We start from the raw sequence: 228,406 nt of genomic DNA on the forward strand, positions 1-228,406 counted from the left end.
GGGCAGGGTCCAGGCGAATGTGTGGCTGTTATGGCGGGTATTGAAGTAGTGGCGAACCAGAACCGCCAGTACCGAGATTCCGGCCAGGATCAGCCAGTTGTATTGACTGCCGTAAGTGCTAGGGAAGTGGTTGCTGATCATGATGAACAGCACGGGCAGGGTGAAGTAGTTGTTGTGCCGGGAGCGCAGTAAGCCTTTGGCGGGCAGGCTGGGGTCCGGCGTGCGGCCAGCAGCGATGGCGGCCACCAATGCGCGCTGGGCGGGCATGATGATGCGGAACACGTTGCCGACCATGATCGTGCCGATGATGGCGCCCACATGCAGGTACGCGCCGCGACCGCTGAACACTTTACTGAAACCGAACGCGGCGCCAATCAGCAGCACGAACAGAATCAGGCCGAGCAGGGCGGGGCGCTTGCCCAGTGGCGAGTCGCACAGTACGTCATAGATGAACCAGCCAGCGATCAGCGAACCGATACCGATGGCGATACCTTCGACGCCCGAAAGACTGCTGCCAGGGGCGAGCAAATAAAGCGTCGGGTTGGAGTAGAACACCACACACATCAATGCTACGCCGGACATCCAGGTGGAATAGGCTTCCCATTTGAACCAGTGCAGGTTGTCGGGCATGGTCGGCGGGGCGAGTTTGTATTTTTCCAGGTGGTAGATACCGCCACCATGAATGGCCCATAAATCGCCGGCCAGCCCGTCACGCGGGTTGACTCGGTTGAGGTTGTTTTCCAGCCAGACAAAATAGAACGACGCCCCGATCCAGGCCACGCCGGTAATCATATGAACCCAGCGCACGCTCAGGTTCAGCCATTCCATTAAATGTGCTTCCACAGAATTGACCTCTTGTCTGTCACCACTTAAGGGCGCTCAGACCTTCCTTGTTGGTGGGGGTCGAGGAACAGGCACTGGTCCTCATCGAAAAAATGCTCATCGCAGTTATTGCCAGTTCCGCTGCGATCAACCACCAGGAAATCATCCCGCTTTTCGATCGTCAGCACCGGGTGGTGCCAAACGCCGCGATGGTAATTAATGCCCTGCCTGCCATTACTGATGAAGGCGCGGACCCACTCTGATTCAGGTGCATCGCCACGTGGCGCGACCACAATCAGAAAAGGATTGCCGAGCAGCGGTATGAACGCCTGACTGCCCAGTGGATGTCGTTCCAGCATGCGCACGGTCAGTGGCATCTGCAACGCTTCGGCGCGGAAGATGCTGATGATCGCCTTGTCATCCGGCGCGGCGGTTTCAACCTCGGCTAGACGATGGAAACGCAGGGTCGAACCGTTGTTGATCATGAAGTGCGCGCTGCCATCGGTTTCAATTACGTCACCGAAGGGGGCGAAAGCTTCTTTGGTCAGGGGTTCGATCATCAGTGTGCGCATGCTATTTCTTCTGTTCTAAGGTTCACGATTAATCTGTAGGGGATTGTATTTATTTCGCGACTTTACCCAGCACGCGAAGGCGACTCACGCCCCCATCCGGGAACACATTCAGGCGGATATGAGTAATCGGGCCCAAGGCTCTTATCTGTTCGGCGAATGTGTGTTCGGCGTGCATTTCCAGCTTCTGGGCCGGCAGCAGTTCGCGCCAGAACAGGCTCTGGGTTTCGATCTGATTGTCCGTGCCGCCTTTGACGAGCGCGGCCTGAATCGAACAGGTGTCCGGGTAGTTGCCCTTGAAGTGCAGGGTGTCGACGATGACTTTTTCAATTTCGCCAGCATGGCCCAAGGCGACGATCACCCAGTCATTGCCCGGCGTGCGTCGACGCGCGGTTTCCCAACCGTCGCCCATGTTGATCCCGCGGCCCGGGTTCAGGATGTTGCTCATACGCCCGTAATGCTCGTCGGAGCAGGCCAGCGCCCGGCCGCCATTGAGCGCTGCAGCAAGGTCGAGTTGTTCGTTGTCACTCACGGCCGACCAATCGCGGAACGGAACGCCATACACCCGCAGACGTGCCACGCCGCCGTCCGGGTAGATGTTGAAGCGCAAGTGGCTGAACGCTTGAGTGTTGCTGATCTCGTGGAAGTGGTGGCTGTTGCCTTGCAGTTCGACGGCCGACAGCACTTCAGTCCATGGGGTTTTTTCGTCCGGCTCGCCAGTGGTCAGGAAGCACGCTTCCAGCGAGGCCGAGGGCGGAAAGTTGCCGGTGAAAAATGAGGTGTCGATGTCCACGCCCTTGATCGAGCCCGGCACGCCCAGGCGGATCACGGCGCTGTCATAACCTTCGAAGCGTTTGCGGCGTGACTCCCAGCCGTCCATCCACTTGCCGTTGTCATCGAACACGCCCTCCTTCCAGACGGCCGGGGTCGGCTGGAACAGACGGTTGGCGTCGGCGAACCAGTCATCGGTGACCGAGATGATTTTGGTGCCCAGACGGGCGTCGGCCAGGTTGACGAACTTCTCGAACGGTGCGGCGTAAGCTTTCATTGTTCTTGTCTGCCTCTGCAAAAACTGGCGTGGGATAGGGCGACTATAAGTGCTGCAAACGGAACATCGCGATCTTGTTGATTTCCGCCAGCGCGCAGGCGAACTCGGTGTCGACCGGGTTATGAATGCGTGTTTCGAAAGCGGCGAGGATCTGATGTCGGTCACTGCCTTTCACCGCCATGATGAAGGGGAACGCGAACTTGGCCTTGTAGGCGTCGTTCAGCTCGGTGAAGCGCTGAAACTCTTCGGCCGAGCATTGGTGGATACCGGCGTCCGCTTGCTCGTACGTGCTGGCTTCAGTCAGTTGGCCCTGCACGGCGGCTTTGCCGGCAAGGTCCGGGTGGGCGTTGATCACAGCCAGTTGCCGGGCATGATCAGCGTTCAACAGAATGTCGCTCATAAGGGCATGCAAGGTTTCGACATGGTCCAAGTCTGCGCCCTGGCCCATGTCGTAGGCCTGCTCGGCCACCCACGGTGAATGTTCATAAATATCAGCGAAGGCGGCGACGAACGCTTCACGGCTCAGAGACGATGGCGTCAGTGTCTGAAAGCGGCTCATGGCGTGATCTCGGTATTCTGATAAGGATGTTCGGTGTGCCAGTGCCGGGCGATATCGACGCGCCGACTGAACCAGACCTGCTCGTGGCCCTTGGCGTACTCGATAAAGCGCTTGAGCGCTGCCAGTCGCGCCGGGCGTCCTATCAAGCGGCAGTGCAGGCCGATGGAGAGCATTTTTGGCGCCTCGGCACCTTCGGCGTACAGCACGTCGAACGCATCCTTGAGGTACTGGAAAAACTGCTCTCCATTGTTGAAGCCCTGCGCCTGGGTAAAGCGCATGTCGTTAGTGTCCAGGGTGTACGGGATCACCAGGTGCGGCTTGCCGGTGGGGGTGTTCGGTTCCCAGTAGGGCAGGTCATCGTCATAGGTATCGGAGTCGTAGAGAAAGCCACCTTCCTCCATCACCAAACGGCGGGTATTGGGCCCGGTACGGCCGGTGTACCAGCCCAGTGGGCGTTCGCCGCTGATCTCGGTAAGGATGCGAATCGCCTCACGCATGTGTTCGCGCTCCTGAGCCTCATCCATGTACTGGTAGTCGATCCAGCGATAACCGTGGCTGCAGATTTCGTGACCGGCTGCAACCATGGCGCGGATCACTTCCGGGTAACGCTGCGCGGCCATGGCCACGGCGAAAACTGTCAGCGGGATATCGAATGCTTTGAACAACTTGAGCACGCGCCACACGCCGACACGGCTGCCGTATTCGTAGAGCGATTCCATGCTCATGTTGCGCTCGCCCTGCAGCGGTTGGGCTGACACCATTTCCGACAGGAAAGATTCGGACTCTTTATCACCGTGCAGAATATTGCGCTCGCCGCCTTCTTCGTAATTGAGCACGAAGGATAGCGCGATGCGGGCATTTCCCGGCCAGTGAGGATGGGGCGGGTTGTTGCCGTATCCGATCAGGTCCCGTGGGTAGTCAGCACTCACAGCAGGCTTCCTTATGTGCGTATTGTCAGTGGCGGCGGTTGCCAGGGCAATCAAGGCCGGCGCCATCGCGATGGCTCGATTGTATACAACTCTTAAATCGTTTTGTAAGCCTGGTTTTTAGCGTTTTTCCAGGAGCTAGTGCCTGCAAGAAACTTGCCTGAGCGATCAGCTTATATCTGCAAGAGGGCTTAATCGCCTGATTGTTGGCCGAAACAGATGTCTCGATGTAATCCTCGTCATGCCGCTCTAGAAAGCGATATTTATTGTGTACAATTTTTTTAGCAAATGTCTTAATTACGGCTCGCCGCTCTCAATCCTGGCACCATAAGGGGGCAGCCTGATCTTTCAACTGACTGCGCGAGGGGCTGACGAGCAATGGGACGATTGACGACGCATGTATTGGATGCCGCCCACGGCTGCCCGGGCAGCGCTATCAAAATCGAGTTGTACCGGGTCGAAGGTGAACGCCTGGAGCGGGTTGCCACTGCGGTGACCAACGCCGATGGCCGATGCGATGGTCCTTTGTTACAGGGCGATGATTACCGTTCGGGCGTCTACCAATTGCAATTTCATGCCGGTGACTACTACCGGGCACGGGGCGTGGATTTGCCTGATCAACCGTTCCTTGATGTGGTGGTTCTGCGGTTCGGGATTGATGCCGCGCAGGACCACTATCACGTGCCGTTATTGATTTCGCCCTACAGCTACTCAACGTATCGCGGCAGTTAGTCGCTGCCGGGTAGCTTCCCTCGTCATCTCTTGCCCGCTCACGTTGCGGGCTTTTTTCTGTCCGGAAAACAGGTAGCCGATATTTATGTAGTCATTGCGCGCCGGCGGGCTTGGGCACACTTCCGGGTCTAATCAATTCTGGAATAATCCATGATTTCAATGACGCTAGCCCCCGCAGACCTCCTGACACAAGAGGGCGAAGACATTCCGTCTGTCGACGCTTTGCTGTACCGCCGGATCGTATCGTTTGGCAGTTTGCCGCCCGCGCGTTTCGTCGCCTTGTGCGAAGAGAAAGTCGCGCTGTATGGCAACCGTATTCAGGCATGGATCGGGGAGGAGGGCGAGCGCGTAAAGCCCTTGGCCGAGTACCGCCGTTTTCACGCTGCATTGCATAGCGCCTCGGTGTCGATGCAAGCAATTACGAGCACCCTGGGTGCCAGTACAGCGCAACTTATCAATGAAAACACTGCCGGGTTGATCGCGCATCGCGAGCAAGCGTTGCTCAGTGAAGCGCAGCTTCAGGCCTATGAGGGCTCGATCAGCGCTGTCGAGCTGACGCACATCCAGCAAGCGGTTGGCACGCTTGACCCTGTTGCCGAGTCAGTGCGGGTGACTGACCTGTGCATCGCTGTCGGCGAAACGGTTCATGCCTTGAGCGGCGTCCTGATTTTTACCACGCAACAGGCGCTCGATACACCTGATGCCGAAGAGTCCGCGTTGTTATTCATGCCGGGGAAAGGTGGTGGACTGCAGAAGTTCTCGTCTTTGCAGGCGCTCAAAGATGACGTGCAGTTCACCTTGCAGTCGGGCCTGGACACGCCGTTCTGGCGGCATGTGTCTGCCTCATCGCGAGGTGCGGCAATGGGCGCGGCCAGGACCGGCCCTCTGGAGTTGATTACCCGTGTCACCACTGCGCCAGCCATGACCCACAGCGTGCACGTGCAGATTGAAAGCCTTGAAGCCTCCATTCGCGCGGCCACCGATGGTCAACGATTTTTTGATGACGCCAGCAACGAGGAGGCCACGCTGAGTCGTTTGTATCTGGAGTCGGCTGACAACCTGCAGGTCCATCGCAACGACGCGCGGGACCAGGCCATCGACCGTGTGGCAGAGCAGCAGCGAACCGGTGAATTAGTTGCTCAGATGCCGCAATGGCTGTTGCACGCCCCGGTCGATATTCGCCGTGAGCATGGCCAGCGATTGAGCGCATACCATGCAGCGGCGGCCTTGCTGGAACGCGAGTTGGACGCAGTGTTGCCGTCATTCGAGGCATTCACCCGCCAGACGCTCGCGGCTCGGATCAAGGACGATCTGGGCATTGATGTCGACGCCGATCAGGTCTTTATCGATCTGCCCGAAAGCGCGACTCGGGATTTCGATATCGATCCGCAGTACGGCGTGCTTCGCCATGGCAACAGCTGGAGTGCAAGTGCCGGGCGGGTAAGGTTCTCCGTGGCTGAGTGGGCTCGTTATAACATCGATCCCAAGGATGAAGAGATGACGGCGCGACTGACCTTTGCCCGGATCGATTCGCCTGCCGGTGACCTTGGAACGGCGATTGGCCTGACAGTCGATTACATCAGCCGAATCATTCCTCTGGTCAATATCGCCGCTCAGTACCGGGCGTTGCTGGGCCGCGTGTTCCAGACGCGTACGGAGACGTCGCCGCTGATCACGCCCGATGTTTTGCTCAAACCCTATGAACTGGAAATTCTGCTGGAAGGTTTTGCTGCCCTGCAAGAAAAACGCTTGAGCGCTCATGGCTATCGCGTGCTTGAGCAGGCGGTGCAGGCACGTTCCAATGCGGACTTGCACGCAGCCCAACTGCGAATGAGCTGGGTCGTTTTAAACCCGGGTCATGCGGTAAGCGGTGAAACCAAAAGCGCGACGCTTTCAGGTCTCTGCGTTATCCACCACGAGACAACAGGGACCACATTGGTCTATTTGCCCCAGGCACCCACTGGCGTTTCGCTGATAGAAGCCATGAGTCTGCAAGAAGCCAAGGCGCGGCTGATTAACAAACTCATCAATAACCCGCCGCTGATCGAGTACCTGGTTTCGCGTGCTGGCGAAGAGGGCAGCCAAGCGGCTAATACGCGTTATATCGAACAGGCATTGCTACGCAAATTCGACGGTTTTATCACCTTCACCCCAGCTCTTTTTCTAAAAATAGCGGCTCAGCAGGTGGATGTACGTGCCAGGCTGATCCATGTACACACCAAGCTTGATGCGCGTAGCAACGCCGACATCCGCAGTGGACACGACCTTCGTGAAAGCCAGGCATATATGGCGTACTTCAAGGCAATCCTGTCGTTCTTGCCCGGTATGGGGACCCTGTTCAGCGTGCATGACGGCTGGAATGACGGCCACTCCGCAGCTGCAGCTTTCAGAGAGGGCAGAACGTTCGAGGGCGAGGTGCTGACGGCAAGCGCATCCCTGAGCGTTCTGGACATCCTGCTCTCAGTGGTGCCCGGTGTCGCCACGGTTGCCGCCTTCGCCAAGGTCGCCCGCCGCGCGACAAAATTGCGCCAGGCTGCCCGGTTGACGGGCACCCTGCCCTCGGTCACGCGCAAGCGCTACGTGCTCACGTCATTCAAAGGGTATGAGGCCGACGTTTCACCGGTCGGAGCAAGCAAACAGAACGGGGTCAACGCGGGCACGGCGTTGACAGACGGGCAGCTCTGGATACAACGGCAAGGCAAGTTTTACAAGGTCTACAGGCGCAAAGGCGAGCAGTCGCTTCGTCTGCAAAAGACGGTGGGTCAGGGGTATGAACCTCCGGTGCGTCTCGACTCGCAGGGGGACTGGGTTTATCACATGGATGTCGGCCTCAAGGGAGGGGTGAAATCGAGTATTGCCGAGACGCTGATTAGTGAAGCCCATCCCGATGGCAGCTTTACGCGCAAGCAGGCGCGCGAGTTGCTTGATCAGTTTGCGTTTCCCGTCGATCAACAACGACGGCTTGAATTGGACGTGGCCGTACATTACCAAAGCCACAGAGCAGTTCCAGGCTGGGCAGAGGCCCATCGACGCCAACCACAAGGTGAGACGGTCGCGCCCCTGCCCATTCCCGTTGCAAGCAAACGCAAGCAGCCAGCACCCTCAACCAGCGAAACCAATCGCCAGCCGCCGCAACCGGTTCCGGGTACCAGTCGGAGCATCGCTGTGCCAGCAGATAATTGGAAAGGCTGGGGCCAGGAGCTGGACGAGCTGACTGTTCTGGAGCCCATCGGGCAACAACCGCCGATCTTCCGGGTGACCGGTGCGCCTGAGCGCGAAGTCGTTGTCATCGGCCGCGAGTGTTTCGATATCCTGCCTGCCGGTTCGACACAAAGCCCGAGCATGGTATTTCTGCGCAACCCGGCAGCGGGGAACTCCAGAGGCAGCTTCGCAGAGTTGAACGAGGTCATCAGGGTCAATCCGTTCGATCAACCGGAGATGGCTTCTTTCAAGGCAGGCCAATGGATGGTTCATGGGCCTTTGTTTTCGAAAAAAATCCAGAGCCTCATTGCTGATATTCGCCCGGCATTTACCCCCATCTCCCAGCGAGTGCTGGCGGAGAAGCTTTATCAACTGGCCGACAGTACCAGCCTCAGCATGACGGCGACCCGGTTGATAAATATGAAAGCGACGCTCAATGCCTGGAGGAAGGGGCACGCTGCGCCATTGGCAAAACTCAACGATCCGCTGACCATGCTTGATGGGGCAAGGCCTACAGGCAGCACCTATCAAAGCATGAACATCAGCTATGAAAGTTCGCTCGACACCTTTCATCGGCTGGACTTCCTGCCCGGCGATCCGTCAGACCTGGCAAAGCTTAGAGGGGGGGCGGATGCGATGAGTGCCCAGGAACTGAGTGAGTTGATGACCCGCCAGTTGACGTCGAGCGGTTACGAGCTATTACCCGGCGGGGACTTGATGCACTTCACGCCCACGTTGACGTTTCAGCGGCCCGGACTGGATAAGCTGTACATGATGAGTGTGCGGCGAGTCCACAACAGTCAGGTGGCGCATGAGCTACAACCTCTACCGTTGGGATTTCCGCTGTCCAGCACGTGGCTTGATGCCTTTTTGGACCGCTATGCCGGTACGTCGGTAGCGACAAGAATCGCGGCCGCCCAAGAGCAGGGGAGTCTGATTAGGCTGGTGGGCGGGACAAACACCACGAGGGTGTCGGGTGTTAGAACACAATTGTTTGTCGTCAGGGTCGCCGATGATATTTGACGGAGGTTGATTTTCAATACGCTTTTGCGGGAACGCGTTGGCCGAGTTTGCTTTGCAATAACGCGCCGAGCTGTCGGATTTTTTGACCGCCAGCTCAGCGCCTCGCAATAAGCGAAGTCGTGATTTTGTGTACAAAAAACCTAATAATTTTTTTAAAGTTGTACGTAATATGTTCGATGTCGTGTGCGTAAAGCTGTAGACAAGACCGCACCTATTCACCCCTCATGCACTGTGTACAATGTGGCGGTACTTTATCTGTGATTTGCACACGAGCGCCCATGAACGAACCGTTGCAGCCCCTCAAAAAACAGCCGAGAACCGTCAAGGCTGGCCGTGTCGGCACGCAGGACGACAGGGTTTACGCGCATATTTTCGAGGCGATTCTCGAACAGCGTCTGGCCCCCGGTACGAAGCTGAGCGAGGAGGCTCTCGGGGAGATTTTCGGCGTCAGCCGCACGATCATTCGTCGTGCCCTGTCACGCCTGGCCCACGAAGGAGTCGTGTTACTGCGGCCCAACCGTGGCGCGGTGGTTGCCAGTCCGAGCGTCGAGGAGGCGCGGCAGGTATTTTTTGCCCGACGCATGGTGGAAAAAGCGATCACTGAGTTGGCGGTCGAACACGCTACGCCTGAGCAGCTTGCCCAATTGCGGCAAATGGTCAGTGATGAACGCGACAGTTTTTCACGTGGAGACCGAGGTGCCGGGATTCGCTTGTCGGGCGAGTTCCATCTCACGCTGGCGGTGGCCGCGCAGAATGCGCCGCTGATCAGCTTCCAGCGCAGTCTCGTTTCCCAGACATCGTTGATCATCGCCCAGTACGAAAGCGGCAACCGCTCGCACTGCTCCTACGATGAACACACCCAGTTGATCGACGCCATCGAGGCGCGTAACACCGAGCTGGCCGTGAGCCTGATGATGCATCACATAGATCACATCGACAGCAAACTCAACCTTGACGAAGAGAGCGCCTCAGACGACTTGCACGCGGTGTTTTCGCACCTGCTGCAAAGCAAGAAAAAGCCGGGGCGCAGTCCGACGATTTAAGCGGTGGGACTGCAAGATCGCTGATGCACCAACTGCCCCGCCGAGTAGGTCTCCAGCACCGCGCGGTCGTCCCCCAGCGTCGTCAGTACAAATAACGTCTCTTCGATATCCTTGGTCTGTTTCAGGCGATAGGAGAGCAGCGGGGTGGCGTGGTAGTCGAGGATCAGGAAGTCCGCCTCATTGCCAGGGTGCAAACTGCCAATTTTGTCTTCCAGGCGCAGTGCTCGCGCGCCGCCCAATGTCGCCAGGTACAGCGACTTGAACGGGCTCAGTTTCGCCCCCTGCAACTGCATCACTTTGTACGCTTCGTTCAGCGTTTGCAGGATCGAGAAGCTGGTGCCTGCGCCGACGTCAGTACCCAGGCCAACATTGAGTTTGTGCTTCTCGGCCATTGGCAGATTGAACAGACCGCTGCCCAGAAACAGGTTCGACGTCGGGCAGAACGCCACGGCCGAACCGGTCTCTGCCAACCGCTGGCATTCGTCGTCACACAGGTGCACGCCGTGGGCGAATACCGAGCGCTCGCCGAGCAGATTGAAGTGGTCATAAACATCCAGATAGCCGCTGCGATCCGGGAACAGCGCCTTGACCCATTCGATTTCTTTCAGGTTCTCACTGATGTGGGTTTGCAGGTACACGTCGGGGTATTCACTGAGCAATTGTCCGGCCAATGCCAGCTGCTCCGGGGTGCTGGTCGGAGCGAAACGTGGGGTCACCGCGTAGTGCAGGCGACCCTTGCCATGCCAGCGCTCGATCAACGCCTTGCTGTCGATGTAGCTCGATTCTGCGGTGTCGGTCAGGTAGTCCGGCGCGTTGCGATCCATCATCACCTTGCCGGCAATCATGCGCAGATTGAGCTTTTCGGCTGCGGTGAAAAACGCCTCCACCGAGGCCTTGTGCACACTGCCGAACACCAGCGCGGTGGTCGTACCGTTACGCAGTAATTCTTTAAGGAAAATGTCCGAGACTTCAGCTGCATGAGCTGGATCAGCGAACTGTTTCTCGCAGGGAAAGGTGTAGGTATTCAGCCAATCCAGCAGTTGTTCTCCATAGGAACCGACCATGCCGGTTTGTGGCAAATGGATGTGCGTGTCGATGAAGCCGGGAGTAATCAGCGCGTCAGGGTATTCGGTAATATCGACATCGGCACCGAGCTGTCCCAGCAGGTCCGCGGCATGCCCAAGGGCGACAATCTTGCCATTTTCGACCACCAGCAAACCGTCTTCGAAATACTCATAGGACGCCTCGACCACCACCACCTCGGCAGGATCGGCGATGCTGTGCAGGATGGCAGCACGGTAGGCTTTGGTGACGGTGTGGCTACCGTTTTTTGCAGATACAGATGTCATAGAAATCTCATTGAACTTGGCTGCGGCGTGAAACCGGCAATAGGTGCGCAACAGGTTCGGCATGGCTGCTGTGTTGGCCGAAGCTGGCGTTGTAGGTAGCGATCACTTCAGCGGCAATGGACACGGCGATCTCGAAGGGCAATTTGCCTTTGACCTCGGCCAGGCCCATCGGGCAACGCATGCGTTGCAGCAGTGCCGCATCGAAACCGCGCTCACGCAGGCGATTCTCGAATTTGACCCGCTTGGTCTTCGAACCGATCAAGCCGAAATAAGTGAAATCATTGCGCGTGAGAATGGCTGCCGTCAGCTCGAGGTCCAGTTGATGGTTGTGGGTCATGACGATGCAATAACTGCCTGTGGGTAATTGCTCGACTTCATCCACAGGCTCTTCGTTGACGATCCGTGTAACGCCCTCCGGGATCAGCGCGGGGAACTCCTGTTCTCGCGAATCGATCCAGCGCACCCGACAGGGCAGGCTGGCGAGTAGCGGGACCAGCGCCCGGCCGACATGCCCTGCACCGAATACCGCAATCTGTGCCTGAGGCTGGCCCATGGGTTCGAACAGCAAGACGTTCACCCCACCGCAGCACTGACCCAGGCTGGCGCCCAGGCTGAAGCGCTCCAGGCGCGTGTATTGACTGCCGCTGGCGAGCATCTCGCGGGCGATCTGCATGGCCTTGTATTCCAGGTGCCCACCCCCGACGGTGTCGAAAATCCGTCCGGCAGTGACGACCATCTTCGAACCGGCATTGCGCGGCGTCGAGCCGCGCTCGTCGATGATGGTCACCAGTACGCAGGGTTCGCCCTGGTTTTGCAGTTCGGCGAGAGCGCTGATCCAGTTGTTCATGTGCGGTCTCCTAAGCTCTTGTAGGCGCGGGCTCGCCAGCGATGCGCCCAGGGTCGCGCTCGGCCGCAGCCGTCGCGCTATGCAACGTGCGCATTTGCTCGCACCCCCACAACACCCGCTCCGGGGTCGCAGGCGCGTCGATCTTCGGTTGATGTCGGTAGTCGCCAAGGCTGGCGACGGCGTCCTTGATCGCGCACCAGGCGGCGATGCCGAGCATGAACGGCGGCTCGCCCACGGCCTTGGAATGGAACACCGTGTCTTCCGGGTTTTTGCGGTTTTCCACCAGCTTGATCCGCAGGTCCAGGGGCATGTCGGCGACTGCCGGAATTTTGTAACTGGCCGGGCCGTTGGTCATCAATTTGCCCTTGGCATTCCACACCAACTCTTCCATGGTCAGCCAGCCCATGCCCTGAATGAAGCCGCCTTCGACCTGGCCCATGTCGATGGCCGGGTTCAGCGAGGCGCCCACGTCATGCAGGATGTCGGTGCGGAGCATCTTGTATTCGCCGGTCAAGGTATCGATCACCACTTCAACGCAAGCCACGCCGTAAGCGAAGTAGTAGAACGGATGACCGCGCGCCTGGCTGCGGTCGTAATAGATTTTAGGTGTCTTGTAATAGCCAGTGCTCGACAGCGATACCTGACCGACCCATGCCTGTTGCGCCAGGGATTCGAACGACAGAATGTGCTCGCCAATCCGCACGTGGCCATTGTGAAACTGCACCTGATCTTCGCCGACCTTGTACTGCCGCGCAGCAAATTCCACCAACCGTTGTTTGAGAATCTCAGCAGCGTTCTGCGCAGCTTTACCGTTCAGGTCTGCACCGCTGGAAGCTGCCGTCGGCGAGGTGTTCGGCACTTTGTCGGTAGTGGTCGCAGTGATCTGGATGCGGTCGATATCAACCTGGAACACCTCGGCCACCACCTGCGCAACCTTGATGTTCAGACCCTGGCCCATCTCGGTGCCGCCATGGTTCAGGTGGATGCTGCCATCGGTGTAGATATGGATCAGCGCACCGGCTTGATTGAGGAAGCTGGCGGTGAAGGAAATGCCGAATTTCACCGGGGTCAGCGCCAGGCCTTTTTTTAGCACCGGGCTGTGTGCGTTGTAGGCACGAATCGATTTTCGCCGTTCTGCATACTGGCTGCTGGCCTCCAGTTCGGCGGTCATTTCTTCGAGCATGTTGTGCTCGACCGTCTGGTAGTAATGGGTAACGTTACGCTCGGTCTTGCCGTAGTAGTTGGCTTTGCGCACGTCCAGCGGGTCTTTGCCCAAATGACGGGCGATGGTGTCCATCACTTCTTCGATCGCGACCATGCCTTGCGGGCCGCCGAAGCCGCGATAGGCGGTGTTTGAGGCGATATTGGTCTTGCAACGATGGCCATTGATGGTGGCGTCGCCCAGGTAGTACGCGTTATCGGCATGGAACATCGCCCGGTCGACAATAGAGTTGGACAGGTCCGGTGAGCAGCCGCAGTTGCCAGCCAACTCCAGCTGAATCCCGTGCAGGCGTCCGCTGTCATCGAAGCCGACGTCATATTCGATATAGAAGGGGTGACGCTTGCCGGTCATCAGCATGTCTTCGACCCGGGGCAGACGCATCTTGGTCGGCAGCCCGGTCAACACGGCGATCACCGCGCACAGGCACGCAGGGCTTGCCGCCTGGGTCTCCTTGCCGCCAAAACCACCGCCCATGCGGCGCATATCGACCACGATTTTGTTCATCGACACGCCGAGTACTTCCGCCACCAGCTTTTGTACTTCGGTGGGGTTTTGCGTCGAGCAATAGACAATCATGCCCCCGTCTTCGGTGGGCATCACTGACGAGACCTGGGTTTCCAGGTAAAAGTGTTCCTGCCCGCCGATGTGCAAGTTGCCTTGCAGGCGATGCGGCGCACTGGCGAGGGCGCTGGCCGAATCACCGCGTTGATGGGTATGGCTGTCGAAGACGAAATGTTTTTTGCGCAAGGCCTCCACCACGTCCAGAACGGGCTCGAGGTCCTCGTATTCGATGATCGCGGCCATTGCCGCCTTGCGCGCGGTTTCCATATCCCGTGCGGCAACCGCGATCACCGGTTGACCGACGAATTCTACAACATCGATGGCCAGCAACGGATCGCCCGGCAGCAGCGGACCAATGTCCTTGAGGCCCGGAATGTCGTCATGAGTGATGGCGATGCGCACGCCTTCAAAGGCATAGCACGGCGATGTGTCGACGCTGATGATCCGCGCGTGGGCGCGGTCGGACAGGCGTGCATACACGTGCAATTGATTCGGGAATTCCAGACGGTCGTCGATGTACACCGCCTCGCCGGACACATGCTTGTCAGCGCTGTCGTGCTTGACGCTGCGACCCACGCCCGTGCTCAGGTCCTGCTGAAACAGCGCGGCCATTTCGGCTTGGCTGTCTTCCAAGGTTTGGTCCGGGGCATGGTTAGACATAAGAGGTCACCCGCGTTTCGATGTGAGGCGTTTGCAGCTCGATGAAATATTTGCGCAGCAGGTTTTGCGCACTCAGCAGGCGGTATTCCTTGCTTGCGCGAAAGTCTGACAACGGGGTGAAATCCTCAGCCAGGGCCGCGCAGGCACGCTCCACGGTGGCCGAGGTCCAAGGTGCGCCGATCAGCGCGTGTTCACAGGCAGCGGCGCGTTTAGGGATCGCCGCCATGCCGCCGAATGCAACGCGCGCATCGACAACGGCGCCATTCTCGACCTGCAAGCGGAAGGCCGCGCACACCGCAGAAATATCGTCGTCCAGCCGTTTCGACACTTTGTAGGCGCGGAACGCCTGTCTGTCGTTGGCCTTGGGTACGATGATTTTTTCGATGAACTCGCTTTCCTGGCGTGCCGTCACGCGGTAGTCGATGAAGTAGTCTTCCAGCGCGAGGGTGCGGCGGACTTCGCCTTTGCACAGGACAATCTGCGCACCGAGGGCGATCAGCAGAGGAGGGGAGTCACCGATGGGCGAGGCGTTGCCGATGTTGCCGCCCAAGGTGCCCTGATTGCGGATCTGCAAGGAGGCGAAGCGCTGAAGCAGCTCGCCGAAGTCCGGGTATTCAGCGGTCAGTGCTGCGTAGCAGTCGGTCAACGAGGTGGCGGCGCCGATCTCGATACGGTCGTCGAAGTGCTCAATGCGTTTCATTTCTTCGATGTTGCCGACGTAGATCATAACCGGCAGCGTGCGATGGAGTTGAGTGACTTCCAGCGCCAGATCGGTACCGCCGGCCAGCAAGCGCGCTTGCGGATAGGCGTTATACAAATCGGCCAGGTTGCTGACAGTCAACGGCACCAGGCAGCGTTTGTCGCCGCTATTGAGTTCGCCGGTTTCTTTTGGTGCGATGGCCCGCAAACGGGCGATGGTCTCTGTCTGGCGCTGATCGAACTGGTCGGGCTCGCGTTGAGTGCAGGCTTGCTCGGCGGCGGCGAGAATCGGGCGATAGCCGGTGCAACGGCACAGATTGCCGGCCAATGCTTCGTGGGCTTGATGAGTGTTGGCTTCGCTGCTGTTCTTCTGCAGCGCGAACAGCGACATGACAAACCCGGGTGTGCAGAAACCACATTGCGAACCGTGACACTCGACCATGGCTTTTTGCACGCTGTGCAGTTGGCCTTGATGCTTGAGGTCCTCGACGCTGATCAATTGTTTGCCGTGCAACGAGGCAACGAACGTCAGGCAGGCATTGATGCTGCGATAGCGCAGGTGCTCGGCGCCATCGTTATCGGTGCTCAATTCGCCGATCACCACGGTGCAGGCGCCACAATCGCCGCTGGCACAGCCCTCTTTAGTGCCGGGTTTGCCCAGATGCTCGCGCAAATAATTGAGCACGGTCAGATTCGGGTCCAGGGCGTGCTCGGTGCGTAGCGCCTGATTGAGTAAGAGTTGGATCACGGAAGGCCCCTCTGCACGTTATTTTTGTAATCGACACATGGACTGAATTTATCAGCTCTGACTTTTTGGTCAATTATTTGCTGACCCTTAAGTCAGGAAAAATCGCTTTTCCCGGTTTTGCCGATTAACGGTGTGCCTGATCGGTAACAAAATTGCCGACCAGTGCTCAAAGAATTGCTTATTTCGTGCCAGATTCAACCCCCATGGCCCTGCGCCATGGCTGCCCATTGCGATACACTGCGCGGCTTGTATGATTTAGCCGAAGTTGAAGGAAAACCATGACGTTCAAGGCGCCGGATAGCCTCGCCGAGCAAATCGCTCACCACCTCGCAGAACGGATCGTTCGTGGCGAGCTCAAGCCGGGTGAGCGCATTCAAGAGCAAAAAGTCACTCAAGCATTGAGTGTCAGTCGTGGTTCGGTGCGTGAAGCCTTGCTGATTCTCGAGCGCCGCCACCTGATCGTGATCCTGCCGCGTCGTGGCGCCCAAGTGACCGAACTTAACGCGCACAACGTTGAAAGCCTGTGCGCGCTGATGGGCGAGCTGTACATCCTGCTTGCCAATGCCGTGGCCAATCGTTGGGAAACGCATGCTGATCTTGCGCCGTTTTTGCGGGTTCAGCAGCGCCTGACCGCCAGCTACGAGCGTCAGGACGTGAAAATGTTCGTTGAAGAGAGCTTCAACGTAATGCGCGCCGCTTACCCGTTCGCCAATAACCCGTACCTGCAAGAAACAGTCGAAAACCTGCAGCCGTCCATGAGCCGTAACTATTACCTGGCGCTGGACCAACGCAAGGCGGAAATGAGCGAGTACCTGACCCTGTTCGCGCAACTGCTCGACTCGGTCGTGGCACGCGACCATGCGCAGATTCGTAATGTGCTGCGCAGCTATGTCGAGCGCAGTTGCAAGTTGGTACTGTCCGCCCTGACTGCAGGCTGACCCTATGCGGCTCAAGTGCATCAGGCTGGCCGGGTTCAAATCCTTCGTGGACCCGACCACCGTCAACTTCCCGAGTAACATGGCGGCGGTGGTAGGCCCCAACGGCTGCGGAAAATCCAACATCATCGACGCCGTGCGTTGGGTGATGGGCGAAAGTTCGGCGAAGAACCTGCGCGGCGAATCGATGACCGACGTCATCTTCAACGGCTCAACCAGTCGCAAGCCCGTCAGTCAGGCCAGCATCGAGCTGGTATTCGACAACTCCGATGGCACCCTGGTGGGCGAATACGCCAGCTACGCGGAAATCTCCATTCGCCGAAAAGTCACCCGCGACAGCCAGAATACGTACTTCCTCAACGGCACCAAATGCCGTCGTCGTGACATCACCGACATCTTCCTCGGCACGGGGTTGGGCCCGCGCAGCTACTCGATCATTGAGCAAGGGATGATCTCCAAGCTGATCGAGTCCAAGCCTGAAGAACTGCGTAACTTCATCGAAGAAGCCGCCGGCATCTCCAAGTACAAAGAGCGTCGGCGCGAGACTGAAAACCGTATCCGCCGCACTCATGAAAACCTGGCCCGCCTGACCGACCTGCGCGACGAACTGGAACGCCAGCTCGACCGTTTGCACCGTCAGGCGCAGGCGGCTGAGAAGTACCAGGAATACAAAGGCGAAGAGCGTCAACTCAAGGCACAACTGTCGGCTCTGCGCTGGCAGGCGTTGAATGAGCAAGTCGGCCAGCGCGAAGCGGTGATCGGCAATCAGGAAGTCGGTTTCGAAGCACTGGTGGCTGAGCAACGCAATGCCGACGCCAGCATTGAACGTCTGCGCGACGGTCATCACGACCTGTCCGAGCGCTTCAATCTGGTGCAGGGCCGTTTCTATTCCGTGGGCGGCGATATTGCCAGGGTCGAGCAAAGTATCCAGCACGGCCAGCAGCGTTTGCGTCAGTTGCAGGACGACCTGCGCGAGTCGGAACGCGCGCGGCTGGAAACAGAGTCGCATCTGGGCCACGACCGCACCTTGCTGGCGACGCTAGGCGAAGAGCTGGAAATGCTCGAGCCCGAACAGGAAATCACCAGCGCAGCCGCCGAAGAATCCACCGCAGCGCTGGAGGACTCCGAAAGCACCATGCACGGCTGGCAGGAGAAGTGGGACGCGTTCAATCTGGACTCTGCCGAACCGCGGCGTCAGGCCGAAGTGCAGCAGTCGCGCATCCAGCAGCTGGAAAGCAGTATGGAGCGATTGGGCGAACGGCAACGGCGTTTGGGCGAAGAGCGACAGTTGCTCGCCGCAGACCCGGAAGACGCGGCCATTCTTGAACTCAGCGAAGAACTCGCCACCCGCGAAATGACCCTGGAAGAGTTGCACGCCAGCGAAGAACAGTTGGTCGAGCGCCTGGAACAACTGCGCGGAGAGCTGCATCAAGCCAATCAGGCACAGCAGCAGGCTCAGGGCGATCTACAGCGCCTTAACGGTCGGCTGGCCTCGCTGGAAGCCTTGCAACAAGCGGCGCTCGATCCGGGCACCGGTACTGCTGAGTGGCTGCGTGAACAGCAACTGACCGAGCACCCGCGACTGGCTGAAGGCCTGCGGGTCGAGTCGGGCTGGGAGCTGGCGGTGGAAACCGTGCTCGGTGCCGACCTGCAAGCGGTGCTGGTGGATGACTTCGCTGGACTGGATCTTGCGGGTTTCGAACAGGGCGACCTGCGCCTGCTCAGCCCGTCGGCCGACGTGATGCGAATTCCTGGCAGTTTGCTGGACAAGGTTGAAGCGTCGGTCGATTTGTCGGCGTGGCTGGGTCAGGTCAAACCGGTAGACAGTCTTGAAGACGCCTTAGCCTTGCGCGGTCAGCTTGGGGCAGGGCAGAGTCTGATCAGCCGCGACGGTTACTGGGTCGGTCGGCATTTTCTAAGGGTGCGCCGCGCCAGTGAAGCAGAAAGCGGAGTGCTCGCTCGCGGTCAGGAGTTGCAGCGCCTGGGGCTGGAGCGTGAGGAGCGCGAAGCCACCCTGGGCGCCCTTGAAGAGCAGCTTGTCACCCTGCGTGAGCAGCAGTTGCAGCAAGAAGACACCCGCGAGCAGCTGCGTCGGCGTTTACAGGATGAAGCGCGTCAGCAAGGCGAACTCAAGGCGCAGCTATCTGCTGGCAAAGCCAAGGTTGAACAATTGACCCTGCGCCGCACGCGTCTGGACGAAGAGCTGGGCGAATTGGGCGAGCAACGCGCCATCGAACACGAACAGCTCGGCGAGTCTCGCCTGCAATTGCAGGGCGCGCTGGACAGCATGGCCATCGACACCGAACAGCGTGAGTTGCTCCTGGCTCAGCGCGACAGCCTGCGCGAACGCCTCGACCGGGTGCGTCAGGAAGCCCGTCAGCATAAGGACCACGCCCATCAATTGGCGGTGCGTCTAGGGTCGCTCAAGGCGCAGCACGATTCCACCCGACAGGCCCTTGAGCGGCTGGAGTTGCAGTCCGAGCGTCTGAACGAAAAACGCGAGCAGCTAAGCCTTAATCTGGAAGAGGGCGAGGCGCCGCTCGAAGAACTGCGCCTCAAGCTCGAAGAGTTGCTGGAAAAACGCATGGCTGTCGACGACGAGATGCGTCTGGCAAAAATGGCGCTGGAAGACGCCGACCGTGAACTGCGCGATGCCGAGAAACGCCGCACTCAGGCCGAACAGCAATCGCAACTGGTGCGCGGCCAGCTCGAGCAGCAACGCATGGAATGGCAGGCGCTCACGGTGCGGCGCAAAACCCTGCAGGACCAATTGCTCGAAGACGGCTACGACCTGCATGGCGTGTTGGCTACGCTGACCAGCGAGGCCAACGAAAAACACGCGGAAGAAGAGTTGGAGCGCATTGCCCAGCGTATTCAACGCCTCGGTGCGATCAACCTCGCGGCCATCGACGAATACCAGCAACAATCCGAGCGTAAACGTTATCTGGATGCGCAGAATGCCGACTTGGTCGAAGCGCTGGATACCCTGGAAAACGTCATTCGCAAGATTGATAAGGAAACGCGTAATCGTTTCAAAGAGACCTTTGATCAGATAAATAGCGGTTTACAGGCACTTTTCCCAAAAGTTTTCGGTGGTGGCAGCGCTTACTTGGAACTGACGGGCGAAGATTTACTCGATACAGGTGTGACTATCATGGCGCGGCCACCTGGCAAGAAGAACAGCACCATCCATTTGCTGTCCGGTGGTGAAAAGGCCCTGACTGCCTTGGCGCTGGTTTTTGCCATTTTCAAGTTGAACCCGGCACCGTTTTGCATGCTCGACGAGGTTGACGCACCGCTGGACGACGCTAACGTAGGACGTTACGCCCGACTCGTGAAGGATATGTCGCAGACGGTGCAATTTATCTACATCACCCACAACAAGATTGCCATGGAGATGGCAGACCAGTTGATGGGGGTCACCATGCACGAGCCTGGGTGCTCGCGATTGGTTGCGGTAGACGTGGAGGAAGCGATGGCGCTGGTGGATGCCTAGCGTGCAGGCCTTGTACAGCAAGGGAAATGGCGTTTTAGTGGCCCCTTTGCTATGGGAATGCATGGTGTTATCAAGCGTCTGAAGCCGTTTGACCACTTTTGAGCGGCCGGCCCTTTGCAACAGACGGTGTAAAGTTATCTTTGGTCGTGCTAGTTTAATCACCACTTTTTCTTTTGCGTGGGTAAAACGCCTGTCAGAACATAGAGTTGGCGCCACGTTTTAAAGGGGTTTCGGCCCTTATTTCTCAGCATTTTTATTAGAGGCACTGGATTACATGGAAATCGGTCTGCGCGAGTGGCTGATCGTCATCGGCATTATTGTCATTGCCGGTATTCTTTTTGATGGCTGGCGCCGGATGCGCGGCGGCAAGGGTAAATTGAAATTCAGGCTGGACCGAAGCTTCTCCAATCTGCCGGATGACGACGAAGCCACGTCCGCCGAGCTCTTGGGGCCGCCGCGTGTGCTGGACAACCAGAAAGAACCGCAATTGGATGAGCACGATCTGCCGTCGGTGAACGTCACCCCGCGTGATGCCAAGCGCAAACGCAAGGACGAACCGCATCAGGGCGACCTGAATCTGAATCTCGATCTGGACGGGCCAAGCCTGCACGCCGGTCGCGACGATGACTTTCCGGACGAGAACAAGCCTGGGCGACGTGCAGACGATACGACGCGCCGTACCGAAGATCTGCCGCCCGTTGAAGAAGTGCTGGTGATTAGTGTGATCTGCCGCGACGAAAGTGGCTTCAAGGGTCCTGCGTTGCTGCAGAACATTTTGGAAAGTGGTTTGCGTTTCGGCGAGATGGATATTTTCCATCGCCACGAGAGCATGGCCGGCAACGGCGAAGTACTGTTCTCCATGGCCAACGCGGTCAAGCCGGGCGTGTTCGATCTCGACGATATCGATCACTTCAGCACCCGCGCCGTGAGTTTCTTCCTTGGCTTGCCCGGCCCGCGTCATCCGAAACAGGCCTTCGACGTCATGGTGGCCGCTGCTCGCAAACTGGCCCACGAACTCAACGGTGAATTGAAAGATGATCAGCGCAGCGTCATGACCGCGCAGACCATTGAACACTACCGCCAGCGCATCGCCGAATTCGAACGCCGTGCATTGACCCAGCGCCGCTAAATACGCGCCGCTTAACCTGTAGGAGCGCGCTTGCCCGCGAGAAGGTCGGAACGACCTTCCTGCGGTGGCGAATCAACATTGAGCAGCTTCGGCTGCTTTTTTGCTTTTCGAGAGAACACGTATGACCGCCGTCGAAACCCGAATCCTGGAACTGCGCGCAGCACTGGAGCAGCACAACTACCGCTACCACGTCCTTGACGAGCCGAGCATCCCCGACGTCGAGTACGACCGCCTGTTCCAAGAGCTCAAGGCGCTGGAAGCCGAGAACCCGCAGCTGATAACGCCTGATTCACCGACTCAACGGGTCGGTAGCGCGGCGCTGTCGGCATTTACCCAAGTGCGTCACGAAATTCCCATGCTCAGCTTGGGTAATGCTTTCGACGAAAACGACATGCGTGAATTCGACCGCCGTGTCGTCGAAGGCCTGGACTTGCCGGTGGGCGACCTGTTCGGCGACGGCGCTCACGTTCAGTACAGCTGTGAACCGAAACTCGACGGCCTGGCGGTCAGTCTGTTGTACCAGAATGGCTCGCTGGTTCGCGGTGCGACCCGTGGTGATGGCACTACCGGCGAAGACATCAGCGTCAACGTACGTACCGTACGCAATATCCCGCTCAAGCTTCACGGCAGCGGCTGGCCGCAAACCCTGGAAGTGCGTGGCGAAGTGTTCATGTCCAAAGCAGGCTTTGAACGGCTTAATGCCGGACAGCTGGAAGTCGGCGGTAAAACCTTCGCCAACCCACGTAATGCTGCGGCCGGCAGCTTGCGTCAGCTGGACTCGAAGATCACCGCCAACCGTCCGCTGGAATTTTGCTGCTACGGCTTGGGTCAGGTGTCGGAAGAGTTCGCCGACACCCATATCGGCAACATGGAAAAGCTCAAGCAATGGGGCATCCCTGTCAGCCATGAGCTGAAGTTGGCTAACGGCATAGACGAATGCCAGGATTACTACCGCGATATTGGCGAGCGGCGCTTGTCGCTGCCCTACGAAATCGACGGTGTAGTGTTCAAGGTCAATAACCTGGCCTCTCAGCGCGAGCTGGGTTTCCGTGCCCGCGAACCGCGTTGGGCCATCGCCCACAAATTCCCGGCCATGGAAGAACTCACCGAACTGCTTGACGTGGAATTCCAGGTTGGCCGCACCGGTGCAGTCACTCCGGTCGCGCGCCTCAAACCGGTCAAGGTTGCGGGTGTTACTGTCGCGAACGCCACGCTGCACAACATGGACGAAGTGGCGCGTCTGGGCTTGATGATCGGCGACACGGTGATCATTCGTCGCGCCGGCGACGTCATCCCGCAAGTGATGCAGGTCGTCCTGGACCGCCGCCCAGATAACGCGCGTCCGGTGCATATTCCAGAAACCTGCCCGGTCTGTGGTTCTCGGGTCGAGCGTACGCAGCTGGTCAAACGCAGCAAAGGCAAGGAAACCATCAGCGAGGGCGCCGTGTACCGTTGCGTCGGTCGACTGGCCTGCCGCGCGCAACTCAAACAAGCGATCATCCACTTCGTGTCCCGTCGGGCGATGGACATCGACGGCTTGGGTGACAAGAGCGTCGAGCAGTTGGTGGATGAAGGGCTGGTGTCATCCCCGGCTGACCTCTATACCTTGAAGTTCGAACAGATCGTCGGCCTTGAGGGGTTTGCCGAGGTCTCCAGCAACAAGCTGCTCAGGGCCATTAGCGACAGCAAAAAACCAACCCTGGCGCGTTTCATCTATGCGTTGGGCATTCCCGACGTTGGCGAAGAGACCGCCAAGGTACTGGCGCGCTCTTTGGCCTCGCTGGAGCGCATTAAACAGGCGCTGCCGGAAGTGTTGACGTATTTGCCGGATGTCGGGCTGGAAGTCGCCTATGAGATCCACAGCTTCTTCAGGGATGGCCACAACATCAAGGTCATCGAGCAATTGCTTGAGCGCGGTCTGGAATTGCAGGATCAGGGCGAGCTGGGTGCTGAATTCGCAGCCAGTACTACCTTGGCGGGCATGATCGACAAACTGCACATCCCTGCGATTGGGCCGGGTGCAGCGCAAAAACTGGCGGACAAATTTGGCTCGCTGCAAGGCATCATCGACGCCGACTGGCTGGACATGCGTCAGGCCTTGGCCGAGAAACAGGCGAAAGCCGTGCGTGATTTCTTCGACATCAAAGAGCACGTCCAGCGTGCACTGGAGATCGAGGCGCAACTCGAAGACTTCGGCATGCATTGGCAGAGCGAGAAAAAAGTCGTCGAAGGCCTGCCGCTGGCTGGGCAAACCTGGGTCCTGACCGGGTCCCTGGAGCTGATGAGCCGCGACATCGCCAAGGAAAAACTCGAAAGCCTCGGCGCTAAAGTCTCAGGCTCAGTCTCAGCAAAAACCCACACCGTCGTCGCCGGGCCTGGTGCGGGCTCGAAATTGACCAAGGCCAATGAACTGGGGCTAAAAGTGTTGGATGAAGAAGCGTTTGTGGTGTTTCTGAAGAAACACAATATTGAAGTGAGCTGACAGATCTGTAGGCGCTGACTTGTCTGCGAAGGGGGCGCCATGGTTCACCCTCATGTACACGGAATCGGTCATGCAACTCATGATCCAGTGCTAGTACGCCAAAAGGAGATCGTCATGTACCGCTTCTTCGAGCAACTCAGCTCCCGCATTGCCGCGCCGTTCGTGGGCGAGACCAAACGTAATAGCAAGGTCTGGCAGTGCCACTGTGGACAGTCGATCTTCTTCCCTAATACCCGGTGCCTGGCCTGTTCGGCAGCGCTGGGCTATTTGCCGGAGCAGGGTCGGCTGGCCGCGCTCGAGTCGGGGCCTGATCAAGGCACCTGGCGCCTGATCGAAGAACCCGGTGCGGAGCTTTATCGACGCTGCGCCAATCTCGACACGCCCGCTGCCTGCAACTGGCTGTTTCCTGCGCACAACCAGGGTGAGTTCTGCATCGCGTGCAGCCTCAATCGAACCATTCCCGACCTGTCGATTCCGGAAAACCCGGATCGCTGGTGCAAAGTCGAAACCGCCAAACGTCGCCTTGTCGCGCAATTGATCGCGCTGGGTTTGCAGGTGATTCCAAAAGCGCAGGACGAAGATACTGGCTTGGCATTTGATTTCGTTGGCGTCGACCAGGAAGGCAAGTGCCCCTCCACCGGTCACGCCAACGGCTTGATCACTCTCAACATCGAAGAGGCCGACGACGCCCACCGCGAAGCCATGCGCGTGCAGATGCACGAGCCGTATCGGACCTTGCTCGGGCATTTTCGGCACGAAGTGGGTCACTACTATTGGGATCGTCTGATCCCCGACAGCCCATGGGAAAATGCTTATCGCACCCTGTTCGGCGACGAGCGCGCCAGTTATGCCGATGCTCTTGAGCACCACTACCAGAAAGGCGCGCCGGCTGACTGGCAACAGGGTTTTGTCAGCGCCTACGCCACCATGCATCCTTGGGAAGACTGGGCTGAAACCTGGGCCCACTACCTGCACATGATGGATGCCGTCGACACCGCCCTCGGTTTTGGCATGAGCGCACGGGATATGGACTTCGACTATCCGCCATTCACGTTGGAAGCTCTCTACGACCCCCAGCACCCCGGCGGTCCTGCGTTCCTCTCATTCGTCAACGCCTGGATCGAACTGGCGGGGATGCTCAACGAACTGTCCCGGAGCATGGGGCAACCCGACTTTTACCCGTTCGTTCTGTCTCCGGCAGTCATTACCAAGCTGCACTTCATTCACTTGGTTATTCAGCAAGCCGGGGGCAGGGCGGACGAGGTGCTACAGGCGCAGTGAGGGGGCACGCACACCCCTTATAGACGCTCGGTAGCGCCATCCCGCAATGCCAACGACAGCCGCCGCTCATAACCAATCCGCCCCCGATACGCTTCCCCCGTATCGACCCAGCCCTGACCAAGATACAGGCCAAGCGCCGCCTGATTGTCCGTATCCACCGACAGCATCAACTGCGCCACATCTGGCCACACCGAGCGTGCCATGTCCGGGACCGCCTGCAAGCAGACTCTCCCCAGACCATGACCCTGCATCCTGCGGTCGATCTGCAAGGCATGCAGGGTGGCGGCATCCTGATCTGCCCAGTGCGGTAAATACGGCCCGCGCTTTAGCATAAAAAAACCGATGGGATAGTCGTCGGCAATCAGTACAAAACCCTTGATATCGTCATTCGGTTTACCCTGCAGGGCATTCAGTGCGCTGTAGATATCCCCGGAAAAAGCCTTCTGCTCCGGCAGCACTTCAAGGTGTTGCAATTGCTGGCGTTGAACAACCGACAGGTCTTCATAACAGACCAATTTAGTTTGCATCGATCGAATCCTGCGAGGACGCATCGCGTCACGGCCGAATAGGGTAACGCAAAAGCCCCAACGTCGGGCCCACCGTACACAGCCGCCAGCCTCTGCCACACAAGTGCTTGAGCCCCCTCGGATTTTTAATCCAAAACCAACGGTTGTAACTTCTCGCCAGACCGGTACAATGGCGCCGTTCGCCGTCAGGTGAACGTCGTTATGGTGACCCCATCGGTCCCCCCGCAACGATTACCCGTGAACCTGGTCAGATCCGGAAGGAAGCAGCCACAGCGGGAACATTGTGTGCCGGGGTGTGGCTGGTGGGGTTGCCTCCATAACGCAAAATTCCTCGATTAAAACAGCTAACCACTCTTTCGCTACAAGGCGATTCAAAGGGTGTTTTCTCACGTCCAGAATTCCTTCCTCGAATCGCACTCGCTGGACAGGTCAGCGTGTCGGTCCGGGTGGAGTCGCCGGGACTGTGCGCCACGGTTCAGGACACTGGCGTACGTAGGGGTAGTAGCCTTTGGCCGAGTCGCAGTAGTACCAATTGGGCGCGGGTGGAGGGCTTGATGGCGCCCCCGTCGTTATCCTCTCGGGTGGCATCGACGGTGTTGGCTCAATCACCACCGTGGACGGCCTGTAAGGGTAGTAGTAAGCAGGGGCGGGATAGTAATAGACCGGGTAAGCAGGGTAGTAGTAAGGGCCGGCAATGTGCGCGGCTTCCCAGCCCAGGCCCAAACCAATTCCTATGCCCCACCATGCGGGGCCGCCGCTGTGCCAGCCGCCACCATGACCGCCTCCATGCGAGTCGGCGGTGGCCGGTAATGAAAGACTCGTACCGATCAGAACCACGCCAATAAGCGTGCAACGTTTTATCGAGTCAATGTTCATGATGTCTACCTAATAGACTGTGCAATGCAGCTTATTCTTCGTGTGTTCGGCTTTGGTTTTCTTCCATCATGGGGCTCGACATGGGCATGTGTGTGCCCCAGCCGCCGTACCCGTGCATTCTGCGGTGCATCCCGTTCCAGAACAGATCGAATATGGTTTTTTGGTCAGTGCTCAACGTGTCATAAAACGTTTTGGTGCGAGCTTGAGCCGCTTCCAGACGAGCTACGTGTGCTTGCATCCAGGTGATTTGTGCGTGTAAACGCTCTATTCCTTGTGCCATTCTTTCCGGCGTTGTTTCGTCAATCACCGGTTTCGCCGTGCTCCCTTTTTCCTCATGTCCGGGTTTGTCTTTTTCCAGTTGCTGATGGGCATCCGTCATCAAGCCGGCGGACCATGTCTCCCACGCAGGCATTTGCGCTGGTGTTAGATTCAGCTTGCCCTTGAGTTCGTCCAGAGTCTGTTGCGTGTGCTTGACCCAGTCAAAATTCTGACGGTATTCGGCCACCCCCCCTGATGGTGGCGTTTCCGGGTTAGCAAAGACGTTGGTTGATGGCAGCAGTAAAGCACTTGCTGCCATCAGTATGTATTGGCCGATCAGGCCTGCTTTTTTCATCTTCAGCTCCTATCAACGTCGTGAGTGCCGTTTTAAGAATAGGAGTCGGTGTTAAGGGGGGGTTGATCTACATCAGAAAGTAGGCATACAGAGGGGCGAGCAGGCAGGTTCTGATCTTAGTTCATTCTCGACTATTGACGGTGCCGCATAGTCTTAACTGTTACTGCCATCCAATCGCCGCCACGCCGTGCGCTGCCTAAACTTGACGTTAAAGATATCGGCTCTGCCCTTCCGTGCAGGGCGTGGAGGTGCATCATGCGTATGGCAAAAACGGTACAACGTAGCCTGGAACAGGCGCGCTGTGATTATGACATCGTGGCTCACCCGCACTCGGCGACGAGTCTGGAGTCCGCGCGGGTGGCCAGCGTTCCGGCGGAGCGCTTGGCTAAATCAGTGATTCTCGATGATCAACACGGGCATTACATGATGGCTGTGTTGCCCGCTGATCGGCATTTGGATTTGAGCAAAATACAAACCAGTGGGGATTGGCAGCTCACTCGCGAAAGTGGCTTGCCGCACCTGTTCGGCGACTGTGAGCGTGGCGCGATCCCGGCACTGGGTGAGGCCTATGGAATCAAGATGCTGCTCGATCCGATGTTGACCCGCCAGGAGGACATCTACCTGGAAGCTGGTAACCACCACTATTTGGTCCACATGCGCATGGACCAATACCTGAAACTGGTGCCGCATGCCGAGGTGCGTGAGGTCTGCCAGTAATGAGCGTCAATGATCGAGCCAGGTTGTGCCGCGTGCGTTCAACCTGGCTCAAGGAGGGACTCATGGAATTACCTGTGCATAGTTTGCCGGCTCTTTTTCAACAGTTGGGGCTTGCGGCCGACCCGGTAAGCATTGACGCCTTCCTCGCCACTCATTCACCCCTCAAGGCCGACCTTGCGTTAGAGGACGCTTTTTTCTGGACCCCCGCACAGGCCTCTTTTCTGCGCGAGGAGATCCTTGAAGACGCCGACTGGGCCGAGGTGGTCGATCAACTTAATCTCCTGCTGCGAAAGAGGGGATGAATGTCGCCGATCATTCGGTGCAGGCGTTGCTAGGCCTCGAAAAATTGCAACGCCTTAGTCAAATCCCCCATGGGCTCTTGGCCTCTGGTCAGCATTTCTTCATCCCGCTCTTTCAGCCCATCCAGCTTCTCCAGCCCGTGTATTCGAGTGATCAAACGCAGGATTGAGGCGGTGTCATAGACGGTGTGGTCAACAACCCCTTTGCGGGCAAAGGGTGAGACGACCAGCGCCGGAATACGTGTGCCAGGGCCCCAGCGGTCGCCTTTTGGCGGCGCGACGTGGTCCCACCAGCCGCCGTTTTCGTCGACCGCAATGACGATGACCATGTTTTTCCATTGCGGGCTGTTGCGCAGGACTTTGATGGCGCGAGTGATGTGGCGGTCTCCAGAGGCAACGTCGGCGTAACCGGCGTGCATGTTGAGGTTGCCTTGGGGCTTGTAGAAAGTGACGGCGGGCAGCTTGCCAGCTTCGGCGTCGGCGAAGAATTTGTTGGTTCTGGACTCTTCACCCAAACCTGCGTCGCGCAGGCGTTTGCTGCGTTCTGCGGGGTTGTCGGGGCCGAGCTTTTTGAAGTAGTTGAGCGGTTGGTGGTGATACTGAAAATTCGGGATTTTCGGGATGCCGGGAGAGTCTTTGAACTGGTCGATGGTGGCCTGCCATCCGCCGGCGTACCACGCCCAGTCGATGTTCTTCTTCGACAGTTTGTCGCCGATATGGTCATGGGTTTGCGGCACCAATACGTTGGCCAGACCCGGTTTTGAGTAGTCCGGGCGCTCGGGGTCACGCAGCCAGGTCGGCCAGTATGGTGGGGCTAGGGTGTTGACCGCATAACCGTCGGGCGTCAATGCGCTTGGACCGAATTGCGGTGGGCCGGTCATGGCGCTGGCGGGAGACTTCTCCAGAGGCTTGAGCCGCGTATCGTGCGGATTATCGCTCTGTAGTGTGGCGATTTGCTGTTTGGCCGGTGAGTTCGCGGCGTCAGGGTAAAACGGCACAGTAGCGGACACCAGGTACTGGTGATTGAGAAACGAGCCGCCGAAAGCGCCCTGAAAGAAGTTGTCACACAGCACGAACTCCGTTGCCACGTCCCACAGGCGCAGGGAGTACTGGGTTTGCGCGTAATGGCCCATGGTCAGGCCACCCGAGTCTGCCCAGGCGACGAAGCTGTCGTTCTTGCCGCCATTGATTTGCATCTGGTTCTGATAAAAAACATGCCACAGGTCGCGGGTGACCAAGCCTAGCGGCAGATCTTCGCCATTGGGCCCCTCAAGGGCGAAGGGCGCGTTGATCAGGTGCTCTTGAAACTGGGTTTCGGCGGGGTAGGTCACGCCGTCTACGGTTTGTGGGCCAATCTGCAATATACCGCCCCATACCGGGGGCAGGGATTCCAGAATGCTGCCGTCGCGGTCGCGTTGCTGATAATCGTTTGTGGTGAGCGCAGCCAGCGGCTTTTCGACACCCGGGAAGTCACCGAACAAATTGTTGAAACTACGGTTTTCGGCGTAGATGACCACCACCGTTTTCACGTTATCGCGCAGTGCCTGATCCAGCGCGGCACCGGTTAAAGGCTTGTCGTCGGGCTTGGCTGGCGGCTCGTTGCCTGAAACGTAAGCGCTGAGGGTCGCGCCGACGCCAAGCGCCGCGACGCCACCAAGGAAACGTCTTCTACCCGCATCGGGTGGGTTATCGCCAGCAGGCGGCTGCAACGCGTCGTCGTCTTTGTTGTTCATGGCGGTTACCTGCGTGTTTGGCTGAGTTCGTAACAAATGATTTCGGAGGAGGGTAGTCAGGCAGTGTGACGCTGATGCTACAAGGTAGGCGTGAAGGGTTTAGCGATTAACGCCGCGGTCCGGGTGCTAGCGAGCCGCTGGCTAATTCCGTTCAAGCGAGAGTGATGCCTGAGTGCCGTAGCGCTCGATGATCCGATCAATCTCCCCTGACATTTTCATGCGCAACAAAGCACGTAGAATGGTCTGTACCGGCAGGTTCGGGTCGTTACGCACGATGCAGCCTACCGCTTGTTCTTCGACGATGGAAACACTGTGCAATTGTTTGTCCGGTGGCAGTTGGCGGTTGTACCAGTTCATCGACCATTCATTGGCCACGGCATAGCGATAACGGCCTGCCCCAAGTTTTTGCAGGACTTGTTCCTGGCTACGGGCGTCTTCACGGTGTAATTGGTGGTTGTCGAACAGGGGTTGCAGGCGCGGATACGTATAACCCAGAACGGTGCCGATCATCTGTTCATTAAGCTGGTCGACGCGGATCGGAGCTGTGTTGTCAGCGGTACTGATCAATAGGTCGCGTTGGGTCATCAGCGGCAGGCTCCAGGTGTAGTCACCGGAGAAGTTGGGTACCCAGGATTGCGCGGCGTAACAACGAACATCGACTTCGCCACGGTCCAGCGCGTTTTGCACGCGCAGACGGGCTAATACATGGTATTCCGCGGGGCGGCCGACCTGTCGGGCCAGGCTCTGCATGATGTCGAACAGGAATCCGGCAGTTGGCTGAGCGCCGTCGATCTGTACCAATGGCATCGACCAGCTGTCGGCAATCGAAAAGCGCAAAGGTGCCTCAGCGGCGTAGCTGAAGCACGAGCATAAGCAGCTGAGTGACAACAAAGTGCTCAAGAGCGGCCGCATTCGGTTCCTTTGCGTGGGCAATACGATGCGATTCAGGATGAATTTGATGCCGAAGTTTCCTCCATTTCAACAGCGTAGTCATATTAGAGAATGACACCGGATGCAATTTTGCCCTTGCTCCGCTAGCATTGGCGGTCTTCCGCTTCCCAGTTGCGACGGTTTTCGATGAGTTATCAGGTTCTTGCACGTAAATGGCGTCCGCGCTCGTTCCGCGAAATGGTCGGCCAGACCCATGTGCTCAAGGCCTTGATCAACGCGCTGGACAGCCAACGGCTGCACCATGCTTATTTGTTTACCGGCACCCGTGGCGTGGGCAAAACCACGATTGCGCGGATTATCGCCAAATGCCTGAATTGTGAGACGGGCATCACGTCGACGCCTTGTGGGACTTGTTCGGTCTGCCGGGAGATCGACGAGGGGCGTTTCGTCGACCTGATCGAGATCGACGCCGCGAGCCGGACCAAGGTCGAAGACACCCGTGAGCTGCTTGATAATGTGCAGTACGCACCAAGCCGCGGGCGCTTCAAGGTCTACCTGATCGACGAAGTGCACATGCTGTCCACTCACTCGTTCAACGCCCTGTTGAAGACCCTGGAAGAGCCGCCGCCCTACGTCAAGTTCATCCTGGCAACCACCGATCCGCAGAAGTTGCCGGCGACCATTCTGTCGCGCTGCCTGCAGTTTTCCCTGAAAAACATGACTCCCGAGCGTGTGGTCGAGCATTTGACCCACGTGCTCACGGTCGAAAATGTACCGTTCGAAGACGACGCGCTGTGGCTCTTGGGCCGCGCTGCCGATGGGTCTATGCGCGATGCCATGAGCCTGACCGATCAGGCGATTGCGTTCGGCGAAGGCAAGGTCATGGCGGCGGACGTTCGCGCCATGCTGGGCACGCTGGATCATGGCCAGGTGTACGACGTGCTGCATGCGCTGCTTGATGGCGATGCGCGCGGGGTGCTTGAAGCCGTGCGACATCTGGCCGAGCAAGGGCCGGACTGGAATGGTGTGCTCTCGGAAATTCTCAACGTGTTGCACCGCGTGGCCATTGCCCAGGCGTTGCCCGAAGGCGTCGATAACGGTCATGGCGACCGGGATCGGGTGCTGGCACTGGCTCAGGCGTTACCCGCCGAAGACGTGCAGTTCTACTATCAGATGGGCCTGATCGGCCGCCGTGATTTACCGCTGGCGCCAGACCCTCGGGGTGGCTTCGAGATGGTTCTGCTGAGGATGCTGGCCTTCCGCCCCGCTGACAGCACTGATGCGCCGAGGCAGCCGCTAAAGCCAGTGGGGATCAACCAGGCCACAGTTGATTCCAGGCAACCAGTGGCCGGCGCGACTTCCGTTGCGCCGGTAGTTGCAGCCGCCCCGGTAGCTGCCGTTGTGCCTGCACCTATGGATAAGCCGGTTGTTCAGCCTGTTGCCGCGCCGATCATGCCTGAACCTGCTCCGGCAGAAGAAGTCGATTTACCCTGGAATGAGCCCAGGGCCGTGCAGCCGGTAATTGAGCCTGAACCAGAGCTACAAGCCGACGTTGAGTCGATCTCTGAGCCGGAATCCGATTCCGAGCCGGTCGTAGAAACCGTTCCCGAGCCGATGCTCGATACCGTGGCCGAACAGCCGGACCTGACGCCCATGCCGATACCGGCACCCGCAAGCCCGGTTCCCGACGCGCCTGACGTAGTTAAGCCTGAGGACGTACAGGCTGCTACGGAGGTGGCGACGCCGGCCATGGTTGAGCCGGTTCCAGAGTCAGTGGCATTCGTTCCTGCGCCCATGGACCGTGATGACGAGCCGCCGGACGATGATGATTTCTTCGATGTGGAGGTGGACATTGATCCCGCATCTTATAGCTACCTGGACGAACTGGCCCACGACAGTGTGACCGAGGTCGTTGAGCCCGAGCCGTTACCGGCCTTGATGCCGGCGACAGGGCTGGCGCTGGAGTGGCTGAATCTGTTTCCGAAGCTGCCGGTGTCGGGCATGACGGGCAGTATCGCTGCCAATTGCACCTTGATGGCCGTGGAGGGCGATAACTGGCTGCTGCACCTGGACCCGGCCCACAGCGCGCTGTTCAATACAACGCAACTGCGCCGACTCAACGATGCCCTGAATCAATACCACGGGCGGACCTTGAACTTGAGCATCGAGCTGATCAAACCCGAGCAGGAAACCCCGGCTCAGGCGGGTTCGCGCCGCCGTGCCGAGCGCCAGAGCGAAGCAGAAGCATCGATCCACGCCGATCCGTTCATCCAGCAAATGCTGCAACAGTTTGGCGCGGTGATTCGAGAGGATACGATTGAACCTGTTGATGCTCCGGCGGCTCAGACTCTTTAACTGACGTGCGTGGCGCCTGTGTGGCGCTACGCAAAAATGACCCATCAATACTTGAGGTGAATTCCCATGATGAAAGGTGGCATGGCCGGCCTGATGAAGCAGGCACAGCAGATGCAAGAGAAAATGGCCAAGGCGCAGGAAGAACTGGCCAATGCCGAAGTCACCGGGCAGTCGGGCGCAGGCCTGGTCAGCGTCGTGATGACCGGTCGTCATGACGTCAAACGGATCAGCCTGGATGACAGCCTGATGCAGGAAGACAAGGAAATCCTTGAAGACCTGATCGCTGCCGCGGTGAACGACGCTGTGCGCAAGATCGAGCAGAACAGCCAGGAAAAGATGTCTGGCATGACGGCGGGCATGCAATTGCCACCGGGCATGAAACTGCCGTTCTAAAACGTTTTAGCGTGACCGGAAGCCAGGCCCCGTGCCTGGCTTTTTTTTGCTGCGAAGAAGGTCCTGCGGGTCGAGCGCGTCCCCGGCTTATCGTGGGCAAGACCATGCCTGCACGGGTTGCTTTATTGGATATCGACCGAACGCCTGCCGAGCAAAACGGTCTGCTCTGTATTAGCCTGAATTTATCGATTAAGGAACTGCTCTATGGCGCAAGAATTGATCCTCAACCAACGCATCGTTCTGGCCTCTCGTCCCAAAGGCGCACCCATGCCAGAGAATTTTCGTCTGGAGCGTGAGGCGCTGCCTGATCTGGAAGAGGGTCAGGTGTTGCTGCGTACGCTCTATCTGTCCCTCGACCCCTATATGCGTGGGCGCATGAGCGACGCGCCGTCTTATGCGGAACCGGTGCAGGTCAATGACGTCATGACGGGCGGGGCGGTGAGCCGCGTCGAGCAGTCACGCAATGCCCATTTCAAGCCGGGCGATCTGGTCGTAGGCATGACCGGTTGGCAAACCCACAGCATCTGCGATGGTACGCAAGTGGTGTCGGTGCCCAAGGATCTACCCAGCCCTTCAATGGCCGTCGGCGTGCTGGGTATGCCAGGGATGACCGCGTACATGGGCCTGATGGACATCGGCAAGCCCAAAGCCGGGGAGACCCTGGTGGTGGCTGCGGCGTCCGGTGCGGTCGGGTCGGTGGTAGGGCAGGTGGCCAAACTCAAGGGTTTGCGCGTGGTGGGCATCGCTGGCGGTGCCAAAAAATGCCGGTACGTGGTCGATGAGTTGGGGTTTGACGCGTGTATCGATCACAAAAGTGAACATTTCGCCGATGAGCTGGCGAAAGCCTGTGGCAATGGCATCGACATCTATTTTGAATTGGTTGGCGGAAAGGTGTTCGACGCGGTGCTACCACTGCTCAATGCCCGTGCGCGGATTCCTTTATGCGGTTTGATCGCCCAATACAACGCGCAGTCGCTGCCGGAAGGGACCGATCATTTGCCATTGCTGATGCGCACGTTGCTGACCAAGCGCGCACGGATTCAGGGTTTTATCGTGTTCGAGGAGTATGGCGATCGCCACGCGGAGTTTCTCGCTGCCATGGTCCCGTGGGTTAAAGAGGGCAAGATCAAGTTTCGTGAAGATATAGTCGAAGGGCTCGAACAGGCGCCCGAGGCCTTTATCGGTCTGCTGGAAGGACGCAACTTTGGCAAGCTGGTCGTCCGTGTCGCTGATGCTTGAATTGACGCTAACCGGAGGCGCGGGTATAAACCGCGTCTCGTTGTTTTGTCGGACCTTTCTCATGAGCTTCAGCCCCCTGATTCGCCAATTGATCGATGCTCTGCGTACATTGCCCGGCGTCGGTCAAAAAACTGCACAGCGCATGGCCCTGCAATTGCTTGAGCGTGATCGCAGCGGCGGTTCGCGCCTGGCGCTGGCATTGAGTCAGGCCATGGAGGGCGTCGGCCATTGCCGGCTCTGCCGCACCCTTACCGAAGACGATCTTTGCCCGCAATGTTCGGATGTTCGTCGTGACGACACACTGCTGTGCGTGGTCGAAGGGCCGATGGATGTCTATGCGGTGGAGCAGACGGGCTACCGTGGTCGCTACTTTGTACTCAAGGGGCACTTGTCGCCGCTGGACGGTCTCGGGCCGGAAGCCATTGGCATTCCGCAATTGGTGACGCGCATCGAGCAGCAGGGCACCTTCACCGAAATTATTCTCGCCACCAACCCGACCGTCGAAGGCGAAGCCACCGCGCATTACATCGCCCAGTTGCTGAGCAACAAAGGCCTGATCACCTCCCGCATCGCCCACGGCGTACCGCTGGGGGGTGAGCTGGAGCTGGTGGACGGCGGTACATTGGCGCATTCGTTTGCAGGGCGTAAGCCAATAGCATTGTGATGGATCGTTCCTCGGCGCCGGTTCGAGGCTTCGGCGTGAGGAACGATTAGCGCTTGTAAACCAAGCAAGCGCTCGGTAAGTTCGCTGAACCTCTCAGTGGAGCGCGCCGATGTCCGACTTTCAGCAATACTTCGACCCCAACCACCAATTGATCCGCGACGCCGTGCGGCGCTTTGTCGAGCGAGAGATACTGCCTTTCGTCGATGAGTGGGAGGAGGCCGAAGGCTTTCCGCGTGAGCTCTACCTGAAGGCGGGCGCTGCCGGGATTTTGGGCATTGGTTATCCCGAAGCGCTGGGCGGCAGCCATGAAGGTGATGTATTTGCCAAGGTTGCGGCCAGCGAAGAGCTGATGCGTTGCGGGTCTGCCGGGCTGGTCGCCGGTTTGGGTTCGCTGGACATTGGTTTGCCGCCGGTGGTCAAGTGGGGGCAGCCGGCGCTACGCGAACGTGTTGTCCCGCAGGTGCTGAGCGGGGAAAAGATCATGGCGCTGGCGATCACTGAGCCCGGGGGTGGTTCTGATGTGGCGAACCTGCAAACCCGTGCGGTGCGAGACGGTGACGGCTATCGGGTCAACGGCAGCAAAACATTTATCACCAGCGGCATACGCGCCGACTTTTATACCGTAGCAGTGCGCACCGGTGAGCCTGGGTTTGCGGGCATCAGTCTGTTGCTGATAGAGAAGGGCACTCCGGGTTTTAGTGTCGGTCGGCAGCTGAAGAAAATGGGCTGGTGGGCGTCGGACACGGCTGAGCTGTTTTTCGAGGACTGTCGGGTGCCGATGGCCAATTTGATTGGCGCGGAGAACATGGGGTTTGCCTGCATCATGGGCAACTTTCAGTATGAGCGCCTGGCACTGGCGCTGATGGCGAATATGACCTCACAACTGGCGCTTGAACAGAGCCTGAGTTGGGCCAAGCAGCGTGAGGCATTTGGCAAACCGATTGGCAAGTTCCAGGTGCTCAAGCATCGGTTGGCAGAAATGGCCACGCAGTTGGAAGTGTCACGCGAATTCACCTACCGCCAGGCGGCAAAAATGGCAGCGGGGCAGAGCGTGATCAAAGAGATTTCCATGGCGAAGAACTTCGCCACCGACACCGCCGACCGCATCACTTACGACGCGGTGCAGATCCTTGGCGGTTCGGGTTATATGCGCGATAGCCTGGTGGAGCGCCTGTACCGCGATAACCGCATCCTTTCAATCGGAGGCGGTACGCGTGAGGTAATGAACGAGATCATTGCCAAGCAGATGGGGCTTTGATTGTGTATTTTCGAAAACCTGCAGGCGCTTGATTCCCCCCTGTCGCTATCTATCGCTCAGCGCAAAGTTGGTCAGGCAGAAGGTCGGGATGGACATGTCTTCCAGGCGCTGTGAGCCGCCGAGTTCCGGGAGGTCGATGATCGCTGCGGCTTCGTAGACATGGGCGCCCATGCGGCGTACCAGGTTGGCGGCCGCGACCAGCGTGCCACCGGTGGCAATCAGATCATCGAACATCACGATGGCATCGCCCTCACACAGGCTGTCGGCATGCACTTCCAGCCATGCTTCGCCGTACTCGGTCTGGTAGGGCTCGGACAACACGTCTGCCGGTAGTTTGCCTTGCTTGCGGAACAGGATCAGTGGCTTGTTCAGCTCATAAGCGACGATTGAGCCAATCAAGAAGCCGCGAGCATCCATGGCGCCAATGTGGCTGAATTCGGCGTCGATATAGCGCTGCACGAAGCTGTCGATCACCAGGCGCAGGGCCTTTGGCGATTGAAACAGCGGGGTAATATCGCGAAAAACAACGCCAGGTTTAGGGAAGTCCATGACCGGGCGAATAAGGGATTTGAAGCTGAATTCGTCGAAAATCATCAAGAGGATCCTGAGGCGTATTGGCTGACGCTAGTCTACAGCGCAGCCGCCATGGATAGCATGCCTCAGCCTTCGATTGAGCCGCCCGCCAGCGCGCAGAGTTGGATAGGATCGAGGATCTGGATTTCCTTGCCTTCGGCTGCGATCAGCTCGCTCGACTGGAAACGGGTGAACACCCGCGACACTGTCTCCACGGCTAAACCCAGGAAGTTGCCAATTTCATTGCGCGACATGCTCAAGCGAAACTGATTGGCCGAAAAACCGCGAGCGCGGAAACGGGCCGACAGGTTGACCAGAAACGTGGCGATGCGTTCGTCGGCAGTTTTTTTCGAGAGCAGCAGCATCATTTGCTGATCGTCACGAATTTCCCGGCTCATGATCCGCATCAATTGCCGACGCAGTTGTGGGAGTTGAACCGACAGGTCATCAAGGCGCTCAAACGGGATTTCACACACGGATGTGGTTTCCAGTGCCTGAGCCGATACCGGGTAGGCTTCGCTGTCCATGCCGGACAGACCCACCAACTCGCTCGGCAGATGGAAACCGGTGAGCTGTTCTTCACCGCCATCGCTGAGATTGAAGGTTTTCAGCGCACCGGAGCGCACCGCATACACCGAACCAAATGCATCGCCCTGTCGAAACAGAAACTCGCCTTTTTTCAGTGGACGACCGCGCTTGACGATGTCATCGAGTGCATCCATGTCTTCCAGATTCAAAGAAAGCGGCAGGCACAGCGGGGCCAAACTGCAATCCTTGCAATGGGCCTGGTTAGGTGCGCGCAGTTTGACTGGCTCAGACATGACTTCAATCCTTGTGGGAAAACACACAGAAGACATAAGGGTAACCCAGCGCAAGCTGTTCCGGCCAGTGCCAGCAGATTTAACGCAAGACGATAAAGCTCTTCGCACGACTGCCGATAACAAGTGGTGGCCTAACTGACTCAGGAGCGCCGTTCATGTTGTCCGTCAACCTCAGTGCGTCCAGCAGCACTGGCTTTCAAGCCACAACCCCGCAAACCAGAGCGGTTGCTGCAGCCGCGTCGACCGACGAAGAGGGTACCGGCAAAGCGCCGGTAAGCGTGAAGGTCGAGCTGTCCACCGCTGCAATAGAAAAGGCCAAGGCCGCAGCTAGCGACAGCGCTGACAGCACCGACCCCATCAAAATGCTCCAAAAACGGATCAAAGAACTGCAAAAGCAGATCGCCGAGGCGCAGGCACGATTGCAGGCGGTGATGTCGAACAAAAGCCTGAGCCCGGAGCTGAAGCAGACACAGGCGAGCAGTATTCAGTCGGAGTTGGCGCAATTGACTGCAGCACTGTTTACGGCCTCCGCCAGCTTGATCAAGCTTATCGAGAAAAACGCCAAAACCGCTGCAAAGTAACCGATGTGTATTGCCCTCCTTCAATCGGTAAAGGGGGGCTATATCGGGTTAGATCACCCGTGAAAAGCGTTGGCGATTTTGGTGGTTCAGGTAGGCATCAAACACCATGCACACTGAGCGCACCAGCAGACGACCCGCTGGTAGCACGGTTATCCCCGTCTCATCGATTTCGATCAGGCCGTCGTTGACCATCGTCAGGAGTTGCGGCCATTCCTCTTTGAAATAGCCCCTGAAATCAATATTGAACGCGTATTCGATACCAGCAAAGTTCAGGCTGAAATGGCAGATCAGTTGCTGGATCACTGCTCGGCGCACGCGGTCGTCGGCATTGCATAGCAGGCCGCGCTTGGTGGCAAGTTGGTCGCCGGCCAGCAAGGTCTGGTAATCATTCAGGTCGCTGCTGTTCTGGCTGTACAGGTCGCCAATCTGGCTGATTGCCGAGACGCCGAGCCCGATCAGATCGCAATGGCCGTGGGTGGTATAGCCCTGGAAATTGCGTTGCAACGTTGACTCTTCCTGGGCGATGGCCAGTTCGTCATCGGGGAGGGCAAAGTGGTCCATTCCGATGTAGCGGTAACCGGCATCCGTCAGCTGTTCGATGGTCCGTTCGAGCATTTCAAGTTTTTGCTCTGGCGCCGGCAGTTCATCCGCATTGATCCGCCGCTGGGGCATGAAGCGCTCCGGCAGGTGGGCGTAGTTGAACACGGACAGGCGATCCGGTTGCAGCGTGATGATTTCATCGACGGTGCGGGCGAAGGACTTAGGCGTTTGCTTGGGCAGGCCGTAGATCAGGTCGATATTCACCGAGCGAAATTGCAGGGTGTGTGCCGCTTCGATGATGGCGCGGGTCTCTTCAAGGCTTTGCAGGCGATTGACGGCGCGCTGTACCTGCGGGTCGAGATCCTGGACACCGATGCTGACCCGATTGAAGCCCAGTTCGCGAAGCAGGCCCATGGTCGACCAGTCGGCTTCGCGAGGATCGATCTCGATGCCGTAGTCACCGGAGTCGTCGTCGAGCAAATTGAAATGCTTGCGCAGATGCGCCATCAACTGGCGCAATTCGTCATGACTCAGGAACGTCGGGGTGCCGCCGCCCAGGTGCAACTGTTCGACCTGTTGCTTCGGGTCGAGGTGGCAGGCAATCATCTGGATTTCTTGCTCCAGACGTTGCAGGTAGGGCAGAGCCCGCCCTCGATCCTTGGTGATGACCTTATTGCACGCGCAGTAATAGCAAATGTTCGCGCAGAACGGTATGTGCACATACAGTGATAGAGGCCGTAGAGCCTTGCGGCTGTCGCGCAGAGCATGCAGCAGGTCAAATGCCCCTACCTTGGTCTGGAATTGCACCGCAGTGGGGTATGAAGTGTAGCGTGGCCCCGCCAGGTCATAGCGGCGGATGAGATCGGAATCCCAACGAATGGCGTCGAGCATGCGGGTATTTCCCGAATAGGCTGGCAATGTCGTTGAGTCTAGGGAAGTGTGCTCAGGGCGGTGTTGATTTGCGTCAACGGCCTGCGTTCTGGCGGCAAATCGTTGACGGAGGGTCGGTTTATTCCTGGTGATGAGGGCTTAGTGACCCATCAACCAATGCTGGTGAGGACCAGGCATCGTCCAGATACCGAACAGGATAACCAGCAGGCCGCCGGCCATGCGCACACCGCGTTTGCGCAGCAGGGCAGTGGTGCGCTCGGCAGCAAGCCCGGTGGCGAGTAGCACAGGCCAGGTGCCCAAGCCAAAGGCGAGCATCAGCAGCGCGCTGTCGAGGGCGTTGCCTTGGCTGGCCGACCACAGCAGGGTGCTGTAGACCAGGCCGCAGGGCAGCCAACCCCAGAGCGCCCCAAGCAGTAATGCGCGAGGCATGCTCGACACCGGAAGCAAGCGGCTGGCAAACGGCTGTATATGCCGCCACAGGCCGCGCCCCAGGCTTTCGATGCGGGTCAGGCCGCTCCACCATCCTGCGAGATACAGACCCATCGCAATTAATAGCAGCGACGCGATCACGCGCATGATCATCGCGCCTGGACTGTTGGCCACTGCCCAGCCCGCGAGGCCAATCAGCAAGCCAGCGGTGGCGTAGCTGAGAATTCGCCCCAGGTTGTACGCCAGCAGCAGGCGAAAGCGCCGGCTACGTTGTTCTTTGGGGATTGCCAGGGTCAGCGCGCCCATCAAGCCGCCGCACATGCCCAGGCAATGGCCGCCGCCAAGCAGACCGAGGATGATTGCCGACACCAGCAGGGGGGCCAGTTCAAGCATGGGGCGGGGCCTGGTCTTTGTTTTCGGCCTGAGGTACCGGTTTGTGGCCGGTGGCTTCTTCCATGGCGGCCAGATGTTGAGGGTCCTGATCGTCGAACAGAACGCTGTGTGCCGGACCGTCGAGGTCATCGTACTGGCCGCTGTCCACCGCCCAGAAGAATATGTAGATGGCGATTGCGACGATCAACAGCGCCGCTGGAATCATTATGTATAGAGCCGGCATGGAGCCTCCGAAGCCGGCCGCCGATTCATGTTGGCAGCGGGCGGGTGTTGAGAAGGGTGGCGTCTTGCAGGCCTTTCATGCGGGTCAGACGCAAGGCGTTCAGTACCACAGTCAACGAACTGATGGACATGCCGATCGCTGCCCAGATGGGGGTGATCCAGCCGAGCGCCGCGAAGGGCAGCATGAGGCCATTGTACAGGCCTGCCCACAGCAGGTTCTCAATGATTACCCGGCGGGTGCGCCGCGCCAGGCTGAACGCGTGCACCAGCGCTTGCAAGCGGTTGGACAGCAGCACTGCGTCGGCGGTGGTCTTGGCCAGGTCGGTGGCTGAACCCATGGCGACACTGATATCTGCTGCGGCCAGTACCGGTACGTCGTTGACCCCGTCACCGAGCATCAACACTTTGCGACCTTGCTGGTGCAGCGCTTGCAGCACCTGAAGTTTATCGTCCGGGCGCAGACCGCCACGGGCTTCGTCGATTCCCAGCTCGGCTGCTACGCTGGCGACCATCGGAGACGTGTCGCCGGAGAGCAGCAGGGTCTTCCAGCCGCGCGCCTTGCACGCTTGCAGCAGTGCGGGAGCATCGGCACGCAGACGATCATCGAGGACGAACCATGCCAGGGCACCCTGAGTGTCGCCAAGCAGTAGCCACTGGCCGGCTTCGTCGGGCGTCGGTGGCAGTGCGCAGGCGCTGAGCTCGCAGACAAATCCCGGCTGGCCGATGCGCAAGCGCTGTTCGCCGACAAGGCCTTCCAGACCAAGGCCCGGCGTGCTGTGGACATCTTCAGCGGCCACCGGCGCGCGCCCAAATGCCCGTGCAATAGGGTGTTCGGAGCGATTTTCCAGGGCTGCGGCCAGGCTCAGGCAACGATCCGCATCCAGTTCCCCCAGAGGGCGGATGGTGCGCAGTGCCAATCGACCTTCGGTGAGCGTACCGGTCTTGTCGAAAATCACGGTGTCGATCTGGTTCAGACCTTCCAGCACATGACCGCGGGTTAACAATAGGCCCAGTTTGTGCAGAGTGCCGGTGGCGGCGGTCAGCGCCGTGGGCGTTGCCAGCGACAGCGCGCACGGACAGGTAGCGACCAGCATGGCTAGCACGATCCAGAAGGCCCGAGATGAGTCGAGTTCCCACCAGATCAGACCGATAACGGCGGCGGCAATCAGCGACAGCAGCAGAAACCATTGGGCGGCGCGGTCGGCAATTTCCGCTAAACGGGGTTTTTCAGCTTGGGCGCGTTCCAGCAGGCGGACAATGGCTGACAGGCGTGTGTCGTGACCCAAGGCCAGAACTTGCACGGTCAGCGCGCCTTCGACATTGAGTGTGCCTGCGGTGACCGCGTCGCCTACGGTTCGCGGCTGCGGCAGGTATTCGCCGGTCAGCAGTGATTCATCGATGCTGGACTGGCCCTCGAGAATCTTGCCATCAGCTGGCAATATGGCGCCGGGATGCACCAGCACCCGGTCGGTCAGGCGCAGTTCGCTGAGCAGGATTCGCTCGCTTTGACCGTCGGCGCTGAGCCTCAGGCAAGAGGCGGGCAGTAAATTGACCAGCTGTGCCGTGGCTGCCGCCGTGCGTTCGCGTGCGCGGCGTTCCAGGTAGCGGCCGGCCAAGAGGAAGAGGGCGAACATGCCGACTGCATCGAAGTACAGTTCGCCAACGCCAGTGATCGACGTCCAGATACCGGCGATATAGGCGCTGCCGATGGCGAGGGAAACCGAAACATCCATGGTCAAGTGGCGCGTACGTAGATCGCGCACGGCACCCTTAAAGAACGGTGTACAGCTGTAAAACACGATAGGCGTGGTGAGGAACATCGCGACCCAGCGCAGGATGGTGTGCATCTGCGGGCTGAGGTCGATATTGAATTCCGGCCAGGTGGCCATGGTTGCCATCATCGCCTGGAACCATAGCAACCCGGCAACGCCGAGTTGGCGCAAGGCCAGACGGTTTTCGCTGGCCAGTTGCTCGGTGGCGCGGTCGGACTGATAAGGGTGTGCGGCATAGCCGATGCTGCGTAATTCGCTGAGTACCTGGCTCAGCGCCAGCTGGCTATCGGCCCATCGCACATGCAAGCGATGGTTGGACAGGTTCAGTCGGGCTTCGGCCACGGCAGGTAAACTGCGCAGATGACGCTCGATCAGCCAGCCACAGGCGGCACAGCTGATACCTTCCATGAGCAAAGTCGCTTCGGCCTGTTCGCCTTCATGGCGCACAAAGGGTGCCTGTACGTCAGGGCGATCGTACAGGGCCAGTTCGTCGACCAATTGCACGGGCAACGTTTCCGGGTTGGCCGACGCTTCACTGCGATGGCTGTAATAGCTTTCCAGGCCGCCAGCGACAATAGCCTCTGCCACTGCCTGACAACCTGGGCAGCACAGCTCGCGGGTTTCCCCGAGCACGACAGCCGTGAAGCGGCTGCCAGCAGGAACCGGCAGCGCGCAATGGTAGCAGGGGGTTGGCGTGGTCATTGCGTCAGATCAGTTTTTCAGGTCTTCCGCGCCCTGGAGTGGCTCGTCGCCCAGCAACAGCTGTTTCCCGTTGAGCACTTGCTCTTCTTCGAACATGCGCCAGGTTTGGCCATTCTGCACGCCGAGGAGTTCGACAAAGCGCCGACCTTCGACCTTGTCGCTCAATTGGCCGATGTAGCGGCCAGGCTCGGACGCACTGCGGGCCAGGATGATCTTGCGATCCTTTTCCGGTTGCGTCGGCGAGATCAGGTTGAGTTCCACGGTTTCCGGCTGGCTGTCACCCGTCAGCCGCAGCTCGGTTTCACCTGTCAGCTCATCCAGGTGCACCGCGGCGCGCAAGTTGAGGCTCTTGGCTAACAGTTCACGGTCCAGCGAGCGATTGATGCCTTTGCCAGCCTCGTAATAATTATCGTTGACCAGGTTATCCGGGTTATTGATGGCGATCGTCACCATCGACAAGGTCAGCGTCACCGAACAGGCGAGGATGCCGATGATTATCCATGGCCAAAGGTGCTTGTACCAAGGGCTAGAGGCGTTTGCTACGGACATGACTAACTTCTCTTAGCGAATTTGCGGGCCGATGAAACGGCTCTTGGCTTGAACGTGGGTGCCACTGTTGTCAGCATCCTTGAGGGTGAAAGTCACCTCGTTGGTACTCGACGGCAGTTGCTCCGGTGCGCTCGATAATTCGACCGGCATGCTGATGATCTCACCCGCCTGCACCTTGAATTCGCGACGACCTTGCAGTTTCAGGTCAGGCAAGCCAGAGGCATCGAGAGTGTAGGTGTGATCGACCTGATCCTTGTTCATGACCTTGAGGCTATAAACGTTTTCGATCCGGCCTTCTGCGTTCTCGCGATATAGCACGCGGTCCTTGCTGACGTCGAAACCAACCAGCGGACGCATGAAAAAGGCGGTCGCCAGCAAGCTCATCATCACCAGCAGCACCACAGCATAACCAATCAGGCGCGGACGCAGTTTGTGCGTTGTCTGCCCGGACAGGTTGTGTTCAGTGGTGTAGCTGATCAACCCGCGTGGGTAGTTCATCTTGTCCATGATGGTATCGCATGCATCGATACAGGCTGCACAACCGATGCATTCGATCTGCAGGCCGTCGCGGATGTCGATGCCGGTCGGGCAGACTTGTACGCACATCGTACAGTCGATGCAATCCCCCAGACCCTGTGCTTTGTAATCGATATCCTTTTTCCGTGTGCCACGTTTTTCGCCGCGACGTGGGTCGTAGGACACGATCAGGGTGTCTTTGTCGAACATCACGCTCTGGAAACGCGCATACGGGCACATGTAAATGCACACTTGTTCGCGCAGCCAGCCCGCGTTGCCATACGTGGCGAGGGTGAGGAAGCCGACCCAGAAATACGCCCAGCCATCAGCCTGCCCAGTGAAAAAATCAATGGTCAGGTCACGGATAGGGGCGAAATAGCCGACGAAGGTCAGGCCCGTGGCGAAGCCAATGATTAGCCACAAGCTGTGCTTGCTGAGCTTGCGCAAGAACTTGTTGCCGGACATCGGCGCTTTGTCGAGCTTGATGCGCTGATTACGATCACCTTCGGTGACCTTCTCGCACCACATGAAAATCCAGGTCCAGACGCTTTGCGGGCAGGTATACCCGCACCACACGCGCCCGGCGAATACGGTAATGAAGAACAGGCCAAAGGCACTGACGATCAAAATGCCGGAGAGCAGGATGAAATCCTGCGGCCAGAAGGTGGCGCCGAAAATGTAGAACTTACGCTCTGGCAGGTTCCACCAGACGGCCTGATGGCCCGCCCAGTTCAGCCAGACCGTACCGAAGTACAGCAGGAATAGCCCGGCACCGCCCATCATCCGCAAATTGCGAAACAGGCCGGTGAAGGCACGGGTATAGATTTTTTCACGGGAAGCATAGAGATCGACACCGCTGCTGTCTTTTTTAGGCGGCGGAGTGACATTGTGTACCGGAATCTGGTTGCTCATTAGTGCGTCCCACGGCAGTGGAAAAAGCCTCAGCCAGTGCGTGCCGACTGTGGTCAAAAGAGTGTCGCTAAGGCGCCAATGATACGCCTCTCGCTCTGGCCCGGGGGTGCGACCTTTGGTCGCGTTGGGTGAAAGCGAATGTTGGTGTAATGACCTGAATCAATTGACTTATGGATTATGGTCGGTTTTGACGGGTAGGGCGTAATGACAGAGGGGAATATACCGCGATTTCGCGAATGTGTTCGCTCCCGCAGATTACTCACCCGTACGCGAATTTATTCTCGAAGGGGTCTGTATGGCTAAATCATCAGACAGCTAAAACCAAAACGGCCCCGCCAGTTTTCACTGGCGGGGCCGTTGTGTGTTGCGGTCACGCGTTCGCTTTACTCAGCGGCAGCAGCCTTGTCTCCATGGGAGAGGCTGTAGACGTAAGCAGCCAGCAGGTGAACCTTGTCATTGCCTTGCAGCAATGCCTGAGCAGGCATCTGGCCCTGACGGCCGTAACGGATGGTCTGCTGTAGTTGCGCGAAGCTCGAACCGTAGATGAATGCCGCCGGGTGAGTCAGGTTAGGTGCGCCCATTGCAGCGGTGCCTTTACCTTCCGGACCGTGGCATGCCACGCAGTTGGTAGCGAACAGTTTCTGGCCTGCAACCGGATCGGCGTTAGCGTCTTCAGGCAGCTTGCGGCCATCCAGTTGGGTGGTAACGAACGCTGCGACGTCGCGTACGCCCTGGTCACCAATGACCGGACCCCAAGCAGGCATGACCGCATGGCGGCCACCCATGATGGTGGTCTTGATGGTTTCCGGTTCACCCCCCCAACGCCAGTCTTCGTCGGTCAGGTTCGGGAAGCCGTAAGCACCTTTGGCGTCGGAGCCATGGCAAACTGAGCAGTTGGAGGCGAACAGTCGGCCCCCCATCTTCAAAGCTTGCGGGTCTTTGGCGACTTCTTCGATCGGCATGGATGCGAATTTGGCAAAAATCGGACCAAATCGAGCATCCGATTTAGCCATTTCTTTTTCCCATTCGTGCACGCCAGTCCAACCGGATTGGCCATTGGCGAATTCGGTTTTCTTGTCGTTGTCCAGGTAGGAATAGCCAGGCAGCAGGCCTTTCCAGTTACCCAGACCCGGGTAAAGCACCAGATAGCCCAGCGCGAAGATGATGGTGCCCACGAACAGCATGAACCACCATTTTGGCAGTGGGTTGTCGTATTCCTCGATACCGTCGAAGGAATGGCCCACTTTTTCTTCTGTCGCTTCGCTGCGCTGGCCCTTGCGGGTGGACAGCAGCAGCCAGGTCAGGGCGAAGATGGTACCCAAACTGAGGACTGTGACGTACAGACTCCAGAAAGTAGTCATTCTTTGTTACTCCTAGAAGCTTGCTCTTGCTCAACGTGCTTGATGGCTTCGGGGTCATCCGCGAAGGGCAGCAAAGTTGCTTCGTCGAACTCTGCCTTGCGTCGTCCGCTGAATACCCACAATGCCAGGCCGATAAAAGCCACCATCACTACGACGGTGCCCAGGCCGCGAATCATCCCCATATCCATCAATATCACCGTTTGCTTTTGATGATGGTGCCCAGACCTTGCAGGTAGGCGACCAACGCATCCATTTCAGTTTTGCCTTTCACAGCAGCACTTGCACCGGCGATGTCTTCGTCGGTGTAAGGGACGCCGAGCGTACGCAAGACTTCCATTTTTTTCGGGGTGTCCTTGCCGTCGAGCTTGTTTTCTACCAAGAACGGGTAGGCAGGCATTTTCGACTCGGGCACTACGTTGCGCGGGTTGTACAAGTGCGCGCGCTGCCAGTCATCGGAGTAACGACCGCCGACGCGGGCCAGGTCCGGACCGGTACGCTTGGAACCCCACAGGAACGGGTGGTCCCAGACGCTTTCACCAGCGACCGAGTAGTGGCCGTAGCGTTCGGTTTCAGCACGGAACGGACGGATCATCTGCGAGTGGCAGCCGACACAACCGTTGGCGATGAAAACATCGCGGCCTTCGAGTTCCAGCGCCGGGCGAGGCTTCATGCCTTCAACCGGCTTGTTGGTCACGTCCTGAAAAAACAGGGGGACGATCTGGGTCAGGCCGCCGATGCTGACGGCGATAACCATGAAGAAGGCCAGCAGGCCGATATTCTTCTCGACTACTTCGTGTCTCATCAGTGAGCTCCAACTACAGCGATCTGAGCGGCGGCTTCAGCTTCAGCCGGGTTCGAGGCGCGTACGGTGCGGAACACGTTGTAAGCCATGAACAGCATGCCGCTGGCGAAGAATGCACCACCCAGTGCGCGGACGATGAAGCCCGGATGGCTGGCTTGCAATGCTTCGACGAAGGAGTAAGTGAGGGTGCCGTCGTCGTTGATCGCACGCCACATCAAACCCTGGGTGATGCCGTTGACCCACATCGAAGCGATGTAAAGAACGGTACCGATGGTAGCCAGCCAGAAGTGGGTGTTGATCAAGCCAACACTGTGCATCTGAGGGCGACCGAAGATTTTCGGGATCATGTGGTACAGCGAACCGATCGAGATCATCGCTACCCAGCCGAGAGCGCCGGCGTGTACGTGGCCGATGGTCCAGTCAGTGTAGTGAGACAGCGAGTTGACGGTCTTGATGGCCATCATCGGGCCTTCGAAGGTCGACATGCCGTAGAACGCCAGCGATACGACCAGGAAGCGCAGAATCGGGTCGGTACGCAGTTTGTGCCATGCACCTGACAGCGTCATCATGCCGTTGATCATGCCGCCCCAGCTTGGCGCCAGCAGAATCATCGACATCGCCATGCCCAGCGACTGAGCCCAGTCTGGCAGAGCGGTGTAGTGCAAGTGGTGCGGGCCTGCCCAGATGTACAGGGTGATCAGTGCCCAGAAGTGCACGATCGACAGGCGATAGGAGTAGATCGGACGCTCGGCCTGCTTCGGAACGAAGTAGTACATCATCCCCAGGAAGCCGGTGGTCAGGAAGAAACCTACCGCGTTGTGGCCGTACCACCACTGGATCATCGCATCAGTCGCACCGGAGTAGGCCGAGTAGGACTTGAAGAGGGTCACGGGCAGCGACGCGTGGTTGACGATATGCAGCATCGCCGTCACGAGGATGAAGGCGCCATAGAACCAGAGGCCCACATAAATGTGCTTGGTTTTGCGCTTCATGATGGTGCCAAAGAACACCGCAGCGTAGGTTACCCAGACGATGGCCAGCAAAATGGCGAGAGGCCATTCCAGTTCGGCGTATTCCTTAGTAGTGGTGTAGCCCAGCGGCAACGTGATGCCTGCGCCGACGATCACTGCTTGCCATCCCCAGAAGTGGAAGGCGGCCATGCTGTCGGAGATCAGTCGCGTTTGGCAGGTTCGCTGCACGACATAGTAAGAAGTGGCAAACAGTGCACAACCACCGAAGGCGAAGATCACCAGGTTTGTGTGCAGCGGGCGTAAGCGTCCAAAAGTCGTCCACGGAAGGCCGAGGTTTAACTCGGGCCAAACAAGCTGTGAGGCGATAAAGACACCAAGCCCCATGCCAAGGATCCCCCAGACCACCGTCATGATGGCGAACTGGCGGACTACCTTATAGTTATAAGCAGTCGGACTGATTGCTGTGCTCATTCTAAGGTTCCACGGTTTGGGTGTTTTTTAGGGATAAAAAAGCGGCCGCAGTATGGAGAAAGCGAGTTGCCATTGCAATGCGATCAACGCCTTGCAACCGCTTCCTGAAGCTGATTCTGCGGTCATTTCAGCACGGTCAGGGAGCTGTCAGGCGCAGTGACGAAATGCCGCAGTGGACGAAAAAAAGTGAGGGTTCCAGGCTGGCGGAATGCAGCGGGAAAAGGACGAAACAAAACGCAAAACCAACAACCCGCGGACCATAGCCGCTGTAGATGAGCTTTTTGCGCAAGTTATCGAGCACAATCGCCGAAAACATTCGTATCACTTGACCTGTGGCCCACTGTTGGCAGTCCACTATGCCGGCAAGCTTAGTCCTGAATGTCGGGAGTGGGAAGGTGTACTAACGACGGGTGCGACACTTGGTCGCGGAGGGAAAGGAGTTGCCGCTCCTGTAACAGGAGCGGCATTCACGCACAGCCCAGAGATTGTCCGGGTTGCTGAATCGTTATTGTGCCTTGGCTGTTGGCGCCTCTTGCTGAGCAGTACCCTGTGACAGGCTATAAACATAGGCGGCTAACAACTGCACCTTGTCATTTCCCAGCTGCTCGTTCTGCGCTGGCATCTGACCTTGACGACCATAACGGATAGTCTGCTGCAACTGGGTCAGACTGCTGCCGTAGATGAAACCGGTCGGTTGCGTCAGGTTCGGCGCCCCCATCGCTTGCGTGCCTTGACCTGTTGCGCCGTGGCAGGCTACGCAATTGGTGTTGAACACTTGCTGTCCGGCTTCGACATTGGCGGTTTCATCGGCTGGCAATGGCAGTCCTGCGAGGGAGTGACGTACATACGCTGCGACGTTTTTCACCCCTTCCTCACCGAGAATCGGACCCCAGGCTGGCATGCCGGCTATACGGCCACCCATGATGGTGGTCTTGATAGTGTCGGCGCTGCCGCCCCATCGCCAAATGGTATCTGTCAGGTTGGGAAAGCCATAGGCCCCCCGAGCATCCGAACCGTGGCAGACGGCGCAGTTGGAGGCGAACAGACGTCCGCCCATCTTCAGCGCTTGTGGGTCTTTGGCGACTGCTTCCACGGGCATGGCAGCAAATTTGGCGAAAATAGGCCCAAACTTGGTGTCAGCCTTGTCCATTTCCTTTTGCCACTCATTGACACTGGTCCAGCCATTCGCATAGCCGGGGAGAATGCCTTTCCAGTTGCCCAGGCCTGGGTAGAGGATCAGGTAGCCGACCGCGAACACCAGAGTTGCGGCAAACAACATGAACCACCATTGGGGCAGTGGGTTGTCGTACTCCTCAATGCCGTCGAAGCTGTGCCCCATGGTCTGATCGGTACTGCCTTTGGTTTCGCCCTTACGGGTGCCGATCAGCAGCCACGTAAGGCCGATCAGGCTGCCGATGGTCAGTACACAGATGTAGGTACTCCAAAATGTGGTCATGGCTGGGTACTCCGCTCAACAGGGTGCTCTACAACAGATTGTTCTTCAGCGTGAGATGGCAGCGGTTCGTCCGCGAAAGGCGCCATGCGCGCTTCAGCGAACTCCGGATTGCGTTTACTGTTGAAGACCCAAAAGGCCAACCCGATAAATGCGATTGCCACCACCAGCGTGCCAAGACCGCGTAAGTCTCCGATATCCATGGCTTACCTCTTGCTCTTGATCGAGGTGCCGAGTACCTGCAAGTAGGCAATCAGTGCATCCATCTGGGTTTTGCCTTTGAGCGTTTCAACGGCCCCGGCGATGTCGGCGTCGGTGTAAGGCACGCCGAGGCTGCGCATGGTTTTGAGCTTGGTTACGGTGTGGCTGCTGTCGACAGGTTCGTTCACCATCCATGGATAGCCAGGCATTTTCGACTCAGGCACCACGTTGCGCGGGTTGTACAAGTGCGCGCGCTGCCAGTCATCGGAGTAACGCCCGCCGACCCGTGCCAGATCAGGCCCGGTACGCTTGGAGCCCCACAGGAACGGATGGTCCCAGACGCTTTCACCGGCGACCGAGTAGTGCCCGTAGCGTTCTGTTTCAGCACGGAACGGACGGATCATCTGCGAGTGACAACCCACACAGCCGTTGGCGATGTAGATATCGCGACCTTCCAGCTGCAGCGCGGTGTAGGGCTTCATGCCTTCAACCGGCTTATTGGTCACGTCCTGAAAGAACAGCGGGACGATTTGTGTCAGGCCACCGATGCTCACAGCCAAGACCATCAACAACATCAGCAGGCCGACGTTTTTCTCGATTGTTTCGTGTTTCATGGCGAACTCCTCAGGCCATCTGCGCTGCGGCGGCAGCTTCGGCAGGCACGCAGGCCCGTACGGTGCGCCAGGTGTTGTAGGCCATCAGCAACATACCGCTGAAGAAGATCGCGCCGCCCACCAGCCGCACGATAAAGCCAGGATGGCTGGCCACCAGGGTTTCGACGAACGAGTAAGTCAGCGTGCCGTCTTCGTTGACTGCGCGCCACATAAGGCCCTGAGCGATACCGTTGACCCACATCGAGGCGATGTACAGCACGGTGCCGATAGTTGCCAGCCAGAAGTGGGCGTTGATCAAGCCGACGCTGTGCATACGTGGCCGGCCGAAGATTTTCGGGATCATGTGGTACAGCGCACCGATGGAAATCATCGCCACCCAACCCAGAGCGCCCGCGTGCACGTGACCGATGGTCCAGTCGGTGTAGTGGGAGAGGGCGTTGACGGTCTTGATCGCCATCATCGGCCCTTCAAAGGTCGACATGCCGTAGAACGCCAGTGACACGACCAGGAAGCGCAGGATCGCGTCGTCGCGCAATTTATGCCAGGCGCCCGAGAGCGTCATCATGCCGTTGATCATGCCGCCCCAGCTTGGTGCCAGCAGAATCAGTGACATAACCATACCCAGTGACTGAGCCCAGTCCGGCAGCGCGGTGTAGTGCAGGTGGTGCGGGCCAGCCCAGATATACAGGGTGATCAGCGCCCAGAAGTGCACGATCGACAGGCGATAGGAATACACCGGCCGTTCAGCTTGCTTAGGAACGAAGTAGTACATCATCCCCAAAAAGCCTGCGGTCAGGAAAAAGCCTACGGCGTTGTGTCCGTACCACCACTGCACCATCGCATCAGTCGCCCCGCCATACACGGAGTAGGACTTGGTCAGGCTGATGGGTATCTCCATGTTGTTGACGAGGTGCAGAATCGCCACAGTGATGATAAAGGCGCCGAAGAACCAGTTACCGACATAGATGTGCTTGGTGTTGCGCTTCTTCAGCGTGCCGAAGAAGACGATGGCGTAGCTGACCCAGACGATGGTGATCAGAATATCGATCGGCCATTCCAGTTCGGCGTATTCCTTGGAGCTGGTATAACCCAGCGGCAAGGTAATGGCGGCCAACAGAATCACCAGTTGCCAACCCCAGAACGTAAACGCCGCCAGTCGGGGCGCGAACAGTTGGGTCTGGCAGGTGCGTTGCACCGAGTAGTAGGAGCTGGCAAACAGCGCACAGCCGCCGAACGCGAAAATCACCGCATTGGTGTGCAGTGGACGCAAACGACCGAACGTAGTCCAGGGCAAGTTGAAGTTGAGTTCAGGCCAAACCAATTGCGCGGCGATAAAAACGCCGAGCCCCATTCCGACGATGCCCCACACCACCGTCATAATGGCAAATTGGCGGACCACCTTATAGTTGTAGGCGGTACTGTTAGTTGTGTTCATTTAGGTGTGTTCCCATCTTCTTTGGTCCGGATCAGAGGTCCGAGTCATAGCACCGAGTTATAGGCAGACTAATCAAAAGCGAGGTAAGCATGAGAGAAGGACTAAGTGCCGGTATTGACGGGGATCAATGCGAACTACTGGCGCGAACTAATGGCTGGTTATGGAGTCCCGCTCCTCAGAGGTTTTTTGACACGTCGCCGACCCTGATCCTGGCCCATGGCGCAGGCGCACCCATGGACAGCGAATTTATGACCGACATGGCTGCACGCCTTGCCGTGCGGGGCGTCAACGTGATGCGCTTCGAGTTTCCCTACATGGCTCAACGACGCCTCGACGGCCGCAAACGTCCCCCCAACCCGCAAGCGCAATTGCTCGACTGCTGGCGGCAGGTCTATGCCCAGGTGCGACCACACGTCGCTGGACGCCTGGCTGTCGGGGGTAAGTCCATGGGCGGACGAATGGCCAGTCTGGTGGCTGATGAGCTGGGCGCAGATGCGCTGGTGTGTCTGGGTTACCCGTTCTATGCCGTGGGCAAACCGGAAAAACCTCGGGTGGCGCATTTGGCTGAATTGAAGACGTCAACCTTGATCGTGCAGGGGGAAAGGGACGCGTTGGGGAATCGGGAGGCGGTAGACGGGTATGAATTATCCAGCGCTATCGATATTTATTGGGTGCCGACAGGCAATCACGACCTGAAACCGTTGAAGTCGGCGGGTGTGAGTAGCGATGCGGTGTTGGATCAAGCGGCCGAAAGGCTGGTAGATTTTTTGATGAAGTAGTCCGTTTAAAGTACTAAGCCTGCGGCATCGCAGGCTTAGTACTTGGAACTTAGTCGTTCAATCAGCCCTTCATGCCGAACGCGTGAGCCGCTTCCCCGCCAAAACCGACGTCTTTGAGTGCTAACGTTCGGCCATCCCGGGGAAAAATCGCCCAGCGTTTACCTAAACCGGCAACGTCCGCAGCCCAAGCGCGGCTATCTCGGCCTGCTTCGTAGCTGAGTCCCGGATCACCGCCGTAATTGGCACGTAATGTATTCCAGTCGGCCAACGAAGGCATGTGCGCACCCGCGCTGTTTACCGGTTTCATAGCTTCGGTGTAGGTGTGGAAGATGAAATACACAAACGTCAGGACATTTGAGGTTTTTACGTTATAGCTGACGCGTTGACCCGCGCTGTCAGTGACGATGATGGCGGCAGCGCCATTGCTGACCGAGATGACTCGTCCCGTTGCGTCGACCTCCGCAATCGTTGGTGCGCTGGACTCGTAACGGTAAGGTGCGACCCCACCCGAGGCCACTCGCTGCGCGAACGCTCCGGCAGGTGGAAACTTAGGCGTGGCCGCTGCTCGCAAGTGCCGAGCGCTCAGCACCAGTTCAGAGGTGTCGATGATCAACGGAGGCTTGGCACCGGCCACGACCTTGAACGCAGTCGCCGGCGAAACCAGCGGCAAAGCATTATTACGAGTCACCTCGTAAGTGACCTGAACGGCACCATCGGCGCTGCCGATCACAACGGATTTGGGCACGACGAATTCAATATTAGCCGCAGTGCCAGCCTCTTTCGCAGGGGTTACGTGGTTTTGAGGTCCGTCCCATTTAACGACGATGCTGTCTTTTTCATCGATGCCGGTGTAACGGGGGACTGTTATCAGTACGCCATAACCAGGTACGTTTTCCAGGTTCATGATGTTATTAACGTCTACACCTGCGACAGCCGGCTTGGGAAGGTGAGAGAGGGCTGTGTCGATCAGCAGATCAAGGACGTTTGACTGTTCAATCGTGCCGTCGACGCGGGTGACTACATAATAAATCTGCACCTTATTGCCGAGGTCATTGGCAACTATCGTTCCCGAAAAAATCACCAACAACTCTTGTCCTGCTTGACTGGCGGAGATGGCTTTATCTTTAGCGTACCTCCCGCCCGGCGATTGCCATGACACGGTCACGAAGTCGCCTTCCTTCAGATTCGCGCTGGCGTCAATGACCACTGTTGCTCCATTGAACGTATCGACAGGGTCAAGGGTGCCATCTTCTTTGGCTTCCTTGACCGTTGGATCGGGCAGGGGAGTGATGACCGTGGCGCCGATTTTGAGTAGCAGCGTTTCCGAGGCAAGCGTGCGATTACCACGCACCACCTCATACCGCACAGCAACGCTGCCATCGAGGTTGGCGTCCACATAGTGCTTTTTGACCCGGAAAATGACGTCCTTGCCCAACATGCCGCTGTTGAGTGTTGTGCTAGTGCTGTAGCTGGCGTCCGGCGTGCTGCCATCCCAATGCAACGTGACCTTGTCCAGCGGCGCCATGCCCGCGTATGGCCTGACACGAACCACGGCTTCTAGCACGATGTCCGCCGGATCAAGCACACCATCTGCACTTGCGCCATCGACAGAGGGGGACGGTAACAATGCGCCCCCGTCAGTGCCGACTTGCACCTGCAGCGAAGGCGATTTGAAAAACGCCCGGGCGAATGTAGTCACCGTGTAATAAAGTTCAAGCGTACCGCCCGCCAGCGCACTGACTTTATCGTCAGGGATCAAGAACGCCACCGTTTGCCCAACGTCATCACTGTTGAGGTTTTTCACCTCTTCATGAATCACATTGGCACCGCTGGCGGTCTTGCCCATCCACACCAGAGTGACGTCATTGCCATCGGCCATGAAGTAATACGCTGGCACTTGGGCGATGACATTGTGCGCCGTCGGGTCGAGCACACCGTTATTCTCCTCCGCAGCAGGCAACTTCGGTGGCGCCAGCACCTGAGCCTCACCCACGATGGTCAGCGGCAGGCTCTTGGAGCGCTGCTCCTCGCCGGACACTTTCCTGACCTTGTACTTGAGCCGCGCCCGGCCTTGGGCAATCGGCTCGAATTGTTCATTGGGAATCAGGAACTGCACAAACCCGATGGACGTGCCCACCGGTTTCATCGCGACATAAGGGTCCAGCCCCAACCCTTCCGCCGTGTTGCGCTCGACGGTGAAAGTGATTTCGTCCGTGGCATTGATCCCCGGATAAGACAGCACCAGCGCCTGCACATCGGCCCCGGCAAGGGATGCAAGGTCCAACTCCATATTGGCCGCTTGTGGTGCGACCGGGGCGGGAAGGGTGGAGTTGCCAGCTTCGACTTCGACATACGTGGGGAGGGAAAAGCGCGACCAGTTGTTTACGGTGTCACGAACTTCGTACATTCCCACCAGTGTGTCGGAGTCACCCGCGCCAATAATGGTTTCTCGGGGGATCGACACGCTAATGAGTTGATCCGCCGCTGGAAGCTCATCCAGCGAGTGCCTCACGGGTGTTCCGTGCCAGAAAACGGTGATCGCATCGTTGATCTCCATGTTTTGATAGGCTGCGATATTGACCGTCACCTGATCGAGGTCTCCGTTACCGATAGTGCCCTCGGGCGTTATCGTGCACAGGCTCAGGTTCTCATTGATATAAGGCGTGTCAGGCGTGTTATCAATGCCGCCGGGGACCGTCAGTTTTACGGTTATTGGCAGGCGTTCGGATTTATTGAACGTGCCGCCCACCAGTCTTTTTACCGTATACCAAGTGTCTACCCGATAGTGTGGATTAATGTCCGCAGGTGGCACGATGTACCGTTGATCCACCGGCAGCGTGACAAAAGAGCCCGTCCCTTCGGCAGTATCGCCAGGTTTAACTGTGTAATTAGCAATCGATCCTTCCTGGTCGCCCCAAAACAACTCGATGTAGTCACTGTCCATCATGCCAATATAGGGACCGATCCGGATCAGTACAGGGACCGAAGGATCTAGCGTATCGAGGTGACCGATGCCACTGGGGTCGTTAGTGCTGTGCAGCTTTGGTTTTGCCAGCAATGTTGTCTGTTTTAAAGAATCCATGTCGTTACTCACAGGGTCAGTATTAGTCACAATGAAAGTGGGCCGCTGTTCGGCGGCCCACACGCGAGATCAAGGCTTTGCACAGCCTTCGCCAGGGGTGACCATGTCAATAAAGACTTTTGCAATACCGGAAGTAGCAGGGCCGGTAATACTGTTGATTTTAAACATGGCTTCGGCGCGACCGAAACAAATCAGACGCAGGTTCGCATCCGGCACGGTGAACTCGTAATCTTCGCGAGTTTGTTGTTCGGTCAGTGGCTCAGTGGTAAAGGTGTACGTTGCTTCTGGAACTTGCGGGCCTTCGAACAAACCTTTCCATCCCAGGAATGTAAAGTTCAATACGTCGCCCGTTTTAATATTCTCGTAAGGCTTGACCAATAAAGTGGCACCATCGGGGTTGAGGATCGCCCCAATACCGCCGTTTTCAGTCACTCGCTGGAATTCCGGTGGCTGCAGACCGTTTTCGCCGCCTGGCAACTCGCCCTTGCGTCTCACAATCACGCTTTGAGACGCCGAGTAGGTTGTGTTGGGATTACCCGTATGCGTCACGGTGTAATTGACCCGAATGTCCGTGCCGGTGCCTTCGTTAGAGATCAACGCGTTAGGAACCGTCAACGACAGGTCTGCTGCTGCCGTGACATCGGAAAGCTTGATCCGATATAGCACCGGCACCGGCTGCTGCCCCCAGAACAGGCTGATTTGATCGTCCTCAATAAACCCGCTTTTCCAGGCGATGATGGCAGTGGCCGGTTGCAGGTAATCGTTTTCGTCGATTACGTTGTCGGTATCGTCGGGGTTGGTGCTGGCCCCACGGATGATCGGTTTTTCAGGACTCACAGGACCTGGAAGATCCAGCACGACATTGACGGTCTTCACTGCGGAAGTGCCAAACAACAGGGTGTTGCGACGCACTTCGTAGTACACGTCTACGTCGCCATCAGGTGTTAATGCGACGGTGGCGTAGTTCACCAGCAGGGTGAAAATAGGGTCTTCGTTTTCGTCTCCTGCCTCAACAGACTGCATCGGCAGGCTATTGGCACCCCAATACAGCGTGACCTCATCACCCGGTTGCACACCGTCGTACGCAGGAATGTCTACGCTCACAGACTGCTTCGCGTCGGCATCGCTGATAACACGGTCATCGGCTTGAGCGATAATCGGCGCGGGCAGATCGACTGCGGATTCATGCAGTGCAAGTTGGAACGCCACCGGTTCTGAATCCACTGAAATGTTACCGGCACGATCAGTGATGACGTAGTACACGTCCTCTTTGATATCGCCCAATGCTTCCAGATATACGCGGGTAAACCCGATCATGATCCGCTCAGGCTGCGTGCCACCGCCGGGTACTTCGGCCTGTTGCACGGTATGTTCCGGACCTTTCTGGCCAGCCCAGTAAGTCTGGATGACATCACCCAGTTTGATGTCGAAGTAGGCCGGTACTTCACCGACCAACACATCCGCCATCGCGGTCAGTTCGTCCGAGGTCAGGCCATCATTGACGACCCTCGGGAAAATCAGCGGCGACAGCAGCGAACCGCCTGGCGCCTGTCGGTCGAACACGATCGGAGTTGCTGCCGACACATTGGGCGTACCACCAATAAAACGCCGAGAGAGGTACGCCAGCGTGTGGTTACCGTCCTGCGCGCCGGTCAAACTATCAACTGGAATATCCAGGGTCAGTTCAGTGCCCGGGATCGGGTTCGCCGGAAGTTGTCCTTGCACGCCGACAAGTACGTTATCCAGCAGCAATTGGTAGTAGTCACCCTCGACAGCATCGTCCCATACAGGGAATGTTACAGGGATTGGTGCGGTCAATAGTGCAGCGGGTAAAAGACCGTCGACCAATGCAGTGGGCAGTACCGGTGGAACTAATGCACGCGGTGCGCGATGTGAATGACGGCGAATCAAAGCATTTGAAGTACACATGGTTATTCTCCTGAGTGAATGCGCGGTATTCTGCTGAAGAGCAGTTTTCCGCGTTTTTTTTGCAATAAAAGCCCGACAACTTTTAGGGTTAAAGTTGCGTGGTTAACGATGTATAGGGCCCGTTATCACGCGGGATAATGGCGGTTAGATAAACGGTGTAAAGGCTTTATCTGTCATTGAACTAATAGAGGTTTTCGTGACCTGTCAACAGTGGGTGGTAAATAAATAGTTTTTTTTATCTGTTGAACGAGCAAGCGCGTTCAGCACCCCGGCGCAGGCGTGCGCATATCGACATAAGTGCCTGCCTTTAATGAACTCGCCTGCCCATGGGTATTGATCACCTCGTAGCGCGCTTCCGCTCGACCCCGCTGGATGGCCATCAAACAGGTGTGGGCAATCATGAACCGGCAGCCTTTGAGCAGGTCATTGTCGCTCACCACCTGTTCCTGACGGTCCGACGCGGCCACCACCGGATCACCGCCACTCATGGCGTCGAACCCGGTGAACGACAATTGAATAACATCGCCGACCTGCATGTTCCGGTAGGGGTTGATGTGCACTGCGGTGCCGTTCGGGCTGCCGTCCGGGCTGCCTGCCGGTTCCAGCGTGCAATACGCATTGGCCTGGATAAACAGCGGCGCACCGAGGCCGGTTTCACCGCCCGGCAATTGTCCTTTCGACACCAGCTTCACCGGTTGGCTTGGCGAATATGAGGTGTTGGGGTTGCCCGCATGCGTCACGGTGTAACGCACTGAAACCGGCTTGCACACGCCTTCAGCGGTGATGACCCGATTGGGCAGGCAGATCAGCAGATCGGTTGCTGTATCAACGTCGTTCTGATTGATTGGCCGAACCACGGGCACGGTCGAGGCGCCCCAGAACAGATTGATCTGGTCGCAGCGCTTGAACCCCCCACGCCAGGCAATCACCGTGTCGGCGCTGAGCAGGTAATCGTCTTCATCAAGGACGTTGTCCTGTCGATTGGCGTTATCGCTTCTGCCTTTAATGACCGGCGCGGCCAGCGCTTCGTTGATCAAGGTGTGCGGCGAGTCGTCCTGCGGGCCCGGCACTGTCAGAAACACCTGCACCTCCAGGCTCGGCGAGGTGGCGAGCAATTGCCCTTCGCGGCGTACTTCATAGCGAACCTCGATCTTGCCATCGCCGGCCTGCACCAGACTCGGATAGGCCACCGCCATGGAGAACAGCACCGCTTGGCCGAGCTCAGCGGCAGTCAGCCGATACTCGGGTAAGGCTACGCTGCCCCATAGCAGGGTTATGGCGTCCCCGGCCTCGGCATGGGTGTACGCCGGAATATCCACCCGCACCCCTTGGCGGCCATCGGTGTCATCGATCAGCCCATCGTCGGCCTGCGGCACCATGGGTGGCAGCAGATCGGTCGGGGTGTTTTTGATGCGCAGCACAACGCTGGCCGCTTGCGACACCACCGAGGTATTGCCTGCGCGGTCGGTCACGGTGTAGGTCACTGCGACCTCGCCATCCTCCAGCGACTCCAGATAGGTGCGGTCGAAGCTCAGGCTGATGGCCGGGTCGGTCAGTTCTTCCGCCAGCACCGTATGGACCGGTCCTGGCTGGCCCGCCCAATAGCTGCGAATCACATCCCCCCATTTCATGTCGAAATACCCCGGCACGTTCGCCACCAGCACGTTGCCCATGGCCGACAGTTCGGCGGAGGTCAGGCCGTTTTCACTTTCGCTCGGGAACATCAGCGGTGCGAGTGTGCCGCCGCCGGGAGGGGTACGGTCAATGATGACGGGGGTGGAGGCAGATACATTGGGGGTGCCGCCGATGAAGCGCTTGGTGTGGTAAGCCAGCGTATGAGCACCCTCTTCCCAGCGATCAGAAATAAAAATTTCAAACGTCAGTATTTCACCGGGCGTCGGATTGCTCCCTAGCTGCTTTTGTTCCCCCTTCAGAGCATTATTAATGAGCAGTTGGTAATAATCACCCTCCATCGCATCCGGCCAAGTTGGAAAGCTGACAGTGATAGTGCTCTCTAAATCCCGACGCTGTAAAAGTCCATCCACAGGGTCAGCAATTGAAATGGTGGGCAGCTCCATAGAAGTTTCTCTAGTGCCAGCTGTTTGGTTGTCGTAGTTTTGCATGTTGACTCTCCTGATGGTTTGAGACACCTGTCGCTGTCGCGTCATCGATAGCGGCTCATAAGCGTTCGTCTGAAAGCATTGCGTTGGAAACAGGCCCCACAGCCATCGGGTGGTACATAGTTATGGGGGTGCTGTCTAAAATCGAACCAATAGCAATTGAATGTGATTGTCAATCGCTCGAATTTTATTTAATAGAGCTCGTCTCAGGCGCCCAAACGGAATACCCGCTGTCTGTAAGACTCATATTTCAAATTCTTCAGATGCGTCCTACAAGGATAATATCCATAACGCTCTTCAGGACTGAATGCGAACTCTAAAATAGGGTCAGTTCATTTTATGAAGGAGTTGCATATTGAAAAGGATTGGTTCGTGCCGCCCGATTTTTCGGATAGGGCTGGGGGCGGTAGGCGTTTCATTGGGCGCTTCGTTGAGCCTGTACGCTGTCGCTGAGGACGCTATGGCTGATGCTGCGTTAGTCCGTTTTCCCAGTGCGCCTAATGGAAATCAAGTGTTGGCGAGAGACCCTAAAACATCGAGGCTCTTAGTTGATGGCATTGTATGGAATGTGGATGGGGCGACGCCGCAAGATTCATATAATGTCCAGAATGGCGGTGTGTTGAACGTTAGCGGTGCTACTACTGGTTATATTAATATTAACGGCAGTACGCTTAATATGGAGTCAAGCACTGCCCGCGGTGACGTTAAATCTTTTGGTGGGGTGGTAAATATTAATCAATCCGTTGTTGTCAGCGATAGAGAAGCGTTGACCGTGATTAGGGGTGGTAATGCGATTTCCGTGGCAAATGTGAGCAATAGTTCACTTTCTGGTGGGGTTGGCGCCAATGTTGGTGGTAGAAGTGAACTGAATGTTAGTAATAGTCAATTGGCAGGGGTTGGTGGGGGTAGTTTTGGTGGATTGGGTGTAGTGCTTGCAGGTGCTACAGTAAACGCATCGAATGGTAGTTTGATTGTGGGCAGTAATAATGGCCTATTGATTTCCATTGACGTGGGAAATGCTACGGATGTGCCTAAATCGATCAATAGTGTAGTCGTTATAGATGGGTCTGAAGTTCAGGGTTTGAACGGTCCCGCAATCAAGGTCACAGCAACACCGCCCTCTATGGTGAGCGAGCCTATTGGTGCCGTCGCCGACATCACCTTTCAAAACCACTCAACCCTTTTGTCCGGTAACGGCAATCTGTTGGAAGTCGACGGCGACAGCACCGTAAAATTCACCGTCGACGACAGTACCCTTACTGGCAATCTGGTCGCCGATGACACCAGCACGCTGAATGTCACCCTGCAAAACAACGCGCAGCTCACCGGCGATGTGATCAACGGCAACAATTTGTCGATCAATTCCGGTGCGCAGTGGCAGATGGTGGGTGATAACGCAGTCAAGACGCTGAACCTCAACGGCGGCGGGGTGAACTTTGGTGCGGACGGGTTTCATACGCTGTCGCTGGGTGAGTTGTCCGGTAGCGGTGCATTTGCCATGAACATTGATCTGGATGCTGGTGTCGGTGACTTATTGGAGGTCAACGGCGAGGCCAATGGCGACTTCACGCTCAAAGTGAAGAACACGGGCGTTGAACCGGTGTCGCCCGACATTCAGCCATTGCAGGTGGTCCACACCGAAGGTGGCGATGCGCAGTTCATCCTGCTGGGCAATCGGGTGGATTTGGGCGTCTATTCCTACGAACTGGAAGAGCAGGGCACCGACTGGTTCATCGTCGGTTCGGGCAAAACCATCAGCCCCTCGACGCAGAGTGTGCTGGCCTTGTTCAATGCTGCACCCAATATCTGGATGAGCGAGCTGTCGACGTTGCGCAGTCGCATGGGTGAAGTGCGCACCAGCGGCGAGGGTGGCGGCTGGATTCGGGCGTATGGCAATCGCTTCAACGCCACGACCGGCGCAGGTGTCGATTATGAGCAGCGACAGAGCGGTATGTCGTTCGGTGCGGATGCGCCGGTTCCGGTGAGTAACGGTCAGTTGCTGATAGGGTTGCTCGGTGGGTATAGCAAGTCCGATCTGGACTTGAGTCGCGGCACCTCGGGCAATGTCGACAGCTATTACGTCGGCGCTTACGGTACTTGGCTGTCGGAGGAGGGCTATTACGTTGATGGTGTGCTCAAGCTCAACACCTTCAACAACGAGTCGGAGGTGGCGATGAGCGACCAGACTCAAGCCAAGGGCAGTTATAAAAACACGGGTATCGGTGGTTCGGTGGAGGTCGGCAAGCACATCAAGTTGGCCGATGACTTCTTCCTTGAACCCTTTGCGCAGATGGCGGCGGTGGTGATTCAGGGCGACCATTACACTCTGGACAACGGCCTGGAAGCGAAGAACAACCGCACTCAGTCGGTACTGGGCAAGGTGGGTACTTCGGTCGGCCGTAACATCGCGCTTAAGGATGGCGGTGTACTCCAGCCCTATGTGCGTGTCGCTGTCGCTCACGAATTTGCGCGCAGCAACGAGGTGACGGTCAACGACACCCGTTTCAACAATGAGCTATTTGGCTCGCGTGCAGAGTTGGGTGCAGGGGTGGCGGTATCGCTGTCGAAGCGCCTGCAAGTGCACGCGGACTTCGACTACATGAAGGGCAATAACGTCGAGCAGCCGTGGGGGGCAAACGTGGGTGTGCGGTATGCTTTTTGATGAGGTGAGTCCAAGCGCTTCGGGGTTCTGAAGCCAGCGTAGAAAAACCCCCGGTGATCACTCATCGGGGGTTTTTCTTTACACCCTCAATGCTGCGGCGGTGGGCGTCGCTGCTGTTTGCGTCTGATGGATCGTCCTCGGTTGCGTTGTTTGGCGCTGGATCGGTAACAGCTATGCACGTTCAGATAGAGGATCGCGGAGGTGCCAATCCGTTGTCCGTCGCGATTGATGTCGTAACACACTTCGACTTTGCCCTGCGGGGCAACATTATCTGTACTGTACGAGACCCATTGCATCCCAATGATCGGATCGTTGATGTGTTCTTCATCCAGCGTCTGGATAGGGTAGGTTCTGCTGCCCCACAGCAGGTGGAATTCATCCCCGGGTTGCAAATAGGACGAGCCAGGTATCAGTACGTTGATCCCGGCTTTCATCTGCGCTTCCGAGACTGACTTGGGGTTGATCCCTTCCAGGGAGGGTGGCTCCAGGTGGGTGGAAATGAGGATGGTAAGCTCGCCCGACGAGTTATCTTCAGCCCGTAGTACGCGGGCGTAGGTAAAGGCCATTTCCCCGGTTGACGAGGTCTTCGGAGCGCCGTCCGAACGTTCTGCCAGCAAGTGCGTTCCCAGAGGAGCGCCCGGTTTGGTGGGGCTGTCTCGCCGAGCCGGACGCGTAACCTGCGTCGTAGGCTTTTCAGGCTTGAAGGGAGGAGAGCCAGGCGGCTTTTGATCATCCATATTCAATACTCCTTACAGTGCGGACATAAATGTTGATAGTGCGGCGACACAATATTTATAAGCTGCAATGGCGATTTATTCCTGGAGAATTACATTGCTTCGTGTAACGAGGCTCGGGGTTGGTCGGAAGACTACACGGTTGTTGCTTGGTTTTCTGCCATTGATTTCATGTTGTGAGCAATTGATGCTGTGTGTGACTCGTTAGTGTTAACTAGGTGCATGTCGACGTAATAGGGTATTCGCCGGGTTGTCAATCAGAGTGGCCCGTTCGGATAGTCAATTAGATGGGAAGGCGCAAGGAATGTAGGATGCAGCCTACAGGTATGGATTAATTCCTACATATTTAAAGGAGAGTACTTATTTTTTATAATAAACAAAACCCAGGCGGATAATCCGCCTGGGTTTTGTTGGTGCGTGGAGGAAATGGAGGGAGAAGGAGTGTCTTGTAGTTGCAGCGTTAAGGTTACACAGTGCGAGGCGATGGATGTGTTGCCTGCGCGGTCAGTGACGAAGTAGTCAATTGTTGTTTTATTATCATTATTGGGTGGTAATTAGTTATTGTTTTCGCTGCCTTCAAATCAACTAATAGAGGTGGCAAGGTTCTGTCAAGCTGTTCGGGTGGGCCTGTCGTGTTGTTGTGGTCTGCAAGCCGTTCAAATGCCGTATTTCAGAAGCATCCTACATTTCCCAAACGCCACCCAATAAAAAACCCCGACAGACAAAGTCTGTCAGGGTCTTTTTACAACAAATTACCTATTACCGATTAAAACGCTCCACCAGCGAATACTGAGACCGCGCGGTGCTGGTCAGCTCTTCGCTCAGTACGGCCGAGCGGCGGGCTTCGTCGGAGGTTTTATCGGCCAGTTCGGCGATGGTGGTGATCTTGCGGCTGATTTCCTCGGCAACGGCGCTTTGTTCTTCGGTGGCGGCGGCGATTTGGGTGGTCATGTCAGTGATGTTGGCCACTGCGTCGCTGATGCCCACCAGCGCTTTGTCGGCTTCCATAACCCGGGCGACGCCTTCTTCGGCCTGGCGATGCCCGGCGTCCATGGTTTGCACGGCATTGTTGGCGGTTTTTTGCAGTTTGGCGATCAGGCCATGAATCTGCCCGGTGGACTCGGTGGTGCGTTGTGCCAGTTGGCGGACTTCATCGGCGACCACCGCAAAGCCCCGGCCCATTTCCCCGGCGCGTGCCGCTTCAATGGCGGCGTTGAGCGCGAGCAGGTTGGTCTGGTCGGCGATGCCTTTGATGACGTCGACGACGCTGCCGATTTCGTTGCTGTCTTTGGCCAGTTGCGTCACGGTCAGGCCGGTTTCACCGACGGCGGTGGACAGGCGCTGAATCGCTTCGCGGGTTTCACCTGCGATATCACGGCCGCGACGGGTCAGTTCGTTGGCTTGTTGGGTGGCATCGGCCGTGCGTTGCACGTGGCTGGCGACTTCCTGAGTGGTGGCGGCCATCTGGTTGACGGCGGTGGCCACTTGCTCGGTCTCGACACGCTGACGCTCAAGTCCATCGGAGCTGGCGTGGGCGAGGGTGTCGGATCGGCGGGCCTGGTCGTTCAGGTCTTCGGCGGAAGCCTGCAAGCGGGTCAGGCAGGTTTTCAGGCGAGCCTGTTGGCTGAGGATCGACATTTCCAGGCGCGCTTGCGGCCCACGGCTATCGGTATACATTTGGGCGATCAGCGGGTCGGAGGTGGTTTGTTCGGCCAGCTTCAACAATCGCTTGATACCACGTTGCTGCCAGCTCAAGCCGAGCAACCCCAAGGGGACTGACAATGCAGCGGCGAGGGCGAAGCCCCAATTGGAGTTAAGCCAAGCGCCGATCATGAAGCTTAATTGGCTGACCAGGATGAACGGTATCCAGTCCTGTAGGACGGGTAGCCATTTGTCCCGACGAGGAATCGCCGATTTTCCGTTATTGATACGGGTGTACAAGGCTTCAGCGCGACGGATCTGCTCGGCGGTCGGTTTGACCCGCACCGATTCATAGCCCACCACCTGATCGTTTTCAAATATGGGTGTTACATAGGCGTTAACCCAGTAGTGGTCGCCGTTTTTGCTGCGGTTTTTGACAATTCCCATCCATGGCTGACCCTGCTTGAGGGTGTTCCACATGTGGGCGAAAACCGCCGAGGGCACGTCAGGGTGGCGGACGATATTGTGCGGCGCTCTAACCAGTTCCTCTGAGGTGTAACCACTAATTTCAACGAAGGCGTCGTTGCAATAGGTGATCACGCCCTTGGCGTCGGTGGTGGAGATCAACCGCTGTTGAGCGGGAAACGTCCGTTCGCGCTGGGTGATGGGCTGGTTATTACGCATGAGCTTTCGAGTCCGCTGGGCTTTGACGGGGTATCGGCCAAGGCATTGATAAATTGAGCAGGTTTCTTTAATGACCGACGAGTCGCAGGTTTTGACATGAGCCGGTCTTTGATAGCGGCCGTCATTATCGATCAAACATGGGGTAGGTAAACAGGCTGAAATGCACCAGATTCAAACCAAAGTGAGTGATGACCGCTGCCTGGAAACCGCCAAAGCGGTAGGCCAGACCATAGCCTATGCCAGCAAACCCTGACAGTAGCACCCATTGCCAACCCGCGCCCATGTGAGCCAGACCAAATACTGTCGCTGCTGCGGCGATGGCCAGCCCACTGCCGTAGGGCAATTGTTTGAATAGACGGTGAAAGCCGCCCTGGATATAGCCGCGAAACAGCAGTTCTTCGGTCAAGGTCACCAACAACAGGTTATTGACTATCCACAGCCCGCTTTGCGCCGGCCATTTCGGTGCCCACGTGATCATGCCCAATGACACGGCGGCCAGCATGCAAGCGGTGCTGGTGGCAACCAGCGCGATGGTACTGACGATGGCTGATCGGGTGAAACCTGTGCGGGTCAGCACCCACGGGCATATCCATAGAATCCAGAAGCCGATGAGCGGCTTGTCGAGGTTCAGGTACATCGAAAAGGGTGCTGCCTCGGGCGTGAACCGCACACCGGCGATCACGCGCGCGCTGTAAAAACCCGGCAACCAATGGGTGGCCAGCGCCAACGCCAGCAGGAGAAATAGCCCGTGGCCGAACGCGCGGACATAGGTGTCGCTGAACTGCGAGACGCACAGGCCGGCCATGATCAGCAGGGCGATTGACAGCGAGGCAAACAGGTTCAGATAACCGTATGCCAGCGCCATGCCATATCCGAGGGTGAGTAACGTTAATCCTGTCCAGCGCAATGCAGGCATGGGGAAGCTCCTTGTGACCACTCAAAATCCGTTTAGGCGCGGATTCTACCGCTGAATGGTGCGCAAGCCTGTCAGACGCAGCAAGGATATTTCTGATGATTAGGGGAGGGGGATTCCAGTTTTTCCGTAAGGAGCTTCTGAAAGAAGGATTACCGAGCGATTGCGCCCCATTGAAGACGGAGCGCAATCAGTCACGTGATGTGTTCTATAAAGCAGGGTTACCGCCAGGCGTCTTCCTGCTAATAGGACTGTTCAGCTACGAAGCAATCAGCTGGCGCAGCACGTAGTGCAAAATCCCTCCAGCCTTGAAGTATTCAACCTCATTCAGCGTGTCGATCCGGCAAAGCACGTCGAGGGTTTCCTGGCTGCCGTCGTTACGGGTGATGTTCAGTTTCAAACTCATTCCCGGTTGCAGTTCGGTCTTGGTCAGGCCAGTGATGTCGATTTTTTCGTTGCCGGTCAGCTTCATCGTTTTGCGGCTCTGACCGTTCTTGAACTGCAGCGGCAATACGCCCATGCCCACCAGATTGGAGCGGTGAATCCGCTCGAAGCTTTCGGCAATCACGGCTTTGACCCCCAACAGGTTGGTGCCTTTGGCCGCCCAGTCACGGCTTGAGCCCGTGCCATATTCTTGCCCTGCGATCACCACCAGCGGCGTGCCGTCGGCTTGATAACGCATGGCCGCATCGTAAATCGACAGTTTTTCGCCGGTCGGCACATAGAGGGTGTTGCCTCCTTCTTCGCCTCCGAGCATTTCGTTGTGGATGCGGATGTTGGCGAAGGTGCCGCGCATCATGACTTCATGGTTGCCGCGACGAGAGCCGTAGGAGTTGTAGTCCCTTGGCTCTACGCCTTTTTCGCTCAAGTAGTGGCCTGCGGGGCTATCGGCCTTGATATTGCCTGCGGGGGAGATGTGGTCGGTGGTCACCGAGTCGCCGAGTAGCGCCAGGATGCGTGCGCCAGCTACATCCTCGACCACGGGCGGAGGGCCGTCGATACCGTCAAAAAAAGGCGGGTGCTTGATGTAGGTGGAGTCAGACTGCCAGACATACGTTGCTGCCTGCGGTACTGCAATGGCTTGCCATTGCGCGTCACCGGCGAATACCTCGGCATATTCTTTGTGAAACATGCTGGTGTTGACGTTTTCCACCGCCTTGGCGATTTCCTTCTGGCTGGGCCAGATATCGCGCAAGTAAACCGGCTTGCCATCCGAGCCGTTGCCCAGCGGCTCGCTGCTGATATCGATACGTACGGTGCCGGCCAAGGCGTAAGCCACTACCAGCGGCGGGGAGGCCAGCCAGTTGGTTTTTACTAGCGGATGCACACGGCCCTCGAAGTTGCGGTTGCCGGACAGGACTGACGCGACGGTCAGGTCTGACTGTTGAATGGCTTTCTCGATAGGCTCGCGCAGTGGCCCGGAGTTACCGATACAGGTGGTGCAACCATAACCGACCAGATCAAAGCCCAGTATATCGAGGTACTGGTTCAGACCTGCGGCCTTGTAGTAGTCGGTGACCACTTTCGAGCCGGGTGCCAGCGAGGTCTTGACCCAAGGCTTGCAGGTCAGTCCTTTTTCTACCGCTTTTTTCGCCACCAGCCCGGCAGCCATCATCACGCTGGGGTTGGATGTATTGGTGCAGGAGGTAATCGCGGCGATTACCACTGCGCCATTTTTTAGCCGATAGGTCTGACCTTCGTGTTCGTAGTCCGCTTCACCGATCAGGTCCGCGCTGCCAACGGCAACACCGCCGCCGCCCTCGCTTTCCAGGCGGCCTTCTTCCTTGCCGTTGGGTTTGATTTGCAGGCCGAGGAAATCGGTGAATGCTTGAGCAACATTCGGCAGTGAGACTCGGTCCTGTGGACGCTTCGGCCCGGCGAGACTGGCTTCGACGCTGCCCATATCCAATTCCAGGCTGTCGGTGAATACCGGTTCTTGACCGGCCAGGCGCCACAAGCCTTGCGCTTTGCTGTAGGCCTCCACCAGTTTCACGGTCTCGGTCGGGCGGCCGGACAGGCGCAAGTAATCCAGGGTTACATCGTCTACGGGGAAGAAGCCGCAGGTGGCGCCATATTCCGGGGCCATGTTGGCGATGGTGGCGCGGTCAGCCAATGGCAGGTCCGCCAGTCCGTCGCCATAAAACTCGACGAACTTACCGACTACACCTTTTTTACGCAGCATTTGGGTGACGGTCAGCACCAGATCGGTGGCGGTGATGCCTTCTTTGAGCTTGCCGATCAGCTTGAAGCCGATCACTTCAGGAATCAGCATCGACACCGGTTGGCCGAGCATCGCGGCCTCCGCCTCGATCCCGCCGACGCCCCAGCCAAGTATGCCGAGGCCGTTGATCATGGTGGTGTGGGAGTCGGTCCCAACCAGGGTGTCGGGGAAGGCGTAGGTGCGGCCATCTTCATCCTTGGTCCAGACCGTGCGCCCGAGGTATTCCAAGTTGACCTGGTGACAGATTCCGGTGCCCGGCGGCACCACGCTGAAGTTGTCGAACGCGTTCTGGCCCCACCGTAGAAAGGCATAACGCTCGCCGTTGCGCTGCATTTCGATGTCGACGTTCTGGCCAAAAGCGCTGGCATCGCCGAATTTGTCGACCATTACCGAGTGGTCAATCACCAGGTCCACCGGGGACAGCGGGTTGATGCGCTGAGGGTCTCCACCGGCCTTGGCGACGGCCGCGCGCATCGCGGCCAGATCGACCACTGCTGGCACGCCGGTAAAGTCTTGCATCAGCACCCGCGCCGGGCGGTATTGAATCTCGCGATCCGAGCGTCGCGCGGTTAGCCAGGCAGCCATGGCCTTGAGGTCGGCGCCGGTGACAGTCTTGTTGTCTTCCCAGCGCAGCAGGTTTTCCAGCAGCACCTTGAGCGACATCGGCAGCTTGCTCAGGTCGCCGAGGGATTTAGCGGCTTCCGGCAAGCTGAAATAGTGGTAGGTCTTAGTGCCGACTTCTAGTGTTTTGAGGCTTTTCAGGCTATCGAGGGAGGGCATGAAATAACTCCTTTACGAGTCCGCACGGTACGGACCAGGGAATCGAGCAGAATCTAAAACTAGCTCTGATTGGTGGTTCTGGCTAATGACATGAGTATTACTGGACCGCAGAGCGGAGCCAGTGGTTCCTGATTCCGCTATCATGCGCCGGTTTTAAGCGTTGGGGCTGACCCCGAGCGCCGCGCAGTGGCTGAATGTCTCGCCGCTGCCCAGGAGAATTGAATGAACACCCTGTTTATGCACTGCCGGCCAGGCTTCGAAGGTGAAGTCTGTTCCGAGATCGCCGAGCACGCTGCCCGTCTGAACGTGGCGGGTTACGCCAAAGCCAAAACCAACGCCGCCTGTGCCGAGTTCGTCTGTACCGAAGACGATGGCGCCGAGCGCTTGATGAAAGGGCAGCGCTTCGCTCAGTTGATCTTTCCCCGGCAATGGGCGCGTGGCGTTTTTCTCGATTTGCCGGAAACCGACCGCATCAGCGTGATTCTGGCTCAGCTCGCGAACTTCCCGACCTGTGGCAGTCTGTGGCTGGAGGTGGTCGATACCAATGATGGCAAAGAGTTGTCGAACTTCTGTCGCAAATTCGAAGCACCTTTGCGCAAGGCGTTGACCCAAGCCGGCAAGCTGGTGGAAGACGCGAATAAACCGCGACTGCTGCTGACCTTCAAAAGTGGACGCGAAGTATTTCTCGGGATGGCCGACGCGGACAACTCGGCGATGTGGCCCATGGGTATTCCGCGCCTGAAGTTCCCCCGGGAGTCGCCTAGCCGTTCGACCTTGAAACTGGAAGAAGCCTGGCACCACTTCATCCCCCGCGATCAGTGGGATGAGCGCTTGTCTGGCGAGATGACCGCCGTCGATCTGGGGGCCGCACCGGGTGGCTGGACCTATCAATTGGTCCGGCGCGGCATGCTGGTAACGGCCATCGACAACGGTCCCATGGCCGAAAGCTTGATGGACACCGGGCTCGTGCAGCATTTGATGGCGGACGGTTTTACCTTCAAACCGCGTCATCCGGTGGACTGGATGGTCTGCGATATTGTCGAGAAGCCTGCGCGCAACGCTGCGTTGCTGGAGACCTGGCTGGGCGAAGGCTTGTGTCGCGAGGCTGTGGTTAACTTGAAGTTGCCGATGAAGCAGCGTTATGCCGAAGTGCGGCGCTTGCTGCTGCGCATTGAAGAAGGCTTCGAGGCGCGGGGCATCAGGGTCGAAATCGGCTGCAAGCAGCTGTACCACGACCGTGAAGAAGTGACGTGCCATCTGCGGCGTCTGGATGGCAAGCGGCGTTGAATTAGCCCTGTGGGTTTCCACAGGGTTTGGCTGAATCAAATGAATTGAGCGACAATGGCCGCCTGTTTTTGGAGTGTTTTATGTCTGAACCCATCGATACCTTGCCGGTTGACGCTATCCTCGACGCCAGCGGCCTTAATTGCCCGGAACCGGTGATGATGTTGCACCAAAAGGTTCGGGACCTGCAGGCGGGTGGTTTGCTCAAAGTCATCGCCACGGATCCGTCGACCCGTCGCGATATCCCCAAGTTTTGCGTGTTTCTCGGGCATGAACTGGTCGAGCAACAGGCAGACGGCGGCACTTACCTGTACTGGATTCGCAAAAAGCTCGATTGATGTGTAACCGCCTGCGATTACAAATTCGGCCGGCTTTCAAGCGTTTGAACTGATCCGAATCCGCTTGCGCGCGCTGCCGGTCAGGCGGATCGAGAGCATCAGTGCTGCGCAGGTCAGGCCGACGATCAGCCCTTGCCACAGGCCGGCTGGGCCACTGGCGGCACCGAGCAGGTCGGTCAGGCCCAAGGCATAGCCCACGGGCAGACCAATCCCCCAGTACGCGAACAAGGTCAGGATCATCGTCACGCGAGTGTCTTGATAACCACGCAGGGCACCCGCGGCGGTGACTTGGATTGCGTCCGAAAACTGGAACAAAGCAGCAAACACAATCAGCGACGCAGCCATCTTGATCACCACCGGGTCGGCCGTATAGATCGTCGCGATGTACTCACGCGAGAGCATCATCAAGCTGGCCGAAAAGCACGCATAGGCCAAGGCTGTCGCCATCCCGACCCCGGCCGTGAAGCGCGCTTCCCGAGGCTGGTTACGCCCTAATGCCTGGCCGACGCGCACGGTCACGGCCATGCCCAGCGAGAAGGGGATCATGAACACCAGCGAGCTGAAGTTCAGGGCGATTTGATGCCCTGCCACCACGTTGGAACCGAGGCTGCCGATCAGCAGTGCAATCACTGCAAAAATGCTCGACTCCGCGAACACGGCGATGCCGATGGGCAGGCCGATATCGACCAGGCGCTTGATCGCGGCCCATTGCGGCCACTCGAAACGGCTGAACACTTCGCTGGCTTTGTATACCACTGCGCGCCGCACCCAGCCGGTCATGCCCAGTAAAATGGCCCACATCACAATGGCCGTGGCCCAGCCACAACCGACACCGCCCAAGGCTGGCATGCCGAAATGACCATAGATGAAGATGTAATTCAGCGGAATATTCAGTGCCAGACCGCACAGGCCGAGCACCATGCTTGGTCGGGTTCGGCCCAGGCCGTCGCTGAAGCAGCGAAGCACGTAGAACAGTGCTGTAGCGGGCAGACCGCTGGCAATCCCTCGCAGGTATTGCATGCAGGGTTCGATCAACACCGGGTCGACTTTCATCAGGTGCAGTACCGGTTCGGCGCTCAGCAATAACGCCGACGCGATCAGTCCGACCGCCAACGCCAGCCACAATGCCTGACGCACCAACGCGCCGATTTCTGCGGTATGACCCGCACCATGATGCTGTGCAACCTTGGGCGTGGTTGCCAACAGGATCCCGGTCATCAACAGGTAAACCGGGACCCAGATCGAGTTGCCCAAGGCCACGGCGGCCAGATCTCGCGGGCCGACACTGCCGGCCATCACGGCATCGACGAAGCCCATGGCGGTGTAGGCCAACTGCCCGATCATGATCGGTAGCGCCAACGCCAGCAGCGTGCGCAGTTCCAGGCGTACCCTCGCCGGACGGGTCAAGGCGGGGGAGCGTGTTGTTGCAGAGTTCACAATAAATCCAGAAGCTGACGCAGAAAGCCGGCCATTCTACACTCTTGACACAAGAGTCAGGAATCGAAGTTGTGCAAGACCATGACTGGCCTAGTGAGGGGCCTAGCGCCTACACTGCCGCCGACCTCAGGAGCTCATCATGCGAATTGTTGCCGACGAAAATATACCGCTGCTCGATGCCTTTTTTGCCCAGTACGGTGACATCCGCCGTCTGCCAGGACGCTCGCTCGACCGCGCCGCCGTTGCGGATGCCGACGTATTGCTGGTGCGCTCGGTAACCCAGGTTGATCGGGTACTGCTCGAGGGCAGCCCGGTGCGTTTCGTCGGGACGTGTACCATCGGCACCGATCACCTGGATCTGGATTACTTTCAGGAGGCCGGAATTCAATGGTCCAGCGCCCCCGGTTGCAACGCGCGTGGGGTAGTCGACTACGTGCTGGGCAGTTTGCTGACCCTGGCGGAGATCGAAGGCGTTGATCTGACTCAGCGCACCTATGGCGTGGTTGGTGCCGGTGAGGTAGGCGGGAGACTGGTCAAGGTGTTGCGCGGGCTAGGCTGGAATGTGCGGGTCTGCGATCCGCCCCGTCAGGCGGCAGAAGGCGGCGACTTTGTCAGCCTTGAACAGGTGCTCGAGCACTGCGATGTCATCAGCCTGCACACGCCGCTGAGCAAGGCCGGTGATCAGCCGACCTGGCATCTGTTCGATCATTCGCGTTTGCAGCAGCTCAAGCCCGGCAGTTGGTTGATCAACGCCAGCCGGGGTGCGGTCGTCGATAACGCGGCCTTGCGTGAGGTGTTGCTTGAGCGCGAAGACCTGCAAGCGGTGCTTGATGTCTGGGAAGGCGAGCCGCAGGTGGATGTCGCGCTGGCTGACTTGTGTGTCCTGGCCACGCCGCACATCGCCGGTTACAGCCTTGATGGCAGGCAGCGCGGAACGGCGCAGATCTATCAGGCGTTTTGCGCATACCTGGGGCAAACACCGCGTATCAGCCTGGACAGCTTGTTGCCAAAACCTTGGCTGGCGCAGGTCAGCCTGAATGCCAACAGTGATCCAGCCTGGGCACTGGCTATGCTGTGCCGTGGGGTCTATGACCTGCGCCGCGACGACGCAGACTTTCGCCGCAGCCTGATTGGCGATACAAACAGTCGTCGTCTGGCGTTTGATGCGTTACGCAAACACTACCCTGCTCGTCGTGAAATCGAAGGGCTGGCCGTGAATATCCTGGGTGAGTCGCCGCAATTGCAGCGGGTCGTGACGGCATTGGGTGCGGTATTGGTTTAAATCACAAACCCTGTGGAAACATCGATATCGCAGGCAGAAAAAACCCGGCACCAAGGCCGGGTTTAAAAAAACTGTGCAGCATCAATCTTGTTTTACGGGTTTGACCCAATGTTTGTCGCATTCTTGACACGCGACCTGAACCATCTCTTCGGTGATCAGGATCTCGCGTCCATCCTTATCAAGAATCGCGCCCCCGACAGGCAAGGTTGGGGTAGCTCGAACGACCGGTACGTGATTGGTGCTGTTTTGCAAGCTCATGGCCTGTCTCCTCATCAGGTTGTGCGCTTCAAAGTAAACCCGCTTGATGACCGCGCCGTGACATTCCTTCCGCGCATTCAAACGGCAGCCCAAGTCCAGCAGAAATGATTAAAAACTGCCAGCATGGCGTTAGATCAAAACTGTCTAACCCTTATAGAACGACGACATATCAACGCTGACCCGGCGTCACTGCCCTGGTTCATTTCAGCGCAGGCAACGTTATCGAGGGATTCGCCCGCGCCGCAGGTGTAGGCTCTTTGACTCAAGTCTTTTCGGCAGGCAGGTCACCTCCATGGTTTCAGTGTTTTCCAGTCGCCAGCGCAATGCCATTCGTCTGGCCGTGCGTTTTATCGCGCCGTATAGCTGGCAGTCACTGGGCGCTTTGCTGGCCTTGATCGTGACTGCTGGCATCACCTTGTCCATGGGCCAAGGCATTCGTCTGTTGGTGGATCAGGGGTTCATGACCCAGTCGCCGCAGTTGCTCAACCGTTCGATTGAGTTCTTTCTGCTGCTGGTGGTGGGGCTCGCGGTTGGCACTTTTGCCCGGTTCTACCTGGTGTCATGGATTGGCGAACGGGTGGTGGCCGATATCCGCAAGCAGGTGTTCAATCACCTGATCAACCTGCATCCAGGCTTTTATGAAAACAACCGTAGCTCGGAAATTCAGTCGCGGTTGACCGCCGACACCACGTTATTGCAGTCGGTGATTGGTTCGTCGTTATCGATGTTCCTGCGCAACCTGCTGATGGTCATCGGCGGCATTTTTTTGTTGTTTTTCACCAACCCCAAGCTCACCAGCATCGTGGTCGTGGCCCTGCCGCTGGTGGTTGCCCCGATTCTGATTTTCGGCCGTCGGGTGCGCAGCCTGTCGCGCTTGAGCCAGGACCGGATTGCCGATGTCGGCAGTTATGTCGCAGAAGCATTGGGCCAGATCAAAACCGTGCAGGCCTACAACCATCAGCAGCAGGACAAACAACGTTTCGCGGTGACCGCGGAAGAGGCGTTCGACACCGCCCGCAAACGCATTTTGCAGCGTTCATGGCTGATCACCCTGGTCATCGTTCTGGTATTGGGCGCCGTGGGGGTGATGCTGTGGGTGGGCGGTATGGACGTGATTGCCGGGCGTATTTCAGGGGGAGAGCTGGCAGCGTTCGTTTTCTATAGCCTGATCGTTGGCAGCGCCTTTGGCACCCTGAGTGAAGTCATTGGCGAGTTGCAGCGCGCGGCGGGTGCGGCTGAGCGGATTGCCGAGCTGCTGCAGGCGCCCAGTGAGATCGAGCCGCCGGTCAGTGATCTGCTGCATCTGCCGGAGCGGGTCAGTGGGCGCCTGACCCTCGAAGACGTAAGTTTTGCGTACCCGTCACGGCCAGAGCGTAACGCTATCGATGGTTTTAGCTTGAGCATCGAACCGGGCGAAACCCTGGCACTGGTGGGGCCTTCAGGTGCGGGAAAGTCGACATTGTTCGATCTGCTGCTGCGTTTTTACGACCCGCAAACGGGGCGTATTCTGGTCGAAGGGTTGCCGATTACCCAGCTTGATCCACTGGACTTGCGACGCTGTTTTGCCATGGTTTCGCAAACACCCGCGCTGTTTTTTGGCAGTGTCGAAGAGAACATCCGCTACGGCAATCCCGACGCAACTGACGAGCAAGTTCAGGCCGCCGCGAGGATCGCCCATGCTCATGAATTCATTTTGCAGATGCCCGAAGGCTATCAGACCCATCTGGGCGATGGCGGGCTTGGGCTGTCTGGCGGCCAGCGTCAACGTCTGGCCATTGCCCGAGCGTTGTTGGTCGATGCGCCGATTCTGTTGTTAGATGAGGCGACCAGCGCGCTGGATGCTCAGAGCGAGCACCTGATTCAGCAAGCCCTGCCGAGTTTGATGAAAGGCCGCACGACGCTGGTGATTGCCCACCGCCTGGCCACGGTACAAAACGCCGACCGTATTGCGGTGATCGATCAGGGGCGTTTGATTGCGGTCGGCACCCACCACCAACTGATCGCGAGCAACCCGCTGTATGCACGGCTAGCAGCGTTGCAGTTCAATGCACATCAGGAGGCGGTGGTTTGAAAAGGTGACGCGGAGCATCACTCGATCACGCGTGACTCAGCGGTATTCACACAGATAAGCGCTGTCTTCCAGCACTTCCAGATTGAATTTGCTGTTGGCCGGTACATTGAACTGGCTGCCGGACGTGAAGGTTTCCCACACGTCGCTGTCCGGCAGTTTGACTTTCAAGGCGCCGGAAATGACGTGCATGATTTCACGCTTGCTGGTACCGAATTCGTATTTGCCCGCCGCCATGACGCCGATCGTGGCATCGCCTTCCGCCTGACGGAACGCAATCGATTTTACGGTGCCGTCGAAGTATTCGTTGACTTTAAACATGGGCGATTCCTCGAAGATAAGGGTTACAAAAGATCGCTCAGTATGCCGAACGTATAAAAGGCCGTCATCCGCTTTAAAAAAGGCGTCATGTTGGCAGGCTACTCATCACGTCGGAAGTATCAGTGGCAGGAGTCGCGCTGTATTGCGTGCGTCGACCAGCGCCCGGTGCTGTTGCCCGTTGAACTGCATGCCGGCCAGTTGTAACGCGCCGTTCAAGCCCAGTGGACGTTGCAGTTTGCGGGCCTCGATAAAACGTTGTTTGAGGTTGATGTGGGGCAGGGTGCTCAAGGCGCTGGTCAGTTGTTGCTGCTGCCATTCCTGCTCCAGTTGCCGGCGATCATACTCACCCCAACTGGCCCACCCTTCCAGGCGTGGCAGGTGATGGCTGAGCCAGCGTTCGAACTGCGGCCAGACGCTGGTCAACGGCGCAGCATTGTCGATATTGACCTGGCTGATGTGCGTCAGCTCCCGGCAAAAGCGGGTCAGCTGCGGACGGCGCAAAGGCCGCACGAAGCGCTCGAAGTGATCCAGCTCCCGGCCGTCCTGATTGACCAGGCTCACGCCGATCTCAATGATCTCCATCTCGGCCAATGGCCAGCCGCCGTCCTCTGTTGTGGCTTCCAGATCAATCACCAGCCAGTGCGGCATATCAAACTCCGATCAAACAGCGCTAAGGTGAGTTGAGCGTAGACACAATCAGCCTGCTACGTCCAATGGCGCGACCTCCAGCAACACCTGGCGGTTTTTTACCTGATCACCTTGAATCACGTGCAGACGACGAATGACCCCGTCGATTCCGGCCTTGAGCGGGTGTTCCATCTTCATGGCTTCGAGCACCAGCAACAATTGGCCACGGCTGACGGTCGCCCCTTCGCTGACCAGTACATCGACAATCGCGCCGTCCATGGGCGCTTTCAGGGTGCCTGAGTGAACGTTGATCTGGCCTTTGACAAGGGCGTGGGTCAGGTCGAGTACGTGTAGATTGCCTGAGTTGCTGTGCAGCCAGAGCACGTCGGCGTCCAGATGATAGGCATACCGACGACACACACCCTCGACCTCGACATTCGCCCGGCGGCCGTCGGTATCAAGCACGTGCAGGCTGATCAGCGTTTCCGCCACCAGCACGTCCAGGCGCTCAGCGTTCGGACTCAGCTCCACGGCGAATGTGTGTTCGCCATGTCCCAATCGATAGTGTGACGGGCCTGTGGCGCTATTGCCCCAGCCTGTACGCTGGGCGGGATGTGTCTTGGCCGAGGCGAGATAAAACAAGGCCGCAGCCATCGCCAGTTCAATGGCGGTGGGCGAATGAGGGTGCAGGCAAGGAGCGTCGGTGAAGTGATCGCCGATAAAACCGGTGCTGACAGCGCCCGCGACGAACTGCGGGTGTTTCAGCAGAGAGGCCAGCAATTGCTGGTTGCTGTTGATGCCCAACAGTACGCAATCTTCCACGGCTCGCAACAGCTTGCGTCGGGCCTCTTCACGTGTGGCGCCGTGGGCGATGATTTTGCCCAGCATCGGGTCATAGAACGGGCTGACGTGCTGACCTTCCAGTACCCCATGATCGACACGTACACCGTCACACAGCGCGGGTTGCCAGTGCACGATCTGGCCGGTCTGCGGCATGAAACCCTGCGCCGGGTCCTCGGCGTAAAGCCGCACTTCCATCGCGTGACCCAGGGGTTGGATCTGCTCCTGACGCAGCGGTAAGGGATCGCCTGCCGCCACTTGAATCTGCCAGGCGACCAGATCTTGGCCGGTGATCATTTCGGTCACCGGGTGTTCGACCTGCAAGCGCGTGTTCATTTCCAGAAAGTAGAACCGCCCACGCTGATCAAGCAGAAACTCGACGGTGCCCGCGCCGACGTAATGTACTGCGCTGGCGGCCTGTAACGCTGCGGCGCCCATGGCGGCGCGCAGCTCCGGGGTCATGATCGGGCAGGGTGCTTCTTCGATGATCTTCTGATGCCGACGTTGCACCGAGCAGTCACGTTCGCCGAGGTAAACCAGATTGCCGTGGCTGTCGCCGAAGATCTGCATTTCCACGTGACGCGGTCTGATCAGCGCCTGCTCGAGAATCAGTTCGCTGGAGCCGAAAGCGTTTTGCGCTTCCGACCGTGCGGTGCGCAGGTGTTCGAGCAGGTGTTGGGCCTTTTCCACCAGGCGCATGCCCCGGCCACCGCCACCGGCGCTGGCTTTGATCATCAGTGGGTAGCCAATCCGTTCAGCTTCGCGGCCGAGGCTGGCATCATCCTGCTCAGCGCCTTGATAGCCAGCGATACACGGCACTCCGGCCTCGATCATCGCCAGTTTGGACAGGCGCTTGCTGCCCATCAGCTCGATCGCTTCCGCGCTGGGACCGATGAAGACCAGACTCGCCGCTGCGCAGGCCAGGGCAAAATCAGCGTTCTCTGACAAAAAACCATAACCGGGATGAATTGCATCGGCGCCCGTGCGTCTGGCTGCGTCGATGATCGCTTCGATGTTCAGGTACGACTGCTGCACCTGTGCCGGGCCGATGCACACTGCTTCGTCCGCCAGCTGCACGTGGCGTGCGTGCGCATCCGCTTCGCTGAACACGGCCACGGTGCGATAGCCCAGACGGTGTGCCGTGTGCAAAACACGGCAGGCAATTTCGCCGCGGTTGGCGATGAGGATTTTGTTGAAGGCTGGCATTCGTGGCATCCTTTGTTCTGGGGGCTAGAAGCTGCTTTTCGCCCATACGGGTTCGCGTTTTTGCACGAAAGCCAGCGTGCCTTCTACACCTTCGGTGCCGACGATTGAAGTGCTGAACGCTTCGGCCGCCTGATCCAGCAGGGCGCCGAGCGGCACATCAGCGGTGGCCAGCAACAAGGCTTTGGTCGTGGCATTCGCGCCGGGTGCACAGCGCAAGACCTGCTCCAACACATCGCTCAAGCGTTCGGCCATGGCGTGCGCGTCGCGCTCGACAAAGTGCACCAGCCCCAGGCGTCCGGCTTCTTCGCCATCAAAGCGTGCGGCGGTCAGCGCCAGGCGCCGGGTCTGAGTCAGGCCGATGCGCTTGACCACGAACGGGGCGATTTGCGCCGGGATCAGGCCGAGGCTGGTTTCTGGCAGACCGAATTGCGCCTGATGATGGGCAATGGCGACGTCGCTGACGCAGGCCAGGCCAAAGCCGCCACCCAGCACCGCGCCTTCCAGCACCGCGACCACCACCTGCGGGGCTTTTTCCGCTTCTTCCAGCAGCGCGCCAAATGCGCGACTCAATGCCTTGTAAGCCTCGGCGCCTTGGCCTCGGGCGTTGGCCATGTCCCTGATGTCGCCACCGGCGCAGAAATGCCCGCCGGCACCGCACAGCACCAGCGCCCGCACTTGCGGGTCTTCACGCACCCCGGCCAGCACGGCGCGCAGTTCACCGACCATTTGCAGGCTCATGGCGTTGCGGCTCTCGGGCCGATTAAGGGTGATGTGCAGCACGCCACCGTGGCTGTTCAGCAGCAGCGTGTGGCACGCGGGTAACAGGCTCATGCTTTTTTACCGGGCAGGATGTTCATCAGTTTGCAGATAATCCCGAGCATGATTTCGTCGGCGCCGCCGCCAATCGACACCAGGCGCACATCGCGATAAGCGCGAGAAACAGGGTTGTCCCACATGAAACCCATGCCGCCCCAATATTGCAGGCAACTGTCGCTGACTTCGCGGCCCAGTCGTCCGGCCTTGAGTTTGGCCATCGATGCCAGTTTGGTCACGTCGCGGCCCTTCACGTACTGTTCGGTCGCCTGATAGACCAGGGCTCGCAGGCATTCGATTTCGGTTTGCAGTTCGGCCAGGCGGAAGTGGATCACCTGATTGTCGATCAGCGCGTTGCCGAACGTTTTGCGCTCGCGACAGTACTCGATGGTGCTGTCGACGCAGTATTCCAGGCCCTTGATCATGTTGGCGGCACCGAATAGACGCTCTTCCTGGAACTGCAGCATTTGCATCATGAACCCTGCACCTTCGTGACCGATGCGGTTGCGTTGGGGGACGCGTACGTTATCGAAAAACACCTGGGCGGTTTCCGAGCTGCGCATGCCGAGCTTGTCCAGGTGTGGGCTGAGGCTGATGCCGGGGCTGTTCATAGGCACCATGATCAGTGACTTGTTTACATGGGCTTTGTCGTCCGAAGTGTTGGCCAGCAAGCAAATGAAGTCCGCGCTCGGAGCGTTGGTGATCCACATTTTGCTGCCATTGATCACGTAGTCGGTGCCGTCTTTCTTCGCGCTGGTCTTGAGCCCTGCGACATCGGAGCCAGCGCCGACTTCGGATACGCCAATACAGCCGACCTGTTCGCCGGAGATGGCCGGGCGCAGGAATTCTTCGCGCAACTCATCGGAGCCGAAGCGCGCCAGCGCAGGGGTGCACATGTCGGTCTGCACGCCGATGGACATCGGGATGCCGCCGCAGTGGATGGTGCCAAACTCTTCGGCGGCGACGATGGAGTAGCTGTAATCCAGGCCCATACCACCAAACTGTTCGGGTTTGGAAATGCCCAATAGACCCAGTTCGCCGGCTTTCTTGAACAGCTCATGGATCGGGAAACGGCCCGCTTTTTCCCATTCATCGACGTGCGGATTGATCTCCTTGTCGACAAAATTACGCACGGTGCGCCGCAGTGCTTCGTGTTCCTGGGTGAAGATCATTTTTATTGTTCTCCTTTGGAAATCGCCTACGGGTTCAACATCAGAATCGCGCCACGCCGAAGCTATTCGGTTGCAGTGGTCTCACCGCCGCTTCCTGACAAATATCCAGCAGATAACCGAGCAAGGTTCGGGTATCGCGAGGGTCGATCAGGCCGTCATCCCACAGGCTGGCCGTGCCGTACAGCGCCCCGGACTGACTGTCGAGCTTCTGTGCGGTCACCTGTTCCAGCATGTCGAGCATCTTCGGTTCCGGGTCGAGTCCGGCTTTGATGTGTTTGGCCTCGGTGACGATGCGCAACACCTTGCCGGCCTGGGCTCCGCCCATCACTGCGGTTCGGCTGTTGGGCCAGGCAAAGATAAAGCGCGGGTCCAGTCCTCGGCCGCACATGGCGTAGTTGCCTGCGCCGTAGGAGCCACCGACCACGATGGTCAGTTTCGGCACCCTGGCATTCGCCACGGCCTGAATCATCTTCGCCCCATGCTTGATCACGCCGTGTTGTTCGGACTCGGTACCGACCATGAAACCGGTGGTGTTGTGGAAGAACAGTAGCGGCGTCTGGCTTTGGTCGCACAGCTGAATGAATTGTGCGGCCTTGCTCGCGCCTTTGGGCGTGATCGGCCCGTTGTTGCCGATAAACCCGCAGGGCTGGCCTTCAATCTGCAAATGACCGCAGACGGTTTGCTGGTCGTATTCGCCTTTGAATTCGAGGAATACCGAACCATCGGCCAGGCGGGCAATGATTTCACGCACGTCATAGGGCTTTTTCGGGTCGTGGGGGATCAGCCCAAGCAGCTCGTCAATGGGGTAGCGCGGTGCTTGATAAGCCGGACGCGCACGCATCGGCAACTGGGCATTCCACGGCAGCAGGGCGATGATTTCGCGCACGATGCGCAGGCCATCGGCGTCGTTTTCCGCCAAGTACTCTGCGGTGCCGGCAATTTGCGCGTGCATCTCTGCACCGCCCAGCTCTTCATCAGTCGCAATTTCTCCGGTCGCCGCCTTGAGCAACGGCGGACCGGCGAGAAACAGTTTGGCCTTGCCGCGCACCACCACCACGTAATCCGACAGTCCTGGCTGATAAGCGCCGCCAGCCGTGGAGGAGCCGTGCACCACGGTGATTTGCGGCAAGCCCATGGCCGACATCCGCGCCTGATTGGCAAACCCTCGCGCACCCTCGACGAAAATCTCCGCCGCATAGTTGAGATTGGCGCCGCCGCTTTCGGCCAGGGTCACCACCGGCAGTTTGTTTTCCATGGCGATCTGTTGCAGGCGCAGGGATTTTTTCAGGCCGCTGGGGGAAATAGTGCCCCCCCGGATAGCGCTGTTATTGGCGACCACCAGCACACGCACCCCGGACACATAACCGATGCCGGCAATCAGCCCGCCACCGGCCTGACTGCCGTCCTTGTCGTCATGCAGTTTGTAGCCAGCGAGTGAAGCCAGTTCGAGAAACGGCGCGCCGGGATCAAGCAACAGGTTCAGGCGTTCGCGGGGCAACAGCTGGCCTCGCTTGTCGAACTTGGGCTTGGCTTCAAGGGCTTTGTCCAACAGCACCCGTTCAAGTTGTCGCACCTGCGCGATACTCGCCAGCATGGCCTCGCGGTTCTGAGCAAAGCTCGTGCTGTGGCAATCGAGCTGCGATTCAATCATCGGCATGCGCTACTCCTTGTCCTTCAAGACATCGGGCAGATAGGCGCGATGAAAGCCGTTATACGACTCGCTGTTCTGCGCCTTGTGCAATGGCCAGGCGCGACTGCCAAGGCTGGCGGCACCATCAATGCGCAGGGTGCTGCCGCTGATGAACGCCGCCCCGGGGCTGAGCAAAAAAACAATCGCCGCGCTGACCTCGGATTCGGTGCCAATGCGCTTGAGCGGTACATGCTCGCGCAAGGTGGGAATTACTGCCTTGAACGCACCTTCATACGTATCCATGCCGCTGGATGCTATCCACCCTGGGGCCACGGCGTTGACGCGGACTCCTGCATAAGCCCATTCAACCGCAGCGGTTTTGGTGAGGTTTTCCATGCCTGAACGGGCGGCACCGGAATGGCCCATGCCGGGCATTCCGCCCCACATGTCGGCGAGCATGTTGACGATGGCGCCACCGTGCCGGCTCATGGATTGATTGAATACCTCGCGCGCCATCAGGAAACCACCGACCAGATTGGTGCGCATCACGGTTTCGAAACCCTTCTGATTGATCGAGGCCAGTGGGGCGGGGTATTGGCCGCCGGCGTTGTTGACCAGCCCATGAATCGGCCCGTGCTCGGCAACCACCTGAGTGATCAGCGCCTTGACCCGATCTTCTTCGCGGATGTCGCACACCTGCCAACTGACCTGGCCTCCGTCTTCGGTGATCTCGGCGCTCACCTGCTCGAGTTTCGCCTGCTTGCGCCCGACCAACACCACATGGGCGCCAAGGGCTGCCAACTCATGGGCGGTGCAACGGCCGATACCGCTGCCACCACCGGTGACGATATGAGTCTGCCCGCGGAACAAGTCGGGTCTGAAGACCGAATCGTATGCCATGTATCACCCCTTCTTATTTTGAGTTCGGATCGGTTTACGGGCGTTGCTGGCCATTGACCTGATCGGCAATGCTTTGCGGCACCGGGATCTGGATTTCCAGCAGTTGCTGAGCGAACGCTTTGCCCTGTGGGTCGATACGCAGGCTGGCGACTCCGCCACCGCCGAGGGCGTTTTCCAGGAGGAAATTCAGGCTGTGGCTGCCGGGGAGATACCAGCGCTCGACCCGACCATGAACCGGGTCGAGGACATGGCTCATCCAGTCCACGACCACTGCGCTGCTCAGGGTTTCGGCGATCCACGGCAGGAACTCCGGGCGTCGCGCCATGACCCCGACATTGCTGTGGTTGCCTTTGTCACCGGAGCGCGCCACCGCCAGTTTCACCAAGGGAACACTGGCATCGGCAAGCCCATGAGGTTGCGGTGGTTGCAGGTCCAGGGGCAGTGCGCCTGGGTCGAACCTCTGCTGGGGCGGCAGCTCGAAAGGACTGCGCTGGCCGTCGATGTCGATTTCCAGGCGGCAGGCGGACTTGTCGATCAGGAATGAGAACAGGCGAATGACCGGATAGACCGTGGGCCGACCGCCAACGATGCCTGTGAGCCCCGGCGCCATGCCTGTGGCGGCCTGTGCGATCTCGCGGGAGAACAGGATCAACGCTTGTTTTTCGGGGTGACGCACCGCCAGTTTGATCACCACTTCGCGAGTGTCGTGCCGTTGACCGTGGGGGCCGTAGGTGGCTTCGCTGCCCAGCAGTTCGATGTTCACTTCGCTGTAGGGTGGCCAGCCGCGCTGGCTGAACAACTCTTTGGTTTTGTTGATAATCGCCTGGCCGACGCGCTCGGCTTTTTTTACCGCGTCGATTCCGGCGATCAGGCAACTGGCAGTGCAGCGGAAACCGTCCGGGTACGTTGCGCTGACCTTGTATTGGCCGCTGGGCGCGAAGCCGCGAGCACCCTCGACGCTGACCTGGTTGTCGCCTACTTGCTTGAGTCGGACGTGGGTGAAGTCGCATACCACATCAGGCAACAGGTAGGCCCGGGGGTCGCCGATTTCGTAGAGCAACTGTTCGCCGACGCTCAACGGTGAGATCAACCCCCCGGAGCCGGCGGGTTTACTGACAATGAAGTGGCTGTCAGCCCTGACTTCAATGATCGGAAAGCCGATATGTTCGTAGTCTGGCACGTCCTGCCAATCAGTGAAGTTGCCGCCGGTGCACTGTGCGCCGCACTCGATGATGTGGCCGGCGAGGGCGGCTTGGGCCAGTTTGTCGTGATCTTGCCAGGACCAGCCGAACTCGTGAACCAGCGCTGCACTGACCACTGCGCTGTCGACCACTCTGCCGGTGATGACGATATCAGCGCCCAGTCGCAGCGCTTCGACAATGCCGGGTGCACCGAGATACGCATTGATGGACACGCACATCGGCGGCAGGGGCGCGCCAGTGAACATTTCGTGAACGCCCGCGCTACTCAAGTGCTTGAACTGCGGCTGCAAATTATCGCCGAGCAGGACAGCGATCTTCAGGTTGACCCCCGCGTGCAGACAGGCCGCTTGCAAGGCCGCGGCACAGGCGAGGGGATTGACCCCGCCCGCGTTGCTGATGATCCTGATCTTCTGCTCAGCGATTTTTGGCAGCAGTGGAGCGAGCACTTCAACGAAGTCGGTGGCGAAACCCGCGTCCGGATTTTTCATCCTGGCCCCGGCCAGCAGCGACATGGTGATCTCGGCCAGGTAGTCGAACACCAGATAGTCCAGTCCGCCGCCGTCCACCAGTTGCGCGGCCGCCGTGCAGGTATCCCCCCAGAATGCGCTGGCGCAACCGATGCGCACGGTTTTGGACATGACAGACCTCGTAGGCGATTGACTGTGCATCAGAGACTACCAAGCAAGCGCTTGGTTTTGAAAGCCCTCGTTTAAAATAATTGCTTTGCGTGGCGCCCGAGCGCTTGCTTGGTGTGCCGCACAGGCATAAATTGCGCGCGCCATATGCCAACTTCCAAAAGGAACCTCACCGTGGACGAGCAAAAAGCTTTGAAGGTGATGCGCGAGTTGGTGGACGGTGGGCAGATCACCGATCCCGACAGCGCTCGCGGCAAACTACTGCAGGTGGCCGCTCACCTGTTTCGCAACAAAGGCTACGAACGCACCACCGTGCGGGACTTGGCTGGCGCGGTGGGCATTCAGTCCGGAAGTATCTTTCATCACTTCAAAAGCAAGGACGAAATCCTGCGCTCAGTGATGGAAGAGACCATCCGCTATAACACCGCTTTGATGCACGCGGCGCTCGCCGACGCGGACACTGTGCGCGAGCGGGTGCTAGCGCTGATTCGCTGTGAGCTGCAATCGATTATGGGTGGCAGTGGCGAGGCCATGGCAGTACTGGTCTACGAATGGAGATCGTTGTCGGAAGAAGGACAGGTTCACGTACTGGCCTTGCGCGACCTCTACGAGCAGCTCTGGCTGCAAGTATTGGGAGAGGCAAAAGAGGCCGGCTATATCAAGGGCGATGTATTTATCACGCGGCGTTTTCTAACGGGCGCCTTGTCGTGGACCACGACCTGGTTTCGCGCTGAAGGCAGCATGACCCTCGATCAGTTGGCGGATGAAGCACTGATCATGGTTTTAAAATAACGTTGAAGCCTGCCAGCACGTTCGAACTGACATCACTTTGATATTGTCTAACAGGCCGAAAACGCATAGCTTATCCACATCCGGTTACCTGAGGTGTGCTGTGTCGATGTCTTTGCCTTTGCGGACGGCTTACCGAATTTTGTTCTTGGCTATCAGTACGTTATGGGCTAGTGAGGCATGTGCCGTGCAGCTGGTGCGTATCGGTGCGGCGCATTTTCCGCCTTACACTGTTCACCCCGAAAAAGGCGAAGACACCGGTTTGTTGCCGCAGTTGGTCATTGCCTTGAATGCGGCGCAAAGCGACTTTCAGTTTTTGCTCGTGCCGACCTCCATTCCACGTCGCTTTCGTGATTTTCAGGACGGCCGGTTCGACATGGCTATCTTCGAAAATCCGGATTGGGGCTGGAAGAATATTGCCCACGTCAATGTCGACATGGGCCTTGAAGACGCTGAAATCTTCGTCGCCAAGCGCGAAGAAGGGCGCACACAAAACTACTTCGATGACTTGCAGGGCAAGCGTCTGGCCTTGTTCAGTGGCTATCACTATGCGTTTGCCCACTTCAATGCCGAACCCAAATTCCTGGCCGAACACTACAACGCAACGCTGACGTATTCCCATGACAGCAACTTGCTGATGGTGCTGCGCGAACGGGCTGACATTGCTCTGGTGACGCGCTCGTACCTGAGCGATTTCATGGCGCGTAATCATGATGAAGCCCGCCAGTTTTTGGTGTCCGAGCGGGTCGATCAGATTTATCGGCATTACGCCTTGCTGCGTCCGCAGGCACCTATTACGGGGGAGCAGTTCAGCCAGTTATTGCAGCAACTTCGTGATAACGGGCAGATGTTCAGGATTTTTCAGCCGTATCGAATCGCGGTCACATCGCTACAGAACAATCACTCGATGACTGCGTATGGAACGCACTAATCCCGCTATCAGACAGGAGACGCATTGTTTTCGCAGGCAAACCCGCGAAAACAATCACGTGGGTCAACGGTCCTTCGCGTCTTTGGCATCCATCTCGGCGTTGCGTTCATGAACGCGCTTGAGTTGCTCATCGGTCAAATCAACCTTTGTAGCGGTATCGCGCAACATCAACAGACCGCCAACGATCGAGCCAATTGCAACTATCAGAATTAACCAGGCATACCAGGGCATAGGGCTCTCCTTGAAGTGATATCACTTTGAGCAATCTATATTGCCAGTGGTTCAATTCTAGGCGCCCTGTGCCCGGTTTGTTAGCGGCATGCTGTTTGTTCAGGGCTGGGCGCGCGATCTGGATCAATTATCGATCACTGGGTCCCGAAAATGGGTCGGTTCGGCTACAATACGCGCCGATTTCGACTTGCCTGAGAGCCTACTCATGTCCGCCTGCCAGACTCCTATCATCGTCGCCCTGGATTTCCCTAACCGCGACGCCGCGTTGAAACTGGCCGATCAGTTGGACCCGAAGCTGTGCCGGGTCAAAGTCGGTAAGGAATTGTTTACCAGCTGTGCGTCGGACATCGTCGAAACCCTGCGCAACAAGGGCTTCGAGGTGTTTCTTGACCTGAAATTCCACGACATCCCCAACACCACGGCGATGGCGGTAAAGGCCGCTGCGGAAATGGGCGTGTGGATGGTCAATGTCCATTGCTCCGGCGGTTTGCGCATGATGGCAGCCTGCCGTGAAGTGCTTGATCAGCGTAGCGGGCCAAAACCGTTGCTCATAGGGGTCACTGTGCTGACCAGCATGGAACGTGAAGATCTGGCGGCTATTGGTCTGGACGTCGAACCGCAGGTGCAGGTGCTGCGCCTGGCTGCGTTGGCGGAAAAAGCCGGTATGGACGGTCTGGTGTGCTCGGCACTCGAAGCCCGTGCCCTGAAGACCGCCCATCCGTCGTTGAAACTGGTCACCCCTGGCATTCGTCCGGCAGGCAGCGCCCAGGACGATCAACGCCGCATCCTGACACCGCGTCAGGCGCTGGACGCCGGCTCCGACTATCTGGTCATCGGCCGTCCCATCAGCCAGGCCGCCGACCCGGCAAAAGCGCTGGCAGCGGTCGTGGCTGAGTTGGCGTAAAAGCTATTCGCGAGGCGTCGGTTCAGGCGCCTCCGATCACACCTTTAACACCAGTTTCCCGAAGTTTTCACCCTTGAACAGCTTCATCAGGGTTTCGGGGAAAGTCTCCAGACCCTCGACGATGTCTTCCTTGCTTTTGAGTTTGCCTGAAGCGAGCCAGCCGGCGATTTCCTGACCGGCTGCGGCGAATTTGGGGGCGTAGTCCATGACCACGAAGCCTTCCATGCGCGCACGGTTCACCAACAATGACAGGTAGTTGGTCGGGCCTTTGACCGCTTCCTTGTTGTTGTACTGGCTGATGGCGCCACAGATGATCACCCGTGCTTTGGGCGCCAGGCGGGAAAGAACGGCGTCGAGGATATCGCCACCGACGTTGTCGAAATACACGTCAACGCCTTTCGGACATTCACGTTTGAGGCCCGCGTGGACGTCTTCATTCTTGTAGTCGATGGCGCCGTCGAAACCCAGTTCATCAATCAGCGACTGGCATTTTTCTTTGCCCCCGGCGATGCCGATTACGCGGCAGCCTTTGATTTTGGCGATCTGCCCGGCAACGCTGCCCACTGCACCTGCGGCCCCGGAAATCACCACAGTCTCACCGGCTTTCGGCGCGCCGACGTCCAGCAGGGCAAAATAAGCGGTCATGCCGGTCATGCCCAGTGCGGACAGATAACGCGGCAGTGGTGCCAGTTTCGGGTCGACTTTGTAGAAGCCCTTGGGCTCACCGAGAAAATAGTCCTGCACCCCCAGTGCGCCCTGCACGTAATCACCAACGGCAAATTCAGGGACCTGTGAGGCGATGACTTTGCCTACACCCAACGCGCGCATCACGTCACCCAGATTGACGGGCGCAATGTAGGACTTGCCTTCGTTCATCCAGCCGCGCATGGCCGGGTCCAGCGACAGGTATTCGTTCTCGACCATAACCTGACCTGCCGCCACTTCGCCGACAGGCACTTGCTGGAAGGTAAAGTCGTCGCGGCTCGCGGCCCCTGAAGGGCGCTTGGCGAGCAGGAATTGACGGTTGGTCTGGGCAGTCATGGCAGGCACTCTTTTAGACAGGAAGGAGGGAGAACAAGCCTACGTGATAGTCGTTGGCCGCCGTTCCGGCAAGGTTTGTCCGTCTGGCGAATGCAGGCTGATCCAGTTGGGTGATGAGCCCCCACGGGCTTAATCACTCTGGCGCATACGTGCATAACCGGGTCTCTGATAGTGCTGACGTACGCCTGTGGGGGATGGCTAGACTGCATCACTATTCAACCGTCAGGGGACAATTACATGAGCATGACTTTTTCCGGTCAGGTGGCTTTGGTCACGGGCGCTGCTGCGGGTATTGGTCGCGCGACCGCATTGGCCTTCGCTGAGCAGGGCCTGAAAGTGGTGGTGGCAGACCTGGACAGTGAAGGCGGGGAAGGCACAGTTGAATTGATTCGTGCAGCGGGCGGCGATGCAGTGTTTGTGCGCTGCAACGTCACGAAGGAAGCTGAAGTGCGCCAGTTGATGGAGCAGGCAGTGAGCACGTATGGCCGCGTCGACTATGCCTTCAATAATGCTGGCATCGAGATCGAAAAGGGTCGCTTGGCCGAGGGCAGCGAAGCCGAGTTCGATGCAATCATGGGCGTCAACGTCAAAGGCGTCTGGTTGTGCATGAAGTACCAATTGCCGCTGATGCTCGCCCAAGGCGGTGGGGCCATCGTCAACACCGCATCAGTGGCTGGCCTTGGCGCTGCACCAAAGATGAGTATCTACAGTGCGTCGAAGCATGCCGTGATCGGTCTGACCAAATCAGCCGCGATTGAATATGCGAAGAAGAAAATTCGCGTCAACGCCGTCTGTCCTGCAGTGATCGACACCGACATGTACCGTCGCGCCTATGAAACCGACCCGAAAAAAGCCGAATACGTGGCCGTCATGCACCCAGTCGGTCGTGTCGGCACCGTCGAAGAAATCGCCAGCGCCGTGCTTTATCTGTGCAGCGATGGCGCCAGCTTCACCACCGGCCACGCGCTGGCGGTGGACGGCGGGGTGACCGCGATTTAAGGCCCGCCAGCGCCTGCAGTACGTGCTTACCCTGCACACACCGATCGGCTAAGCTCGCCTCCTGTAGTGGTCTATGTGTCAGGAGTGAGTCGATGGATTTCATGTGGTTTGCCTACCCACTGGTCAGTGCCTTGGTGCTGATCATTATCGACCTGACCCTTTGGCAGTGGGTTGATCCACGGCATGTGCGCTGGAAGATGGCGGTGCGGCTGGGCCTGTTTCTGTTGTTCAGCATGGCATTGCTGGATGCCGGGTTGAGCCCTCTGTTTCCGGTGCCCGATGCGGTCCTGCCACCGCGCCACACGCTGGCGACCGTACTGGCTATTGTCTGGTGGTTGTACGGCGCACGAACCCTGACCGTATTGGCGGTGGTGATTCTGGAACCGCGGATCGGTGGCAAGGGGCATTTGCTCCAAGACCTGATGGGCGCGATCATCTTTCTGGTCGCCGTCGTCGCTGCCGCCGCGTACATCCTCGATTTGCCAGTCAAAGGCTTGCTGGCGACGTCGGGCGCGGTGGCGATCATCCTAGGTCTGGCAGTGCAGAGCACGCTGGGCGACGTATTTTCAGGGATCGTGCTCAACGCAACCAAGCCCTTTAGGGTCGATGACTGGATTCGCGTCGACGACATAGAAGGTAAGGTGATCGAAATTGATTGGCGCTCAACCCATCTGCTGACGTCCGAAGGCAGCATGGCGGTGATTCCCAACGCGATGGCGGCCAAGACCCGGATCGTCAATTTCAGCCGCCCCGATCACTTTCATTCCGTGACCCTGACCGTCGAGCTGCCAGTACGCTTGCGTCCCAGCCTGGTGCTGGACTCGCTGGAGAAAGCCTTGCAGGGCTGCCGTGAGCTGCTGGCAAAACCCAAAGCCGGGGCCGTGGTCAAAGCCTCCGGTTTACGCTCCGTGCAGTATGAGATCACCGGCTACATCAAATCCAGGGACCGTTGTAGCGCGGTGAGTAACCAGCTCTATGACTTGATCTATCGCCAGCTGGCGGCGTCCGAAACCCTGCGTCAGGATCAGATCAAGCCTGCGACGCGGCAGTCAGCAGTACTCAACACGGTAGGGGTGCTGCGCATGCTCAGCGATGAAGACCGTGCCGAACTCGAGCGTCACATGCACTTGCGCTCGTACCCTGTTGGCGCGGTGATTCTCGCTCAAGGTGTCGTTCCCGATGCGCTGTTGATCATTGAGTCTGGGGTGGTGACGGCGGCTGTTGAACGGCCTGATGGCTGGCTTGAGGTCGGGCGCATGGGGCCGGGCGAACTGATTGGCGAAACCGGTATTGTCGACCAGTCGGCCAGCCTCGCTCGTTTCAGTGCGATGACCGACTGCATGGTCTATCGCATCGAAAGCAAAGACCTTGAGCCTTGGCTGGAAGAACACGGTGAATTGCGTGGGGCTCTGGCAGGGTTGGTACGCTTCCGCGCGCAGGCTCGGGCGACGATGATTCAGCATAAGCCCTTGGATGTGGGCCAGAACGGTTTCCTGCAATGGTTGCGCAAAAGCGTCACTCGCTTTCAGCCGGGTAACGAACGCGGGCCGACGGACAAACTCAGTTGAGTCGCCACAGCACGAACACAAACGTTTTCACCGCGGGCGCATGCGACACCAAGCGGCTGGTGTCGCATGCGCCTTTGATGGGACTTTAGCTGGCAGCGGCCGAGGCTGTATCACGAGACACATACCGTTCCAGTTCGGAGATTCCGGTTGGCAGGTCCAGAGAAGCGCCGGCATGGCGCATGCTCGACCCCAGAGCGTGCAAGGTGCGGAACAGGTTGTGCACGCGGCTTTGCTCACCCATCTGACCGATACGCACGATATTGAGGCCGAACGAACCGGAGATTTCGACCCTGTGTACGGCTGTCATATGGCTTCTGACCAGGTCAGCGGATACACCTTTGGGAACGTTGATGCCGATCACCGAGTTGAGGCGCACTTCTTCCGGGACCAGAAGTTCCAGGCCCATGGCTTCCATCCCTCTTTGCAGGGCTTTTGAGCACAGCTCATGCCGGTGGAATCGACGCGGCAGGGTTTCTTCGCACACCAAGTGCAACGCTTCATGCAGCGCCAGAATGCCGGAGACCGGTGCGGTGTAGTGATAGGAGCGCTGGTTCCAGAACTTGTCTGCCAACAGTGCGTCCAGGCACCAGTGGGCGATAGGTTGTTTGCGCGCCTCGATTCGTGCCCATGCGTAATCGGAAAAGGCCAGCAGCGAAACGCCGGGAATGGACGATAAGCCTTTTTGTCCGCCGGTGATGACCGCGTCGACTTGCCACTCATCCATGTCGAACGGCATGGTGCTCAAGGTGCAAACCGCATCGACAATCACTGCGCAGTCATAGGAATGCGCCAGTCGCGAAATCGTTTCCAGATGGCGGTTATAAACGGTATTCGAGGTCTCGCCCTGAACAATAGTCAGGGTGCGGAAATTACCCTGTTTCAAGTAGTGCTCAACGATATCGGGGTCGGCCGCCTGATTGTCCGGGACCTCCATAATGGTGACTGCACCGCCGACACGCGACGCCATCTCGGCCATACGACGACTGAAGTAACCGTTGCAGATCGACAGGACCTTGCTGTCTGGGGTCACCAGGTTGCAGATCGCCATTTCCATCGCCGCTGAACCGGGACCGGCTACACCCAATACATGCTTGGATGCGGTCTGAAAGACGTAGGCGCCCATGTCCTTGACCTGGTCGATCACCTGGTTCATCACATCGCCCAGGTGATTGATGACGATGGAGTTCGCATAGGCCACTTTGTGCGGCAGCGGTACGGGGCCCGCGCCCATCATCAGCAACGGTTCCTGAGGCAGAATTTGATCAAGCGCGATGATGGAAGCCGGGATTTTAATGTTCATGAACGTTCTTTATGGGTCGATGAAATAGGAGCGCTACCTAAGCAACCTAGCGCTGTATCGGACGCCGCTGAGCATACCTCAACGAGGGCAGTGAGTTCATGCCTTGGGTTTTGGGTGACAAGAAACGGCGGTTCGATTTGTGGTTAACTGTTTTATCAAAACCAGGGGGCGGCGAGTAACGATGGATTTTTATCACACTCAAGAACACAGCGGTTTACCGACACTGCACCCGCAACGGCTTCGAGTAGGAGATGCGGTCGCGCTGGTGTCGCCTGCCGGGCCCGTGGCTCAGGCGCGCGTCGAGGTCGCGGTCAAGGTGCTCAGCGATTGGGGGCTGCGACCACGTATCTATCCCCATGCGCTGGATAAAAACTCGTTTCATGCGGGCAGGGATGAGCATCGTGCTGCGGACCTGAACGACGCGTTGGCCGATCCCGAGATCCGTGCGGTCATCTGCAACCGCGGTGGTTATGGTGTGCAGCGCATTATTGAACACCTGGACTTTGATGCAGTAAGGCGAGACCCCAAGCTGGTGCTGGGATTTTCCGATATCACGGCCTTGCATGCAGCGCTCTGGCGCAACGCACGGTTGGCCAGTATCCACGGTCCGGTGGCCGCGCAGCTTGAGCGGGGCGGCCTGACGAATAGCAGCGTAAAACACGCGTTGATGAGCGCCGAACCGGTGCTGATCAGGGCCGACCCCGCAGAAGCGACGGTGAGTGTGCGCAGCACGGGTGTTGCCCAAGGGATTCTGTTGGGCGGAAACCTGAGCATGCTCAGTACCTCCATTGGCACGCCATTTATGCCCGACCTGAACGGCGCGATCCTGCTGATCGAGGACGTGGCCGAAGCCGCGTACCGTGTCGATCGAATGCTCACGCACCTGCGCAATTGCGGCATCCTGCAGCGCTTGGCGGGCGTGGCGGTGGGGCAGTTCAGCGAGCCCGCAGGCGCGGCAGGGCAGATCAGTCTGGCGGACGTGCTCAACGAACGTCTGGGCGATCTCGGCATTCCGCTGCTGGGTGGGCTGCCCATCGGTCACGGTGACCCCAACATTGCGGTGCCGTTGGGCACGCAGGCCATCCTCGACGCTGATGCTGGCACCTTGCTGGTGGCAGCTGCCTGCCGTTAAAAAGGCGCGGTGTGAAGTCGAAAATCGTTGCCGTTGGGTGAGTACTTTACCGAAGGGTGACGATCAGCCGATAAAGTTCACGTGCCAGCCGACACTAAGCGTTCTGAAAACGACTTGCACGTAGCTTTTTGCCATTATCCAGGCGCCAAAGGCTTGTGCTGAATCGGGTCCGTTGCGAATCTGCATGATTCCAGGACGGCTTAATGAATAGCCTGAACGCCTTCTGGTATTCGAACGGGGATTGAGCGCTATGATTTCGGCCGTGCAAGCACGCTTTGCCAACCTCGGGATGGCGAAAAAACTGGGGGTGGGTTTCATCCTCGTACTGCTGCTGACCGCCTTGGTCGCTGCCATTGGCGTTTGGTCGCTGCAGAGCATCAGCCTGCGCTTCAATGGCCTCAAGCAAATGTCGACCCTCAATAGCGGCCTGCTCAAGGTGCGCTTGCAGGAGCAGGATTACGCCCTGCACAGCGACCCGAAAGTGGCGGATGATTTGCGCGCGGGCGTGGACGCGTTGCAGGCCCTGGCGGAGCAGCTCAAGGGCGAGTCGGACGCCAACCAGACCATGATGAGCCAGGTGCAAACCGCGCTCACGGCTTACCGCAAATCCTTCGATCAATTTGTCGAGATCAGCCAGAGCAAGGACCTTTCTCTGGAGATGGCCAGTTGGTCGGTGTCCAGCGTTGCTAATAATCTGGATGTATTGCAAGCCGGGCTGGCCGATGATGGCACCTACGCGCTGAAGGACTCCCAGGGTCAGCAAGGTGCTGAGTTCATTGCGCAAGCCAATCAGGTCAGCCAGGTGTCACGGTTGATGTTGCAGGCGATGGATGAAGCGCGGGTGCGTCTGGACCAGAGCCGTAAAACAGGCTCGGGTGAGCCCCGCAAAGAAGGCAAGATCGAACAGGCTGACCAGGCACTTGCGTTGGCCGAGCAGCTCAAAGGCGTGGTCAAGGACTCGGGTTACCTGACCGTGCTGGGCGAAGTCAGCACCCACATTGGCAACTTCACCGAGAAACTCGCCGAATACACCGGTTTGCTTGCCAACGAAGCGCAGGTTTCTCAGCAACTTGCCGACAATGCCAAACAGGTCGTGCAGCGGGTCAATGAGGCTTATAGCGCCGAAGACCAGGCGATGCAGGCTGAGCTCAAAGCCAGCTCGCTGCTGATTATCGGTTCCTCGATGCTGGCGTTATTGGTCGGTCTGATCGCCGCCTGGGGCATTACTCGCCTGATCGTGGCACCGTTGCGTAGCGTGATCCGCGTCGCCCAGCAGATAGCGTCCGGCGATTTGAGCGCCACGGTAGAGGTCAAACGCCGCGATGAAATCGGCCAGTTGATGCTGGCCATGCAGCAGATGGGCGCGGGACTGAGCAGCATTGTCAGCGGCCTGCAAGCCGGTATCGAGCAATTGGCGACGTCGGCTCATTCGCTGTCGGCGGTCACCGAACAGACTAACCTGGAAGTCAGTAGCCAGCGGGAAGAAACCGAGCAGGTCGCTACGGCCATGAATCAGATGACGGCGACGGTGCATGACGTGGCACGCAATGCTGAGGAGGCCGCACAGGCCGCACAGACTGCCGACGACAAAGTCGAAAGCGGTCAGCTGGTCGTTCGCCAGAGCATGCAACGAATCGAAGCGCTTGCCAGTTCCGCCACCTCCGCCAGCCAGAGTATCGAGAACCTCAGTGCCGAGATCCAGAACATTGGCAAAGTCCTGGGGGTGATCAAGAGCGTCGCCGAGCAAACCAACCTGCTTGCGCTGAACGCCGCCATCGAGGCCGCGCGGGCCGGGGAGCAGGGACGGGGTTTTGCGGTGGTCGCCGATGAGGTGCGCGCGCTGGCCAAACGGACTCAGCAATCAACTGAAGAAATCGAACGACTGGTAGGCAGCCTGCAGAGCGGGGCGCAGTCGTCCGTGGCGCAGATTAAAAACAGCGGCGAATTGGTGAAAATGGCCGTCAGCGATGCATTGCAGACCGAAAGCGCGCTGGGCAGCATCGCCGTAGCGGTGTCCCTGATCCAGCAAATGAACCAGCAGATCGCCGCCGCTGCCGAGCAGCAAAGCTCGGTCGCTGAAGAGATCAATCGCAGCGTCACCAGCATCCGTGCCAGCGCCGATCAATCAGCCCTCGCGATGCGGGGGAATGCTGCGTCGAGTATCGAGCTGGCGCAATTGGGGACTGAGCTCAAGGGGATGGTCGGGCACTTCCGGCTTTAAATAAGCGAAGGGCTTGATACGGAACAGCTGACTTCCCGCATCAGCCCTTACGGCTATTCAAGATCATCAACGTCAGCACCCCGGCCACAATCCCCCAGAATGCCGAACCGATGGAGAACAGTGTCAGGCCTGACGCGGTGACCATAAAGGTGATCAGCGCTGCCTCACGCTCCTTGGGTTCGTTCATGGCGACGGTCAGGCCATTCATGATCGAACCAAACAGGGCCAGCGCGGCAATCGATAACACCAACTCTTTAGGCAAGGCCGCAAACAACGCGGCCACGGTCGCGCCAAAGATGCCCGCGATGGCATAAAAAACTCCGCACCAGACCGCTGCGGTGTAGCGCTTGTCACGGTTTTCATGGGCATGCGGGCCGGTGCAGATGGCAGCGCTGATCGCGGCCAGGTTGATGCCATGCGAGCCAAACGGCGCCAGTAGCAACGATGCAATGCCGGTGACCGAGATCAACGGGGAGGCCGGTACGGTGTAGCCATCGGCGCGTAGAACAGCGATGCCGGGCATGTTCTGCGAGGTCATCGCCACCACGAACAGCGGAATCCCGATGCTGATGGTCGCGGCCAGCGAGAACGAGGGAGTGGTCCACACCGGTGTTGCCACTTCCAGCGTAAAGCCACTGAAATCAAGCAATCCCAGTAGGCCTGATATCACCGTGCCGGCAATCAGCGCTGCGAGGACTGCGTAGCGCGGTGATATGCGCTTGATCAGCAGATAACTGAAAAACATGCACAGCACCAAGCCGGTACGGTGTTGCGCGGCGACGAATATTTCACTGCCGATCTTGAACAAAATCCCCGCCAGCAACGCCGCTGCGAGTGACGCAGGTATACGCTTGACCAGTCGCTCGAAACTGCCGGTAACGCCGCACAGGGTGACCAGTATGGCGCAGGTGATGAAGGCCCCGATGGCTTCGCCGTACGACACACCGCCCAGGCTGGTCACCAGCAGCGCTGCACCTGGCGTCGACCAAGCAACGGTGATGGGGGCGCGGTAGCGCAGAGACAGGCCAATGCTGCAAATCGCCATGCCGATGAACAGGGCCCAGATCCAGGAAGAAATCTGTGCGCTGGTCAACCCAGCGGCTTGCCCTGCCTGGAACATCAGGACCAATGAACTGGTGCAGCCAGTCATCATCGCAATAAAGCCCGCGACCACGGCAGCAGGCGAGCTGTCGGCCAATGGCCGAAGGCGGGTAGGAGTGATGGCGTCGGTCATGTGGGTTTTCCTTAACGGTGTCCAGTCAAGCCACAAGCCTAAACGCAGTCGCCACCCGCTGTTGCAATACAGCAATCGTCACAATTAGCCGTACAGTCGCAATTGATAGCGTCGAATGCGTCAGCTGTATCACTCGGATGCTAGAGACTCGGCAGGGATTATCACCCCTGTCTGGCGGGCTTGCCCCAGTGCTTTGTTCACGGCCAGCCAACCATCAACCGCCGCTTCGCCCGCTTCGGCAAACACCCGTTGCAGCAGATCCACTTGTTCGTGACGCAGGGCCTGCTCGAATGCAATGCCTTCTTCCGTCAGGCCCAGCAAGCGTTTGCGCTTGTCGACGTCAGGCGCGACGCTGTGCACCAGGTTCATGTCGATCAATTGGCGCAAGGGCGTATTGAGTGCCTGCTTGCTGACACCGAGCACCGTCAGCAACTCTTTCACGCTCAAACCTGGATAGCGGGCGATAAAAAACACGATGCGTTGGTGCACGCGACTGAGGCCGCGTTGCGCGAGCATTTCGTCGGCTTTGGCGGTGAACGCCTGGTAGCCGAAAAAAAAGGCTTCCATCGCCGACTGCTGAGTTATTTTATTTTTAAGGTCAATCATATTGACGTATCTAGGCCCGGTATCGTAATTTCGGTCAAGCAGTTTGACGTATTTCTATTTAACTTCGCTACGGGTGACCTCCATGGCTTTCTCCGAACGAGTCTCACGCCTTAAAAGTTCTTTGATTCGTGAAATTCTGGCCGCAGCCCAGCGTCCGGAAGTGATGTCGTTCGCTGGCGGGCTACCCGCAGAAGCAATGCTGCCACGCGTTGAATGGGCTGACATGCCACTGGCCATGGGGCAGTACGGCATGAGCGAGGGCGAGCCTGCTTTACGCGAAGCGCTGGCCGCTGAAGCCCGCGCCTTGGGCGTGCCGTGTGAAGCCAGCCAGGTGCTGATTGTCAGCGGCTCGCAGCAGACCCTCGACCTGGCGGCCAAGCTGTATATCGACAAGGGCACCGAGATCCTCCTCGAAGCACCAACCTACCTGGCCGCGCTGCAGATTTTTCAGCTGTTCGGTGCCGATTGCATCACCGTGCCCTTGCAGGCCGATGGCCCGGACCTGATCGCTATGCGCCAGCGTCTTGAGCAGCACAAGCCTGCGTTCGCTTACCTGATTCCGACCTTCCAGAACCCGTCAGCGGTACGCTACAGTGAATCCCATCGCGATGCCGTGGCGGCCCTGCTTGATGAATTCGATGTCACCCTGATCGAAGACGAACCTTATCGCGAATTGAATTTCGACGGTGGCAGCGCGACCCCTATCGTCAGCCGCTTGAAAAAGGCCAGTTGGATCTACACCGGCACGATGTCCAAAACCCTGCTGCCTGGGCTGCGCGTGGGTTACCTGATCGCGACGCCGGACCTGTTTCCGCACTTGCTGCGCCTGAAACAATCGGCCGATCTGCACACCAACCGGATGGGGCAGTGGCAGGCTCTGCAATGGATGGGTACCGAGCATTACCGCAACCATTTGGCGGAATTACGCGACTTCTATCGTGTGCGTCGTGACGCTTTCGAGGCCGCCCTGCAAGAGCACTTCAGCGATCTGGCCGATTGGAATAACCCGCAGGGCGGCTTGTTTTTCTGGTTGACCCTTAAAACGCCTTTGGACACCCGTTCCCTGCTCAAACCAGCGCTGGCCCAAGATGTGGCGTTTATGCCGGGTGAGCCGTTTTTCGCCGATCCGGACGCCAACCCCGGTTATCTGCGATTGAACTTCAGTCATATCGACCCCCAGCGTCTGGGTGAGGGTCTCAAGCGGCTGGCCGCAGTGGTTCGCCAGGCACAGGTCGCTGAAGCGGCGTGATGCATTCATGAATACGCAGCAAGGGAGAAGGGTGATGTACACAGTTTACGGCGACTACAATTCAGGCAATTGTTACAAGATCAAATTGATGCTCAACCTGTTGGGCATCAAGTACCAATGGGTGGCAGTGGACATCCTTAACGGTGAAACCCAGACCCCCGAGTTTTTGGCGAAGAATCCCAACGGCAAGGTCCCGGTCCTGGAGCTTGAGGATGGCACTTGCCTGTGGGAATCCAACGCGATTCTCAACTTCCTGGCCGACGGCAGCGCCTATCTGCCCAGCGAGCCGCGCTTGCGTACGCAAGTCTTGCAGTGGCAGTTTTTTGAACAGTACAGCCATGAGCCTTGCATCGCGGTGGCTCGCTTCATCCAGTTTTACCTCGGGCTACCGGAAGAGCGCCTCGCGGAATATCACGCCATGCAAAAAGCTGGCTACCGAGCGCTCGCAGTCATGGAGCAGCAACTCAAGCGCACGCCGTTCCTGGTAGGAGAAACCTTCTCCATCGCCGACATCGCGCTTTACGCCTACACCCACGTCGCTTACCAGGGCGGATTTGACCTTGCCCCGTACCCGGCAATCCAGCAATGGCTGGGCCGAGTGGCCGAGCAACCGGGCTATATAGGGATGCTGGATTAACCTGAACCCAGGTTGAAGACAAATAAACCGGTCTGCAACGAGCGACCGGTTTAAAGAGATGGTCACCCCCAACACCCTGCGAGGGCTACGCTTTCGCAGGGTGTTTTGTTTTCGGAGGCCATCATCATGAGCGAGCCAGATGCCGGGCATAAAGAGTAGAAGAGAGCCACAGTCTCAAGACACATCCACATTTGCTTTGGCCGCTGCGCGTGACCGGAAGGCGCTCACCTTTGCAATAGTCCCGCAAGCCCGGCCATTCGGCCCGCCCTTAGTCATGCCGCACCAGCGTTTGCTGCCATTGCGGGTGTGATCGTAGAAAGCCCACTGGCAATCTCCACACGTTTTCAGCCGCGACCATGCACCTGATGCAATCGCATTCGCCACGGCCGCAAGAATATGGCCGACATAAGTTGCTTCTGCAGATATCACGCTCAGCGTCGTCACTCCTCCCACCGACTCGACATGCACCGACAGGGCGACACGATTGAACCACGCGTTCAACTGCTCGGTGTTGGCGTCTGGACTTTCGCACGACTTCCGCAGATCCGAGCGCAATACGAGCAGTTTGTCCAGGCTATCGCTAGGTTGACGTGGATAGAGCGAGAGATCGCTCTGCCATGCATCAGAATCGCTTGCCAGCAGCGGCAGGATATCCGCCTCGATGCGCGTCTGGTTAGGGATCGACCAGGTATTAATAAAACGCCGTACGCTTTCGAGGTCGCCTGGCGCAGCTTGATTGTGAGTTTGCATCGCACCCTCTGGTTGCAAAAGCTACTGATATGGGTAACCATCAAAATATCATTGCTGGTTACGGTGGCGCAACATGATCAGGGAAGACGATTGTGCACGACCGGTTTGGTCCCGCGAGATCCGGAGATTGCTCTGGATGCAGGGCTTAATGAATGCCTCGCATTTTATGACGGTTCCGCTATTGGCGTTGTACATGTCAGCCAACCTCCATTTCGGTGCGGCAGCACTGGCTTCTGTTATGTCGGCCAATTTGCTCTCCGCGCAGGCGTTGCCGCTAGTTGCCGGCGCCATAGCCGATCGTTTTGGCTCGCACATGATCATCACCCTAGGGCTTTTTTTGAGGGGGGTGGGATTTCTCGGATTTGGATTTTGTGACGGTGTGATGGCTTGGGTATGCTTTGCGATGATCGCTGGTACTGGCGTCGCTTGCTACGAGGGTGGCGTTTACGGAGTGTTTGGTCGTCAACCAAAGACATGCCTATCTGCCCTGTTCGCGGCCAATAACCAGATGCTAAATACCGGAGCGGCCGTTGGGCCAATTATTGGAGGTCTTGCGGGTCTAGCCGATGTCCGTGCTGCCTTTGCAGTAAGCGCGATATTGTTCATTAGCCTCAGCACGGTTGCATTTCGGGAAAAGTTTGGGTCATCAACTATCTTCAAAAGGCAGCCCGCCCTAATGAGCCTGAAGGTAGCAGCCACACACCGCGGGTTATGGCGGCTGATCGCCATATCGCTGCCATGGTTTTTTCTGTTTCCGCAGCTTTACGTGGCGTTCCCGATGTATGCGGGCCAGATAGCAGGGCCATATGCAGCTTCTGCGGTCTACGTGGTTAACGGCGTGGTCGGATTGACCTTTATCGTGGCTATAAGGCGATGGTTGGTGAGGATGGATCCTGCATCGCTGACAACCGGGGCCTATCTGGCCGCAGGGGTCGCGTTTGCCAGCGTAGCAATGTTGCGTGGCATCGAATGGTTCTTGTTGTTTATCGTGGCCTATACGCTAATCGAAACAATTCTGTTACCCACACTTGAAACCATGACCGCATCGTTGGCAACAGAAGGTAGTCAAGGCACATTTTTCGGTGTGTTGAGCGCGGTGGGTGCACTCGGAGGTGCTGCCGGTTATTTCGCGGGGAGTTGGCTCATATTGAATCGAACCCCCGTCGAAACCTGGTTGACGCTGGGCAGCGTAGGAATGCTCGGGTTTCTGGTTTCGGCGCTGCTCCTTCGTATACCTAAAGGCAAACCATCGCTGAGCTAGATTGCTGGAAGAGCAGTAAAAAATGACATTGCGAGGGATAGGGCCAATCTGCTCAACCCAAAGAGGTCAGGTCGAATGCAAATGACTGGTCAAGTGAATGCAATTACTCATGGCTCGGGCTGAACGTTATTTCTGGAAAAAGGAGTATTGACTGTGCGTTATTTGATAACGGCCGCCATCGTGATGGGGCTTGGATGGACAAGTGTGCAAGTCGCTTTGGCTGACGACTGCAATGCGAATCAGGCAGCCATGAACGCGTGTGCTGGCAATGACCTGTCCAGGCTTGATGCGGACTTGAACACCCAATACCAGGCGCAAATGGCTTACTTGAACATGCCGACGCAAAAGCAGGCGTTCAAGGACGCGCAGCGTAAGTGGGTTGCGTTTCGTGATGCCGATTGTGTGTACCAAGTGGGCAAGCGAGAGGACTCTGGTTCGATCTGGCCGTTGCTTCAGTCGCAGTGTCTGGCAGCGCATACCCAGTTGCGAGTGGAGCAGTTGAAAGCCTACGTGGCCTGTCGGGCTGAAGGTTGCCCGAAATAAGCCTCCGCAGGCTTGTCTGCGAAGGCTCCAGCTTCAGACCGCCGCGAAGCGCTGCTGCAAGTAGTCGATGATGAGCTTGGATTCATACATCCATACGGTCTTGCCACCTTCTACGATGCGCAGGCACGGTACTTTGATCTTGCCGCCTTCGGTGAGCAGGGTCTGACGATCGACTTCGTTGTTTTTCGCATCACGCAAGGCCACGGGAACGTTCAGGCGGCGCAAGGTGCGACGGGTCTTTACGCAGAACGGACAGGCGTTGAACTGATACAAGGTCAGGTCCTGCGCCGACAGATCGACAGCGGCTTGAGCTGCAGGCGTGCGCTTTTTCTTGCCCGGACGGGTCAGGAAATCGATAAAAATGATGAGTTGGCCCAAACCAACCCTTAATGCCTTGATGAACACGGTGACGCCTCGCAGTAGGGGGATGAAACGAAGGTGAGATTACTCAGGAGCCGCAGACAAGAAATCTGGACGGCCCCTGCACAGCGAATCACTTGATCAAGCTGAGAAATTCACTGCGGGTCGCCGCGTTTTCGCGAAATTCACCGAGCATCACCGAGGTGATCATCGATGAGTTCTGTTTCTCGACGCCGCGCATCATCATGCACATGTGCTTGGCTTCAATGACGACTGCGACACCCAAAGCACCGGTCACTTGCTGAATCGCATCGGCGATCTGGCGGCTGAGGTTTTCCTGGATTTGCAGGCGGCGGGCATACATGTCGACGATTCGCGCGACTTTCGACAGACCGAGCACTTTACCGTTCGGGATGTAAGCGACATGAGCCCTGCCGATAAACGGCAGCAAGTGGTGTTCGCACAACGAGTACAACTCGATGTCCTTTACCATGACCATCTCACTGTTGTCGGAGCTGAAGAGGGCACCGTTGGTGACTTCTTCGAGACTTTGTTCGTAGCCTCGACATAGATACTGCATGGCTTTTGCAGCACGTTTTGGCGTATCGATCAAACCTTCGCGGGACACGTCCTCGCCGAGCTGACCCAGTATCGCGGTGTAATTCTGTTCCAGTGTCACAGGGCTATTTTTCCGTACGGGTTTCAGGGCGGTACATTTTCTGTCTGTACCAGATGTGTGCCAATCAGGCTTGTTTCGAGCTTTTCGAGTTGGCGCCAGTCGGTGCTGGCGTTTATCCATCGGGCGTACGTGGATAGTAACATTTGCACGCTATGGCCGAGCTGATTGGCGATGAATGCAGGGTCCATGCCCGCCAATGAGGCACATGGTAGCGTAGGTGTGACAGCAGTTGCACGGTCGACGCGATCTGAACGCCGACGGCAAAGAGCCCGGCGTCGGGCCGGGCTCGGTTGTTAGGGTAATCAGTCTTGCTGGGTGGCTAACGATCTGGATGGAGCGTCATAACAACGTCTCGACAGTGTCACTGCCTGGTCGTGGCTGTGAAGAAACGCGGCTTGCCGACATCCTGCGCTATTTGCCGGTAGGTGCAGTCGTCGGTTGCCGCCAGAAGCTTTCTGCCATCTTTTAACGTTGCCAAAAACGTCACTTCCTTTTCCTCACTGGCCAGCATGAAACCTGCTGCGGCGCCTACAGGCCCCAACACCAACCCGCCGGTCAATCCAAAGCCGATAGCGTCTGCGGTTTTTTTAGTTGACGCTTCGCTGGCTACCTCCAGATTTTTTATCGTAGAAACCGAAATCTTGATGCCGGGCCAGGGGTAAAGGGGTGTCGTGAGCGTAATTGAACCGGAACTGTACTCGCCATCACCTTGAAGAAAATCACCCGCCAGCGCTTTGATTTTGGCCATGTGGAATCCTCCTTCAGTGTCACTGCAAAAATATTCAGTCAATCCTGGCGGGATGGAAGACAGTGCCGTCAGTCTGCTTTGGACACGGACGGCTGGCGCCCTTGCGCGTCGGTCTGTCAGGCACAGGATGGATTGTTGATAAAACTCAATACCGCTCCAGCCTCGGGGGGTAAAACCATAATAGCAGTGGGAAGCTCGCTGTCAGATGCGAGAAATCAATGAGTCCATAAAGAACGCGAGGATCCGCCATGAACGATTTAAGTCTACGCCAGGATATTTTGGATGAGCTTGAATTCCAGCCGAACATTGATGCGGTCCACATCGGTGTAGCTGTAGATAAGGGCGTCGTCACACTGACAGGTCATGTCACTAACTATGCGCAAAAAATCGCGGCGGAGCGTGCCGTGAAGAGCGTCAAGGGTGTTCGAGCCATTGCCGAGGAAATCGAAGTGCGCTTTCCGAGTGACTTCGTCGTCGCGGACGACACCATTGCCTCCAGGACACTGGATGTCATCAGTTGGAACACTGAAGTTCCGGATGATCGAATCAAGGTCAGGGTTCAGGCTGGCTGGGTAACGCTGGAAGGCGAAGTGGACTGGCAATTCCAGAAAGAAGCCACTGAACGTGCAGTGCGCAAACTGTCCGGTGTCAAGGGCGTCACTAACCTGCTCACGCTTAAACCACGGGTGAATGCTGCAGACGTTCAACGCAGGATCGAAGATGCGCTGAAGCGCAATGCTGCCCTTGAGGCTCACGGTATTCATGTCAAAGTCACTGGTGGCACCGTGAAACTCGAAGGTAAGGTTCACCTCTGGCTCGAACGTCAGGCAGCTGAGCGGGCGGCATGGTCTGTCCCCGGTGTTTACAAAGTTGAAGATAAGCTAACGATTGGTTGATGCTCGGGGCCAGGCGATGCTCTTCTCGTTCGCCTGGCCCCACGCTGTTGAAAGGAGCACGTTCATGAGCGAGATAAGGCGAGAGCATCTTCGTCGTATTGCACTGGAGTTAGAGACGCTACGCGCGAGCATTCATCAGCTAAAGGCGGAAGAAGACGTCAGCTCCAAACTTTTGCCGGGCAACAATCCTGCCAATAGCCATCATGCGCTTGAGCGCGCTTTTGAAGATTTACGCGACTCCATCAATCATATGGAGGAAGTCTTGGCGACACTGGCCGAGGCCACGGGGGAAGTTTAAAATCGCGATCAATCACCAGGCATTTACCTAACCTTTACAGTCATCGGTTGGCGATACGAAAGCCGTTGATGTCTGAAGTATCAGGTAATAAATACCTGTCGTGAAGAGAGCGAATGTATGGTGAGTCGAGTAGTGAAAATGGCGATTGTGGTGGCGGTATTGTCGTCCATGTCGGGCTGTTTCTTTGGACCTTGGCATGACGGTTATGGGCATGGTCACCGTTACTATGAGGGTGGCCGGCGTTGATCGAATCGGATCTGATCCAGTCAGGCTGTGACACCCAAGCAGCCTGACGGTCCGCAATCATTAAGGCTGCGACTTAAGGAGTTACTCGTCGCGGCCTTCCATCATTGTTCGTTTGAGCATGACGTAAACGGCGCCCGCGCCGCCGTGTTTTGCCAGGCAAGAGGCAAAGCCCAGCACTTGTGAATGCTGGCGCAGCCATGTGTTGACGTGGCTTTTGATCATCGGGCGTTTGCCATCCAGGCGCACCGCCTTGCCATGGGTCACGCGCACGCAACGAACTTCCAGCTTGGTCGCTTCGGCCAAAAACTCCCAGAGTGTTTCCCGCGCTACTTCGACGCTCATGCCGTGCAGGTCCAAGCCCCCCTCGAAGCTGATCTGCCCGAGTTTAAGCTTGCGCATCTGGCCTTCCTGGACGCCATCACGAGCCCAGCTCAATACGTCCTCCGGGCCAACGTCGATGACGAATTGGTCGGACAGGCCATCAACGATCACCGAGTCAGTGCGCACAGTAGCAGCCTGACGCAGTTTGGCCAGGTGCTTACGGTCGGCTTTGGGTTTGCCGACGTCTGCGTGATCGTGCTTGATCGGCTTTACGCCGCGGATCTCGTTTTTAAACAGGGAAAAATCGTCGTCTTGCATTTAAGCCTCCGCGCAGGACGGCTAGTTTACCTGCGTCACGCCTTGCCAGGCGTGACTAAAACGTTATCGCTGTGCCCGGTTGTGTTTCCAGTGAGCGATACGAAGAGGGTTTGTCAGCCTCAGTCGTGCTTTTTCATCAGATGCGGTGCCATGTTCAGCTCGCTGGGCCGGCGCAGACGACGACGGCAGCGACGCCATATCGAGACACCGAGATACAGCAGGAACAACCCGATCGCCACCACGAGACTCGCTCCGCCCGCGCTGGCATTGAGCTCGCCCAGTGCTGGCGGGTGACCGATCAAGCTGGCAATACCGGCCATCACCAGTAAAACGCCACAGGTGGCCAACAGTGCTGCAAATGCGGCGCCGAAGCGCATCCGCCAGTTGCTTGGGCCTTTTGGGCGCAAGCGACGAGCATCGAAACCATCGGATATCTTCATTCCGATTTCCTCTCAGGGTATCGGCGCTCTGACCAGGATATAACCTGGTGGTTCCCGTTTTGGCGGAAATCAAGGGCTGTGGGGATGATTAATGGATGGGCGGTTACATCCAATTCGTCTCTTTGGCAGAGGTAACCCAGCCGTTTTTCAGGAGCTGCCAAAGCGATGAGGCCGGGTCAGCATCCTGATGGATCAAGCCTGACTCAGATCAAATCCCGGGTCAGTGCAAGCGTTGCGAAGTTGTCCGCCATGATCGCCATCTCGGTCTGATGAACTATCTTGGCGCTGATCACGCCCTGCTTGCTGGGCAAGTCTCGGGTTGCGCAGGCGTCGTCCACCAACGTGCAGCGATAACCGTAGTCTTTGGCTGCGCGTACGGTGGTGCTGATGCTTGAATGGCTCATGAAGCCACACACGATCAGGTCCAGAGGCCCCAAGCGTTGCAACAGATCGTGCAGGCCAGTGCCGTGGAATGCGTTTGGCAGGAGCTTCTCGATGACCGGCTCTTCGCCTTGAGGCAATAGCTGGGGAAGGAACTTGCCGCGCTCACCTTGCGGATCGAATAAACCGCCCACGGTGCCAAGATGGCGCACATGCACGATAGGTCGACCTGCTGCCCGGGCAGCGTCCACCAATTGGCAGATATTGGCCACGGCCTCATCAATGCCTGTCAGCGCCAGCGGACCACTGACGTACTCCTTCTGCGCATCGATAATGATCAGGCTGGCATTGCTCAGATTAGCCGGTGCGTAACCACGGCCACTGAGTTGAAACATCGTTTTTGGGTCGGACATCTGGGGCTCCTGTCGGTGGCGCTTTTGTCACATTGTCCTCTGGCTGAGCGGTTCTGTGAATGGCAACGATTGGAAGTGGCGTGGTTACTGGGCTGCAAGCCATCGGACTGTTTGCGATTCATGTCATTTTGCCTGCTTCGTGGCTACGAAGTCATCGCAGGTTGTCTGCTGTCGAGGGGGTGATCAATCATCTTTTGGGCATCGTTTGTTCAGACCATGGCTGATAGAATCGTCCGTCGTTTTTTCAAGGAGCATGCCCCCGTGATCACTTCCCGCCTGCGCACCCTGCGCGACCATATCCGTTGGGCCGTTAGCCGTTTCCATGGGGAAGATCTGTTTTTTGGTCACGGCACCGACAATGCCTGGGACGAAGCCCGTCAGTTGGTGCTGGGCGCGGTGCATCTGCCGTGGGAAATTGCCGACAGCTACCTGGATTGCCGTCTGGAAGACGACGAGCTGGTTAATCTGCAACGCTTGCTCAAACGCCGCATTGACGAGCGCATCCCAACCGCTTACCTGCTGGGGGAGGCGTGGTTCTGTAGCCTGTCGTTCATCGTGGACGAAAGGGTTCTGATCCCTCGTTCACCGATTGGCGAGCTGATCGAAAAACGTTTTGAGCCGTGGCTGCCAGTAGACCCAGCACGCATTCTCGACCTGTGCACGGGCTCCGGTTGTATCGGCATTGCCTGTGCGTTCGAGTTCCCCAACGCTGAAGTGGTGTTGGCCGACCTTTCTTTCGAAGCGCTGGAAGTGGCGAATCAGAACATCGAGCGTCACGGCGTGGATGAGCGCGTCTACACCGTGCAGGGTGATGGTTTCGACGGTTTGCCGGGGCAGCGATTCGACCTGATCGTCTCCAACCCTCCTTATGTCGATGCCGAAGATTTCGCCGACATGCCGGATGAATATCAACATGAGCCGGAGTTGGCGCTGGCCTGTGGCGATGACGGTCTGAACCTAGTGCGGCGCATGCTCAGTCAGGCTGCGGAACATTTGACCGAGAAGGGCTTGCTGATCGTCGAAGTTGGCAACAGCCAGATCCATGTCGAGGCGCTGTACCCGGAAGTCGACTTCGCCTGGCTGGAGTTTGAGCGGGGAGGGCATGGCGTGTTCATGTTATCGGCCGAGCAATGCCGCGAACATCAAGCGCTGTTCGCTTCTCGGGTTTGATCGTAATGAGGGGGGCGTGATACGGCGCCGTCGAGAAAGTGAGAACCCCGGTAAGTTTAGGTTTACCGGGGGGCTCGTGCTGGGCTGACCATCTCATTAACGCTTTGCCCCTCCATACGAATCCTCGCCTAGGTTCGGACGTCCCTTGCTCCAGCCTTCGGGAGAAGGGGCCTTGCCGTAATTCGGCAGTCAATTCAGACAAAATCCAGGCAGCGAACTTGTTTGCGAAGGCGGTTTATCTGATGCGTAATTGCATCCCACTTGACCACCTAATTGCATCGCCACTGACCAGTCGTTTGCATTCGCGCTGACCAGTTTTTGCAGTTGATGGGTGTCAGCGGGTGCCACTCAGGGGCAGTGCTTCAGTCAAGGACTGAAGGACTGCAACCGGCCGATTCTGTTGAAAAAGTCGGTTTTTTCAAACTGCCGAAAAATTGATCGGTGAAAGCTCCTTCTAGCACGCTGCTACGTGAAATCTCAGTCCGAATGCTTCCGCGAAAATTCTGGATTTCAATCTCAGGCGCTTACTTTTTTCAATGGAAACTAAGGCCGACTTTTTCAACAGAATCGGCCGACTTCTGCCTGTCATGACTGGCCGGAGTGGGTCGTTTTCTGCCTGTCGTGACCGGCTGAAAACGACCCCAAGCGGCCTTCGGGTGTCTACGAAACCGGGGCGATTCAGTTCTGACCGACCAGGCCATCGCTGGATGGCGTAATCTATAGCGGGAAATACAAGGCGCTCCTCACCAATTACACCTGATCGCTACTCGATGACAGCCCCAGCCCTAGAGAACATCCGTACTCTTCTCTCGATCAAGGCCAGACTCCATTCATTGGAAAAAGCCTAAAATAACCATTATGATGGCCTATTGCCCAGGCTTGAAGGCTAGCCTGCGCCACTTCAGCTAAGATGACGAGCAGGGAAAGCAATGAGGTCTATTTACCAAAATTGTTTGGCTGACCAAATTCTCGCAGATTTCACATAAAAGCGCGGAATTCAAATTCAACAGAACTCCGTGGACGATTCGCGATGCTTAAATACACACTTCCCTTGGTGGCAGCTCTACTGCTGGTCGGCTGTTCGAACAATTCTGGGCAGCAGTACACCGACCAGGTCCAGGCGAGCGGTACCCCCATTGCTCACTCTTTCCAGGAGGCGGTCCGCCTCTCACAGGCGGTGCCGTTGCCGGTCAATCGTGGTCTGTTTCCCACCCGCTGGGAAATCAGCGCAACGGATCCCCGTATCGCTTCAGGTGCAGAAAAAAGTAACTATCGACTGTTCGAGTTCTCGTTACGCAAGGGCCAACGCTACAAGATCAATGTCATCTCGATGTGCAACAACATGTGCATGGGGTTGGCAAAGAGCGCACTGAAACCCAAGGCGCTGGTGCTCGATATGCAAGGTAATGTCGTGGCTGACAACCTGACCGGTACCAACGCCCTGGCGATCGTTTGGACCGGCGTTGCGCCGGCTGATGGTGCCTACTTGTTGATGGTTGCCGCCGACAACTCCGCCCCAGGAGAGCAAGTTTCGGTGATCAATACTCAGGTACCAGGGCACCCAACGTTGAGCATGCCTGTCGGTATGGCCAGTGCGCCCTTTGGTAAGGTCATCGCTTATGTCGAATATCCAAGCGAGTAGCGACGGGCGGGGCGAAGGTTTGACCCGTTCCCCGTGACCATCACTGCAACAGATTGTCAGTCAGGTTGTCGATCTGTTGCGACAGGCCGCTTCTGGCCGTCGTGGGAGGCCGCAGGCGACCCATTGCTGCGGGTGGCGACAGGCAGTAATCGAAAGATGTCATTCGTCACGCTACCTGGAAGCATCGCGCAAGAGATGACGACCCTGGCCGCATAACCCCAGAAACAACGAAGCCCAGCACTAGTCTGGGCTTTTTCGTGTCAGGATTTCCGAGACACTAGGTTGCCGCGGCTCTCAACCGAGCCTACTACAGGAGCTGTCTACCGCTGATCAATTTCGATCTTCTGAGTCGGGTCGGGGCTGTATTTTTGACGTTTCAGCTGCGGATCACCCGAGGCTAGGCAAAAGAAAAATATCTCTGCTTCCCCACAGCCTCCGTGTAGCGCGCATTCGCTCGCCTGCATATGGTCGAGGAGGATTTCCCTTCCCTGGGACACACAAAACGCGTTTGCCTCCTTCAAAGCTTGCCCTTTCGCGGAGGCAGGACCACCGAAAGGAACGCGCGTTGAAATCGTGTAGGTGTCTGGGCCAACTTTTATTGGGCCAGAGTCAGCACATCCCGCCAACATCAGCACCGCCAAAGCTCCTACGAACAATTTCATGTCGTTCCCTCGTTAAGATTTGGCGAAACTTTATCACCAACGAGGGAACCGCACGAAAGCCGCGTAGGAGTGGGGATCTTCAGGTTCGTGGTCAACGCTCTATTCAGGTGGAATGTCGACTCCGAGTAACGGCAATTGGCCGATTTCTGCCTTCGCAACCGGCAGAAAATGGCCGTTCTCTGCCAGTCGTCACTACGGCGCCTGCTGGTCAAGTCGAATGCAAACGGTGGGTCAGCACGAATGCAATTGACTGATCAGTGGCAATGCAAATGGGTGCGCAAGTCCATGCAATGACGCAATCTGGCGCACCACCACCGATAACAACACACAAATCGCAACCTGGTTTTCTGTGTGACAGCGCGGCGTCGAAGACTCGGTGGGGCCTCCTAACGCAAGGGAAACCTAACGGTGCGTAGCGATCCAGATCAGTAGCCCAGCCTGGAATACCGCGAACGCCACCAGGCAAGCGATGGTGAAGCGCAAGCTGCTGTCTTCGCGTTTGAATCGGGTGACGGACTCCTCCTGTTTGCGCAGTTTGACGTCTTGCTCCTGCAAGTTCTGTTCTGCTTGCTGGAGCATATTGGAGGCGTCGAGAATCTCGACCATCTGGACTTTTTCGCTGTTCCAGGTATTGAGCAGTTCGCTGACGTTCACCGCTTTGACGCTGCCCTTCATGTGTTGGGCATCCTCGTACGTCACGTCGAAGCCCTGAGTGCGCAGGAAATTATCCCGGCGCAGGCGCGTGTCTTCGTTAAGGGCGTCTTTACTGGCGAGCACATTTTCGTCGATCTGGTAATGCGACCATCTTTTTTGCGCCCAGTGAATGCCCTGAGCCATCAGAAAGCGACCGAGACCACGATTCCACGGTTCTATCTGTAACCCGGCTTCGGGGCTAAAGCGCACCCGATGAGTGGCGTGATCGACCCATACGTCCAGGTGGTTCTGCTCTTTGCGCACACGTTGCGCAGGCAATTGGATATCCATGCGTAACAGGCTGTGTTCTTTATCGTTGCGCTCGGCGCGGCCGAACTGCACGAAGCGCAATGGGCGGCCGCCGGTGGCCCGGTCGGTCGGCAGTGGCGCCAGGCGCAGCATTTTAAAATGTTCCGGTTGAACGTCCGCCCACGGCAAGCTCGCAGGATCCGGCGCAACGGCTGCGTTTTCGGCTTCAACTTCAGCGTCGGGTGTGGCTTGAGTGTCGGTCATATCAGCAGTCCTGTGGCCCAGGCACCAAGCAGCAAACTCAGTGCCAGCCATCCGCTATCGGCCGTTTTTTTCAGGACTGAAGGCCATTGGCCGGTTTGTGGACAGGCCAGCGCGCATTACGCGGCGGGCAATGCGCCAATAAAACGCAGGATTCGCGTTGAAAGCTCACTGGCGAGCGGTAACTGCGGGTCTTTGTAGGACGCTAGCTGGCGTCCAATGTCATTGGGGACAATACGCAAGACATGGTTCATGCCGTCGATCAGAGCCAGCTCCGCGTCGGGTTTGGCCGCATGGAGAAGCTCGGCATCACCCACCCCCACCTGAATGTCGTTACGACCTTGAATGATCAGCGCCGGAACCTGCAGTTTTCCGAAGGCGGCGGCCGGGTCCTGGCGGAGCAGCGAAATCAAATACGGCTGCACGCTCGGGCGGAATACCACATCGAGAGCGGGTGGCACGTTGTCATCGGTGTGGCCTGCCTTAAGCGAGTCGATCAGCTGTTCGCTACGTTGCAGCAAGGGTGGGGGCAATCGGTATTGTAATTGTTCGCGCAACACTTGATCCACCGGGCGCCCGGTGCCTGCGACGGAAATCACTGCCGCAGCTCCAGCTTGCTCTGCGGCGAGGGCGGCGACCAGGGCGCCTTCGCTATGCCCCAGGAGAATCAAGCGTCCCAGGCGTGGGTCAGTCTTGAGCATTTTTCCCCAGGCCGCTGCGTCGGCGACATAGGCTTCGATGCTCAGGTTGCGCTCATCGGGCGTGGCCGCTTTGCTCGCGGCCACGCCCCGCTTGTCGTAGCGCACGCTGGCGATATTGTGTTTGGCGAGGACTCTCGCCAGAAGCTTCATGCTGTCGTTACGACCGCCGTCGGTGTTGTTGCCATCACGGTCGGTGGGGCCGGATCCAGCGATGATTAATACCACGGGGACAGGGGCGTCGGATCTGGGCAGCAATAAGGTGCCAAACAGCTCGCCGGTTCCCGTATCGAGGCTGATGGGACGTTGCAATACGCTGGGTGTGGCTGCGTGGGCAAGGCCTGTCAGCAGGGGCAGGGTTACGGTAATAGCACGAATTAAAGTGGTGACTCGTAACATCGGTAGGCCATCATCTGTTCAAGTGCCGATTGGACGCGTCAACGCGGATAAGGTTCGGCAATACGCTTGAAGGATGAACTACTCAGGCAGCCTGCGTATACTGGCGTGCTTGCGGTTTTTGATTGATAAACAGACCGTTTGATTGTTTTAGCTTATTTTCGCGGAGCGTCCTGCATGTCCGGCAATACCTACGGCAAGCTGTTCACTGTTACCACTGCTGGCGAAAGCCACGGCCCGGCACTGGTCGCTATCGTTGACGGCTGCCCGCCAGGGCTTGAGCTCTCGCTGGAAGACTTGCAGTTCGATCTGGATCGCCGCAAGCCCGGCACGAGCCGCCACACCACGCAGCGCCAGGAGGCCGATGAAGTCGAAATCCTCTCTGGTGTGTTCGAAGGAAAGACCACGGGTTGCCCTATCGGCCTGTTGATCCGCAATACGGATCAGAAGTCCAAGGACTACTCGGCAATTCAGGACCTGTTTCGCCCGGCGCACGCCGATTACACCTACCACCACAAGTACGGCGTGCGCGATTACCGCGGCGGTGGTCGCAGCTCGGCCCGTGAAACGGCGATGCGCGTGGCGGCGGGTGCCATCGCCAAGAAATACTTGGCCAGCCAGGGCATTCGGATTCGCGGCTACATGAGCCAGTTGGGCCCGATTGAAATTCCGTTCAAGACCTGGGAGTCGGTGGATCAGAACGCATTTTTCTGCCCGGACCCGGACAAAGTGCCGGAGCTTGAGACCTACATGGACCAGTTGCGTCGGGATCAGGATTCGGTCGGCGCCAAAATTACTGTGGTTGCCGAAGGCGTTAAGCCTGGGTTGGGCGAGCCGATTTTCGACCGTTTGGACGCGGAACTGGCCCATGCGATGATGAGTATCAATGCGGTCAAGGGCGTGGAGATTGGCGCCGGTTTCGCCAGCGTCGCCCAGCGCGGCACCGAGCATCGCGACGAAATGACGCCGCAGGGTTTCCTGTCGAACAACTCTGGCGGCATTCTGGGTGGGATTTCGTCGGGGCAGCCAATCGTCGTCCATCTGGCGCTTAAACCGACCTCAAGCATTACCACGCCAGGACTTTCGATTGATGCCCATGGCAACCCGGTCGACGTCATTACCAAAGGTCGTCACGACCCCTGCGTCGGTATCCGCGCCACGCCTATCGCTGAAGCCATGATGGCCATCGTGTTGATGGATCATTTCCTGCGCAATCGCGGGCAGAACGCCGATGTGCAGGTGTCGACACCTGTTCTGGGTCAACTGTAATGCTCGATAACGGTGATGCAGCCACGGCGGTTTAGCCATGGTTTCACTTCCCGAAGGTCAGATCCCTTACTGGCGATTGTCCAGTTTCTATCTGTTCTACTTCGCTTTGCTGGGTTCGACAGCGCCGTTTCTGGCGCTGTACTTCGATCACCTGGGGTTTTCCAGCGCACGCATCGGTGAACTGGTAGCCATCCCCATGCTGATGCGCTGCATCGCCCCCAATATCTGGGGTTGGCTGGGAGATTACACCGGGCGCCGCCTGGCGATTGTGCGCTTTGGGGCGATCTGTACGCTGCTGACGTTTTCCTTGGTCCTGTTCGACAAGAGCTACGCCTGGCTGGCAATGGTCATGGCGTTGCATGCGTTCTTTTGGCATGCCGTATTGCCGCAGTTCGAAGTCATCACCTTGGCCCATTTGCAGGGGCAGACCGCCCGCTACAGCCAGGTCCGGCTGTGGGGTTCTATTGGTTTCATCCTCACGGTGGTGGCGTTGGGTCGGCTGTTCGAGTGGTTCAGCCTGGACGTGTACCCGCAGGCGCTACTGTTGATCATGGCCGGTATTGTCGCCAGCAGTTGGTGGGTGCCCAATGCGCAACCCGCACCGTCGACGCACAGGTTGGCCAGTGGCGGCTTTCTTAAACAGCTTGCCAGTCCCGGTGTTCTGGCTTTTTACGCCAGCGTTGCATTGATGCAGTTGAGCCACGGCCCTTATTACACCTTCCTGACCCTGCATCTGGAGCATTTGGGCTACAGTCGCGGCCTCATCGGTCTACTCTGGGCTTTGGGAGTCGTGGCCGAAGTGTTGATGTTTTTGTCGATGAGCCGGATTCTGACGCGGTTTACCCTTCGCCATGTGCTCATGGCGAGTTTTTTACTGGCTGCGTTACGTTGGTTGCTGCTGGGCAATTTCGCCGAACATTTGCCTGTGTTGTTGTTTGCCCAGATCCTGCACGCCGCGACGTTCGGCAGTTTTCACGCGGCGGCTATCCATTTTGTGCAGCGCAGTTTCGGCCCCGGGCAGCAGGGTCAAGGGCAGGCGCTGTATGCCGCGCTCGCCGGCACTGGAGGTGCCTTGGGGGCGTTGTATTCTGGTTATAGCTGGAATGTATTGGGGCCGAACTGGACCTTCAGCATTGCCAGTCTTGCGGCGCTCGCCGCAGCCGTCATGATTGCGACACGAATGAAAGAGGACAGGGCATGACCCGCGAACAACTCGCTCAGGAAATCATCGATGCCGGGCGCTTTTTGTATGGCCGTGGCTGGTCGCCAGCCACCAGCAGTAATTATTCGACACGGTTGTCGGCGACCACCGCGTTACTGACAGTGTCAGGCAAGCATAAAGGTCAGTTGGGCCAGGATGACGTGCTGGTCACCGACCTTTCCGGCAACAGCCTGGAGCCGGGCAAAAAGCCTTCTGCCGAAACCTTGCTGCACACCCAGTTATACCGCTGTAAGCCACAGGTAGGCGCAGTGCTGCACACCCATTCTGTCAATGCGACCGTGTTGTCGCGCCTGACGGCGGGGGATAGGGTGGTGTTCGAAAATTATGAACTGCAGAAAGCATTTGCGGGCGTGGCGACCCATGAATCAAAGGTTATCGTGCCGATTTTTGAAAATGATCAGGACATTGCCCGATTGGCGGCAAAGGTCCAACCTTGGCTCGACGCCCACCCTGATTGCCCCGGCTACCTGATTCGTGGCCACGGTCTTTACACTTGGGGCGCGCGAATGAGCGATGCATTGCGTCAGATCGAAGCGTTTGAATTTTTGTTCGAGTGCGAGCTCAAGACTCGCGCTCTATTGAACCGTTAAGGAAATGCCGTCATGAGTAGCTTGTCCGTTTATCACGTCTCTACGCCTGATTTGCCGAACAAAGTATTGACCCATCTGGAAGACATCGCCTCAACCCTGGCCGAACATGGCGTTGGATTCGATCGCTGGCAAGCGACGGCACCCGTCACGCCGGGTGCTTCCCAGGAAGAAGTGATTACCGCGTATCAGGTACAGATCGATAAATTGATGACCGAGCGCGGTTACGTCACGGTGGATGTGATCAGCCTCGACCGCGACCATCCGCAGAAAGCCGAACTGCGCGCCAAGTTTCTTGATGAACACCAACATGCCGAAGACGAGGTACGGTTCTTCGTGGCCGGACGTGGTTTGTTCACGCTGCACATCGACGACTATGTATATGCCGTGCTGTGCGAGAAGAATGATCTGATCTCCGTCCCGGCGGGCACTCGTCATTGGTTCGACATGGGGGAACACCCGCATTTCGTGGCGATCAGGTTGTTCAACAACCCGGAAGGCTGGGTGGCAACGTTCACCGGCGAACAGATAGCCAACCATTTTCCACGGCTTGAAGACTAAAGACCCGGAGTTTGCATGCCTATTAAAGCTGTCCTTACCGACATCGAAGGCACCACCAGCGCGGTGAGTTTCGTGTTTGAGGTGTTGTTCCCTTACGCCGCCAGGCATTTGCCGGACTTTATTCGTCAAGAGGCCACTCAGCCTGCGGTGGCCTTGCAGTTGCAAGCGGTGCGCCACGAAATCGACGAACCCCAGGCTGATGTCGAGCGTGTGATCGAAATTTTGCTGGAGTGGATTGCCGAAGACCGTAAGGCCACGCCGCTCAAGGCGCTGCAGGGCATGGTCTGGGAGCAGGGCTATCGAGCTGGCCAGTTGAAAGGCCATGTTTACCCGGATGCGGTCGAGGCGCTCAAGCGCTGGCATCAGGAAGGTTATGAGCTGTATGTCTACTCGTCTGGCTCGATTCAGGCTCAGAAGCTGATTTTTGGCTGCTCTGATGCAGGCGATCTGTCTGCGCTGTTCAGCGGCTATTTCGATACGACGTCCGGGCCCAAGCGCGAGCCGCAGTCGTATCGCAGCATTGCCGCAGCAATAGGTCGTCCGGCAGAGGAGATTCTGTTTTTGTCCGATATCGTCGAAGAACTCGACGCTGCGCAACAAGCGGGCATGCCAACTTGTGGCCTGGTTCGCAATGGCGGCGAGTTGGTTGGACACGCTAATGTCGCCAGTTTTGCGGTGATTGACCTGTCGGCGTTCTAAAACGTTTTGCTTTTCGTCTGCAGGGACTTCGTTGTAAGCCCTCTAACTGCAATTACCCTTGATAGAGGGTGATTGCGGCCGACGATAGGCCATGACTTCCATTATGATCGTGCGAAATGTCTGTAAGGTTTTTCTTATTGCTTTGTAGGAAGTGGCTTGTTGGTAAGTAAGTAAACCCTGTTTATAATTTCCTTTATTTTTAAATGCCTTTTACTGTGCAACTCTCTGTCGGTCGATTCCTGAATACTTTATGTCGGGGGTAAAGGGAGGTGGTCATGGGAAGTGCAGTATCAGTCAACGCCGATTTGACCCAGCTCATTCAACAGATGGTGGTCAGCATTACAGAACTCAATGGCGACAAGGCCATCGAAAATGCCTTGGGTTGGTTAAGATGCCAATGCTGTTGTGAGCGGGCCATGCTGTATCAGTTCAAAGGGACCGTATTGCTGACTTGCATTACCTCTAATGTGGACGGTGTCTGGAGCGACCTCTACCGTCATGGTCGATTGATGATGGATGATCCAGTGATCCGCAGTTATCGCGAGCACTTGGGGTTCATGGACTGGGACAAAGCGTTCGAGCGTCATCCACCGACGCCGCCCTACAAAGAGGTGGTTCAGGATTACCGACTGATGCCCGGCGCCTCCTACGGCTATTCCAACGAGGCTAGCGTCCAGCAAGGTGTTGTTACCGTGTGTTCACTCAATGCGATGAGCCGTACGCTCAACGATAGAGACAAGTACCTGTTGAGCAATCTTGTCCCTATTCTGCATATGGCCGGCAAAGGCCGAAAACTGCATGCCAAGGCGCTCACCGAAAAAGAACTGGAAGTGCTCAAGTGGGCTCGCGCAGGCAAGACAGCGTGGGAGATCAGCGTTATCCGTGCTATTTCCGAAGCCACGGTGAAGTACCACTTCAAAAGTATTTATTCCAAGTTAGGCGTTTCCAATCGAGCGCAGGCGGTGGGGGAGGCGCTTTGCCAAGGCATTATTAAATGACTCAGCCCAAGGGCGTGGCGACCACACCCGGCATCAGCATGTCGATGTGATAGCCCTGACGGCCGTCCCCCACAGCGATGTGCAGGCCTTCGATACCTTCGTTGAGTTGGGAATTGATGCGGTAGTCGATCTTGTCGGCAATGCTGGCATTGACCCCGAATGCACACTCGGTCAAGTGCAGCCCCCGGGGGCCGGTGGCTTCGGTCAGCAATGCACAGTAGTCGCGAGCGTTGACGGTAAAGGACCTGACCTGACTGTCGACGATGATCGCCGTGGCGCCATGGGTAGCGACAGCCTGGGCCAGGCTGGCCAACGATTCGATCAATCGGGGCGCAATAGACGGATCAGGATAGCCGCGGGCGTAGAGGATGCCGGAGACGTTAAATTCGCCATCAAGGGTGAAGGTCCGGGGTTCATTCGGGTCCATATGGGTGTAATGGACTTCCAGCAACTCAGCCAGCGGGAATATATAAAAGCCCTTGGACGCCTGAATGTCTTCCTCGATCATCGCGTAGGGCGCAGCCTCATTGACGATGCGCAATGTACCGCGTGTGTTGTCCCCGGAAAGGCGCAACACGTGATGCTCATCGAGCAGCGACAGCAGTTGCTCCTGCTTGCGCATGGCCAGACGATAGTCGCAGGAACAGATCAGGTCGAGGGTGTAGATCCCGCTTTTCAGCGATGGGTCGAATGCGTGAGCCTGGGTATACAGCGTTTGCCCTGACTGGCAGTGGGCCGCCAGCTGTTGCAGCGATTCGGTTGCTTCTCTGCTGAACGTGATGCACACACTGTTGGCAGGCAAACAGCTGAGTTCGTTGATCAACAGGGCATTGATTGATTGATGTTGTGCGTGGGCAATCAGTGCGCTGGAGTCTGTCAGTAAACTGATATCGCGTGAGCCAAAAAAATGGTCGAGGTGTTTTAAGTTATTCATTGTTGGGTACTCGGCAGTTAAGAAGCACACCATGGCGATAACGTCATGGTGTGCCTGACCACGTTAAGCGGTTATACACATCACCACTTGGTCAGCGGGTAAAAGCCGAAGGTGTTCTGTTGAGTGGGTTTGATGCGCTTGAGTGTTTGCGTGTTCATCCGGTTCACCTGTTAGTTGAAATCAGGTACGTCATGTACCTGGCAGGGAAACCTTATGATGAACGCGGCACGAATAAAACTATCCGGTCGGGCAGGTGCGCAGTGTTCAGGAAGGGTATTAACTGTTGCGGTGGGCTTCTATGGGGGTGCACATGCAACAAGGCCGTGGACGCTGAATGTGCGCCTACGGCCTTGTTCGCTAATGCTTATGCCACGTTGGATGAACTCAGCGTGTGTAGTAGGTCGGCAGATCGAAGCGGTGCTGACTCTGCAGCATGGAGAGTGCTGGCAGTTCACTGGCTTGTGCGGCCAGGTCTCGGCGAATCGCGCTGATCACCCACTGCAGTTGCACGGCAGTGTGCAGCTGAGCGTAGGACACCGAACGACGGATCTGCTTGCCTTCGCTGTTGCGCAAACTCAACAACACTCCACCATCGGGACGGGCTTGGGTGGTGACTTCGAACTCGGAAAATACGGATGCAAATTTTTCTTGAATGAAAGTCATATCTAGCGGCTCCATTGCTCACGGGATAACAAGCGTGGAGTGATTAGTGCAGTGTCTGTGCCAGTCTCGGACTTTGTCTAATACGTAATAAAATCAACAGCTTAAAAGTATCGTGTTTTTCTTGAGTCGTGCAAAGTGCATGAATGGCTGTCGAGCATCCTGCATTTTGCCGGGAATACAGGGGCGATGGAGTTTGGCAGAGGCTCTAACGATCAGCGGTTTTATGAGGCGTGCTGAAGCTAGGACAGCGGTCAGGTGGATTAATCCCATCCTTATGCCAATGCTCTTTAGGTGGGAGATACAAAATTTTTCAAATCCATCGTGTACACCCTTTGAACGGCTGACGTACTTTCTTTGTGGTTGCGGCAGGGACGTCACCGCACCGCTCGCGCCCAAAACAAAAAATAGAATCACGCGGCTACGAAGGGGCAACCATGAGTCATAGCGACATGATCACGTGGGCCATGATGGCCCGTAAGCTTCCTTCTATCGCCAGGGCGCTGCCACGGGTGATCAAGGGCATGAAAATGTCCAATGTCACCAAGGCCGATCAGCCGTGCGGCTTGGGCTGGACTTTTGAAAACGCGGTGTTGCGCAACCCGCAGGGCCCGGCACTCCTTTATAAAGACTGCGTATTCACTTACGAGCAGGTCAATCAGTGGGCCAATCGCATCGCCCATCACCTGATCGGTCAAGGCCTCCGCAAGGGGGATGTGGTCGGGATTTTCATCGAGAATCGTCCTGAGCTATTGGTGCATGTGCTGGCCGTGGCAAAAATCGGCGGCGTGTGCGCAATGCTCAACACCTCGCAAACTCAGGGTGTGTTGGTACACAGCCTGAATCTGGTGAAGCCGCTGGCGATTATCGTCGGCGAGGAATTGGTGGCGGTTTACGATGCCGTGCGCACCGAGGTCGCCATCGACGCGGGCAAAACCTTCTTCGTCGCCGATCAGGACACCAGCAGGGATGCAGGGCAGGCCCCGAAGAGTTACATCAACCTGGCGCGGGTCAGCGCTGAAGAATCCCCGGCAAACCCAATAACCACCCAACGCATCTACTTCAATGATGCGTGCTTTTATATCTACACGTCGGGCACCACTGGTTTGCCCAAGGCGGGTATTTTCAAGCACGGTCGCTGGATGAAAACCCATGGTGGTTTCGGCATGATCGCGCTCGACATGCGGCCTGACGATATTGTTTATTGCACGCTGCCGCTGTATCACGGTACAGGGCTGAACGTGTGCTGGGGCTCTGCGATATGCGGTGCTTCGGGCTTTGCGATCCGACGCAAGTTCAGTGCCAGTCAATTCTGGAGTGATACGCGCACGTTCAAGGCGACCACGATTGGTTATGTCGGCGAACTGTGCCGCTATCTGATGGATCACCCGGAGCAGCATAACGACGCGGACAATCCGGTGCGCAAGATGATCGGCAATGGTCTGCGTCCCGGGGTCTGGGCCGCGTTCAAAAAACGCTTCGCTGTCGACCATGTCTGCGAACTGTACGCTGCCAGCGACGGCAATATCGGCTTCACCAATGTCCTCAACTTCGACAATACCGTTGGCTTTTCCCTTCAGGCCTGGACGTTGGTGGAATACGCCCATGAAAGTGGCTCGCCGATCCGTAACGCTGATGGCTTCATGCAGAGGATCGGGAAGGGAGGACAGGGATTGCTGCTGGCGAAGATCGATGAGAAAGCACCGCTGGATGGCTACACCGAGCCTGAGAAAAGCCAGAAAGTGATCCTTTGCGATGTGTTTGAAAAGGGTGATCGGTACTTCGACACAGGGGATCTGCTGCGCGATATCGGTTTTGGCCATGTGCAATTTGTCGACCGGTTGGGCGATACCTATCGCTGGAAGGGCGAAAACGTATCGACCACCGAGGTCGAGAACATCATGCTTCAATACCCTAAAATCTCTGAAGTCGTGGCGTACGGTGTCGAGATCATGAACACCAACGGTCGTGCCGGGATGGCGGCGATTACCCCGGCAGAGTCGCTGGCGACCCTGGACTTCCAGGAGTTGCTGCAGTTCGCGAAAAGTCAGATGCCGTCCTACGCAGTGCCAGTGTTCCTGCGCGTGAAGGTCAAGATGGAAACCACGGGTACGTTCAAGTACCAGAAGACCCGACTGAAGAACGAGGCCTTTGACCCCGGCAAAACCGGGGGTGATCCGGTTTACGCCTGGCTACCGGGTTCAGACACCTATGTGCCGGTAACGCCCGATGTGCTGCGGGATATCCATGCTGGCAAGTTTCGCTATTGAATTTGGCTATGGACCACATACCTTGACCCTGGGCGGGCAGCTCTGGAAACTGGCGGACATACGCTGATTCCAACTGCCTGCGCCGTTCAAGGAGTACACCATGTCAGATCATTCCAAATCGGCTGCCGATGCCACATTAATGACCGATGACGAGGCCCTGGAGTTTGCCGAGCAGGTATTTGATGTTGCACGCAAAGGCGACGCATTGATGCTTGGGCGTCTACTGGAAAAAGGTCTTACCCCCAATTTGCGCAATCACAAGGGCGACACGTTGTTGATGCTTGCCAGCTACCATGGACATCTGGACAGCGTCCGCGTGTTATTGGACTTTAAAGCTGATCCTGAAATACGTAACGACAACGGTCAGAGCCCTATTGCCGGTGCGGCGTTCAAGGGTGACCTGCCTGTGGTCAAACTGCTGGTTGAAAACGGCGCCGACGTCGAAGGCGCCTCTGCGGACGGGCGTACTGCGCTCATGATGGCGGCCATGTTCAACCGCACCGCAATCGTCGATTACCTGCTCTCTAAAGGCGCCAACCCTCATGCGCAGGATGCCAACGGCGTCACCCCATTGGCCGCTGCGCAAACCATGGGCGCGGCGGACACCGCCGAGCAATTGAGCAAGCTCAACGGCTGATCGTTCCGACTTCCTTGTGATCGCGCTGGGGCGGTCGCTCAGGGGTAGCGTTAATCAAGGCCTTACCAATAGAGCCCTGATGGATTTCAAGTTATCCTTCGCGCCTTGTTTTCGCGCCCCCTATTCGCCTATTGTCAGGACAGCCCATGAAGAACCAACTCATAGAATTAATCAGTAAAATCAGTTCGGGTTGCATGGGCGAGGAAGAAATCGCGCACATCGCGGCTGAGGCCGCCCAAGCTTACGCCGATCCCCAGGCGTTTCTCGCGACCAATCCTGACATCAACTACGACGACAGTTTCCCCATCCCGTTGGGCGAATGGGTCGTGGTTGGCAGCTTGCCGGAGACCGTGTTGTTTCAGGCCGACAGTTACATGGACCTGTTTGCACAGATCGTTGAATCCTTCGGTCAGGACGTGACCTTCAACATCAAACCCAAGCAATTGGCCAAAACCGAAGCATTGATCGCTCTCAACCGTATTCAGATTCAACTGAGCAGCATGAACCGGGAGAAGGGCGGTTACGTACTGATGAACCTCAGTCAGCCATTGGACGATGAACTGCAAGCGGTGCTGATCTATGGTCAGGATCAGGATCGGGTGATCGAGTTGGCGGCGGCAGTGGGTATCACGGCAGCGCCTTCACTGGAAGCCCTGCGCATTGCCTTGCATGTTTGATCGGCGCACGACCTTGGTCAGCGGGCACGAAAAATAAGATGCTGGCGAAATGGAACCCTCACTGCGTGCAACTATCCTAATCAGAGAAGTATTCAATTAGGAGCAACACCATGGGTTCTACGTTTAATGGTCTGGTCGGTCTGATCATCCTTGCCCTGGATATCTGGGCAATCCTCAATGTATTGAAAAGCGGCGCCGAAACAGGGATGAAGATCCTGTGGGTATTGCTGATTGTGCTGCTACCGGTTTTGGGCTTGATCATCTGGGCGATTGCCGGACCGCGCGGTAACGTGCGCTTCTGACACGTTTGACCTGACGCTGACGTACCCCTCAAGCGCCTGACTGCTGCAGTCAGGCGCTTTTTGTTTTTCAGGTCCGGGCAGCATGGGCTGATCAATAGAGGTTCGACCTGTCATCGTCCGCGACGTAGAATGCCCGACTTTCTCAGGGGCAGCGCTTTTACTAAAAGCGGCTCACTGTCCGTTGCTATCAGCATCCACCAGGGGTTTACCCATGAGCGATTATCAAGAGACGTTGTATGAAGGTTACGGCCAGCGCTTCCGTATGGAAAAACTGCTGCACGAAGTGCGCACCGAGCATCAACATCTGGTGATCTTCGAGAACCCGCGCATGGGCCGGGTCATGGCGCTCGACGGCGTTATCCAGACCACTGAAGCCGACGAATTCATCTACCACGAGATGCTCACCCACGTACCGATCCTCGCCCACGGCGCAGCCAAGCGCGTGCTGATTATCGGTGGCGGGGATGGCGGTATGCTGCGCGAAGTTGCCAAACATCGCAGCATCGAACACATCACCATGGTTGAAATCGATGGCACCGTGGTCGAGATGTGCAAGCAGTTCTTGCCGAACCACTCGAAAGGCGCTTTTGAAGATTCACGCCTGAATCTGGTGATCGATGACGGCATGCGCTTCGTGGCGACCACCGAAGAAAAATTCGACATCATCATTTCCGACTCCACCGATCCGATTGGCCCGGGCGAAGTGTTGTTCTCCGAAAACTTCTATGAGGCCTGCCGCCGCTGCCTGAACGAAGGCGGTATTCTGGTCACCCAGAACGGCACACCTTTCATGCAGTTGGCCGAAGTGCAGACCACTGCCGGTCGCCTGCGCAGCCTGTTCCCGGACTGGCACTTTTACCAGGCCGCGATCCCGACTTACATCGGTGGCGCCATGACCTTCGCGTGGGGCGCAACCAATACTGACTACCGCAAACTGCCTTTGGACACGTTACGTCAGCGTTTCGCCGGCAGCGGTATCGTGACGCGCTATTACAATCCTGAAATCCATATCGGTGCCTTTGCGTTGCCGCAGTATGTTTTGCAGGCAGTCAACAAGCCAAGTAACGACTGATTTTTGATGTGGAAAGTCGCCATCATTGGCGGCTTTTTATTACGTGGAATAGCGATTTAGATCGTCGTATGCAAACTCCCCGACACACAACCTTACATTTAAGTCGCTGCGCGAGACGAAATTTTCACAGCCCATTCCAGAAAATCATGCGCGGTTATTTCGCCCTGTGGCGGCCAAGACCCTTGCTTTAGAGCCGCGGGAACCTTTTTTTAGATGCGCTGTCGTTGGCGATTTGGCGCGCATCATTGGTAAACTCCACACACGATCATGAATAAATTGCCCGCCGCGCCAACCTCGCCGTCTCGAACAGCGTAGGGCGCACATGCATTTGAACTTCATTTACCCTGAATCCAACGGATCCTAGAACACCATGGCCACACAGGACGCCCTGAGTCATCAGCACGCCTCGTCGCGCTTGCTGCAACCCACCGTCAAATCGCATCTGGCTTACACGCTGCTGAGCGGCTTGGTCTTGATGGTGATGTATACCCTGCTGCGAGTCGCGCTGCTGGTCTATAACCGCGAAATGATTGGTAGCATCCCTGCGTCGACCTTTTTCGAGGCGATGGTCAATGGCCTGCGTTTCGACTTGCGCCTGACAATTTACCTGCTCATTCCTCTGGTGCTGGCGTTGTTCAGCGCCCGGGCAATGACTGGGCGTGGGTTGTTCCGGTTTTGGTTGACGATTGGCGCCAGCATCACGCTGTTCCTCGGCCTGATGGAGTTGGACTTTTACCGCGAGTTCCATCAACGCTTGAACGGGCTGGTGTTCCAGTACGTCAAGGAAGACCCGAAAACCGTGCTGAGCATGCTCTGGAACGGCTTCCCGGTGGGACGCTATCTGCTGGCCTGGGCGGCGGTTACCTGGGTACTGAGTCTGCTCTTCAAGGGCATCGACCGTCTGACTCGAACCCGTCGGCGGCTTAATGTCAGTTCGAGCAGCAACCGCTCGGTCGCACCGTGGTATCTGCGTATCGGCGTGTTCGTGGCCTGCCTGATGGTTGCCGTCGTCGCCGCTCGTGGCACCCTGCGTCAGGGCCCGCCATTACGTTGGGGGGATGCGTACACCACTGATTCGAACTTCGCCAACCAGTTGGGCCTCAATGGCACCTTATCGTTGATCTCTGCTGCCGAAGCCCTGACGTCCGACCAGCGCGCCAATATCTGGAAGGCCACGCTGCCCCAACCGTTGGCGGAACAAACCGTGCGTGACATGTTGCTGACCGCCAGTGACAAGCTGGTTGATGCCGACACCGCTGCCGTGCGCCGCGATTCCTTGCCACCCGTGGAAAAAACACTGCCGATCCGCAACGTGGTGGTGATCCTGATGGAAAGTTTCGCCGGTCATTCGGTGGGTGCTTTGGGCAGCGATGCCAACATCACGCCTTACTTCGACAAGCTGTCCAAGGAAGGCCTGCTGTTCGACCGCTTCTTCTCCAATGGCACGCATACCCACCAGGGCATGTTCGCCACCATGGCCTGCTTTCCAAACCTGCCAGGTTTTGAATACCTGATGCAAACCCCGGAAGGCAGCCACAAACTGTCCGGCCTGCCGCAGTTGCTAAGTGCCCGCAAATACGACGATGTCTATGTCTACAACGGCGATTTTGCGTGGGACAACCAATCAGGCTTCTTCAGCAACCAGGGCATGACCAACTTCATTGGCCGTAATGATTTTGTCGATCCCGTGTTCTCCGATCCAACGTGGGGTGTGTCCGATCAGGATATGTTCGACAGAGGCGCTCAGGAGCTGAAAGCACGCGAAGGTGGCAAGCCTTTCTATGCGTTGCTGCAAAGCCTGTCCAACCATACGCCGTATGCGTTGCCGGAAAACCTGCCCGTCGAGCGGGTTACCGGGCATGGCACGCTGGATGAGCATTTGACGGCCATGCGTTATGCCGACTGGGCGTTGGGGCAATTCTTCGAGAAGGCGCGCAAAGAGCCTTACTTCAAAGAAACCCTGTTCATCGTCGTCGGGGATCACGGTTTCGGTAACGATCAGCAAGTCTCCGAAATGGACCTTGGTCGCTTTAACGTACCCATGCTGATGATCGGCCCAGGCGTCCAGGAGAAATTCGGTCAGCGCAGCAGTATTGTCGGCACCCAGATTGATATCGTTCCGACCATCATGGGGCGTTTGGGTGGCGAATCGCGTAACCAATGCTGGGGTCGTGACTTGCTGAACCTGCCTGAAGGCGATAAAGGTTTTGGCGTGATCAAACCATCGGGGGGCGAGTTGACCGTCGCCCTGGTGACTGGCGATCGTATTCTGATCGAGCCCAAGGATATGGAACCTCGCGTGTACCAATATGAGCTGGGCGCCAAGCCCCACGCCGAACTGATGCCTCAACAAGCTGATTTACCACAGCTAAGGCTGAAGCTGGAAAGCTTCCTGCAAACCGCAACTAAGAGCCTGATGGAGAATACCGCGGGCGTGGTCGACAGCAAGCCGCGCTAAGCGAGCGGCGTACTAAAAAAGAGACCTTTACCGGTCTCTTTTTTTGTCCGCCCGGCAGCCAAAACAGTGGAACGAATACTGGATTTTCAGGGTCCAGATTAAGTAAGCCGCTTTCTTCGGCTTCGCTGAGGAGACATAGATGAAACAGTGGACCATTACTTATCTTGATAAAGATGGCGTCCGACAAAGCCTAGAGTTTGGCAGCGAGCAGCGTCCTGATATGGAGACAGCGGCAGACTATCTACGCGAGGTTTTGTACCCTGTGGTTGATAAACTTGATCTGAACGACCTTGACGGCCGGGCACCCGAGCCGACGGTAAAATCCCTGAAGGCACTGCACAGTGTGCAAATTATTTCGGTCACTGAAACTCCTTGAATCATACCTTTGGCCATTGCTTGATCTGCCATTTGGCACGGACGGCCGATAGGGTTACTCTGCAAATGAGGCCGAAGCTGGCTTGCTTTGGCTTCCTCCATGTCGATGCCCGGTCTACCTGATAGATCTGGCCTTGTCAGCTACATGCTTGGCTCCTGGCGACAGACTATCTGTTGCTGAGCGACCACCAATCGGCGGGTCGCGTTGGGAGTGTTGAAACTCTATCTATCGTTGCATAGGAGGACGTTTCATGAGCACAGCCTATCAAGAGGACATCAGCAGTAACGTACTGCGCCGCATGAAAGAGGGCGGTTTTGATTTCGCACGTATTCATCCCATCGAGTTTTATGCCGTTTTCCCGGATGAGGAGCGGGCACGGCAAGCGGCAGGGCAGTTTCGTGGGGAATCCTTGAACGCGCAGGTCAGCGTCCGTGATGACGGGGCATGGCATCTTCAATTGAGCAAAGTGATGTACGCCACTTATGGTGGGATCGATGATTTCGAGCAAGACTTTCAAACGGTGATCACACCGCTGGACGGTGAGGTCGAGGGGTGGGGCGTGACTCAGGAAATCAAGCGTTTTAATTAACGCCCGAGGGTGTCCCCGTTGCAATCCCCTTACCGGCTGACCTTTTGTCAGCCGGTTTTAGTTTGTAGGTTCTAACCGTTAGAGGGATTGTTGGGTGGGTTGTGAAACAAAATTACACCTGTGAAATCAACGCTGACTATGCTGGTAATAGATAGCGTTATTGAAGGACGCGTCGCAATGAGGCGTAGGTGAATAAGTTGGGGCGGTTACTGCACAGGAATGGTGCGGTTGCGTTAGGGGATTTATCCAACTGTTTGATATTAAAGCGTTTATGCCGATGGCACGGGCCTTGCGAAGGCCTTTGGTGTCCGTGGTGACAAGGAGTACGGCATGATCCGCACCTTTTATGATGAGATGTATGACGCTGGCGGTCTGGTCCGTCCGCATTATCGGGAGTTTGCCCGTTGGCTGGGTGAGACGCCGCCGGAGCTTTTGGCTCAGCGCAGACGTGAAGCCGACCTTTTGTTTCATCGTGCCGGGATTACGTTCACGCTGTATGGGGACGACCAGGGCACTGAGCGGTTGATTCCGTTCGATACGATTCCGCGCAGTATTCCTGCCAGCGAATGGCGGATTGTGGAACGCGGCTGTATTCAGCGGGTCAAGGCGTTGAACATGTTTCTCGCCGACCTGTATCACGATCAACGGATTATCAAAGCCGGGATTATTCCCGCCGAACAGGTGTTGGCCAACGAGCAATATCAGTTGGCGATGCAGGGCCTGAATCTGCACCGTGACCTTTATTCGCATATTTCCGGTGTTGACTTGGTGCGTGATGGCGACGGCACCTACTACGTGCTCGAAGACAACCTGCGCACACCCAGCGGCGTCAGTTACATGCTCGAAGATCGCAAGATGATGATGCGCCTGTTCCCGGAGCTGTTCGCCGCTCAGCGCATCGCGCCCATCGATCATTATCCGAACATGCTCCTCGATACCTTGAAAAGCTCCAGCCCCATCGACAATCCGAGCGTTGTAGTCCTGACTCCTGGCCGCTTTAACAGTGCCTTTTTCGAACACGCCTTTCTGGCGCGCGAGATGGGTGTCGAGTTGGTGGAAGGGGCCGATCTGTTCGTGCGTGATGATCGCGTCTTCATGCGCACCACTGACGGGCCTAAAGCCGTCGATGTGATCTACCGGCGTCTGGATGATGCGTTTCTCGATCCGCTGGCGTTTAACCCCGACTCAATGCTCGGCGTCCCGGGCCTGCTTTCGGCCTATCGCTCGGGCAATGTGGTGCTGGCCAATGCCATCGGGACCGGCGTAGCGGACGACAAGTCGATCTATCCCTATGTGACGGACATGATCCGTTTCTATCTGGATGAAGAGCCGATTCTGCAAAATGTGCCGACCTGGCAGTGCCGCAAACCGGAAGAGTTGTCCCACGTGCTGGCGCATCTGCCGGAACTGGTGGTCAAGGAAACCCAAGGTTCGGGTGGTTACGGCATGTTGGTTGGCCCGGCGGCTTCGGCAGCTGAAATCGAAGTGTTCCGTGCCCGCCTGAAAGCCAAGCCCCACGCGTACATCGCACAACCCACTTTATGCCTGTCGACCTGTCCGACTTTTGTCGAGAACGGCATCGCCCCACGCCATATCGACTTGCGCCCATTTGTTCTTTCCGGCCGTGAAACCCGAGTAGTCCCAGGCGGCCTTACCCGAGTAGCCCTGCGTGAAGGCTCTCTCGTGGTGAACTCGTCCCAGGGCGGCGGAACCAAAGACACCTGGGTGGTTGAGGATTAAGGATGCCTGCCAATGCTAAGTAGAACTGCCTCGGATTTATATTGGATGTCGCGTTATCTGGAGCGAGCGGAAAACCTCGCGCGGATGCTCGACGTCAGCTATTCGTTGTCACTGATGCCCCAGGATGGGCGCGGCGATGGTCTGGATGAAATGGCCATGCCGCTGTTGATTACCGGCACGCTGGACGACTATCTGGAGCGCTACGGTGAGTTGCACGCCGAACGCTTGTTGCATTTTTTCGCCCTGGATGCGACCAACCCGGCCAGCATTTACAGCTGCCTGGGTGCCGCTCGGGCCAGTGCTCATGCGGTGCGCGGACGAATCACGGCAGACATGTGGGAAAACATCAACGCCACGTGGCTTGAGATACGCGGCATCGCCGAGCAGGGTTTGAGTCGTTACGGCATGAGCCGTTTTTGTGAGTGGGTCAAAGAGCGTTCGCACCTGTTTCGGGGGGCGACCTATGGCACCATCATGCGTCACGATGCGTTCCGTTTTATCCGTCTGGGGACGTTCATCGAGCGCGCCGATAACACCCTGCGCATGCTCGACGCCCGTTACGAGATGCTCGAAGTGCTCGGGAAAAATACCGAAGCGATCTCTGACAGTTCGGCGCACGGCTACTACCAGTGGAGCGCCTTGTTGCGCGCCTTGTCGTCGTTCGAGGCGTACACCGAGCTGTATCGGGACGCGCCGGGTGCGCGTCAGGTCGCCGAATTGCTGCTGTTGCGTGCCGACATCCCGCGCTCGTTGCGCGCCTGTCTGGAAGAGCTCGATCAGATCCTCGCGAGTCTGCCAGGCGCCAATGGCCGTCCGGCACAGCGCTTGGCCGCCGAATTGGACGCACGTCTGCGCTATACCAGCATCGATGAAATCCTGGGTGAAGGCCTGCATGAATGGCTGAATGAATTCATTCCGTTAGTGGCCCAATTGGGTAACGCTATCCACACTTCATACCTGGAGGCTGCATGAGACTCTCAATTAGCCACGAGACCACTTATCACTACGAAGATCAGGTCCGCGCCAGCATCCAGTATTTGCGTCTGACACCTCACGACAGCGAGCGCCAGCAGGTACTCAGCTGGCAGCTGACCTTGCCGCGCCCGGTGCGTGCGCAGATCGATCCGTTCGGCAATATCCTTCATGTATTGACGCTGGATGAGCCCCACGAAGCGATCATTATCGGTGCCCGTGGCCAGGTTGAAATCGACGAGAAGCGTGAGGCTGAGCATGAAAGCCAGTCAGCGCTGCCATTTCTGCGTTTCACCCGTCTGACTGAAGCCGATGAAGCCATACGTGCCTTTGCGCTCAAGCAGTGCCACACGCGCAAAGACCGCAATGCCTTGATCGACTTGATGTACGGTCTGAACCAACACATGACCTACAGCCCTGGTTCGACAGAAGTCGATACCAGCGCTGCTGAAGCGTTTGCTGGCCGTTCAGGCGTGTGCCAGGACCACACCCATGCGTTCCTGGCCTGTGCCCGTAGTCTGGGAGTGCCCGCGCGTTATGTATCAGGTTATCTCTATAGCGAAAACAGCGAGCATCTGGCCAGTCATGCCTGGGCGGAAGCCTGGATCGATGACGCCTGGTACAGCTTCGATGTGACCAATCAACTGTCCCGGCCTGAGCGTCACCTCAAGCTGGCAGTGGGTCTGGATTACCTCGACGCCTGCCCGGTACGGGGTATGCGCCGTGGCGGTGGCTGCGAGCAGATGCATGCCAAAGTGTTCGTCTCGCCGATGTTGTTGGTGCAGCAGCAGTAACCATCCTGAGCGCGGTGTGACACACCGCGTCAGCTTCTTCGCAGGCACGTCAGCGCTTAGAGCGGGGACGCTGCCGTTCTGCGTTGCGCCATGTGCCTGAGATAGCCAATCAGTTGATCCAGCTCACCCTCGGACAGCACCGCTGTAGAGATCGCGGGCATTTTTGCCTGTGGCCATTGACGCAGGCTTTGCGGGTTTCGGATGTAGAGCTTGAGGTAGTCCCCCGCAAAGTACTCAATGGGGCTGTGCGGCTGATTCAGGTCCGGACCCAGTTGCGAGTCACCGGCACCGTTGAGGCGATGGCAGGCCAGGCAGTTTTTCTGAAACAGTGCAAACCCTTGATTGATCGGATCATTGGCAGCCAATGCCCGGTCCGGCAGCATCATTGGGAAACGTTCAGCCACGGACGCTAATATTCGTACTTTACTGACCGCGAAGGGCCATTGTTCGGGGCTGATGTTGCCGGCTTTCGGTTCGGTCCATACCAGATAAAAAGGACCGGGGCTTTGCTGGTTTTCGCCCAGCGTGGGCCACGGAGCTGCCGGGTCTTCGATCGCCAGCCACGCGCGTGCGCCAGTGCTCTCAAGCAAAGGCCCTGCGGGCATCTCGGCGGCAAACCCATCCGTGGCCACGGCCTGGAGATGATCCTTTGCAGTAATGCCCCCAAGCAGCGCCGCCATTGGCACTGCGCGATAGGTCATGGCGCGTTTGTAGGAAACATCTTCGGCGATTTGGATCTGCTGCGCTTGCGGATGCTTAAGCAGCTGTGCGGTGTCCCAAATATGGACCCCGTCGGGTAGCTCGACGCTCAATTGAGCGGCTTGGACGACGCCCACGTGGCTGACAGCAAAGCAGCAGAGCAACGGTATGAACGCTAACCACTGACGCATAAACCCATCTCCATTAATTCAGGCTGGAAGATTGGCACAGATGCGCTTTACTCGACAGCGTATCGAATACCTTGCTTTGGCATGGCAAAGATACGCTCAACCGAACAGACGGGTCATGTTCGGCACAATCAATAAAAGAGTAGTGGCGAACACAATAAGCCCCGCCTGACGAACTTTCGAATGTTTAAACATGGCTGACTGCCTTTTGTTGTTATTCCTGAGCGACTAAAGCTCTCCGATTTCGTAGTACATGAATCGGGCAGCTGGCAAAGGTGATACACGCGAACAGGTGTCCCGGCAGACCCGGCAACTCAGACTGCTACTGTATTTTTTTTGCGTCCGTCTGTTACAGGGTTAACCTTAGGACCCGCGTCACGTATGGCTTAGATCGATTTCGTATCATTTAAGAGACGATATGAATTGCACGTACTAAGGCTCATCGCCAGCTTCCGAGTACTGCCTTTGCTAGACGCTTTGAAGGCTTGCGATACAGATATGTTAGTCAGCTACCGTTCGTCTGAGCGAGGCGGTCAAGCCTAATGAGCGCTTAGGTCATTGAATCAGCTCGGGTGACGTTTAAGGTGTCGGTACAGGAACCCACTTTCCACTGCGCTCCGAGGACCTCATGACTGAAGCTTTGATTTTCGATGCGGTACGCACGCCCCGTGGCAAAGGCAAACCGGGTGGGGCGCTGTACAGTGTCAAGCCGGTGAACTTGATAGCGGGATTGCTTGTTGCCTTGCAGCAACGCAACCAACTGGACACCCGTCAGGTCGATGACATTGTTCTGGGGTGCGTAACGCCGGTGGGTGATCAGGGCGCGGACATTGCCAAAACGGCTGCACTGGTCGCCGATTGGGACGTCAGCGTCGCGGGGATGCAGCTCAACCGGTTTTGCGCGTCGGGCCTGGAAGCGGTCAACCTGGGCGCGATGAAAATTCGCTCAGGCTTTGAAGACCTTGTGGTGGTGGGCGGGGTCGAGTCGATGTCACGTGTACCAATGGGCAGCGACGGCGGTGCCTGGGCGTTGGACCCGCAGACCAACATGCACTGCCATTTCACCCCGCAAGGGATCGGTGCCGACTTGATTGCGACGATGGAGGGCTTCAGTCGCGGCGATGTCGATGCCTATGCTTTGTACTCACAGCAAAAAGCCGCCCGTGCACGCGCCGATGGTTCGTTCAACAAATCTCTGGTGTCGGTAAGAGACCAGAACGGCACGCTGCTGCTTGATCACGATGAGTTCATTCGCGCCGACTCGACCCTGGAGGGGTTGGGCAAGCTCAAGTCGAGCTTCGAAATGATCGGCCAGATGGGATTCGACGCCACCGCGCTTCGGGTCTACAGCCATGTCGAGCGCATCAACCATGTTCATACCCCCGGCAATAGCTCCGGGATCGTTGATGGTGCGGCTGCCATGCTTATCGGTTCCGCGGCCAAGGGCCTGGCGCTGGGTCTGCGCCCTCGGGCACGCATTGTCGCGACGGCGGTGACCAGTGCCGACCCGACCATCATGCTCACCGGTCCCGCGCCAGCGACGCGCAAGGCCTTGGGCCGCGCCGGGTTGAAGGTCGAGGATATCGACCTGTTCGAAGTCAACGAAGCGTTCGCCTCGGTAGTGCTCAAGTTCATCAAGGACATGGACATCAGTGCCGACAAGGTCAACGTCAATGGCGGCTCAATCGCCATGGGCCATCCGCTGGGAGCAACCGGGTGCGCAATTCTTGGCACCTTGCTCGATGAGCTGGAAGCCCGCCAGCTGCGCTATGGCCTGGCGACACTGTGTGTCGGCGGCGGCATGGGCATTGCCACCATCATCGAACGCTATTAAGCCTGTCTCCCGACTTCACCAGGATTTCTCTATGACCTCCGCCATGACTGACGCCATCCATTATGAGAAGGGCCAGGACCAGATTGTCGTCCTGACCATCGACATGCCCGGCCAGACCGCCAACACCATGAACGCGGTGTACCGCGATGCCATGGCCAGCATCGTCGCCCGACTGAACACCGAGAAAGACTCGATTGCCGGGGTAATCATCACCTCCGCGAAGAAAACCTTTTTCGCCGGTGGCGATCTCAACGAACTGATTCAGGTCGACAAGGCCCGTGCACAGTGGTTCTACGAGATGGTCCTGAACCTGAAGGCACAGCTGCGCACGCTCGAAACCTTGGGCAAACCGGTGGTCGCCGCCATTAATGGCGCCGCGCTGGGCGGCGGTTGGGAGATCTGCCTGGCTTGTCATCATCGCATTGCTCTGGACAGCAGCAGTGTTCAGATCGGCCTGCCGGAAGTCACCTTGGGCCTCTTGCCGGGCGGCGGCGGAGTCGTGCGGATGGTGCGCATGCTCGGTCTGGAAAAAGCCCTGCCGTATTTGCTCGAAGGTAAGAAAATTGGTCCGCAACAGGCACTGCAAGCAGGCCTGATTGACCAGATCGCCAGCGACCGCGACGACATGCTGGCCAAGGCCCGCGCGTGGATCGGCGCCAACCCGTCCGCGAAACAACCGTGGGATGTGGCCGGGTACCAGATTCCCGGTGGCACGCCCTCACACCCGAAAGTCGCGCAAATGCTCGCCATTGCGCCGTCGATCCTGCAAAACCGTACTCAGGGATGTTTCCCGGCGCCCGAGAAAATTCTGTGTGCTGCTGTAGAAGGCGCACAGGTGGATTTCGATACGGCGCAGATCATCGAAACACGCTACTTCACCGAACTCACCACCGGTCAGGTCGCGAAAAACATGATCGGCACTTTCTGGTTTCAGCTCAATGAAATCAATGCCGGTGGATCACGCCCCACAGGTATTCCGGTTCATCAGACCAAAAAAGTCGGCGTGTTAGGCGCGGGCATGATGGGCGCGGGCATTGCTTACGTGAGCGCGTCGGCGGGTATCGAGGTGGTACTTAAAGACGTCAGTCAGGCTGCGGCTGAGAAGGGCAAAAGCCATTCTGCCAAGTTGCTGGACAAGAAGGTCTCCAGTGGGCGAATGACCGCCGAGCAGCGGGATGCGATTCTGGCCCGCATCCTGGCCACTGAGCTGGATGCCGATCTGCATGGCTGCGATCTGATCATTGAAGCCGTGTTCGAAGACCGCTCGCTCAAAGGCACTGTCACGGCTGCAGCGGAGCGGGTTGCCTTGCGTGACGCTGTCATCGCGTCCAACACCTCGACCTTGCCTATCAGCGGCCTGGCGAAGGCGATTGTGCAAGAGAACCGGTTTATCGGCCTGCATTTCTTCAGCCCGGTGGACAAGATGCAACTGGTGGAGATCATCAAGGGTGCCAACACCAGCGATGAAACCCTGGCCCGAGGTTTCGATTTTGTCCTGCAAATCAAGAAAACCCCAATCGTGGTCAACGACAGTCGGGGCTTCTTCACCTCACGGGTGTTCGGAACCTTTACCAACGAAGGCATTGCCATGCTTGGCGAAGGCGTATCGGCGGCGATGATTGAAACCGAAGCGCGCAAGGCCGGTATGCCCGTTGGGCCGCTGGCAGTGTCCGATGAAGTGTCTTTGAGCCTGATGAGCCACATTCGCCAACAGGCGCGCAAGGATCTCGAGGCTGAGGGCAAACCCGTGCCGCAACACCCTGCGTTCGCGGTGGTCGACCTGACGCTCAATGAGTACAAGCGCCCAGGCAAGGCCGCTGGCGGTGGGTTTTATGACTACCCACAAGGCGCGCCCAAGCACTTGTGGCCGGAACTGAAATCGCGCTTCGAAAAAGCCGATGGGCAGATTGCCGCGCAGGATGTACGCGATCGCTTGCTGTTCATTCAGGCCATCGAAACCGTGCGTTGCCTGGAGGAGGGCGTTCTGTTGTCCACCGCCGACGCTAACATTGGGTCGATCTTCGGCATCGGCTTTGCCGCCTGGAGCGGTGGTGCGCTGCAATTTATTAACCAGTACGGGCTCAAGGATTTCGTCGCTCGCGCGCAGTATCTGGTCGAACAGTACGGAGAGCGTTTCGAGCCACCGGTACTGTTGCTGGATAAAGCCGCGCAGAACCAATTGTTTTAAGGGGCGCGCGCGAAACTGGAGTAAATGAATAGTGCGTGGGCACTTGCCTTGATGTGGTTATTCAAGGCAGGCTTTGCCCCTGCGCTATTGCCTTTACTGTGTCAGGTACTTTTTTATGTCGTTACGCATCTGCATTCTGGAAACCGACGTCCTGCGTCCGGAGTTGGTCAATCAATATCAGGGTTATGGGCAGATGTTTGAACGGTTGTTTTCGCGTCAGCCGATTCCGGCAGAATTTAGCGTCTACAACGTGATGCATGGTGATTACCCTGCTGCTGATGAGCGTTTCGACGCGTATCTGATCACCGGTAGCAAAGCCGACTCATTCGGCAGCGATCCATGGATTCAAACCCTGAAAACCTTCCTGCTGCAGCGGTTCGAGCAAGGTGACAAGCTGCTGGGTATCTGCTTCGGCCATCAATTATTGGCGTTGCTGCTGGGTGGGAAAAGTGAACGTGCCCATCAGGGCTGGGGCGTCGGTACGCACCGATATAAACTGGCTCCGGCGACACCGTGGATGAGTCCGGCTATCGACGAGCTGACGTTGCTCATCAGCCACCAGGATCAAGTCACGGTACTCCCGGAAAACGCTACCGTAATTGCCTCCAGCGATTTCTGCCCGTTCGCCGCGTTCCACATCAATGATCAAGTGCTGTGCTTTCAGGGTCACCCGGAGTTCATCCACGATTACTCCCGCGCCTTGCTGGAGATCCGCCAACAGCACCTGGGTGAGCAGATCTATAACAGCGGCATCGCCAGTCTGGAATACGACCACCACGGCACGACCGTGGCTGAATGGATGATGCGTTTTGTGGCGCACAAGCCTGAAACACAGGTGGGCTGAGGGTAAATCGCACCTGCTCTACCGCTGTCGAGCAGGTGCGCTACAACCATCCCGAGCGCTTGAAGCTGGCATACAAACCCACGCATCCTGTCGAGATAAACCCGAGCACCGCGAAATAGCCGTATTGCCAACCCAGCTCCGGCATGTTCTGGAAGTTCATCCCGTAGATCCCCGCAACCGCCGTCGGAAACGCCAAAATCGCCGCCCAGGCTGCGAACTTGCGCTGCACGATGCTTTGCCGCGAGGACTCCAGCAGTAGACCGATTTCGATGGTCTGGCTGGCGATGTCGCGCAGGTTGGCCAAATCTTCCATTTGCCGAGTGACGTGAATTTCCACGTCGCGAAAGTACGGGCGCATGTTCTTGTCGATAAACGGGAAGCTCAGTTTTTGCAGTTCTTCACCAATCTCCACCATGGGCGCCACGTACCTGCGTAACCGCAGCAGATCGCGGCGCAGACTGTGAATGCGCTGAATATCGACTTCGTTCATCGCGCCGCTCAGTACACCGTGTTCGAGTGCGTCGAGTTCGCTGTGGATGGCCTCGGTAACGGGTTGATAACACTCTGTGACGAAGTCGAGGAGCGCATACAGCACGAAATCTTCACCATGTTCAAGCAGCAACGGCCGCGCCTCGCAACGCTGGCGCACCAGCCCGTACGATTTCGAGTGGCCATTACGGGCGGTGATGATGTAGCCCTTGCCAGCAAAGATATGCGTCTCGATGAATTCGAGTTTGCCGTTTTCGCGAACAGGGGAGTACGTGACGATGAACAGTGCGTCGCCGAAGGTTTCGAGCTTCGGTCGGCTGTGTGTCTCAAGTGCATCTTCGATGGCCAGTTCATGCAAATTGAACTGACGTTGTAGATTAGTCAGTTCCTCCGCATTGGGTTGTTCCAGGCCAATCCAGACGAAGTGCCCGGGCTTCGCAGCCCATGCGGCACCCTCGTCGAGGGTAATGTTGGTGACTTTTTTTCCGGCGCTGTAAACCGCAGCAGCAACAACTCGGCCCATAGTGGTATCGCTTCTTCTTTTTTGGATGACAGTGGCACGTAGCGCTTAGCTTAACGTGGTCTGACTGATCAGAGTCAGCGATAGCGGGTGAGTTCACGGGCAATAAAGCCGACTCAACGGGCTTGAAGGGTGAGCGTCATGCGCCGAGCAGTTGCTTGTCCATGGCGGCGATACAGATTTGCATCTGCTCGCGGCATCGGCCCATCAGTATGGGCACGTCATCCAGGCTCAAGCCAGCCGTCGGGATGGCGGGCAATGAACGAATCATTATTCGGGTCGTGCGCCAGCGATTGAGTTGCATGTGTTTGATGTAGCTGCTGACGCATACCTGCACGATGGGCACGCCGGCAGCGATGGCCATCTGGAACGCGCCCTTTTTGAATGGCAGCAAGTCTTCTCCGAGGTTGCGTGTGCCCTCCGGGAAGACCCATATCGAGGTGTCCTTGTGCTGCAAGGTGTCGGTCGTGGTCAACATCGACTGCCGGGCTTTGTGGACGTTGCCGCGATCAATCAGGACATTACCCGCCAACCAAAACAGCTGACCGAACAATGGCACCCATTTAAGGCTTTTCTTGCCGATACAAACGGTGCGTGGAGGGACCACATTGCCGAGGACAAAGAGGTCGTAGTTCGACTGATGATTGGCAATGATTACGCACGGTTGCGACTGCTTGAGTAACGGGGCCATGTCGGCCTTCAGACGCAAACGTAAAATAGACATCGCAGGCCAGGCGTAAATGCGCGCGCACAGACGACTGTTATCCGGATTGAATGGACGGCACAGCCCTAACAATACGCCCAGTACACCCGCTGCAATAAAGTGCAGGCCCATTAACAACATGCGAAACACCAACAGCATCAACTGGCCCACCAAGACAAAAGGTGGCGCAGTGTACGAATGTGCACTGAGGACAGCAATTGCCGAGCAGGGCTGTTCAGGGTTGATTGTTTGAGGAGATATTTCTTGTGTCGGGACCGGCTTGCGCTAGAGCGGTCGGTTGAAAAAGCCTGGCAAAGAATCAGGCTTTTTCAACCGATTAAAGATCAAATCACGGAGTGTTGCTGATCCAGCACGATGGACTGGTCGAGCGCCTCAAGCAGCGCCTTGCGCACTTTCAGCTTGGTGTTCTTGTGCGCCACCATATTGAGTTTCTTCAATTGCAAGGCCGCTGTGCGTGCGGCGCTTTGCAGTTCTTCGGCGCTGACAACCTTGTCGAGAAAACCTGCATCCAGAGCGCCTTTAGGGTTGAACATCTCGGCGTTGATCACCGACCGATGGAAGGCCGATTTGCTCAGGCGATCACGCGCCAATTCGATCCCGGCATGGTGCATGGTCATGCCAATCTGTACTTCGTTCAAGCCGATGCTGAACGGACCGTCCACGCCAATCCGGTAATCTACCGACAAGAGCAAAAATGCGCCTTTGGCCACTGCGTGCCCAGGGCAGGCAACCACCACAGGGAAAGGGTGCGCTAAAAGCCGCCGTGCCAGGCTCGAACCGGCCGTGACCAGGCTGATTGCATTCTCAGGACCGGACGTCATCACCTTGAGGTCATAACCACCCGAAAGAATCCCCGGTTGCCCGGTAATGATCACCACCGCGCGATCCTGTTCGGCCTGATCCAGCGCCGAGTTGAACGCTACGATCACCTCCGGGGAAATAGCATTGACCTTGCCATTGCTCAAGGTCAGCGTGGCAATACCGTCTTCCAGGTGATACGAGATCAGATCACTCATGACGCGATTCCTTGTGTTGAAGTGGGGCAGACGTTACCCACCCGCGACGCCAAGGTAAAGCGCTATGGATGACTGGTGAGTCAGGATTTTAGCCGGCCTCAGCCTTGAATCACTGGATAAAGCGGGCTGCCGCAACGGTCGGTCGTGCACGTGCGGCAACACATTTTTTCAACGGCGGATCACCTTGAGGCTTATCACTCCTCGATATCGTTCAGCTCGCAGTACTCTGCCCAGTTCATACCGAGTGTCTCGGCGACTTGTTTATGGGCTTCAAGACGCATCGTCTTAAGTTGTTCGGGCGACTCGGCAACCAGTTGCAACGCCAACTCCCAGGGCTCGATACCTTGAGACTCCGCCTCATCCTCGAAGGCCCAGTGGGTCTGCTGCTTTTGCTCCTCGGGGCTCAGGTTTTCGATCTCTGCCTGCAAGAAAGAATTGTCAGCGAGAAATTTCGCCAGCGCGACTTCGTTCCACTCTAATGCGTTCATGCTTCGTCTCCTCTGGCAGATTAACGTCGAGCTATGCGACAACCGGCGCTAGGTTACACCGGAAACGAGTCTCGGTCGTCGTACGGAGTGAGGATCAACTTCCTAACCGTGGATCCCGATCCATGTTCACTTCTTGGCCTAGTATTGGAATGGACGGGCAGCGTCCGAGCCTGCGACGAGTGTGGGGTTTGAGGGCGGTTGCCGGGTTGATACAAGGAAGGTGCACAGTGAGCGTTCAAGCAGCTCCGGAGGTTGCCATGAGATACCTGTCGATACCCGAAGAACACTGGGCCACAGTCACATCGGCCGTGGAAGAGTCAGCCCAGCTAAAAAAATATGCTGTCAGGTTGACGGCGAGGCTGAATGCGCTTTTCGAGGACGAGCACTCCAGGCAAACACTGGGGGTGACCTTCGAAACTCTTGGGGATGGCACTGCCTGGCATATCGAGTCGCCGTTCGGCGTAGCCAGAGCCCATTTCAGGGTATTCACCCGTGAAACCGGGTTGTACGGAAAGTATGTGATTCAAAAGCTGAACAACGACCCTAGAGATGAACCGTTTTGGCATCAAGTGTGGGCACTGCGTATCACACTGCAAGGCCTGGTCCATCCCGGGGATGAAGGGGATGAAGGGGGTGAACTGATCAGTCTGAGGGCTTCGCTTTCAAACCGGTCAGACGACGCAATCCTGCATTTGGGGCTTTCACTGCTCTATTCGTTGGGGCAGGAATAGCGCCAAAAAAGGCTGGCCTGCTCATCATCAGGCCTTTCTGTCAGGTTCCGCCTCGCCCTCGTCGGTGGGTGCTTTAGGGCTATACGCCGGGGCAGAATGAAAAAGCCCGGCGCTGGGCCGGGCTATAGCGAGCGTGTCGACAGATCAGGCGTCGCGCGCAATCAATCAAAAGCGACTCAGTCGTGTTTATGCTTGTTGCGTTTGTGGCCGTGCCTCTTCCCGTCGGATCGATTATTACCACCGTCATCGGCCATGTTGTTACCAAGGGCTCCGCCCGCTGCACCACCAAGGCCTGCACCGATGGTTGATCCGGTCGTGCCGCCTAGCTTGTTGCCGATTATCGAGCCACCCGCCGAACCAATACCACCGCCAATGGCCGCTTCGGTTTTGTTGCCTCTTTTAGCGCCTACAGCACTGCCAGCAGCGCCGCCGACACCTGCTCCAACCGCCGCCCCGGTGCTTCCGCCCATCTGTTGACCGATGACATTTCCAAGCGCGCCGCCAAGCCCGCCACCAATAGCAGCAGTGCCATCTCCGGCAGCCATGACACCTTGAGCAGCAAGAAGCCCTAAAACTAGTACGGGCAGCGTCAATCGCATGATTTCAACCTCAAAAGATAGGTACAACGTTGTGGGTTAGTGCAGTGGGCAAACAATGAAAAAGCCCGGCGCTGAGCCGGACTAGATGACGAGGTAATATACGGTGTCTCATGCAGTGTTTTAACACGATACAGGGTCGGCGGGTCCTCCACTGTCTCTATCCACATCGTCCTCTGTTCGACGCATACAGGCTATTTGCAGGAATGAAACTTATTTGAACAAAGTTGAACGGTTAGAGAGAGACTGATGCATGATGAGTATCATTCAAACGGGTTGCCATCATGACCACGCGAGCCTTCATAAGGATGTTGATGGTTTTGGGAGTGCTTTGGCTGGGCCTGGTGTGGAGCATGGTCGCTTGGCTGTCTACGTCGGAACAGGGAGATATCTCCTGGAGCGTGTTGAGTGCCCACCACGGAGTGAAGCAATCTGAAACTCGCATTTCCCCTAAGCGGTCTTGATGCATTCCACTGGCGTGTAAGGAGCGCGAGCCTGGCTGATGGGCAGAATACGCATAAAAGTGTGGCAGCCGTCATCCGTCCACGGACAGGAAAGTCTATTTCAACCCAGCCATTTTCCGGTCACCGGCCTGACTGAACAGCGTTTCCAACTGATCGATATCCTCTGGCTGCATTGCCTTGAGGCAGACGATACCCAGTACAAAGCCTTCAGCGATCCCTCCCGCCATTGTCGCATCGATAATTCCAGTCGACTGCTCAATGCGCGCGATGATATCGGCGGCTTGAGTTTTGATCGATAGAGGAATGTTCATTTCTTCGAGAGTCATGGGTGGCCTCCTGTATAGAAGGCTGAGCCTAGCAAATTTGATTGGGTGTTGGTCGAATGGCGAAAGAAAGGTTTTGATGGGGGACATGGACCGCCTGGAAGCGAAGTCCAGAATGATAACGCCAACTACCAAAGTAATCAGTGACCCTTTGATCAAGTCCTTGATCAGCCCTTTGAGCAACGTGCCAGTCGCTCAAAGGTAGTGTGCGGAGGGTGGGGCTTACTTCAGATTGCCGCTGAGAAACTGCCGCAGCCGCTCGCTTTGGGGATTGCCCAGTACGTCCTCGGGTGCTCCCTGTTCTTCGACCAGCCCTTGATGCAGAAACAGCACCTGATTTGACACTTTACGAGCGAAGCTCATTTCGTGGGTGACCATGATCATGGTACGGCCTTCTTCGGCCAGCCCCTGAATGACCTTCAGTACTTCGCCAACCAATTCCGGGTCGAGTGCCGAGGTCGGTTCGTCGAACAGCATGACCTCCGGTTCCATGGACAAGGCCCGGGCGATGGCGACGCGCTGTTGCTGACCTCCAGAGAGAAACGCGGGATATTGATCGGCGACACGGGATGGCAGACCGACTTTGTCGAGATAGCGTCGAGCCCGATCCTCTGCATCCTTCTTGCTGACCCCCAGCACTCGGCGCGGGGCCATGGTGATGTTCTCCAGCACAGTCATGTGGCTCCACAGATTAAAGTGCTGGAACACCATCGCCAGGCGGGTGCGGATTCGTTGCAGTTCTGCGTCGTCGGCTACGCGCATGCCGTGTCGATCACTGATCATGCGAATCTGCTGGTCGTCCAGGCTCATGCTGCCGCTGTTGGGTGTTTCGAGAAAGTTGATGCACCGTAGAAACGTGCTCTTACCCGAACCGCTCGCGCCGATCAGGCTGATCACATCGCCGGTTTTGGCTTTCAGCGACACGCCTTTGAGTACTTCGTGGCTGCCGTAACTTTTATGCAGGCCGTCAATGGTCAGTTTGTACATGTGTGCAAGCATCCTCAAGAGGGAAGTAGATAGCCGCTGCGCGTGCAGTTGACGTCCTAGTGAGCCGGGCCAAGAAACGCCAGCCATCGGTGTTCTGCCAAGCGGAACAAACCGACCAGTGCAAAGGTGACGCTCAAGTAGATGAGCGCGGCAATTCCGAACGATTGGAAGGTCAAAAAGGTCGCCGAATTGGCGTCTCGTGCAATTTTCAAAATATCCGGGATGGTCGCGGTAAAGGCCACGGTGGTCGAATGCAGCATCAGAATCACTTCATTGCTGTAGTACGGCAACGAGCGGCGCAGTGCCGACGGCATGATCACATAGGCATACAGCTTCCAGCCGGTCAGACCATAGGCCTTTGCCGCTTCGACTTCACCGTGGGCCATGCTGCGGATTGCCCCGGCGAAAATCTCCGTTGTGTAGGCGCAGGTGTTCAGGGCAAAGGCGAGAATGGTGCAGTTCATCGCATCGCGAAAGAACGCATCGAGCACCGGTTGAGCGCGAACTGCGGCGATGCTATAGATCCCCGTATAGCAAATCAGCAGTTGGATATACAGCGGCGTACCGCGAAATAGATAGGTATAGAACTGGACCGGCCAGCGTACCCATACATGGGTTGAAACCCGGGCAATCGACAGCGGGATCGACACCAGAAAGCCGATGAAGATCGAGGCGCTGAGTAGCCACAAAGTCATGGCCAGCCCGGTGATGTGATAACCGTCGTTGTAAAGGAACGGTTTCCAGTATTCCTGTAGAAGATCGATCATCGTACCGCCTCCCTGGAGCCTGCGGCATAACGGTATTCCAGCCTGCGCAGGACATAGTTCGAAGCGCTGGTAATCAGCAGATAGATCAAGGCGGCGAGTACCAGAAAGTAGAACAGTTGATAGGTGCTTTTGCCGGCATCCTGGGCAGCCTTGACCAGATCGGCCAAGCCGATGATCGAGACCAGTGCGGTGGCTTTGAGAATCACCATCCAGTTATTGCCGATGCCGGGCAGGGCGAAGCGCATCATTTGCGGGAACACCACGAAGCGGAAGCGCTGGCTGCGGCTCAAGCCATAGGCCGTTGCAGCTTCCATCTGCCCACGAGGCACGGCGAGGATCGCGCCGCGAAAGGTCTCGGTGAAATAAGCGCCGTAGATGAACCCCAGGGTAATGATCCCGGCGCTGAATGAATCAATCTCGATATAGTCCCAGTCCAGCGCCACGGTGAGGTTGCTCAGCCAGGTTTGCAGGCTGTAGAAAATCAGCAGCATCAGGACCAGATCCGGCACCCCACGAATCAGCGTGGTGTAGAGCTGCGCTGGAATGCGCAGCAGGGACGAACTGGACAGCTTGGCACTGGCGCCGATCAGACCGAGTAGAACGCTCAACAGTAGCGACAGTATCGATAGTTTGATGGTCATCCAGGTGCCTTCCAGTAACAGCGGGCCAAAGCCTTTAAGGCTGAAAGCTGAAAGTCCCAGAATATGTAATAGGTTTTCGAACATTGGTCAGGCCCTTGGCAAGCAAAAAAGCGCCCATCTTGAGGATGGGCGCCGGGGCATTATTTGCCGCTGTAGAGATTCATGTCGCCAAAGTGTTTTTTCTGGATCTCGGCATATTTGCCATCATCGTGTAATGCCTTGATACCTTTATCCAGCAGTGTCTTGAGGTCTTTGTTACCTTTCGAGATGCCGATTGCGGTTTTTGCTGGCAGCAGTGGATCGTTGATGGGTTTGCTGACTTCGAAACCAGCACCGGCTGGCGATTTCAAAAAGCCCAGTTCCGCCTGCAGCATGTCTTGCACGGCAGCATCGAGACGGCCAGACGTCAGGTCAGCATAAACCTGGTCCTGGTTCGCATAGGCCTGGGTTGTTACACCCGCCTTGTCCAATACAGCCTTGGCGTAGGCTTCCTGAATGGTGCCTTGCTCATAGCCAACCTTCTTGCCTTTGAGGGTTGCAGGGTCGGCCGTTACGCCCGCGCCTTTCTTGAACACCAGTGCAGTCGGGCCAGAGAACAGTTCCTCGGAGAAGTCGATAACCTTCATCCGCGCATCTGTTACGGTCATCGACGAGATAACGCCGTCGAATTTGTTGGCTTTCAGGCCCGGAATCATGCCGTCGAAATCGCTTTCGACCCATTTGCACTTGACCTTCAGTTCGGCGCAGATCGCATTGCCCAGATCGATATCAAAGCCCACCAGGCTGCCATCAGCGGCTTTGGACTCGAAAGGCGCATAAGACGGATCGACGCCGAAGCGCAATTCCTTGTACTCCTTGGCCAGCGCAGAACCGGCGGCGATGCATAAAGCCAGTGCAGAAAGGGTCAGCAATGCTTTTTTCATTATTCATTTCCTAAAATCAATATGAGCGCTTGTGACGCATAAGTACTGTTGCGGGAACGCGTATGACGCTATGAACGTAGAAATTTCCGAACCGAATCCCCGAGCAAGGGCTTTAAGCAAACCTGTGTGTCGGCCCTTCTGGCGCTTACGCGTCTGAACACATGCTTACTTGTACGTACAAGCCTATGCAATCGAACGGCCAACTCGTTGATTGGGCGTTCAAGAAAGTTCTAAAAATAACTGGAGGCTGTCTAGATCAACGTTTTTTAGACGGTATAAAACTTATCGAAGGTTTTTGAAATGCGCTTGCGGCTGTTACCGAGGCAGGGTTTTAGCCCAGGCTGGGGCGTCCGGTAACAATTTGAAATGAGCGAGTGCGGTCGGGGAAGACCCCAGGTTGAACCGCTCCTCTGCTCGCCGACATGTTCAAGCGCGCTGATCGGCGAGCGGCCGATCTGGCAGGATATGCTGACCAAAGCCATGCACGGGGTGTGACGTGCGAGCAGGCGTTTGATGGGGTGGGTAAATAAAGAAGGGATTGTGTTAGATCGGCAGGACGCCGGGGAAGGGTGAGCCTAAAGCGGCCTAATCCAGGCTTAAAGTCGTCCTTTTCGCCCTAAAAATTGCCTGAATAAACAGGCATAAACGAAAAATCCCCGATTTTCTCTAGGAAAATCAGGGCTTTAGCGTATTTCTAATATGGCGGTGAGGGAGGGATTCGAACCCTCGATACAATTTCTTGTATACACACTTTCCAGGCGTGCTCCTTAAGCCTCTCGGACACCTCACCGTATCTCGTCAAACCATTCAGTCTGTCGAGGCGCGCTAATGTAGTCGAAACCTTTGACGAAGGCAAAAGTTTTTTTCAGAATTTTCATGTGCTTAAGCAAATTACGCTGTCATCGACGTGGTGATGAGTACAGATACGACTCGGCCCTGTCATCTGTTCGAAGTCCGTGGCTGTCCTTAAGCAGGAATCAGGCGCCGAAGCCACCGTCGATGGACAGGCTTGCGCCAGTGGTGTAACCGGCTTCCTGGCCTGCCAGGTAGGCCAGGAAACCGGCGATTTCTTCGGCTTTACCGTGGCGACCTACTGCGATCAGGTGGATCAGTGAGTCCGCAAAGTCACCTTCGGCCGGGTTCATGTCGGTGTCGACCGGGCGGACCAGCGTCCTGGGGTTCGAGGTGCTGGTGCCTCACGATGCTTGTTTTACGTTTGATCAGACCGACTTCTTTGGCGCTCCGCATGCGGCACAGGGGGTGCACGCGATGTCGTTGAGCAACCTGCATGACGAGTATGCGACGGTGCTGTCGACTGCTGAAATTCTCACAGGGATGAGTCGGGCCTGATGAGGCTGGCACCCGCGAATGCGAAATATTGGGATACCAAGAGCGAGGCGAGCGTTGCGTTTTATGCAAATATGACGGGCGCGAAAAGGTCAGTCGAAGACCTGAGAAGGCGATTCGGGAGTTTAACAATTGGACGGTAATTTTTCTTGATGAATGTCGTGTCCCCACTGGAGGCCTATCAACAGGCCATTGATGAGCAAGGATTCAAGCCCGATGCGGCGCAATTGAAGGCCGTTCGGTTGTTACAGGAATGCTACGTGGCGCTGCATGAGAGCAAGCACCAATCGCCAATCAAGGGTGTTTACCTGTGGGGCCCGGTAGGGCGAGGCAAGACCTGGTTGATGGACCGCTTTTACGAGAGCTTGAAAGTGCCGGCCCGACGCCAGCATTTCCATCACTTCATGCGTTGGGTGCATATTCGGCTGTTCCAGCTGACTGGCACGGCCAATCCATTGAGAGCCTTGGCCCGCGAGCTAAGTCAGGAAGTGCGGGTGCTGTGCTTCGATGAACTGTTTGTCAGTGACATCGGCGACGCGATCATTCTGGGTGGCTTGCTGCAGGTGATGTTCGAGGAAGGCGTGGTACTGGTGTCCACCTCCAATCAACCGCCGGATCAGTTGTATGCCGATGGCTTCAACCGTCAACGGTTGGTTCCGGCCATCGACGCGATCAACCGTGAAATGACGGTGGTGAGCGTCGACGGTGGTGAAGATCACCGCCTGCATCCGGGGCAATTGCATCAGCGTTATTGGCTCAGCCAGCCGGATCAGCCGAGCGTTCTGGGTGACGTGTTCAAACGCCTGAGCGCGGGCCATGCAATGTCGAGCGAGCCGGTCGCGTTTGGCCGTCGTAGCGTGAATGTGGTGCAGCACAGCGAGAAGGTGCTGTGGTGCCGTTACGCCGACGTCTGTGAACAGCCGCTGGCAGCGATGGATTTCATTGAATTGTGTGATCGATTCTCGGTCATTCTGATCAGCGACGTGCCTGCGCTGAGCGCCAAACAGCGCGAAGGAAAAATTGCCCGAGGGACCGAAGACGCGGCGGTGCAGGTCGCCGCCGGTGACCGGGAGCTGCCGCAGCTGTCGGTGCATGACGACGGTGTGCGGCGCTTCATCGCGCTGGTCGACGAATGCTATGACCGTCGCGTGCCGCTGTATGTCGAAGCGCAGGTGCCGCTTGAGCAGTTGTACACCGAGGGTTATCTGGCCTTTGCCTTCCGCCGCACCCTGAGTCGCCTTCAGGAAATGCAGCTGGAGCGGTTCGCCCCCTTATGATCGGTGCACCATCTGATCGCCCTATTGCTATCCATATCGTGCATGACTCAACCGTTCAGCACGAAACGGATAGAGGTCTGCACTAAACGGATATTGCGCAGACCGCTGGATTTCTAACCTTGGCAGGCCTTGATAAAAACAATAAAAGAGTCCCGCCATGCGAAAAATAGACGTCCACACCCTGGTCGACGAGGCCAGGTTCAATCGCTTTCATTGGTTGGTGCTGTTCTGGTGCGCCTTGATCATTATTTTCGACGGTTACGATCTGGTGATCTACGGCGTGGTATTGCCGGTGTTGATGGTCGAGTGGGGGCTGACACCCTTGCAAGCTGGTGCGCTGGGAAGCTATGCGCTGTTCGGCATGATGTTCGGTGCGCTGTTCTTTGGTCCGCTTTCGGACAAGATCGGACGCAAGAAAGTCATCGCCATCTGCGTCACGCTGTTCAGCGGTTTCACCGTCCTTAACGGCTTTGTCACTAACCCCACCGAATTTGGCATCTGCCGCTTTATTGCTGGCCTTGGCATCGGCGGAGTCATGCCCAATGTCGTGGCATTGATGAGCGAATACGCACCGAAAAAAATCCGTAGCACGCTGGTGGCGATCATGTTCAGCGGCTACTCGGTGGGCGGCATGTTGTCCGCTGGTCTGGGCATCGTGTTGTTGCCGCGTTTTGGTTGGCAGTCGGTGTTTTTCGTCGCTGCGATTCCGCTGCTGCTATTGCCGTTGATTCTCTGGTTTTTGCCGGAATCGGTGGGCTTCATGGTCCGCGAGGGACGCAGGCAGCAGGTCGTCCACGTGCTGCAACGCATTGAGCCGGGTTACACGGCCCAGCCCGATGATCAGTATCAGATGGCTGCGATAAAGGCTGACGGCGCCCCGGTGTTGCAACTGTTTCGCGAAGGACGGGCCATCAGCACGCTGATGCTGTGGGTCGCCTTTTTCTGCTGTCTGTTGATGGTTTACGCGCTCAACTCCTGGTTGCCGAAGCTGATGACCAGCGCCGGTTATGGCCTGGGCTCAAGCCTGATGTTTTTGCTGGTACTGAACTTCGGCGCGATATTCGGCGCGGTCGGCGGCGGTTGGCTGGGCGACAAATTCAACCTGCAGCGCGTGTTGGTGGTGTTCTTCGCCATCGCCTCGGTGTCCATCAGCCTGTTGGGGTTCAACAGTCCGGGGTGGATGCTCTACAGCCTGATCGCGATTGCCGGTGCGACCACTATCGGTTCGCAGATTTTGCTGTACGCCATGGGTGCGCAGTTCTACGCGCTGGCGATCCGCTCCACCGGATTGGGTTGGGCTTCGGGCGTGGGGCGCAGCGGTGCCATCGTCGGCCCGATTCTAGGCGGCGCACTGTTCGGTATAGGTCTTCCGTTGCACTACAACTTCATGGCTTTCGCTGTGCCGGGCGCCGTGGCAGCGCTGGCGATGTGCTTCGTCTATCGGCGCAAGGTATCGCCGGTAGTCGCGCCGGTTGAGGTCCAGGTTCGGTCCTGATCGTGTGCTGGAGCTGCGTATTGCCCGAGCCATCACTTTTTATCGAGCAACGGAAACCATGAAAACACTGATCAAAGACTTCTCCCTGTCCGCTGCCGTCGCCGGTTTTATCGCGACGATCATTTCCTATGCAGGGCCATTGGTAATCATCTTCCAGGCGGCGAAAAGCGCAGGTCTGCCTGCCGATGTGCTGTCGTCCTGGGTTTGGGCGATTTCCATCGGCAGCGGTGTGTTGGGCATTTACTTGAGCTTGCGCTTCAGGGTTCCGGTGGTGATCGCCTGGTCGGCGCCCGGCTCGGCGTTGTTGGTGGCGCTGTTGCCGGGCATCAGTCTGAATGAGGCGGTGGGGGCGTATATCGTCTCCAGCCTGATCATTCTGCTGGTGGGTGTGTCCGGCGCGTTTGACCGCATCGTTGGCAAACTGCCTGCGGCGATTTCGGCCGCGATGTTGGCGGGGATTCTGTTCAGTTTCGGCACCCAGCTGTTTGTGTCGATGAAGGACAAGCCGTTCATGGTGTTGGCGATGTTTGTCACCTATCTACTGTTCAGGCGTATGAAACCACGTTACGCGGTGTTGGCGGTGCTGGTTGTGGGCTGCGTGATCGCTGTGTCGGCCGGGGAGTTGAACAGCTCTGCGCTGGTGATCGATGTGGCGAAACCGCTGTGGATCAGTCCTGAGTTCAGTTGGCATGCGTTGCTCAATATCGCCTTGCCACTGGTGATGGTGGCGTTGACCGGGCAGTTCGTGCCGGGCATCGCCGTATTGCGCAACGACGGTTACCACACGCCTGCCAGCCCGATCATTGCCAGCTCGGCGCTGGGCACGTTGTTGCTGGCGCCATTCGGTTGCCACGGGCTGAACCTGGCAGCGATCACCGCGGCCATCTGCACGGGACGCGAGTCTCATGAAGACAAGAGCAAACGCTATGTCGCCGGGGTGATGGGCGGGGTGTTCTACCTGCTGCTGGGCATCTTCGGTGCGACCCTGGTGTCGATCTTCAGCGCCTTCCCCAAGGAACTGATCGCGGCACTGGCCGGGCTGGCGTTGTTTGCCGCTATCGCTGGCGCATTAGCCGGGTCCATGGCCGAACCCAAAGATCGCGAAGCAGCACTGATTACCTTCCTGGTCACGGCATCAGGCATGTCATTACTGGGGCTTTCGGCGGCGTTCTGGGGCTTGATCTTCGGGCTCTTGGCGCACCTGCTGCTGACCTTTGGGAGAGTGAAAAAAACGGGGGCGCTAGCGGCCTCGGTACAAGCAAGGTAGCAAGGTAAAAAAGGTACGGATCGGGAGCGTCCGTTACTCGCATCAATCCATCGATCTCTGACTGACTGTCGCGGTTTTTAAAACCCACGCCACGGTATAGGGATCGTTTGACCTAATAAAAACAAGAGTGACCCTATGAAAAACAGTGCAAGCGTCATCGGAATGATGGTGTCAGCGGCGGTGGCCGGTAGTTTTTGCGAAGTGGCGCGTGCAGACGAAAGTGCGTTCTTCAAGGATTCGACGGCAACCTTGCAGGCGCGTAACTACTACTTCAGCCGCGACTATTCGGGCATCGTGGGTCCTAACAAACAGTCCAAGGCTGAGGAATGGGCGCAGGGTTTCATTCTCAACATAAAATCCGGCTATACCGAAGGGCCCGTAGGTTTCGGGGTGGATGCCCTCGGTTTACTGGGGATCAAACTCGACAGCAGTCCAGATCGGGTCAAGACCGGTTTACTGCCCTTGCATACCGACGGCAGTTCCGCCGACGAGTATGGCTCTCTGGCCGGGGCACTGAAAATGAAAGTGGGCAAAACCGAACTGCGCGTGGGTGAACTGCAACCCAATCTGCCCGTGCTGGCGTTCAGCGATATCCGCTTGTTGCCGCCGACCTATCAGGGCGCCAGCGTGGTCTCCACTGATATTGAAGGTTTGACCCTCAATGCGGGTCAATTGCGCTCTACCAACTTGCGCGACTCCAGTAATGACCAACCGATGTACGCGTTGATCAATGACCCGATCAACCCACGGCGTATCGCCAATATCACCTCCGATCGTTTCAACTACGCGGGTGCTGATTACACCTTCAACGACAAGCGCACCACGGTCGGCATCTGGCAGGCGCAGCTCAAGGATATCTACCAGCAACGCTTCTACAACCTCAAACACATCGAGCCGTTCGGTAGCTGGAAACTGGGGGCGAATCTGGGCTTTTACGACGCTCAGGATGACGGCCAGAGCAAAGCAGGCAGCCTCGACAACCGCGCGTTTTACTCACTGATGTCCGCCGCCCACGGGGGGAATACTTTTTACGTTGGCTATCAGGCGATCAACGGCAAAGACGGCTTCCTGCGGATCGGCGACAACATCTCGCCGCTGGGTAACGAAGTACCGACCTATGAGTTCGCGGCTCCCAAAGAGCGCTCCTGGCAACTGCGCGACGAATACAACTTCGCCGCCATTGGCCTGCCGGGTCTGGTGGTTGGCGCGCGCTACCTCAAGGGCGATAACGTCAATACCGGGCGGGGCTTCGAAGGCAAGGATTGGGAGCGTGATCTGGACATTGGCTACGTGATCCAGAGCGGTCCCTTCAGGGATGTGGGTGTGCGCATTCGCAACGCGACAGCGCGCTCAAACTACCGCACTGACATCGACTAAAATCGGTTGATCCTGAGCTATACCATCAAGCTGTTCTGATCCGGACGTCGCTGTCGGAGTGCTGATGGGCTTCGGCAGTGACACCTCACGCGGCGTTTCTGCGGCGATGGGCCAGCAAGTGTTTGCTGCCTTCAAACACCAATACCAGCACGGCCACCCAGATCGGCAGGTACGTCAGCCATTCATCGCGGCCGATGCTTTCTCCCAGCAGCAAGGCAACGCCGACCAGAAGCACGGGTTCGACATAACTGAGCAGGCCGAACAGGCTGAAGGCCAGCAGGCGACTCGCGAGGATATAGCTGACCAATGCCGAGGCGCTGATCATGCCCAACAGTGGAATCAACAGGTACAGCCGTGGGTGTTCAGCGACGACGCTGGGGTCACCGTTGAGGATGAACCAGGTCGCGATGGGCAGCAGCAGGGCCATGTCGAACCACAGACCGCCGAGGTTATCGTTGCCCAACCGGCGCCGTAGCACGAAATACACCGGATAACCGAGGGCCACCAACAGGGTTTCCCAAGAGAAACTGCCGACTCGATATAACTCATTAGCGACCCCGACCAGAGCACAAAAGGCGGCTATTTTTTGCAAGCGTGACAGGTACTCGCCGTAGGCGATTCGGCCGGTGACGATCATTGTCAGCGGCAAGAGAAAATACCCCAGTGACACTTCCAGGCTACGGCCGTGCAGCGGTGCCCACATGAAGAGCAGGAGCTGCGCACCGAGCAGCGTCGAAGACAGCAGCATGCCAATCAGCAGAGCCGGTTTTTGTCGCAGGCGTCGACCGATTTGGCAAACCAGCGGCCAATCACCACTGATCATCATGAACAGCGTTACGCAGGGCACGGTGAGCAGCATGCGCCAACCGAAGATCTCTTCACCGCTCAGAGGTGTCAGCAGCGAAGTATAGAAATACATGACCCCGAACAGGACAGAGGCCATAACCGACAGTACAACGCCTTTTGACACAATATCCTCGCGCAGCTTCAAGCTTTTATAGGGAGCTTGTTTGTGAAGGGCTCTCTGGTTTCAACCTTGAGAGAAGCGGCGCACAGTCTAGCTGATCCTTCATGGCAGGACAGGATGGACTCCGTTCAGTGTTCCTGTGAATCCGGAACGAAACATTTGGTTAGGCCGCGAGCTTTGTTAGGCTGCTGCGATTGCCCGGTTGAACCTGCCCGGGGTTATCGAAGGACGCCCCATGACGGCCATCAGCACCGCGGCACCGGTTATCCCGGGCCGAATGGAACAGTTTTCCACGCGTATCGGTTTTTTTATCGCCGGGTTCGGCATCGCAGCGTGGGCGCCGTTGGTGCCCTATGCCAAGGCGCGTGTCGGGCTGAATGACGGGACTCTTGGGTTGTTGCTCCTGTGTTTGGGTGTCGGCTCGATCATCGCCATGCCGCTGGCAGGGGCGCTAGCGGCGCGGTTCGGTTGTCGCAGTGTCTTGATCGTCTCCAGCGTATTGATCTGTCTGTGTCTGCCCTTGCTGGCGTCGGTCTCCAGCCTGTCGTTGCTGGTGGCGACGCTGTTCGTGTTTGGCGCCAGCATGGGCGCGCTGGACTGCACGGTGAACATTCAGGCGATCATCGTCGAGCGGGCCAGCGGCAAGACCATGATGTCGGGCTTTCATGGCTTGTTCAGTCTGGGAGGGATCATCGGTGCTGGTGGGGTCAGCGGCTTGCTCAGTGCGGGCGCTTCGCCGTTGATCGCGATGTGGGTGGTGGTTGCCTTTATGGTCATCGCCTTGTTCAGGGCCTCTCCGCATTTCCTTACCTATGGCAGTGAAAGCGATGGCCCGGCGTTTGCCGTGCCCCACGGCGTGGTGCTGTTTATCGGTTTGTTGTGCTTTACCGTATTTCTCACCGAAGGCGCGATGCTCGATTGGAGTGCGGTGTTCCTCAGTTCCTTGCGCAATGTCGATCCGTCTTATGCCGGGCTGGGCTATGCGGTGTTCGCGCTGACCATGACCCTCGGCCGTTTTTTTGGTGATGCCATCGTTCGTCGAGTCGGGGCCAATCGCGTCATTATTCTGGGTGGCCTGTGCGCAGCGCTGGGGTTGGCACTGTCCACACTGATCCCCACTTGGGAAGCAGCGCTGCTCGGTTACGCGCTGGTCGGTGCCGGTTGTTCCAACATTATTCCAGTGCTCTACAGTGCCGTCGGCCGACAAAAGGTCATGCCAGAAAACGTGGCCGTCCCGGCGATCACCACCTTGGGGTATGCCGGGATCCTTGCCGGTCCAGCGCTCATTGGCTTCATCGCCCACGCCAGCAGCCTGAGTCTGGCCTTTCTGATTGTCGCCGTGTTGCTGTTGGGTGTTTCGCTGAGTGGACGTATCTTGAAAGTATGAACCCCTAAGGTTCAGGGCCTTGGTGTCGTTGGCAACGAAGACGCCAGCAGATCACAGATCAATACATAGTGCGGAGCTTCCGAGGGCATCTGCGCTGCGAATTCGCCAACGACTTCCTGGGTCAGGCTGACGATGTCTTCAACCAGCTCCATGCCTGCGCCGGTACGCCAACTGGCGACGATGTCCATGGCCGGCGGCAAGGGTACGTCATGGATCAGGGTCAGGACGCCCTGCGTCAGTTCTCCGCGTACCAGCGCTGCCGGCAATGCACCGATGCCGAAGCCGTCGCGCACCAGGCGGGTGATGGCGGAGGCCGAGTTCACGCAATTGATGCGCTGCGTCACGATGTTGGCCGTGTGCAGCATGTTCAGGATGTCCTGGTGCGGGCGAGAGTTCCGCGAAAAGGTCACGATACGCTCCAGCGACAGCTCTTCGAGCGAGGCGTAAGGCCGGTCATAGGCCGAGCCGGTCGGCACCACCCAATGCATCGGGTAGCGGGCCAGTACCGTGTTGCGCACCGAGTCGAAACGCAGCACGTCGGTCTGGAAAATAATGTCCTGATAACCCTTTTCCAGTTGCACGCACAGGTTACTGGCAGTGTCTGCGGTCAGTTCGATCTCCAGCGCCGGGTAACACTTCATCAGGCGTGTTACCAAAGGGCTGAGCCAGGTGTGTATCACCGTATCCATCGCCCCGATACGAATCCGGCCGCGTACCTGTCGCGGGTCCTTGATCGCGTCTTTCATGCTCTGCATCGTGTCCATGATGTGTTCTGCGTACTCCAGCACGCGCAAACCTTCGGTGGTCAGCGAAACCCCCTTGGAGTCACGAACGAACAGGCGCACACCCATTTCATCCTCCAGCGCGGCGATGCGGCTGGAAATAGACGCCTGGGTGCTGAACAGTTTCTCTGCCGTGAGCCTGAAGCTTTTCAGGCGGGCGACCCAGACGAAGGTTTCCAGAAATTTGAGATTCACTGAGTTGATTCCTTGCTGTTTAAGGTGTCGCGGTTTCGCATGCCGCACAAATAAGGTGAACGGTGCCCTGTAGCCATAGCGCGCATGCTTTTGGAAATTGCAGGTTGTATGCCACAACCTCTACAGAAATTCTTATGAGGCATAGCGGTTTTTTCTCGTTGGACGCCGTTCTCGGCGTACCGAAAGATTGCTGAAGAATGAAATAGGACTCCATGAATAACAACACAACGGAACGAGATCCTTATTATGCAAACCGCTATCAATCTCTGGCCGCTCCTAGGGGTGCTGGTCATCGTCATTGGCTTTGTGCTTCGCTTCAATCCGATGCTGGTGGTCGCTCTTGCGGCCGTGGCTACCGGCTTTGCCGCGAGCATGCCGCTGGACACTATTCTCGCAACTATAGGCAACGGGTTTATTAAAACCCGTACCTTGCCGCTGATCATCCTGTTGCCGCTGGCGGTCATCGGCTTGCTTGAGCGCCATGGCCTGCGTCTGCACGCGCAAAACTGGATTGCGCGCTTCCAGAGTGCCACGGTCGGACGTCTGCTGATCGCTTACCTGTTTGTCCGTGAAACCACCGCTGCGGTAGGTCTGACCAGCCTGGGTGGGCATCCGCAGATGGTCCGCCCGCTATTGGCGCCCATGGCTGAAGGCGCTGCCGAGGCGCGTTTCGGTAAGTTGCCGGAGGCAGTGCGCTTTCGATTGTTGGCGCTATGCGCGGCAACGGACAACGTCGGGCTGTTTTTCGGCGAAGACATATTCGTCGCCTTTGGCGCTATTGCCTTGATGCACACCTTTTTGCTGGGGTCAGGGATCGATGTCGATCCGATGCACATCGCGTTTTGGGGGATGCCAACGGCATTTTGTGCGTTCGTGATTCATGCCATACGGCTGCATCGCTTTGATCGCCGGTTAGGTCGTGAGCTGCACGCCAATCTGGTGATGAAGGAGGTCGCACAATGATCATTTCCATTCAATACCTGTACTGGCTGGCCGGAGTGATTCTGGCGATCACCACGGTCATGACGCTCACCGATAAAAGTAATCCGAAGCGTTGGAGCACGGGTTTATTTTGGGGCCTGTTCAGCATCGCGTTTTTGGTGGGCGAGCAACTGCCGCCCGCGCTGGTTGGCGTCGGCGTGCTGGCGATGGCTGCCATCGCCGGGTGCGGCGGGGTTGGTATGGGCAAACATCATGACCTGCCCGACAAGGCTCGTCGGGCAAGCGCCGGGCGTTTGGGCAACAAATTGTTCATCCCGGCGCTGGCGATTCCGCTGGTGACTGTGATCGGCGCGGTGTTTCTGAAAAACGTCAAATTCGGCGACGTGGCTTTGCTTGATCCGGCCAACAGCACTTTTGTCTCGCTGGGCATCGGTTGCTTGATCGCGCTGGCGTTGGCGTGCTGGCTGACCCGCGACACCCCAGTGCAGGCGATGCGTGAGTCACGCCGTCTGACAGAAGCGCTGGGTTGGGCTCTGGTACTGCCACAAATGCTTGCCATGCTCGGGTTGTTATTCAATGACGCTGGCGTTGGCAAGGCGGTGGCGCACTTGGCCACGGCCTACATCAACCTCGACTTCCGTCTGGTAGCGGTGATGGTCTACGTGCTGGGCATGGCCCTGTTCACTGTGGTCATGGGCAACGGTTTCGCCGCCTTTCCAGTGATGACGGGTGGTATTGGCGTGCCGGTGTTGGTTGGCATGTACGGCGCCAATCCAGCGGTGATGGCTGCCATTGGCATGTTCTCCGGCTACTGCGGAACGCTCATGACACCGATGGCGGCCAACTACAACATCGTCCCTGCGGCGTTGCTGGAGTTACCGGACAAGTATGCGGTCATCAAGGCGCAGATCCCCACAGCGCTGGCGATGCTGGTGGTCAATATCGTACTGTTGTATGTATTGATGTGATGTTTTCAATTACCCGGCAGCGGTGCTCTGTTTGAATGCAACGGGTTTCTCTAGCGGGGTCGCGGCGTTACCGGACTTCAATAGCGTTTGAATCGCCTGGCTGTAGGCATCACGGCCCAGGCTCATGCTGTTGTTGTGCGTGCCCCCAGGGACCAGCAACAAGCGTTTGGGTTCTTGCGCGGCCTGATACAACTCTTCACTAAAGCGCGATGGCACATAAGGGTCATCCATGCCGTGCACGATCAGTACCGGCATGTGGATTTCAGCGATTTTGTCGATGGAATCGAACTTTTGCGACAACAACCAGCGCACCGGCAACGACGTGTTGGCGACAGCCGTCGCCACGTCAGCGAGGGTGGTGAAAGTGGATTCGATGATCAGCCCCCGCGCTTGCTTTTTACCGCCGTCGCTTTCAGCATCGCGACCGAGTTCAGCGGCCAGATCAATCGCCACGGCACCGCCCAGTGAATGGCCGTATAAAAGCCGTTTTGTGGCGTCGGGTTGCAAGACTTTCAGGCGCGCCCAGGCGATACGTGCATCTTCGTACACCGAGACTTCCGACGGCAGTGGCCCCAGGCTTTGACCGAAGCCGCGGTAATCGATAGCCAGCACAGAAAAACCCATGGCATGCAGTTGTTCGATGCGGAAAAACTGGCCCGTCAGGTTCCACCGTGTTCCGTGCAGATACAGCACGGCGGGCGCGCCGGCTTTAGCCGCGGGCCACCACCAGGCATGAATGTTTTGCGAGTCGCCAAAACCGGGCGCCTTGAGTTCCAGTTCTTCAACGTCGGCTGGCAAACCGTGATACCAACTGGCGGTGCCTGGCTCGATCTGGAACAGCAGCGAGCGCTCTTCGTGCTTTAGCACCGAGCAACTTAACGGCATGCCGAGGATCACCAATGTCATGCATAGCAGCCTCAACCAGTGGGCTTTGAAGCGCGAAAAAAGTAGTGTCGGCATGGCATCTCTTTGCGTTGTGGGTCGTCAGTCGACAGGTTGGCCAGTGGGCAGGCTTAACCTATTTCGGGTTGGCGTACAGCTCTTTTCAACGTAAATCGAGAAACGTGTTATCAGTAGTGCCATTCGTGCCTTCTATCCGAGTCTTCACCATGGGTAAACACACAATCGGCGATTCATCCACCGCGCCTGGAAAAGACTGGGTGCTGCGCGCCACACAATCGCTAAAGCTGGAGCGGATTGAAGCATTTTTTCACGGCCATGGTTATGAGATGCATCGGCACGATACCTACGCTATCGGCCGGACCTTGTCCGGTGTGCAAAGCTTCAATTATGGCAAAAAGTTGCAGCACAGCTTGCCTGGCCGGACGATGGTGTTGCATCCCGATGAACCCCATGACGGGCACGCCGGTACCGAGGACGGTTTCCACTACCGCATGTTTTATGTTGAACCGGCACACTTGCAGCAGGTGCTGGGAGGCAAACCGTTGCCGTTTATCAAGGACGGGATCAGCGGCGATCCGGGTCTTTTTGCGGCGACTCAGGTTTTGCTTCAGGACATGGACTGCGCGATTGATCCGCTGGAAATGGACGATGCCTTGTTCGACCTGGCCACGGCGCTGCAGGTCGCGTCGGGCGTGCACGCGGTCAGGCAAATCGTGGATTACCCGGCCGCGCAAAAGGCGCGTGAATTTCTTCTGGCTTCATGGCAGCACACCGTCACCCTCAGTGAATTGGAGGCTGTTAGCGGCCGGGATCGCTGGCGCCTGTCACGAGATTTTCGTGCACTGTTCGGCACCAGTCCCTACCGTTACCTGACCCTGCGCCGTCTCGATCAGGTTCGGCGCATGATGACTCAGGGCTATTCGCTGACTGATGCAGCAGCGCTAGCCGGGTTCTCTGATCAAAGCCATATGACTCGGCATTTTGTCAGGACCTACGGCATTTCGCCGGGGCGCTGGTTGAAGATGCTCGGCGCTCGATAGCGGGCAGCGCACTACGCTCAACACTGCACGATCATACAAGACGAGGCCAACCTGACGCTCTTAAGCTTAGGGTTCATTGACCATGGGAAGCGTCGCCATGCACACGGAATCCTCTAGCCAAACCCCGTATAAAGCCATCAATCTTGCTGAAAAACTCAGCCTGTTCAGTGAACACTGGACACCCAAAGTCGTTGCGCAGATGAACGATTACCAATTCAAGGTGGTGAAAATCCAGGGTGATTTTGTCTGGCATTCTCACGCCGATACCGATGAGACGTTCATCGTCCTCGAAGGCCAGTTGCGTATCGATTTCCGCGATGGAGCGGTGCGGCTGTCGGCAGGCGAGCTATATGTCGTACGCAAGGGTGTCGAGCACAAACCCTACGCCGAACATGAAGTGAAACTGATGTTGATCGAGCCAACCGGCGTGCTCAATACCGGGGCCGAGGGTGGCGACAGGACGGCGCAGAATGATGTGTGGATCTAGCGTCAGGTCGCCAGCCCTCAGTTTCACGAGCTACACGTTTACTTTGCTATGCCAACGAGTACTGGATCGGCCCTGTAGAGGGTCGGCTCCATCTGCTTGAGATTCTCTACTTTCGGCAGGTCATTGATGGCGATGTAGGGACTGCTCGGGTGCAGGGTCAGGTAGTTCTGATGGTATTCCTCGGCCGGGTAGAAGCTTTTGTTGGTTTCAATTCGGGTGACGATCGGTGCGTTGAACGCTTTGGATGCATCAAGCTGGATGATGTAGGCCTTGGCGATTTTTTCCTGCAGCGGGTTCTGCGGGAAAATCGCTGACCGGTATTGGGTGCCGCTATCAGGGCCTTGTCTGTTCAATTCGGTAGGGTTGTGGGCCACCGAGAAAAATACCTGCAGCAAGCGTCCATAAGTGATTGTTGTCGGGTCGTAGGTGATCTGTACCGACTCCGCATGTCCTGTGTTGCCGGAACTGACCTGACCATACTCTGCCGTGTTGGCGGCGCCGCCCGCGTAGCCGGACACTGCGTTCTCGACGCCGCGTACGTGCTGGAATACGCCTTGAACACCCCAAAAACATCCGCCAGCGATTACGGCTACTTCGTGGTGGGCGGTGCCGACAGGCTCATCCAGAGCGGGTGGGGCGATGGCAACGGCTTTTTCGGCCGAACACGCGGATTGCGACAGGCCCAATAGCGCCGTGATCAAGCTGATGCCAGCCAGCTTCAACGGCAACCACGAAGTCGATCTCTTTTCGCCCACTGTAGAAGTACTCATTTCTTTCATCCTCACGTTCATCATCGAGAAAATCGCACGCTGTGAAGGCAGAACCCCGTGATCAACCGAATGTAAATGCGTAGGCCTGCACGCCGGGGTCCATGAACTCAATGGCAAAGGTGTGATCGATAATGGGGCCGGTCTGGCGTATCAGTTGATAAAGGCGCTGTTCGGTCACCGTGCCGTCACCATTGGGCGCACTGTCAGTGCCGTGATCCTCACCGGGTGCTGCGCCGTCGATGCTGACCCGAAAGCGCACAGGTTTGCCGTCGGGCCCAGGCCCGAGAACCAGATGCAGGTCCCGCGCATGAAAACGATAGATGATACGGCCGGGGGCATGTTCGAGCCTGACCTGCCCGGGCTCGGCGGTCCATTTACCCGCCAGGCCCCATTGGTTCAGATTCAGTTGCGCCGGAGCGGCATAGGTCTGCGCCTTGTCGGCTACCTCATCGCCCCCGGATGTGAAGTTCTGCGCCCGCGCGTAACCCAGGTAGGTTTCAGGAGAGCTTACCTCCGCATCATCTGCGGCCATCTGGACGCCTTGAGCATCGGCCGCGGTGACCCTGTCACTGGCAACATTTTTATGACCTGCTTCTGCCAGTAATTGTTGGATAACGTGCTCTGACTGCGCGTAATCACCCTCGCCAAAATGGTGGTAACGAATGTTTCCTTGAGCGTCGATAAAGTAATGCGCGGGCCAATACTGATTGTTGAAATCACGCCAGATCGCGTAGTCGTTGTCGAGGGCAACCGGGTAATGTATGCCCAGATCACGCACCGCCTTGCGCACGTTGTCGACGTCTCGTTCAAAGGCAAACTCGGGCGCGTGCACGCCGATCACCACCAAACCCTGATCATGGTATTTCTTTGCCCATGCGTTAACGTAAGGCAGGCTGCGCAGGCAGTTGATGCAGGAATACGTCCAGAAGTCGATGACCACGACTTTGCCCTTCAGCTCTGCGGCGGTGAGCGGGGCAGAGTTCAGCCATGTAACTGCGCCGGAGAGGTCGGGCAACGAGCCTTCTACTGGCAGTTTCAGGGCTGAGTCGGCGACGTCCTTAAGACTCACGTTCATCGTGGCGCCGCTCGGACTGCTGTCACTCGGTGCAACCGGCGACAGGGTATTGAGCAGCTTTTGCTCGAGTCCGGCTGTCGCCACGCTGGATACGTTGCTCAGCAGCCCTGTGTCCAGCCCCGTAGCGATAGCGACGACGCCGATTAGCATGGCGATACCCAGGCCTCGACGCAGCCATTCGCCTGCACCCAATGAGCGTTTCATGGCTGTAAACAGTTTGCCGCCAATCAGCAAGGCAAAGGCGAGGGAGGTCGCAGCCCCGGCAGCATAGGCCAGCAGCAACAGGGTTGTGCCAACGCTGGCGCCATGCAGCGCCGCGCCGGTGAGTACTAGGCCGAGGATGGGACCGGCACAAGGTGCCCATAACAGACCGGTGGCAACCCCGAGCAAAAACGATGACTTGATGCTGGGTGGGCCGCCCGCTGTTTGTGCCGATTGGGAAAGACGGTCTCCTGCCGAGACCAGCGGGCGTGTCAAACGCTCGGCCAAATGGGGCATCAACAGGGTCAAGCTGAAGAATGCCATCAGCGCGACGGCCAGCCAGCGACCATATTGGTTGGCCTGCACCACCCATCCACCGCCGACGGCTGCCAGGGTCGCGACCGCCGCGAACGTCAACGCCATGCCGCACAATAGTGGTAGGCCACTGCGCCGGAACGGCTCGCCTGAGCGGGCGAGGACGAAGGGCAGCACCGGCAGAATGCAGGGGCTGAGAATGGTCAGCACGCCCCCTAGATACGACAAGATGATTAATAGCATTGGGCTGAATCCTGTTTAGTCGCTGTGGGCTGAGTCATGGCTCATGCCGAACCTGGCTTGAATGTCATGGCCACGCCGTTCATGCAGTAGCGCAGCCCGGTCGGTTCGGGGCCATCATCGAACACATGGCCAAGATGGCCGCCGCAACGACGGCAGTGCACTTCGGTGCGGACCATGCCAAGCGCCATGTCGCGTGTTTCTGCGACGGCATGTTCGAGCGGGGCATAAAAGCTTGGCCAGCCGGTATGACTGTCGAATTTGGTGCTGGAGGAAAACAACTCAAGCTGGCATCCGGCACAGGAAAAGCGTCCGGTCCGGTGTTCGTTGTTGAGCGGGCTGCTGCCCGGCCGTTCGGTTGCACTGTGGCGCAGTACCTCGAATTGATCCGCCGTCAATAGCGCGCGCCACTCGGCCTCGGTGTGCGACACCTCGAAGACTTCACCGGTATTGGCCGTTCCGCCCGACGTCGCGGCCAGGGCGCGCCAGTCGAGGAGTCCTGTCGCCGCCAAGGCGACGCCAGCCGTGCCGCAAAAAAGAAACCATCGTCTGGATTGCATAAGGTTCACTTGGAAGGAGTGGGCGTTGTGTCATTGTTTTTCGCGGGCAGTCACCAAGTCCTCACGCAAAGTTAAATTAATTGTGATAAATGGATTCGATGGAATCTTGCACAATGGCTTTCCCGTCGCGTCCCCCGCGCGTCGGCGTCACCCATTCCAGAAGGCTGATAATGGATACGCCCAAACGTGTATTGATTGTCGAAGATGATCTGCAACTCGCAGGCTTGTTGCGCCTGTATTTGCAGGACGAGGGCTACGCAGTGACGCATTGCGCCGATGGCAATGCCGGGCTGGCGCAGCTTGAACAGGGCGGCTGGGATGCCCTGATCCTGGATTTGATGCTGCCGGGCGTGGACGGTCTGGAAATCTGCCGGCAAGCCCGTGCCATGGCTCGCTATACGCCAATCATTATCACCAGTGCCCGCTCCAGCGAGATGCATCGGGTGCTTGGGCTTGAACTGGGCGCTGACGATTATCTGGCCAAACCCTTTTCGATGCTGGAACTGGCGGCAAGGGTCAAGGCGCTGTTGCGCAGGGTGGACGCCCTGGAAAAAAACATGAGAACCGTCGCTGGCAAGATTGAGCTCAACGGGCTGTCGCTCGATCCCGTGACGCGTCAGGCCGAGGTCGATGGTAAATACCTCGAACTCACGCCGCGTGAATTCGACCTGTTGTATTTCTTTGTGAAAAATCCTGGAAAGGTATTTTCACGCATGGACTTACTCAATCAGGTGTGGGGCTACAAGCACGATGGCTATGAACATACCGTCAACACCCACATCAATCGTCTGCGCGCAAAAGTCGAGGTTGATCCGGCGGAACCCAGCCGCATCCTGACCGTTTGGGGCCTGGGTTATCGCTTTTCGCCGGACCGCGTGAGGCCTCCTGAATGAACCTGACGCTATTACAACGCCTGTCCGTGGCGTTCGCGATCTTGCTGTTGGCCTGTTGTGGGGCGTCGGCGTGGTTGCAGATCCGGGCCAACGACCTGCATGAAAAGGAAGTGGTGCAAGGCTTGTCGCGTGGCTTGGCTGACAGTATCGCCCGCGACAACAACATGATTGGTCCCGGTACTCTCAAGGTTGAGGACATCCGCAGGCTGTTCAGCAAGCTAATGAACGTCAATCCCAGCGTCGAAGTCTATTTGCTGGACAGCGCGGGCCGTATCACGGGTGACGATGCGCCAGCCGGGCACCTGAAGCGCGACCGCGTCGACCTCAATCCTCTGCACCGCTTGCTAGACGGGCAGCCACTGCCAATCCTCGGCGATGATCCGCGCAGTGTCGACGGCCAAAAGGTTTTCAGCGTCGCCGCGCTGCACGATGGGAGCCAGGATTTGGGCTACCTCTACGTGGTATTGATGGGCGAGGCGCATGACCTCATTTCTGCTCAGGTGGCTGCCAGTTCGGTGTTGCGCACGACGTTATGGTCGATGGCGCTGGTTGCACTGCTGGGGCTTGTGGCGGGGCTGATGGCATTTCGGATGATTACCCGGCCACTGCGCCGACTGACCGACACTATGCGCCACTTCGATACCCAGGCGGAACCGGTCGCGTTGCCGGTAACCGCAGAAGATGGCGCCAGTCGACGCGATGAAATAGCCGTGCTTGAGGCCAGTTTTAGCCAGATGGCTGCTCGGATTGCCGAGCAATGGCGCACCCTGACGCAGCTGGATCAAGACCGACGCGAACTGGTGGCGAATATTTCCCATGACTTGCGCACGCCGCTGGCGTCGTTGCATGGCTATCTGGAAACCCTCTCGTTCAAGGGCGCAACGCTGAGCGAGGCCGAGCGGCAGCGCTATCTCGCTGCGGCCCTGAGTCAGAGCGATAACGTACGTCAACTGGCGCAGGCGTTGTTCGAGCTGGCCCGGCTGGAGCATGGCGCTGTGCAACTGGTGGTCGAAGATTTTTCGCTCTCCGACTTGATTCAGGACGTCTTTCAGAAGTTCGAATTGATGGCCGAAGCCAGACAGTCGCGGCTGGTGGCGGTATTACCGCGCTCGTCGTCCATGGTGTCGGCCGACCTGGGCATGATCGAGCGGGTACTGACTAACCTGATCGACAACGCGATCCGGCATACCCCGTCGGGCGGGACCATTGAGGTGGCGCTCAAGCATGAGGCGGGCAAAGTAATTGTCACGGTCAGCGATACCGGGCCGGGTATTCCTGCGCGACTGCTGGAAAACCTGTTCCGCCGGCCTTTCAGTCAGGCGGGCGACCGGCGCTCGGGAGGGCTCGGCCTGCTGATCGTGCGGCGCATTTTGCAATTGCACGACGCTCAGATTCGTCTGCTGTCGGCGCCCGGAAAAGGCGCGATTTTTTGTTTCGAACTCACGGCGGCGGGGGCTTAGCCGAGCGCCGGTACCGCGTCGTCGGTTGTCACTTCGGGCGCATCCGGCATCAAGGTTGCGATCAGCGCGCGCACCGTGCCTGGCAAGGCGTCCAGTTCGCGGACCAGAATACTGCGTTCGCGAATCGCCCAGGGTTCGTCGAGTTCGACAATCGCCAGTTGCATGGTGCGGCTGTGCCGGGCAGCGGCGGACTCGGGAATAATGCCAATGCCCACGCCAGCTTCGACCATGCGGCAGATGGCCTCGAAGCTGGACACCTGAATCCGCAGCGACAGGTTTTGCCCCAGTCGCTCGACATGATCACGCAGGAAACTCAGGAGCGTGCTGCCTTCGTGCAGGCCTATATGCTGGAAGGCCAGGGTCTGTTTAAGGGTGACCGGTTTCGGGCTGGCCAGCGCATGCCCTACGGGGACGGCCAGCACCAGACGGTCGGTGCTGAAGTGCATCACCTGTAAGCCAGCGGCTTCCACCGGACCGGCAATGATGCCCATGTCGGTGGTGCCATCAAGCACGCCGCGCACGATGTCCCGTGACAGGCGCTCCTGCAGGTCGACGGTTACCCCCGGTCTTTTCGCCAGAAAACCTGCCAGCACTTCCGGCAGAAACTCGGTCACTGCTGTGGTGTTGGCGAAGATGCGGATGTGCCCGGCGGAATCGGTGCCGTAGCGGGTGAACTCGGATTTCAGGTAATCCACCTGACGCATCACCAGTCGCGCATGCTTGAGCAGGCGGTGACCGGCGGGTGTCAGCTCTACACCACGGCTGTCACGGTACAGCAGGCGAGTATCGAATTGGCTTTCCAGCGCCTTGATCCGGGCGCTGGCCGCCGCCGGTGACAGAAACGCCCGCCGCGCACCCTGGGTCAGGCTCGGCGATTCGCCAATGTGGATGAACAGGCGCAGGTCAGCCAGATCGAAGTGCATCATCGTCTCCCATTTTTATTAGCGTTCAGCATTTATGAACGCTGGCTTACGAAAATGCAAATTCTCAGAATGCCCAGCGCCTTGCATTATCCCGGCATAACAACAACTGCCCAGGGGTAACCCGCATGAGCGTTTCAGCTAGCAGCACCGATTTCACTGCGTGGATCGGTCGCACCGAAGAAGCCCAGGATCACCTGAGTCGCAATTTGATCAAACGTATTGCTGCCACCTTCGGTGAAGATATTCCCGCCGATGGCGATGCTCTACCTCCACTGTGGGCGTGGTGCTTCTTTCAGGATCCGCTGGCAGAGTCCCTGCTGGGCACTGACGGTCATCCAGCACGTGGCGGCTTTCTGCCACCGGCCGATAACCGCAATCGCATGTGGGCGGGCGGTCGTATCGAGTTCTTCGAACCGCTGCGGGTCGGCGCCGACGCCCATAGGCTGTCGACCATCACCCACATCGAAGAAAAGCACGGCCGTACTGGCGCGTTGTTGTTCGTCACCGTGCGCCACGATTATTCCCAGGACGGTCGATTGGCGATTCGCGAAGAACAGGACATCGTTTACCGCGAGCCCAACCCGCCGAAGCAAAGCAGCGGCGAAGCCGTCCCCGGGGGCGACTGGAGTGAGACTGTCGTGCCGACCTCGACGTTGCTGTTCCGCTATTCCGCCGTGACCTTCAACGGCCACCGTATTCATTACGACTACCCCTACGTCACTGGCACCGAAGGCTATTCCGGCCTGGTGGTGCACGGTCCGATGATCGCCACCTTGAGCTTGCGTGCTTTCTGCCGGGCCAACCCCGAGGCGCGTCTGCGCCGTTTCGCCTATCGCGGCGTGCGCCCGTTGATTGCCCCGCAACCGTTCAGCGTGGGCGGCCGCTTGCTTGAACCTGGCAAGGCGCAGTTATGGGCCGGCAATGACGCCGGTATCGCCCAAAGCGCTGAAGTCGATTTCGACTAAATCCAGTGGACAGTCCCGTTAGATAAGCCCGTGTCCGTGCGGACCCATGAGAGCCAATCGATGAACCCCAACGATAACGAAGAACTGAATGCTATCCGCGAAGGCGTGCGCGCCCTGTGTGCCGAATTCGATGCGGCTTACTGGCGCAAGGTCGATGAAGAGAAGGGCTTCCCTGAAGCGTTCGTCAAGGCGCTGACCGATGCCGGCTGGCTGGCGGCGCTGATCCCGACCGAATACGGCGGCTCGGGTCTGGGCCTGGCCGAAGCGTCAGTGATCCTTGAAGAAGTGAACCGCTGCGGCGGTAACTCTGGCACCGTTCACGGCCAGATGTACAACATGTTCACCCTGTTGCGTCACGGCAGTGAGGCACAGAAGAGCTATTACCTGCCGAAGCTGGCCAGCGGTGAATTACGCCTGCAATCCATGGCCGTCACCGAGCCCACCACGGGTACCGACACCACCAAGATCAAGACCACTGCGGTGAAGCAGGGTGACAAGTACGTGATCAACGGTCAGAAAGTCTGGATCTCGCGGGTCCAGCATTCGGACCTGATGATCCTGCTGGCGCGCACCACACCGCTGACTGAAGTGAAGAAGAAATCCGAAGGCATGTCGATCTTTCTCGTCGACCTGCGCGAGGCCATTGGCAACGGCCTGACCGTTCAGCCCATCGCCAACATGGTCAACCATGAAACGAACGAACTGTTCTTCGACAACCTGGAACTGCCCCTCGACAGCCTGATCGGCGAGGAAGGTAAAGGCTTTCGCTACATCCTTGATGGCTTGAATGCCGAGCGTACGCTGATTGCCGCCGAATGCATCGGCGACGGCCGCTGGTTCATCGAAAAAGCCAGCGCCTATGCCCGTGATCGGGTGGTGTTCGGGCGACCCATCGGCCAGAACCAGGGGGTGCAGTTCCCGATTGCCGAAGCGCACATCGAGATCGAAGCTGCCGACCTGATGCGCTGGCGTGCCTGCGAGGAATACGACAGCGGCAAGAATGCCGGAGCCAGCGCCAACATGGCCAAATATCTGGCGGCCAAAGCATCCTGGGAAGCGGCTAACGCCTGCCTGCAAACCCATGGGGGTTTTGGCTTTGCCTGCGAATACGACGTCGAGCGCAAGTTCCGTGAAACCCGTCTATATCAGGTCGCGCCGATCTCGACCAACCTGATTTTGTCCTACGTCGCCGAGCATTTGCTCGAACTGCCACGCAGTTTCTGAGGAGCCGATCATGAGCCATACCCAAGCATTGGCCGGCTTCCTGGCCGACCTGAACTACGAGCAGGTGCCAGACGCCGTGCTCGACCGCACCGAAGACTTGTTTCTCGACTGGCTGGGCTCGGCGCTGGCCAGCCAGGGTTCGCACCCAATTCCGCTGTTCGAGCGTTATGCGCAGCGCATGGGGCCAGCCGATGGCCCGGCGAAAATACTGGTGAGCGGCCGTGGTACCTCGGCGTATTTCGCCGCGCTGGTCAACGCAGCTTCCTCGCACCTGGTCGAGCAGGACGACCTGCACAACAGCTCGGTGCTGCATCCGGCCACGGTGGTGTTCCCCGCCGTGCTGGCGGCGGCTCAGGACCTGGGCAAGTCCGGTCGCGAATTGTTGCTGGCCTCAGTGGCCGGCTATGAGGCCGGGATTCGCATCGGCGAGTTCATGGGTCGTTCTCACTACAAGATTTTCCATACCACGGCCACGGTCGGTACCCTCGCGGCAGCCGTTGCGGTCGGCAAGTTGCTGGGCTTCGATAAAGAGCAATTCATCAACCTGTTTGGCAACGCGGGCACTCAGGCTGCCGGGTTGTGGGAGTTTTTGCGAGACGCCGCCGACTCGAAACAGCTGCACACCGCCAAAGCCGCTGCCGATGGTTTACTCGCAGCGTACATGACCCTCGATGGCCTGACCGGTGCACGCAATATCCTCGAAGGCGATCAAGGCATGGCCGCAGGCATGTCCAGCGATGCTGATCCGAGCAAGCTGTCCGACCGGTTGGGCAGCCGTTGGGCGCTGGCCGAGACCTCGTTCAAGTTCCACGCCTCGTGCCGCCATACTCATCCGGCTGCCGATGCGTTGCTCCTTTTGATGCAGCGCGAGGGGCTGACTCATGATCAGATCGAGCATGTCACCACCCGTGTGCATCAGGCCGCTATCGATGTGCTTGGGCGGGTTGTGGTTCCGCAGACGGTGCATCAGGCCAAGTTTTCGATGGGCGCAGTACTCGGTTTAATTGCAGTGCACGGCAAGGCCCAATTGACCGAGTTCCAAGCGTTTGCCCTGACTGATCCTGCCGTGGCAGCGTTCCGCGAGAAAGTCAGCATGGCGCTGGACAGTGAAGTCGACGGTGCCTATCCGGCGCGCTGGTTGGGCCGTGTGGTGGTCACCACGACGGACGGCCGCACCCTATCCGCAGCTATCGACGAGCCCAAGGGCGATCCGGGCAACACCCTGTCGCGTCCTGAACTGGAAGAAAAATTTCAGCGTCTGTTGGCGTTCTCTGGCGCACGCACGCCGGAGCAGGGCCGAGCGCTGATTGAAAAGGTCTGGCAGCTGCGCAATGCGGCGGAGGTAACCCTATGACGACTCAACCAGCCAATCCTCGTCCGCTGGACGGGATTACCGTGGTCAGCCTCGAACACGCGATTGCAGCGCCTTTCTGCACCCGGCAACTGGCTGATCTGGGGGCGCGAGTGGTGAAAGTCGAACGCCCCGGCAGCGGCGATTTTGCTCGGGGCTACGACGAGCGCGTGCGTGGCCTGGCATCGCACTTTGTCTGGACCAACCGCTCCAAGGAAAGCCTGACCCTGGACCTCAAACAGGACGAGGCGGAGGACATTCTTCAGGCCCTGCTTGGCAAGGCCGATGTTTTGGTGCAGAACCTGGCACCGGGTGCTGCGGCGCGCATGGGGTTGTCGTTCGAAGCGCTGCACGAGCGCTTCCCTAGGCTGATCGTCTGCGACATTTCCGGCTACGGTGAAGGCGGGCCTTATGAAAAGAAAAAGGCCTACGACCTGCTGATTCAGAGCGAGGGTGGCTTCCTGTCGGTGACCGGCGGGCCGGGCGAAGACCAGATGGCCAAAGCCGGTTGTTCCATCGCCGACATCTCGGCGGGCATGTATGCCTACAGCGGGATTCTGTCGGCGCTGTTGCTGCGCGACAAAACCGGTGTGGGTAGTCGCATTGACGTGAGCATGCTGGAAAGTCTGGTGGAGTGGATGGGCTACCCGATGTACTACGCCTTCGAAGGCGCCCAGCCGCCACCGCGTGCTGGGGCTTCGCACTCGACAATTTACCCGTATGGTCCGTTCCCGACCAAGGGCGGCGACACGGTGATGCTGGGTTTGCAGAACGAACGCGAGTGGGCGCTGTTCTGCGAGAAGGTGTTGCTCGACACTGCGCTGACCACCGATGAGCGTTTTTCGGCGAACTTCAAACGATCGGAAAATCGTGAGGCGCTACGCCAGATCATTGTCGATGGTTTCGCCCAACTGACGGTGGAAGAGGTCGTGACCCGGCTGGAAGTGGCGCAGATCGCCAACGCCCGGGTCAACGATATGCAGGGTGTGTGGGAACACCCGCAACTCAAGGCCCGCGACAGCTGGCGCGAAGTGGACAGCCCGGCCGGCAAGCTGCCGGCATTGCTGCCGCCAGGGCGCAACGCTGCCTTTACCCCGCGCATGGACCCGGTGCCGGGGCTGGGCGAACACACCGGTAGTATTTTGGGTGAGCTGGGCTTTTCGGCTGAAGATCAGGCGCGGCTGCAAGCGGCAGGGGTGGTCTGAGACCTCCACGCCGTGCTCCCACAGATTAATTGGGCCTCCCCAAGAAAGAGGAAATAGCCATGTCCGGTTCCATTGTCCGCTCTGCACTGTTTGTGCCCGGTAGCCGACCCGAGCGATTCGCCAAGGCGCTGGCTGCGGGTGCCGATGCGGTGATTGTCGATTTCGAAGATGCAGTGGAAGAATCGCTCAAGCGCCAGGCTCGGGATAACCTGGCGGCTTTTCTGCAAAGTACTCCGCAGGCCTCGGTCTGGGTTCGGGTCAATGCCCCGGAGCACGCCGAACACCTCGCTGATCTGGCGTTCTGCCAACGCCATTCAGGGGTTATCGGGGTGTTGCTACCCAAGGTCGAGAGTTCTGCCCAGGTAGCTGCAGTGGCGGCCACCGGCAAGCTGATCTGGCCGATCATCGAGAGCGCTCGTGGCCTGTTGGCGCTGGCCGAGATTGCTTGTGCCAAAGGCGTTCAGCGCTTGTCGTTTGGCAGCCTGGACCTGGCGCTGGACCTGAATTTGAGCAACGGCACTCGGGCTGCACAATGTGTACTCGATCAGGCGCGCGTCTTGTTGTTGCTGCATTCGCGTGGCGCGGGGTTGTTGCCTCCCCTTGATGGCGTGCACCCGGCCATCGACGACCCAGAGGGGCTGCACCAGTCCGTTCGTCATGCTTATGAGATGGGTTTTGCGGGCGCCTTGTGCATTCACCCGAAACAGATTTCGGTGATTCACCAGGCTTTGGCCCCGTGTGCTGAAGACCTGGCTTGGGCGCAACGCGTGCTGGACGCGGGTGCTGATGGCGCAGGCGTATTTCAAGTCGACGGGCAAATGGTCGACGCGCCGGTCTTGCTGCGCGCTCAACGATTATTGGCCCTGACGCTTATCTAGAGGGTAAGAGCTGTCTACGACTTTAGTCGTAACCTCGTTGTACGATAACTGCTTTGGGTCAATAGTCTTCGAGGGTTTATCCCCACGCCACAGGGGCTTCAGAGTCGACCATGGGTACAAAGTGCCAGCGTTCAGCTAAACCAAACGCTGGATTATAAAAATGCAAATTCTCTAAACGCGCGGCCTTGTGCATCTTTGTACCAGCGCTTTAAAAGCTCCCTCAAAAATAATCACAACAATAAAAAGGTGAAATCGATGTTGAAGGTGACCCGCGCGCTCCTATGCGCCGCCGCAGTGTCCATCGCCAGCCTGACGCAGGCAGCCGACCCCATAATTATCAAGTTCGCTCACGTCGTGGCTGAAAATACGCCCAAAGGGCAGGGCGCTTTGCTGTTCAAGAAACTCGCCGAGGAACGTCTGGCGGGCAAGGTGAAAGTCGAGGTCTATGCGAACTCGTCCCTGTTCGGCGACGGCAAGGAAATGGAAGCATTGCTCTTGGGTGATGTGCAGTTATTGGCTCCGTCCCTGGCCAAGTTTGAGCAGTACACCAAACAGGTGCAAATCTTCGACCTGCCATTCCTGTTCAATGACCTGGCAGCGGTCGACCGTTTTCAGCAAGGTCCGCAGGGCAAAGCGTTGTTGACCTCCATGGACGACAAAGGCATTCACGGGCTGGCCTATTGGCACAACGGCCTGAAACAACTCTCCTCCAACCAGCCTTTGCGCGTGCCTAAAGATGCACGCGGCCTGAAGTTCCGGGTCCAAGCGTCCAGCGTGCTCGAAGAGCAATTCAAGGCCGTACACGCCAACCCGCGTAAGTTGAGCTTCGCCGAAGTCTATCAAGCGTTGCAGACCGGTACGGTCAATGGCACCGAGAACACGTGGTCGAATTATGAAAGCCAAAAGGTCAATGAAGTGCAGAAGTACTTCACTGAATCCAACCATGGCTTGATCGACTACATGGTCATCACCAACTCCAGGTTCTGGAACGGCCTGCCAGTAGATATCCGCACCGAGTTGCAAAAAATCCTCGACGAGGTCTCGATTGAAGTGAACAGGCAAGCTGAAGCGCTGAACCAGAGCGCCAAGCAAAAAATCATCGACGCCAAAACCAGCGAAGTCATCGAACTGACCTCCGAGCAACGCGCGGAATGGCGAAAAGCGATGCGTCCAGTATGGGAAAAGTTCTCGGCTGAAATTGGTCCCGATCTGATCAAAGCTGCTGACGACTCCAACAAAGCACCTTGATGTTTACCGACAACTGATCGGTACAGACAGCAATGTCTGCGCGGCCGTTCTGATCTGAGCGGCTGCTCTCTCTACGTTCGGAGAACTTCTATGCAATCGCTGACGCGACTTTGGGAGCATCTGGAGGAAGCCGTTATTGCCTTCCTGCTGGCCGCCATGACCCTGGTTACATTCGTCTACGTGATGTTCAACAACATCTATACGTTCTTTTACACCCTGAGCGACAAGTGGGTGGTGAGCAGCGCTTTTTTCTCGAGTATCGGTGACCACTTAATGGGGATTGCCCAGGAAATGACTTGGAGTGTGGCGCTGACCAAGGCGCTGTTCGGCTGGTTGATTTTCTTTGGCATGTCCTACGGAGTGCGTACCGCCGGGCACCTGGGTGTGGACGCATTGGTCAGGCTGACGCCACGGCGCATGCAACGCCTGCTGGGAATGCTCGCGTGCGTGTGTTGCCTGGCTTACGCCGGATTGTTCGTGGTGGCCAGCTACAAATGGGTGTCGGCCGTGTTCATCGCCAATATCGGTGCTGAGGACCTCGATCAGTTCGGCATTAAGGTCTCGTACATCGCCGCGATCGTGCCCCTTGGTTTCGGCCTGGTATTCATCCGGTACGTGGAAATTTTCTGGCGCATCTTCACCCATCGTCAACTCGGTCTCGGGCTGGCAGATGAGGCGGCCGAAGCGAGCAAACTCGCCAGTTCGAGCGAGGAGCACCACTGATGACGGTTCTTTGTCTGTTCCTGCTGCTGTTCGTTTTTATGTTCCTGGGCGTGCCGATCGCGATTTCGCTGGGTCTGTCCGGGGCGGTTTCCATCCTCTTGTTCAGTCAGGACTCGTTGAGTTCGCTGGCGATCAAGCTGTTTGAAACGTCTGACAGCTACACCTTTCTGGCGATCCCATTCTTCCTGTTATCGGGCGCGTTCATGACCACCGGCGGCGTTGCGCAACGCCTGATCGACTTTGCCAACGCTTGCGTCGGGCACATTCGTGGAGGATTGGCGATTGCCGCTGTGCTGGCCTGCATGTTGTTTGCGGCATTGTCTGGCTCCTCTCCGGCGACGGTGGCTGCCGTTGGCTCCATCGCGGTGGCAGGCATGGTGCGCTCTGGTTATCCAAAAGAGTTCGGCGCAGGCATCATCTGTAACGCGGGGACGCTAGGCATCCTGATCCCGCCGTCCATCGTCATGGTGGTGTACGCCGCCGCGACTGAAACCTCGGTGGGCAAGTTGTTCATCGCCGGCATTGTCCCCGGGATTTTGCTCGGTGTGATCTTGATGGTGGTGATCTACATCGTCGCCAGGGTCAAGAAGTTACCGGCACAGCCACGGGTCAGCTTTCGTCAGTGGTTGCACACCGCACGGCGTGCATTCTGGGGCTTGCTGCTGCTTGTGATCATCCTCGGCGGTATCTATAGCGGCATGTTCACCCCGACGGAAGCAGCGGCGGTGGCAGCAGTCTATTCGGCCTTCGTTGCGTTGTTCGTCTACAAGGACATGCGGTTCCGTGACTGCCCGAAAGTGTTGATGGAGTCCGGACGGCTGTCGATCATGCTGATGTTCATCATCGCTAACGCCATGCTCTTCGCCCACGTCCTGACCACCGAACAGATTCCGCAGCAAATCACGACATGGGTGATTTCCGAAGGCCTGACGCCCATTGGTTTTCTGATCATGGTCAATATCGTATTGCTGGTGGCCGGCAGCTTCATGGAGCCGTCGGCCATCGTGTTGATCCTGGCACCGATTTTCTTCCCGATTGCCATGAAGCTGGGCATCGACCCGATCCATCTGGGCATCGTCATGGTGGTGAACATGGAGATCGGTCTGGTGCACCCACCGGTGGGACTGAACCTGTTCGTCACCTCGGCGGTAACCGGGCTGACCCTCGGCCAGACCATCCGGGCCGCCATGCCGTGGCTGATGATCCTTCTGGCGTTCCTGATCCTGGTGACCTACGTCCCCTTCATCTCGATGGCCCTGCCCAATTGGCTGGGGATGCCTTGACCCGTTACTGAGAGCGCAGTGCCTTGACCCCTGTGAACTTAGGTTCTCAGGGGTTTTTTTAGCAAGGATGTAGTTGCTCTATCCTTCGCATATAGTGTCCTTACTATGCGTGTGCTCCTGATGCTTCGAGAGGTTATCCAGCTATGTTTCTTCATCGCCCCCTGGAAGAAAAAGACATCCCGGTTATCTGTGAATTTCCACAGAGCGCCGACGAGCTGTTTTATATGTTTCCCAAGGCCACTTATCCGCTGACTCCGCATCAGCTAAAAGAGGCTATCACCCACTGCTCCGACTCCACCGTGATTGAAATGGATGGCACAGTAGTCGGTTTCGCAAACTTCTCTCGTTGGGAGTTTCGGGGCCGTTGTTCGCTGGGTAATGTCATCATTTCCCCCCATGCTCGCTCGCGAGGTGTGGGGCGTTATCTGATCAGCTACATGATTGATATCGCTTTCGATAAGCACGAGGCCCGGGAGGTGACTGCATCGTGTTTCAACCGCAACGTCCCGGGTCTGTTGTTCTACCCCAAGCTCGGCTTTCAGCCGTATGCCGTGGACGAGCGTCAAGACAAACACGGCGCCAGGGTTGCGCTGATTCATCTGCGACTCGCAAGAAGCGAGTCATGACGCTTGCGTGAAGTCAGCCGACGGAAGGTGGTCTGAGACGTAACGGTTTTTTTTATTTTTTATGAGGTAAATGTGGTCAAACGGGTGTGTTCCGCCGGTATTGTTATCATCCGTAAAAGATGAAACGTTTCTTCTATGCATTTTATAAATCAGGCCGTTCCAATTGATTGTGTACACCCTCGTTAACATGGCATTGCCCCGCACAGGGGGCGGGTATAGAGTTAAGGACGTTCAAGTAATAGACGCCGTTTATTTGACGACCATGGACGAAATCCTTGTACCCTAATAAATAGATGTAGCCAGTGTCTGGATCTTGACCCGGCCTGCTGCGAGGAGACTGCACATGATTGCGTACAGGCTTTCCACGTTGGAACTACGAGGTATTATCGAACGTGCCTTTTTGCCGTTGCGCTGCAAGTGCACGGTGGCGCCTGATTTCTCATTGACCGTTCAAATTTCCGACCCTCAATCCGACCGGGTCGATTTGATCGTCACGGGCATTTCTTTGGACCGGCTTAATAACAGTCGGGATATATGCGAATTGGTGGCTGAGCTGCGTTATGACCTGGCTAACCATGGTCAGCTGCATACACAGGCCCGCTACGCCGGGTGAGGCTCGCCCTTGGGCCCAGGGGACTACGGGTTCGAGTAGTGATGTGTCACGCTCGCTAAACGTGCGGGTGGCACTCCCCGGCTACAGGGGCTCAGTCATTTTCATCCGACTATTTATGTCAACTTGCCGTCTAGACTGGGCCTTGCAGGCGGTCAATCCACGTCGTTGTCAATCGCCTTTCGTTAGACCTTTTTTGGGTTTTCTCCCTCCTCAATTTTTATGCCCGCTCCTTGTCTGGCTGCCACTCATGCCCAGAAATCCTCGCGCCAAATCGATTATTTAAAATAAACTTTTTGCATGTGAATGATGGCTTTTTAACGTCAAAAAAAAATACCCATATCTATCATGCAGTTAATGAGTAAGTGTAACGTTTTTTGTAATGAGTCTGTAATTTGACACTTTCCTGAAATTTTGAAATTATTGGTCGAGGTTTTGGCGCCTAAGTTAAGTACTTAAGCCAAGGCTGTTCCAGGGCGAATCGTTGAACCGCTGTGTGGATGTTTTTTTGGAACGCTCCACGCAATGCCTATTAATAGGGCATCCAGCTTTGGCCCCAGCGGTAGCGTTGCCTGCGATAAAGATAAATAAGTTATCGGGGAGCAGTTACCGAATAACGTTGCATGTTCCCGCGCAACGCAGAGGAAGAAGCATCGTACCAAGCCCACCAATGAGGCTTGCGCTAACGCCTTCTTGTTTTCCCCTCGTTAGTTATTCCCCACTTTTCATCCTCTTCTATTCAAACACGACGCTAACGGTTATCCCTGCTTTTTTAGGACGGACTTGACACGTCACTCTGACCACAGAAAGACGACCTGAATTCAAACACGGAGTCAATTATCATGTATGGAGATCAACTGGAAGTAGTCTGCGGTTGTTTGGTAGGAGGGGCTGGCCCTGCTGGCATGGGGCTGATATTCAATGCCTTGAAAAGCGGAGCCTTGCCTGATTTAACGCGCGACGGATTGATTATCGTCGACGCCAGTCCTCATCCGGGGACTGGTAGATTGGGTGAATACCAGATTACGGCCAACTCTGTGGGCGATGTATTTCTCGATTGCCTGCGTGATCCGGCATTGCGCGAAGTGTTTGAACCGTTGGAGCACAGCGCGGCGTATTGGCGCATCCGCGATCAGGCTTTTGTCGCACCACGGCTATCAGACGTAGGGGAACTGCTGGCAGAAGCGTCGAAACTGGTGCTGGATTTTATCGTTCAACGTTATGACGTTCAGGTGTGGAGCAGCACCACGATCACGGAAGTGGTTAGCGACGATGATGCGTTTCAGGTCTGGGTCGAACACGAGGGGCGTGCTCAGGCGATTCTGTGCCGTACGCTGGTACTCAACCTTGGTGGCCGTCAAGATCCGCAGCATCTGCTAAACGCACTGGCAGATCAGGGGTTATCGCTGCCTCCGTCGACCAGTATTCAAAGTGCCGATACAGTGCTGCGTATGAGTGCCTCAGAGTTGCGCGAACATTTTGCGCCGACCCTCGCCGCAGGGGGGCGATTCACAGTGGTCGGTGGTTCTCATAGTGCTTTTTCCGTGCTGGAAAACCTCGCCAGCGCACTGCAAAGCGTCGGTCTGGAAGAGATGACATTGGTGCATCGCTCGCAAATCCGCCTGTTCTATGAAAGTGCCGATCAGGCATTGGCGAACGGCTACGAGTTTGATCCAGTCAATGATATTTGCCCGGTATCGGGTCGGGTCAACCGGTCAGGCGGCTTGCGTTATCGCGCTTTAGACGTGGGCCGGGACATTCTTGAGCGCGGCCGAATAGGTGCGGACGGGGTCCGGGTCCATCTCCTGCAAACTCGAAATGGCCCCGCCCGGCAGTATGAACGTGCGAGCCAGGCGTTGGCTGAATCGGATGTGGTGGTGCAATGCACGGGTTATCAACCTCGGATACCTGAACTCAAATACGCCGACGGCACGCCGATAGCCCTGCGCGAGGTGAAGGGCGGTCTTGATTCCGACCCTTCAGGCTGTCCTCTGGATCTGGCGGGGCGGCGCTTACACGGCTTGTATCTGTTCGGTCTGGGCTCGGGGCTTGGGATTGATCCGCGTCTGGGCAGTGAGCCTTCGTTCGATGGGCGAATCTATGGCGTCTGGCAGTTTCATAACGACGCCAGTCGCGCTGTCATCGAGGCCATATCAGCACGATTGAATGCAGCAGCAGTGGCTGAATGGGTGATCCCGAGCCGCAGCTTGAGCGAGCGTTTAGAAAGTGGCTTGCCACTTTTCTGGCCAGGCCTCACACCCTTCAAAATATAAGATGTATTCAGCGTTGAGCTAACTCTCTCGTCCCGAGTGGTCTTTGGCTACTCGGGTTTTTTTTGCCTGCGATTTAGTGCCTGGGGACAACTGATGAGGGGGATATCTGTTGTTGAAGAGCGCTTTTTATCATCTATTCTTATCTTTCATGCAGACCCTCTCAACGGCTCAGCAGAGGTTGGACAGCCATGCGCATTTTGATCGTTGGAGCCGGTGCGATCGGCGGTTATTTTGGTGGACGACTGCTGGAGGCGACGCGGGACGTGACGTTTCTGGTCAGGCCTCGTCGCGCCGAAGAGCTTGAACGTGACGGGCTGATCGTGCGAAGCCCGTTGGGCAACGTCGATTATCCTGATCCGCCCTATGTGCTGAGCCAGGCACTGGATACTCCCTATGACCTGATTCTCCTTAGTTGCAAGGCCTACGATCTCGACGCGGCGATGGAGTCTTTTGCAGCAGCGGTGGGGGCTGAAACGATGATTCTGCCGCTGCTCAATGGCATGGCGCATCTAGATCGCCTGGCCGCACGTTTCAGTCATACGAATATATTGGGCGGGCAGTGCCTGATCTCTGTGGACCGCGATGCGTCGGGCACCATCGTGCATCTGAATGACACCAACCAATTAACATTTGGCGAACTGGATGGGCAAGTGAGCGCACGTATTCAGCGCGTGACGGATGAGTTGGTCGGCGCGGGTTTTGAGGCTAACCTCAGCTCAAGCATCCTTCAGGAGATGTGGGAAAAATGGTGTTTTATCGCCACCGGTGCTGGCGTTACCTGCTCCATGCGCTCTACGGTCGGTGATGTGCTCGCCGCAGGTGGTGAGTCACTGGTATTGAGATTGCTGGATGAGTGCGCCGAGATCGCCGCCAAGGCCGGTTACCCGCTGCGCCCGCAGGCGCATGAGCGCTTTGTGAATATGTTGACGACTCCCGGGTCGAAGATGACCTCTTCCATGCTGCGAGACATCGAACGTGGTGCCGCCATCGAAGTCGAGCATATGTTCGGTGATCTGGTCGCACGCCGTGACGCGGCAGGGCTGTCGACAGCAGATTTGTCGGTTCTTGAATTCGCCTACACTCACCTTAAAGCCTATGAAGCACGGCGTTTGCGCGAACATTGATCTCCAGTCCATGTCCCCCAGACAATATCGAGCCCCGGCATGCCCAGGCTTCCATCACGAACCGATCTGCTGGCGTCCATGCGTGGTGATCGGGTTACCCGATTCACCCACTGTGCGGGTTGGACCGGCAGAAATAACGAACCTTTTCCAGGAGCCAGCCTCATAACCTTACGATCACTGCAGGTTTAACAGAGGTGACAACATGCCGGTCAAACATAATTTGCTCAAGGATTTGAATATCACCAAGGAAGAGATCACCAGGCGCAGAGACGCCGACGACAGGCTCAGCCAACTGCTCGAATCCTACAACTCGATAGACGCTGAAGTGGTTGACGCTGAATCCGGGTCAGCCGGAAACGTTACCGATGAACAGCTCAGGAAGCTCAAGGAAAAACGCCTGCATGTGAAGGACAAGATAGTCAAGCGTCTGACGTCTTCGGACTAAGACTGTGGGCGCGTCGTTCCGGGCACGGCGGCACGGGTACCCCAGCTCCCGGCCGTCAGTGAGTAGGGGAGCTGCCGTCAGGCTTGGTTGATCAACAACGTAATGCCAGTGCATTCGAGCGCCTGACGATACGTTGCGGACTGAAACGCCATAACCGCTCGGCACTTTCCAAGGTGCTGAGGGTGCCTGAGTGAAGAATAAGCTCCACATCGCCTGTCATTTGCAGCAGGTCGCCTGTGGGGAAATCGACAAACACCAGACCTGCTTTCGGATTGAGGACAAAGTTACCTAAGGTATTGAAGAATAGATTGCCGGCGAAGTCCGGAATCGTCAGCGTGCCGTCCTCATCCAGTCGCACGAAACCTGATGTCCCTCCGCGGTGGGACACATCGACCTGTCGCCCGCTCGGGGTATCGTCGACGTAAGACGCGACAAAAAAAGAATATGCGCTGTTGATCAGATCGCGCGCGTCGGTATCCAGCTGCTCCATCCATTGAACCGTTGCCGGACGTGAGTCACTTCGGACGCTGAGTTGCCGCTGTTGAATATAGCGCGGGCAATTCCCGTAACTCTGCTCGACGGAAATGTCGAAGCTGTGATCGTCGCTGCGTTTGAGGGTGCCATTAAGCCGGTTGCGTCGACGGGTCAGTAAATCAATCCCCAACAAACCGATGGCCAGGCCGTCATCCATGCCTCTGTCCGCCGGGTCACTGGTATTGCGTGGTAATTGCAGGTGCAGACGGTATGGATCGACCGCATGCATAAAGCCTGGCTCATCGTCGCGAAGGGTTGCCCACACATCCCCTTCGGGATCGACCGTACCGAGCACGACGAAAGGTAACTGCGGGTAGAACGCACGGTGCTGCTCGATGATCTGATCACGGATGATCCTGCTGCCTAGTTCACCCATTTTCTCGGCTACCCCGACGCTGTGCTGCAAGGCGCGTTCACCTGCGTGCCAGGGTGAGTGAGGTCGTTGAGGTTGTTCGTTACTCATGACAGATCACCTCCCTCATCGCGCATGGACCCTGCTGAAAGTGCCCATGCACCGGTCCTTTAGCCAATCCTTTAGGACCTGGGATTAGGCAATTGCGGCCAGGCCTGCGGGTGTTTTCTGAAAGGGAACAAAGCCTGGTAATGCTTCGATCCGAACCAGCCAACGGTTTATCCGAGGATAGCCTGCGAGGTCGACATTGCCTTCAGGGGCTTGAGCGAAGTAGCTGTACAGCGCGACATCAGCCAGCGTTGGGTGGGGGCCTGCGACGATCTAGTCATGGTCGGTAAGGTCGACTTCGATCAGAGAATGCTCAATACCCAGCAACGACAGAAACAGACGAACACGATGGGCATGACCGGAGAGGGGGCGGGAATAGAGCTTCATGGCAATCACCTTTAAAGGGCTGCATGGAATGGGGCCGTTGTGGTGCAGGTGATGATGCTAGTGCTCGCAGGCGCTTGAATAAATGCTGTAAAGAGAAGATCTTTACTCCGTAATTTGGAGTAATTAGCGAGGCAAGTGATGGACACGGTTCAAGCGATGCGGGTGGTATTGGCGATAATCGAGCATGGCAGCCTTACGGCCGCATCGGAAAAGCTCGATGTCTCACTGCCGACCGTGGTCCGGGTATTGGCCTCTACGGAGCAGCACTTGGGTGTGCGCTTGTTCGAACGCACCACCCGACATGTGCGGATCACGGAGGAGGGCAAACTGTACGCCGATGTCTGTCGTACGGTGATTCGTGAAATCGGCGACATTGAGGATGTGTTCCGCGACAAGGAGAGTGAGCCCAGCGGTCCTTTGTCGATCACGGCCCCGGTGCTGTTCGGTCGTCATCACGTAGCCCCGGTGCTCAACGGGTTCATGGCTCGCTATCCCAAGGTGACAGTGAACTTGAGCCTGATCGACCGGGTGACTGACTTGCTGGAAGAAGGGATCGACGTCGCGGTGCGAATCGGCCACGTCACCGCCCCGGATCTGGTGGTGTCTCGCGTGGGGCAGGTGCGCCGTTATCTGTGTGCCAGCCCTGCATTACTGGCTGAGCTTAGGACTCTCAAGACACCGGATGACCTCAACGGCGCGCCCTTCATTTGCCTTGCTGGAGTGCTCGGGGGGACCCAGTTGATGCTGCAAGAGAACGGCAAGCCGCTGCCGGTGAAAATAACCAATATCCGCATGACCACGAATAACGGTGACACGGCTATTTCTGCCTGCCTCAGTGGGTTGGGAATCGGGTTTTTTCTGTCCTATCAGGTCCAGGACCTGATAGATGCCGGGCAACTTGAAAGAGTGCTGATTGATTACCAGCCCGAACCATTGCCGGTTTCGCTTGTTTACCTGCCATCGCGGCGGGTGTCGATTCGTTCGCGAACGTTCATCGCCTGGGCGAAGGTGAAGCTCGGTGAGCGGCTGATTCGTTTTGCAACCCCGGAACGCTCATCTTGACAGCTGATCGCTAGCAGCGCGGGGAAGACAAAAAAAACGGCGTCATCTAGACGCCGGGTAGCTGTTCTGCCCAAAGAGGGCAGAGTGCTCAGTAGTGGGGATGCAATTTCGAATTCATTGGGGGTCTTGGTGGGGTGCGATCTCGGCTTGGATACGTTTGTAAATTTCTTCACGATGCACAGAAACATTTTTTGGAGCATTGATACCTAGCCGGACCTGAAGGCCCTGAACGCCAAGAATCGTAACGGTGATGTCGTCACCAATGTTTATGCTTTCGCCTACTTTTCGGGTGAGTATCAACATGATCTTTTCCTTGATGGCCTCTTGAAGCGCCTCTGCCAAGAGGCTGGCGTGTGCCTTGGGTGTGATTGTTGCCGAGTACATCCGAATGCGTCCATCCCTAAGACGTCATAAGTGCAAATTTAATTCCCTTGAAACGCACATCTGTCATCGAGTCACCCCGCAAGTGGACGAATAGTGCACCTGCTTGGTGCTTGCGCGTCTAAGCATTATCCCTCAAACGCCAACGTTTGCTGACTATTGTGGTGAAAAGAGTAGCAAAGAGCGCAAAAAAGCCAGAGGTGTTTAAAGGTCTTTATAGAGCGGCGCTATTGTTGCCCAAGGCCGTTTTAGAGGTGGTCAAGAATTCAAGCCAGGCCATTGTCAATCACGTGGCTCATTCAGCCCGCAGCTGAGAGGGGGTGCCCGTTTCAGCGCGGATCTATCGCGAATCCGTTCGCGACAGAGGGGCCGTCAAACCAACAGTGACAACAATAGAATGAAGATCAGCCCGACCACCGACAGAATGGTTTCCATCGCGGTCCAGGTTTTGAAGGTTTCGGCGACGGTCATGTTGAAGTACTGCTTCACCAGCCAGAAGCCCGCATCGTTGACGTGCGACAGGATCAGCGAGCCCGCACCCGTTGCGAGCACCAGCAGTTCGCGGTTTACCCCTGGGATCATGGCCACTACTGGCGCGACGATACCCGCGCCGGTGATGGTTGCGACTGTTGCGGAGCCCGTCGCAATGCGGATTACCGCAGCAACCAGCCAGGCCAGCAGAATCGGCGAAATTTCCGCACGGACCGCCATGTGGCCAATCACATCACCCACGCCGCTGGCGACTAGCATTTGTTTAAAACCACCGCCCGCGCCGACGATCATGACGATGGCCGCGACAGGCGCCAGGCTCTGATCAAGCAGCTTCATAATCTGCTGCCGGGAGAAACCGCGAGCGGCACCAAACGTGTAGAACGCCAGCAACAAGGCGGCGAGGAGGGCGGTGATCGGGTGACCGATCAGGTCCATCCAGACCCGAATAATGCTGGTGTCCGGCAGTACGATGTCGGCCAGGGTTTTGAGCAGCATCAGAAACACTGGCAGCAGGATCGTGACCAGCGTGATGCCGAAGCCCGGCAGGTTTTCGGTTGTCGACTCCTGGGCGATCTGGTCCATCAACTCTTTTGACGGTGTGCCAGGAATGTAGCGTGAAATCCACTTGCCGTAGATCGGTCCGGCGATCATCGCTGTGGGCAGCGCGACGATCAGACCGTAGAAAATGGTTTTACCGATGTCGGCATTAAATACGCCAATTGCCAGCAGCGGACCCGGATGCGGCGGGACTAGCCCGTGCACCGCTGACAGCCCGGCCAGCAGGGGGATGCCGATTTTGACAATCGATAAGCCTGTGCGTCGAGCCACGATGAACACCAGCGGGATCAACAGGACGAAGCCGATCTCGAAGAACAGCGGGATGCCCACTAGGAATGCTGAGAACATCATCGCCCAGTGCACACGATCCTTGCCGAACAGTCGGACCAGGGTGCGGGCGATCTGGTCGGCGCCGCCTGAGTCAGCCATTAATTTGCCGAGCATGGTGCCCAGCGCCAAGAGGATGCCGACGAAGCCGAGAACGCCGCCGAAGCCGTCCTGGAATGACTTCATGACCTTGTCCACAGGCATGCCGGAGGTCAGGCCCAAAAAGCCGGAGGCGATGGTCAGCGCGACGAAAGGGTGAACTTTAAAGCGGGTGATCAGCAGCACAAGGCCGATGATGGTCACCAGTGCATCGACGAGCAGGTACGTCTCTTGGGTCATGCCGAACATAGGTGCGTCTCCAGTTGTCTTTGTTTTTTGGAGCTACTGATGAGTGTGGCGTTCAATTCCGTTTGCAGGGTGCAAGACAGCGCTATCTTTTGCGTTCACAGCTTTATTTTTGTGGCCACGAAGCTTTCCACCAGGCGGCGGCTTGTTCTCCCAGCGTATCGACGTGGAGGGTCGCATCGACCACCAGCGTCAAGGGTTCGCCATAAGGGGGTTCGAGCGTCGCGAACTGGCTGTCCACCAGGCTCGCGGGCATGAAATGCCCTGGGCGGTGCTCACAGCGCTGGATTGCCAGTTCCTTGCTCAGCTCGAGAAATATAAAACCCAGCCCCGGCACCGCCTCGCGAAGCTTTTCGCGATAGCTGAGTTTGAGCGCAGAACAGGTGACAATCGGACGCTCACCGTTGCGCAACGCGGTGGCCATTTCTTCGCCCAGGCGGACGAGCCAACCGGCACGGTCTTCATCATTGAGGGGGATGCCAGCGCTCATCTTTTCGATGTTGGCGGCAGAGTGGAAGGCGTCACCTTCGATGAGGCGGCCGTCGCTGCGTAGCGCGATGGCGGCGCCGATGACGCTTTTGCCGCATCCGGCGACACCCATCACGACGAGGGCGGAAATAGCAGTATTCATAATTACCTCAGCGGGAGACAGCGCTGTCTTTGACGGCTTGAACAAAAGGCCGGCCAGGCTGTTTCCAGTTCTTGTCATTGTTATGGGCAAATCGGTCAATCATCGGACCGTGCATACGTTACTCGTGACCGTTAAGTACGAATAAAGCGTTGCGAGGCTCCGTGAGACAGCGCTACCTTAGAGCGCATTCGCCATCTTTGGCAACCCCTCTGAGTTATTGGCAGCACATGACACGCATTGGTTCCCGCTCCACGGGTCGTCCGACCCTTAATGAAGTTGCGCGGCTTGCCGCCGTCTCACCGATTACCGCCTCAAGGGCGCTACGCGGTATCGCCACTGTCGCGCCGGAGTTGGTAGAAAAAGTCCGGGCTGCCGCGCAGAACTTGGGGTATGTCGCTAACCCGGCCGCTCGCGCACTGGCCTCATCACAAAGCCAGACGGTGGTGGTGCTGGTGCCGTCGCTGACCAACCAGTTGTTCATTGAAACCCTGGAAGCAATTCAAGGCGTATTGCGCACGCGTGGCCTGGAAGTAGTAATCGGCAACTACCACTACTCGCCCGTCGAGGAAGAAAACCTGCTGCGCACCTACCTGGCTAATCGGCCACGGGGGTTGTTGTTGACCGGTTTCGACCACACACCCGCCGTGCGCCAGTTACTCGCCGCCAGCGGCGTACCCTGCGTGCACATGATGGAGCTGGACCCGGCGCGGGGTGCCTATTGCGTGGGGTTTTCTCAGGAACAAGCCGGTGCCGAAGCGGCCAGGCATTTGCTGGGGCGCGGTCGGCGGCGCCTGGCCTACATTGCGGCGCAACTTGATCCCCGGGTGTTGCAGCGTGGCGAAGGTTTTCGGCGTGTCCTGCGTGAAGCCGGACTGCATGATCCGGCGCTCGAAGTGATGTCGCCGCTGCCTTCGTCCATTGGTCTGGGCGGTGAGTTGTTTGCGCAATTGATGGAGACCCATCCGGACGTTGATGCGGTTTTCTTCTGCAACGATGACTTGGCCCAAGGAGCGACCCTGGAAGCCCTGAGGCGGGGTATCGCCATCCCCGAACGCGTGGCGCTGATCGGCTTCAACGACCTGCCTGGTTCTGCGCACATGGTCCCGCGCCTGACATCGATCCGCACGCCACGCGAAGCCGTCGGTCAACGGGCCGCGCAGTTGTTGCTCGGGTTGATGGAAGGGGTTGCGCAGGTGCCGCAGGTAGACCTGGGGTTTGAATTGGTGATGCGGGAAAGTACGTGACCCCAAAGCCCCACTGAAAAATATCGGCTGTCTTCAATCAAGGGGGAGCGAACTCATTCGCTCCCCCATGGGTTTGCCCTAGCCCTGCTGTTTTTTAAACGCCAACCGGAATTCATGCAGCAACGGCTCGGTATAGCCGCTCGGTTGCGCACAGCCCTTGAATACCAGTGCGCAAGCCGCCTGGAAGGCGATGGAGGCGTCGAAGTCGGCGGCCATCGGCCGATACAGCGGGTCCCCGGCATTTTGCTGATCGACGACCGCAGCCATACGCTGCAGGGTTTCCAGCGTTTGCGCTTTATCGATCACGCCATGGCGTAACCAGTTGGCGATGTGTTGGCTGGAAATCCGCAGCGTTGCCCGATCTTCCATCAGGCCGACGTTATGAATGTCCGGCACCTTGGAGCAGCCCACGCCTTGTTCGACCCAGCGCACCACATAGCCCAGCAGACCTTGGGCGTTGTTTTCAACTTCCTCGCGAATCTGCCCGGCAGTCCACTTGGCGTCCGCCGAGACAGGAATCGTCAGCAGGTCGTTGAGGATTTGCTCGCTGACACTGGCCAGATCGACCTGTTCCAGTTCCTCCTGAATCGCCCGCACATCGACCTTGTGATAATGCAGTGCGTGCAAAGTGGCCGCGGTCGGTGAGGGCACCCATGCCGTGTTTGCACCAGCCTTGGGATGGCCGATTTTCTGCTCGAGCATGTCGGCCATCAAGTCTGGCATCGCCCACATGCCCTTGCCGATCTGCGCTCGACCACGCAGGCCGCACGCCAGGCCCACCAGCACGTTGCTGCGTTCGTAGGCTTTGATCCACGGCGTGTTTTTCATTTCGCCTTTGCGCAGCATTGCGCCAGCTTCCATCGAGCTGTGCATCTCGTCGCCCGTGCGGTCGAGGAAGCCCGTATTGATGAAGGCAACCCGCGCCGACGCCGCACCAATACAGGCTTTGAGGTTGACGCTGGTACGCCGCTCTTCATCCATGATCCCCATTTTCAGGGTGTTGCGCGGCAGCTTGAGCAGGTCTTCGATACGGCTGAACAATTGCTCGGCAAACGCGACCTCGGCCGGACCGTGCATTTTCGGTTTGACGATGTACACGCTGCCGGTGCGCGAGTTGCCGCGACGAGCCAGGTCATGCACGGCGATCAGGCTGGTGATCACGCCATCGAGAATACCTTCCGGTATCTGGTGACCTTCGCCGTCGAAAATCGCCGGGTTGGTCATCAAGTGGCCGACATTGCGTATGAACAACAACGAGCGACCGTGCAGCGTTAGCGTGCTGCCGTCGGCAGCGGTGTATTCACGGTCGGCGTTGAGGCGACGGGTGATGGTTTTGCCGCCTTTCTCGAGGTCCTCGGTCAGGTCGCCTTTCATCAGGCCCAACCAGTTGCGGTAGACCGACACCTTGTCATCGGCGTCCACGGCGGCTACCGAATCCTCGCAGTCGATGATGGTCGACACGGCCGCTTCCATCAGCAGGTCTTTCACCCCCGCAGCGTCGGTGCGGCCGATGGTGCTGTTGGCGTCGATCTGGATTTCGACGTGCAGGCCATTGTTCTTCAGGAGGATGGCGGTCGGTTGCAGTGCCTGGCCCTGGTAGCCGACGTATTTTTCCGGCTGCTTGAGTCGGGTCTGGCTGCCGTCGGTCAGGGTGATCAGCAATTGGTCACCGTCTACGCGGTAGCTTTGCGCATCGGTATGCGAGCCGTTGGCCAGCGGAGCGGCTTCGTCAAGAAAGGCGCGGGCGAAGGCCACGACTTTTGCGCCGCGCACAGGGTTGTAACCGCTGCCTTTTTCCGCACCTTCAGTTTCAGCGATGGCATCGGTGCCATACAGCGCGTCATACAGCGAGCCCCAGCGGGCGTTCGCGGCGTTCAGGGCGTAGCGGGCATTTACGGCAGGCACCACCAATTGCGGGCCAGCCTGGCTGCTGATCTCGATGTCGACGTTGGCGGTGCTGGCTTGCACGGTGGCTGGCTGCGGTTGCAGGTAGCCGATTGACTGGAGGAACGCGCGATAAGCCGGCATGTCGCTCACCGGGCCGGGATGAGCGCGGTGCCAAGTGTCCAGTTCAGTCTGCAACCGATCGCGTTCGGCAAGCAGGGCACGGTTCAGCGGTGCGAGTTCATGCACCAGGGCATCGAAGCCGGTCCAGAACGCATCACGGTCCAGACCCGTGCCCGGCAGCACGTCCTCATCGACAAAACGTTGCAGGTTGGCGGCCACTTTCAGGCGCTGGCAGTTAACGAAATCAGTCATCTTGGGGTCTCCAATCGTGGGAGCGAAGGTATTCGCAAAGGCGGTCTATTCGGCTTACTTGCCGTTCAGGCTATCAGCGCCGGCTTTTGCAATCTGTGCATCTTGATCTGCCTTGACCCCGGACACGCCCACGGCGCCAATCACCTGACCATCGACAATCACCGGCACGCCACCTTCGAGGGAGGTCAGCAGGGGGGCAGACAGGAAGGCGCTGCGCCCGCCATTGACCATGTCTTCATAGCCTTTGGATTCGCGACGGCCCAGCGCAGAGGTGCGGGCTTTTTCGGTGGCGATGTAGGCGCCAATCGGTGCGCAGCCGTCCAGACGCTCCAGGGCCAATGGATGGCCGCCGTCATCGACCACCGCGATGGACACTGCCCAGTTGTTTTTCTGTGCTTCAGCGCGAGCGGCGGCGAGGATCTGGCTGACTTCGGTCTGGCTCAAAATGGCTTTGGTTTTCATGTGGCTCTCCAATAGGGCAGCAATAGGGGCTGTAATAAAAAATTATGCAGTCGATTAGTGCAGCGCTTCTTCGACCAGTTCGATCCAGTGCCTGACCGGGGTCCGGCCAGCGCTGTCCAAATGGGTCTGGCAGCCGATGTTGGCGGTGACGATCACCTGTGGCTTGCCGCTCTCCAGTGCATTCATCTTGTTATCGCGCAGTTGCCGCGACAGCTCGGGTTGGGTCAGTGAATAGGTACCTGCCGAGCCGCAGCATAGATGGCCGTCGGGTACTGCGGTGAGGTTGAAGCCTAGCCGGGTGAGCACGCTTTCGACTGCGCCACCGAGCTTTTGTGCGTGCTGCAAGGTGCAAGGGCAATGGAACGCCAGACGCAGGTCACTCTCGACCCCGAGCTTTTCCAAGGGCTCATCGCGTAGCACTTCCACCAGGTCGCGGGTCAAGGCACTGACCCGTTGCGCTTTGGCAGCATAGGCCGGATCGTCTTTGAGCAGGTGCCCGTAGTCTTTGACGAACGCGCCACACCCGCTGGCGGTCTGGACGATGGCTTCGGCACCGCTTTCGATACTCGGCCACCAGGCGTCGATATTGCGACGGGCACGGTTCAGGCCGGCTTCCTGTGCATTCAAGTGGTAATCCACCGCGCCGCAACAACCGGCCTGGCTGATCGCTGTAATGCTGATCCCCAAACGATCCAGTACGCGTGCCGTGGCGGCGTTAGTATTGGGTGACAGCCCAGGCTGTACGCACCCTTCGAGCATCAATACACGCCGCGCATGCTGTTGGATCGGTCGCGCCTTGGCCGGGTGTACCACGCGAGGCAACTTGATCGCGAGTGATTCAGGCAGCAGGGGGCGAAAAGCCTGGCCGAGTTGGACCAGCGTCTTGAACAGCGACGGGTTCGGCACCACTGCACGCAAACCCTGACGGAGCAGGCGCTGGCCCAGTGGACGAGGAACGGCGTCATCCACCACGGCCCGGCCGATGTCCAGCAGGTTGTGGTAATCGACGCCAGACGGGCAGGTGGTCTCGCAGTTGCGGCAGGACAGGCAGCGGTCCAGGTGCAGCTGGGTTTTTTCGGTAACGTGGTGGCCTTCAAGTACTTGCTTGATCAGGTAAATACGCCCGCGTGGGCCGTCCAGCTCATCACCCAGCAGCTGATAGGTTGGGCAGGTGGCGTTGCAGAATCCGCAATGCACACAGGTGCGCAGGATGCTTTCGGCCTCTTCGGCACGCGGCAGGCGTTTGGCATGTTCACTCAACGTGGTCTGCATGGCTTAGATCTCTGCGTACATTCGGCCCGGGTTGAAAATCCCCTTCGGGTCGAGTTGTGCCTTTAGTTGGCGGTGATAGCGCAGCAATGGGCTGCCCAGCGGCTGGAACGGGCTGTCGCTGACGCCATGGCTGTAGCAGGTCGCGTGGCCGCCGACTTCGCTGACAATAGCGCGAATGGCTTCAGCCTCCGCATCGGACTTCAACCAGCGCTGGGCGCCGCCCCAATCGATCAACTGCTCGCCGGGCAAGGCGAGGGTGCCGGTGTTGTTGGGTAGCGATAGGCGCCACAGTGGCTGACCTTCGTCGAAAAACCCCAGGCGCTGTTCATTCAGTTCGCGCCAGTAAATCGGGTCGAGCAGCTCACCTCCGAGGCGATCATGGGCGGCAGATACTGAACCTTCACCGCCTTCCAGGCGCAGACGCAGCACGCGGCCATCATGGCTGGCGGCGCTGATCGGCAACGGCTGCTGGCCCCATTCGGCCAGTTTTAGCAGGGCCTGCTCCGCGTTCATTTCCAGGGCAATGCTGATGCATTGGCGCGGTTTTGGCAGAACTTTGAGCGACACTTCGGTGAGCAGACCGAGACAGCCATAGCTGCCAACCAACAACCGGGACAGGTCGTAACCGGCCACGTTTTTCATCACTTCGCCGCCGAAGCGCAGGTGTTTACCGAGGCCGGTGATGACCCGTGTGCCGAGAACAAAATCACGCACCGAGCCTGACCAGGGCCGACGAGGCCCGGACAATCCGGCGGCGACCATGCCGCCGACCGTGGCCTCGTCGACGTCGCCGAACGACGGCGGTTCGCACGCCAGCATTTGCCCGGCGGCTTCCAGTGCCGCACACAGCTCGCTCAACGGCGTACCGGTGCGGGCGGTGATCACCAGCTCAGTCGGGTCATAGGTGACGATGCCGCGATGTGCGCGGGTGTCGATGATTTCGCCAGCGACCTCGCGTCCCAGAAACGCCTTGCTGTTGCCCCCCTGAATACGCAGGGGGGTGGCATTTTGCAGCGCTTGATTAACCTGTTCCAGCAACGCGGCGCTGGCGTCGACATTCTGTTGGGCAAGCATCAGAAACGCTCCAGTTCAGGGAAGGGCAACTGCCCCAAATGCACATGCATGGCACCAAACTCGGCGCAGCGATGCAGGGTCGGAATGTTCTTGCCGGGGTTGAGCAGGCCGCTTGGGTCAAACGCCGCTTTCACCGCATGAAACAAGGTCAGTTCGTCGCTGTTGAACTGGGCGCACATCTGATTGATTTTCTCTCGGCCGACCCCGTGTTCGCCGGTGATGCTGCCACCGACCTTGACGCACAGCTCGAGGATTTTCCCACCCAAGGCTTCAGCGCGGTCCAGTTCGCCGGGCTGGTTGGCGTCGAACAGAATCAGCGGGTGCATATTGCCGTCACCGGCATGGAAGACGTTGGCTACACGAAGCCCATATTCCTCGGCCAGCGCCGTGATGCCCTTGAGCACCCCTGGCAATGCTCGGCGTGGGATGGTGCCGTCCATGCAGTAATAATCCGGCGACAGGCGCCCGACCGCCGGGAACGCGTTCTTGCGCCCGGCCCAGAACCTGACACGTTCGGCTTCATCGCGAGCCAGGCGCACTTCGGTTGCGCCAGCTCTTTCCAGTACGGCACGAACCCGGTCGCAGTCGTCGTGGACATCGGCTTCGACGCCGTCCAGTTCGCACAGGAGGATGGCTTCGGCATCCACCGGGTAGCCCGCGTGAATAAAGTCTTCAGCGGCGCGAATCGCCAGGTTGTCCATCATCTCAAGTCCGCCAGGGATGATGCCCTCGGCGATGATGTCGCCCACTGCGCGCCCGGCTTTTTCCACCGAGTCGAAGGCGGCCAGCAACACTTTGGCGACCTGCGGCTTGGGCAGTAGTTTGACCGTGACTTCAGTGATGATGCCGAGCATGCCTTCTGAGCCGGTGAACAGCGCCAGCAGGTCGAAGCCTGGCGAATCCAAGGCGTCGGAGCCGAGGGTCATGCGCTCGCCTTCGACCGTGAGAATGTCCACCTTGAGCAGGTTGTGCACGGTCAGTCCGTACTTCAGGCAATGCACGCCACCGGCGTTCTCGGCGACATTGCCACCGATGGAGCAGGCGATCTGCGAGGACGGGTCCGGGGCGTAATAAAGGTCATAGGGCGCTGCGGCCTGGGATATCGCCAGATTGCGCACGCCGGGTTGTACACGGGCCAGACGCGCGGCGGGGTCAATCTGCAGAATCTGATTAAAACGGGCCATGACCAGCAGCACGCCTTTTTCCAGCGGCAGGGCGCCACCCGATAAGCCTGTGCCAGCGCCACGGGCGACCACGGGAACCTTGCGCTCATGGCACAGCTTGAGCAGGGTTTCTACCTGTTCGATGCGCTGGGGCAATACCACCAGCATTGGCGTGGTGCGATAGGCGGAAAGACCATCGCACTCATAAGGCTTGAGTTCTTCTTCTCGATGGAGAATGTCCAAGTCGGGCAAGTGCTCGCGCAGGGCCAGGAACAGTTGGCCTTTATCAACGAGAGGCAATACACCGTCGACACGTTCGTCGTACAGAATGTTCATGGTGGGCTGACAACCCTGAGTTGTTGTTATTGAAGACCGATCTACGGCCTCGACTGTCTTGCATGATTGGCCGCAGAGGCTTTACTGTCCATGACTTATAAGTCTGGTCGAACCAGTTGTTTTTTCTAGGTGATTGCTAATTTTTTTAAAAGTACTTATTTTTCAATAGGTTGAAATTATTGTTGAATATTTTTGGTTGAGTATATATAGCTGGTCATACCAGTGGAGGTTGCATGGCTAACGCTGCTTCGACGCGCGCGCCGCAGGTCGCCGATGTTGTGTGTGAGCGCATCGAACGTTTGATCGTTGATGGTGTGTTGAAAACCGGGCAGATTTTGCCGTCCGAACGGCGCCTCACGGAAAAACTTGGCGTATCCCGCACTGCCTTGCGTGAGGGCCTGAAATTGTTGCGGGCCAGAGGCATCATCGAGACCGAACAGGGCAAGGGCTCGTTCGTCGCTCAATTGTCGAGCCACACCGCCACGTCGCCCTTGATGCATCTGTTCGGCTCGCAGCCGCGCACCCTTTACGACCTGTTCGAAGTGCGCAGCCTGCTGGAAGGAGAGTCCGCGCGGTTGGCAGCCTTGCGCGGTACTGATGCCGACTTTGTGCTGATCACTCGCAGCTATGAAGCGTTGATCGCCGCCCACGACCAACCGCTTGACGCCTCAGGTCATGCACGTCTGGACCACGCCTTCCACCTGGCGATCTGCGAGGCATCGCACAATCCGGTGCTGGTGCAGACCTTGCGTTCGTTGACCGATCTGCTGCTCAACACTGTGTTTGCCTCGGTCAACAACCTGTATCACCGCGAGCCGCAAAAACGCCAGATCGACCGGCAACACGCGCGGCTGTACAACGCCGTCACCGGTCGCCTGCCTGAACAGGCACGCAAGGCCGCCATCGCCCATATCCAGAGCATTTGCGAGAACCTCAAGGAAATCGAAAATGAAGAGCAGCGTTTGGTGCGCTCCACGCTGCGGCTTGAGGGGTGGGCATGAGCGACTTGACATCAACGGGTATCTGTCGCAATTTACGTATTGCGTAATGTGATTACGATTTGTGCGAAGCCGAACATAACAATCAGACGCGTCTCCGACGACTACCATTAACGGAGAACGTGCAATGAAACAGGCAGCCCCCCGTGGATCTATTTACGTACTACCGCTCAACCTCAAGTTACCGGGTGCGCATCGTGCTGGCCTTCAAGGGGCTGGCGTTCAATGCGATCCCTGTGAACCTGATTCGCGACGGTGGCGAGCAGCTCAAGCCTGAATACAAGGCCATCGACCCACAGGGCAGGGTGCCTGTACTGCGGGTGGAGACGGGCGAAGTGATCATCCAGTCGTCGGCAATCATCGAGTACCTGGAAGAGCGCTATCCACAGCCGCCTCTATTACCCGTGGACCTGATCGAGCGGGCGCAGCAGCGTGCTGTCGCGGCGCTGATCGGTTGCGACATTCATCCGCTGCACAACGTGTCGGTGCTGAACCGGTTGCGGGGTCTGAAGTGTGAAGAAGCTGACGTTGCCGCCTGGATCGGCCACTGGATTACTGAAGGCTTCAGCGCAGTCGAGGCGCTGATCGGTGAGCAGGGGTTCTGTTTCGGCGAGCCAGGACTGGCTGACGCTTACCTGTTGCCGCAAATCTATGCGGCTCGTCGTTTCAATGTCGATCTGACCCCGTATCCAAAGATTTGCCGGGTCGAACACCTGGCGCTGCAACATCCGGCTTTCCAATGCGCGCATCCCGATGCGCAACCCGACAAGCCAGAGTGATCCATTCAACATGAAAATACTGGGCTTACAACTGATCTTCGGAGACTTCCTCGCCCGCAGTGTGCGAGGGATTTCCTGTGCTCCTCCCGCTGGAGAGTGATGTGCGCTGCGTGCTTCCCACTCTTTATTTGCAAGGAGCCAAACCATGGCTGATCTCTACGAAAACCCGATGGGCCTGATGGGCTTTGAATTCATCGAGTTCGCCTCGCCGACCCCGAACGTCCTTGAACCTGTGTTCCAGATCATGGGCTTCACCAAAGTTGCTAATCACCGTTCCAAGAACGTGTCGCTCTATCGTCAGGGCGAGATCAATATCATCCTCAACAGCGAGCCCCACAGCGTTGCCTCCTACTTCGCGGCTGAACACGGCCCGTCAGTGTGTGGCATGGCGTTTCGGGTCAAGGATGCACAAAAAGCCTACAACCGTGCGCTGGAACTGGGCGCGCAACCGGTTGAAATCGCCACTGGCCCGATGGAGTTGCGTCTGCCGGCAATCAAGGGCATTGGCGGTGCGCCGCTGTACCTGATCGACCGTTTTGGTGAAGGCACGTCTATCTATGACATCGACTTCAATTTCATCGAAGGCGTGGAGCGTCACCCGGTGGGTGCGGGCCTGAAGTTCATCGACCACCTGACCCACAACGTCTATCGCGGGCGCATGGCATATTGGGCGAACTTCTACGAGAAGCTATTCAACTTTCGGGAAATTCGCTATTTCGACATCAAGGGCGAATACACCGGCCTGACCTCCAAAGCCATGACCGCTCCGGACGGCATGATCCGCATTCCGCTGAACGAGGAATCTTCCAAGGGCGCGGGCCAGATCGAAGAGTTTTTGATGAAGTTCAACGGCGAAGGTATTCAACACGTCGCGTTCTTCACCGATGACCTGATCAAGACCTGGGATGCCTTGAAAGCCCTCGGCATGCGCTTCATGACCGCGCCGCCGGAGACGTATTACGAGATGCTCGAAGGACGCCTGCCGAACCACGGCGAGCCGCTGAATGAACTGCAAACCCGGGGCATCCTGCTGGATGGCTCATCGGACGGTGGCGAGCGTCGGCTGTTGCTGCAGATATTCTCGGAAACCCTGATGGGTCCTGTGTTCTTCGAGTTCATCCAGCGCAAGGGCGATGATGGGTTCGGCGAAGGCAACTTCAAGGCGCTGTTCGAATCCATCGAGCGCGATCAGGTGCGACGCGGGGTGTTGAAGGCCGAGTAAGGCACAGTTAATCGCGTTCCCCTGTAGGCGCGGGCGTGCCCGCGGCCGGCTGGCTGCCCCCCATCCGGTCGCTGATGGCCTGAGCTGTTGTCAGCAGTTGTCTGGCCGCCGAATCCTGTACCTCCGCCGTAAACACCGACGCCGATCCGACCACGGTCATCACGCCTGCCAGTTTATTGCCCACAGCGAAGATGGGTGACGACACGGCATTCACGCCGGCCATCAACAGCCCGTGAATCTGATGCACGCCGGTGCTGCGAATCTGTTTGATGTGCAGGTCGACTTCTTTCAGTTGTCGCGCACTCAGGCGTATTGACTCTGATTCGCGTAGTTCGGCGGTTTCGTTGGCGGCAAGAAAGGTATTAAACACCAGCCCGGTCGACGACCCGAGCAGTGGCAACACAGAGCCAATCTGTGTCACCAGCGTCACTGCGCCGATGGACTGCTCGACATACACCACGGTGGGGCCCTTATTGCCCCATACCGCGAGAAAGCAGGTTTCGTTGAGTTCATCACGCAGCGCGACCAGATGCGGCGCGGCGATTTTCAATACGTCCAGCTGCCCCAGCGCGGCCAGTCCGACCTGCAATGCTTCGCGTCCCAGGCCATAGTGATTGGTGGTGACGTCCTGTTCGGCGAAACCACCGGCCACCAGCGCTTGCAGATAACGATGGACCTTGCTCGCAGGCATGCCCACGTGTTCGGCGAGCTTTGACAGTGAGGTAGAAGGCGCGAGCTCGGCCAGCGCCTTGAGCACGCCGAGCCCGACCTCGGCCGCTTGAACTTTTTGCTGCCGTCCACTTGCTGGGCTTTCGATTTCCGCTGTCATGAAGGGGTGCGCGCCGGTCTGAGAAGGCTGCTTTATAGCTTGACCTCACCACAAACTCAAATTACGTTATGCGTAATCTAATTACGCTTAATTAAATCCCCATCGCAAGCGCTATCAACGCCACCTCACACCCACATAACAAGAGGTAGAGATGCACACAGCCCACTCTCCTGAAGCCTTGGCCTATCAAAGTGGCTTCGGCAATGAGTTCAGCAGCGAAGCACTGCCTGGCGCATTGCCGGTCGGACAGAATTCCCCGCAAAAACATACGCACGGCCTGTACACCGAGCTGCTATCGGGCACGGCCTTTACCGTGCCGCGTTCGGAAGCCCGACGTACCTGGTTGTACCGGATCAAACCGTCCGCCACCCATCCTCGCTATGAGCGACTGTCACGGCAGATACTGGGTTTGGAATCCGGGCCAATCACCCCCAATCGCCTGCGCTGGAATGCCTTCGACCTCCCAACCCAACCTACCGACTTCATCGACGGATTGATCGGTCTGGCCAGCACTGCGGCGGCGGATCAGGCCGAAGGCGTCAGTGTTTACGTCTACTGCGCCAACGCGTCCATGGACCGGGCTTTTTTCAATGCCGACGGTGAGTGGCTGATCGTGCCGCAGTCGGGTCGTTTGCGGATCGTGACTGAACTGGGTCTGCTGGACATCGAGCCGCAGGAAATAGCGGTATTACCGCGCGGGCTCAAATTCAGCATTCAGCTGCTTGACGCCACAGCACGCGGTTATGTCTGCGAAAACCATGGTTGCGCCTTGCGCCTGCCGGAACTGGGGCCGATTGGCAGCAATGGCCTGGCCAATGCCCGAGACTTTCTGGCGCCGGTCGCACAGTTCGAAGATCGGGATGGGCCGGTCGTACTGGTGCAGAAATTCCTCGGTGAACTGTGGGCCACACAGCTCGATCATTCACCGTTCGACGTGGTCGCCTGGCATGGCAACAACGTGCCGTATAAATATGATCTGCGCCGTTTCAACACCATTGGCTCCGTGAGTTTCGATCACCCGGACCCTTCCATTTTTACCGTGCTGACCTCGCCTGGCACTGTGCCTGGTCAGGCCAATGTCGATTTTGTGATTTTCCCGCCGCGCTGGATGGTGGCTGAAAAGACCTTTCGGCCGCCCTGGTTTCACCGCAACCTGATGAACGAATTCATGGGCCTGATCGACGGTACCTACGATGCCAAGGCTGAAGGCTTTGCCCCTGGCGGCGCGTCCCTGCATAACTGCATGAGCGCTCACGGCCCGGACAACACCACGGCGGAAAAGGCTATCGCCGACAACCTCAAACCGCACAAGATCGACAACACCATGGCGTTCATGTTTGAGACGGGCAAAGTGCTGCGCCCCAGCCGCCATGCCCTCGATTGCCCGCAATTACAAACTGATTACGATGCCTGCTGGTCAGGCATGGCCAAACACTTCGATTCGGGAACCCCGCAATGACTACTTCATCGAACCCCCTCAGTTGGGTGACGTCCGCCAACGGCCACCCAGATTTCCCTCTGCAAAACCTGCCGCTCGGCATCTTCAGCCATTCAGGCCTGAGCAAACGCGGAGGTGTTGCCATCGGCGAGATGATTTTCGACCTGCGTGCTGCGCTGGATGTCGGCTTTTTCAACGGCGCGGCGCGTGATGCTGCTGAAGCCGCAAGCGGTGATCAGCTCAATGATTTTTTTGCTCTGGGCGCACCAGCCCGCCAAGCCCTGCGCAGCGAACTACTGCATTTGCTGGACGAAAACAGTCCGCAGCTGTCGCGTTTGCGGCCATTGGCCGATACCGTGCTGCACCCGATGTCCGAGTGTCAGATGCACGTGCCCGCGCGTATCGGTGACTACACCGACTTTTACGTCGGCATTCATCATGCGCTGAACGTGGGCAAGCTATTCCGCCCGGACAATCCGTTGCTGCCTAACTACAAGTACGTGCCCATCGGTTATCACGGCCGCGCCTCGACCATCTGCATCTCCGATACACCGATCAAACGTCCCAATGGCCAGACGTTGGCCCCGGGTGCGACCGCTCCTGAGTTCGGCCCCAGCAAACGTATGGATTATGAGCTGGAGCTGGGCGTGTGGATCGGCCCGGGCAATGCGATTGGCGAGGCGATTGCGATTGGCGAAGCTGCCGAGCATATCGCCGGCTTCTGCCTGCTCAATGACTGGTCGGCGCGGGACCTGCAAGCGTGGGAATATCAGCCACTGGGTCCGTTTCTATCGAAGAGTTTTGCCACCAGCATTTCTGCCTGGGTCGTGACGGCTGAGGCGCTGGCGCCATTCCGTACCGCGCAACCGGCCCGGCCAGAAGGTGATCCGCAGCCGCTGGCCTATTTGTTCGATGCCGCCGATCAGCAGGGCGGGGCGCTGGATATCGAGCTTGAAGTGTTGCTGCTCACCGAACAGATGAGCGCGCAGGGCATAGCGCCGCATCGCCTGGCGCTGAGCAATACCCAAAACATGTACTGGACCGTTGCACAAATGGTCGCGCACCACACGGTCAATGGTTGCAAACTTCAGCCGGGAGATTTGTTCGGTACGGGCACCTTGTCCGGTCCGCTGTCAGGGCAGTTTGGCAGCCTGCTGGAAGTCAGCGAAGGCGGTAAACAGGCCCTGACATTGCCCAATGGTGAAAGCCGACGCTTTCTTGAGGATGGTGATGAAGTCATCTTCCGCGCGCGATGCCACCGTCAGGGTTACGCCTCCATTGGTTTTGGCGAATGTCGGGGCACGTTGCTAGGGGCTTGATACGGCCCGTGCTTTTAAGGCTTTTTGGCCGGGCAAGAAGAGTACGCGAGGCGCACTGACCATCGCACCTCACGCTTGCCCGTGGCCTCGACCACACGGCTGACTCAAGCCTCATCTTCTCCACGGCGTGCCACATCCGAGCGCCTTCGGGTCGGCCGGCCTCCGAGCAAGCCTTCCTGGTCAAGAAGCATGTCTTCAATCTGCAGACCCTTATCGTCAATTCGGTACAGGCGCAGCTCATCCGAGTGGGCGCTGGCTCGGACCTTGACCACCGCCATGATGCGCAGCAAGCGGCTTTGGACTTCAATGTAGCGCTGGACGATGATGGCGTCGGTCAGGAAGGCCGTGCCGTACGGACTGAAGCGCAGGTCGGTGTAACGGTCTTCAAGTTCGGAGGTCATCAATACGCTGACACCGACACTGGTCAGCGCAGTGACCATGCGTGACAGTGATTCGCGGAAGTCCTCACGGAAGGTCGGTGCCAGCGCCAGCTCGAAGCCCGACAGCGAATCAATGACCACCCGGGTGGCCTTCAGGCGCTTGATCTCGCCCAATAGTAACTGGACGATTTCGTCGATGGACATGTCTGGCGCGTGACTGTCTACCAGACCGACCTTATCGCTCTTGATCAGGCGTGCCAGCGTGGCGTTCTGTGAATGGTTGGGGCGCTGCTCGAACATTGCGATCACGCCGGTCTCGCCTGTGCGGGCACCTTCAGCGAGGAAGGACGCCGCCAGAATGCTTTTTCCGGAGCCGGATGGACCGGCGACCAGCAAGGAATACCCCTGGGGAAGACCGCCACCAAGCATTTCGTCCAGTTGAGGAATGCCCATTTTCAAGCGCGGTGGCACGACATTTTTTGACAGAACATTCTGCTTTTTGACGTGGAAGGCTGCCGGTGCGAAGACTCTGATGCCCGAGGTATCAATACGGAACGTGTGCAGCCCGGGCAATGTTGGCTGGCCGCGCATCTTCATGATTTCCATCTTGCGCACCATGGAGTTGCGCTGCACGCTCTGCCGCAGCCAGATCAAGCCATCGGCCACGGTGAAAATCGGGTTGGTGTCGGTCTCGGTGAAGTATTCACCAATCAGGAAGGTGGTCGCCTGCCAGGTGGTCATCAACATGCCCAGTTGTTGAATGAACTGAGGCAGGTTGTTGTTCGGGTTGTCCTGTGTCCGGCTTGCCAGCACCACTGACCGGAAGGAATCTACGAACACCAGTGCCGGACCGTGAGCTTCGACCTCGGCAACGATACGCCGCAGTACTTCATCCAGATTACCTGCCAGCGTGTCATCGGCCAGGTTGACGTAGCGGATCGAATGATTGATCGCTTCGCTGTCGAAAAAATCGAATTGTTGTTGGTAACGCAACATCTTCAGCGGAGGCTCGCCGAGCACCGTGAAGAAAAGGGCCGGGCGCTCAGGCGTTGCCAGGTTGAACATTATCTGATGGGCCAGCGTGGTCTTGCCGCAGCCGGGAGGACCTGCGATCAAGTTGAACGAAAACTCCGGCAATCCTCCGCCGAGCACCTCGTCAAGTCCAGGCACTCCGGTTGCCAAGCGGTTGATTGTCACTTTGGTGGTCATGGCGAGGTATCCTGCGCGGGCGCACCGCTCAAAGAATTTTCCCACACGGAACGAAGTAAATGTTCGGTGAGCGAGGGCCCGACCAATGTGGTCAGTAGCTCGTAGAAGGTCTTCAATAGCTCTTCGCCGAAAAGACAGGCTTCGGTGCTGTTTTGCTTAACAAGCATGGATTTGAGTGCAGTCAGATCTATGGCGGTCCGCACGTGTTGATGCGTGCCAGCCAGGCGGGGATGAGTGGAAGCACACAGGTAGAGACTGCGGCGATAGAGCGCGACAACCCCTTGCTGTCCGATGATGGGGGTCAGGGCTGCGTCCATGTCTTGCAATGTCGCAACAATCGCTTCAACGATATGTGCGGGGTCGGTTTTATTACCGACTCGGTGCGCCAGAGAAGCTACGATCTGACGGCTCTCTTCGCTTTCCGTGGACATGGCTCACTGATTCATTGTGCTGAGCGTGCAATATTACACTTTCCATAGAAAGTCGTCAGCCCACCATCAGGCCGGTATTTCGTACCCGCCCAGAAACAGGTCCAGTGCCGATTCGACCACTGACATCTGGGCGGCAGGGGCCAAAGCCGGAGCACCCAGAGTGATCTGCGGCCAGAAAGCGAAGGCCTTGAGCAATGCATGAATCTGGGTGGCGGCGAAACGCGGGTCGACGGCCTTGAAACGACCGTCTGCCTGGGCAGCGCAGATCCAGGCGGTAAAGCTTTCTTCGCGCTCATTGAGGCGGGAGACCATGTTTTGCGCGCGTTCGGGGGAGTGGATCGTCGCGGCAATGGCCACTCGCGCCAGATCGAGAAAGTTGCTGTCAGCCAGCATCTGCATTTTCGACACCAGCAGCTCTTGGAGCTGATCGCGCAGCGGGCGCTCAGGGTGATAGGTCATGTCCAGACGATCGGCGCTGCTGATCCATAACTGCTGGAGAATTTCGGAGAAGAGTTCCTCTTTGCTCGGGAAGTGGTTGTACACCGTGCGCTTGGACACCTCAGCCAATGCGGCAATTTTGTCCATGCTGGTGACCTCGAACCCGTTGGCGCGAAACTCGGCAATAGCTGCCTGAACAATGGCTTCACGTTTACGGTCGGTCAGGCGTAGAGGGGCTTTCATAGGTTCGCTTCAGACTGGCGGAGTAAAAATTTTTACACTCGGCAGTTTACTTGTCATCTGACATGTTGCAAGCTTGAAACTACACTGTGTAGTGTAGTTGCTCCCGATCTTTATTCTCGCTGCCATCCTCATGCGTGCGGATGCAGGAACCTCCATCCGCCCCTTGGAGTCAGTTTGTCATGACCAAGCCACCACGAGATTCAGATGACGTTGCCCGATCACGGGCCTCTCGGCTGCACGAGGGACGTTATCGTAACCACTCGCCAATGAACCGGATAGGCTTTCTGAAGACGTTGCGCATTTTTTGGAACGCCCTCTTTAACAAACCGGCGCATACCCGGCCGGTGGGGGAGATTCCGGTGCAGACCCTGTCGCGTCAGCAATTGCTGGCAGCACCCAATAACAGCGTCTTCCGCCTTGGGCATTCCACGGTGCTGCTCAAATTGCGCAATCAATTCTGGCTGACCGACCCGGTGTTCGCCGAGCGTGCTTCACCGGTGCAATGGGCTGGGCCGCAACGTTTTCATCAGCCGCCTATCAGCCTTGAAGAGTTGCCGCCGCTCAAGGCGGTGATCCTTTCGCACAACCATTACGACCACCTCGATCACATGACGATCAAAGCATTGGCGCACAAGACCGAGCATTTCCTGGCACCTGTCGGCGTAGGTGACACCCTTATCAAGTGGGGCGTCCCTGCGCAAAAAGTGCAGCAACTGGACTGGTGGCACTCCACTGAAATCGACGGCATGCGTTTTGTCGCAACGCCGTCGCAGCATTTTTCAGGCCGTACCCTGCGTGATGGCAATCGTTCGTTGTGGGCATCATGGGTGATGATCGACGACGATCAGCGGATTTTTTTTAGTGGTGATACGGGTTACTTCGATGGCTTCAAACACATTGGCGAGCAGTACGGGCCGTTCGACCTGACCTTGATGGAAACAGGTGCCTATAACGTCGACTGGCCGGACGTGCACATGCAACCCGAGCAAACCTTGCAGGCCCATATCGACTTGCGTGGCCGCTGGTTATTACCGATCCACAACGGTACGTTCGATCTGGCGATGCATGCCTGGCACGAACCCTTCGACAGGATCCTGGCCCTGGCCTGGGAAAAGAACATCACCATCAGCACGCCGCAAATGGGCCAGCCGTTTTACCTGCAATACCCCAGTCGCGGGCATGCGTGGTGGTTGGGCGTGGAGGGGGTGATCGAAACTTACAGCCCGGACGCTGCCGAACCCCAAGGCCACCGCCGACAGGTTTGAGTCCTCATGCACCTGAGGACGCTATAGGGTGGAGGTCATCTCCACACTGAAATTCGATTATCGAATACCGTTACTGGCGTCAGCGGCTCAAGCCGAGCCGCTCGTGCCATTGCTTAAGGGACTCTTCCGGGTAGCCGTCGAACTCCTTGTCGCCGGGCCGCACATTGACCTCGACCCAGGAGGCTTTTGAGTCGAGCAATATGTGCGTGTGTTCCGGCGGCACGGGTAGCGGGGTATCGATGGCCGAGGCAAACGGGTGAATCAGCGTTGGCCAGTCCGGGCTGAACAACCATAACCCGCTGCCGCAGAGCTTGCAGAAATGCCGCTCGGCATTGCTGATATGCGTCTGATGATCGAGCCTCATTCGTGCGTGATAGATGGCGATATGTTCGCGCCCGTTGACCTTAAGGCTGCTGGCGTCACCGCCAAGGTTGATCGAGTAACCGCCGCCGCCCTGAGTCTTGCGGCAGATTGAGCAGTAACAGCGCTGATAGGGATACGGATGAGCGCTGTTGAGGCTGAACTCGACCGCGCCGCAATGACAGGAACCTTCCAGATGCATGGCAAAAGCCTCCTTGAGCCAACGTTGACGGGGTGCCACTTTTTCTGCACACCTAACGTCTAGACAAGCAGATTAAGGCTTTTGCGTGATGGCGTTCGTCGGGTGATCCGCTCGATTGCCGAGCAGACCAACTTGCAGGCCTTGAACGCCGCCATCGAAGCTGCCCGCGCCGGCGAGTCGCTGGCCGACATCACCGAGTCGATCAATCAGATTTCCCAGCGCAACATGGTCATCGCCAGTGCTGCTGAAGAGCAGGCGCAGGTTGCCCGCGAAGTTGATCGCAACATCGTCAACATCCGCGACCTGTCTCTGCAATCGGCTACGGGCGCCCATCAGATCAGCACGTCCAGCCATGAGCTTTCGCGTTTGGCCGCAGAGTTGAGTGAGGTGGTGACGCGGTTCCGGGTCTGAGACGCCGGCTGATGGTATGTGACGTTGCGTGACATACCGGCCCTTGCTCAGGCCAACGTCGGCAAGCATGATCTGGCCTTTAGATCCTGCTCATCGACAGAGGTAAAACAACAAATGGATGAGGGAAAACGCGGATTCAGCATTTGGTTGCAGGCACCGGGGCATACGGCCTGGCTGTCGATGGAAGGCAATAGGTTGCTGGCTTTTGCCAAGGCGGCGCAGGTGCCGCAAGGCTTCGGCAATCTGAGTGACCGGGGATGTCTGCCTGACAATGCTCGGGCCGAAACCATGAACACGGCACGGATGACCCACAGCTTTGCCCTTGCCCATATTCGCGGTATTCCCGGCTTTGCCGCGCTGGTCGATCACGGGATTGCGGCGCTGAACGGTCCGTTGCGCGATGCCGAGCAGGGTGGCTGGTTTGCGACACCTTTGTGCGAGGGAGCCAAAACCGGTAAAGCGGCTTACCTGCACGCGTTCGTCGCGCTGGCGGCCAGCTCGGCGGTGGTGGCGGGGCGTCCCGGTGCGGACGAGTTGCTGGCCGAGGCGATACGGGTGCTGGAGACTCGTTTCTGGAGCGCGGAAGAAGGTGCGATACGCGAGTCCTTCGCTCGAGACTGGAGCGATGAAGAAGCCTATCGCGGCGCCAACAGCAACATGCACGGCACTGAGGCGTTTCTGGCGTTGGCCGATGTCACCGGCGACAGCAAGTGGCTGGACCGCGCATTGAGTATCGTCGAGCGGGTGATTCATACCCATGCCGCCGCCAATGACTTTCAGGTGGTTGAGCATTTCAGCCTGCAATGGCAGCCGCTTCCCGATTACAACCAGGACAACCCCGCGGATGGTTTTCGGCCCTTCGGCACCACGCCGGGGCATGCGTTTGAGTGGTCGCGTTTGTTGCTGCACCTTGAGGCCGCACGTCAGCGCGCGAAGCTGCCTACGCCGCCCTGGCTGCTGGAGGATGCCAAGCGTCTGTTTGCCGGTGCCTGTCGCCATGGTTGGGACGTCGATGGCGCGCCCGGCATCGTCTACACCCTGGACTGGGAAAATCGCCCAGTGGTGCGTCATCGCCTGCACTGGACGCACGCGGAAGCCTGCGCATCGGCTGCGGCACTGCTGCGGCGTACGGGGGAAAAACAGTACGAAGACTGGTATCGACGGTTTTGGGAGTTCAACGAGACCTTCTTCATCGACCGCGAACATGGCAGCTGGCGCCATGAACTGAACCCGTACAACCAACCCAGTGCGGATATCTGGCCAGGTAAACCGGACCTTTACCATGCCTATCAGGCAACCTTGCTGCCGGTATTGGCCTTGGCGCCAAGTTTGGCAACAGCCCTTGCACGGCTGGGTTGAGGCCCCTGTTCAGTCTGATTCAGGTTTACGCGAGAGATCAAAGTCAGGGTCGACACCTCAGGCGATTTTCGCCGTCAATCTGATGATCTGCCGGGCGAAAAAACTCCCCGTGGCGATCACGCCGAACAGGCGCAAAGTCTGCATGGCGAGCACGAAGCCGACATCCGAGTGAGTATCGACGGCAATGATCGACATGGCGTCCAGGCCGCCTGGGCTGGTGGCGAGATACACCGACAGAAAGTCCTTGTCCATCAGTTCGGCGATCAACCAGGCGGACAGCGAGCACAAGGAGATAACCAATAGCGAGCCGCAGATCATCGCTGGCAGGCGTTGCCATACATAGCGAATCGTCGCACGGTCGAAGCGCAGGCCGATGTAGCAACCAATGGCGCCATAGGCAAGTGCCAGCAGCCAGGGCGGCAGGGTGATTTGTAACAGCCCGCTCAGTTGCAGGGCGCCACCGATCAGTAGGGGCAGCAGCAACGCGCCTGCGGGGATCCGCGTGCTCAGCACCACACCGACCGCGATCGCCGCAACGCTCAGGATGATGTTGAGTGCATTTGAACCCTGTAGTGCCACGGCGCTGCTCTGCATCTCGTGCACGCCGCTGTCCACGCCGAGCAGGCCGCTGACCAGTGCGCCGACCATCACCACGCACACCACGCGCACGTATTGCATGGTCGCGACCACCCGCGAATCCGCGCCATAGTCCTCGGACATGGTAACCATCGCCGAGGCAGCACCTGGCGCGGTACCCCATGCTGCGGTACTGCCTTCTATGCCAGCAAAGCGCACCAGCCCAATTCCGACCAGCGCGCTTAGCAGGACAGTCAATGCGGTGGCGAACAGCATCACATGCCAGGACTGAGCGACAGTGGTCAGTACTGAAATCGTCATGGCGTGCGCCACCAGCATTCCGACACACCCCTGACTCAGGCGAAAGGCTTGCCTGTGCAGGCGGATCGACGCACCGGATACGCCAAACAGAATCGCCGTCAGCATCGGCCCAAGAAACAATGCAGCGGGGATTTCACAAAACTTGAGCAATTGACCAAAGGCGCCTGCCAGCAGAGCCAAGCCGAGCCATTGCACGAGTGGGGGGAGCGTATGCAGCGATAGAGCGGAAGCGCGTGACACAGAAGTTCTCCAAGGCGTTGGCTTTCCTCATGGACTATTTGCCAACGCAACGAGGAGTAGTATCGACAGTGCAATCGATCACGTCTATTTTCTAATAGTCATGAATCGATAACTTTAGTTGATCAATAGGGGTCTTCGCGATCTCACCTATTACTCTGGCATGGGCAGACCACGCTATTAATTCAGGATGCAGGGAGGGAGGCGGACTCGATGAATGTTGACCCACACGCAGCGGAACACATGTCAGTGCAAACAACGGCACCTGTATTTTTTACCGAAACGGAACCTCATTTCGGCGGCGATCAATCGCCGTTGAATGATTCCGACGCCGATGACGACAGCGACCCGGAAGGTGACCTCGACCTCGAAGAGCTGGGTCTGGAAGAGTTCATTGATGCGGAAAAACTCGACTCGACCATCAGCGGGGATGTGGGGTCGTCTACCTTGAGTTGAGGGCTATCAGGCAATCCGGGTTATCCCCGACACGGATTGTCTATAGGTCACGGTTGTTTATGGCCCACCAGATACCGCGCCAGACCTGCCGCAGCCTCTTCCGCCGTCTCACTGGCGCCGGCCCATGTACACGCCAGCATCAAGTTGCGCGGCAGGCCGAAGTCTTCCACCACAAAGCCTTGGGCATCTATCCCCTGAGCATCATGGGCCACCAGCGCGCGCAGTGAATCGACCGGATCGAAGTAAGCCCACACCGGTTTGCCCAGTCCCACTGCCATGCCGACTTCGAAGGCGGTACCCGAGTCCGGCTCGAGGCCGCGAAATACATTCAGGTTGGCAAGTACCGCCGTGCAGCGCTGGATCATCTCGATATTCATCGAGCAGATCAGGCGCGCGGTTGCCTCTGGGGTCAGGTCGGGGGTGACCTCATTGTCGAACGGATACAGCCCTTGCATGCCGTGGGCGGCACACAGCGCCTTGAGGTAACGGCCATGCTCAATGGCGTCCGGCCTGAAGACATCGAAGCCGGCCAGATAGATGAGTGGCGTTGTGTTCTGGTTCATGTCGGTACCTTGAGATCGTACGTAGGGCAATTCTATCGTCAGCTGCGCTGGTCGCGCGTCACCATTGCACGCCACTGATCAGTCGAATGCAGTTGATGTGAATGCAATGCTGGAATCTGTATGGATAACCAGTATCCTGACGACTTCCAAAAAACGTTGCGTGAACCTCAAACCGTGAACACCTCGCCCCTCGAAAACCCGTTTTATTACCTGGAAAACTTCCATCAGGTGCTGGAGTGGATCGCTCAGCGTTACGACGACCTGCTCGATGAGCAGGAACGGCAATTTATCGTCGATTTTGCCGGTTTGCCGAAAACGGCTCAGGGTTTGCTGGTGCGGATGGTCATGCGCAAGGGCACATTGTTTCGAGCAAGCAAGCTGAGCTATCCGGAGCTTGGCGCGGTGCGGGACGCGGTCATGCCGTTGCTCGAGAATGGCTGGGTCGACCAGTACCCGGCCATCAGTCTGGAGGTGTTATTCGGGCTGCTGCGCAAGTCAGAGTTGACTGCCTGTTTCCAGGCGCATGCGATAAAAAGCACGGAGAAAAAGACCGACCTGTTGATGAGACTGCAGCCGCACTACGAACAGCGGCAAACGCTGGAGCAGTGGTTTGCCGGGTGTGAGGACGTGATCTTCGGCCTCACCGTCATGCCCATCTGTGATCGATTGCGGTTGCTGTATTTTGGCAACCTGAGTCAGGAGTGGTCTGAATTTGTGCTGGCTGACCTGGGTATCTATCGCTATGAAAAGGTCGAGTTTTCGCTGGATTCCCGAGGCCTCACCGAGCGGTCGGACATCGATACTTGCCTGCACTTGCATGCTTGCCGTCAAGGGCTTGAAGAGGGCCATGACCTGCAGGACCTGGCCCGGCAGATCATCGCCATCGGCACCGATAATGCATGGCTGCGGATGCGCCGGGCCAAACTGTTGTTTCGGATCGGCCAACAGGCGGAGCGCGTTCAGGATTGGCCGCTGGCATTGAGTGTGTATCAGCGATGTGACTACCCTGGGGCGCGTTCACGGCGGCTTCGAGTGCTGGAACTCAGTGCCGACTATGAGCAAGCCATGGCCTTGCTCGAACAGGCTCAAGCGGCGCCTGAAAGTGATGCCGAAGCGCAGCATCTATTGCGGATACTCCCGCGTTTGCAGCGCAAGCTGGGTTTGTCGGTCGAGCGTCAGCGGCGCACGCGAGCCTTGAGTCGACTCGACGTGGTGGTGACGCCCTCGGCTGATACCTCTGTTGAGCGCTTGATCCAAGTGCATTTGGGCGATCAGGCAGGGCCGGTGCATTACGTCGAGAACGCACTGATCAATTCCTTGTTTGGCTTGCTGTGTTGGCCGGCGATTTTTGCGCCGCTGCCGGGCGCGTTTTTTCACCCGTTCCAGAGTGCTCCCAGCGATCTCTACAGCCCGGATTTCTATCAGCGCCGGGCCGGGTTGTTCAGCGAGTGTCTGGAACAGCTGGATTCGGACGCCTACAAGACCACCATTCACCGGCACTTCAAAACCAAATACGGTCTGCAATCGCCCTTCGTTTTTTGGGGCAGCCTGTCAGAAGAGCTGCTGGAACACGCACTGCATTGTTTGCCCGCTGATCACCTGCGGCATTGGTTTCGGCGTCTGCTGTTGGACATCAAAGCCAATCGCACGGGTATGCCGGACCTGATCCAGTTTTACCCGGACGAGCAGCGCTATCGCATGATCGAAGTCAAAGGGCCGGGCGACCGCCTGCAGGACAACCAACTGCGCTGGCTGGATTTCTGTGCCGAGCACGGGATGCCCGTGGTGGTGTGTTATGTGCAGTGGGCACCAGTGGTCAGTCCGGTGCCGACCGACTGAGTCACCGGGAGCTTTGGCTAAACGCCAAAGACTGCGCCAGCGGTGACGGGCGTTTCTTGCTGCATGTTGCTCATGAACGATTCCAAGCGTGAGCGCAGCCAGCGTTCGGCCGGGTCGGTGTCATTGATGCTCAGCCAGACCATCGACAGGTCGAGGGTCGGCGTCATGAAGGGCAGGGGCTCATCGAACAGCAGGCTGGAGGCGGCCGACATGGCGGTTGCCGTGTAGTCGGGCAAGTTTGCCAGCAAGTCGGTACCGGCCATCAGGGCGGGCAAGGTGCTGTACTGCGGAATCGCCAGCACCACGTGGCGCTTGCGGCCGATCGCCTTGAGCCATTCGTCAGCAAAGCCGCTGACATTGGCGATGTGGGAGACCACGACGTGCGGGCGTGAGCAGTACTCATCCAGGGTCAGCGGGGTCGATGATGCATCGGCGCGCAGCACCCTTGGCTTGGTTTGCCTGAGCAGCTTGCGCTTGGCGTTGGCCGGCAGCTCACGGGTCTGGCTGACGCCGATGGTGATCTCTCCCGAGGCCAGCATGTCCGGGATGCGCCAGGAGTCCACATGCTTGATCACGCACACGATCTGCGGCGCTTCCTGGCGCAAGGCGCGCAACAAGGGCGGCAGCAGGCCAAACTCGACATCGTCGGACAGGCCTATGCGAAAAGTCATGGTGCTGACTGCGGGATCGAAGTCGTGGCTCAGGCTCAGCGCCACTGACATGGCGTCCAGCGCAGGCGACAGGTGCAGGATGATTTCCTCGGCCCGTGCGGTCGGTTCCATGCGATGGCCGATCCGGATAAACAATGGGTCGTTGAACAATACTCGCAGGCGGTTAAGTGCAGCGCTGATCGTCGGCTGCCCGAGAAAAAGTTTTTGCGCGGCCCGTGTCACATTGCGCTCTTGCATCAGGGTTTCGAAGACCACCATCAAGTTGATGTCAGCCTTGCGCAATTCATTGCGGTTCATCAGTTGCTGCCCCCAGATCTACACCCATCGCGCGATCGCAGGCGACAGTTTAGGAAACTGCATCGCCCCCCGTCTACAGCGGGCTTGAGCGGCTTGGGCTCGCGCTCGAGTCCATTGGTTGTAGATGAGTCCTCCGAACAGGGAAAAGTCCCACTGATCTTCTCTGCTGAGTCCGACAGACTCCCTGCACACTTTCATTCAGGCTTCGTTTCCTCGAAACCTGAATGGAGGAGTCCTTATATGGCCAAAAGCACATTGAGTGACGGCCCATGCTGCGAAATCAATAAATTGATCGTACAGGTCACCGGCAACCAACATCCGGCCAGTCAGCGCCTGGCGTTTTATGACCACGCCGGAAAACGCCTGGACACCCTGACTGCCGAAGACAAGCCTGAAACGCTGAAAAAGCCCTACTTTGTGGACAGCGCCCTGCACGTCTGGAGCTGGAAGGATCACTACACTCACCGCCTGTGGCTGGAGATCGACTCGGTCGAAGGCAGTCCCATTCGCCTGCTCTTGCCCGAGGTCGCGATCACCCTGCGCCAGTTCGACGCGCAGTGGAATCAGATCGTGCCGGTGGTGCCCTTCGTTGCGCTGCCCGGCGCCAACAGCGCCCACGATCACGGCACGCCGGTGTTGTGCCGCGCAGGGTTCATTTATGTCTTTTTGGGCGATCGGCTGTGGCGCGAGCTGGAGGTGCGGGTCGCAGACGAGCAGACCACGTATCACGACATCGACCTCAACCGTTATCGCATGGGCGACGAGATCGAGGAGGGCCCTCGACTGGCCACCGGGCAGGCGCTGGAGGACATCTGGTTGCCGTCCAGCTGGAACGATCAGCAGGTGTCGCCGCAGCTCTGTTTCAGCGAGGTGCAGCTCAGCGGGCCGCGCTTGCGACGTCTTGAGCAAGACCCGAAAGCGCGCGCACAACGCTGCCAAAGCCCGGACTTGCGCAGTTCGCGAGATAAGTTCAAACGCGTATTCCTCGACAAACCGGACGGCGTGGCAATGCTCGACGCGTTCAGCGCATTCGACGCCTATGACGCGGCCAACCAGTCTGCGGCGGGCGCGGCGCATGTTGCCTGGCTTAACCTCAAGCAGCACGCCTTCCCGGTCAGCCTGGTCGCCGCACAACGCGCCCGCCAACCCGGTTACGAATGGCTGCTCGACCAGCCGGGCCGTTACCTGTGCGACCTGAGCGGGCAGTTCCCGGCCATTGCCTTGAGCGCAGCACGCCAGCATGTGGTTCGCTGTGAAAAGGGCGAAGTGGCCTATCAGCCAACCTCCGTGGAAACCGGCGCCTGGGCCCATTGGCTGGAACAGGTGTGCGATCCCGAAACCCAGATCGCCGATGAGTTCTGGCAAGCGCAGCCGGCGGTGGCCGACGCGCTGTTAAGTGCACGAAAACGCGAGCTATACGGCGTGCTGCTGCACGACTCGCACTATCGTCTGCGCCACGTACAGACGCGGATTCACGACCAGCAACACCTGCTGCACCTGTGCGCCCAGCGCGCCAGCCATTACGCCCATCACGCCAGCGCGCTGCTGGTGCAACAATTGATCGTGCCGCAGACTTTGGGTGGGCAGAAAAACCCGTTGTACCAGAGTATGGAGAAGCTCAAGGAGCAGGGCCGGATCGACATCAACCGCTTCACCGCCACTGGCGAACGAGCGCAACTCTGGCGCCAGCTGGACATGAGTCAGGCGCTGTTGAGCGATGCCCTGCAGCAACCGGAAACCGAGCAAGCCCTGGCCGATCACCTGAGCCTCGACGGTTTCGACTACGTCGCGGCCATGCACTTCGTCAGTCGGCTGTTCGCCAGCCTCGCCATGACCCCCGCGCAAATGGACCCCTTTGCGGTCAACGGCGATGTCACTGACGCGGTGACCGGCATCAGCCTCTACAAAACTAAGGTCAGTGTCGGGCAACAGCTGATCAGCCAGATTGCTAACGATGAAAAGCATGCGCTGCATGTGATGTTGTGGCCCGACCTCGCACAGCAAGATATGGACGCGCCGTATGTTCAGCCCACGGTCGCAGACATCAATGACGGCAATGGTCTGTTTCGGCCGAACGCGCTGCTTGGGGCCGTCAGCGGCGACGCCGTCGATGCCAAGCCACTCAATACGCTCGACGCCCATTTACTGGCAGGTTTGCTGGAAAGTGGCAGCCTCAACAACACCCTGACCGGCACCCTGAAAGTCGTCGCGGCGACCTTGATCAGCTTCCACGAAAACCTGCAAGGCTCGGTGGATGTGGCGGAACAGGCGCTAAACGCAACCCAACACATTCCGGTCCCTGGCGCCGAACGCCCAGCCCCGGCGCTGAACATGCGCCAACGTCAGCGGGCCTTGGCGCAACTGCGCAGCATGCTGCCGGGGGCCTTTGGCGATGCACACTTCATTCGCCACCAAGAGGCGAGAAACAAGAACTACTACGTATTCGGCCTGACCGACCTGCCGGAGATGCCAGAACGCCTGCGACGGCCTCACCTCGACTATCGAGGCCCCTCCGGGTCGTCGAAGGTTGACCAGGAGCATTACCGCACCGGAGGCGACCTGCGAGCCAATACCGTCGTCATCGCCATGCCCCGCGATCATCGGATGGCGCGACTGATCAGCGGAGTGAACCAACGGGTCAATGCGGCGTGGCAACTGAATATGGCCGAGCAGGTCACCACCAAGGGAACGGCCATACAGGATGCGGTGAAGAGCCGGAATGGATTGCAGAGCGAGTGGATGTATCGGGCGCTGAACTCGACACCGTTTGCGGCGGCGGTGGGGATGTTGGAGTTGTGGAATTTGAGGAGTGAGTGGAACAGTCGAGAACTGGCCTATAGAGAGAAGGGAGGGGGCAGGGTTGGATTAGGTCTATTAGGCGCTGGAGCTGATTTAACAATTGCGATGGAAGCTTTAACCGTAAAGCTAGTAGGTAGCCAATCTGTTCTAGCCGCAGCTCGCAAGACGCTATTCACTATTTCCGAAACCTCAGCAGAGCGAGTTCTTGGCCCATTGAGTAAGCACTTCTTGAAGGAGTTTACAGGGCGCTTGCTCGCTCAGATCGGTGCAGGATCGATTTTTGTCGGCCTCAACCTCTACGACGCCTGGCATGCCTATCAATGGGGAGACGATGCCATGTGGGGTCATCTGCTGATGGCTGCGGGTGGCTTGACCGGCATTGCCAGCACCTTGATGGTCGGTGGCGCCACCTTCCTTGGCTTAGGCCCAATGGGCTGGATCACGTTGATAGCGATCAGCGTTGGCGTAGGCATCGTTTACTGGCTGAGTGCTTCACCCATCGAAGACTGGCTCCGCGCGGGTCCATTCGGGCCTGACAGTGGCCGAATTTCACACCTGCAAGACCCAGAGCAAGCCTTCTACTACCTGGTCAGTTTATTCGCCGACATTCGGATCACTGTTGAGCACAACCCGGAATACACACTCCCCGCCTACCACCAAGAATGGAATCCGGTGCCCGTTGAGGTACGCAGAGCGGATACCTGCATCCGCATCGAGAGCAACTTGCCCGGCCTGCTGACCGGGCTTGGTGACCTCAGCCTCACGGTCTCGTGCGCGATGCTGAAAGTGCGCAGACTTCATGACCGCTTGAATGGGCAGACTCACGAGGAAACCCAGCTATTCCCCGAGGCGAAGCCCAATGCCTACCGGCGATTGCCCGATGCCTTGGAGATATTCGTCGAGACCCCCCTGAACACGCGCATCGAAGCCTCGCACTCGAACGACTCCGTGTCGGTACACGCTGTATGGAAGGTCCGCGCCCAACTGATAGTGACCGATGGCAGTTCAACCTGGGTGTTCCCTGCACCAATGCCAAAAGACCCTACGCCCTTTGGCCCGGCTCACGCCAAACCGAACTTTGAGAAAGTCGAACAGCTGTTCTGGGCCGATGAAACCACCCATAAAGCGCGGAGCGGCGAATGACGGCCATGAACTCAACTTATTACGCGCCTACAGCCTACCGCTCTGATCAGATTCCCAGCCAACCGCCTTCGGCAGAACGGTCGTGGATCCGACATTTTGCCAAGGTGCGGTTGCCGTGGGGCATGACGCAAGAGGTTGCCCCTGACAATCTCATGACCGGAAGAAAACCAGCCACCCTTCGTCGCCAAGAACTTTTATTAAGGGAGAGGGAAGAGAAACGGGTATTGGGTACTTACATTCCAGCCCTCTATGAACACGTGGACTTTCATCACCGAGAAGACCATGAGCGCTTCAGATTTGCTTTGTGGTCTAGACGTTCGCACTTCTGGATATACATATATGGAGGAGGGAAATTTTTTACTTGGTTTATGATCCCTTTAATCCTATTTGCTTACGTTGGCATAATCACTATTGATACGGGAAAAAGCTGGGAGCACACCTCAATAGAGTTCCTTCCTTTCGTATGTTTTTTTGTTTTGCTTCCCGCCGGTTGCTGGGCACTCGCCTCACTAGTCATCCGCTACCTCCCTAAACTCTGGGTCAAACCTTCCCGAGGCCCGATCTGGGAGATCAACCGTCGCACGGGCCTTGTCACGCTGTTCGATTACAACAACAACGGCGAATACAAAAAGAACGGCACTATCGGTGAACTGACCGCGCCGTTCTATGAGTTCGACGCCTATATCGCCACGACCCCGGACCGCCAGGGTCTGCCGATGAATGTGCTGTACATAGCCCACCGCTATCGCGACATCGTCATCAACTTCGGCGCGCTGGTTCCACCGGGCGCTGGTGAGTTGTGCTGTGCCCTGTGGGATTTTCTGCAGAACTACATGGACACCAGCCGCCCGTTGCCCGACTTGCCACGCTACGAAGAATTCCGCCACCTCGACCCCGTCACCGCGCAATACGACCGCGAAGTCGGCCGTAATCCACGGTTGTGGATCGACATGGATGACGAAACGTTTGAAGGGGCTCTCTACCACATGCGTGGCCAGATCGATCAGATCGACACCTTCCGCCGCCCTAATCTGATGGCGCGGTATGTGGAGTATGTCGACTGAGTGAGCACCGTCAGGCGGTTCATCCAGGTAACCTAACGTGGTAGGTTGTGCGGCTGGCGCAGAGTCATGCTGGTATTAAAATTTAAAGTCGTTTTAAAACAGTAGTTTAAAATTTATTCGAGTCATTTTGATAGCGTGACGATAAGTCGTAATGACCACAATGGAGTCGTAATGACTAACCCTTTACTGTTGGCACTGGTGCCGCTGGTCGCCGATCTTTCCCGCGAATTGCCGGATGATGAGCGCTATCGACGCCTGCTGCGCGCCCTGCGTCAGATACTGCCGTGCGATGCGGTGGCGCTCCTCAAGCTTGAGGGCGATGTGCTGATTCCGTTGTCGGTAGAAGGGTTGAGTCCGGACACGTTGGGCCGACGATTCAAGGTTGAGGAGCATCCTCGGCTCAAGCTTCTTCTTGAAAGCCGTGGCCCGACCCGGTTTTCCACGGATTGCGGCTTGCCTGACCCTTACGACGGTTTGGTCGAGGGTCATCAGGGGCATCTGGAAGTCCACGATTGCCTTGGCTGTCCGCTGTACCTCCAGGACAAACCCTGGGGCCTGATTACCCTGGATGCGCTGGACCCGTCGAGCTTTGGCAAGGTCGATCTGGACAATCTCGAAGCCTTCGCCAGCCTGGCTGCGGCGACAGTGATGGCCAGTGAGCGGATCAATCAGCTGGCGCGCAGCTTTGAGGATCAGCGCCAGTTGGCTGAGGTCTACAAGCGTGCGGCAGGCGGACGTCGGCCGCGTGAGCTGATTGGTCAGAGCCCTGTTCACAAAGGCATGCTGCAAGAGATTCAACTGGTGGGCAACAGCGCGTTGTCGGTATTGATCACCGGGGAAACCGGCGTGGGTAAAGAGCTGGTGGCGGAAGCCATTCACCTGCATTCGCCACGGGCGCAAAAACCCCTGATCAGCCTCAATTGCGCGGCGTTGCCTGAGCTGCTGGTCGAGAGTGAGTTGTTCGGGCATGTCAAAGGCGCTTTTTCTGGCGCTGTCAGTGGGCGCGGCGGTAAGTTCGAACTGGCCGACGGTGGCACGATATTCCTCGACGAGGTTGGCGAGTTGCCGCTTCCGGTTCAAGCAAAGTTGCTCAGGGTGTTGCAGAGTGGCCAGTTGCAGCGCGTCGGTTCCGATCAGGAGCATCATGTCGACGTGCGAATCATTGCCGCCACCAACCGTGATCTCGCCGAAGAGGTGCGCGCCGGTCGTTTTCGTGCAGACCTCTATCATCGGCTGAGTGTCTACCCGTTACGGGTGCCACCATTGCGTGAGCGAGGGCGGGATGTGCTCCTGCTGGCGGGGTTTTTTCTTGAAGAAAACCGTGCGCGCATGGGGCTGCGCAGCTTGCGCATGAACCAGGATGCTCAAAAACTGTTGGTGAGCTATTCCTGGCCGGGCAACGTCCGCGAGCTGGAGCATTTGATCAGCCGCGCTACGCTAAAGGCCTTATCCAGTCACGTCGAGCGTCCGCGTATCCTCACCATTGATGCCTATGCGCTGGGCCTGGACGAGAAAGTTCCGATGGTTGAACCGGTCACGATTGGTGACGCGCCCAAGGTCAAGGATGGCGAGGGTTTGAAAGCCTCGGTCGATGCTTATCAGAAAGTACTGATCAGTGACGCGTTGATCCGGCATGAGGGAAAATGGGTCGATGTCGCCCGTGAACTCGGTCTGGATCGTGCCAACTTGAGTCGCTTGGCCAGGCGACTCGGGATTCGTTGAGGTATGCCGTCAGGCACCAACGCCGCCGGCAGGGGAGGTACTAAGCAGATCAATCGCGTTGAGGCTTCCTTGGGCAGTTGACCAGGCGGGGATGCTGCTGGAACTTTAGCTCAGATTGAAGCGGTCGATACTCATCCCTTATTTGCCCAAGGCAATCGTTTTAAACCGGCGGCAGACTCAGTGAGCCGTCGCCCAGCGAACGCTGCATCAGCACTGTATCAACCCAACGACCATGCTTGAAGCCGACCGACTCAAAGACGCCTACCCGATGGAAGCCGAGCCGCTCATGCAAACGAATTGATGCATGGTTTTGGCTATCGCCGATGATCGCGATCATCTGCCGCCAATCGCCTCGAATACAGCGATCAATGAGTTCGCCGAGCAATGTCAGGCCAATGCCGTGGCCTCCCAATCCGTCGCGGACATAGACCGAATCCTCGACTGTAAAGCGGTAGGCAGGACGCGGTCGGTAAAGTGTTGCGTAGCCATAACCGACCACCTCTCCAGCCAGTTCTGCGACCAGATATGGCAACCCTTTTGCTAGAACATCGGCGCGCCGGTCGATCATTTGAGCCACGCTGGGGGCTTCCAGTTCAAAGCTGGCGATACCGCCGATGACGTGCTGCGCGTAGATGCTCTGCACCGCTGACATGTCGTCTTCGCAGGCATCACGCACGATCGGAATGGGGTTCATGTTCACTTCTCGTCTTATTCAATGATGGGCTAAGCCTGACTGTCGATACACGCTGGCGAATCCTCGACCGCCAGCGATGCCTCAATCCCTCAAGCGCTCAACCAGTAGGGGCAATAGCTGTTCGCAGGACGCTTCGATTTTCAGGTCCAGAAAATCGTCAGCGCGGGTTTTGCCGAAGTTGATAGCGATCAGCGGCTTGTGCTGTTCAGCCATCGCGCGGCACAAGCGAAAGGCCGAGTAGGCCATCAACGAAGAGCCCACCACCAGCAATCCTTGTGCCTGCTCGACATGCTGTGTGGCCTTGGCTGCGGTGGCCTGGGCGACGTTTTCGCCAAAAAAAACCACGTCCGGTTTTAACCGCTCACCGCTGCAGGAAGGGCAGCGGGGGATCTGGAAGCTCGCTTCGAAGGCCGGGTCCAGCAGCGTATCGCCGTCGGGTGCCTGGGTGGCATCGACCCCCGACAGGTAGGGGTTTTCCGCTTCCATGACGAGCTGGATCGTCTGACGATCAGCACGCTGGTCGCAATCCAGGCACACCACCCGGTGCAGGCTGCCATGCAGCTCAATCACTTCGTGACTGCCCGCCTGATCATGCAGCGTGTCGACGTTTTGGGTGATGAGTCCGGCGATAAGCTGCTTCGTTTGCAACGTTGCCAGCGCTTCATGGGCAGCGTTTGGCCGAGCTTGCCGGATGCGTGGCCAGCCCAGCATCGCACGGGCCCAATAGCGCCGCCGCGCTGCCGGCGTACTGAGAAACTCTTGGTACATCATGGGGGCTTTGCCTCGACGGACACCCTCGCTGTCACGGTAGTCCGGAATACCGGACGGGGTGCTGATGCCCGCGCCCGTCAGGACCAAAAACGGCTTGTTGACCATCAGTTGGTAGAGCATCTCGAGACGGTCGCTGACCTGCCTATCGATCATGTTGAAATCTCCGATAAGGTCAGCTTAATCACCGCGAATGTACTGCTCCAGTTGCTGTATCAGGTCAGCCTGCTCGGCAATGGCTTCTTTAACCAGGTCGCCAATGGACAGCAAACCCAGCAGTTTTCCCTCTTCGACAACCGGCAAGTGGCGCAGGTGTCTATCGGTCATGATGCCCATGCAGGTGTCGATGCTTTGATGCGAATCCACGGTCAATACAGGCGTACTCATGATCTCGCTGACGGACGTGCCCTCCGAGGACCGTCCCTGGAGGACGACCTTGCGCGCATAGTCGCGCTCGCTGATAACGCCTACCACCTGGCCGTTCTCCATCACGGGTAGAGCACCGACATTTTTATCGGCCATCACCTTGAGTGCTTCCAGAACCTTTTGGTCAGGGGCGATGGTGTGAACTTGCTGGTTTTGCTTGGCTTTCAACTTCAGCAGTTGCGCAACGGTCTTCATGCGAGCCTCTCCAGTGTTGTTTTTGGGGTGGCCGCGAACCGGCCTGACAGGGTCATACAGAATCGTAGAGAGAAGCTTGCAGGGCAAGGACTAAAACGGCATGCACACGACGGGAAAACGTCATCCGGGCTGCTCTCAAGACTTGCTCAGCGCTTCAAAGCCTGAAATGACATCAAATAACTCTTCGTCAATAGCGCTTTGGCGCAGACGATGGAAGTCCCGGTTGAGATCCTCCAACAGCTCGCCGATGTTTTTCTCGGCGCGCTGCATGGCCGCAAGACGGCTGGCATTTTCGCTGGCCAGCGATTCGGCGCAGGCTCGAAACAGTGAGACAAAAAGATACTCGCGGATTAGCGCCGGGAGGGTTTGGTCTGTGCCATTCATCACTTCGGGTCGATTTTTGGACGGCCAGTGATTGGCTGCCAGATTACGCCGCCACGTTTCGTCCAGCGGCAATAGTCGCTGGCTTACGGGTGCATAAATCGCACCTGACTGTGGACGGTTGTGGAACAGGTACACCTGAGAGATCTCGCCCTGTTCGCGGCGGGTTTGCATTTCGAGCAAAATCTGCCCGACCAGAGGTGTAATCGCAGTGATGGAACTGGGCAGAACGAAGCTTTGGCCCAAGTGTAAATCGCTGTCTGTCAGGCGTGACTGAATACGTTCGCCGACCGCCCAGACTCTTTTATCTCCTGGCAGTTTGCCTAGCGCATCGATGACGAACTCGACCAGAACATCGTTGAATTGGCCGACCAATCCCTGGTCGGAACCGAAGACGATAACCCCAATCCCTTCCTTCTTTTTCTGTACGCCCCCTTGGTCGGCGGTCGCCTGGCGCTGGAAACAGGCCATCAGGCCCAACTGTACAGTGCGATAGTAATCATTCAGTGAGCTGACCGCGTTTTCATACTGACCGATGTTCGATGCCGCCATTGCTTTCATTGTGCGCACAACGGATTCGAGGTCTGCGGCACCGGTGATTTTACGACGCAGGTTGGCGGGGGTGTCGCTCACGGCGCACTCCCGGAGTCTGCCGGGGCTTGCAAGTGCGCCAAGGCATTGCGCGCGATCTGAATAATCGCAGCCCGGTCGGCGTCACTCAGTTTCTCATCTCCATTGAAACGTGATCTGACCTCGACCGGGATGGCCCCTGTAGCCTCACACACTGCCTGCTCGGCCTGGACCATCTGTTCAAGCGGCACTTTATCGAAGCATCCCGCGGTCAACGCCAGCAGAACCGCAATTTGCTCGGGCACCGACAACGGTGCGAATTCCTGTTGTTTGAGACAGGCCCGGATCCGCAGTCCATGCGCGATCAGTTGGCGAGAGTCTTCATCGAGCCGGGCGCCGAAACGGGAAAAAGTTTCAAGCTCCTCGAACTGGGCATAGGCCAGTTTGAGGTCGCCGGCCACGGCTCGATAGACGCCCCGTTGCGCCTTGCCGCCCACGCGGGAAACCGATTTGCCGACATCGACTGCCGGCAGCACGCCGAGTTCGAAGAGCGCTGGAGAGAGGTAGATCTGCCCGTCGGTTATGGAGATCAGATTCGTCGGGATGTAGGCGGAAATGTCCTGTGCTTCGGTTTCGATGATGGGTAAAGCCGTCAGGGAACCACCGCCGAGCTCGGGGCGCAAATGAGTCGCACGCTCCAGTAAGCGCGAGTGAATGTAAAAAATATCGCCAGGGAACGCCTCGCGACCGGGTGGCCTGCGCAGCAGCAGAGAGAGTTCACGGTAGGCGCGAGCGTGGTGGGTCAGGTCGTCGTAGACCAGCAGAACGTCGCGTCCCTGCTCCATGAAGTACTCGGCAATGCTGGTCGCAGCATACGGCGCAATGTAGGCGAGGCCTGGCGGATCGTTGCCTTCGGTGACCACTACCACGGTATACGCCAGCGCACCTTGTTCACGCAGGGTAGCGATCACTTTGGCGACGCCGGAGGCACGTTGGCCGATGGAGCAGTACACGCACAGAACATTCTGATCGTGCTGATTGAGGATGGTCTCCAGGGCAATCGCGGTTTTGCCGGTTTGCCGATCACCCAGGATCAGCTCGCGCTGACCGCGTCCGACCGGGATCAGTGCGTCAATCACCTTGATGCCGGTTTGCAGGGGGGCGGTAACCGGTGCCCGATCCATGATGTGCGCTGCTGGCCGCTCAATCGGCAGCCGGGCGCTGGACAAAAGGGGCCCAAGGCCGTCCAGTGGCTGACCCGTAGGGTCGACGATACGACCGATCAGGCCATCGCCGACCGGTACGTCCACCACATGCCCGCAGCGCTCGACCTCATCGCCAGCGTGCAGTTGCGAGTAGTCACCGAGCAGCACGACGCCGATTTCGTTCTCGTCGATATTGAAGGCGATGCCATGGATATCGCCTGGGAACTTCACCAGTTCCTCGAAGCCGACACCGGGCAATCCGGAGACCTTGGCGATGCCAGACGCAATGCTGGTGACCCGACCGACTTCTGTTGTCTTCAACTGATGGACAAAGCCTTCCCGCGCTTCACCCATGACAGTAAAGGCAGTCGCAAAGACATCCTGAAGGCGCTCGATGCTCATGTGACTTGCCCTTCTTTCAGGAGGGGGGCCGTCACCTCCGGCCGGGCGTAGACCTGCTCCGTCGTGTCCAGCAGTTCGCTGATGCCCTTTTCCATGGACGCCAGATACTCCGCGATACTCCAGGCTACCTTTTGCCCGGCTGCGCTGAGTTCGATACCGCTCACCAAGTCCGGGGCGGTCTCGAAGTGAACGTCAGCGCTCACTGCCAGGAGCGTGTTGATGGCTGCTCGCGTGGCAGTGCGTTGCGCCTCTGGTAACTCGAAAGCGCTACGCACGATGACCGGTTCTGCCGATGCCTTTAGCGCTACCACCAAGCCTTGCTTTTCCTCAGCGTTCAACGTACTCAGACGGTTGACGAAGGTGTCGACCATGCGCTCTTCCAGGGTCGTCCCGGCCAAGTCTTTCAGGGTCTTGCGAGCAATGGCAAAAACTTCTTTCTGAGTGCGCCGCCCCAGTTCGTCATGCAGGCGGCGAGCTTCGCTCTGCAGGGTTTCCAGATGTTTGGCACTCAAGGCCGTGGCGGCCTGGTGTGCGTCATCGAGAAGGCGCTGGCGCTCTACATTCGCCGCGGCTGTTGCCTGTTGCAACAGCGCAGCCCGTTCCTTGTCGAACATCGCGTTTTTTTGCAGAAACTCATCGCGCTCCTTGTTTGCCTCGGCTTCTTTCGCCTCGGCATCCGCCAATTGCGCCGCAATACGCTGCTCTCGCGCATCGATAGCCGCAAGGATCGGGTGATAAAGGAAGCGCTTCAACAACCACATCAGGATGAGAAAGTTGAGCGCTTGAGCGCCGACAGTGAACCAATCGATGAGCATGATCTATTTTCCGGCGACCTGGGCGATGGCGTGATTCCAGAACGGATTGGCGAACAGAAGAATCATCGACACCACGAAGCAGTAAATCGCCACTGACTCGACCATGGCCAGGCCAACAAACAGCGTTCGGGTAATGGTCGCGGCAGCATCGGGTTGTTGCGCCAACGACGTTAACGCCGTCGCCACTGCACGTCCTTCACCAAGTGCGGGGCCAATACTGCCGATGGCGATGGTCAGCCCTGCAGTGATGATGGAAACCACTGCAATAATCGTCATGCTATCCATGGTAATTCCTTCCTGAGTTCAAGTTGTCGAGTCGGAGATGGAGTCTGGCGCGGGCGGGCGTGATCGTGTCGCTGCCGCGATGTAAACCGCTGCCAGAATGCTGAAAATGTAGGCCTGAACCATGCCGGTCAATAACCCAAGCGCACTGAGGGCGATGGGAAAGAGGAAGGGGGTGATGGTTAGCAGGATGGCGAGAATCATCGCGCCGCTCATCATGTTGCCAAACAGACGGGCAGCCAGTGCCAACGTGCGCGAGAGTTCGCTGACGATGTTGAAGGGCAGCATGATGAAGGTTGGCTTCGTATAGGCGCGCAAGTACTCGCCCAGACCGCAATCGGCGATGCCAAACAGGGGCACTGCGATAAACACGCAGATTGCCAACGCAGTTGTCGTCGACAGCGATCCGGTGGGTGGCTCATACCCAGGCACGATCGTAAATAAAGTGGCACTCGCCACAAACAGAAACAGCGTCCCGACAAATCCAAGGTATTTACGTGGCTGGAGGAGGCCAACCTCACCTAACTGCGTGGTAATGCCGGTGACGATGATTTCCAGCAAATTCTGCCAGCCGCTGCGCTCCAATCCACGGGACAGCCGGCGGGTCACCAGTTTTGAACCCAGCGCGAGGAATAGCATCAGCGCCCATGTAAAGGCGATAGTGGCGTTGATCTTGAAAAAGCCGTATTGCCAGAAAATGACGTCGTCCGGGCTAAGGTGCATGGCTGTCCTCCGCGAAAGGCAGGGTTGGCCGAGTCAGTCGCGTAACAAAAAAGCGGGCCACGGTAAACCCGAGCAACGCGACCAGCCAGCGCTGCCAGTCACCGTCGCAGGCAAAATAGAAACCGACCAGCACGACGCCGGTTCGCAGGAGCAGGCTGGCGAAAAACCAGAGCGCTGCCCAACGCGATGACGCTGCCTGACGAACCGTCCACCAAAGGCCACCGAAAAAGAACGCACCGAGCACAACGCCCACCGCAAATGCCGGGACCAGACTCAACATGTCACTCATCCTTATCAGACTCCTGATCGCGAATTTCCCGACCTTCTTTGGCAACCCAATGCCATGCATTGAAGCAACCGAGGCCTAGCCCCAGAGCCAGCAGCGCAAGTGTCCACGAGTGGCTGCCTGGATAGTGCTTATCTAGCCAAAAACCCAACGCGGCGCCGAGCAGCGTCGGGAGGGTCACCGACCAGCCGATCAGGCCCATCATGCCAAGACCGGACCAGACCGTTTGATTAACCTGGCGCTGCGCCTTGAGCTTGCGCGCTGCTTTAACACCGATCTGCTCGCTGAACGCCTTGCCCTTGGCGGGCTTCTTTTCTTCGCGGTCACTCATGATGCATGGCCGCGAAACGGGTAATGAAACCGCCCTCCAGCTTCGCCAGGACCGAACGTACACTGCGCTCCTGCTCATCCAGATTGAGGAACTCCTGCTCGACGGCCTTGTGCAGTTCACCCAGGTCCGTGCCGCCAATGGCGTTACGCACGGAAATGAGGACGTCGCGCCCGGTTTTGACCAATACCCCCTCATCGACCGCCACACATACTTCGCCCTCGGTCGCAGTTTCATAAATGAGAATGCCCGGTGCAAGAGCTGCCACACAGTCCAGCCGCTGAGGCAACAGGCCGAAAGAGCCGTTGTGGGATTCGGCGACAATACGCAGTACGTCGACCTTATCGGCGAAGACCTTGAAGGGCAGCAGAATTTTAAGTTTCATGTGGGTTGACGGCATTTTTAGCCTCCGTTGCAGGCTCGGGGCTGGCTTTGCCCAGCGCTTCGTCAATGCTCCCTATCATGTACAGGGCGCTTTCCGGGACGTCCTTGAACTCATCGCGCAGAATGCGCTCGCAGCCGTCCAGGGCGTCCTCGAGGCTGACCCACTTGCCTGCAAGACCGGTAAATTGCTCGGTGGTAAAAAACGGCTGAGTGAGGAAGCGTTCCAGCCGCCGGGCACGGGCAACCACCTTGCGATCCTCGGTCGACAGCTGTTCCAGACCGAGCATGGCAATAATGTCTCTCAGGTCGGCGTATTGCGCCAGTGTGCGGCGGATCTCTTGAGCCAGCGCATAGTGCCGCTCGCCGATGACCCCGGGCGTGGCCATTTTCGAG

General features: G+C 57.7%; 210 protein-coding genes, 1 tRNA gene, 1 other RNA gene and 6 pseudogenes (2 of these 218 cut by a window edge). 101 read left to right on the forward strand and 117 right to left on the reverse strand.

Annotation, left to right across the window (positions count from 1 at the left end; all coding sequences use genetic code 11):
- The 5 genes in view from ACVBEG_RS07515 to puuE are tightly spaced (at most 49 nt apart) and all read right to left on the reverse strand, a layout consistent with a single transcriptional unit that may run on beyond the window.
- On the reverse strand, positions 1-843 hold the 5' portion of the coding sequence (locus ACVBEG_RS07515; protein ID WP_443691186.1) for a urate hydroxylase PuuD. 351 nt of this gene lie to the left of the window's left edge; the window shows 843 of its 1,194 coding nt (coding positions 1-843); the start codon lies at positions 841-843; its stop codon lies beyond the left edge, outside the window.
- A gap of 26 nt (positions 844-869) precedes the next feature.
- On the reverse strand, positions 870-1,394 hold the full coding sequence (locus ACVBEG_RS07520; protein ID WP_322215505.1) for an ureidoglycolate lyase: 525 nt from the start codon (positions 1,392-1,394) through the stop codon (positions 870-872).
- Between the two features lie 49 nt (positions 1,395-1,443).
- Positions 1,444-2,439 (reverse strand): allantoicase, encoded by a 996-nt coding sequence (alc, locus tag ACVBEG_RS07525; protein WP_322179939.1) that lies wholly within the window; start codon positions 2,437-2,439, stop codon positions 1,444-1,446.
- Positions 2,440-2,482: 43 nt separating this feature from the next.
- The gene (gene uraD, locus ACVBEG_RS07530) at positions 2,483-2,998 is read right to left on the reverse strand and encodes a 2-oxo-4-hydroxy-4-carboxy-5-ureidoimidazoline decarboxylase (RefSeq protein WP_322179937.1); all 516 of its coding nucleotides are present in this window, start codon (positions 2,996-2,998) and stop codon (positions 2,483-2,485) included.
- Complete coding sequence (puuE, locus tag ACVBEG_RS07535; RefSeq protein ID WP_322179935.1) at positions 2,995-3,927, reverse strand: allantoinase PuuE; 933 nt, start codon at positions 3,925-3,927, stop codon at positions 2,995-2,997. The genes uraD and puuE overlap by 4 nt, the downstream gene beginning before the upstream one ends.
- A 375-nt stretch (positions 3,928-4,302) precedes the next feature.
- Here puuE and uraH point away from each other — a divergent pair, with 375 nt between their 5' ends.
- The 3 genes from uraH to ACVBEG_RS07550 all read left to right on the forward strand — a co-directional run bounded on the left by uraH (position 4,303) and on the right by ACVBEG_RS07550 (position 9,923).
- The gene (gene uraH, locus ACVBEG_RS07540) at positions 4,303-4,656 is read left to right on the forward strand and encodes a hydroxyisourate hydrolase (RefSeq protein WP_322179933.1); all 354 of its coding nucleotides are present in this window, start codon (positions 4,303-4,305) and stop codon (positions 4,654-4,656) included.
- A 150-nt stretch (positions 4,657-4,806) separates the two neighbouring features.
- Positions 4,807-8,880 (forward strand): dermonecrotic toxin domain-containing protein, encoded by a 4,074-nt coding sequence (locus ACVBEG_RS07545; RefSeq protein ID WP_447107534.1) that lies wholly within the window; start codon positions 4,807-4,809, stop codon positions 8,878-8,880.
- Between the two features lie 278 nt (positions 8,881-9,158).
- The gene (locus ACVBEG_RS07550) at positions 9,159-9,923 is read left to right on the forward strand and encodes a GntR family transcriptional regulator (RefSeq protein WP_322179927.1); all 765 of its coding nucleotides are present in this window, start codon (positions 9,159-9,161) and stop codon (positions 9,921-9,923) included.
- Here ACVBEG_RS07550 and guaD read toward each other — a convergent pair.
- The 4 genes from guaD to xdhA are packed head-to-tail and all read right to left on the reverse strand — an operon-like array spanning position 9,920 to position 16,009.
- Positions 9,920-11,272 carry a guanine deaminase gene (gene guaD / locus ACVBEG_RS07555; protein WP_447107535.1) on the reverse strand — a complete coding sequence of 451 codons (1,353 nt, stop codon included), beginning with the start codon at positions 11,270-11,272 and terminating at the stop codon, positions 9,920-9,922. The two genes, ACVBEG_RS07550 and guaD, sit on opposite strands and share 4 nt — an antisense overlap.
- Positions 11,273-11,279: 7 nt before the next feature.
- Positions 11,280-12,119: a xanthine dehydrogenase accessory protein XdhC gene (gene xdhC, locus ACVBEG_RS07560; protein ID WP_322179923.1), complete on the reverse strand. Its 840-nt coding sequence runs from the start codon at positions 12,117-12,119 to the stop codon at positions 11,280-11,282.
- A gap of 10 nt (positions 12,120-12,129) precedes the next feature.
- On the reverse strand, positions 12,130-14,562 hold the full coding sequence (xdhB, locus tag ACVBEG_RS07565) for a xanthine dehydrogenase molybdopterin binding subunit (protein ID WP_447107536.1): 2,433 nt from the start codon (positions 14,560-14,562) through the stop codon (positions 12,130-12,132).
- On the reverse strand, positions 14,555-16,009 hold the full coding sequence (gene xdhA / locus ACVBEG_RS07570; protein WP_447107537.1) for a xanthine dehydrogenase small subunit: 1,455 nt from the start codon (positions 16,007-16,009) through the stop codon (positions 14,555-14,557). The genes xdhB and xdhA overlap by 8 nt, the downstream gene beginning before the upstream one ends.
- Before the next feature lie 278 nt (positions 16,010-16,287).
- Between xdhA and ACVBEG_RS07575 the strand changes: the two genes are divergently transcribed.
- The 5 genes from ACVBEG_RS07575 to ACVBEG_RS07595 all read left to right on the forward strand — a co-directional run bounded on the left by ACVBEG_RS07575 (position 16,288) and on the right by ACVBEG_RS07595 (position 25,332).
- On the forward strand, positions 16,288-16,947 hold the full coding sequence (locus ACVBEG_RS07575; RefSeq protein ID WP_322215523.1) for a GntR family transcriptional regulator: 660 nt from the start codon (positions 16,288-16,290) through the stop codon (positions 16,945-16,947).
- 4 nt (positions 16,948-16,951) lie between these two features.
- A complete protein-coding gene (gene smc, locus ACVBEG_RS07580) occupies positions 16,952-20,440 on the forward strand; it encodes a chromosome segregation protein SMC (protein ID WP_322179915.1) in 3,489 nt (1,162 codons plus the stop codon).
- A 274-nt stretch (positions 20,441-20,714) separates the two neighbouring features.
- On the forward strand, positions 20,715-21,569 hold the full coding sequence (zipA, locus tag ACVBEG_RS07585) for a cell division protein ZipA (protein WP_322179913.1): 855 nt from the start codon (positions 20,715-20,717) through the stop codon (positions 21,567-21,569).
- Between the two features lie 121 nt (positions 21,570-21,690).
- Positions 21,691-24,051: an NAD-dependent DNA ligase LigA gene (gene ligA / locus ACVBEG_RS07590; protein WP_322179911.1), complete on the forward strand. Its 2,361-nt coding sequence runs from the start codon at positions 21,691-21,693 to the stop codon at positions 24,049-24,051.
- A 114-nt stretch (positions 24,052-24,165) separates the two neighbouring features.
- Entirely contained in the window at positions 24,166-25,332 is a 1,167-nt protein-coding gene (locus ACVBEG_RS07595; RefSeq protein WP_322179909.1) for a zinc-binding metallopeptidase family protein, read from the forward strand.
- 17 nt (positions 25,333-25,349) lie between these two features.
- On the opposite strand, the gene ACVBEG_RS07600 is transcribed toward ACVBEG_RS07595, so the two are convergent.
- Positions 25,350-25,859, reverse strand: a complete 510-nt coding sequence (locus ACVBEG_RS07600; protein WP_322179907.1) for a GNAT family N-acetyltransferase — start codon at positions 25,857-25,859, stop codon at positions 25,350-25,352.
- Positions 25,860-26,070: 211 nt separating this feature from the next.
- Between ACVBEG_RS07600 and ffs the strand changes: the two genes are divergently transcribed.
- Positions 26,071-26,167: signal recognition particle sRNA small type (gene ffs / locus ACVBEG_RS07605), an RNA gene on the forward strand.
- Positions 26,168-26,288: 121 nt separating this feature from the next.
- Here ffs and ACVBEG_RS07610 read toward each other — a convergent pair.
- Both ACVBEG_RS07610 and ACVBEG_RS07615 read right to left on the reverse strand, forming a co-directional pair.
- Positions 26,289-26,735, reverse strand: coding sequence for a hypothetical protein (locus tag ACVBEG_RS07610; RefSeq protein WP_322179906.1), 447 nt, complete (start codon positions 26,733-26,735; stop codon positions 26,289-26,291).
- Between the two features lie 31 nt (positions 26,736-26,766).
- Positions 26,767-27,348, reverse strand: a complete 582-nt coding sequence (locus ACVBEG_RS07615) for a Spy/CpxP family protein refolding chaperone (protein ID WP_322179905.1) — start codon at positions 27,346-27,348, stop codon at positions 26,767-26,769.
- Positions 27,349-27,603: 255 nt separating this feature from the next.
- Between ACVBEG_RS07615 and ACVBEG_RS07620 the strand changes: the two genes are divergently transcribed.
- Positions 27,604-28,065, forward strand: coding sequence for an aminoacyl-tRNA deacylase (locus ACVBEG_RS07620; RefSeq protein ID WP_219060504.1), 462 nt, complete (start codon positions 27,604-27,606; stop codon positions 28,063-28,065).
- A 62-nt stretch (positions 28,066-28,127) separates the two neighbouring features.
- On the forward strand, positions 28,128-28,367 hold the full coding sequence (locus ACVBEG_RS07625) for a DUF2789 domain-containing protein (protein ID WP_322179904.1): 240 nt from the start codon (positions 28,128-28,130) through the stop codon (positions 28,365-28,367).
- A gap of 29 nt (positions 28,368-28,396) precedes the next feature.
- Here ACVBEG_RS07625 and ACVBEG_RS07630 read toward each other — a convergent pair whose 3' ends face one another.
- Both ACVBEG_RS07630 and ACVBEG_RS07635 read right to left on the reverse strand, forming a co-directional pair.
- Positions 28,397-30,097, reverse strand: coding sequence for an acid phosphatase (locus ACVBEG_RS07630; RefSeq protein WP_322179903.1), 1,701 nt, complete (start codon positions 30,095-30,097; stop codon positions 28,397-28,399).
- Between the two features lie 141 nt (positions 30,098-30,238).
- Positions 30,239-31,009 carry a substrate-binding periplasmic protein gene (locus ACVBEG_RS07635; RefSeq protein WP_322179902.1) on the reverse strand — a complete coding sequence of 257 codons (771 nt, stop codon included), beginning with the start codon at positions 31,007-31,009 and terminating at the stop codon, positions 30,239-30,241.
- A 165-nt stretch (positions 31,010-31,174) separates the two neighbouring features.
- On the opposite strand from ACVBEG_RS07635, the gene dnaX reads away from it, so the two are divergent.
- The 5 genes from dnaX (at position 31,175) to ACVBEG_RS07660 (ending at position 36,897) form a co-directional block, all read left to right on the forward strand.
- A complete protein-coding gene (gene dnaX / locus ACVBEG_RS07640; RefSeq protein ID WP_322179901.1) occupies positions 31,175-33,343 on the forward strand; it encodes a DNA polymerase III subunit gamma/tau in 2,169 nt (722 codons plus the stop codon).
- Between the two features lie 66 nt (positions 33,344-33,409).
- Entirely contained in the window at positions 33,410-33,736 is a 327-nt protein-coding gene (locus ACVBEG_RS07645) for a YbaB/EbfC family nucleoid-associated protein (RefSeq protein WP_219060509.1), read from the forward strand.
- Positions 33,737-33,940: 204 nt separating this feature from the next.
- A complete protein-coding gene (locus tag ACVBEG_RS07650) occupies positions 33,941-34,975 on the forward strand; it encodes an NADP-dependent oxidoreductase (RefSeq protein ID WP_322179900.1) in 1,035 nt (344 codons plus the stop codon).
- A 61-nt stretch (positions 34,976-35,036) separates the two neighbouring features.
- Entirely contained in the window at positions 35,037-35,639 is a 603-nt protein-coding gene (gene recR, locus ACVBEG_RS07655; protein ID WP_322179899.1) for a recombination mediator RecR, read from the forward strand.
- 109 nt (positions 35,640-35,748) lie between these two features.
- Positions 35,749-36,897, forward strand: coding sequence for an acyl-CoA dehydrogenase family protein (locus ACVBEG_RS07660; RefSeq protein WP_322179898.1), 1,149 nt, complete (start codon positions 35,749-35,751; stop codon positions 36,895-36,897).
- 45 nt (positions 36,898-36,942) lie between these two features.
- Here the strand turns inward: ACVBEG_RS07660 and ACVBEG_RS07665 are convergent, their stop codons facing one another.
- Positions 36,943-37,491: an adenine phosphoribosyltransferase gene (locus tag ACVBEG_RS07665; protein WP_322179897.1), complete on the reverse strand. Its 549-nt coding sequence runs from the start codon at positions 37,489-37,491 to the stop codon at positions 36,943-36,945.
- Between the two features lie 65 nt (positions 37,492-37,556).
- Positions 37,557-38,291: a fumarate/nitrate reduction transcriptional regulator Fnr gene (gene fnr / locus ACVBEG_RS07670; protein ID WP_219060514.1), complete on the reverse strand. Its 735-nt coding sequence runs from the start codon at positions 38,289-38,291 to the stop codon at positions 37,557-37,559.
- Positions 38,292-38,446: 155 nt separating this feature from the next.
- Between fnr and ACVBEG_RS07675 the strand changes: the two genes are divergently transcribed.
- On the forward strand, positions 38,447-38,872 hold the full coding sequence (locus ACVBEG_RS07675; protein WP_447107538.1) for a DUF1931 family protein: 426 nt from the start codon (positions 38,447-38,449) through the stop codon (positions 38,870-38,872).
- Positions 38,873-38,920: 48 nt separating this feature from the next.
- On the opposite strand, the gene hemN is transcribed toward ACVBEG_RS07675, so the two are convergent.
- The 15 genes from hemN to ccoN (ACVBEG_RS07750) all read right to left on the reverse strand — a co-directional run bounded on the left by hemN (position 38,921) and on the right by ccoN (ACVBEG_RS07750) (position 53,106).
- A complete protein-coding gene (hemN, locus tag ACVBEG_RS07680) occupies positions 38,921-40,303 on the reverse strand; it encodes an oxygen-independent coproporphyrinogen III oxidase (protein WP_322179895.1) in 1,383 nt (460 codons plus the stop codon).
- 138 nt (positions 40,304-40,441) lie between these two features.
- Complete coding sequence (locus ACVBEG_RS07685) at positions 40,442-41,125, reverse strand: sulfite exporter TauE/SafE family protein (RefSeq protein ID WP_219060517.1); 684 nt, start codon at positions 41,123-41,125, stop codon at positions 40,442-40,444.
- Complete coding sequence (gene ccoS, locus ACVBEG_RS07690; RefSeq protein ID WP_322179894.1) at positions 41,118-41,348, reverse strand: cbb3-type cytochrome oxidase assembly protein CcoS; 231 nt, start codon at positions 41,346-41,348, stop codon at positions 41,118-41,120. The genes ACVBEG_RS07685 and ccoS overlap by 8 nt, the downstream gene beginning before the upstream one ends.
- Positions 41,349-41,373: 25 nt before the next feature.
- Entirely contained in the window at positions 41,374-43,821 is a 2,448-nt protein-coding gene (locus ACVBEG_RS07695) for a heavy metal translocating P-type ATPase (protein WP_322179893.1), read from the reverse strand.
- A gap of 9 nt (positions 43,822-43,830) precedes the next feature.
- Positions 43,831-44,370, reverse strand: coding sequence for a FixH family protein (locus ACVBEG_RS07700; RefSeq protein ID WP_322179892.1), 540 nt, complete (start codon positions 44,368-44,370; stop codon positions 43,831-43,833).
- A gap of 12 nt (positions 44,371-44,382) precedes the next feature.
- On the reverse strand, positions 44,383-45,798 hold the full coding sequence (gene ccoG / locus ACVBEG_RS07705; RefSeq protein WP_322179891.1) for a cytochrome c oxidase accessory protein CcoG: 1,416 nt from the start codon (positions 45,796-45,798) through the stop codon (positions 44,383-44,385).
- Between the two features lie 383 nt (positions 45,799-46,181).
- Entirely contained in the window at positions 46,182-47,159 is a 978-nt protein-coding gene (gene ccoP, locus ACVBEG_RS07710; RefSeq protein ID WP_322179890.1) for a cytochrome-c oxidase, cbb3-type subunit III, read from the reverse strand.
- Positions 47,156-47,347, reverse strand: coding sequence for a cbb3-type cytochrome oxidase subunit 3 (locus ACVBEG_RS07715; protein WP_219060523.1), 192 nt, complete (start codon positions 47,345-47,347; stop codon positions 47,156-47,158). Before ACVBEG_RS07715 ends, ccoP (ACVBEG_RS07710) begins: the two co-directional genes overlap by 4 nt.
- Positions 47,348-47,352: 5 nt before the next feature.
- Positions 47,353-47,961, reverse strand: coding sequence for a cytochrome-c oxidase, cbb3-type subunit II (gene ccoO / locus ACVBEG_RS07720; protein WP_322179888.1), 609 nt, complete (start codon positions 47,959-47,961; stop codon positions 47,353-47,355).
- Positions 47,961-49,403: a cytochrome-c oxidase, cbb3-type subunit I gene (gene ccoN / locus ACVBEG_RS07725; RefSeq protein ID WP_322179887.1), complete on the reverse strand. Its 1,443-nt coding sequence runs from the start codon at positions 49,401-49,403 to the stop codon at positions 47,961-47,963. Before ccoN (ACVBEG_RS07725) ends, ccoO (ACVBEG_RS07720) begins: the two co-directional genes overlap by 1 nt.
- A 136-nt stretch (positions 49,404-49,539) precedes the next feature.
- A complete protein-coding gene (locus ACVBEG_RS07730; RefSeq protein WP_322179886.1) occupies positions 49,540-49,719 on the reverse strand; it encodes a hypothetical protein in 180 nt (59 codons plus the stop codon).
- 189 nt (positions 49,720-49,908) lie between these two features.
- Positions 49,909-50,859, reverse strand: coding sequence for a cytochrome-c oxidase, cbb3-type subunit III (gene ccoP / locus ACVBEG_RS07735; RefSeq protein WP_322215556.1), 951 nt, complete (start codon positions 50,857-50,859; stop codon positions 49,909-49,911).
- Entirely contained in the window at positions 50,856-51,059 is a 204-nt protein-coding gene (locus ACVBEG_RS07740) for a cbb3-type cytochrome oxidase subunit 3 (protein ID WP_322179881.1), read from the reverse strand. Before ACVBEG_RS07740 ends, ccoP (ACVBEG_RS07735) begins: the two co-directional genes overlap by 4 nt.
- A gap of 3 nt (positions 51,060-51,062) precedes the next feature.
- Complete coding sequence (gene ccoO, locus ACVBEG_RS07745) at positions 51,063-51,671, reverse strand: cytochrome-c oxidase, cbb3-type subunit II (RefSeq protein WP_447107539.1); 609 nt, start codon at positions 51,669-51,671, stop codon at positions 51,063-51,065.
- A gap of 10 nt (positions 51,672-51,681) precedes the next feature.
- Complete coding sequence (ccoN, locus tag ACVBEG_RS07750) at positions 51,682-53,106, reverse strand: cytochrome-c oxidase, cbb3-type subunit I (RefSeq protein ID WP_322179879.1); 1,425 nt, start codon at positions 53,104-53,106, stop codon at positions 51,682-51,684.
- Between the two features lie 89 nt (positions 53,107-53,195).
- Here ccoN (ACVBEG_RS07750) and ACVBEG_RS07755 point away from each other — a divergent pair, with 89 nt between their 5' ends.
- Complete coding sequence (locus tag ACVBEG_RS07755) at positions 53,196-53,885, forward strand: alpha/beta family hydrolase (RefSeq protein ID WP_322179878.1); 690 nt, start codon at positions 53,196-53,198, stop codon at positions 53,883-53,885.
- Between the two features lie 61 nt (positions 53,886-53,946).
- Here the strand turns inward: ACVBEG_RS07755 and ACVBEG_RS07760 are convergent, their stop codons facing one another.
- The 3 genes from ACVBEG_RS07760 to ACVBEG_RS07770 all read right to left on the reverse strand — a co-directional run bounded on the left by ACVBEG_RS07760 (position 53,947) and on the right by ACVBEG_RS07770 (position 60,974).
- Positions 53,947-56,967, reverse strand: coding sequence for a hypothetical protein (locus ACVBEG_RS07760; protein ID WP_443690341.1), 3,021 nt, complete (start codon positions 56,965-56,967; stop codon positions 53,947-53,949).
- Between the two features lie 69 nt (positions 56,968-57,036).
- A complete protein-coding gene (locus tag ACVBEG_RS07765) occupies positions 57,037-58,896 on the reverse strand; it encodes an addiction module component (RefSeq protein WP_323565973.1) in 1,860 nt (619 codons plus the stop codon).
- Positions 58,897-59,156: 260 nt separating this feature from the next.
- Positions 59,157-60,974, reverse strand: a complete 1,818-nt coding sequence (locus ACVBEG_RS07770) for a hypothetical protein (protein ID WP_447107540.1) — start codon at positions 60,972-60,974, stop codon at positions 59,157-59,159.
- A 718-nt stretch (positions 60,975-61,692) separates the two neighbouring features.
- On the opposite strand from ACVBEG_RS07770, the gene ACVBEG_RS07775 reads away from it, so the two are divergent.
- A complete protein-coding gene (locus ACVBEG_RS07775; RefSeq protein ID WP_416194627.1) occupies positions 61,693-63,678 on the forward strand; it encodes an autotransporter outer membrane beta-barrel domain-containing protein in 1,986 nt (661 codons plus the stop codon).
- 86 nt (positions 63,679-63,764) lie between these two features.
- On the opposite strand, the gene ACVBEG_RS07780 is transcribed toward ACVBEG_RS07775, so the two are convergent.
- The 4 genes from ACVBEG_RS07780 to acnA all read right to left on the reverse strand — a co-directional run bounded on the left by ACVBEG_RS07780 (position 63,765) and on the right by acnA (position 70,651).
- The gene (locus tag ACVBEG_RS07780) at positions 63,765-64,415 is read right to left on the reverse strand and encodes a hypothetical protein (protein WP_322179872.1); all 651 of its coding nucleotides are present in this window, start codon (positions 64,413-64,415) and stop codon (positions 63,765-63,767) included.
- A gap of 756 nt (positions 64,416-65,171) precedes the next feature.
- Complete coding sequence (locus ACVBEG_RS07785) at positions 65,172-66,737, reverse strand: methyl-accepting chemotaxis protein (protein WP_322179871.1); 1,566 nt, start codon at positions 66,735-66,737, stop codon at positions 65,172-65,174.
- A 124-nt stretch (positions 66,738-66,861) separates the two neighbouring features.
- On the reverse strand, positions 66,862-67,653 hold the full coding sequence (locus tag ACVBEG_RS07790) for a CPBP family intramembrane glutamic endopeptidase (protein ID WP_322215573.1): 792 nt from the start codon (positions 67,651-67,653) through the stop codon (positions 66,862-66,864).
- Positions 67,654-67,909: 256 nt separating this feature from the next.
- The gene (gene acnA / locus ACVBEG_RS07795) at positions 67,910-70,651 is read right to left on the reverse strand and encodes an aconitate hydratase AcnA (RefSeq protein ID WP_447107541.1); all 2,742 of its coding nucleotides are present in this window, start codon (positions 70,649-70,651) and stop codon (positions 67,910-67,912) included.
- 222 nt (positions 70,652-70,873) lie between these two features.
- On the opposite strand from acnA, the gene rlmM reads away from it, so the two are divergent.
- Together rlmM and tusA are read left to right on the forward strand one after the other, a co-directional pair.
- Complete coding sequence (gene rlmM / locus ACVBEG_RS07800) at positions 70,874-71,938, forward strand: 23S rRNA (cytidine(2498)-2'-O)-methyltransferase RlmM (RefSeq protein WP_322179868.1); 1,065 nt, start codon at positions 70,874-70,876, stop codon at positions 71,936-71,938.
- An 80-nt stretch (positions 71,939-72,018) separates the two neighbouring features.
- Positions 72,019-72,273: a sulfurtransferase TusA gene (gene tusA / locus ACVBEG_RS07805; RefSeq protein ID WP_219060542.1), complete on the forward strand. Its 255-nt coding sequence runs from the start codon at positions 72,019-72,021 to the stop codon at positions 72,271-72,273.
- Positions 72,274-72,309: 36 nt separating this feature from the next.
- Here the strand turns inward: tusA and ACVBEG_RS07810 are convergent, their stop codons facing one another.
- Positions 72,310-73,710: an MATE family efflux transporter gene (locus ACVBEG_RS07810; protein ID WP_322179867.1), complete on the reverse strand. Its 1,401-nt coding sequence runs from the start codon at positions 73,708-73,710 to the stop codon at positions 72,310-72,312.
- A 139-nt stretch (positions 73,711-73,849) separates the two neighbouring features.
- Between ACVBEG_RS07810 and pdxB the strand changes: the two genes are divergently transcribed.
- Positions 73,850-74,992: a 4-phosphoerythronate dehydrogenase PdxB gene (gene pdxB, locus ACVBEG_RS07815; RefSeq protein ID WP_447107542.1), complete on the forward strand. Its 1,143-nt coding sequence runs from the start codon at positions 73,850-73,852 to the stop codon at positions 74,990-74,992.
- Between the two features lie 81 nt (positions 74,993-75,073).
- On the opposite strand, the gene ACVBEG_RS07820 is transcribed toward pdxB, so the two are convergent.
- Positions 75,074-75,250 (reverse strand): PA1571 family protein, encoded by a 177-nt coding sequence (locus ACVBEG_RS07820; protein WP_219060544.1) that lies wholly within the window; start codon positions 75,248-75,250, stop codon positions 75,074-75,076.
- A 292-nt stretch (positions 75,251-75,542) separates the two neighbouring features.
- On the opposite strand from ACVBEG_RS07820, the gene ACVBEG_RS07825 reads away from it, so the two are divergent.
- Positions 75,543-77,321 carry an ABC transporter transmembrane domain-containing protein gene (locus ACVBEG_RS07825; protein WP_447107543.1) on the forward strand — a complete coding sequence of 593 codons (1,779 nt, stop codon included), beginning with the start codon at positions 75,543-75,545 and terminating at the stop codon, positions 77,319-77,321.
- A 36-nt stretch (positions 77,322-77,357) separates the two neighbouring features.
- Here ACVBEG_RS07825 and ppnP read toward each other — a convergent pair whose 3' ends face one another.
- The 8 genes from ppnP to ACVBEG_RS07865 all read right to left on the reverse strand — a co-directional run bounded on the left by ppnP (position 77,358) and on the right by ACVBEG_RS07865 (position 86,667).
- Positions 77,358-77,639: a pyrimidine/purine nucleoside phosphorylase gene (ppnP, locus tag ACVBEG_RS07830; RefSeq protein ID WP_219060546.1), complete on the reverse strand. Its 282-nt coding sequence runs from the start codon at positions 77,637-77,639 to the stop codon at positions 77,358-77,360.
- A 105-nt stretch (positions 77,640-77,744) separates the two neighbouring features.
- The gene (locus ACVBEG_RS07835) at positions 77,745-78,287 is read right to left on the reverse strand and encodes an exonuclease domain-containing protein (protein WP_219060547.1); all 543 of its coding nucleotides are present in this window, start codon (positions 78,285-78,287) and stop codon (positions 77,745-77,747) included.
- A gap of 48 nt (positions 78,288-78,335) precedes the next feature.
- On the reverse strand, positions 78,336-80,312 hold the full coding sequence (locus ACVBEG_RS07840; protein ID WP_322179864.1) for an acetyl/propionyl/methylcrotonyl-CoA carboxylase subunit alpha: 1,977 nt from the start codon (positions 80,310-80,312) through the stop codon (positions 78,336-78,338).
- Positions 80,313-80,336: 24 nt separating this feature from the next.
- A complete protein-coding gene (locus ACVBEG_RS07845) occupies positions 80,337-81,143 on the reverse strand; it encodes an enoyl-CoA hydratase/isomerase family protein (protein ID WP_447107544.1) in 807 nt (268 codons plus the stop codon).
- Positions 81,140-82,297, reverse strand: coding sequence for a citronellyl-CoA dehydrogenase (atuD, locus tag ACVBEG_RS07850; RefSeq protein WP_322179862.1), 1,158 nt, complete (start codon positions 82,295-82,297; stop codon positions 81,140-81,142). The genes ACVBEG_RS07845 and atuD overlap by 4 nt, the downstream gene beginning before the upstream one ends.
- 40 nt (positions 82,298-82,337) lie before the next feature.
- Positions 82,338-83,954 carry a geranyl-CoA carboxylase subunit beta gene (gene atuC, locus ACVBEG_RS07855; RefSeq protein ID WP_447107545.1) on the reverse strand — a complete coding sequence of 539 codons (1,617 nt, stop codon included), beginning with the start codon at positions 83,952-83,954 and terminating at the stop codon, positions 82,338-82,340.
- Positions 83,955-83,957: 3 nt separating this feature from the next.
- Positions 83,958-84,827 carry an SDR family oxidoreductase gene (locus tag ACVBEG_RS07860; RefSeq protein ID WP_322215592.1) on the reverse strand — a complete coding sequence of 290 codons (870 nt, stop codon included), beginning with the start codon at positions 84,825-84,827 and terminating at the stop codon, positions 83,958-83,960.
- Between the two features lie 34 nt (positions 84,828-84,861).
- The gene (locus tag ACVBEG_RS07865) at positions 84,862-86,667 is read right to left on the reverse strand and encodes an acyclic terpene utilization AtuA family protein (RefSeq protein ID WP_447107546.1); all 1,806 of its coding nucleotides are present in this window, start codon (positions 86,665-86,667) and stop codon (positions 84,862-84,864) included.
- A 171-nt stretch (positions 86,668-86,838) separates the two neighbouring features.
- Here ACVBEG_RS07865 and ACVBEG_RS07870 point away from each other — a divergent pair, with 171 nt between their 5' ends.
- Positions 86,839-87,456, forward strand: a complete 618-nt coding sequence (locus tag ACVBEG_RS07870) for a TetR/AcrR family transcriptional regulator (protein ID WP_322179857.1) — start codon at positions 86,839-86,841, stop codon at positions 87,454-87,456.
- Positions 87,457-87,562: 106 nt separating this feature from the next.
- Positions 87,563-88,384, forward strand: coding sequence for a substrate-binding periplasmic protein (locus tag ACVBEG_RS07875; RefSeq protein ID WP_322179856.1), 822 nt, complete (start codon positions 87,563-87,565; stop codon positions 88,382-88,384).
- Between the two features lie 63 nt (positions 88,385-88,447).
- Here ACVBEG_RS07875 and ACVBEG_RS07880 read toward each other — a convergent pair whose 3' ends face one another.
- Complete coding sequence (locus ACVBEG_RS07880; protein WP_219060556.1) at positions 88,448-88,615, reverse strand: DUF2897 family protein; 168 nt, start codon at positions 88,613-88,615, stop codon at positions 88,448-88,450.
- Positions 88,616-88,820: 205 nt separating this feature from the next.
- Between ACVBEG_RS07880 and pyrF the strand changes: the two genes are divergently transcribed.
- Positions 88,821-89,519, forward strand: coding sequence for an orotidine-5'-phosphate decarboxylase (gene pyrF / locus ACVBEG_RS07885; protein WP_322179855.1), 699 nt, complete (start codon positions 88,821-88,823; stop codon positions 89,517-89,519).
- Positions 89,520-89,555: 36 nt separating this feature from the next.
- On the opposite strand, the gene ACVBEG_RS07890 is transcribed toward pyrF, so the two are convergent.
- A complete protein-coding gene (locus ACVBEG_RS07890) occupies positions 89,556-90,560 on the reverse strand; it encodes an NADP-dependent oxidoreductase (RefSeq protein WP_322215597.1) in 1,005 nt (334 codons plus the stop codon).
- A gap of 237 nt (positions 90,561-90,797) precedes the next feature.
- Between ACVBEG_RS07890 and ACVBEG_RS07895 the strand changes: the two genes are divergently transcribed.
- A complete protein-coding gene (locus ACVBEG_RS07895) occupies positions 90,798-91,559 on the forward strand; it encodes an SDR family oxidoreductase (RefSeq protein ID WP_322179853.1) in 762 nt (253 codons plus the stop codon).
- A gap of 92 nt (positions 91,560-91,651) precedes the next feature.
- A complete protein-coding gene (locus ACVBEG_RS07900; RefSeq protein WP_322179851.1) occupies positions 91,652-93,127 on the forward strand; it encodes a mechanosensitive ion channel family protein in 1,476 nt (491 codons plus the stop codon).
- Between the two features lie 85 nt (positions 93,128-93,212).
- Here ACVBEG_RS07900 and ACVBEG_RS07905 read toward each other — a convergent pair whose 3' ends face one another.
- Positions 93,213-94,427, reverse strand: a complete 1,215-nt coding sequence (locus tag ACVBEG_RS07905; RefSeq protein ID WP_322179849.1) for a pyridoxal-phosphate-dependent aminotransferase family protein — start codon at positions 94,425-94,427, stop codon at positions 93,213-93,215.
- 181 nt (positions 94,428-94,608) lie between these two features.
- Between ACVBEG_RS07905 and ACVBEG_RS07910 the strand changes: the two genes are divergently transcribed.
- The 3 genes and pseudogenes from ACVBEG_RS07910 (at position 94,609) to ACVBEG_RS07920 (ending at position 97,780) form a co-directional block, all read left to right on the forward strand.
- The gene (locus ACVBEG_RS07910) at positions 94,609-95,559 is read left to right on the forward strand and encodes a S66 peptidase family protein (RefSeq protein ID WP_322179847.1); all 951 of its coding nucleotides are present in this window, start codon (positions 94,609-94,611) and stop codon (positions 95,557-95,559) included.
- A gap of 1,183 nt (positions 95,560-96,742) precedes the next feature.
- Positions 96,743-96,871, forward strand: a pseudogene (locus ACVBEG_RS07915) (HAMP domain-containing protein); the annotation flags it as partial.
- Between the two features lie 204 nt (positions 96,872-97,075).
- Positions 97,076-97,780 (forward strand): methyl-accepting chemotaxis protein, encoded by a 705-nt coding sequence (locus tag ACVBEG_RS07920; protein ID WP_407074677.1) that lies wholly within the window; start codon positions 97,076-97,078, stop codon positions 97,778-97,780.
- Positions 97,781-97,820: 40 nt separating this feature from the next.
- On the opposite strand, the gene ACVBEG_RS07925 is transcribed toward ACVBEG_RS07920, so the two are convergent.
- Both ACVBEG_RS07925 and ACVBEG_RS07930 read right to left on the reverse strand, forming a co-directional pair.
- Complete coding sequence (locus tag ACVBEG_RS07925; RefSeq protein WP_322179843.1) at positions 97,821-99,014, reverse strand: benzoate/H(+) symporter BenE family transporter; 1,194 nt, start codon at positions 99,012-99,014, stop codon at positions 97,821-97,823.
- A 129-nt stretch (positions 99,015-99,143) separates the two neighbouring features.
- Positions 99,144-99,620 carry a MarR family winged helix-turn-helix transcriptional regulator gene (locus ACVBEG_RS07930; RefSeq protein ID WP_322179841.1) on the reverse strand — a complete coding sequence of 159 codons (477 nt, stop codon included), beginning with the start codon at positions 99,618-99,620 and terminating at the stop codon, positions 99,144-99,146.
- Between the two features lie 82 nt (positions 99,621-99,702).
- Here ACVBEG_RS07930 and ACVBEG_RS07935 point away from each other — a divergent pair, with 82 nt between their 5' ends.
- Together ACVBEG_RS07935 and ACVBEG_RS07940 are read left to right on the forward strand one after the other, a co-directional pair.
- Positions 99,703-100,869: an aminotransferase-like domain-containing protein gene (locus tag ACVBEG_RS07935; RefSeq protein WP_323565647.1), complete on the forward strand. Its 1,167-nt coding sequence runs from the start codon at positions 99,703-99,705 to the stop codon at positions 100,867-100,869.
- Between the two features lie 34 nt (positions 100,870-100,903).
- Complete coding sequence (locus tag ACVBEG_RS07940) at positions 100,904-101,506, forward strand: glutathione S-transferase family protein (protein ID WP_322179836.1); 603 nt, start codon at positions 100,904-100,906, stop codon at positions 101,504-101,506.
- Between the two features lie 174 nt (positions 101,507-101,680).
- Here ACVBEG_RS07940 and ACVBEG_RS07945 read toward each other — a convergent pair whose 3' ends face one another.
- A complete protein-coding gene (locus tag ACVBEG_RS07945; RefSeq protein WP_322179835.1) occupies positions 101,681-102,256 on the reverse strand; it encodes a CGNR zinc finger domain-containing protein in 576 nt (191 codons plus the stop codon).
- 73 nt (positions 102,257-102,329) lie between these two features.
- Here ACVBEG_RS07945 and ACVBEG_RS07950 point away from each other — a divergent pair, with 73 nt between their 5' ends.
- Both ACVBEG_RS07950 and ACVBEG_RS07955 read left to right on the forward strand, forming a co-directional pair.
- Positions 102,330-103,517: an MFS transporter gene (locus tag ACVBEG_RS07950; protein WP_322179833.1), complete on the forward strand. Its 1,188-nt coding sequence runs from the start codon at positions 102,330-102,332 to the stop codon at positions 103,515-103,517.
- Positions 103,518-103,700: 183 nt separating this feature from the next.
- The gene (locus ACVBEG_RS07955) at positions 103,701-104,060 is read left to right on the forward strand and encodes a lysozyme inhibitor LprI family protein (RefSeq protein ID WP_447108448.1); all 360 of its coding nucleotides are present in this window, start codon (positions 103,701-103,703) and stop codon (positions 104,058-104,060) included.
- A 33-nt stretch (positions 104,061-104,093) separates the two neighbouring features.
- Here ACVBEG_RS07955 and ACVBEG_RS07960 read toward each other — a convergent pair whose 3' ends face one another.
- The 4 genes and pseudogenes from ACVBEG_RS07960 to ACVBEG_RS07975 all read right to left on the reverse strand — a co-directional run bounded on the left by ACVBEG_RS07960 (position 104,094) and on the right by ACVBEG_RS07975 (position 105,847).
- Complete coding sequence (locus tag ACVBEG_RS07960) at positions 104,094-104,465, reverse strand: glutathione S-transferase N-terminal domain-containing protein (protein WP_447107547.1); 372 nt, start codon at positions 104,463-104,465, stop codon at positions 104,094-104,096.
- Positions 104,466-104,553: 88 nt separating this feature from the next.
- Positions 104,554-105,099 (reverse strand): GTP cyclohydrolase I FolE, encoded by a 546-nt coding sequence (gene folE / locus ACVBEG_RS07965; protein ID WP_322179827.1) that lies wholly within the window; start codon positions 105,097-105,099, stop codon positions 104,554-104,556.
- 23 nt (positions 105,100-105,122) lie between these two features.
- Positions 105,123-105,348, reverse strand: a pseudogene (locus tag ACVBEG_RS07970) (site-specific integrase); the annotation flags it as partial.
- 112 nt (positions 105,349-105,460) lie between these two features.
- Positions 105,461-105,847, reverse strand: a complete 387-nt coding sequence (locus tag ACVBEG_RS07975) for a hypothetical protein (RefSeq protein WP_322179825.1) — start codon at positions 105,845-105,847, stop codon at positions 105,461-105,463.
- Between the two features lie 248 nt (positions 105,848-106,095).
- On the opposite strand from ACVBEG_RS07975, the gene ACVBEG_RS07980 reads away from it, so the two are divergent.
- Both ACVBEG_RS07980 and ACVBEG_RS07985 read left to right on the forward strand, forming a co-directional pair.
- A complete protein-coding gene (locus ACVBEG_RS07980; protein WP_322179823.1) occupies positions 106,096-106,743 on the forward strand; it encodes a BON domain-containing protein in 648 nt (215 codons plus the stop codon).
- Between the two features lie 64 nt (positions 106,744-106,807).
- The gene (locus tag ACVBEG_RS07985; RefSeq protein ID WP_322179821.1) at positions 106,808-107,041 is read left to right on the forward strand and encodes a hypothetical protein; all 234 of its coding nucleotides are present in this window, start codon (positions 106,808-106,810) and stop codon (positions 107,039-107,041) included.
- Between the two features lie 327 nt (positions 107,042-107,368).
- Here the strand turns inward: ACVBEG_RS07985 and ACVBEG_RS07990 are convergent, their stop codons facing one another.
- From ACVBEG_RS07990 to ACVBEG_RS08000, 3 genes are all read right to left on the reverse strand, one after another.
- The gene (locus ACVBEG_RS07990; protein WP_322179819.1) at positions 107,369-107,926 is read right to left on the reverse strand and encodes a Smr/MutS family protein; all 558 of its coding nucleotides are present in this window, start codon (positions 107,924-107,926) and stop codon (positions 107,369-107,371) included.
- Positions 107,927-108,045: 119 nt separating this feature from the next.
- Positions 108,046-108,366: a hypothetical protein gene (locus tag ACVBEG_RS07995; protein ID WP_322179817.1), complete on the reverse strand. Its 321-nt coding sequence runs from the start codon at positions 108,364-108,366 to the stop codon at positions 108,046-108,048.
- Between the two features lie 203 nt (positions 108,367-108,569).
- Entirely contained in the window at positions 108,570-109,160 is a 591-nt protein-coding gene (locus ACVBEG_RS08000; protein ID WP_322179815.1) for a cysteine hydrolase family protein, read from the reverse strand.
- A 261-nt stretch (positions 109,161-109,421) separates the two neighbouring features.
- Between ACVBEG_RS08000 and prmB the strand changes: the two genes are divergently transcribed.
- Together prmB and ACVBEG_RS08010 are read left to right on the forward strand one after the other, a co-directional pair.
- Positions 109,422-110,330: a 50S ribosomal protein L3 N(5)-glutamine methyltransferase gene (prmB, locus tag ACVBEG_RS08005; protein ID WP_322179813.1), complete on the forward strand. Its 909-nt coding sequence runs from the start codon at positions 109,422-109,424 to the stop codon at positions 110,328-110,330.
- A gap of 1,030 nt (positions 110,331-111,360) precedes the next feature.
- Positions 111,361-111,972 (forward strand): hypothetical protein, encoded by a 612-nt coding sequence (locus ACVBEG_RS08010; protein ID WP_447107548.1) that lies wholly within the window; start codon positions 111,361-111,363, stop codon positions 111,970-111,972.
- Between the two features lie 40 nt (positions 111,973-112,012).
- Here ACVBEG_RS08010 and ACVBEG_RS08015 read toward each other — a convergent pair whose 3' ends face one another.
- From ACVBEG_RS08015 to ACVBEG_RS08030, 4 genes are all read right to left on the reverse strand, one after another.
- Positions 112,013-112,135, reverse strand: coding sequence for a hypothetical protein (locus tag ACVBEG_RS08015; RefSeq protein WP_322179809.1), 123 nt, complete (start codon positions 112,133-112,135; stop codon positions 112,013-112,015).
- 157 nt (positions 112,136-112,292) lie between these two features.
- Entirely contained in the window at positions 112,293-112,634 is a 342-nt protein-coding gene (locus ACVBEG_RS08020) for a hypothetical protein (RefSeq protein ID WP_322179807.1), read from the reverse strand.
- Positions 112,635-113,036: 402 nt separating this feature from the next.
- Positions 113,037-113,840 carry a hypothetical protein gene (locus ACVBEG_RS08025; protein WP_447107549.1) on the reverse strand — a complete coding sequence of 268 codons (804 nt, stop codon included), beginning with the start codon at positions 113,838-113,840 and terminating at the stop codon, positions 113,037-113,039.
- A 116-nt stretch (positions 113,841-113,956) separates the two neighbouring features.
- Entirely contained in the window at positions 113,957-114,934 is a 978-nt protein-coding gene (locus tag ACVBEG_RS08030) for an alpha/beta hydrolase (RefSeq protein WP_416194613.1), read from the reverse strand.
- A 174-nt stretch (positions 114,935-115,108) separates the two neighbouring features.
- Between ACVBEG_RS08030 and aroC the strand changes: the two genes are divergently transcribed.
- From aroC to ACVBEG_RS08060, 6 genes are all read left to right on the forward strand, one after another.
- Entirely contained in the window at positions 115,109-116,200 is a 1,092-nt protein-coding gene (gene aroC, locus ACVBEG_RS08035; protein WP_322179803.1) for a chorismate synthase, read from the forward strand.
- A 37-nt stretch (positions 116,201-116,237) separates the two neighbouring features.
- On the forward strand, positions 116,238-117,401 hold the full coding sequence (locus tag ACVBEG_RS08040) for an MFS transporter (RefSeq protein WP_447107550.1): 1,164 nt from the start codon (positions 116,238-116,240) through the stop codon (positions 117,399-117,401).
- Positions 117,398-118,012 carry a methylthioribulose 1-phosphate dehydratase gene (locus tag ACVBEG_RS08045; RefSeq protein WP_447107551.1) on the forward strand — a complete coding sequence of 205 codons (615 nt, stop codon included), beginning with the start codon at positions 117,398-117,400 and terminating at the stop codon, positions 118,010-118,012. Before ACVBEG_RS08040 ends, ACVBEG_RS08045 begins: the two co-directional genes overlap by 4 nt.
- A 12-nt stretch (positions 118,013-118,024) precedes the next feature.
- Positions 118,025-118,570, forward strand: coding sequence for a 1,2-dihydroxy-3-keto-5-methylthiopentene dioxygenase (locus tag ACVBEG_RS08050; RefSeq protein ID WP_322215628.1), 546 nt, complete (start codon positions 118,025-118,027; stop codon positions 118,568-118,570).
- 15 nt (positions 118,571-118,585) lie between these two features.
- Complete coding sequence (gene mtnC / locus ACVBEG_RS08055; protein WP_322215631.1) at positions 118,586-119,269, forward strand: acireductone synthase; 684 nt, start codon at positions 118,586-118,588, stop codon at positions 119,267-119,269.
- A gap of 275 nt (positions 119,270-119,544) precedes the next feature.
- Positions 119,545-120,267: a helix-turn-helix domain-containing protein gene (locus ACVBEG_RS08060; protein WP_447107552.1), complete on the forward strand. Its 723-nt coding sequence runs from the start codon at positions 119,545-119,547 to the stop codon at positions 120,265-120,267.
- A 1-nt stretch (position 120,268) separates the two neighbouring features.
- Here ACVBEG_RS08060 and ACVBEG_RS08065 read toward each other — a convergent pair whose 3' ends face one another.
- Positions 120,269-121,201 (reverse strand): hypothetical protein, encoded by a 933-nt coding sequence (locus ACVBEG_RS08065; RefSeq protein WP_447107553.1) that lies wholly within the window; start codon positions 121,199-121,201, stop codon positions 120,269-120,271.
- A 384-nt stretch (positions 121,202-121,585) separates the two neighbouring features.
- Positions 121,586-121,864 carry a DUF3509 domain-containing protein gene (locus ACVBEG_RS08070; RefSeq protein WP_322179791.1) on the reverse strand — a complete coding sequence of 93 codons (279 nt, stop codon included), beginning with the start codon at positions 121,862-121,864 and terminating at the stop codon, positions 121,586-121,588.
- Positions 121,865-122,298: 434 nt separating this feature from the next.
- On the opposite strand from ACVBEG_RS08070, the gene ACVBEG_RS08075 reads away from it, so the two are divergent.
- The 11 genes from ACVBEG_RS08075 to ACVBEG_RS08125 all read left to right on the forward strand — a co-directional run bounded on the left by ACVBEG_RS08075 (position 122,299) and on the right by ACVBEG_RS08125 (position 133,748).
- Positions 122,299-124,131 carry a long-chain-acyl-CoA synthetase gene (locus tag ACVBEG_RS08075; RefSeq protein WP_447107554.1) on the forward strand — a complete coding sequence of 611 codons (1,833 nt, stop codon included), beginning with the start codon at positions 122,299-122,301 and terminating at the stop codon, positions 124,129-124,131.
- Positions 124,132-124,231: 100 nt separating this feature from the next.
- Positions 124,232-124,768 (forward strand): ankyrin repeat domain-containing protein, encoded by a 537-nt coding sequence (locus tag ACVBEG_RS08080; protein ID WP_322179787.1) that lies wholly within the window; start codon positions 124,232-124,234, stop codon positions 124,766-124,768.
- A 146-nt stretch (positions 124,769-124,914) separates the two neighbouring features.
- Positions 124,915-125,445, forward strand: a complete 531-nt coding sequence (locus ACVBEG_RS08085) for a hypothetical protein (protein ID WP_322179785.1) — start codon at positions 124,915-124,917, stop codon at positions 125,443-125,445.
- A 110-nt stretch (positions 125,446-125,555) separates the two neighbouring features.
- Complete coding sequence (locus tag ACVBEG_RS08090) at positions 125,556-125,747, forward strand: PLDc N-terminal domain-containing protein (RefSeq protein ID WP_322215640.1); 192 nt, start codon at positions 125,556-125,558, stop codon at positions 125,745-125,747.
- 211 nt (positions 125,748-125,958) lie between these two features.
- Positions 125,959-126,819, forward strand: coding sequence for a polyamine aminopropyltransferase (speE, locus tag ACVBEG_RS08095; protein WP_322179783.1), 861 nt, complete (start codon positions 125,959-125,961; stop codon positions 126,817-126,819).
- Between the two features lie 370 nt (positions 126,820-127,189).
- Positions 127,190-129,277, forward strand: coding sequence for an LTA synthase family protein (locus ACVBEG_RS08100; RefSeq protein ID WP_322215646.1), 2,088 nt, complete (start codon positions 127,190-127,192; stop codon positions 129,275-129,277).
- 139 nt (positions 129,278-129,416) lie between these two features.
- Complete coding sequence (locus ACVBEG_RS08105; protein WP_323565634.1) at positions 129,417-129,653, forward strand: hypothetical protein; 237 nt, start codon at positions 129,417-129,419, stop codon at positions 129,651-129,653.
- A 250-nt stretch (positions 129,654-129,903) separates the two neighbouring features.
- Positions 129,904-130,242 carry a ribonuclease E inhibitor RraB gene (locus tag ACVBEG_RS08110; RefSeq protein WP_219060602.1) on the forward strand — a complete coding sequence of 113 codons (339 nt, stop codon included), beginning with the start codon at positions 129,904-129,906 and terminating at the stop codon, positions 130,240-130,242.
- A 330-nt stretch (positions 130,243-130,572) separates the two neighbouring features.
- Positions 130,573-131,982: a circularly permuted type 2 ATP-grasp protein gene (locus tag ACVBEG_RS08115; protein ID WP_322179777.1), complete on the forward strand. Its 1,410-nt coding sequence runs from the start codon at positions 130,573-130,575 to the stop codon at positions 131,980-131,982.
- Positions 131,983-131,994: 12 nt separating this feature from the next.
- Positions 131,995-132,954 (forward strand): alpha-E domain-containing protein, encoded by a 960-nt coding sequence (locus tag ACVBEG_RS08120; protein ID WP_322215653.1) that lies wholly within the window; start codon positions 131,995-131,997, stop codon positions 132,952-132,954.
- On the forward strand, positions 132,951-133,748 hold the full coding sequence (locus ACVBEG_RS08125) for a transglutaminase family protein (RefSeq protein ID WP_322179773.1): 798 nt from the start codon (positions 132,951-132,953) through the stop codon (positions 133,746-133,748). The genes ACVBEG_RS08120 and ACVBEG_RS08125 overlap by 4 nt, the downstream gene beginning before the upstream one ends.
- A 56-nt stretch (positions 133,749-133,804) precedes the next feature.
- On the opposite strand, the gene ACVBEG_RS08130 is transcribed toward ACVBEG_RS08125, so the two are convergent.
- Positions 133,805-134,638, reverse strand: a complete 834-nt coding sequence (locus ACVBEG_RS08130) for a cytochrome c (RefSeq protein ID WP_322215656.1) — start codon at positions 134,636-134,638, stop codon at positions 133,805-133,807.
- Positions 134,639-135,263: 625 nt separating this feature from the next.
- Here ACVBEG_RS08130 and ACVBEG_RS08135 point away from each other — a divergent pair.
- The 3 genes from ACVBEG_RS08135 (at position 135,264) to ACVBEG_RS08145 (ending at position 139,501) form a co-directional block, all read left to right on the forward strand.
- Positions 135,264-136,469, forward strand: a complete 1,206-nt coding sequence (locus ACVBEG_RS08135; protein WP_322179769.1) for an acetyl-CoA C-acetyltransferase — start codon at positions 135,264-135,266, stop codon at positions 136,467-136,469.
- Positions 136,470-136,512: 43 nt separating this feature from the next.
- Positions 136,513-138,657, forward strand: coding sequence for a 3-hydroxyacyl-CoA dehydrogenase NAD-binding domain-containing protein (locus ACVBEG_RS08140; protein ID WP_447108449.1), 2,145 nt, complete (start codon positions 136,513-136,515; stop codon positions 138,655-138,657).
- 115 nt (positions 138,658-138,772) lie between these two features.
- On the forward strand, positions 138,773-139,501 hold the full coding sequence (locus ACVBEG_RS08145) for an amidotransferase (RefSeq protein WP_322179767.1): 729 nt from the start codon (positions 138,773-138,775) through the stop codon (positions 139,499-139,501).
- A gap of 40 nt (positions 139,502-139,541) precedes the next feature.
- Here ACVBEG_RS08145 and ACVBEG_RS08150 read toward each other — a convergent pair whose 3' ends face one another.
- From ACVBEG_RS08150 to ACVBEG_RS08165, 4 genes are all read right to left on the reverse strand, one after another.
- Positions 139,542-140,513 carry a magnesium and cobalt transport protein CorA gene (locus tag ACVBEG_RS08150; RefSeq protein WP_322179765.1) on the reverse strand — a complete coding sequence of 324 codons (972 nt, stop codon included), beginning with the start codon at positions 140,511-140,513 and terminating at the stop codon, positions 139,542-139,544.
- A gap of 136 nt (positions 140,514-140,649) precedes the next feature.
- Positions 140,650-141,372, reverse strand: a complete 723-nt coding sequence (locus ACVBEG_RS08155) for a 1-acylglycerol-3-phosphate O-acyltransferase (RefSeq protein WP_322215659.1) — start codon at positions 141,370-141,372, stop codon at positions 140,650-140,652.
- Between the two features lie 185 nt (positions 141,373-141,557).
- Positions 141,558-142,250, reverse strand: coding sequence for a crotonase/enoyl-CoA hydratase family protein (locus tag ACVBEG_RS08160; RefSeq protein WP_322179761.1), 693 nt, complete (start codon positions 142,248-142,250; stop codon positions 141,558-141,560).
- Positions 142,251-142,444: 194 nt separating this feature from the next.
- Positions 142,445-142,738: a DUF6388 family protein gene (locus tag ACVBEG_RS08165; RefSeq protein ID WP_322179759.1), complete on the reverse strand. Its 294-nt coding sequence runs from the start codon at positions 142,736-142,738 to the stop codon at positions 142,445-142,447.
- Positions 142,739-142,965: 227 nt separating this feature from the next.
- Here ACVBEG_RS08165 and ACVBEG_RS08170 point away from each other — a divergent pair, with 227 nt between their 5' ends.
- Positions 142,966-143,469, forward strand: a complete 504-nt coding sequence (locus ACVBEG_RS08170; protein WP_447107555.1) for a hypothetical protein — start codon at positions 142,966-142,968, stop codon at positions 143,467-143,469.
- Between the two features lie 176 nt (positions 143,470-143,645).
- Here ACVBEG_RS08170 and ACVBEG_RS08175 read toward each other — a convergent pair whose 3' ends face one another.
- The 6 genes from ACVBEG_RS08175 to ACVBEG_RS08200 all read right to left on the reverse strand — a co-directional run bounded on the left by ACVBEG_RS08175 (position 143,646) and on the right by ACVBEG_RS08200 (position 148,170).
- The gene (locus tag ACVBEG_RS08175; protein WP_322179755.1) at positions 143,646-144,068 is read right to left on the reverse strand and encodes a hypothetical protein; all 423 of its coding nucleotides are present in this window, start codon (positions 144,066-144,068) and stop codon (positions 143,646-143,648) included.
- A 556-nt stretch (positions 144,069-144,624) separates the two neighbouring features.
- Positions 144,625-144,855 carry a hypothetical protein gene (locus ACVBEG_RS08180; protein WP_322179753.1) on the reverse strand — a complete coding sequence of 77 codons (231 nt, stop codon included), beginning with the start codon at positions 144,853-144,855 and terminating at the stop codon, positions 144,625-144,627.
- A gap of 219 nt (positions 144,856-145,074) precedes the next feature.
- Complete coding sequence (locus ACVBEG_RS08185; protein WP_322179751.1) at positions 145,075-145,839, reverse strand: ABC transporter ATP-binding protein; 765 nt, start codon at positions 145,837-145,839, stop codon at positions 145,075-145,077.
- Between the two features lie 56 nt (positions 145,840-145,895).
- Positions 145,896-146,606 carry an ABC transporter permease gene (locus ACVBEG_RS08190; protein ID WP_322179749.1) on the reverse strand — a complete coding sequence of 237 codons (711 nt, stop codon included), beginning with the start codon at positions 146,604-146,606 and terminating at the stop codon, positions 145,896-145,898.
- A complete protein-coding gene (locus ACVBEG_RS08195) occupies positions 146,603-147,331 on the reverse strand; it encodes an ABC transporter permease (RefSeq protein ID WP_322179747.1) in 729 nt (242 codons plus the stop codon). The genes ACVBEG_RS08190 and ACVBEG_RS08195 overlap by 4 nt, the downstream gene beginning before the upstream one ends.
- Positions 147,332-147,387: 56 nt before the next feature.
- Positions 147,388-148,170, reverse strand: coding sequence for a transporter substrate-binding domain-containing protein (locus ACVBEG_RS08200; RefSeq protein ID WP_322179745.1), 783 nt, complete (start codon positions 148,168-148,170; stop codon positions 147,388-147,390).
- Positions 148,171-148,580: 410 nt separating this feature from the next.
- Here ACVBEG_RS08200 and ACVBEG_RS08205 point away from each other — a divergent pair, with 410 nt between their 5' ends.
- Positions 148,581-148,700, forward strand: a complete 120-nt coding sequence (locus ACVBEG_RS08205) for a DUF2514 family protein (RefSeq protein WP_322215665.1) — start codon at positions 148,581-148,583, stop codon at positions 148,698-148,700.
- Positions 148,701-148,870: 170 nt separating this feature from the next.
- On the opposite strand, the gene ACVBEG_RS08210 is transcribed toward ACVBEG_RS08205, so the two are convergent.
- Positions 148,871-148,960: transfer RNA gene (locus ACVBEG_RS08210), tRNA-Ser, on the reverse strand.
- Between the two features lie 187 nt (positions 148,961-149,147).
- Positions 149,148-149,330, reverse strand: a pseudogene (locus ACVBEG_RS08215) (SDR family oxidoreductase); the annotation flags it as partial.
- A gap of 13 nt (positions 149,331-149,343) precedes the next feature.
- On the opposite strand from ACVBEG_RS08215, the pseudogene ACVBEG_RS08220 reads away from it, so the two are divergent.
- The 5 genes and pseudogenes from ACVBEG_RS08220 to ACVBEG_RS08240 all read left to right on the forward strand — a co-directional run.
- Positions 149,344-149,520, forward strand: a pseudogene (locus ACVBEG_RS08220) (cysteine hydrolase); the annotation flags it as partial.
- Positions 149,521-149,669: 149 nt separating this feature from the next.
- Positions 149,670-150,794, forward strand: coding sequence for a cell division protein ZapE (gene zapE, locus ACVBEG_RS08225; protein ID WP_447107556.1), 1,125 nt, complete (start codon positions 149,670-149,672; stop codon positions 150,792-150,794).
- A 157-nt stretch (positions 150,795-150,951) separates the two neighbouring features.
- Positions 150,952-152,289 carry an MFS transporter gene (locus ACVBEG_RS08230; RefSeq protein ID WP_322179734.1) on the forward strand — a complete coding sequence of 446 codons (1,338 nt, stop codon included), beginning with the start codon at positions 150,952-150,954 and terminating at the stop codon, positions 152,287-152,289.
- A 58-nt stretch (positions 152,290-152,347) separates the two neighbouring features.
- On the forward strand, positions 152,348-153,556 hold the full coding sequence (locus ACVBEG_RS08235) for a benzoate/H(+) symporter BenE family transporter (protein WP_322179731.1): 1,209 nt from the start codon (positions 152,348-152,350) through the stop codon (positions 153,554-153,556).
- A gap of 135 nt (positions 153,557-153,691) precedes the next feature.
- Positions 153,692-154,933 (forward strand): OprD family porin, encoded by a 1,242-nt coding sequence (locus ACVBEG_RS08240; protein ID WP_447107557.1) that lies wholly within the window; start codon positions 153,692-153,694, stop codon positions 154,931-154,933.
- Positions 154,934-155,018: 85 nt separating this feature from the next.
- Here ACVBEG_RS08240 and rarD read toward each other — a convergent pair whose 3' ends face one another.
- A complete protein-coding gene (gene rarD / locus ACVBEG_RS08245; RefSeq protein ID WP_447107558.1) occupies positions 155,019-155,903 on the reverse strand; it encodes an EamA family transporter RarD in 885 nt (294 codons plus the stop codon).
- A gap of 232 nt (positions 155,904-156,135) precedes the next feature.
- On the opposite strand from rarD, the gene ACVBEG_RS08250 reads away from it, so the two are divergent.
- Complete coding sequence (locus ACVBEG_RS08250; protein WP_322215671.1) at positions 156,136-157,287, forward strand: MFS transporter; 1,152 nt, start codon at positions 156,136-156,138, stop codon at positions 157,285-157,287.
- 11 nt (positions 157,288-157,298) lie between these two features.
- Here the strand turns inward: ACVBEG_RS08250 and ACVBEG_RS08255 are convergent, their stop codons facing one another.
- Positions 157,299-158,264, reverse strand: coding sequence for a LysR family transcriptional regulator (locus ACVBEG_RS08255; protein ID WP_447107559.1), 966 nt, complete (start codon positions 158,262-158,264; stop codon positions 157,299-157,301).
- 246 nt (positions 158,265-158,510) lie between these two features.
- Between ACVBEG_RS08255 and ACVBEG_RS08260 the strand changes: the two genes are divergently transcribed.
- Together ACVBEG_RS08260 and ACVBEG_RS08265 are read left to right on the forward strand one after the other, a co-directional pair.
- Positions 158,511-159,227, forward strand: coding sequence for a DUF969 domain-containing protein (locus tag ACVBEG_RS08260; RefSeq protein WP_322179720.1), 717 nt, complete (start codon positions 158,511-158,513; stop codon positions 159,225-159,227).
- Positions 159,224-160,174 (forward strand): DUF979 domain-containing protein, encoded by a 951-nt coding sequence (locus tag ACVBEG_RS08265; protein WP_447107560.1) that lies wholly within the window; start codon positions 159,224-159,226, stop codon positions 160,172-160,174. The genes ACVBEG_RS08260 and ACVBEG_RS08265 overlap by 4 nt, the downstream gene beginning before the upstream one ends.
- Positions 160,175-160,183: 9 nt before the next feature.
- Here the strand turns inward: ACVBEG_RS08265 and ACVBEG_RS08270 are convergent, their stop codons facing one another.
- The gene (locus tag ACVBEG_RS08270; protein WP_447107561.1) at positions 160,184-161,134 is read right to left on the reverse strand and encodes an alpha/beta hydrolase; all 951 of its coding nucleotides are present in this window, start codon (positions 161,132-161,134) and stop codon (positions 160,184-160,186) included.
- Between the two features lie 149 nt (positions 161,135-161,283).
- Here ACVBEG_RS08270 and ACVBEG_RS08275 point away from each other — a divergent pair, with 149 nt between their 5' ends.
- Together ACVBEG_RS08275 and ACVBEG_RS08280 are read left to right on the forward strand one after the other, a co-directional pair.
- The gene (locus tag ACVBEG_RS08275; protein ID WP_447107562.1) at positions 161,284-162,117 is read left to right on the forward strand and encodes an AraC family transcriptional regulator; all 834 of its coding nucleotides are present in this window, start codon (positions 161,284-161,286) and stop codon (positions 162,115-162,117) included.
- A 97-nt stretch (positions 162,118-162,214) separates the two neighbouring features.
- Positions 162,215-162,604 (forward strand): cupin domain-containing protein, encoded by a 390-nt coding sequence (locus ACVBEG_RS08280; protein ID WP_330200494.1) that lies wholly within the window; start codon positions 162,215-162,217, stop codon positions 162,602-162,604.
- Positions 162,605-162,642: 38 nt separating this feature from the next.
- Here ACVBEG_RS08280 and msrA read toward each other — a convergent pair whose 3' ends face one another.
- The 3 genes from msrA to msrB all read right to left on the reverse strand — a co-directional run bounded on the left by msrA (position 162,643) and on the right by msrB (position 165,765).
- Complete coding sequence (gene msrA / locus ACVBEG_RS08285) at positions 162,643-163,374, reverse strand: peptide-methionine (S)-S-oxide reductase MsrA (protein WP_447107563.1); 732 nt, start codon at positions 163,372-163,374, stop codon at positions 162,643-162,645.
- Between the two features lie 61 nt (positions 163,375-163,435).
- Positions 163,436-165,208, reverse strand: a complete 1,773-nt coding sequence (locus ACVBEG_RS08290; protein WP_447107564.1) for a cytochrome c biogenesis protein DipZ — start codon at positions 165,206-165,208, stop codon at positions 163,436-163,438.
- 41 nt (positions 165,209-165,249) lie between these two features.
- Positions 165,250-165,765: a peptide-methionine (R)-S-oxide reductase MsrB gene (gene msrB / locus ACVBEG_RS08295; RefSeq protein WP_330200491.1), complete on the reverse strand. Its 516-nt coding sequence runs from the start codon at positions 165,763-165,765 to the stop codon at positions 165,250-165,252.
- Positions 165,766-165,935: 170 nt separating this feature from the next.
- Here msrB and ACVBEG_RS08300 point away from each other — a divergent pair, with 170 nt between their 5' ends.
- Positions 165,936-166,658, forward strand: a complete 723-nt coding sequence (locus tag ACVBEG_RS08300) for a response regulator transcription factor (protein WP_447107565.1) — start codon at positions 165,936-165,938, stop codon at positions 166,656-166,658.
- Positions 166,655-168,118: a sensor histidine kinase gene (locus ACVBEG_RS08305; protein ID WP_322215680.1), complete on the forward strand. Its 1,464-nt coding sequence runs from the start codon at positions 166,655-166,657 to the stop codon at positions 168,116-168,118. Before ACVBEG_RS08300 ends, ACVBEG_RS08305 begins: the two co-directional genes overlap by 4 nt.
- On the opposite strand, the gene ACVBEG_RS08310 is transcribed toward ACVBEG_RS08305, so the two are convergent.
- On the reverse strand, positions 168,115-169,041 hold the full coding sequence (locus tag ACVBEG_RS08310; RefSeq protein ID WP_322179704.1) for a LysR family transcriptional regulator: 927 nt from the start codon (positions 169,039-169,041) through the stop codon (positions 168,115-168,117). The genes ACVBEG_RS08305 and ACVBEG_RS08310 overlap by 4 nt on opposite strands.
- A gap of 125 nt (positions 169,042-169,166) precedes the next feature.
- Here ACVBEG_RS08310 and ACVBEG_RS08315 point away from each other — a divergent pair, with 125 nt between their 5' ends.
- From ACVBEG_RS08315 to ACVBEG_RS08375, 13 genes are all read left to right on the forward strand, one after another.
- Positions 169,167-170,006, forward strand: coding sequence for an FAS1-like dehydratase domain-containing protein (locus ACVBEG_RS08315; RefSeq protein ID WP_322179703.1), 840 nt, complete (start codon positions 169,167-169,169; stop codon positions 170,004-170,006).
- 60 nt (positions 170,007-170,066) lie between these two features.
- Positions 170,067-171,230: an acyl-CoA dehydrogenase family protein gene (locus ACVBEG_RS08320; protein ID WP_322179702.1), complete on the forward strand. Its 1,164-nt coding sequence runs from the start codon at positions 170,067-170,069 to the stop codon at positions 171,228-171,230.
- A gap of 10 nt (positions 171,231-171,240) precedes the next feature.
- On the forward strand, positions 171,241-172,584 hold the full coding sequence (locus ACVBEG_RS08325; protein WP_447107566.1) for an MmgE/PrpD family protein: 1,344 nt from the start codon (positions 171,241-171,243) through the stop codon (positions 172,582-172,584).
- Positions 172,581-173,786: a CaiB/BaiF CoA transferase family protein gene (locus ACVBEG_RS08330; protein ID WP_322179701.1), complete on the forward strand. Its 1,206-nt coding sequence runs from the start codon at positions 172,581-172,583 to the stop codon at positions 173,784-173,786. Before ACVBEG_RS08325 ends, ACVBEG_RS08330 begins: the two co-directional genes overlap by 4 nt.
- Before the next feature lie 59 nt (positions 173,787-173,845).
- Entirely contained in the window at positions 173,846-174,664 is an 819-nt protein-coding gene (locus ACVBEG_RS08335; protein ID WP_322179700.1) for an HpcH/HpaI aldolase/citrate lyase family protein, read from the forward strand.
- Between the two features lie 255 nt (positions 174,665-174,919).
- Entirely contained in the window at positions 174,920-175,912 is a 993-nt protein-coding gene (locus ACVBEG_RS08340; protein WP_322179699.1) for a TRAP transporter substrate-binding protein, read from the forward strand.
- Positions 175,913-176,002: 90 nt separating this feature from the next.
- Positions 176,003-176,635: a TRAP transporter small permease gene (locus tag ACVBEG_RS08345; RefSeq protein WP_322179698.1), complete on the forward strand. Its 633-nt coding sequence runs from the start codon at positions 176,003-176,005 to the stop codon at positions 176,633-176,635.
- Positions 176,635-177,918, forward strand: a complete 1,284-nt coding sequence (dctM, locus tag ACVBEG_RS08350) for a C4-dicarboxylate TRAP transporter large permease protein DctM (RefSeq protein WP_219060643.1) — start codon at positions 176,635-176,637, stop codon at positions 177,916-177,918. Before ACVBEG_RS08345 ends, dctM begins: the two co-directional genes overlap by 1 nt.
- A gap of 143 nt (positions 177,919-178,061) precedes the next feature.
- Complete coding sequence (locus ACVBEG_RS08355; protein ID WP_322179697.1) at positions 178,062-178,544, forward strand: GNAT family N-acetyltransferase; 483 nt, start codon at positions 178,062-178,064, stop codon at positions 178,542-178,544.
- A gap of 343 nt (positions 178,545-178,887) precedes the next feature.
- Positions 178,888-179,157, forward strand: coding sequence for a DUF1652 domain-containing protein (locus ACVBEG_RS08360; protein ID WP_322179696.1), 270 nt, complete (start codon positions 178,888-178,890; stop codon positions 179,155-179,157).
- 839 nt (positions 179,158-179,996) lie between these two features.
- Entirely contained in the window at positions 179,997-181,427 is a 1,431-nt protein-coding gene (locus ACVBEG_RS08365) for a pyridine nucleotide-disulfide oxidoreductase (RefSeq protein WP_447107567.1), read from the forward strand.
- A gap of 188 nt (positions 181,428-181,615) precedes the next feature.
- Positions 181,616-182,551, forward strand: coding sequence for a ketopantoate reductase family protein (locus ACVBEG_RS08370; RefSeq protein WP_322179693.1), 936 nt, complete (start codon positions 181,616-181,618; stop codon positions 182,549-182,551).
- Positions 182,552-182,753: 202 nt separating this feature from the next.
- On the forward strand, positions 182,754-182,996 hold the full coding sequence (locus tag ACVBEG_RS08375) for a YdcH family protein (RefSeq protein ID WP_322179692.1): 243 nt from the start codon (positions 182,754-182,756) through the stop codon (positions 182,994-182,996).
- A gap of 91 nt (positions 182,997-183,087) precedes the next feature.
- On the opposite strand, the gene ACVBEG_RS08380 is transcribed toward ACVBEG_RS08375, so the two are convergent.
- Both ACVBEG_RS08380 and ACVBEG_RS08385 read right to left on the reverse strand, forming a co-directional pair.
- The gene (locus ACVBEG_RS08380) at positions 183,088-183,993 is read right to left on the reverse strand and encodes a flavin-nucleotide-binding protein (RefSeq protein ID WP_447107568.1); all 906 of its coding nucleotides are present in this window, start codon (positions 183,991-183,993) and stop codon (positions 183,088-183,090) included.
- 84 nt (positions 183,994-184,077) lie between these two features.
- Positions 184,078-184,260, reverse strand: a pseudogene (locus tag ACVBEG_RS08385) (glutathione binding-like protein); the annotation flags it as partial.
- 255 nt (positions 184,261-184,515) lie between these two features.
- Here ACVBEG_RS08385 and ACVBEG_RS08390 point away from each other — a divergent pair.
- On the forward strand, positions 184,516-185,439 hold the full coding sequence (locus ACVBEG_RS08390; RefSeq protein ID WP_322179689.1) for a LysR family transcriptional regulator: 924 nt from the start codon (positions 184,516-184,518) through the stop codon (positions 185,437-185,439).
- 114 nt (positions 185,440-185,553) lie between these two features.
- Here ACVBEG_RS08390 and csrA read toward each other — a convergent pair whose 3' ends face one another.
- The 3 genes from csrA to ACVBEG_RS08405 form a co-directional block, all read right to left on the reverse strand.
- A complete protein-coding gene (gene csrA / locus ACVBEG_RS08395) occupies positions 185,554-185,742 on the reverse strand; it encodes a carbon storage regulator CsrA (protein ID WP_219060851.1) in 189 nt (62 codons plus the stop codon).
- A 450-nt stretch (positions 185,743-186,192) separates the two neighbouring features.
- Entirely contained in the window at positions 186,193-187,545 is a 1,353-nt protein-coding gene (locus ACVBEG_RS08400; protein ID WP_322179688.1) for a GntP family permease, read from the reverse strand.
- Positions 187,546-187,648: 103 nt separating this feature from the next.
- Entirely contained in the window at positions 187,649-188,143 is a 495-nt protein-coding gene (locus tag ACVBEG_RS08405) for a gluconokinase (protein WP_322182734.1), read from the reverse strand.
- Between the two features lie 257 nt (positions 188,144-188,400).
- On the opposite strand from ACVBEG_RS08405, the gene ACVBEG_RS08410 reads away from it, so the two are divergent.
- Complete coding sequence (locus tag ACVBEG_RS08410; protein ID WP_322179687.1) at positions 188,401-189,417, forward strand: HTH-type transcriptional regulator GntR; 1,017 nt, start codon at positions 188,401-188,403, stop codon at positions 189,415-189,417.
- Positions 189,418-189,495: 78 nt separating this feature from the next.
- On the opposite strand, the gene ACVBEG_RS08415 is transcribed toward ACVBEG_RS08410, so the two are convergent.
- The 5 genes from ACVBEG_RS08415 to glcD are packed head-to-tail and all read right to left on the reverse strand — an operon-like array spanning position 189,496 to position 195,983.
- Positions 189,496-191,676, reverse strand: coding sequence for a malate synthase G (locus ACVBEG_RS08415; RefSeq protein WP_322215694.1), 2,181 nt, complete (start codon positions 191,674-191,676; stop codon positions 189,496-189,498).
- A gap of 54 nt (positions 191,677-191,730) precedes the next feature.
- Positions 191,731-192,138, reverse strand: a complete 408-nt coding sequence (locus tag ACVBEG_RS08420; RefSeq protein WP_322179685.1) for a heme-binding protein — start codon at positions 192,136-192,138, stop codon at positions 191,731-191,733.
- Positions 192,139-192,192: 54 nt separating this feature from the next.
- Positions 192,193-193,410, reverse strand: coding sequence for a glycolate oxidase subunit GlcF (gene glcF, locus ACVBEG_RS08425; protein ID WP_322179684.1), 1,218 nt, complete (start codon positions 193,408-193,410; stop codon positions 192,193-192,195).
- A gap of 3 nt (positions 193,411-193,413) precedes the next feature.
- A complete protein-coding gene (gene glcE / locus ACVBEG_RS08430; protein WP_447107569.1) occupies positions 193,414-194,484 on the reverse strand; it encodes a glycolate oxidase subunit GlcE in 1,071 nt (356 codons plus the stop codon).
- The gene (gene glcD, locus ACVBEG_RS08435; protein ID WP_322179682.1) at positions 194,484-195,983 is read right to left on the reverse strand and encodes a glycolate oxidase subunit GlcD; all 1,500 of its coding nucleotides are present in this window, start codon (positions 195,981-195,983) and stop codon (positions 194,484-194,486) included. Before glcD ends, glcE begins: the two co-directional genes overlap by 1 nt.
- A gap of 233 nt (positions 195,984-196,216) precedes the next feature.
- On the opposite strand from glcD, the gene glcC reads away from it, so the two are divergent.
- From glcC to hppD, 3 genes are all read left to right on the forward strand, one after another.
- The gene (gene glcC, locus ACVBEG_RS08440; RefSeq protein ID WP_322179681.1) at positions 196,217-196,984 is read left to right on the forward strand and encodes a transcriptional regulator GlcC; all 768 of its coding nucleotides are present in this window, start codon (positions 196,217-196,219) and stop codon (positions 196,982-196,984) included.
- 143 nt (positions 196,985-197,127) lie between these two features.
- Positions 197,128-197,760, forward strand: coding sequence for a maleylacetoacetate isomerase (maiA, locus tag ACVBEG_RS08445; RefSeq protein ID WP_322179680.1), 633 nt, complete (start codon positions 197,128-197,130; stop codon positions 197,758-197,760).
- A gap of 145 nt (positions 197,761-197,905) precedes the next feature.
- Entirely contained in the window at positions 197,906-198,982 is a 1,077-nt protein-coding gene (hppD, locus tag ACVBEG_RS08450; RefSeq protein ID WP_322215702.1) for a 4-hydroxyphenylpyruvate dioxygenase, read from the forward strand.
- 7 nt (positions 198,983-198,989) lie between these two features.
- Here the strand turns inward: hppD and ACVBEG_RS08455 are convergent, their stop codons facing one another.
- Entirely contained in the window at positions 198,990-199,811 is an 822-nt protein-coding gene (locus tag ACVBEG_RS08455) for an IclR family transcriptional regulator (RefSeq protein ID WP_447107570.1), read from the reverse strand.
- Between the two features lie 151 nt (positions 199,812-199,962).
- Here ACVBEG_RS08455 and hmgA point away from each other — a divergent pair, with 151 nt between their 5' ends.
- Both hmgA and fahA read left to right on the forward strand, forming a co-directional pair.
- Positions 199,963-201,270 carry a homogentisate 1,2-dioxygenase gene (gene hmgA, locus ACVBEG_RS08460; RefSeq protein ID WP_322179677.1) on the forward strand — a complete coding sequence of 436 codons (1,308 nt, stop codon included), beginning with the start codon at positions 199,963-199,965 and terminating at the stop codon, positions 201,268-201,270.
- A complete protein-coding gene (gene fahA, locus ACVBEG_RS08465) occupies positions 201,267-202,568 on the forward strand; it encodes a fumarylacetoacetase (protein WP_322215705.1) in 1,302 nt (433 codons plus the stop codon). The genes hmgA and fahA overlap by 4 nt, the downstream gene beginning before the upstream one ends.
- 104 nt (positions 202,569-202,672) lie before the next feature.
- Here fahA and ACVBEG_RS08470 read toward each other — a convergent pair whose 3' ends face one another.
- The 3 genes from ACVBEG_RS08470 to ACVBEG_RS08480 all read right to left on the reverse strand — a co-directional run bounded on the left by ACVBEG_RS08470 (position 202,673) and on the right by ACVBEG_RS08480 (position 205,269).
- Positions 202,673-204,157 carry an ATPase domain-containing protein gene (locus ACVBEG_RS08470; RefSeq protein ID WP_322179675.1) on the reverse strand — a complete coding sequence of 495 codons (1,485 nt, stop codon included), beginning with the start codon at positions 204,155-204,157 and terminating at the stop codon, positions 202,673-202,675.
- Positions 204,154-204,588 (reverse strand): hypothetical protein, encoded by a 435-nt coding sequence (locus ACVBEG_RS08475; RefSeq protein WP_322179674.1) that lies wholly within the window; start codon positions 204,586-204,588, stop codon positions 204,154-204,156. The genes ACVBEG_RS08470 and ACVBEG_RS08475 overlap by 4 nt, the downstream gene beginning before the upstream one ends.
- Before the next feature lie 66 nt (positions 204,589-204,654).
- A complete protein-coding gene (locus tag ACVBEG_RS08480; RefSeq protein WP_322179673.1) occupies positions 204,655-205,269 on the reverse strand; it encodes a TetR/AcrR family transcriptional regulator in 615 nt (204 codons plus the stop codon).
- Between the two features lie 179 nt (positions 205,270-205,448).
- Here ACVBEG_RS08480 and ACVBEG_RS08485 point away from each other — a divergent pair, with 179 nt between their 5' ends.
- Positions 205,449-206,534: an MBL fold metallo-hydrolase gene (locus ACVBEG_RS08485; RefSeq protein WP_447107571.1), complete on the forward strand. Its 1,086-nt coding sequence runs from the start codon at positions 205,449-205,451 to the stop codon at positions 206,532-206,534.
- 79 nt (positions 206,535-206,613) lie between these two features.
- Here the strand turns inward: ACVBEG_RS08485 and ACVBEG_RS08490 are convergent, their stop codons facing one another.
- The gene (locus tag ACVBEG_RS08490) at positions 206,614-207,096 is read right to left on the reverse strand and encodes a GFA family protein (protein WP_322179671.1); all 483 of its coding nucleotides are present in this window, start codon (positions 207,094-207,096) and stop codon (positions 206,614-206,616) included.
- A 102-nt stretch (positions 207,097-207,198) separates the two neighbouring features.
- Between ACVBEG_RS08490 and ACVBEG_RS08495 the strand changes: the two are divergent.
- Together ACVBEG_RS08495 and ACVBEG_RS08500 are read left to right on the forward strand one after the other, a co-directional pair.
- Positions 207,199-207,507: pseudogene (locus ACVBEG_RS08495) on the forward strand (methyl-accepting chemotaxis protein); the annotation flags it as partial.
- A gap of 114 nt (positions 207,508-207,621) precedes the next feature.
- The gene (locus tag ACVBEG_RS08500) at positions 207,622-208,866 is read left to right on the forward strand and encodes a D-mannose isomerase (protein ID WP_447108450.1); all 1,245 of its coding nucleotides are present in this window, start codon (positions 207,622-207,624) and stop codon (positions 208,864-208,866) included.
- A gap of 57 nt (positions 208,867-208,923) precedes the next feature.
- On the opposite strand, the gene ACVBEG_RS08505 is transcribed toward ACVBEG_RS08500, so the two are convergent.
- On the reverse strand, positions 208,924-210,003 hold the full coding sequence (locus ACVBEG_RS08505; protein WP_330200484.1) for an AbrB family transcriptional regulator: 1,080 nt from the start codon (positions 210,001-210,003) through the stop codon (positions 208,924-208,926).
- A gap of 210 nt (positions 210,004-210,213) precedes the next feature.
- Between ACVBEG_RS08505 and ACVBEG_RS08510 the strand changes: the two genes are divergently transcribed.
- Complete coding sequence (locus ACVBEG_RS08510) at positions 210,214-210,456, forward strand: hypothetical protein (RefSeq protein WP_322179669.1); 243 nt, start codon at positions 210,214-210,216, stop codon at positions 210,454-210,456.
- 47 nt (positions 210,457-210,503) lie between these two features.
- Here the strand turns inward: ACVBEG_RS08510 and ACVBEG_RS08515 are convergent, their stop codons facing one another.
- The gene (locus ACVBEG_RS08515; RefSeq protein WP_322215714.1) at positions 210,504-211,019 is read right to left on the reverse strand and encodes a nucleoside 2-deoxyribosyltransferase; all 516 of its coding nucleotides are present in this window, start codon (positions 211,017-211,019) and stop codon (positions 210,504-210,506) included.
- 120 nt (positions 211,020-211,139) lie between these two features.
- Here ACVBEG_RS08515 and ACVBEG_RS08520 point away from each other — a divergent pair, with 120 nt between their 5' ends.
- Complete coding sequence (locus tag ACVBEG_RS08520) at positions 211,140-212,858, forward strand: VRR-NUC domain-containing protein (protein ID WP_447107572.1); 1,719 nt, start codon at positions 211,140-211,142, stop codon at positions 212,856-212,858.
- A gap of 17 nt (positions 212,859-212,875) precedes the next feature.
- Here ACVBEG_RS08520 and ACVBEG_RS08525 read toward each other — a convergent pair whose 3' ends face one another.
- A complete protein-coding gene (locus ACVBEG_RS08525) occupies positions 212,876-213,826 on the reverse strand; it encodes a LysR family transcriptional regulator (RefSeq protein WP_322179666.1) in 951 nt (316 codons plus the stop codon).
- A 240-nt stretch (positions 213,827-214,066) separates the two neighbouring features.
- On the opposite strand from ACVBEG_RS08525, the gene ACVBEG_RS08530 reads away from it, so the two are divergent.
- The 3 genes from ACVBEG_RS08530 (at position 214,067) to norR (ending at position 220,554) form a co-directional block, all read left to right on the forward strand.
- Positions 214,067-217,768: a hypothetical protein gene (locus tag ACVBEG_RS08530; protein ID WP_447107573.1), complete on the forward strand. Its 3,702-nt coding sequence runs from the start codon at positions 214,067-214,069 to the stop codon at positions 217,766-217,768.
- A complete protein-coding gene (locus tag ACVBEG_RS08535; RefSeq protein WP_443690431.1) occupies positions 217,765-218,832 on the forward strand; it encodes a hypothetical protein in 1,068 nt (355 codons plus the stop codon). Before ACVBEG_RS08530 ends, ACVBEG_RS08535 begins: the two co-directional genes overlap by 4 nt.
- A gap of 171 nt (positions 218,833-219,003) precedes the next feature.
- Positions 219,004-220,554: a nitric oxide reductase transcriptional regulator NorR gene (norR, locus tag ACVBEG_RS08540; protein ID WP_322215726.1), complete on the forward strand. Its 1,551-nt coding sequence runs from the start codon at positions 219,004-219,006 to the stop codon at positions 220,552-220,554.
- A 160-nt stretch (positions 220,555-220,714) separates the two neighbouring features.
- On the opposite strand, the gene ACVBEG_RS08545 is transcribed toward norR, so the two are convergent.
- From ACVBEG_RS08545 to atpD, 12 genes are all read right to left on the reverse strand, one after another.
- A complete protein-coding gene (locus tag ACVBEG_RS08545; protein WP_322179662.1) occupies positions 220,715-221,248 on the reverse strand; it encodes a GNAT family N-acetyltransferase in 534 nt (177 codons plus the stop codon).
- Positions 221,249-221,329: 81 nt separating this feature from the next.
- Positions 221,330-222,172 (reverse strand): NAD-dependent protein deacetylase, encoded by an 843-nt coding sequence (locus ACVBEG_RS08550; protein WP_447107574.1) that lies wholly within the window; start codon positions 222,170-222,172, stop codon positions 221,330-221,332.
- Between the two features lie 24 nt (positions 222,173-222,196).
- Positions 222,197-222,637: a CBS domain-containing protein gene (locus tag ACVBEG_RS08555; protein ID WP_322215731.1), complete on the reverse strand. Its 441-nt coding sequence runs from the start codon at positions 222,635-222,637 to the stop codon at positions 222,197-222,199.
- A gap of 135 nt (positions 222,638-222,772) precedes the next feature.
- The gene (locus ACVBEG_RS08560; protein WP_322179659.1) at positions 222,773-223,651 is read right to left on the reverse strand and encodes a F0F1 ATP synthase subunit gamma; all 879 of its coding nucleotides are present in this window, start codon (positions 223,649-223,651) and stop codon (positions 222,773-222,775) included.
- Positions 223,648-225,195 (reverse strand): alternate F1F0 ATPase, F1 subunit alpha, encoded by a 1,548-nt coding sequence (locus ACVBEG_RS08565; protein ID WP_322179658.1) that lies wholly within the window; start codon positions 225,193-225,195, stop codon positions 223,648-223,650. Before ACVBEG_RS08565 ends, ACVBEG_RS08560 begins: the two co-directional genes overlap by 4 nt.
- The gene (locus tag ACVBEG_RS08570; protein WP_447107575.1) at positions 225,192-226,010 is read right to left on the reverse strand and encodes a F0F1 ATP synthase subunit B family protein; all 819 of its coding nucleotides are present in this window, start codon (positions 226,008-226,010) and stop codon (positions 225,192-225,194) included. Before ACVBEG_RS08570 ends, ACVBEG_RS08565 begins: the two co-directional genes overlap by 4 nt.
- Before the next feature lie 3 nt (positions 226,011-226,013).
- Complete coding sequence (locus tag ACVBEG_RS08575) at positions 226,014-226,295, reverse strand: F0F1 ATP synthase subunit C (protein WP_219060682.1); 282 nt, start codon at positions 226,293-226,295, stop codon at positions 226,014-226,016.
- Between the two features lie 18 nt (positions 226,296-226,313).
- A complete protein-coding gene (locus ACVBEG_RS08580; protein ID WP_322215739.1) occupies positions 226,314-227,015 on the reverse strand; it encodes a F0F1 ATP synthase subunit A in 702 nt (233 codons plus the stop codon).
- Positions 227,005-227,304 (reverse strand): ATP synthase subunit I, encoded by a 300-nt coding sequence (locus tag ACVBEG_RS08585; RefSeq protein WP_322179655.1) that lies wholly within the window; start codon positions 227,302-227,304, stop codon positions 227,005-227,007. Before ACVBEG_RS08585 ends, ACVBEG_RS08580 begins: the two co-directional genes overlap by 11 nt.
- Positions 227,297-227,632 (reverse strand): AtpZ/AtpI family protein, encoded by a 336-nt coding sequence (locus tag ACVBEG_RS08590; RefSeq protein WP_322179654.1) that lies wholly within the window; start codon positions 227,630-227,632, stop codon positions 227,297-227,299. The genes ACVBEG_RS08585 and ACVBEG_RS08590 overlap by 8 nt, the downstream gene beginning before the upstream one ends.
- On the reverse strand, positions 227,625-228,029 hold the full coding sequence (locus tag ACVBEG_RS08595) for a F0F1 ATP synthase subunit epsilon (protein ID WP_447107576.1): 405 nt from the start codon (positions 228,027-228,029) through the stop codon (positions 227,625-227,627). Before ACVBEG_RS08595 ends, ACVBEG_RS08590 begins: the two co-directional genes overlap by 8 nt.
- A protein-coding gene (atpD, locus tag ACVBEG_RS08600) for a F0F1 ATP synthase subunit beta (protein ID WP_322215742.1) crosses the window boundary here: on the reverse strand, positions 228,004-228,406 show its 3' end. The gene runs 1,037 nt beyond the window's last position; the window shows 403 of its 1,440 coding nt (coding positions 1,038-1,440); its start codon lies off the right edge, out of view; it ends in the stop codon at positions 228,004-228,006. Before atpD ends, ACVBEG_RS08595 begins: the two co-directional genes overlap by 26 nt.

It is taken from the genome of Pseudomonas sp. GG8, from assembly GCF_052976945.1.

Coding starts and splice junctions, on each gene's coding strand:
- ACVBEG_RS08550 (WP_447107574.1), bottom strand. CDS start 222,172: ATGATCGATAGGCAGGTCAGCGACCGTCTCGAGATGCTCTACCAACTG.
- ACVBEG_RS08240 (WP_447107557.1), top strand. CDS start 153,692: ATGAAAAACAGTGCAAGCGTCATCGGAATGATGGTGTCAGCGGCGGTG.
- tusA (WP_219060542.1), top strand. CDS start 72,019: ATGTCTGAACCCATCGATACCTTGCCGGTTGACGCTATCCTCGACGCC.
- ACVBEG_RS07700 (WP_322179892.1), bottom strand. CDS start 44,370: ATGTCCGTAGCAAACGCCTCTAGCCCTTGGTACAAGCACCTTTGGCCA.
- ACVBEG_RS08200 (WP_322179745.1), bottom strand. CDS start 148,170: ATGAAAAAAGCATTGCTGACCCTTTCTGCACTGGCTTTATGCATCGCC.
- uraH (WP_322179933.1), top strand. CDS start 4,303: ATGGGACGATTGACGACGCATGTATTGGATGCCGCCCACGGCTGCCCG.
- ACVBEG_RS08075 (WP_447107554.1), top strand. CDS start 122,299: ATGAGTCATAGCGACATGATCACGTGGGCCATGATGGCCCGTAAGCTT.
- ACVBEG_RS08085 (WP_322179785.1), top strand. CDS start 124,915: ATGAAGAACCAACTCATAGAATTAATCAGTAAAATCAGTTCGGGTTGC.
- ACVBEG_RS07630 (WP_322179903.1), bottom strand. CDS start 30,097: ATGAACAACAAAGACGACGACGCGTTGCAGCCGCCTGCTGGCGATAAC.
- ACVBEG_RS07775 (WP_416194627.1), top strand. CDS start 61,693: ATGGAGTCAAGCACTGCCCGCGGTGACGTTAAATCTTTTGGTGGGGTG.
- atuC (WP_447107545.1), bottom strand. CDS start 83,954: ATGCCGATGATTGAATCGCAGCTCGATTGCCACAGCACGAGCTTTGCT.
- alc (WP_322179939.1), bottom strand. CDS start 2,439: ATGAAAGCTTACGCCGCACCGTTCGAGAAGTTCGTCAACCTGGCCGAC.
- ccoP (WP_322215556.1), bottom strand. CDS start 50,859: ATGACCACATTTTGGAGTACCTACATCTGTGTACTGACCATCGGCAGC.
- zipA (WP_322179913.1), top strand. CDS start 20,715: ATGGAAATCGGTCTGCGCGAGTGGCTGATCGTCATCGGCATTATTGTC.
- acnA (WP_447107541.1), bottom strand. CDS start 70,651: ATGCCCTCCCTCGATAGCCTGAAAAGCCTCAAAACACTAGAAGTCGGC.
- ACVBEG_RS08160 (WP_322179761.1), bottom strand. CDS start 142,250: ATGAGTGATCTGATCTCGTATCACCTGGAAGACGGTATTGCCACGCTG.
- ACVBEG_RS08520 (WP_447107572.1), top strand. CDS start 211,140: ATGGATAACCAGTATCCTGACGACTTCCAAAAAACGTTGCGTGAACCT.
- ACVBEG_RS07950 (WP_322179833.1), top strand. CDS start 102,330: ATGATCAGGGAAGACGATTGTGCACGACCGGTTTGGTCCCGCGAGATC.
- ACVBEG_RS07820 (WP_219060544.1), bottom strand. CDS start 75,250: ATGAGCTTGCAAAACAGCACCAATCACGTACCGGTCGTTCGAGCTACC.
- ACVBEG_RS08125 (WP_322179773.1), top strand. CDS start 132,951: ATGAGACTCTCAATTAGCCACGAGACCACTTATCACTACGAAGATCAG.
- ACVBEG_RS08325 (WP_447107566.1), top strand. CDS start 171,241: ATGAGCCATACCCAAGCATTGGCCGGCTTCCTGGCCGACCTGAACTAC.
- norR (WP_322215726.1), top strand. CDS start 219,004: ATGACTAACCCTTTACTGTTGGCACTGGTGCCGCTGGTCGCCGATCTT.
- ACVBEG_RS08340 (WP_322179699.1), top strand. CDS start 174,920: ATGTTGAAGGTGACCCGCGCGCTCCTATGCGCCGCCGCAGTGTCCATC.
- ppnP (WP_219060546.1), bottom strand. CDS start 77,639: ATGTTTAAAGTCAACGAATACTTCGACGGCACCGTAAAATCGATTGCG.
- ACVBEG_RS07740 (WP_322179881.1), bottom strand. CDS start 51,059: ATGGATATCGGAGACTTACGCGGTCTTGGCACGCTGGTGGTGGCAATC.
- ACVBEG_RS07910 (WP_322179847.1), top strand. CDS start 94,609: ATGGATTTTTATCACACTCAAGAACACAGCGGTTTACCGACACTGCAC.
- ccoO (WP_447107539.1), bottom strand. CDS start 51,671: ATGAAACACGAAACAATCGAGAAAAACGTCGGCCTGCTGATGTTGTTG.
- csrA (WP_219060851.1), bottom strand. CDS start 185,742: ATGTTGATACTCACCCGAAAAGTAGGCGAAAGCATAAACATTGGTGAC.
- ACVBEG_RS08195 (WP_322179747.1), bottom strand. CDS start 147,331: ATGTTCGAAAACCTATTACATATTCTGGGACTTTCAGCTTTCAGCCTT.
- ACVBEG_RS08140 (WP_447108449.1), top strand. CDS start 136,513: ATGACTGACGCCATCCATTATGAGAAGGGCCAGGACCAGATTGTCGTC.
- ACVBEG_RS08100 (WP_322215646.1), top strand. CDS start 127,190: ATGGCCACACAGGACGCCCTGAGTCATCAGCACGCCTCGTCGCGCTTG.
- ccoO (WP_322179888.1), bottom strand. CDS start 47,961: ATGAGACACGAAGTAGTCGAGAAGAATATCGGCCTGCTGGCCTTCTTC.
- pyrF (WP_322179855.1), top strand. CDS start 88,821: ATGTCCGCCTGCCAGACTCCTATCATCGTCGCCCTGGATTTCCCTAAC.
- ACVBEG_RS08015 (WP_322179809.1), bottom strand. CDS start 112,135: ATGACATCTTTCGATTACTGCCTGTCGCCACCCGCAGCAATGGGTCGC.
- ccoN (WP_322179887.1), bottom strand. CDS start 49,403: ATGAGCACAGCAATCAGTCCGACTGCTTATAACTATAAGGTAGTCCGC.
- ACVBEG_RS08365 (WP_447107567.1), top strand. CDS start 179,997: ATGTATGGAGATCAACTGGAAGTAGTCTGCGGTTGTTTGGTAGGAGGG.
- hppD (WP_322215702.1), top strand. CDS start 197,906: ATGGCTGATCTCTACGAAAACCCGATGGGCCTGATGGGCTTTGAATTC.
- ACVBEG_RS07625 (WP_322179904.1), top strand. CDS start 28,128: ATGGAATTACCTGTGCATAGTTTGCCGGCTCTTTTTCAACAGTTGGGG.
- ACVBEG_RS08280 (WP_330200494.1), top strand. CDS start 162,215: ATGCACACGGAATCCTCTAGCCAAACCCCGTATAAAGCCATCAATCTT.
- smc (WP_322179915.1), top strand. CDS start 16,952: ATGCGGCTCAAGTGCATCAGGCTGGCCGGGTTCAAATCCTTCGTGGAC.
- ACVBEG_RS07695 (WP_322179893.1), bottom strand. CDS start 43,821: ATGACCACGCCAACCCCCTGCTACCATTGCGCGCTGCCGGTTCCTGCT.
- ACVBEG_RS08235 (WP_322179731.1), top strand. CDS start 152,348: ATGAAAACACTGATCAAAGACTTCTCCCTGTCCGCTGCCGTCGCCGGT.
- ACVBEG_RS08455 (WP_447107570.1), bottom strand. CDS start 199,811: ATGACAGCGGAAATCGAAAGCCCAGCAAGTGGACGGCAGCAAAAAGTT.
- msrB (WP_330200491.1), bottom strand. CDS start 165,765: ATGCAATCCAGACGATGGTTTCTTTTTTGCGGCACGGCTGGCGTCGCC.
- ACVBEG_RS07550 (WP_322179927.1), top strand. CDS start 9,159: ATGAACGAACCGTTGCAGCCCCTCAAAAAACAGCCGAGAACCGTCAAG.
- ACVBEG_RS08530 (WP_447107573.1), top strand. CDS start 214,067: ATGGCCAAAAGCACATTGAGTGACGGCCCATGCTGCGAAATCAATAAA.
- ACVBEG_RS08480 (WP_322179673.1), bottom strand. CDS start 205,269: ATGAAAGCCCCTCTACGCCTGACCGACCGTAAACGTGAAGCCATTGTT.
- uraD (WP_322179937.1), bottom strand. CDS start 2,998: ATGAGCCGCTTTCAGACACTGACGCCATCGTCTCTGAGCCGTGAAGCG.
- hemN (WP_322179895.1), bottom strand. CDS start 40,303: ATGCTCGACGCCATTCGTTGGGATTCCGATCTCATCCGCCGCTATGAC.
- ACVBEG_RS08330 (WP_322179701.1), top strand. CDS start 172,581: ATGACGACTCAACCAGCCAATCCTCGTCCGCTGGACGGGATTACCGTG.
- fnr (WP_219060514.1), bottom strand. CDS start 38,291: ATGTCTGAGCCAGTCAAACTGCGCGCACCTAACCAGGCCCATTGCAAG.
- ACVBEG_RS08040 (WP_447107550.1), top strand. CDS start 116,238: ATGGTTTCACTTCCCGAAGGTCAGATCCCTTACTGGCGATTGTCCAGT.
- atuD (WP_322179862.1), bottom strand. CDS start 82,297: ATGATCTTCACCCAGGAACACGAAGCACTGCGGCGCACCGTGCGTAAT.
- ACVBEG_RS08180 (WP_322179753.1), bottom strand. CDS start 144,855: ATGACTCTCGAAGAAATGAACATTCCTCTATCGATCAAAACTCAAGCC.
- ACVBEG_RS08120 (WP_322215653.1), top strand. CDS start 131,995: ATGCTAAGTAGAACTGCCTCGGATTTATATTGGATGTCGCGTTATCTG.
- ACVBEG_RS08070 (WP_322179791.1), bottom strand. CDS start 121,864: ATGACTTTCATTCAAGAAAAATTTGCATCCGTATTTTCCGAGTTCGAA.
- ACVBEG_RS08575 (WP_219060682.1), bottom strand. CDS start 226,295: ATGGATAGCATGACGATTATTGCAGTGGTTTCCATCATCACTGCAGGG.
- ACVBEG_RS08260 (WP_322179720.1), top strand. CDS start 158,511: ATGCAAACCGCTATCAATCTCTGGCCGCTCCTAGGGGTGCTGGTCATC.
- fahA (WP_322215705.1), top strand. CDS start 201,267: ATGACTACTTCATCGAACCCCCTCAGTTGGGTGACGTCCGCCAACGGC.
- recR (WP_322179899.1), top strand. CDS start 35,037: ATGAGCTTCAGCCCCCTGATTCGCCAATTGATCGATGCTCTGCGTACA.
- ACVBEG_RS07835 (WP_219060547.1), bottom strand. CDS start 78,287: ATGCCGCACTGGCTGGTGATTGATCTGGAAGCCACAACAGAGGACGGC.
- ACVBEG_RS08360 (WP_322179696.1), top strand. CDS start 178,888: ATGATTGCGTACAGGCTTTCCACGTTGGAACTACGAGGTATTATCGAA.
- dnaX (WP_322179901.1), top strand. CDS start 31,175: ATGAGTTATCAGGTTCTTGCACGTAAATGGCGTCCGCGCTCGTTCCGC.
- ACVBEG_RS07675 (WP_447107538.1), top strand. CDS start 38,447: ATGTTGTCCGTCAACCTCAGTGCGTCCAGCAGCACTGGCTTTCAAGCC.
- ACVBEG_RS08080 (WP_322179787.1), top strand. CDS start 124,232: ATGTCAGATCATTCCAAATCGGCTGCCGATGCCACATTAATGACCGAT.
- glcC (WP_322179681.1), top strand. CDS start 196,217: ATGGCTAACGCTGCTTCGACGCGCGCGCCGCAGGTCGCCGATGTTGTG.
- ACVBEG_RS08580 (WP_322215739.1), bottom strand. CDS start 227,015: ATGCACCTTAGCCCGGACGACGTCATTTTCTGGCAATACGGCTTTTTC.
- ACVBEG_RS08030 (WP_416194613.1), bottom strand. CDS start 114,934: ATGTTACGAGTCACCACTTTAATTCGTGCTATTACCGTAACCCTGCCC.
- ACVBEG_RS08335 (WP_322179700.1), top strand. CDS start 173,846: ATGTCCGGTTCCATTGTCCGCTCTGCACTGTTTGTGCCCGGTAGCCGA.
- ACVBEG_RS08135 (WP_322179769.1), top strand. CDS start 135,264: ATGACTGAAGCTTTGATTTTCGATGCGGTACGCACGCCCCGTGGCAAA.
- ACVBEG_RS07780 (WP_322179872.1), bottom strand. CDS start 64,415: ATGGATGATCAAAAGCCGCCTGGCTCTCCTCCCTTCAAGCCTGAAAAG.
- hmgA (WP_322179677.1), top strand. CDS start 199,963: ATGCACACAGCCCACTCTCCTGAAGCCTTGGCCTATCAAAGTGGCTTC.
- ACVBEG_RS07715 (WP_219060523.1), bottom strand. CDS start 47,347: ATGGATATGGGGATGATTCGCGGCCTGGGCACCGTCGTAGTGATGGTG.
- ACVBEG_RS08025 (WP_447107549.1), bottom strand. CDS start 113,840: ATGACCGACACTCAAGCCACACCCGACGCTGAAGTTGAAGCCGAAAAC.
- ACVBEG_RS08230 (WP_322179734.1), top strand. CDS start 150,952: ATGCGAAAAATAGACGTCCACACCCTGGTCGACGAGGCCAGGTTCAAT.
- ACVBEG_RS07975 (WP_322179825.1), bottom strand. CDS start 105,847: ATGGCCAAAATCAAAGCGCTGGCGGGTGATTTTCTTCAAGGTGATGGC.
- ACVBEG_RS08380 (WP_447107568.1), bottom strand. CDS start 183,993: ATGAGTAACGAACAACCTCAACGACCTCACTCACCCTGGCACGCAGGT.
- ACVBEG_RS07650 (WP_322179900.1), top strand. CDS start 33,941: ATGGCGCAAGAATTGATCCTCAACCAACGCATCGTTCTGGCCTCTCGT.
- ACVBEG_RS08585 (WP_322179655.1), bottom strand. CDS start 227,304: ATGAGTGACATGTTGAGTCTGGTCCCGGCATTTGCGGTGGGCGTTGTG.
- glcE (WP_447107569.1), bottom strand. CDS start 194,484: ATGCTTGCCCAACAGAATGTCGACGCCAGCGCCGCGTTGCTGGAACAG.
- ACVBEG_RS07660 (WP_322179898.1), top strand. CDS start 35,749: ATGTCCGACTTTCAGCAATACTTCGACCCCAACCACCAATTGATCCGC.
- ACVBEG_RS07900 (WP_322179851.1), top strand. CDS start 91,652: ATGGATTTCATGTGGTTTGCCTACCCACTGGTCAGTGCCTTGGTGCTG.
- ACVBEG_RS08110 (WP_219060602.1), top strand. CDS start 129,904: ATGAGCACAGCCTATCAAGAGGACATCAGCAGTAACGTACTGCGCCGC.
- ACVBEG_RS07615 (WP_322179905.1), bottom strand. CDS start 27,348: ATGAAAAAAGCAGGCCTGATCGGCCAATACATACTGATGGCAGCAAGT.
- ACVBEG_RS07940 (WP_322179836.1), top strand. CDS start 100,904: ATGTACACAGTTTACGGCGACTACAATTCAGGCAATTGTTACAAGATC.
- mtnC (WP_322215631.1), top strand. CDS start 118,586: ATGCCTATTAAAGCTGTCCTTACCGACATCGAAGGCACCACCAGCGCG.
- ccoN (WP_322179879.1), bottom strand. CDS start 53,106: ATGAACACAACTAACAGTACCGCCTACAACTATAAGGTGGTCCGCCAA.
- ACVBEG_RS07990 (WP_322179819.1), bottom strand. CDS start 107,926: ATGCAAGACGACGATTTTTCCCTGTTTAAAAACGAGATCCGCGGCGTA.
- pdxB (WP_447107542.1), top strand. CDS start 73,850: ATGCGAATTGTTGCCGACGAAAATATACCGCTGCTCGATGCCTTTTTT.
- ACVBEG_RS07770 (WP_447107540.1), bottom strand. CDS start 60,974: ATGGAGCTGCCCACCATTTCAATTGCTGACCCTGTGGATGGACTTTTA.
- ACVBEG_RS07995 (WP_322179817.1), bottom strand. CDS start 108,366: ATGAAGATATCCGATGGTTTCGATGCTCGTCGCTTGCGCCCAAAAGGC.
- ccoP (WP_322179890.1), bottom strand. CDS start 47,159: ATGACTACTTTCTGGAGTCTGTACGTCACAGTCCTCAGTTTGGGTACC.
- ACVBEG_RS08050 (WP_322215628.1), top strand. CDS start 118,025: ATGAGTAGCTTGTCCGTTTATCACGTCTCTACGCCTGATTTGCCGAAC.
- zapE (WP_447107556.1), top strand. CDS start 149,670: ATGAATGTCGTGTCCCCACTGGAGGCCTATCAACAGGCCATTGATGAG.
- ACVBEG_RS08570 (WP_447107575.1), bottom strand. CDS start 226,010: ATGCTCATCGATTGGTTCACTGTCGGCGCTCAAGCGCTCAACTTTCTC.
- guaD (WP_447107535.1), bottom strand. CDS start 11,272: ATGACATCTGTATCTGCAAAAAACGGTAGCCACACCGTCACCAAAGCC.
- ACVBEG_RS08415 (WP_322215694.1), bottom strand. CDS start 191,676: ATGACTGATTTCGTTAACTGCCAGCGCCTGAAAGTGGCCGCCAACCTG.
- msrA (WP_447107563.1), bottom strand. CDS start 163,374: ATGAGTACTTCTACAGTGGGCGAAAAGAGATCGACTTCGTGGTTGCCG.
- ACVBEG_RS07825 (WP_447107543.1), top strand. CDS start 75,543: ATGGTTTCAGTGTTTTCCAGTCGCCAGCGCAATGCCATTCGTCTGGCC.
- ACVBEG_RS08475 (WP_322179674.1), bottom strand. CDS start 204,588: ATGTCCACGGAAAGCGAAGAGAGCCGTCAGATCGTAGCTTCTCTGGCG.
- ACVBEG_RS08370 (WP_322179693.1), top strand. CDS start 181,616: ATGCGCATTTTGATCGTTGGAGCCGGTGCGATCGGCGGTTATTTTGGT.
- ACVBEG_RS07545 (WP_447107534.1), top strand. CDS start 4,807: ATGATTTCAATGACGCTAGCCCCCGCAGACCTCCTGACACAAGAGGGC.
- ACVBEG_RS08595 (WP_447107576.1), bottom strand. CDS start 228,029: ATGCCGTCAACCCACATGAAACTTAAAATTCTGCTGCCCTTCAAGGTC.
- ACVBEG_RS08510 (WP_322179669.1), top strand. CDS start 210,214: ATGAATGTTGACCCACACGCAGCGGAACACATGTCAGTGCAAACAACG.
- ACVBEG_RS08165 (WP_322179759.1), bottom strand. CDS start 142,738: ATGAACGCATTAGAGTGGAACGAAGTCGCGCTGGCGAAATTTCTCGCT.
- ACVBEG_RS07845 (WP_447107544.1), bottom strand. CDS start 81,143: ATGAGCCTGTTACCCGCGTGCCACACGCTGCTGCTGAACAGCCACGGT.
- ACVBEG_RS07860 (WP_322215592.1), bottom strand. CDS start 84,827: ATGGCATACGATTCGGTCTTCAGACCCGACTTGTTCCGCGGGCAGACT.
- ACVBEG_RS08525 (WP_322179666.1), bottom strand. CDS start 213,826: ATGAACCGCAATGAATTGCGCAAGGCTGACATCAACTTGATGGTGGTC.
- ACVBEG_RS08315 (WP_322179703.1), top strand. CDS start 169,167: ATGAGCGTTTCAGCTAGCAGCACCGATTTCACTGCGTGGATCGGTCGC.
- ACVBEG_RS08410 (WP_322179687.1), top strand. CDS start 188,401: ATGACACGCATTGGTTCCCGCTCCACGGGTCGTCCGACCCTTAATGAA.
- ACVBEG_RS08490 (WP_322179671.1), bottom strand. CDS start 207,096: ATGCATCTGGAAGGTTCCTGTCATTGCGGCGCGGTCGAGTTCAGCCTC.
- ACVBEG_RS08485 (WP_447107571.1), top strand. CDS start 205,449: ATGACCAAGCCACCACGAGATTCAGATGACGTTGCCCGATCACGGGCC.
- xdhB (WP_447107536.1), bottom strand. CDS start 14,562: ATGTCTAACCATGCCCCGGACCAAACCTTGGAAGACAGCCAAGCCGAA.
- ligA (WP_322179911.1), top strand. CDS start 21,691: ATGACCGCCGTCGAAACCCGAATCCTGGAACTGCGCGCAGCACTGGAG.
- ACVBEG_RS08470 (WP_322179675.1), bottom strand. CDS start 204,157: ATGACCACCAAAGTGACAATCAACCGCTTGGCAACCGGAGTGCCTGGA.
- ACVBEG_RS07755 (WP_322179878.1), top strand. CDS start 53,196: ATGAGAGAAGGACTAAGTGCCGGTATTGACGGGGATCAATGCGAACTA.
- ACVBEG_RS08305 (WP_322215680.1), top strand. CDS start 166,655: ATGAACCTGACGCTATTACAACGCCTGTCCGTGGCGTTCGCGATCTTG.
- dctM (WP_219060643.1), top strand. CDS start 176,635: ATGACGGTTCTTTGTCTGTTCCTGCTGCTGTTCGTTTTTATGTTCCTG.
- ACVBEG_RS07980 (WP_322179823.1), top strand. CDS start 106,096: ATGAACGATTTAAGTCTACGCCAGGATATTTTGGATGAGCTTGAATTC.
- ACVBEG_RS08155 (WP_322215659.1), bottom strand. CDS start 141,372: ATGCTGTTGGTGTTTCGCATGTTGTTAATGGGCCTGCACTTTATTGCA.
- ACVBEG_RS08185 (WP_322179751.1), bottom strand. CDS start 145,839: ATGTACAAACTGACCATTGACGGCCTGCATAAAAGTTACGGCAGCCAC.
- ACVBEG_RS07575 (WP_322215523.1), top strand. CDS start 16,288: ATGACGTTCAAGGCGCCGGATAGCCTCGCCGAGCAAATCGCTCACCAC.
- ACVBEG_RS08010 (WP_447107548.1), top strand. CDS start 111,361: ATGCTTAAATACACACTTCCCTTGGTGGCAGCTCTACTGCTGGTCGGC.
- ACVBEG_RS07730 (WP_322179886.1), bottom strand. CDS start 49,719: ATGTTTTCGGCGATTGTGCTCGATAACTTGCGCAAAAAGCTCATCTAC.
- ACVBEG_RS08020 (WP_322179807.1), bottom strand. CDS start 112,634: ATGAAATTGTTCGTAGGAGCTTTGGCGGTGCTGATGTTGGCGGGATGT.
- ACVBEG_RS07880 (WP_219060556.1), bottom strand. CDS start 88,615: ATGCCCTGGTATGCCTGGTTAATTCTGATAGTTGCAATTGGCTCGATC.
- ACVBEG_RS07635 (WP_322179902.1), bottom strand. CDS start 31,009: ATGCGGCCGCTCTTGAGCACTTTGTTGTCACTCAGCTGCTTATGCTCG.
- glcF (WP_322179684.1), bottom strand. CDS start 193,410: ATGCAGACCACGTTGAGTGAACATGCCAAACGCCTGCCGCGTGCCGAA.
- ACVBEG_RS08115 (WP_322179777.1), top strand. CDS start 130,573: ATGATCCGCACCTTTTATGATGAGATGTATGACGCTGGCGGTCTGGTC.
- ACVBEG_RS07760 (WP_443690341.1), bottom strand. CDS start 56,967: ATGGATTCTTTAAAACAGACAACATTGCTGGCAAAACCAAAGCTGCAC.
- ACVBEG_RS07645 (WP_219060509.1), top strand. CDS start 33,410: ATGATGAAAGGTGGCATGGCCGGCCTGATGAAGCAGGCACAGCAGATG.
- rlmM (WP_322179868.1), top strand. CDS start 70,874: ATGAACACCCTGTTTATGCACTGCCGGCCAGGCTTCGAAGGTGAAGTC.
- ACVBEG_RS08390 (WP_322179689.1), top strand. CDS start 184,516: ATGGACACGGTTCAAGCGATGCGGGTGGTATTGGCGATAATCGAGCAT.
- ACVBEG_RS08090 (WP_322215640.1), top strand. CDS start 125,556: ATGGGTTCTACGTTTAATGGTCTGGTCGGTCTGATCATCCTTGCCCTG.
- ACVBEG_RS07895 (WP_322179853.1), top strand. CDS start 90,798: ATGAGCATGACTTTTTCCGGTCAGGTGGCTTTGGTCACGGGCGCTGCT.
- ACVBEG_RS08400 (WP_322179688.1), bottom strand. CDS start 187,545: ATGTTCGGCATGACCCAAGAGACGTACCTGCTCGTCGATGCACTGGTG.
- ACVBEG_RS07865 (WP_447107546.1), bottom strand. CDS start 86,667: ATGTCCAAAACCGTGCGCATCGGTTGCGCCAGCGCATTCTGGGGGGAT.
- ACVBEG_RS07665 (WP_322179897.1), bottom strand. CDS start 37,491: ATGATTTTCGACGAATTCAGCTTCAAATCCCTTATTCGCCCGGTCATG.
- ACVBEG_RS07685 (WP_219060517.1), bottom strand. CDS start 41,125: ATGCTTGAACTGGCCCCCCTGCTGGTGTCGGCAATCATCCTCGGTCTG.
- ACVBEG_RS08060 (WP_447107552.1), top strand. CDS start 119,545: ATGGGAAGTGCAGTATCAGTCAACGCCGATTTGACCCAGCTCATTCAA.
- ACVBEG_RS08545 (WP_322179662.1), bottom strand. CDS start 221,248: ATGAACCCCATTCCGATCGTGCGTGATGCCTGCGAAGACGACATGTCA.
- ACVBEG_RS07985 (WP_322179821.1), top strand. CDS start 106,808: ATGAGCGAGATAAGGCGAGAGCATCTTCGTCGTATTGCACTGGAGTTA.
- ACVBEG_RS08265 (WP_447107560.1), top strand. CDS start 159,224: ATGATCATTTCCATTCAATACCTGTACTGGCTGGCCGGAGTGATTCTG.
- ACVBEG_RS08105 (WP_323565634.1), top strand. CDS start 129,417: ATGAAACAGTGGACCATTACTTATCTTGATAAAGATGGCGTCCGACAA.
- ACVBEG_RS08420 (WP_322179685.1), bottom strand. CDS start 192,138: ATGAAAACCAAAGCCATTTTGAGCCAGACCGAAGTCAGCCAGATCCTC.
- ACVBEG_RS07890 (WP_322215597.1), bottom strand. CDS start 90,560: ATGACTGCCCAGACCAACCGTCAATTCCTGCTCGCCAAGCGCCCTTCA.
- aroC (WP_322179803.1), top strand. CDS start 115,109: ATGTCCGGCAATACCTACGGCAAGCTGTTCACTGTTACCACTGCTGGC.
- ACVBEG_RS07520 (WP_322215505.1), bottom strand. CDS start 1,394: ATGCGCACACTGATGATCGAACCCCTGACCAAAGAAGCTTTCGCCCCC.
- ACVBEG_RS08345 (WP_322179698.1), top strand. CDS start 176,003: ATGCAATCGCTGACGCGACTTTGGGAGCATCTGGAGGAAGCCGTTATT.
- ACVBEG_RS08590 (WP_322179654.1), bottom strand. CDS start 227,632: ATGAGTGACCGCGAAGAAAAGAAGCCCGCCAAGGGCAAGGCGTTCAGC.
- ACVBEG_RS08565 (WP_322179658.1), bottom strand. CDS start 225,195: ATGAGCATCGAGCGCCTTCAGGATGTCTTTGCGACTGCCTTTACTGTC.
- ACVBEG_RS08190 (WP_322179749.1), bottom strand. CDS start 146,606: ATGATCGATCTTCTACAGGAATACTGGAAACCGTTCCTTTACAACGAC.
- speE (WP_322179783.1), top strand. CDS start 125,959: ATGAGCGATTATCAAGAGACGTTGTATGAAGGTTACGGCCAGCGCTTC.
- ACVBEG_RS07905 (WP_322179849.1), bottom strand. CDS start 94,427: ATGAACATTAAAATCCCGGCTTCCATCATCGCGCTTGATCAAATTCTG.
- ACVBEG_RS08405 (WP_322182734.1), bottom strand. CDS start 188,143: ATGGGTGTCGCCGGATGCGGCAAAAGCGTCATCGGCGCCGCCATCGCG.
- ACVBEG_RS08270 (WP_447107561.1), bottom strand. CDS start 161,134: ATGCCGACACTACTTTTTTCGCGCTTCAAAGCCCACTGGTTGAGGCTG.
- ACVBEG_RS07610 (WP_322179906.1), bottom strand. CDS start 26,735: ATGAACATTGACTCGATAAAACGTTGCACGCTTATTGGCGTGGTTCTG.
- ACVBEG_RS08515 (WP_322215714.1), bottom strand. CDS start 211,019: ATGAACCAGAACACAACGCCACTCATCTATCTGGCCGGCTTCGATGTC.
- ACVBEG_RS07600 (WP_322179907.1), bottom strand. CDS start 25,859: ATGCAAACTAAATTGGTCTGTTATGAAGACCTGTCGGTTGTTCAACGC.
- xdhC (WP_322179923.1), bottom strand. CDS start 12,119: ATGAACAACTGGATCAGCGCTCTCGCCGAACTGCAAAACCAGGGCGAA.
- ACVBEG_RS08310 (WP_322179704.1), bottom strand. CDS start 169,041: ATGCACTTCGATCTGGCTGACCTGCGCCTGTTCATCCACATTGGCGAA.
- ACVBEG_RS07920 (WP_407074677.1), top strand. CDS start 97,076: ATGACGGCGACGGTGCATGACGTGGCACGCAATGCTGAGGAGGCCGCA.
- ACVBEG_RS08535 (WP_443690431.1), top strand. CDS start 217,765: ATGACGGCCATGAACTCAACTTATTACGCGCCTACAGCCTACCGCTCT.
- ACVBEG_RS08150 (WP_322179765.1), bottom strand. CDS start 140,513: ATGGGCCGAGTTGTTGCTGCTGCGGTTTACAGCGCCGGAAAAAAAGTC.
- ACVBEG_RS07840 (WP_322179864.1), bottom strand. CDS start 80,312: ATGCCAGCCTTCAACAAAATCCTCATCGCCAACCGCGGCGAAATTGCC.
- ACVBEG_RS07790 (WP_322215573.1), bottom strand. CDS start 67,653: ATGCCTGCATTGCGCTGGACAGGATTAACGTTACTCACCCTCGGATAT.
- ACVBEG_RS08000 (WP_322179815.1), bottom strand. CDS start 109,160: ATGTCCGACCCAAAAACGATGTTTCAACTCAGTGGCCGTGGTTACGCA.
- ACVBEG_RS08290 (WP_447107564.1), bottom strand. CDS start 165,208: ATGCTATTAATCATCTTGTCGTATCTAGGGGGCGTGCTGACCATTCTC.
- ACVBEG_RS08250 (WP_322215671.1), top strand. CDS start 156,136: ATGACGGCCATCAGCACCGCGGCACCGGTTATCCCGGGCCGAATGGAA.
- ACVBEG_RS07955 (WP_447108448.1), top strand. CDS start 103,701: ATGGGGCTTGGATGGACAAGTGTGCAAGTCGCTTTGGCTGACGACTGC.
- ACVBEG_RS08045 (WP_447107551.1), top strand. CDS start 117,398: ATGACCCGCGAACAACTCGCTCAGGAAATCATCGATGCCGGGCGCTTT.
- ccoG (WP_322179891.1), bottom strand. CDS start 45,798: ATGAGCAACCAGATTCCGGTACACAATGTCACTCCGCCGCCTAAAAAA.
- ACVBEG_RS07935 (WP_323565647.1), top strand. CDS start 99,703: ATGGCTTTCTCCGAACGAGTCTCACGCCTTAAAAGTTCTTTGATTCGT.
- ACVBEG_RS07595 (WP_322179909.1), top strand. CDS start 24,166: ATGTACCGCTTCTTCGAGCAACTCAGCTCCCGCATTGCCGCGCCGTTC.
- ACVBEG_RS08300 (WP_447107565.1), top strand. CDS start 165,936: ATGGATACGCCCAAACGTGTATTGATTGTCGAAGATGATCTGCAACTC.
- ccoS (WP_322179894.1), bottom strand. CDS start 41,348: ATGCCGGCTCTATACATAATGATTCCAGCGGCGCTGTTGATCGTCGCA.
- ACVBEG_RS08375 (WP_322179692.1), top strand. CDS start 182,754: ATGCCGGTCAAACATAATTTGCTCAAGGATTTGAATATCACCAAGGAA.
- ACVBEG_RS08275 (WP_447107562.1), top strand. CDS start 161,284: ATGGGTAAACACACAATCGGCGATTCATCCACCGCGCCTGGAAAAGAC.
- ACVBEG_RS08130 (WP_322215656.1), bottom strand. CDS start 134,638: ATGCGTCAGTGGTTAGCGTTCATACCGTTGCTCTGCTGCTTTGCTGTC.
- ACVBEG_RS07875 (WP_322179856.1), top strand. CDS start 87,563: ATGTCTTTGCCTTTGCGGACGGCTTACCGAATTTTGTTCTTGGCTATC.
- ACVBEG_RS08320 (WP_322179702.1), top strand. CDS start 170,067: ATGAACCCCAACGATAACGAAGAACTGAATGCTATCCGCGAAGGCGTG.
- ACVBEG_RS07620 (WP_219060504.1), top strand. CDS start 27,604: ATGCGTATGGCAAAAACGGTACAACGTAGCCTGGAACAGGCGCGCTGT.
- ACVBEG_RS08065 (WP_447107553.1), bottom strand. CDS start 121,201: ATGAATAACTTAAAACACCTCGACCATTTTTTTGGCTCACGCGATATC.
- ACVBEG_RS07765 (WP_323565973.1), bottom strand. CDS start 58,896: ATGTGTACTTCAAATGCTTTGATTCGCCGTCATTCACATCGCGCACCG.
- ACVBEG_RS07785 (WP_322179871.1), bottom strand. CDS start 66,737: ATGCGTAATAACCAGCCCATCACCCAGCGCGAACGGACGTTTCCCGCT.
- glcD (WP_322179682.1), bottom strand. CDS start 195,983: ATGAACATTCTGTACGACGAACGTGTCGACGGTGTATTGCCTCTCGTT.
- ACVBEG_RS08555 (WP_322215731.1), bottom strand. CDS start 222,637: ATGAAGACCGTTGCGCAACTGCTGAAGTTGAAAGCCAAGCAAAACCAG.
- ACVBEG_RS07930 (WP_322179841.1), bottom strand. CDS start 99,620: ATGATTGACCTTAAAAATAAAATAACTCAGCAGTCGGCGATGGAAGCC.
- ACVBEG_RS08355 (WP_322179697.1), top strand. CDS start 178,062: ATGTTTCTTCATCGCCCCCTGGAAGAAAAAGACATCCCGGTTATCTGT.
- ACVBEG_RS08145 (WP_322179767.1), top strand. CDS start 138,773: ATGTCGTTACGCATCTGCATTCTGGAAACCGACGTCCTGCGTCCGGAG.
- ACVBEG_RS08500 (WP_447108450.1), top strand. CDS start 207,622: ATGGATGAGGGAAAACGCGGATTCAGCATTTGGTTGCAGGCACCGGGG.
- ACVBEG_RS07925 (WP_322179843.1), bottom strand. CDS start 99,014: ATGACCGACGCCATCACTCCTACCCGCCTTCGGCCATTGGCCGACAGC.
- ACVBEG_RS08175 (WP_322179755.1), bottom strand. CDS start 144,068: ATGCGATTGACGCTGCCCGTACTAGTTTTAGGGCTTCTTGCTGCTCAA.
- ACVBEG_RS07945 (WP_322179835.1), bottom strand. CDS start 102,256: ATGCAAACTCACAATCAAGCTGCGCCAGGCGACCTCGAAAGCGTACGG.